Origin of the sequence: Paenibacillus sp. AK121 (genome assembly GCF_019042715.1) — a bacterium.
Classification (GTDB): domain Bacteria; phylum Bacillota; class Bacilli; order Paenibacillales; family Paenibacillaceae; genus Paenibacillus; species Paenibacillus polymyxa_C.
This window is the reverse complement of the sequence record NZ_JAHPJM010000012.1, coordinates 1-192,301: the sequence shown is the minus strand read 5'-3', so window position 1 is coordinate 192,301 and position 192,301 is coordinate 1. Positions and strand designations below refer to the sequence as shown.

Here is a 192,301-nt window from a genome sequence, read left to right as displayed (position 1 = left end):
AATCATGGATTGTTACTGAGCATATCGGGCAAAACCATAAACAGGCACTTTGTGTCAGTTTTGGTGTTGCCTTTTTTTACTACTCCAAGCGGCTTAAGGTGATGGAATGAAGATAGCAAAGGTGCTGAATAATAACGTCGTAACGGTCATTGATGAACAGCAGAAAGAATTAGTCATTATGGGAAGAGGAATTGCTTTTAAAAAAAACACAGGCGATGAGATTGAAGAGGGGAAAGTCGAGAAAATTTTCAAGCTTGAAAGTACCGAGGTTTCCCGTAAATTGATGACCCTGATGTCTGATATCCCTATTGAGTATGTTGAAATTTCTGATGAAATCATCCAATATGCTAAAACGATACTTGGTGTAGAGTTGCATGACAGCATCTATATTTCGCTGACAGATCATATCCATTTTGCCATAGAGCGTTATCGTTTGGGTATGGACATCAAGAATGCACTTTACTGGGAAATCAAACGAATGTACCGTAAGGAATTCGCGATTGGAACCAAAGCATTACACATGATTCAGGACAAGCTGGGGGTTACACTTCCAGATGATGAAGGGGCGTTTATTGCCTTACATTTGGTGAATGCACAGCTTAACAGTGAAATGCGTGAAACGATAACCCTGACTAATATCGTCAAGGATATTATAAACATTGTAAGCCGCTTTTTTGTAATGGAGCTGGATGAAGAGTCGTTAAGCTATTACCGCTTTATTACACATCTCAAATTTTTTGCCCAACGGGTTATGAATGGAACTCCTGTACAAAATACAGATAATTCCCTTCATGATATGGTTAAGGTACAATATAAGGACGCTTATGCTTGTGCGGAAAAAATAAGAGATTATACGACTAAGATCTATGGTCGAAGCTTGTCCCAGGATGAGATGCTGTATCTCACCATTCATATCGAACGCATCATTAAAAATCAATGATTTTATAGATGATCAGGGATTTAGGATTGCTACTTCTAAACCAGAAGGCAAAACCTGAATGCTGAAAGAAGATTGGCTTTTATAAAGCTGTCTGCTTTCTGTATTCAGGTTTTTTTTATTCCTAATTTTCACACTTTATACCTTAAAAAGAAAAGAGGAACACCTCATGGATCGAAATCAATTATCCAAAGAGATACTTACATTGGTCGGTGGAGAAGAAAATGTAGAGCAGGTCATTCACTGTATGACGCGCTTGCGTTTCAATCTTCATGATGATAAGAAAGCTCAAAAAGAGCAGTTGCAAAAAACGGATGGTGTCATGGGAGTCATGGAGAGTGGCGGCCAGTTTCAGGTGATTATCGGTAATGATGTAGCTAATGTATATAAATCGTTGGTGAGCAACATGTCCAAGGCACCGCAAAGTGAAACAGGCGCAAGCACTGCATCCAAGAAAAAACAAAACCCGATCAGCCAACTGTTCGACTTTATTGCGGGTATGTTTACACCTATTTTGCCAGCGATCACCGGTGCAGGTATGATCAAAGGGATCATTGCCCTATTGGTAGCTATGCACTGGATGTCTGACAAGAGTCAAACCTATACGATTTTAGCGGCAATAGGTGATGGTGCGTTCTACTTCCTGCCTATTATTCTGGCTGTCAGTGCTGCTAGAAAACTCGGCAGTAATATGTTTATTGGTGCGGCGATTGGTGCTTCTATTTTACATCCAGACATTACAGCATTACTGGCTTCGAATGTGAAAGTTAGCTTTATTGGCCTTCCGGTGACAGCGGCCACGTATTCTTCGACCGTTATTCCAATTGTTATCGCGATCTGGCTGGCGTCCTATGTTGAAAAATTCATTGATAAGTATACTCATGCATCATTGAAGTTGCTTGTTGTCCCAACACTGACTTTATTGATTATTGTACCTTTGACTTTGGTTGCTGTAGGGCCGCTCGGCTCTATTATTGGTAACGGCCTGTCTGGTGGTATCTCTTGGTTGTTTGAAAATACAGGTGCGCTTGCAGGTCTGCTGCTCGGCGGTACCTTCTCCCTGATCATTATGACTGGTATGCACTACGCGTTGGTTCCGATTATGATCGGATCGATTGCAACGCTGGGTTATGACTACATGATTCCAATTATGGGAGCAGCTAACTTGGCTCAGGCTGGTGCTACACTCGGCGTATTCTTGAAATCCAAAAATGCCAAAGTCAAAACAGTGGCCTTCTCCACGAGCTTGACAGCTATTATGGGTGTAACCGAGCCTGCAATGTATGGGGTTAATATGCGGTTTAAAAAACCGTTTACGGCAGCATTGATCGGCGGAGCTGTCGGCGGGGGCTTCATGAGTTTGTTTGGCACAAAAGCGTACGTCGTTGGGGGACTCGTTGGTTTACCTGGTCTGGCTATGTTTATTGGACCGACTTTCTTGTATGCAATTCTTGGTCTCATTATTGCATTTGTGGTTGCTACGATTGTTACCTATGTGATCGGTTTTACAGATGAAAAGAACGAAGAGGCACCACAAGTAGCAGATGCTGCCGGTGGCGTTTCTACTAAGGGAGTAGCACAATCTGCGGTGAGCTCACTTCCGAAAGGTGAGACAATCCCGGTATTCAGCCCAATTATGGGTGAAGTTAAACCGCTCAGTGAAGTTAATGATCCTGCATTTTCTCAAGAAATTATGGGTAGAGGATGGGCTATTGAACCCTCCGAAGGTCGGGTTGTTTCCCCAGTTGACGGCACAGTGTTCTCTATTTCCAAAAGCGGACATGCTGTAGGCTTGGTGAGTGATTCAGGACTTGAAATGCTCATTCACGTAGGGATGGACACTGTTAAACTAAAAGGACTTCATTTTACGCCTCATCTTAAAGCAGGAGATCGCGTGAAGGTAGGCGATCTTATACTGGAGTTTGACCTGGTGGAAATCCGCAAGGCTGGTTACGAAACGATTACGCCTGTTATTGTTACGAATGTAGACCAGTTTAGCGAGTTGGAGCCCGCTGGAAATCAGCATAAAGTGGTTAAGGAACAAGAACTGCTATACACAGTGATCGTCTAACCGTTGAAAAAATCTATGCATAAGCTGAATACAAATCGTTGTGTTCAGAATAACAAACAGCAAGCCTTCATTTTAAGAAGGCTTGCTGTTTGGCGTTTACATAAAGTCTAAAGCTGAAGCATCTTTATTATTTTTATTTCAATAAAACCTACAAAAATAGTTGGCTTTGTGATATAGTAATCTTCGGATTGAAGGGTCGCTTTTTTATAAAACATCTTACGTTTAAGTTTGGAGGAAATGATATATGGATACCTTCTTTATTATTTTGAATGTCATCGTGCTGCTTGCACTGCTCGGCGTATTGGTCTGGATGCAGAAAAAGCGCATCTCTTTTACAAAAAGAGTATTTACCGGACTCGGCTTCGGACTGATCTACGGGGCTATTCTTCAGTACGCTTATGGGGCCGGCTCAGAGGTCATTACCAAATCGGTCGATTGGTTCAACCTTGCAGGTAATGGTTATGTCCGTTTGCTGCAAATGGTCGTGATTCCACTGATCATGGTGTCGATTATTTCGGCTATTATGAATTTGAAGGGAAGACAGAACCTTGGCAAAATAAGCGTGTCCATTATTGCAGTACTGCTGATTACAACGGCGATTGCTGCTTCTGTAAGCATTGTAACCAGCCTGTCTTTTGATCTAAAAGCAATCGAGATTCAAAGTGGTGAAAAGGAGCAAGCGCAAGGCCTGAAGATGGAAGAACGACTGGGAACAGTCCAGGATATGACTATTCCGCAGCAGGTGCTGGAATTTATTCCTTCGAATCCTTTTGAAGATATGACAGGGGCACGCCGTACATCGACGTTGGCGGTGGTTATTTTCTCAGCCTTTATCGGGGTGGCAGTACTCGGATTGGATCGTAAAAAACCAGAGCAGGCGCAAACCTTCCGCAAAGTGATCGACGCAGTGTACGCTGTAGTGATGCGGATTGTAACGCTGGTGCTAAGATTGACGCCTTACGGTATTTTAGCACTGATCACGAAAGTTGTAGCTACGACAAATCCGGATGAAATCTTGAAGCTGATCAAGTTTGTACTCGCTTCTTATGTGGCTTTATTGGTCATGTTCGTTATTCATCTTATTTTGCTGGCCTTGTTCGGCTATAATCCAGTGACATATGTGAAAAAGGTATTGCCTACACTGGTTTTTGCTTTTACGTCTCGTTCCAGTGCAGCGACTATTCCATTAAATGTTGAAACACAAACGAAAAAGCTTGGTGTTTCCGACGGCATCGCGAATCTGTCCGCAACCCTGGGAGCAACCATTGGGCAAAACGGCTGTGCGGGTATTTATCCGGCCATGCTGGCGGTCATGATTGCTCCAACAGTGGGCATAGATCCTACAAGCTGGGATTTTATACTCACTCTTATTCTGGTTGTTACGGTCAGCTCGTTCGGCGTGGCAGGTGTAGGCGGGGGTGCTACTTTCGCTTCCCTGATCGTGCTCTCTACCCTGAACCTTCCCGTGGCCTTGGCAGGATTGCTCATTTCGGTTGAACCGTTAATTGATATGGGCCGTACCGCGTTGAATGTTAATGATTCTATTACCGCAGGCCTTATCTCTGGCAAAGTACTCAAGGAGAACGATCAAGACGTGTTCAACAACCATGGCACGGATCTGGATGTAGCGGCACACTCTTAAGTAAAAGATAGACGAATGGTGTACACTGCAGTCTCATATCGCACCTATTGCATATGCAACACGTACAGTGTGTATCTCCATACTCAGAGCCGACCCTAAGGTCGGCTCTTTATTTTGGGCTGATGGCAGTGTAAATTATAGCTGTTCACAAATCCTAATCTATGATACATTAAAATAATGTTTTTCCGGCTTGTTCGGATGAACCGCGGTTCGCAACCATCCCGCGCTATCAAAACTAGGAGGATTTCATGTTTAATCTGTTATGGGGGGCAGCATTTGTCCTCGTCAATTTTATGTTCTTTTTGTTATGTTATCGGTTGTTTGGTAAAAAAGGGCTGTACGCCTGGATTGGCGTTGCTACTGTATTGGCCAACATTCAGGTAACCAAAACCATTGATCTGCTCGGCATTACCACGACATTGGGAAATACAATGTATGTTTCTATGTATATGGCCAGCGACTTACTAAATGAAAAATATGGGCCTAAAGAGGCGCGAAAAGCTGTGTGGTTCGGCTTTTTCACTCTGATTATGACGACGATCACGATGCAGATGGTGCTGTTATTTGAGCCTACTGCAACGGATTTTGCCCAGACACCGATGCAACAGCTCTTCGGATTGTTGCCAAGGCTTGCGCTTGCCAGCTTGACAGCCTATGCGGTCAGTCAATTGCTGGACGTGCGTCTATATGCCTGGATTCGTAAGTTTTTCCCGGAGCGTCATCAGCTCTGGATTCGCGGCAATGGCAGCACGATGATCAGCTCGTTTATAGACACCCTCATTTTCTGTAGTATTGCCTTTTACGGCTATGCGTGGGGGATATGGATCGAATTGCTGTTCACCACTTACATCTTAAAATTTGTACTGACTGCGGCGGGCACACCGATTTTGTACATCGCACGCAATTTCCGTTTGATAGAAGAGGAGGGGCAAACCCTCAAGCCATGATTTGGCTTGGGGTTGCCCCTCTTTTTTATCCCAGCACGGTCAGTTCCTTCGGAAATGAGGTCAGCACTTCAACACCCTCAGAGGTGACCAGAACGTCATCTTCAATCCGCACGCCCCCAAGACCTGGAACGTAGATGCCGGGTTCGATCGTGAACACAAACCCTTCATGAAGCAGATCGTTATTGCCTCCGTGTACAGATGGATATTCATGAACACTCATACCAAGACCATGTCCAACCCGATGGTTAAAAGCAGGGCCATATCCAGCGGCTTCAACAACGGCTCGAGCTGCCTGGTCTACGGATGCGCAGGAAACTCCCGGGCGAATGGCAGCAATTCCGGCTTCGTTTGAGCGGAGAACCGTATTATATATCGTTTCCAGCTCAGTTGATAGCTTGCCAAAGGCAAAAGTGCGTGTAATATCCGAAGCATAACCATCGGAATATACGCCCATATCAAACATGAGTAGATCGCCGTGTTGCAGCTTGCGGGTCCCCGGAACACCATGAGGCAAGGCCGTTTTGGGTCCAGACAACACTGTCGTGTCAAAGGATGGACCATCTGCACCGAGTTTTTTCATCTGGTATTCAATTTCGGCTACCAGCTCGACTTCTGTCACCCCTTCGCGAACATGGGTTAGGCCGTGACGAAGAGCATCTTCCACCAAACGAGCTGCATGTTTCAAACGTTGTACTTCCTCAGGAGTTTTTCTCACGCGCATTTCTTGAAGCACCGGACCCAGGTCCACATATTGAGCAGCGCCAATGGCAGTATGTAGTTGTTCGTAACGGAGGACGGAGACGTGTTCCTTTTCTAGTGCGAATGCTTTCACTCCGGTACCTGTGCGTTGGCGTAACAGATCATATGGATTGTCCGTATCGGTGTGGGTGGATATACGCGTCACCGAAGAAGCAGCTTGAGCGGCTTCTGCATCCAGAGCTGGTACAATCAGTTCTGGTTCTTGGTCACGAAGCAGCACGAGCCCTAGAAAACGCTCATGTGGATCACTGGCAAAGCCTGTCAGGTAGTAAATATGTTTGGGATCGGTCACAAGCAGACCATCCCAAGCTTGTGACTTTAGTTCATCATACAATTTGGCAATTTTCTCATTCATAGAGTCTCAATCCTTTCTGTCCATTTATTCATTATAGCTCTTGTTACACCCTAATTTATATCTTTAAATGGTTTTCTCTCTTGACTGACTTAATGCTTGCAGACGTGCCTGTACGTTGTGATCGTAGTAACCACCATGGTAGCAGAGTACCTTATCAGCATCTAATACAGTCAGCTTATCAAGGCTCTTTAGAGCCAACGGCATATCCGGCGTAGCTGACTCAGCGGGACCGACCAGCTCACCTTCGACTACACGCAGTTCATCTGCTGCCAACAGCAGCTTCTGTGCAGGCACATACAAGCTGATATGTCCGGGCGTGTGACCGGGTGTATGAATAATCTGTATGCCTCCACCATAAGGCAGATGTTCACCGTCCTCAAGAATATGAGCAAAGCGCAAATCTGGCAGGTTGCGAATCATATCCTCTGCTTGTTGCTTGAGTGCAGGCTCCATCAGATTGATGCGTTCCGGCGTCAGCTTTATAAATGGTCGTTCTCCTGTCATATATGGAATGTCATCCTTATGGGCCAGCAGGGCAGTGTTCGGTAGCAAGTCCAGCAGTGCTTGAACATTTCCGATATGGTCAATATCCTGATGCGTTATAATAATTCTTTTCAGACGGCTTATATCCTCACCCACATCTGAAATAGCCTTGCGCAGAGGCTCCAATTGGCCGAGCATGCCCGAGTCTATCAATGTAAGTCCATCCTCGTCCTTGAGCAGTACAGGATGAATGATCGAATTACCAAAAAAAGGTCCCATAGACACTTCCAAAATCAAAATTTGAGTTCCAATATTCATATTAAGCTGCTTCGGATTCCTTTGACTCCGAAGCATACCTCCCGTCTTATGTCGTTAAATCGGTTAATGTAGCGTTGGCTTATGTTCAAGCTCTATTATAAGACCCTTTGGGGTTAATCCGCAAAACAACTCGATATAGCTGTTCGTGCGCTTGTCCTGTACAATAAATAAATCACCACAATAGGGGGGCAGCTACGATAATGAACAAGGACCAATCTTTTTCCATTGAAATTGCATGCAGGGAGGATCTTCCCGATATTGTGGATATTTATAATTCTACGATTGCAGGACGAATGGTCACAGCAGATCTGGAGCCGGTGACAGTAGAGAGCCGTATTCCATGGTTTGAGGCTCATGAGGAAAACCACCGCCCTTTGTGGGTACTAAGACAAAAGGGGACAATTGCTGGATGGGCCAGTCTTCAGTCCTTTTATGGCCGACCAGCTTATAACGGTACAGCAGAAATTAGCATTTATGTCCATGAGGATTTTCGTGGAACTGGAACTGGAAGCCGTTTGGTACAGCACTTGCTAAATGAATGCCCTAGATTGGGAATTACAACGTTGCTGGGTTTTGTATTTGGTCATAATGAGCCGAGTATTGCGCTACTGCGGAAGTTTGGCTTTGAGCAGTGGGGGTATTATCCACGTGTTGCCGTGCTGGACAGCATAGAGCGCGATCTGGCTATATTGGGTAAGCGAGTAGAATAATATTGAGCTACAGAAAAAGGCTGCCTCCAACATCGTCTCATACACTGTCAGTGTAGCGATTTTAGAGGCAGCTTTTTTTACTTTGTTATTTCTCCGTTTTTAACGCTGAGGTTTAAAACGTATGTTGTGAAAGATTTGGTTAAGCACCTCAGAGATTACCAAACCGACTGCTATCGCTCCTGCGATCATCAGTGTGCTCATGGCCAGCTCCAGTGCCTGAGGATAATGTTGTTGTACGAACTGGCGCATGGCATTATAAGCCATTCCTCCTGGCACCAGGGGAATCATGCCTGCCACGCTGAAAATAATCACAGGCATTTTGTACAGTCTAGCAAAACCTTGACTGACGATGCCGATAAGGATCGTGGCTAAAAGGCTGGCGCTCACAGGTCCCATGCTATCCGTGGTTGAATAATAGACAAGCCAGCCCAGCATACCGACAAAACCACATTGCAGCAGCGAGCGTCGGGGGGCATGGAACAGTATGCCGAAAGCAGCGGTGGCAATAAAGCTTGTGAATAATTGTGCAAGCATAAGCTTGAATCTCCTCCAAATTACATATAAGAAATGATAACTGCAACACCAGCTCCAATGGCAAAAGACGTCAAGCAAGCATCTGCACCTTTGGAAAGCCCTGAGACAAGGTGTCCGGACATTAAATCCCGAAGGGCATTTGTAATTAGCAAGCCCGGCACCAATGGCATGACAGAGCCAATGATAATTTTATCCATCATCTGTCCCCCGCCGACGATCACTAACAGAGCCGCCAGCAAGCCGATTAGAAAAGATGCAGAAAATTCTGAGAAAAACTTAACCTTAACGAGCCTATGAAAATATTGTAAGGCTGCAAATCCGATACCGCCGCACAACACAGCTCCGGGGAAATCTCGCCACACTCCACCAAACATGATCATAAAGCAACCGCTGGCCAACGCTGCAGCGATCAGCTGTACACGATTGGAATAGCGGAGGGGACCACGTTCAATTTCCGAAAGCTCTTTTACGGCTGCGCTGGGTGACAAAGTGCCTGCGCTGATTTTACGTGAAATGGAGTTCACCTCGGTCACCTTGTGCAAATCTGTAGTCCGCTCTACGATCCGGATAAGCTTGGCAGGTTCCGAATCATTAATAGCAAAAAAAATTCCAGTGGGTGTTACATAGCTATGGGACTGGGATATGCCATAGGCCGAAGCAATGCGGGACATCGTGTCTTCAACACGATAGGTCTCGGCTCCATTTTGCATCATCAGTTTGCCTGCTAGCAGACAAACCTCAATGATTTCAGGAGTAGGATAGGAATGATTATTCATGCTCGCTCTCTTTCATGCGCCTCAGGTCGTTCGACCCTGTTGTTTTCATTTATTGTAGCACAAAAAGCCGCCTTTTCAGAGGCGGTTAAATTGGGGGAATCTATGGAGTTTATCGAGATTCCATCGTATCCGGAATAACGGTATAGTAGGACTCTTCTAGGTATGTTGCGGCCTCAGACAAGCCCATCAACTTAAGCTGCCCTGTTACAAAAGCACGAAGGGCTGAATGGGTGAACAGATGCCGTGTCTGAGCATCCCGAATAAAGGCCAGTCTGGCTTCACGCGAACCGCTGCGGAACAACTCACGTACAGCTTCACCTTGTTGTTCCCAGAGGAACGGCTCCGTTACGTTCAAGAAGTCGCTCTCAATAGAAGAGCTACGCTTCATAGAAGAAGATGTCTGAATACCCAAGCCATTCAGTGTAGGAGCAACTTCATTTTGCTTACGCTCTGTTCGCAAGCTGTCGATGTAGGCGGCCATATCTTGAATCGGCAGAATGCCAAAGCGCTCCCGAAAGCATTCGCGTACAAATGCGGTACGTTCATCCACAGCTTGCAGAGGACGCTGACCGGCATGTCCAGAATAGTCAGCTCCACTGGCATAGTATCGTTTTAATGAACTGTTTTCTGTATAAACAACGCTTAGAAAATCCTGCAAATGGCGGGCAACCACCCATACCCCCGTCCAATCGACGGGAGAAACGCATACAATCGGAGCCTGTGAAAGGTCCTTTTCAAGGCCAAAATCGGTTAAAAAGCCATAATGTATCCCGTCCACTCCAGCGTGGGCAAAAGGAATAACATCAGGCGGTGTAGCCATATATCGTGGAGCGCGGCCCTGTTCCATAATCAAGCCCAAATCAAAACTCAGAGAATGCCGGTTCGCTTCAAGCTCCTGTTCAAACTCTATAAGTGCCTCAATCAAAGGTGTGGCTGATCCGTAGGCTAGGTTAGAACCGGAATCCATTGTGTATACCTCCCTTATCCAAGTACATCTGTAAAGCGTTCATCCCTAAAAGGTACGTGATTTTACACGAAATGTAAACCTGTATGACGAATTTTTTCAAAAATGTGACCTTTTACCCGTGTGCTGTCAAAATAAAACGCTTTCGTTCAAACCAGGACAAGATACCTATGTTAGCGCAGTAGTGAAGTAAAGTGAGTTTGCGAAAATGCAGTCTTTTCAGTGTATGTTATCACCTGAGAAGGGTGAATGAGAGATACGGGTTGGGAAGGTCAGGGTGCAACGTAATAGGTCAACGGGTATAATATCAGGACAAGGTATAGAGAGTGTCATCCAAAGATTTAACAGAAAGAAGTGGGCATATGAACTTGCAAAAGAAGGCTGTTTTTTTTGATGTAGATGATACGATGTACGATCATTTGCACCCTACACGTGATGCATTGCGTACAGTATTAGGACTAAGTGAGCGTTTTCCATATGAGGAAGTCTACCACCGTATTCGCTATTACAGCGATTTACTATCGGCTAAAGGAGGACTATTGGAGGGGAAAGCAGGGCAGGATGAACTGGATGATATGAGGGAAGGTCGTTTTATTCTGGCTCTACAAGAATTCGGGGTAGCTATTACCCCTGAGCAGGCAGTGCATGTCCAACAAGAATACTTGGATCGACAGTACCGAATTGAGTCTTTTGAGGGGGCTACCTCATTAATCGATGAATTGAGCTCGGCTGGCTATTTGGTCGGTTTGATTACGAATGGTCTTGAAGAACATCAGATGAGCAAAATTAAAGCTATGACACTGGAAAATCATGTTGCGGCAGAGCATATTTTTGTGTCTGGGACTGTTGGTTATGCCAAGCCTGATCCGCGCATTTTCGAAATAGTCAACGAACGGACAGGCACTTTAGCAGAGCATTGCTGCTACATTGGGGATTCCTGGCGTAATGATGTGGCGGGAGCTATAGCTGCAAATTGGCGGGTAATTTGGTTCAATCACAGGAATGCTATTCCGGAATCTGATGTGTCGGGAGCCTATGAAACTGCGGCAAGCTATGCAGGGCTAAGAAAGCTGCTCCTGCCCGACGCACGTTAGACGCGGTACATATTCGTGTCACCCAAAAGAATCCAACCTATTTTGAAGCTATTTCAAAAGCTGGTCCGTAATACTATTTATCTGTTATAGATCTAACTTCATTTGAAATGGGTAGAACAGAGAAGGAGGGATCGCGCATGGTAGAACAATGGAGGCAGGCAGACGACATCATAAGTCAAGTGACCGTATATAGTACGGAGGATAATGACCCAGTTAGCATTAAAACAGCCACCCAAGGCGTCCGCTGTATCGGCATTGGGACAGATGCGGCCGTATTTACGCTCGATACGTTGCCAGGCTACGCGTTTAAGGTGTATTCAGACATGGCGATCGAAAAAAAAGATGCAGAGGCCGATGTATATGAGCGTTTGCAAGGTTCTGATTATTTTCCTCATTATTACGGAAAGGGCGATAAGTATATTGTCATTAGTTACGAATCTGGTATTACGCTGCTGGATTGCCTGCTGCAAGGAATTCCGGTGCCGGAGCAGGTCATTGAGGACGTGGAAAAGGCGAGGGAATTTGTTCGGTCCAGGGGGCTGAATCCTCGTGATATTCATCTCAAGAATGTACTCATGCAAGATGGACGCGCCAAGGTATTAGATGTATCTGAATATGTAAAAGAAGGCGATGACAAGCGTTGGGAGCATCTGGTGTGGGCGTATCATACGTTCTATTCCGGTTTCTCCGAGGTTAAGGTTCCTTCATGGATTTTGGAGACGATCAAAAAATGGTATTACAAGCTGGACAACTCCAGCATCAACCTGGAGGAGTTTGCCCAACGTGCCAGTCAATTGTTTTCTAAATGGAAATCATAACCACTGTGAAGGATACCGAAATACAGCCCTATCCTTCTATACAAAAGGATTGCACCCGCTTTACGGGAGCAATCCTTTTCTTTTATCTGAAATCTCTAGGCACTCTTCTGGCCGTACCGCTCGCAATCGCGGCTTGAATCACCTTTTTACGCACCTGTTGTACGGCGCCCTCGTTAAATACACCCGGGATAATATACAGTTTGTTTAATTCATCGGGACGGATTGTGCTTGCGATAGCTTCTGCGGCTGCCAGCTTCATCTCTTCGTTAATTTCACGTGCGCGACAGTCCAGTGCTGCTCGGAATATGCCGGGGAAGCAAAGTACATTGTTAATCTGGTTAGGATAGTCCGAGCGTCCGGTAGCGATGACCCCTGCAATGTCCTCGACATCCTCTGGGTTAATTTCAGGGACCGGGTTTGCCATGGTGAACAGGACAGGAGCTTCTTTCATGCGCTTCACGTCTTCTCGTTGCAATATTCCGCCTGCCGACAGACCGATAAACACGTCCGCGTCCTTCAGAACCTCAGATAGCGTGCCGGACAGCCGTTCGGGGTTGGTATGCTGCGCATACCAGTTCCACATCGGATGCTCATAGGTTTCATCAGCCGTAAGCGCACCGTTCCGGTCTACACCAATAATGTTCACTGCCCCTGCAGATAGCAAAATTTTGGTACAGGCCACACCGGCAGCCCCGATACCGCAGACGACAATTTTGACGTCAGACAGAGCTTTGCCGACCACCTTGAGCGCATTAATCAGCCCTGCGTACAACACGACAGCTGTGCCATGCTGATCATCATGAAAAACAGGTATGTCCAGCTCGTCACGTAACCGCTGTTCAATTTCAAAGCATCGTGGCGATGAAATATCCTCCAGATTAATACCGCCAAAGGCTGGGGCCAGTTGCTTAATGGCTTTAATGATTTCTTCCGTGTCCTGCGTATCCAGGCAGATCGGGAAGGCATCGACGGACCCAAGCTGCTTGAACAGCATGGCTTTGCCTTCCATTACCGGCATGGCTGCATATGGACCGATGTTGCCGAGTCCGAGGACAGCGCTTCCGTCAGAGACGACAGCGACAGTATTGCGCTTGATCGTTAACCGGAAAGCTTTGTCCTGCTCCTCATGAATGGCCATACATACGCGCGCCACATCAGGAGTATATACCCGGGATAAGTCGTCACGGTTTTGAATCGGAACCTTGGGCTGCATTTCAATCTTGCCCCCGAGATGTAAGAGGAAGGTGCGATCAGAGATGGACAGTACCTTTACACCTTGTGCTTTTTTAATCCGGGTGATCATTCGGTCAATTTCTGCTGGATCAGCAATGGTGACTGTAATATCTCTCACAGTGGCCTTCTCAGAGGTGCGGATGACGTCAATGGCAATGACATCTCCGCCATGTTCGTTTACCAACGTAATCAATTGACCAAACTGGATGTGCTCGGTGGAAATTTCCAGTCGTAAAATAATATTTTTACCGCCAATACCGCCTTGCATACAAATTCCTCCTTTGTCTTTCATAACAAAATGGTGAGATCAATTGATTGCGCTTACAATCGGGAGCAAGTCTAACATCTGGGCTGATAGTTTAAATTAGTGGTTTCTTTCCCTATCATAGTGAACATTCTTCCACTTGTACAGATCAAGCTGAGTAATATCCATGATTTTGTATCCAAAAAGGACGAAAGCCCGGCTGAATTCCAGTCCAAGCAATCGTCCTTTGTACAACGAAATGATCCATTTTTTGTTTACGTCATATTTTTGCCGTAGTAAATTTCATCCATTTCGATTTTGAGTCGTGTTGATATATTCTGTTGTTCTTTTTCACTCAAACTTTCCTTCGTGTAGCCGAACAGATAGTTGTCCAAATCAAATTGTTTTAGCTTGCATTTGGTATGGAAAATATTTTCCTGATACACATTCACGTCGATCATGTCATACTGATTGCGCACTTCGTCGGGAATATAGTTTTGAATCGAAGCAATGTCATGGTCGATAAAAAGCTTATGACCATTCGTATCACGTGTAAAGCCGCGTACCCGGTAATCAATCGTCATAATGTCAGTGTCAAAAGAATGAGTCAGATAGTGAAGTGCCTTGAGCGGAGAGATTTCCCCACAGGTAGAAACATCAATATCTGCACGAAACGTGCTAATCCCCTCGTCTGGATGATATTCAGGGTAGGTGTGAACCGTAATATGGCTTTTATCCAGTTGTATCACGACAGACTCAGGTAGGGGGCCTGGTGACTCTGCATATGATTCATTCGGTACCTCCACAATCGGCCCTTCTGATATAAGCACTGTCACGCTTGCTCCTTGAGGGACATAATCCTGCTGAGCAACATTGAGTACATGGGCGCCGATAATATCGGATACATTTTTTAAAATAGCTGTCAGTCGATCCGAGTTATATTGTTCATCAATATATTCAATATACGCCTCGCGTTCCTCTTTCGTTTTGGTGTAACAAATATCGTACATATTAAAGCTCAATGATTTGGTCAAATTGTTAAATCCGTGCAGGGTAATCCGCTGTTCCGGTGTTATGGTCATAGGCTATTTCCCCTTATAGTCGCAGTATTCATAAGTAATATTCCCAACACGCCTCTTCATATACCGATTCATACAATCCGTTCTGTAACGGACAAAATAAAGACTTGAATATGTATGTCTTACCCGTTTGGCATATTTAAAAACAGGCAGGGTCACTTGAGATCCTCTCGATTTTACATGTATGGGAATTTAACGTTAATATACTTTATTTCTTACTCAGCAATTTTTAAGTAACAGGGCTTATAATGTGGACTATGTATACAGGAAAGGAACGAAATTGACAGTGGATTCGTAATGTAATAGAAAATTTTAGGTTCGTAATTCCTGAATTTAATGTATCTTATCTTCATAATGCCCAAATCTTAACCGAATATGATTATAGACCCTCAAAAATAGTGACTTTGTACATTGCGTAAAATGAGAAAAGCAACTTCAGCTACTGATATGCGTATAATGAAATAAACGTAACAAGCTAAGAATTATGATGTTAAATGAATTTTTGATAGCAAACTCATTTTATAAATCTATCTCATGTTACTGTAAGAAAACGGTGAAAGGAGTATCAAGATGCTGGCTTTGTCCGATCCGGTCTGGACTCTGCTCCAAGGCCCCTACGGTTCTTCTCAATACGTCCCAGAAATGTTAAAACAGCTCCAAGCCGGATATGATGGCGAAATAGCTGACACCTTGTATTGGGAGGAATTATATCACCAAAATACGTTGTATACTTGTACATTTGCGGCTGTACCTTACCTAGTAGACATTGCGCTAAAGAGTTCTGATATAGGAATTCGGGCAGATATATATAACATTTGCGGAATATTTGAAGCGAAGAATAATAATCCCTTACATACCAAAATCCCGTTGGAATTTGCAAGGGATCAAGTGGAAGTGGATTCTAACCTGGCAGAATATATCTACGCGCAATATCGAAGTGCCATCGTTCGCCTTACAGAATTGACGGAAGAAATGGTGCTCTATGCGAAAGAACATGAAGAAGATGTCGGCAAGCGCTATGTTCTTGCTGCGGCTGCCGCCTTTGAGGGGTATCATTGGGTAGCCTATATGCTGCAAACCTATGATACAGGTGACGAATATATGCTGGATTGTCCCCATTGCGGTACCCCGCTCTATATTTGGCCTGATGAACAGGGTGACACTCTGGTTGTCTATGATAAAGACCCTGTCAGTTCAGGCGATCTAATCCCCTATCCGATTCGTCCCCGTTCATTGGACCATAGAGGTGCAAATATACAGTGGCTACACGAATATGCTCAAAAAATAGATGAGAAATTACTTCTTGCCCAGCTACCCTACTTAAACGGTTGGGTAGAATGTCCAGTGTGTAATTCACCCATATATATATGGGATGAATTGATGAAAATGGCTGATGGTGTTCGGAGGTATACCGCTTAACCAACAAAAAAAGGGGGCTGTTTTTTTACAACCCCCTAATTTCCTTTTGTATTATTACACTCTTCTTCGTGTGCTTTACTGCAGTCTACTCTCTAAACGGATTCAAAAAGGTTTTAGGAATGTCGGATTCAAAACGCAGCAACACTCCGGTGACGGGATGTATAAACGACAATACCTTTGCATGCAGACCAAGGCGGCCAATCGACTTGGACTTAGAGCCGTATTTTTTATCCCCAACAATCGGATGACCGATATCCTCCATATGCACGCGAATTTGATTTTTGCGTCCGGTCTCCAAACGTACTTCCAGCAAAGAAAAATGCCGATTGGCCTGAAGCCGCTTGTAATGAGTGACTGCGTGCTGTCCGTCATTCGGATAAGGACTGGAGTACATTTTTAGTGTCTTGCTCTCTTTCAGCCATGAGGTGATTGTGCCTGCTTCTTTTTTTACCTGTCCTTCTACGAGAGCAATGTATGTTCGTTCATACACAACTTCCTTCCACGCTTGTTGCATTTCCTGCTGTATGGCTTCGCTTTTCGCAAACATCATCACTCCTGATGTATCACGATCCAAACGATGCAGTACAAAAATACGGTTGTACGGATGCTCGCGTCGTACGTGGGCTGTAAGCTGGCGATATGCTGTGACTTCCTGCTCCTGCGCAGAAGCGACAGAAAGCAACCCGGCATCTTTATGGATAACGATAATAGCTTCGTCCTCATGCAAAATACGCAGCCCGGTTAGCGGCACCACAGGAGCTACCTTTTCCTTGGAGAGCGCGACAGTCTGTCCTTGCTCCAGCGGAAAATTATGCACAGTACGAGGAATACCATTGACGGAAACTTGTCCACGCGCCAATGCTGATTTAATGGAATTACGGCCCATGCCAGTCACATGCTCAACTAAAAAGCTCAATAGCTCGGCAGGCTCCTGAACGATGTATGTTTTGGCAGGTGCTTTATCCAAAGTATGGGTTTTCCGTTGAGCTTCCGGTCTATAGGAGCCAGATTTTCCGGCGGGTTTGTGGTTGCGTTTGGAATGGCTTGAGTTTGAGGTTGATTTTGTATGATTTTTCCTTTGAGGTTTCCGATTATTCATGGGTTCTTTCTCCTTCTTGGAGCCGTATCTCTTCATAGTTATGGACCATTTGCGGCACCGTGTCCACTATATCATGAGAAAACAGCGAATGCCATAAGAGACTAAAACCCGATGGACAGACTTCCAGCGGTTGAACATTACCCTTAACCCCGGTAAACTAAAGGTAACGAAAGAAAAGCCGATATGCGTCGAGGACGCTAGAAATATGAGGAGTTTTGAAACTATGAGTGTACAAGCACCAACATTGGAACGGGCGCAGGACTTGCTGCAAAAATTTTATGGCTATCCCGATTTCCGGGAGGGACAAAAGAAAATTGTGGCCAGTATGCTGGAAGGCAACGACACGTTGGGCATCATGCCAACAGGTGGCGGAAAATCGATATGCTACCAGATTCCCGCGTTGTTGCATGAGGGGCTGACCATTGTTGTGTCACCACTGATCTCGTTAATGAAAGACCAGGTGGATGCGCTGACCACGATGGGGATTGCAGCTGCCTACATTAATAGCACGTTGAGCGGTCGAGAAGTCAACGACCGTATCCGCGCTGCACGGAACGGAGATTTGAAGTTGCTGTATGTCGCCCCTGAACGACTGGAACTGGATTGGTTCCGTGATGAGATGGCTCAGTTACCGATTTCCTGCGTTGCGGTAGATGAGGCTCACTGTGTATCCCAGTGGGGTCATGATTTTCGTACCAGCTATCTGGCGGTGGCTCCATTCGTGGACGGGCTGTATGAACGTCCAATCGTAGCTGCGTTTACGGCAACGGCTACACCGCAGGTTATGGATGATATCGTACGCCTGCTTCGTCTGCGTTCACCGGAAACGTTCGTTACCGGTCTTGGAAGGCCGAATTTGGCATTTAGTGTGCTGCGTGGGGAGGACAAACGTAGCTTTTTGCTAAATTATGCCCGTGAACATGAGGGTGAATCGGGCATTATTTATGCGGCGACACGTAAGGATGTGGATGATTTATATCAACGCCTGCGCGACGCTGGCATGGCAGCAGGACGTTATCATGCAGGAATGACTGATCAGGAACGTGCAGATAGCCAAGAAGGGTTTCTATACGATGATATCCGTGTCATTGTCGCAACCAATGCCTTTGGTATGGGGATAGATAAATCAAACGTACGTTATGTCATTCATTACAATATGCCTAAAAATATGGAGGCGTATGTACAAGAAGCAGGTCGCGCAGGACGTGATGGCGACCCATCTCAATGTATTTTGCTGTTCGGACCGCAAGATATTGTGACCCAGAAGTTCCTGATTGAGCAAAATCCACAGGATGAAGACCGCAAGCGTAACGACTACCGTAAGCTCCAACAGATGGTTGACTATTGTTACACGACTCGCTGCCTACGTTCAGCACAGCTGGAGTATTTCGGAGAAGCGCAGGAGCATGAAGCCTGCGGCATATGCAGTTCATGTACAGATGAGCGGGAACTGGTGGATATGACCATAGATGCGCAAAAGATTTTTTCGTGCATTCATCGAATGCGGGAACGGTATGGGGTTTCAATGGTGGCCTCGGTGTTGAAAGGCTCGCGCAACAAAAAGGTGCTGCAGTATGGTTTTGACAGCCTGCCAACCTATGGTGTGATGGGCAACCGAACGGAAAAAGAAATTGCTGAAATTATCAATGTTCTTGTTTCGGAAGGCTATCTGATGCTATCCGAGGGGCAATATCCGGTCGTACGCTTGCAACAGCTTGCTGCTGAAGTACTGAGAGGTCAGCGCGAAGTCATGCAGCGTGTGGTCCGGCATGCCACTGCTTTTGCAGGTGGAGCGGGATCGCGTGGACGAAAGGGACGCGATACCTACCCTGCCGCGGTCAACGAAACTGTGTTCGAGCAATTGCGCTTGATCCGCCGCGATCTGGCCGCTCAGGAGCATGTACCGTCTTATATCATCTTCAATGATGCCACGCTGCGAGAGATGAGCGTAGCGAGTCCGCAATCCGAGGCAGACATGCTGCGGATCAAGGGTGTTGGTGAAGTGAAGTTCCGCAAGTATGGCAAGCCGTTTCTTGATTTCTTTCAAAATCAGGGGAATACCGGCGGAATGGTGAGCGAGGATGAGATTTTTGTAGATGATGTGTACGAGGATTTTGAATAGCTATACTAAGGATGTAAGAGTCCATGCAAACTTATAGAAGGTTGTGACCTATGAAAGTCATTTTATCAACGTTAAACGCAAAATATATTCATACCTCGCTGGCCATCCGATGCCTCAAAGCCTACAGTGAAAAGGATTTTGATATCGAGCTGGCGGAGTATACGATTAAGGATCCGGTGATGAACATCGTATCCGATCTGTTTCAACGAGGGGCAGATGTCATCGGTTTTTCCTGTTATATTTGGAACATTGAAGAGACGATTAAAGTCATTGATGTGTTGAAAAAGATTATGCCCGAGGTCAAGATTGTTTTGGGTGGCCCGGAGGTATCTTACGATACAGAGCACTGGATGAAGCGCTTGACGAATGTGGATTTTATCGTTGTTGGTGAGGGAGAGGAAACTTTCCATCAACTGCTGCAGGAGCTGGAAGGGGATCGCAAGTTCCATTTTGTATATGGACTGGCTTACCGTAAGGGAGAAGAGGTCATTATCATGCCAGGTCGTCCAAAAGCGGACTTGAACGAGCTGCCGTCACCATATCGTTTTGCAGAGGATATCCCAGAACTCGGGAAACGGGTTGTCTATTTTGAAACGAGCCGGGGCTGTCCGTTCAGTTGCCAATTTTGTCTGTCCAGCATTGAGGTCGGGGTGCGTTATTACGATATCGAGCGCACCAAGTCGGATATTCTGTATCTGATTGACAATGGGGCTAAATTGATTAAATTTGTGGACCGAACCTTTAATATTAAACGTGATTATGCGCTGGAAATGTTCAAGTTTTTGATTGAAAATCACCGTGGCTGTGTCTTCCAGTTTGAGATTACGGCAGATATTATGCGTCCCGAGGTATTGGATTATTTGGCGGAGAACGCGCCACCGGGGGTATTTCGCTTTGAGATCGGTGTCCAGTCAACGAATGATCCCACCAATGAACTGGTTAAGCGCCGCCAGAACTTCACCAAGCTTTCCCGGACTGTTACAAAGGTCAAGCAAAGCGGGAAAATCGACCAGCATCTGGATCTGATCGCCGGATTGCCATTGGAGGACTACAACACATTCCGTAAAACGTTTAATGACGTTTTTGCGCTTGGACCGGAAGAGCTTCAACTGGGCTTCCTCAAAATGCTGCGTGGTACTGGTCTGCGCATTGATGCCGATAAGTATAACTATACGTATATGGATGTTGCGCCGTATGAAATGTTGAGCAATGACGTCCTTTCCTTTGCCGATATCGTACGGCTCAAACGCTTGGAAGATGTATTGGAAAAATACTGGAACTCTCATCGTATGGACCATACGGTGAACTACCTGATCGAACGTGAATTCTCGTCCGCCTTTGATTTCTTTCAGGAATTCGGAGACTACTGGGAAGGACAGGGATGGCAAAAAATTGGACATCAGCTCGAAGACTTGTTTACGCGTCTCCAGTCCTTTTTGGAATCGCGGGGAACCAAGCGAATGGATATGGTGCTTGGGCTGATGAAGCTTGATTATTTCCTCAACCATAAATATAAGCCGCGCAAAATCTGGTGGGAGCATACTTTGGAGAAGGACGATTGGTCCAGCTATATGAAAATGGCTCTTCAGCACCCGGATGCGCTGCTGTCCCCTGCGGCGGCAGATGTGAGCAAGGAGAATACGGGTGAGACGGATTTGGCTAGTCAACAGCCGCAGCCATACCGCGAGACGATCCCAGCCTTTGCTTCTTTGAAGCTGGGTGAAAAGGAACTGCAAAAGCACGCTGTGCTGGATGTGCTGCCGTTCAGTCTGGATCATATCCTGAGTGGTGGTAGCCCATTAACAGCCGAAGGCCGCACATTGCTGCTTGTAGTCTATCAGCAAAACGGACAGCAAAAACCGCTGTACTACACCATGCCCATCGGCAAAAATATCGCCGCTATGTAGTATAAACAACAGAAGGCATCAACTCTTGGTATACCATGAGTCGATGTCTTCTTTTTTTATTATAAAAACATAGCTGACCACTTCAATTTTTTACATTCGGGAAACCTAGTGCTTTACGATTTTTTACAAAACCAATATATGATGAAATTATCATATATGAATATTAAATTTATTGGAGTGTGACCTTGTGAAAAAGCCTTCCATGAAAAAGAGTATCCTTGCGTTAAGTGCTGTGACCGTTTTGACTGTACCCTTATTATCTGCTGATATCCCTACAGCTTTTGCAGCCGCGACTTCTCCGAAGTCCACTGTTGCAGAGTCCAAGGCACAGAAGGCTGTATCAGCTAAAGCGGATACTCCTAAAAACGTCATTCTTTTTATCGGTGATGGTATGGGGGAAGCCAGTCGCAACGCGATTCGCTTAGCAACGGTTGGAAAATCGGGATTGCTTGAAATGGACAAGATGCCTATAACGGGTCTGGTTAGTACGAGTTCAGGGGACAACCTAGTTACAGACTCTGCCGCTGCTGCGACTGCCATTGCAACAGGTGTGAAAACGTATAACGGCGCGATCGGAATGGATTTGAATAAAAAACCAGTGACAACCATTATGGAGCTGGCTAAAAAAGCAGGCATGTCTACAGGAGTGGTGACGACAAGCCAAGTGACAGATGCGACGGGCGCTGCCTTTGGTGCGCATGTTGAGAAGCGCTCCGCGCAAAGCGAGATTGCCAAGCAGTATCTTGAGAAAAGCAAGCTGGATGTGATTCTGGGCGGGGGTGAGGATTTCTGGTACCCTGCAGGAACACCAGGCAAACATCCAGATGCACCGGCAGAAGATCCTGAGGAAGCTAGTAAGGGAACTCAAGGAAATTTGGTGGAACAAGCGAAGAAGTTGGGCTATAGCTATGTGACAGATCAGGCTGAAATGAAAGCAGCCAAAGGCTCTAAACTGCTAGGTCTATTCGCTAATGAAGAAATGTTCCAAGCTCACAACAAACTAGGCAATTCTTACAACCCAACGGTTTCTTTACCGGATATGACAGCGAAAGCGATTGATGTTCTATCCAAAAACAAAAAAGGCTTTTTCCTGATGGTAGAGGAAGAAGGAACTGATGAGATGGCGCATGACAATGAAGGTGAATTAACCATTAAAGCCGGGCAGCAGCTGGATAAGGCTGTAAAAGTAGCTAAGGACTATGCCAAAGCGCATCCAGATACTTTGGTGTTAGTGACGGCAGACCATGAAACAGGCGGTTTGGCCATTGAAGGCGAAGATGCGGAAGATGAATCCGGTGAAGGTGTCTCCAAAGAGGACGGCCCTTTTACCGTAAAAGGTTCTGATGAGAAGTTTTATATCGACTGGACCACAGGAGGACATACATCCGTTGATGTAGCGCTAACTGCAATGGGTCCGGGTTCCTCCCAATTTAGTGGAAATTACCCGAATACGGCTATTCATGACAAGCTGGTTAAGCTGCTTCAATTAAAAAAATAGCTCAGGGTGAAAGCTGCCCATAAAAGGTTTTCCATATTGTCAATATGGTTTTTCTTGTGATAAACTATAGACAATAGGTATATACTTAAAAAAGAGTAAGGATGCTCTAACATCCTCACTCTTTTACAACAGCCGCTTATAAGGGCGGTGGCTGTAGGGTTGGATTAGTAAAATAGACCGCTAACCTTTTCCAGAGGGCGGTCTATTTCTTTTTGTTGAAGGAAACAATCAAGATCACCAACGTTGCAAATTGAATCATCAACATCAGCGTATCTTTAACCTCCACAGGCATCACCTCCTTTGCAGGAGACTAGCCGACCGCCCATCTAAGCCATTCTGTTGTTAGTTTATAGTATATCATATGGATACTATTGCTAAAAAGGACAAAAATGAAAACGCCTGTTCTAGGCGCTTTTTTGTTTTTTCATAAGATATATTTTAAAAGTTGAAAATCATTATGAGTTCTTAACCAGTATAGGTGTTACGTAACTCATTTAAAAATTGCACAGCATCTTTGAATCCCTATAAATATATTTGGTATGATCGAGATGTATTTTGTCGATTTCAGAAATCCGGGGGCGATGGGAAGCACCATCCGTCTGCGTAGTGGCACGACAGGTAACTTTTAAATTTATGAACATGCCGAATAGACTCAACCTTTACTCCTCCGTTGTTTTCTTCCCCCACACAAATTTCATTATAAAAAATATAATTGTCAGCATGATGAGAAGCAATGCCACCTGCAAGCCATAACGATGAATCAATTCTCCTGCTGCTTGTACATGGTCACCAAAGAGACGTCCGAGCAGGAAGAAGATTAGCGTCCAAATCAAGCCCGTTGAATAAGAGAAGAGGGCATAGCGTTTGAAGCTCATTTTATTGATCCCCACAATATAAGGGACAATGTGGCGAACGATTGGCAGCAAGTAGCTGATGCATATCGTGAAGTTTCCATACTTATGTACTAAATTCTCTGAAAAAGTAATATACTTGTCCATTTTTTTCTTTCGGCGCAAACGATCCAAAATGGGTGTACCCAAGCTTCTGCCCAACACATAACCTAAGGATAGGCCTGATACAACCCCAAGATATACAATTAAAAAAGCAGGTAACGGATGAAGTATCCCCATGCTTGTTACGGCCCCGCCAGTCATCACTATAACTTCGTCTGGAATGGGCAGTCCCACAATTCCGAGCCATAGAGAGAAGAATAATGCTGCATAGCCATATTGTTCGATAATGGAAATTAAATATTCAACATCCATTCCCATACTCCTTTCTTAAGCTTTCTTTCGGCATACATAGACGAATGCGGGTGGAACATTCATAGGTACAAACTTGATTTCTTCAATATCAAACCATTCACCTAACTGCTGCTTCATCTGTTTAGAGTATTGAAAGGCAACAAACATTCCTCCATCCCTAAGTGATAGATGAATTTGTTCTACGATTTGATCTCGCATCGCTTGTGGAAAGTTGAAGAATGGCAGCCCGCTGATTATACAGTCGAGCTGTTCAATTTGGGCATTTTTCATAGCAAGCTGAAGCTCACGCGAGTCGGAATAGCACAGATAATTCGGGAATCTTCTTTTTAAACTCTGCTGCATGGTCGGGTCCTTCTCAAAGAGCAGAACTTTGGGATGAATTTTTGTCGTAGACGGAATGTATTGGGTAATTGCGCCTGTTCCAGCCCCGAGCTCAGCCACGGCATGAACTTCACTCCATGGAATGGATTCTATCATATTTTTAGCTAAAAATCTGGAACTGGGTGTTACGCTACCTACATATGCAGGTGAGTACAAAAATTTGAATAGGAACATAAGTCTTTCATGAACCAAATGACTAATACGGATCATACACCTTTCCCTACCTTCAATTTTCAATATACGTTCATTTATTCTCTGCTAAGAGTAACAAATTATCCCTTTACTTGCTCCTGTCTGGAGTAGGGTTCAGTTCCCCGTCCTGCGGAGGGGTCTTTCCTTGACTATGGTCCAGGAAAAAAGAAAAAGAGTACGTATGGGTCAGTCCGTATTCATTCAGTTATCATTCAGCATTCCCTCAGGCTGCCTTCAGTTTTGCTACCGATGAAAGAGAGGTGGGCAGCTAAAAACACTATGTACATTGAGAGGGGATCTACTTTGTCACTATCCATTAACAGGCATCTCATCAAGACTTCGACTTCCTACGATAATTCGAATACGCTGAAGTCAAATGAGAATGGACTAAATAACACGGGGCATACCACACACAAGAAATCTAACGATTCACTCGAATTAAGTGCGGAATTTATGGAATATGCCGGGGGTATGCAGGCTCCACTTCCTACGGAAAACTACAGTTATGACTACAAGTACGACCAGGATACTGTGGCGCTGACTACAGATGAACAGAAAGCGTTGTTGTCAGATTTACAAAATTACTTAACGTCTTCAAGTGCTTTATCTGAAACGAATGAAATCAACAACAGTACGAAAAATCCTTTGGCTGCAGTCAGCGACTTGTTATCCAGGGTGGATCTTTCGACAGCAACAGGTGAGGAAGTATCCAATTTATTCGATAAGATAGCAGAATCCATCCAAAATAATCGCCCTGCGCCGCCTGGAGATGACTCATTCCGACCTGAAGTTGATGGCAGTGGTCTGCCTCCAATGATGCAGGCGATGGGTGGAATTATGCCCCCATTTGCATGGAATATTCAGGCGACCACCAATCAAGAGGATAACACCACTACATCTGAAAAAGAGCTTACGGTAGATGAAAAAAGATCCTTACTGAGTGATTTGCAAAACGTCCTGAGTTCCGAGCTTCTATCCGGCTCCGTATCTGCAGAAACAGGTGAGCAAACAGATCTGATTTCTGCATTGAAAAACGCATGGGGTAACACAGAAGAATCGAATGCAACAGATGAGGAAATATCGGCTTTATTCGATAAAATCGCCAAGATTTTCGAACAATCTGTATCATCTTCGTCATAATCTTTAGGGTGCAATAGCGTATCTTAAAACCGGTTAGCCCACACCTGTAACTCAAACTTAACTTTTAAAAGGGGGATTTTTCTATGAATATTTCAGCGACTTCCAGCAATTCTATATCTATTGCAAGTACTTCATCTTCATCCAGTGCCAACAATACAGCCAGTCTGGAAAAGCAAAAAGCTCAGCTTGAAGCAGAGTACAACAAGGTACAACAAAGCAAAGATAATAAAGATACAAAAGAAACAAAAATGAAGCAGCTTCAGCAGCAAATTAAACAAATTGAAGCCCAGATTGCACAGCAAAGTTCTCAATCCGGCAGCACGTCAACACCAAAAATGGAAAAGTCCGCTCCAAGCAATATGGAAATGACACGCGCCAGCAGCTCGAATGGCAGTGATATTACTGGGGTTGGAAAATCACTGGATATTTCTATCTGATCATCCCATCTCTTCTTCTGTAAGCCTGACGATGATACAAAAGACAGCAGGCTCTCTGTTTCATAGGGAGCCTGCTTTTTTGCGTTTACGTCGGGTTAAAATGAATCATGTGACTAAACTTAGAAAAGTATATACAATAAATAACAGTGGGAAGATGAAAGGTTTCTAACTTTAGTATTTTATAGATTGAATCAGTAGTGTTAGTATACATTCTAAATTGGAGGATTTAAGCCATGACGCTGGAACCTCAAATGAGTCGAAGTAGTAAGGATGAAGCTCGTTTCGTCAGAAACAAGTTGATTGAGTTTAATGCAAAACACGTCCCAGCAGATATTCAAACCCAATATGAAGAGATTAATCTTACGCTGAAAAATGGAGAAGGTCAGTTCATCGGCGGTCTTCTAAGTGTACTATGTTGGAACTGGGTGGAGGTTGATATTTTGTGGGTAGATCAGGTCCATAGAGGGAAGGGCTACGGTTCGCAATTGCTTGGTGAAATCGAACAAATGGCTAGAGATAAAGGATGTAATTTTATACAACTAAATACCTTTTCTTTTCAAGCGCCTGAATTCTATGAGAAACATGGGTATGAAGTAGTCGGTGTCATTGAGGAGGCTCCTAGAGGCTTTAAACACTATTATTATAAGAAAAATATCTACTGAGGACTCCGAATATGCGTGTACAGATCAAGGAAGTAAATAAAGATGAAAAGATCATCATTCGTAGTATTGGCGAGGAAAAGGTATACGGCTACTGGACATCTTTTTGGTGTGAACTGACCTCGGGATATGCGTATGTTGTTCCGTATAAACAAAGCTTGGACAAGTTAATTCCTGGCTGTGTCATTTCGGTTGAAATTTCTCAATCCAGTATAGAAGGGTTCAGAAGACTGAGGCCTACTGAAAAGACAGGCGTTGTTCGCCCACAACCAAAGCTAGGCGACTATTGGATTCAAGGAATGATACAACAAGTGATGCAAGGCGAAGCAGGCGGGATAGAATGTCTGGAGATTGTTGTAGGAGATGCTACGTTTGTTTTAGATTCGGAAGAAATGAATGGTGATATCCACGTTAAAGCAGGCGATGGTGTCTCCTTTGAAATTATAGGTATGCAGTTGTTTGAAGAGGGACTGTGATTGTTCTGATTGGAATACTATAATTAACCAATTACAATATGTCGGTGAGAAAGTTAAAAGCTAGATCATAGAGAATCGTGAATAAAGAAAGGTATGATTGGATTGGCTACAGAAGTGACACACAAAATATATACTATGTGCATGATTCAAGACGGAACCAAGGTATTGCTTATGAATAGACCCAATCGAAAGGGGTTTCCAGGTTATATTGCTCCAGGAGGAAAAGTAGAGTTCCCAGAGAGCATTGTGAACGGAGCCATTCGCGAAGTAAAGGAGGAAACGGGCTTAACGGTTACGGAAATTGTATTTAAAGGAATCGACGAATATTGTGATCCAAATCAAGGGCTGAGATATATGGTCTTTAACTATTTGGCTACAGCAACGGAAGGTGAACTATTAAAGAACCCCCCTGAGGGAGATCTGCTGTGGGTGGATATGAAGGAAGCACTAAATTTGCCGATGCAGGATTGGTTTAAGCGGAGATTCCCATTGTTTTTCGAGCCGGGGACGTTTGAGGTTAGTTCCGTGTGGCTGGCGGAGACGGATGAAACCCTGGAAGCAACGACTAAGAACTATGGGGTGCAGAGATGACGACCATTAGAGATATATGGAGCGCTTAAAGAGGAGGTCGTGAGCGGGATGCAGACTGTAAGATTGGTTGAGCCGGATCGGCGCTGGAAGGATACTTATCTTTCATTTTATGAGGAATGGAAAAAAAGCCAGGAGCAAATGGTGCCTTGGGTGATTTCTATAGAACCGTATGATTTTGAAGGTATGCTGACGTTTTTAAATCAACAGAAAAATGGAATTGGCTTGTCTGAAGGCTGGGTTAAAAGTTCGACATACTGGCTGATGGATGCAGATAACCAGATCGTCGGAGCAGTGAATATCCGTCATGATCTTAACGAGCATCTGTTAAATGCTGGGGGACATATTGGTTATGGTATCCGTCCTTCTGCACGAGGGAACAGGTACGCTGTGACTATGCTGAGTCTGGCATTGGGCAAAGCAAAAGAGTTGGGTGTTTCCAGAGCCCTCGTCGTATGCGACTCCGATAATATCAGTTCCAAAAGAACGATTCTGCGAAACGGCGGAACACCAGACAAGGATTACATAGAGGAAGATGGAAACCGTGTAAACCGGTTTTGGATCGAGCTGTAAGTGAGGGAGGGGAACACAAAAGCTCATGAAAATATGGCCTGAATATGCACAAAATATTATTGTCGGTGTCGTTTTTCAGGGACAATGGAATTGGTATGTGACGGAAAGAGAGTATTGGTTTTTGAATACCGAGATGGAGGAACGGTTTGGTATCGCTATTTTGGATGAGACTACAGCGGGAGCATTTTTGGAACACATCTGTGAATATAAGGTGGCTGCGGGAGAACTCACTACAATGCTCCAGATGCTAGATGATGCAATCCAGCATAAGGATGAAGTGTTGGAATTCTGTCCTGCTTTGTATGTTGATTTTGACCAGAAAGTTCTCTACTCGCTATTTCCAGAGCCAGCTTCTTTCGAACATTATGTCCCGGTGGGGTGGAAAGGGGAATATCAGAACTTTTTGGAAGAGGTCCCTCCTGCTGAACGATATTGGATAATCCACGGAAGTGACTTTTTCAAAAAATACAGCTGAAAAGATGAAGGAGGAAATGAACATATGAATTCTTCCATGCATGAATTTAAGATCATATCCAAGCACAGAATGTACGATCAATACTTGGTTAAGCTGCGGATTAACAAAAGCAATAGCCAGATAACTGTATAAAATGTAGTTCCAAAATCACAAAAACCTCTGTCACAGATATGTTTTTATTTCTTAATTGATATTGATAATTATTATCACTTATAATAGAAGCAGACATATTAAGTTATGATAGGGAGAGTTGCAGAGTGACAGAGTCCTTGGAATTATATGATGTAACGATCATCGGCGGCGGTCCTGCCGGTATGTATACCGCGTTTTACAGTGGAATGAGAGATATGAAAACCAAGCTGATCGAAGCCAAGCATGAGCTAGGCGGACGGATGCGCATATACCCTGAGAAGATGATATGGGATGTTGGAGGCGTTACCCCGATTTTATGTGAAAAGCTGATCGACCAGCTGGAGCAGCAGGCAAAAACGTTCGAGCCTACCATTGTATTGGGGCAACAGATTACGGGTTTGGATCGGCAAGAAGATGGTACGTTCCTGCTGACTTCTGCCACAGGGGAACAGCATTGGACGCGTACGATCGTTCTGGCCGTAGGCTATGGTATTCTCAAAATGGCTAAATTGGAGATTGAAGGCGCTGACCGTTACGAGGTTACAAACCTGCATTATACCGTACAAGAGCTGGAGCCGTTCCGGGACAAGCACGTCCTGATTTCCGGTGGAGGCAACTCGGCGGTAGATTGGGCGAATGAGCTGGAATCTATTGCGGCGAGTGTGACAGTTGTACATCGTCGGGATCATTTTGGCGGACATGAGAAAAATGTAGCCCGTATGAAATCCTCTTCGGTTCGTGTTCTCACACCTTACGCGGTAGGTCAGTTACATAGCAACAACGGAGAGACGATTGAGCAGGTGACGATCAATCATGTAGATACGGGCGAAACAGAGATGCTGAATGTTGATGCAGTTATCGTGAATCATGGTCTAAAATCCGATTTCGGTCCCCTGCGAGATTGGGGGCTGGATATGGGAGAGTGGCATGCCCGCGTGAGCGACAAGCTGGAAACGAATCTACCGGGGATTTTCGCTGCAGGCGATTTTGTCGAGTACGGAAGCAAGCTGTATCTGATTGCAGGTACGTTCACAGACGCCGCCCTTGCCCTCAACAGCGCCAAGCTGTACATTGATCCGACAGCTGACAAAGCGGCATATGTATCTTCTCATAACAGCCGATTCAAGGAAAAAAACCGCGAGCTTGGTGTCGTGGAGTAAGATAAGGGAATCAGTGTTTAATAAAGAACTTCCGTTAACTACAGCTGATGTGGTTGAGGAGGTTCTTTTTTTGCATAGTTAAGGACTTCTCGACCTAAGGTTGGATGCCACACACATATAGAATAAAATGAAGAAAGCCTGTCTTTTTCGGGACTTAAATAGTAGATTTGGAGTAGAAAAGATTAGGAGTGTGAAAAAATGAGCTTACGAGAGGTGTTTGAGCGTCTAGCGATTTATCTGCCTGACGATACGCTGGAAGCTTTACTGATCCATAGTAAGAAGCAGAAAGGGCACAAGGTTCAGCTACGATTACTGAGTGAACAGGAGCTTGCTGAGAGTACTGAGTGGATGGCGCAGATCGAGGTGTTCAAACATATCGTCCCTCTATGGACGGATGATCATTCTAATTATGTAGGCCTGTATGTAGAAGGACCGTTGGCATATAAATTATGTTATATAAATCACGAGGAAACAGATTTGTCACCGATATACCGAAGTGCGGCTTCGTTGATTGCAGAGTTGGAGCAAAACCCGGAGCTCGATTGGGAACAGCTGCATAAGGATTACCCGTCTGACGAGGACATAAGCACCGAACAACTAGCAGAAGATATTCGCTGTATGCATGAATTACAGGCTATACTGGAAAAGGATTCATCTATGGAGGATGACGTGAGGTGTCAGCTTCTTTACAGCTTAATGGCGATTACACCTGTCAGTGAGGTGGATTCATTGCTTTCCTATGTGGATGATGAAGATATGTATGTACAGGAACGGGCATGTATTCTTTTGGGATATCATGGGTATGAACCAGCGACCGAAATATTAAAAGAAGTAGTGAAGCATGGAAGCCCAAATGGGAAGCTGGCAGCCCGTAAGGCGCTCTCGATGATTCGCGCTAAGCAAATGGACAAGCATATAAAAAAATAAACCAACCTCTCACATAGCAAATATGGACGGGATTGAAAGGTGACTTATGAACAGACGAACAGAGCAACAGGAAGCGATAAGAGTAGATATCATTCAAAAGGCAGAGCCGTATGTACAGCAACAGTTGGAGCATGACCACAGTGGTCACGATTGGTGGCATATTGACCGGGTGAGGAAGCTGTCCATTGAAATCGCTGCAAAAGAAGGTGCAGATCCGTTCGTGTGTGAACTGGCAGCACTGCTGCATGATGTAGCGGATGAAAAATTGAATGATTCCAAACAAGCGGGGCTGGATAAAGTTGAGCAGTGGCTGCATCTGCATGTAAACGATCCGGACGTGATCACACACGTAATGACCATTATTGCTACAATGTCCTACAATGGTGGACAAAACCCGCCTATGGAAACGCTGGAAGGTCAGGTTGTACAGGATGCAGATCGGTTGGATGCCCTGGGAGCGATTGGGATTGCAAGAACCTTTATGTATGCAGGCTCAAAGGGCAGTATCATGCATGAACCAGGTCAGGACTATTCACAGTATGAATATCGCGCCGCAGGTAAAAGTGCTATTTACCATTTTTACGAAAAGCTGCTCAAGCTCAAGGATTTAATGAACACCACTTATGCCCGAGAGCTAGCGGAGGTCCGGCATCAATGGATGGAGATGTATTTGGAGCAGTTCTATAGAGAATGGAATGTGAATGATATCCAACAGAACAGGGGAGGCTGATGCTTCCTAATTGCAATGATTCCAGGAGAAGTCAGCTCTCTTTTTAATAAATATTAGAAAAAATATTGCAATACACCGATTTCTCTCCTACTATTGATAATAGTTATCAATGATAATGATAATTATTATCTTTAAATTCAAGTAGGTAGAGGGGAGTCTTTTAGATTATGAAGAAGTTTGCAGTATGGATGTGTACCTTGTTATCGGCAAGTTTGCTGTTGACGGCATGTGGTGAAAAGGTACAGGAGGTGGATAGCTCAGCCCAAAAGAATACCAATGCATCGACACAAACGTCTGTTTCTGACGGAGAAAGTGCCAAGACGATTACATATCTAGATAAGACTTATAAGCTGGCCAAAACGGATCATATTATTATAGCTAGTCTGGAAGCGATGGAAGATGCGGCTGTCCTTGGAGTGAAACCAACTGGGGCGGTTACCTCGGGCGGGAAATTCCCTGAGTTCATGGAGAAAGCAATGGAAGGAGCTACAGACGTTGGTGACCGAATGCAGCCTAGCGCTGAAACGATCCTCAAACTGAAAGCGGATGTAATTCTGGGAAGTTCTAAATTTCGGCCTGCGGTGGCAGATCAGCTAGGTAAGGTCGCTCCAATGATTCCAGTATCCCATATTTCAACGAACTGGGAAGCGAATCTATTAATGTTGGGAGAACTTACGGGCAAAGAGGCGAAAGCGAAAGAGATCCTGAATAAGTACAAGCAAGATGCGGAAGCGGCCCAACAGAAGCTAAAGCCAATATGGGAAAATAAAAAGGTACTCATGGTAAGGATTCGTACAGGCAATTTGTATGTATATCCTGCAGATGTATATTTCAATCCTTCGCTGTATGCTGATCTAGGAGCTAAAGTACCGGAAGAGTTAAATACAGTTAAAGCACAAGAGGCGGTTTCTCTGGAGAAATTGGCTGATATGAACCCGGATTATCTGTTCGTGCAATTCTCTGAAGGAGAGAACAAGGATCAACCGCAGGCGTTGGCAGATTTGGAGAAGAATCCGATTTGGAGCAGCATCAATGCCGTTAAGAATAGGAAAACCTTCGTCAATATTGTAGATCCCAATGCTCAAGGTGGTACTTCATGGAGCAAACTTGCCTTTTTGGAAGCGGTTATGAACCGACTTTCGCAGTAAAGGTAGGAACATGGGAAAAAAGTTGATCTCTCCTTATGTTGTAATCTTCGTCTCTCCCTTATTTATCGTATTAACGCTACTGCTGTCTGTGATGTATGGAGCCAAAACGATAGAATGGGAGACGGTAACTGCTAGCTTTTTTCATTTTGATGCTGGGAATGTGGATCATCAGGTCGTTTTAAACTCGCGTCTGCCCAGAGCGGTCGGCTCTATATTAATCGGTGCTTTTCTTGCGATTTCAGGAGCCATTATGCAAGGAATGACGCGGAACTTCTTGGCTTCACCCTCAATTATGGGCGTGTCGGATGGGGCGGCATTTGTGATCACCTTAATGATGATTCTCGCGCCAAACTCCACTTCGATGGGCCTGATCGGAAGTTCTTTTGCGGGGTCTGCTTTAGGAGTGGCTATTGTGTTTGGTTTAGCCTGGATGATTCCCGGCGGTCTTGCTCCGGTTCGTATGGCCATTTTGGGAACGATCATCGGCACGTTTTTAAGCAGTCTGTCGGCCGTTCTTTCCATTTATTTTAATGTATCGCAAAATGTAAGCTTCTGGTTTAACGCTCGTCTGCATCAGATGGATCCCGATATGATTCAATTGGCAATTCCCTTTGCTCTTGTGGCAATTGTGGGAGCGATGCTGCTGGCCAAGCCAATAACACTATTGTCGCTTGGCGACGACGTGGCCACAGGGCTGGGACAGCGGGCATTACCGGTCAAGCTGGGGGCCATGCTTTGTGTAGCATTGCTGACAGGTGTTTCTGTTGCGCTGGCAGGAAAAATTGCCTTCGTTGGCTTGTTGATTCCGCACATTACCCGATATTTAATCGGTGTAGATTACCGTTGGGTCATTCCATGCTCTGGATTGATCGGTGGTCTTTTTTTGGGCATGTCTGATGTGTTGAGCCGTTTTCTTAATTATCCGTTTGAAACGCCTATTGGTGTGGTTACCTCGGTCATTGGCATCCCTTTCTTTCTGTACTTAATACGTAGAAAAGGAGGGGGAGAGCATGCGTAAAATCAGTGCGAAACGGCTGTGGTTCGTCCTTTCAGGCGGGGCTGCGCTCATTTTAGCAGCCTCCTATGTCAGTCTGACCCATGGAGAGTTCGACATGACCCTACAGGAAGTAATTCAGACCTTGTTCCGTATTCACCCTACTCCGCAGTTGGATTTGGTGATTTTTGATTTTCGGCTACCGCGTATTGTGATTGCGGCCTTGGTCGGCTTAGGTCTGGGGATTGCTGGGGCGGCAGTACAGGGAGTTACACGAAATGGCTTGGCCGATCCCGGCATTTTAGGCATTAACGCAGGGGCGGGGGCAGCCATCGTCATATTTATGTTCTTTTACCAGGGACAAATGGAAACAACCGGCTGGACTGCAGCGCTGGCTATGCCCTTTTTCGGCTTGATTGGAGGTTTGATGGCTGCGCTGCTGATCTATTTATTTGCTTGGAAAGCAGGTCGTCTGGATCCGCAGCGGCTGCTTCTCGTAGGTATCGCGATTGGCTCTGGCTTCGGTTCCTTAAGCTTATATCTGTCGCTGAAAATGAAAGCCTCGGATTTCGAGATGGCGACAGTATGGATGTCGGGCAGTATTTGGAGTGCTGATTGGAAGCTGGTTGCTGCCGTAATTCCATGGCTCGTCATTTTAATTCCTGTTATTTGGCTGAAGTCATATGTTCTGGATCTATTTCAATTGCATGAACATACAGCTAAAAGTCTCGGGGTTGCGACCGAAAAGGAAAAGTCTATTCTTCTGTTGTCCAGCATTGGACTGGTGAGTGCCTGTGTGTCTGTTTCGGGAGGAATAGGCTTTGTAGGATTATTGTCTCCTCATATCGCCAGAAGGCTGGTTGGCCTTCATCATCGTTTTGTGATTCCTGTATGCGGTATGGTCGGTATGGTACTGGTGCTATTATCTGATTTTATTGCCAAAACGGTAGTTGCGCCTGCGGAAATTCCCGTTGGACTGATTATTGCGGTGATCGGGGTCCCATATTTTGTAGTCTTGCTTATGAAAAAAACGGCCTGATTTCATTAGAATTCAGGTTCTACAGGAGGTTATTCTCATTAAAAGCGTATTTACGCAAACTAATCATTCCAGCGATGCTCACGGAGCCGTATGCGTTCCTCGTAGTCAGCATCGAGTGATGCACTCGCAGGCTGAAAACCGTGAGTATCATATTTATATTGCCATCCCTGCCGAGGAACCTCCTGTATCTGGTTATCCTATTATTTATGTGCTGGATGCCAATTCTGTTTTTGGAACCATGGTGGAAGCAGTGCGCGTTCAGGGTAGACGGCCCGAAAAAACAGGGGTTGTTCCAGCTATCATTGTAGGAATAGGCTATCCAACAGAGGCTCCATTTCATCCTTCACGATATTACGATCTTACATTACCGGGGGCGGCTGTAGAGCTTCCCATAAAGCCAAACGAAGATGCAGCTATAGAAAGCGGGGGCGCCGAGCATTTCTTGTCATTTATTGAAGATGAGCTTAAGCCTATGATTGAGCGTGATTTTCCTATCGACCGCAACCGACAGACGATCTTCGGGCATTCGCTTGGAGGACTGTTCGTATTACATACCCTGTTTACAAGACCAGACTCTTTTCAGGTGTATGTAGCGGGAAGTCCGTCTATACACTGGGGTGGACAAGCTATTAAGGATGAAGAGAAACAGTTTGTAGCTTCTATAGCTCAGAAGCATTGGACTAAAAAGCTGTTGATTGCTGTAGGGGAGTTAGAGGCTGGGCATTTTAGTGGCATGCAGGAAAAAGCCAGGGACTTAGCTGCACGTCTAACGACTAGGGACAATCTAGGACTACACGTAGAGTACCGGGAATTTGCAGACGAAGGTCATATATCCGTGCTGCCGGTCTTGGTTAGCAGAGCGGTTCGTTTTGCTAGTGATTCTATTTAAATATGTAGATAGGTATACATTTTTGAAAGTGTTTTTATTAAAAAAATGCAAGAAATCTGAGGCTGTTTCCCCAACCGAGCATATCGGAGAGGGAGCAGCCTTTATTTTTTTTGTAAATGTCATATTGATATTATTGTTTAGTTGTGTTATTTTATTGTTAATAACAAATTGATAATAACAATTAATAATTAACAAGATGATGGATACGATAAAGAAAGCGAGGAAGCGACGATGTTTGGATTTAATTTTATTAAATTTCAACCCAGTGAATATGTCATGAAGGTGAAGAACGGGAAGGTGGTTCGAGAGGGTGTCGGGTTATCCTTTTATTACTACGCCCCGACCACCTCGGTCGTCGTCGTGCCGGTCTCTTCCATTGATGTACCGTTCATGTTTGAGGATATAACGAATGATTTCCAGGCAGTGACAGTGCAGGGACAACTGACTTATCGGATTGTGGATTACCGCAGAACGACGCAGATTTTAAACTACACGTATGATTTGAAGGAACGGCGCTACATTTCGGACGATCCAAGCAAGCTGGCCCAACGGGTGATTAACATTGCCAAGGTGCTTACCAAAAAGTATTTGGAACGTGTCCCACTCAAAGAAGCAGTTCAGTCCAGTGAACGTCTGGCCCAAAACATGACGAAGGATATTGCTCAGCATACAGAAATGGAGAAACTGGGCATTGAGGTCATGGGGCTGTCCATTTTGGCGATTTTACCCAATAAGGAGACGATGAGAGCACTGGAAGCGCAGGCGAGAGAGGAAATTCTTCGTAGTGCGGATCACGCTTTGTATGAGCGTCGTAACGCATCCATTGAGCAGGAGCGCCGTGTAAAGGAAAATGAGCTGAATACGGAAATTGCAGTGGAGACGAAAAAAAGGCAGATCCGCGAAACCCAACTGGATGCCGAGCGTTCCGTAAAGCAAAAGCAAAGTGAGATGAAGGAGGAGCAGCTGCGGTTTGACACGGCCTTGGAAGAGAAAAAACGCGAACTGATTGAGCTGACCGTAACGAATAAAAAGGCGGAAGCCGATGCCAAGGCCTATGAGCTGACAGCGGTGATGAAATCGTTGCAGGATGTCGAGCCCAACGTACTTCAAGCTATGGCCAACATGGATATGAGCCCGGATAAGCTGATCGCGATCGCATTTCAGGAGCTCGCAGAAAATGCAGGGAAAATCGGTCAGTTGAATATTACACCGGATCTGCTACAAGGTCTCATGTCAGATACGGGAACAAACGGATCAGCAGGATCGAGAGGATCTGGAGGAAGAGCACGATGAACAACCGAATGACAGAGCAGAAGATTATTTTGGTGAAGCGTAAAACGCGACTGGAGGAACTGATTGTCCGATACAATACGGTGCAGCAAGCTCGCTTCTTTATGGAACGGTTGGGTGCGGATTTCAGTGATTATGTGCTGGAGGATGAAAATTACCGCAGGGCGGTGGCAACGGCAACGTCCGAGTTGTCGGTCTTGGGCCGTGTGCAGATTGTGGAGCGGGAGCATGTGCCGAACTTTATTTTTGGTGAACAGGATACGGTGGTGGTACTGGGTCAGGATGGGCTGGTAGCCAACACGTTAAAATATTTGACCGAGCAGCCGCTAATCGGCGTGAATCCAGATCCATTGCGCTGGGACGGGGTATTGCTGCCGTTTACTGTATCTGATCTGCACTGGGTGGTGCCGGATGTGTTCGTGCACAGACGGCCGATTAAGGAGGTTACGTTGGCTAAGGCCCAACTAAATGATGGTCAATCCTTATATGCCGTGAACGATTTGTTCATCGGGCGCAAAACTCATGTTTCTGCGAGATATGAGTTGAGATTGGAGGGTCAGGTAGAGCAGCAATCGTCCAGCGGTATTATTGTTTCCACGGGACTGGGGGCGACGGGCTGGCTGACCAGTGTGCTGGCTGGAGCGGCCGGGATTGTCGGCAGTGCTACACGTCATCCGGTCTCGCTGACTCCAGATCACCTGGTGTCAGGTGCTGCTTTTAGTCAGGAGGGGACAGTAGAAGGAATGGGACAGGATCATCGTGCAACCTGGAGCTCGCCATCGCTTTATTTTACGGTGAGAGAACCGTTTCCCAGTCGGACGACTGCTGCGGAGCTGGTGTTTGGACAGGTGGCAGTTGAAAGACCGCTGCGCATTGCTTCGCAGATGCCGGAGAATGGAGTTATTTTTAGTGATGGAGTGGAAAGCGACTTTCTGGAGTTTAATGCTGGCATTGAGGCGACCATTGGACCGGCGGAGAAAAAAGGGCATCTAGTCGTGTAGAGGTTTGTACAGGACAGCAATGGGTAATTATGAGTAAGGTACAACCATCAGAAGAAATTAAAAAGGAGGAATCAACATGAGCGACCACACTCAAGACGAAGCGAAAATCCGCAACAAGAAGAACGAGGACGGAGATTCCTTGATGGAGAAAACGAAGCTGGACAACGGCGTGGATATTGAGCCTGAGGCTGATGAATGGATTGCGAAGCCCTCACCAGTATCATACGATGATACGAAATCCTCTTCGCAGAAATAAGACTCTTGTGCTTCAATAGAGCAGTAATGCAAAGACAGATGATCCTTAACCGGGTCATCTGTCTTTTTTACATATATTAATTGAATCTGGAATATACCTTCCATACTAGCTCACGACGGCTACTTACCTCTGTTTTCAAGAAAATCGCTTTCAGATGATCCTGCACCGTGTAGGCCGTAATATGAAGTGCACTTGCCAGTTCCTTAGTAGAAAAGCCTTGGACAATGAGCCGTACAAGCTGTCGCTCTCGTTCAGTCCATGAGTAGATTTCAGCCATAAGCGGCAACATGTCAGTTGCTTTAGCAGGCTCAAACCATACGGCCAACTGCTTCTCGCCCATATGCTCGCGTCCGCCTTGCAGGAGAGTGGCTCTGATCGTGACCCAAGGGGTTCCAGCATCAGCGGAAGGGATACATAGTCTGGCTGGTGCAGTAGAAGTGGATAGCGCTCGCAAGCTTACCGCCCGGACAGGGGCTGGCAGCTCGCCATCATGGCTTCCCTCTTGCTGCCGAAGCAGCTTTAGCCACTGCTCTGCTAGTATATTGGACGAGAGGGGGGTTAGTTGAGTGGAAAGCGTCAGAACCCCTGGCTCCAGTTCATGTTCCATAATCATTGCGGGGACTGGAGATACACCGATACTAGTTTGACGCAGATGGTAGGCTATGGACGGCGCTAATGCTTCAAGCAGTTGTTGCTCTTCCGTGCTGAATACAGGCTTTCCATGGTGGCGGAACAACGTAAGAAATCCCCAGCAGCTTCCTTTGTACATAAATGGAACACGCAGCTCATCTCCGAATCCGGCGGGTTGCAAAACATTTCTAAAACGTGTGCTGTGATCCGGCTGGCCTTGTGTAGACCCATGAAGCGTCGCGATGGACTGCCCCTCTCGCACCAATTGATCGTATTTCATGATATCGTCGTGCAGATATTCGTATTCTAGTAGTTTGCTGTGAATGCCCTCTACACCCGACTCCGTAAATGCCCCCGTGGAAAGCAGCGTTCGCGGATCTACTGAGGTACAGCACGCTGCATCAAAAGAAATCTGAGTACGCAAGCGGTCGATTAGCGTGTGCTTGTAGGTGGGGGATGAGGGTGACTTACTTCCCATTTCCATGATTGGTTGTCGATCCTTCTTAAGCTGTGCAAATGGTGTATTATGTGCGTTCATCCTTTACTCCTATCGTGAAAGCTGGAGATTCTCCAATCGCATCTTCTTAAATCCCACATTTGTGGGATGGTGGTTATTCGTATTGTCTATATAATTGAGAATGATTCTTAATTAAATCTACAATAAACGAATGGCCGTTGAAGATCAAGGCTAAATGTTTGGAGGAGAGCACATATGAAGCAACCCCATATTGGAAATACCGACTCAAATCAACCTATGAGCTGGAATCATCCGAATGTGCATAAATACGCGGATACGATTGCTTTAAAAATACCTGGATATACCCATCTGTATGAGATGACAGATTGTTTGATAACCGCACAGCTTGAAGCGCAGGCTCATAACAAAAATATTGATCCGAATGTGCTGATTGTCGGAGCTGGGGGCGGTCAGGAACTGATTACGCTCGGAGGGCGGCATGAGGCATGGTCCTTTAGGGCAGTTGATCCCTCTGAGCACATGCTGGATTTGGCACGTCAACGTGTGACACAAGCGGGCATCGGTTCAAAAATATCATTTGTTACAGGTACGTTGGAAGAGTTGTCTGGAAAATCACCTAAAGAACAGTACGAAAAGCGCAGCGAAGAGTCATGCAGAGAACCGGTCTATGACGCTGCTACCTGCCTGCTGGTGCTTCATTTTCTTCAGAGCTTGGAAAATAAACAGGCATTGCTGCGCCAGATATCCGGTCGACTCAAGCCGGGTGCGCCTTTTTGCCTAGCTTCTATTAATGGGAATCCGCAGGATCCTTCTTTTTCCATCCAAATGCAGGCATGGAAAGGCCATATGCTGAGTCAGGGCATTTCACTGGAGGATTGGGAACGATTCGCTGCTTCTATCGGTCGTGAGTCAAACCCGGTGTCCAATGCGGCAATTCAGGAACTATTGATAGATGCAGGCTTTACTCGCATTACCCGGTATTATGGTGCTTTTTTAGTGAATGCATGGTTTGCGGTTAAAGAGGGAGAGACGGCTTATGACAAAGGATAATATCATCATCATTGGCGGGTATGGGCATGTTGGGAAAATTGTATGCACAGAGTTAAGTGAAATGTTCCCTGGCAAGGTATTTGCCGCAGGCCGTAGTCTGGAACGTGCCACTGCATTCAGCCAACAATCGAATGGCAAGATACGACCTTTGCAGCTTGATATTCATGAACCCATAGACCCGTCGATATTAGAGCAAGCTAAAATGATTATTATGTGTCTGGATCAGGACAATACAACCTTGGTACGCACCTGTCTTCAGCATGGCGTGCATTACATGGATATTACTGCGAATGCGGCCTTTTTGAGTCAGGTGGAGCAGTGTCATCAGGAGGCCCGAGCTTATCAGGTCACTGCATTGTTAAGTGTAGGATTAGCTCCAGGGCTAACCAATCTATTGGCTCTGCAAGCGACACAGCTCATGGATCAGACGGATGAATTGAACATATCTTTGATGCTGGGCTTGGGTGATCAACACGGTCAGGCTGCGATTGAGTGGACTGTAGATCAGATTCATACCGACTTGGAGGTGATAGAACAGGGACGTCCAGTGACTCGAAGAAGCTTTACCGACGGCATAGTAGCAGACTTTGGTGTAGGAGTGGGTCGTCATCGGGTGTATCGGTTTCCCTTTTCGGATCAGCAGACACTTCCACGTACACTCAATATTCCTACAGTCAGCACACGCCTGTGCTTCGATTCGCGCTTGACCACCCGTCTTCTGGCAGGGCTCCGGACGATAGGAATATCAGGTCTGCTCCGACAGCCAACTGTTCGAGATGCAGTAGTTCGCAGCTTTGGCAAAGTGCATCTAGGAGGAAATGCTGTAGCGGTCAAGGTAGACGCCCAAGGAACTCGCAATGGCAAGGAGACGAGGGTTGAATGCAGGCTAAGGGGACATCATCAGTCTGATTTGACTGCTAAAGCCGCCGTTTTTGCGGCGCTTGCCCTGTATCGTTCAGAACTTCCATATGGTGTTTTTCACATGGAGCAGGTTTTTTCGTGGAATCGCATGCGGGCTTGGCTGGGACAGCAGGTAGACGTAGATATTCAGATGAACGGACAGCAAGTATAAAAGTCATATATCTGAAAAAAGGACTCTCATATCATCCAAGCTTATTCGGCAATGCCTTGCGGATAGGTCTTGGATTTCTTTTCCTATTGGATTACACTAGAAGGAAGTACATATTTCTGGGAAAGACCAGAGGGGATGATATGAAATGTGGAATCCCTATGAACATAGTAGGCAGCATCCGCACGATTTTATAGTAAAATATCGATTTTACACACCGGAAGAAGGAGGCAGGAAACAACTGCCTATTCAGGGTTATCGCTGCGATTTTTCCTATGAGGGCGACGATATTACAACAACGGGAATTTATGCAATACATCCTGAGTTTGAAGATGAAGAGGGTCAATTGATCATGGATACCAGGCACCCGGTTCACCGGGAAGGTCAGGCAAGAATGTGGATTTTGTTTGGAGAAATGAGGGAAAAGGTACACCGACACCGGATACATGTAGGAACCAGGGGATATTTTATGGAAGGCCCACGCCGAGTCGGTGAAGTTGAAGTTACAAGTCTGGTAGGCCTCTTGACCAATCCGCTCGACTAAGCTGCTCGAATTCAATCAGAAGGTGCAATCAGACAGCGAATAGAGGTGTTCAATCGAAGATGGATGTCGCTTATATTATCGATCTATTACGTAAAGACGATGTAACCTTAACCCCAGGCTTATCCACCTGGGAGATTACTGAGGTCGAAGACAGGTATGATATTCACTTTCCGCCCGATTTAAGAGAGCTGCTGATGAACGTTCTTCCAATCGGTAAAAGCTTTATTCCTTGGAGAGATACGTCACCACAGCGAATGGGTGTCATTTGGGAAAGGCTGAATTGGCCGCTCGAAGGTATGATTTTTGATGTGGAGCAGAATATATTCTGGCCTTCCGAATGGGGAGAAAGACCAACAGATTTGCAGGAAGCCGTGGACATATGTAAACGTGAGTTTTTGCGCGTGCCCAAGCTGATCCCCATCTATGGTCACCGATATATCCCAGAGCAGCCTTGTGAAGAAGGAAATCCGGTATTTTCAGTGTATCAAACGGATATTATCGTGTATGGAGAAAGTTTGCAGGAATATTTCAAGCAGGAATTTGGAGAGAAGACTTACGAACAGATTGATTTTGAGGCCGTAAAAACAGTTCGCTTTTGGAGTGATTTATGTAGTTGAAGCGTCGAATCGCTAGGAAGTTAAATAAGTCGAGGCAAAGGAAGGAGAACATAAGGTGACGATGGAGCAGGATTTGGAAGAAATCAAAGAAAGGCTAATCCAGATCGAGACAAAACTCGAACAAAAGTCGACTTCTAGCAAAATCCTGAAGTATATGGTCATCATTTTCTTGTCTATTTTTTTCTTGCTTCTTGTGATCGGAGTTCTTCAATTCGTCTCAAGCTGATCGGTATAAATTTACGGACAGAAAGGAGCTCGTTATGTCTATAGAAGCCATTATTTTTGATCTGGATAATACACTGATTCATCGCAAACAGGCATTTGCTGCATATACGGAGCGTTTTATAGAACGATTTATTGTGGCAGAAGAACCAGCCAGCCACGCGGCTGTCGTTGAGCGAATACGTCTGGCGGATCAAGACGGGTATCGAGATAAGAGGGAGCTGTATACCGAGCTGCATGCAGACCTGAAACTGAAAAATCCCGATACGACAGTACAGGAGATGCTGGGCTTTTGGTACGGTGAATTTCATAAGTTTACGGTCCTGATGGACGGAGCCAAGGAAGTGTTGTCCGAACTACGGTCTCGGGGCTTGAAGCTTGGTATTATTACCAACGGCTCACTTCGTACGCAGCAGGCTAAGATTGACCGGGTTATGCTGAGAGATTATGTGGATTCCATTATCGTATCGGGTGGCGTCAACGTCGAGAAGCCTAATCCTCGTATTTTCGAGTTGGCACTGAAAGAGCTGGACATTGCCGAACCTGGTCATGCCTGTTACGTAGGCGATCATCCGACGAATGATATTCGTGGTGCGCAAAGTGCAGGGCTGCATACCATCTGGCTGGAAGGCTTTATGACGTGGAATGAAATGGACATTGTACCGGATCATCAGATTGGGAGTCTACGTGAAATCACTGGCTGGCTGGATCGTCTCAGCTATCCATCGAATATGGAGGAGGGGGCATCATGAGTAGGGAGCAGCAACCGAATCCCATTCTGTTATCGTTCCCGGAACAATTCCAGACGGAGCGATTGACCATACGCGCTCCACAGTGGGGCGATGGTGCGGCGGTCAATGAGGCGATACGCGAGAGTGTACATGAGCTGCGGCCTTGGCTTCTTTTTGCGAGAAATCTCCCTACGGTAGAGGAATCTGAAATCCGTTCACGCCAAGCCAGACTTAAATTTCTGGATCGGTCTGACATGGTGCTGTACGTATTTGATACGGCTTCAGGACAATTTGTAGCCAGCAGCGGTCTGCATCGAATGAATTGGGATGCACGAAGATTTGAAATTGGATATTGGCTCAGAACCTCATGGACTGGCAAAGGTATTATAACAGAGGCCGTGCATGGTGTTACGGATTTTGCCATACAGCATTTACATGCTAATCGGTTGGAGATTCTTTGTGATTCCAGAAATACGCGCAGCGCCAAGGTAGCGGAACGGGCAGGTTTTACATTAGAGGGGATTTTAAGGAATGTCGAGTGTGATGAAGAGGGGAATATGGTACACCATATGGTTTTTGCGAAAGTACGTGGTATTGAATTTTAGCAAGCGATTGTACGATATTGCGGGAGCTTATATGATTCATAATATGACGAAAAATACAGACAAGTTGGTGTGCATACAATGTGACATCAGCTTAAGGTTCAGCAATCTTGCAAGCGCTATCCCAAGAGGATGCTTTACGAAGTTTTATTAGAAGCTTGGCAGGTATTTTCCGGTGTTAGGAAAGGTAATTTAGTATGAGAAAATTTAGTAAGAGCAGCAGTAGGGGAATTAATCAGGAAATAAAGGAAAAGTTCCACTGGAAGGCTCGCGCTGCGTATCTGGTTGCCGTGCTGGTCATGATCTTGTTGGGCTTGGGAAGCAGGGCTTTCTCCACCCAGTTACCTGCATTCGTTGCCAATCACTTTGGGGATGCCTTGTGGGCGTGCATGATTTATTTTGGGCTGAGAATGTTGTGGGTGAACCGTCAGTTGTCTGTAGCCCTTTGGGGCAGTGTGCTGTTTTGCTTCGCTATTGAATTCAGTCAGATGTACCAGGCTCCTTGGATTAACCACATTCGGGCGACCACCTTGGGCGGCCTAGTGCTTGGCAAAGGGTTTCTGACCGTGGATATGATCAGGTACACGGTTGGTATTGTGGTATCCTGGGTACTGGACCAAGGCTGCCAAAGGCTGGTGGGGATCAATAGACGTATGGACGATGACAAACCACTCAAATAATCTGAGAAGCGAGGGTTGCGCTTGAAACAAAAGGGAAAGCATCACAGGTCGTTCGGTAAGATGATTGGGTTATGCGTAGGGTTCAGCTTGTTGTTTGCAACCATACTTATTCCAGGGCAGGCATTAGCGGAAAAGCAGCTTGCGGCGCCTCTTCGTTTTGATTTTGGTCCTGGGGATGTAGCTGACGGCTACACTCAGGTCACTGCTAAGGATGCTTACACGCCTGAGCGTGGCTATGGATTTACCGATCTTTCCAAGGTAAATGAAGAGAACCGTGGTGGAAGTGATGCTATCCGCTCAGATTTTGTTCGTGTTCAAGGCTCATCATTTGTCGTCAATTTACCACCTGCGGATTACACGCTTTCTCTGATTGCCGGAGATATTGCCAGAAACACGGACATTACGGTTAAAGCCGAATCCATTGTTAAAGTAGAGCCTACTGCCAAAACAGCAGGACAATTTGTCGAGGCTGCGTTTGAGCTTGCACTCATCGACGGTCAGCTCGAATTGTATTTCTCAGGAAATGAAGCGAAGATCAACGCTTTGGTTATCACTCCCAAGGGAGCTCGAACGGCTGGAGAACATCCTTCCGTATACCTTGCGGGAGATTCTACGGTTCAAACCTATAAATCCTCGATGAAGCCTCAGGCAGGCTGGGGGCAAATGATTGCGCCATTCTTTACAGATGAGACTATTTTTGTGAACCGTTCTATTGGTGGACGTAGCACGAAGACTTTTTTGGTTCAAGGGCGGTTAGATGATATTTTACGGAATATCCGTCCAGGAGATTATCTGTTCATACAGTTTGGGCATAATGATGCCGCGATCAATAATCAGGAGCGTTATGTTTCACCGGCCGACTATAAAGTATACTTGAAAACGTACATCCAAGGAGCCACTCAACGCGGTGCGGTACCTGTGCTAATTACTCCTGTAGGCCGCCGCGATTATGATGCAGCAAGTGCTTCGTTTCGGATTAGTTTCCCGGAATATGTGCAGGCCATGAAGGAAACAGCATCAGAGACGGGTGTTGCACTGGTCGATCTTAGTCAATTGAGTGTAGCCTACTATGATACATTAGGCCTGGAAGGAACACTTCCACTATTTTTACATTTGGAGCCAGGTGTGTATTCTGCATTTCCTGATGGCGTGAAGGATGATACACATTTTCAGGAGTACGGTGCGGAGCAAATAGCCCGCTTGGTAGCCCAAGGGGTTCGTGATTTGAATATTCCTCTATCCTCTTATGTAAAGGCAGAGAATCTGCAATAGCACCGAGTTTCCATAACCATGATATACTCAGAAAATAAGCTGGCCCTACCCAAACCCAGCATGATTTAGGCTTGGGTGGGGCTTTTAATGTTCTGGACTTTAAGGAGGAAGTAGTATGACAGTCGCTCAACTTCATAATCTTATTAACGGTCAACTCCTGCATAATCAGCATCGGAGTTTATTTTACATGCACGAGGGTTCTGTTCTGCTAGGACCTTCAACGGAAATGACGTACTGGCTGACGCAGCGAAGCCCGGAACTGATCCTCATGCTTCAAAGCTTGAAGCGCCAACATACATATCATGCTTTTGTGAAAGATGTAGCGGCCAAAATACTGTCCCAGTTTGTAAATACCAATCAGTATCTACATTTTCACACAAATCATGCGAGGGAGCTTGCAAAGCTGTATGATCAATTCTTCACCCGGATTGAAAAGCTGTTTCAAAAGAAAGCTATAGCTGGAGCAACTCTGGACTTACTGCTTCAGCAGCATTATGGGCATTTGAGAGATTTCCTTATTCGTACCAATGGACGTGAAATATTCGCTAAGTATGCAGAGAGTGAGTATACCTTTTGGATACCTTGTGAGGAATATACGCCGGAGCTGCAAGTCAATCTGCTAGGATTGGACCTTGCTCGTTTGCAAGAGCCTGTTCTAGATGTTGGTTGCGGATCAGAGGCACGGTTGGTTACCTATTTACGTTCCTTGGGATTTGAGGCTTACGGAACAGATCGGCTGGCTGAGACAGAAGGTTGTGTCATTCAAGGAGATTGGTTAGAGAGCACTTATGGAGAAAGTACATGGGGAACGATCGTTTCACATATGGCATTCTCCAATCATTTTATGCATCATCATCTGAAGGCAGATGGTAATATCCATGAGTACGCTCGTAAATATATGGATTTGCTTAAAGCCATTCGGCCAGGAGGGAGCTTTATCTACAGCCCGTGCCTCCCGTTTATGGAAGAGCTTTTGGATGCCCAAATGGGTTATCAAGTAGAGTATATCCAGTCATACGAAGGTTATAGAGCTACGAAGATAACGCGTATACATTCATAAGTGCTAGTATCAGCCATTTGTCAGATTCACTCTTTGAATGGTAGTATAAGGATAGATATTACTCTATTTGGGATTCTGTTAATGATCAGGATTCTCATGTCGTTGATTTGATAGCATAGTTGCCCTGAATAATAAATTATTGTATAGATAACGGAATTTTTCAGGGAAGATTAAACCATATTTTCCTAAAAGCCGATATATGGAAATGAGGCGAAAACACACTGTTATTATGCCCGCCGCAAAATGGATGTAATAATTGGGTTAGGAGAGTAGAAGAAGTGTCCGATCTGTATACAAAAAAAGAAGTAGAAGATTATGTAACGAACGTGGCTTTCGAACGACCTTTAGGTGTAAGCATTTCAGCTATTTTACTGATTTTTAATGGAGCACTCCTGTTGGTGACACAGCTATTGACGCTTAATGCATTAAATGAGGCTTCTACGTTGTTAGGCATGTGCAGGGGCATGTTTCAAGGATTTATCGCGTTGCTCGGTCTGGCAGGAACGGCTGCCGGTATTGGTATGTTGTTCGGTAAGAAGTGGGCTTGGTGGCTGGCATTATTTTATTTTACATATGAGACCATGCGTTATGCGTGTGCAATTCTGTCTATTCCCGATATCTCTCCAGCGTTAGGCGGTGTGCAGCTAAGTCCTGCTTTTTACTACCTTAAATATGGTATGCGTATTATTTGGAATTTATTTTTTACGTTGTTTACGTGTCGTAGTACCGTGACTGGCTTTTTTCAAACAAGTGAAATCAACAAGTGGAGAGCATGCACCGCATTATTCTTCATCAATGGAGTAATGGTGGGGATCGGCTGGTGGTTGACAAGATAGGTTCTTCGATGTGAAGGAGAGATGAATAATGACAATGGAAACGTTTCCGGTTTTGGTAACCGATCGGCTTTATTTAAGACAGCTTACATTAGCAGACGCGGAGGACATATTCAACTATTTCTCCAGAGATGAGGTTACTAAATATTATGATTTGGAAAGCTTTACGAAGGTAGAGCAAGCTGAGAAATTTATTCGTTCCATGCTAACCAGATATGAGAAGCAAGAGGGCTTTCGTTGGGGGGTTACGTTAAAAGAAGCTCCTGAGCGGATCGTGGGTACAATTGGATTTCATAACTGGCAGAAGGAACACTCCCGTATCGAAATCGGCTATGAGCTGGCACCGGAATACTGGCGGCAGGGCCTGATGACAGAAGCGATGAAGGTGGTGGTGGATTACGGCTTTCAATTGCCGCAGGTTCACCGTATAGAAGCCTTCATTGATCCAGACAACGAAGGCTCCAGACGGCTGCTGCTCAAAAGTGGCTTTACTAAAGAGGGTCACTTGAGAGATTACTTTTATGAAAAAGGTCAGTTTGTTGACGCTGTTGTTTTTGGCTATCTTCGCAAGGAGTTTTCTGCGGAGCAGTAAGTTTACAAATATCCTTTGTCCCCGTAAGGCTGGAGTCGATCAAGCCAGGTCTGCTCCAGCTTTGCCAGCGCATCTTTGACATCAAAGAACTCCGAATCCTTTTTCTTCAAAACATCCAGCACTTCAAATTCAAACGAATCTTCGCCGTACTCATTCCATTCCTGTTGTAGCGGTTTATTCTTAAACATACCCATTTGCAACTCAAAACGGCGTCCATTCAGCGATTTTAAATTCGGCGTGGAAGTAATGAAAATTTTTCCATTATGTGTATTGCGAATGCAATAGATTCCTGCCTCTGTCTTCATCTCCATGTATTGCTGAACTAGTTCTTTTCTTCGATCCATTGTCGAATCCTCCTATTTTATAAGCGCCTAGCTTCAAGATTCCTTCAACCAATATTCACTGCCATCCGGTTTGCGATCCAATAGACCATATTCAATCATATATCTTCGCACCGTGACATAATCGTCATATACTTCCTGTAAAATCGCATTGATATCTTTCTCATGATATATTTGTCCCTTCACAAAACGGCTCGCAATTTCACGCAGTACAATCAGCTTGTATTTTTCTTGCATTTTAAAGGTCTTTAGGCGCCCGTCCGTACCATTCGGAAAATACTTCGTGAGTACCTTGAGCCTTTCGTCTTCCGTAATGTTGTAGCGTTCATCCACCATCCGTGCTCGTACGGGTACTTCTACCATGGCGGGAGCGTGACGATCTTTCTCCTTTAACAGTTCCATTAATGTGAGAAATACCTTGGCCTGCCGTTCTTTTTCCTTGAGACCAAAACGATGATTACGTATGGTGGATGCACTGCCGATTCCGGTTTCCTTTTGAATATCCGCATCGCCCATCCCTTGATAAAATAACTGAAGCAACCGATTTTGATGATCCGTCAGTCCAGTCAGCTTTTTATCCAGACCGATCAAATAGTCAAAGACCGATCCGTACGTCCGCTCAATATGAAGACGCATATACCGCTCCGCGTCATAAAATACCCCTTGATCCTGATATATGATGCCTTGCTCGTATCGTTGTCCGTCCAAGAGGCAAACTACCTGCTCTCCTTGGCGAATATATCCACGCTTCAGTTCTTCAATATCAGCATTCCAGAATAGTTCGGAATGATCCATTTAGCAAACACCTCAATTAAATGATGATTATTTTATAGACAATATAACATTTTGTTTATTTTAAATCAACGGATGGGATGAGCGTGAGGACGTTTTTCACTATTCAAATTTATATAATGTATAAAAAAGAAGGCTATTATTTTAAATGTAATTTATGGCAGTTTATAAATATTTATATACTTTTCTTAATTTCGACAATCTTCGCTATATACAAATTTAATACGACATTGTCATTTTACATGCTCGGGAAATGTTCTAACCACTCCAGTCAGCCTGCATATTAGTTCCAGCATCACAGGGATGATAATTGTCCTTATCTAATGGATTGTATACCTATTAATTATAAAATCGGTGCGGTCAAAATAAGAAATATTTAATCATTTCTACTAGTTAATTCTTTATTATGGAGGGCTGAATTTGTTGGTGAATTATTGTAACTATCGCTAAGGAGTGTCATTGCTTCTATCGTAAAATTGCTATTTTTTCAGAGACAGTTTGTAAAGTAAATAATAGAAAAAAAAGGTAAAGGAAACATAAAAGCACAACTCACCAATAAACATTCTAAAGTCTATTTATATATATTCCTCTTTTTTTTATATAAAAAAGGAATTTATTCGACGAAAAAAGACAAAATAACACAAAATAACACAAAAAAAGCGGCTATCTTTATAAAGTGAAATCATTGATAATAATTAGGCTATTCAAAAATTTACATGTAATAAATGGAAGGCTAATCTTAGGACAAAGGAGACGAAAGGCAATATTGCAAAGAATCATGGATAGCAGAATGGGAGTAGTCGATGAAAAAAGGGATTTGTAATTTCATGTTATGTTTTATTATTTTTGTATCTTCCTCATTATTATCGAGTAACACAAGCATTTTTGCCGAGGAGAATCTTGAATTAGGATTAAATAAGATTTCTGTTGGAACCCAACACTTTTTAATTTTAGGTCGCGATCATTCTGTATGGTCAGCGGGTTTGAACGATCGAGGACAAACGGGTCGACCTAATATTGGAGTTATGTCTGACTTGGGTGCTGTACCGTCTGTAACCAATGCTGTGGATATAGCTGTGGGTGAATTTCATAGTTTAGTTTTAACAGCAGACGGAGTCATCTTGCAGTGGCCCGAAGCCAGTAATCTACCTACTAAAATTACATCCTTAACGGATGTTATTGCTATTCAGGCTGGGAGAGATTTCAACGTAGCGCTAACTAAAGATGGCTTTGTTTGGACATGGGGAGTAAATGATAGGGGACAACTTGGTACCGGAGATACAAAGTCAAGAACTGAACCTATTCAAGTGCCGAATCTAAAGGATGTAGTTGAAATAGCGGTTAAGGGCGACACAACTGTTGTTTTAAAAAAGGATGGTACTGTATGGGGTTGGGGGAGTAACCCTTTTTATCGAATCGGTGAGGGTGACAGCGATGTTCCGACACAACTTAAAATTCCTGTCAAAGTGAAACACATCTATATTGGGGCTTCTTATGCAGCTGTCATAGATGACCAGTCAAATGTTTGGACATGGGGAGCTAACTCAGTTGGTCAGTTAGGGGACGGGACTAAGGTTAGTAAATCCGTACCTACAAAAATTGATACATTAAAGTCTGTTAAACAACTTGCATTGGGAAATTCTTTTGGTTTGGCATTAAAAGAAAATGGGACAGTTGTTGCATGGGGTGGAAGTATTTATGGAATTGTACCAAAGCAAATTGAAAGTTTGTCTGGTATTAGTTCGATAGCTGCTGGAGGATCAACAAGTATGGCAGTAAGTAATTCGTCACACATATACACGTGGGGAAGATTAATGGGTTCAAAAGGTGGAACAGCAACTGTACCTGTAGAAGTTACCATTGACGACTTGCCAAAGCAGGTAAAACCTTTGGAGGCACCTAAGAGTTTACAGATCAAAATGCTAAGCAACACTTCAGCAAAACTATCTTGGAGTTCTCCTTTAACAGGCAACGAGAATTCAACTGGTTATAACATCTACCAAAATAATGTTCTTGTAGGAACCACAACCGAAACCAACTATGTTATTAATGCTTTAAATTCTAAAATCGAATACACGTTTATGGTTCGTGCACGGGATAGTGCAGGCAATGAATCTGATTCCAGCAACTTAGTTAAGAAAAAGGCTTCTAAGCAGTACACATATGTTTACAATACAACTGGTCGCCTGATCAGTATTATATATGAGTCCGGTAAGAAAATAGTATACACATATGATAAAAATGGCAATTTGACTAAAACAACAATTGTTAACCCATAAGATATACGCATTGAGTGAAAATTGAGGATAAGATTTATAAACCGATTGGGACACCAATAGCCAGTGGATTCATCACAAGCACTGAGAACCTATGCTAGTGATGAAGTTAAAACAAGTGCCGTTCCATATAACAACCCATTTTAAGTGTGCGAAAATACGACTATTTCTGCTTGCTGCACAGATAATTACGGAAACCTAATCGTTGTAACAAAGCACAGCTTAACGGAAGATTGGATCGTATACCAGCTATTAATGATTTGCCCAAGGATATAACAAGCCTTCTAACCTAAGAAATTAACAGGCTTCAGACCTACGCCGAACAGTATTATTCTAACTAGGGGAGCATCTACTGATGATGTTGGAGTCTTTAACTATGGTGTTTATCGTAATGGTCAGGTAGTTTTCCAATATCAATATGACTCTAACGGTAACTTGATACAGCTTATAAAAGTGAATAAATGATAGGTATGTAACTCAATTTTAAGTCTGGAATGGAGAGAAGAACTTGCAATTTAGAACAATAAGGCGTCATATAGCAAAGATCATGATTATCATATTTATTTTCAGTACAATTAGCGGCATTGTTCCTCCAAATGTGTTCGGTGCAGGAAATGACAGTTCGCAATATTCGACGGACCAATTGGCTGCCCGATTTGGAGTCACATCATCTTTTCTTTCGGAACAATTAAGAAAAGGGTATTCATTAAATCAAATTTATACAGCGTTATATATGGCTGAGCAGGATCATATAAGCTATGAGCAGGCAGTAGCTTCGTTATTTCCCTCAGAGGAAAACCAGTCACAGACTGTAACAAGTGACGTATATAATAAGCTATCGGATGCTCCATTAGATAACCTGATTTCTCATAGTGTTACAGATGATGTTTATCCGACAGATGACCCTGATCTTGCGAACACAGTCACCGATGATGTATATAAAAATAAAATGGACTTTCTGAAACAAAGTCTCATGGCAAATGTACCGCAGCTTCCACCTATTAGAGAAGAAGCGCCAATTTACAATAAATCTTCTTTTAATGAAGCTCCTTATTCTGTTGGCGATGATAAAGAATCGATATCCACTTTATCAGGCAGTCTATCGCTGCAAAACACAGATTTAACTCTGCCTGGACGAAACGGACTAGGCTTTTCTTTGACGCGTCAATATGATACAAATCGTGCTCAATTTTTTGACAAAGGCGCTGAAATTGTTGACAACAGTACTGCTGTGCAAAATTATTATGTGTACTTTAAGGCAATGATGAAACCTGTTACCAAGTCGTATAAGGTAGCCTATCAGCAAAAAAGATGGGTGCAAGAGGACACAGACGGTGATGGAAATGTTGATGTTAATACCTATAATCTTCAGCCGGAAACAAAAGTTATAGGCACATACACAACTTATGAAGCTGCTAGTCAAGCGGCGGGACAAAAAATAACCTATACTACACCTTCGGAATCCAGAACAGAAACAGATTATAGAAGAAGTAAATCCAGAAATGATTTTGTTAGTTCCATAAAATATGATCATCATGGATTTAAAGGGACTCTTTCTCAAAGTGGTTCACCTTATGTTATTTCTGGGAGCGAATCTCAGCCTGTTTCTATGGGTGCAGTTGATTCGTGTAGTTTTTTTGGTATGGGATCTTACAACTCACAAGGGTACTATTCTGGTAGTAGTATTACAAATTGTGGTAATTCAATGTCTTACTCTTCTGCTAATGGATTTAGTGGGACACTTTATGCCTACAATACTTATTATTCTTCGACTTGTCCAAGTTATGATAGTTCTAGAGCAAATTCTATATGCTATGTATCAGGAACTAAATATTACAAAGGATCTGTTTCAAAACCAGGGTATGATACCCGAGAATGGAGGCAAGATTATAGCGGAACCGTTACTAAGCCTGGTTATACCAGCGATATTGGTTATAGCGAGTGGACTAGCAACGGAAAAGGTGGAAGGACAAGAACAGCCTTTACCATGGAAGGATCGCCGCAAATTGAAACAATTGTTTCAGAGGGTCTCGAAACGGCTGTTCGCCGACAGACAGCACTGTTCACAACCATTGCTGAGGCTGAGCATTACAGGGATTTAATCAACAGTAATCCTCAGGCTGAAATTCCGGGTGACGATGGGAATAAATATTATATTGCAGCAGATGCGGATGCTACGGTCTTTGCTGAGATTGTAGCCTATCAACCTTCATTTATTTTTCAAAACCGTACCTATCCTGCCTTGGAAGATCAATTGAGCCCTCTTGGCAAGGGGTGGTCCTGGAATTTACCTTATGTAGAAACCAAAGAGGGCAAGCAGTACATACACTTGGGGGATGGTGGCAGCTATGAAATTGAGGGCGACCAACTCAAAGGTTACGACTGGAAGGGACTGAGTTTCACTCCGGATACTTCAGTAACAGTTAATGGAGAAAATTCAGCCTATGTATTAGCTTCTGTTGATGGAATGAAAAAACAATATTTCTCCAAAGACGGGCAGTTGCTGCAAATTGAAGATGCATATCATAACACGATAAAGTTCAATTATGAACTCAATGCTACTTATAAACGCAAATTGCTTAGTAAGGTAGAAGATGCAATCGGCAACTCGATTGATATTCAATATACGGCTACAGACGTTACTTTGTCTAAAGGAAACCGCACAGTTGTCTATCATAAACATACAGAACAAGGTGTTGAATTACTGGATTCCGTGACAGATGCTGCAGGCAGAAAAACGACATATTCCTATACATTAGCACCGGCCAAGTTTAATTTGAGTGCGTCACATCCAGAAAGACAAATCTCTAATCCGTATGCTTTGTTAACCAAAGTCTTTCATCCTACAGGAGCCTCTACTTTGTATACTTACGAAGACCAGCCAGTAAAACGCTATATTGGCTCCAATTCGGTAAACGAGGCATATAGAGCGGTCTCACGCGTAGATCAAATCACATATCAAAATAATCGAACGGAAAACTATAATCAGGAAACGATTCATTATAATTCTGATATGGCTGAGAGCTATGTGAAAGATTCTTCGTTCTCTACTGTAACAGACAATGGATTAGTTCGTTCGACCTTCAATTATACTAAAAAGTTTATTAGTGCAGAAACGCCACCACAGTATTACCTGGATCAATCTGTGGTTAAAGCAGGAGACTCTGAAAAGAGTACAGCTTATCAATACAACAAGCAGGTGACAGGCAAAGCTTATACGGTACCTGTTCCAACCCGCACTTCGTCCAGCAATAATCAAAATGGAGACGTTTTGACAACGGCTGTTGAGTATGATGATTACGGTAATATGACAAGCTCAGTGGATGAAAAAGGTTCACAAACGGAGTATACCTATGACGACAAGCATAGGATTAAAACAATTACAGAACCGATTGATTCCAAAAGCACTGGAGTTACAGAGTACACTCGAAACCCACAAGGGAAAGTAACACAGGTTGTCGTCTCAAAGGATCATTCCGGGGGAGAATTACTACAAAAAGTAAATTACGCAGTTTACGATGCTTATGGAAATACAAAGATTCAGACGATTGCAAATGGTAACAAGTCCGTGACCACAACAACGGATTACAGCCCAGCCTACGATTATGCTTTTCCTACGCGACAAACTGTAGGGGTTACAAATATTGATGGAGAAAAATCTATTGTAACCATTCAGTCAGAGTATGATAAGTCAACTGGTTTAATCACTTCCTCGTTGGATGGGAAAGGTCAGAAAACTGGGTATCAATACGATGCTCTTGATCGCGTAAAGGCTGTAACCTATCCGGACGGTAAAAGTATCCGTGTTGCCTACGATGATCTTGAGAACACCGTAACGGTTACGAATGAGCTGGGGATACGAACAAAAACACGTTACAATGCTTTGGGTTGGAATATCGAGTCAGGGCTGTATGAAGGTAACGATTACGTGATTAAGTCCAAATCAGCTTATGACGCTAATGGCAGATTAGTATCCAGTGAAGATGCGCTTGGGCACCTGACACGTTATGGCTATGACGCTTGGAGCCGTACAACGTCAACAGCCTACGCGGACGGATCACAAGCAGTAGTCGAGTATAATGATGCTCTTCGTCAAGTAACTCAACGAGATGGCGAGCTTAATGAACAAATTCAAATCTACGATAAATGGAATCGTCTGGTGCAAAACAAAGAAAAATCAGCAATGGACGGTATTGAGAAAACAACTTCCAAGATAGAGTATGATGCTGTAAGCGATCAGATTTTAAAACAAACCGATGCCAATGGTAATGAGACTCAATTTTCATATAATGCTTTGGGTGACCAAACATCTGTGACGGAGCCAAACGGTGAAACGACAAACTACACATACGACATGCTGGGTAATCTCACTCAGATCACGTATCCGGATAGTCATGTCAAGGTGAAGGCGTATGATGAACTGGGTAGAGTAATTCAAACTAAAGATGAGGAAAACCAGGTTGAGAAGCGTTATTTTGATACCAACGGGAACTTATCCAAAAAAACAGACCGCAACGGGAATGTCACTTCTTTTGAATACGATAGCCGTAATCGATTGAAGTCGCGTGTAGGAAAAGATGAAACGGTCAGCTATGTATACGATGCTGCGGGCAAACGCTTAAGTATGACAGATCAGACGGGTACAACATCCTATGCGTATGATCCGTATACGGAGCAACTGAACACCTTGTCTTACCCGGATGGTCTAAAGCTCTCTAATCAGTACGATGCTAATGGGAATCGGACCGAAATGACAGGACCATTTGGCGAGCAAGTAAACTATACGTATGATCAATTGAACAGATTGAAGACCGTAGGCAACACAAAAGATAAGCCTGTTTCGGAATATTCGTACACCAAAAATGGATTGCTGGATTCAACAGTATCTGCAAATGGTTATCGCCAGCAAAACAAATATAACGGGATTGAATTAGTTGAATTAAAACATACACAATCCGATGCGGAAATCAATAGCTTTCAATATAGCTACGATCCTGTTAAGAATATTACAAAACGTACTCATAATGGTGTAGAGGATTCATTTACGTATGATAAGCTGAATCGGATTGCTACCTCCACCGAAAATCAGGATGCTTATTCGTATGATGCCAGAGGGAATCGTCTCACGATGGAAACGGAGAGACCTCCTCATACGAAGCCACGTGAGAACAGCTTTGACGATCAGAACCGATTGACTCAAGTCAAGGTTGACGGAAAACTTGTTGAGTACCGATACAACGGGGATGGATTACTCACAGACCGTATACAGGATGGTGTTCATACCCGATACTACTACGATGGAAACAGTGCACAAATCATAGCAGAAGCTACGATTGAAAATGGAAAGCCTGTTTTAAAAGCTAATTATATTCGAGGTCTGAAATTAGACGCTATAACCTATGCGGATCAATCGGAAGCCTATCCAGTCTATAATGGTCACGGAGATATTACTGAAATCAGAGATTCATCTGGAGCCTTGCTGAATCAATATCAGTATGATGTATGGGGCAATGAAGAGGTCAAGGAAGAAAAAGTCCATAATCCATTCCGTTACTCTGGCGAACTGTGGGATGATACAACGGAATTACAATACCTGCGAGCCAGATGGTATGATCCTGATAGTGGAAGATTTATCAATGAGGATACGTATGTGGGGGATTTCAATAGCCCTCTGAGCTTGAACTTGTATACGTATGTGTTAAATAACCCACTTAAATATGGCGATCCAACCGGCCATCTTCCACAGTTTGGGAGCGATCGTTATGGTGTTTATGCACATAGATCGTTAGGCTTTATATTTAAATTTGTTAATTATGTAACAGGAAAAGAACTAGCGTATACTGAGGAAACTATTAGGTTAGCCAATGGAAAGTTAGGTTATGCGGATTATATTTTAAAAACAGGCACCGACACTTATGAGGTCTACGAATTGAAGCCAGTATCTTGGAGTAAGGAAAAGAGTTTAGAATTGAATAAAAAGGGTAGAAAACAATTGCAAAAGTATATTGATGGAATTAATACAAATGGTTTCAGAGGAGTAGAGAGTCAAGCATATGTAGGTAGTAAATGGAATCCAAATGGGCTTTCTATCCCAAGTCCATATAATGCAAAAAAGGAAATCGCCTACTATACTTATCCAAATGATCAGGGGATGATATATTATGGTGAAAGAAATCGTAGGGACAAAAATTTGGATGAACGAGTTCCAGTTACAAGAACGGTTTGGGATAAAATCAAAGAATTTTTTTCTGCTGAATATTACCCTGATGGAGTCCCATTGCCTAATGGTATGCCGGGGCCAAGTGGTAACTCATCCAATGGAGGAGGATTTCTTCCTGTTCCAAGAATGCGCGTACCAGTTATCTTATAAGGAGGATGTTGCGTGAAAATATCAAATATTATTAAACAAACCATAGGGAAGAAACTGAAAAATTTGAATTTTGAATATGAGCATTTAAATAATACATGGATTTTCACTAGGATAGTCAATGGATTCAAGGAAACGATTCAAATTGATAAAAGTAATTGGTCAGAGAATGCGATTCGAATAATGTTTATGACCGAGGCAGTATGGGTTTATAGTTTTTATTTTATTGATGGGACTAAAATGGAAAAATTTCATTATTATGAGGATGAACAGTCTTTAAGAGAAATTTTTATAAACTTAGGAAAGATTATTGATCAATATGCTCTAAAATGGTTTGAAGAGAATGTTCCTAAAGGTACGCTTCCTCCCGCTAATTTTTTAGATGAAGAATGGTTGGAGAAGCTACAAACATTTGTAGAGATAAATAACCTTAACTTTAAAGACGAGAATTCATTAAAAACCATTGAAATTTTGCTAAGTGCGGAACCGACAGAGGATACACTTCTATTAGCAAGCTATTTCTTAGGAGAATTGTTTATTCACACGTTAGATGGAGAATGGGACTATGACCAAAATTATGGTCCATATATTAAGAACGTAGGGGGAATCAATAATTTTAATAGAAAACCCTATAAAATTATTAATAATTTCACTAGTAACCCTCAATATGAATCTATCGTGAGGTCGTACCAGGCAATTGCTGGAACGGTAAAAAGTCTTCAAGGCAAATAGAATATAATATAATAAGGTTATATTGGGAGCAAGATGCATGTGTTGATCTAAGATAATTCTTTGACAGTGAGTTTGAGAAAGAACCACTCAGATTATTTTTCTGTATGGTTCTTTCTCCCTTATATAGTTTAAGGAGAATTGGACTACTAGACCGACTGATATAGGTTTGCAAGAGAACTAAGAACTAAAAGAAGGAGAATAATAATTTAAAGGGACAACATAATCCTGATACATTATTTGGAATATATGGGATTAATTTATTTAAAATCGCCTGACAAGAAGGGAGTTTGATCTTCGAATCTAATTTGAGTGGGAAGAACGGTAAACAAGCATTTGGGTATTATATAAAGAACAGAGAGCCGTATGCATATTAACGGCTCTCTTCGTCGTCTTCTGGCAAGTATTCGATCAGCTCATCAGGAAGTACGCAAGGGTTCTACAAAGTGTATTTCAGCGTTGGATAGTCAATTCGGACATTTGCATTGAAAGGCAGCTTTTAGAAAACCTAATTGAAACAGTTTCTCATAACAAGAGAAGTGCCATTTTACTAATTTGTATCATCCTCTACATACTCTATAACATCTTGAACATGGCAATCTAGAGCTTTACAGATTTTATCCAGCGTATCAAATTTCACACCGTCTGTTTCTTCGTTGTAAAGTTTGGTGATTCCGTTTCTATGTAATCCAGTCATGCGGGAAAGCTTGGCAATATTTATCCGTTTTTCACCCATAATACGGGAAAGATGAATCTTTATCATATTTTCCTCCAGCTTAATGCATTCTATAGTGTTAAAAAGAAACATCAAAGTATTGACAATAAACACTGTTGGATGTATTCTGAAAACAACAAAAGTAACACTGTAATGTGCATTTAGTTTGTTGAAATGTTATTTGTGAACGTCATAGTAATATGCTTATCGTATCAAAAGGTTTTGCAATTAGCAATTAATTATCGTTCAACAGCCTAGTTTGAAAAACTACCTGTAAAAGAAAGCTTATTGGCAAATAATAAACTTTGAACAAAGGAATGGAGCGAGGATGTATGACAGAATCGGTAATAGAATTGGAGCGGGTATCCATGGTACAGGGGCCGTATGATTACCCTCATATGTATGAGATATTTGAAGGAGTTCTTTATGACTGTCAATATTTCTTTTACCTCGAAAATGGCATACTGAGTTTGCGCCATGTGAAGAAGGTGGAGCAGTCATATCATACGCATCTTTACCTGGATGGAGAGAGCGGAGGCTTGCAACTGGCAGAGGGTGTACAAGGGGAAGTTATGCAAGTTGTCACGGAGATTATCGAACGCTTACGCGCGAAGGATGGACTGACATTTTTATTCGATGAACTGCTGTGGTTATATGGAAGGGGCCCCATTGAATTAAACCTCTTAAAAAAGGATGAAATGACTCCAGGCAGCAGGCAACTTGCTACAAAAAAATGATCCTAATGTTTTACATTATTGAATTTTCCAAATATGAAAAAAGGCTTATGATTTTAGCGAATGAATTAATTGATGACTAATAAATATAAGTGGGTCGTGAGTTAAGCTAATTAAGTCCTGCACAACAGCACTAACAGTAAAACTAAATCCCCAATCAGCTCCGAATAATATGTTTTGCTGCTGCTCTAATGCAGGTGGCTGAGATTCTTCCAAGCCATATTGCTCTGCTATTCTTTCTTTCGTTTTTTGATCTATGACAAGTTCATCCTGTGCAAAGGTGAAGCACATAGGAATGCTTAGCTGTACTAAAAAAAGTAATACTACTGCTCCGATAATTATTTTTTTGCTCTGCATGGATAGCTCCTGTGATCTCAGATTTTGGTTTATATTTTTTTTGTTATTCTGACTAAATTATGCCTTTACAGGTTTTTGTGACCAGATTATAATGGTAAATAACAGAAACGATTTACATACACTGGTTTATCGGGGTATAGCGCAGCTAGGTAGCGCGCGCCCTTGGGGTGGGCGAGGTCGTGGGTTCGAATCCCGCTACTCCGATTATAATCCAAATGTCCTGCTGGTGCAGATAATGCGCCTGTCGGGCATTTTTTTGTATATTACATACTCTATCGGTCTTTGTCTCTACTTGGTTTTGACGAGATAGTCGTATACAACAAATGTATGTACTTGTGAAGTATTGAGGGGAGATAGGATGAAGCCACTTCTGCACGGGATTCGGAAGCAAAAGTGGCAAATCAACAATCTCTCAATGCTGCCATTTATGATTTTTTTATTTGTCTATAAAGATTCCTGAAGGGCCTTAGAAGAAGTGCTGTAATCAGCATAACGGGGAAGCACAATAGTGTAGTATATGCCTACCATAACGGTACAGACCCCAACTAATAAAAACAAGAGCTCAATTGAAATAAATGAAGGAAAGCTTACAGCAATGAAACCTAATGTAAGAGACTGGGACAGCATCATTAACGGATTAATCAAACCTTGCACACGTCCCATCATTTGAGGATCTACAATACGAGGCAGCCATCCTCCTATACCAATGTTAATGAACGGAAGGATCAGTGCAATGACAAAATTGATAATCATAAAAGCATAGAGGTGGTTAACAAAACCAAGTATGCACATGCCTATTCCAGCTACCAGAACTCCGGCTGCAATCATTTGGTGTAGCTTTAGCTTGGCGGAGATGAGCGAAGCGATTAGTGTACCAAGCAACACACCAGCTCCAAAAATAATACCTGTCCAAACCATATACTGCTCATAGTTGCCTGGAGCTAGCTTATATTTAAGGATAAACATCGGTAAAACGCTAAAACCACCATTTAAAATACCGAACATAAAAAAGCCTGAAACCAACCAAAGCAATAGTCTGTTGCGTAATATGTAAAGAAACCCTTGTTTAAAATCAATCATGACAAGTTTGAATTTTAATTGTTTGAATTGATGTGCACCGTTCGGAAGGCGTACTTCCTTGGGAATTTTGCAGGAACGAATGAGCAGTGCAGACACAATAAAAGAAATAGCATCAATGAGGATGGCTCCAGTAATTCCAAAGTGCCAGTAAACGACGGCCCCCAGAGTTCCTCCAAATAACATGAAAAGACTCCCCATCATTTGATTGAGGCCTGCGGCAATGGTGTAATCATCTTCGCTTAATATCCCCTGTATAATGGCACTTTCGGCTGGAAAGAAAAACTTGGAGGCAGCACTACGGATGAAGAGGAGGGCAAATACCAAAGGAATCGAATCGATCCAAATAAAAACAAGCAAGCATAAGGATAAAAAGGCGCTAATCCAGTCACAATTAACAGCAATTTTTTGTCTGTCCATCCGATCTGCCAGCACTCCAACCACGAGAAATACTACCAGCATCGGGAGCGAATACATTAACTCGGCAAGTGTTGCATAGTAAGGCTGATTTGTAAACCGTTTCAACAAATAAAACATGAATGCAGTAACTCCGATAATTCCTCCCATTTGTGAGGCGAAGGTTGCCAGAAAAAATCTGACATAATTCTTGTTTCTGAGTATTTGTTTTAGTCCAGTCACAGTTCCATCCCTTTCGCTTTCAAAGCGGTTTTTAGATGCCTAAGTAAAATAATAGTGAAAAGTAGGAAAATTGTACAGAAAAGTGACTTTAATGTCACTTTAAGTTTGAATTTGCATCGTATCGGCAACTTAAATAACCAGCCATCGGTTGATATCCGACAGCTGGTTATTTAAGTTGCCATGTGCTTGATTTCTGAATCACAAAAGGGTGTCAATCTCCAATCTTAATTAAGCTAAATCCTCGCCATTTATAGCGATTACTTTTATATACCAGTCACAGATTTAAGTTCGTGATTAGGATATCCGTTTATATCACATCCTAGATCTTTAAATGATAAAGACTACAGAATTACAGAATAGCCCGATTCATCTCATTTACGCATGGATATGTTGAGAAAAAGGAAATGCTCATAGCTAGAAAACTTTATACAATGAAAGAGAAATAAGCACTGTGAAATTCGACTTTTGATCATGGATTTCATATAATGTGAACATAATGTGAATTGCTTAAATTAGAGATTTAACAAAACGACAAAATGAAAATGATTTCCGTCCAGCTATGAATTTCAAAATTTGACGGAGGGAACGAGATGACAATGGAAGAGAGCAGCAGACAGGTACCTTGGCAGACGTATTACGGACCTAATCTAGGTTATGTGCAGGACCAGTATGAAAAGTATGTAGCGGACCCCGGAACGGTTGATCCGGCTTACCGCGAGCTGTTTGATCAATGGGGCGAGCCGCCACAATCCGAATATTCGGCTGCTTCCATGATAGACAACAAATTACAAGGCCCCCCCGTAAATGCTTTGGGGCACCTTGATTCGAACACATTGCAGAAAGCGGTTACAGCGGGCAAAATGGTGTGGAATATCCGTGAATACGGACATTTGGCCGCCCAAATCGATCCACTGGGACTGGATGCAGAGCAGGATACACGTCTGCTTGATCCAGCATCTTACGGTTTAACTGAACAAGACCTAAAGGCTTTTCCAGCCTCTTTAATATGGGATAACGCTCCAGCGGGAACACTGAACGGGTGGGAAGCCATTCAACGGCTACGTGTAGCATACACAGGACCGATTGCCTATGAATTTAGTCATATTCATAACGAGGAGGAACGCCGCTGGCTGAACAGCTATGCAGAATCCGGCTGGTCCTCCAAGCCACTTACAACACAGGAACGCAAGTCGTTGCTGGGCAGATTGGTAGAAGTAGAACAGTTCGAAGAGTTCTTGCATAAAACATTCGTCGGGCAGAAGCGTTTTTCCATTGAGGGTAATGATGTGCTTGTCCCTGTACTCGACGAGGTTATTCGTCTAACCACAAATGCAGGAGCAAGTCATGTCCTGATGGGGATGGCGCATCGTGGTCGTCTGAATGTATTGGCACATGTGCTGGGCAAGCCTTATAGCAAAATTTTCTCTGAATTTCATCATTCCCCGAATAAGGATCTGATTCCGTCGGAAGGTTCCACTGGAATTAACTACGGCTGGACTGGGGATGTAAAATATCATCTGGGTGCGGATCGTTTTGTAAAAGATGGGGAAGCCGTCCAGGCCCGTCTGACATTGGCGAACAACCCAAGTCACCTGGAATATGTGAATCCGGTGGTGCAGGGATTTTCGCGTGCGGCACAGGAAGATCGCAGTGAGGCTGGTTATCCGAAGCTGGACGTTAGCAAGGCAGCTACCATTATTATGCACGGTGATGCGGCGTTCCCGGGTGAAGGTATCGTAGCCGAATCACTCAATTTCACCAATTTGCGCGGCTTCCGTAATGGTGGCACAGTGCACATCATTGTGAACAATCGTCTGGGCTTTACGACAGAGAGTGTTGATTCACGTTCGACCCGTTATGCCAGCGATCTGGCCAAGGGCTACGAAATTCCAATTGTACACGTGAATGCGGATAATCCTGAGGCTTGTATTGCAGCGGCTCGTATGGCTGGTGAGTACCGTAATCGCTTCAAGAAGGATTTTCTGATTGATCTGATTGGTTACCGTCGTTATGGTCACAATGAATCCGATGATCCGGAAACAACTCAACCGCTGGTGTATCGCAAGGTAAAGAATCATCCAACGGTGAGCAAATTATATGCTCAAAAGCTGATGAAGCAGGGCATAGTGGATGAAGCATTTAGTGCTGGCCTCATTGAGAAGGTCCAAAACCGACTGAAGGAAGCACATGAGCATGTGAAGAATCAACCGGAGGAGGAGCCTGAATTTACTGCTGTGAAGGCGAAAAAGAATCAGAGCACACCGGTCCGTACTGCGGTTGAAATGAAAAAACTGCGTCAAATTAATGAAAATTTACTCAAATGGCCACAGGCTTTTCATGTATATCCGAAGCTGGAACGAATTTTACAGCGTAGAAAAACCGCTCTGAACGAGGGTGAAAAGGTAGATTGGAGCTTGGCGGAGACACTCGCTTTAGCTACCATTCTAGCAGACGGCAAGCCTATTCGTATGACAGGTCAGGATGCAGAGCGAGCTACTTTTGCTCACCGTAACCTTGTGCTGCATGAGCCTGAAACCGGGCGTACCCATTGCCCGCTGCATACATTGCCGGAAGCACGTGCTTCGTTCAGTATTCATAACAGTCCATTGTCTGAGGCATCAGTCCTCGGCTTCGAGTATGGCTATAACGTGTTTTCTCCTGAGACGTTGGTCATTTGGGAAGCGCAATTCGGTGATTTTGCCAACTGTGCGCAGGTTATTTTCGACCAATTCATTTCCGCTGGCCGTGCCAAATGGAGACAGAAGTCCAGTCTGGTGATGCTGTTACCGCATGGTAGTGAAGGACAAGGACCTGAGCATACGAGTGCACGTCTGGAGCGTTTCCTCCAGTTGTCTGCACAAAATAACTGGACTGTCGCCAATTTGAGCAGCGCCTCACAGTATTTCCATCTGCTGCGCCGTCAGGCTGCATTAAGCGAAAGTGAGGAAGCTCGTCCGCTTGTGATGATGTCGCCGAAGAGCCTGATTCGCAACAATCGTGTCGCTTCGCCTGCTTCTGAATTCAGTGAGGGAACATTCCGTCCTGTGTTGGAGCAATCTGGTCTGGGATCACGTCCGGATCGGGTAGAGCGCATTGTACTGTGCAGTGGCAAGATTGCCATTGATCTGGAGGAAGCGTTGGAGAAGGATAAAAACGGGAATGAAGCAGAGGAGCGTTTGCACATTATTCGTGTGGAGCAGCTATATCCTTTCCCGGCAGAGGAAATTCGGAATATTTTTAGTCGCTTCCCACGTGTTAAGGAGTTCGTATGGGCTCAGGAAGAACCTAAAAATATGGGGGCCTGGAGTTATATGGAGCCTCGTCTGCGGGAGGTTGTGCCACAGGGAGCGGAAATTCGCTACGCAGGCAGACCGGACCGTTCCAGCCCGGCGAGCGGTTATCAGCAAGTACACAGCCTAGAACAACAGCGAATTATTCAATCGGCGTTGAAGCAGGATTCCAAAAACAATATTACACTGGGGAGGTAGCGGCTGTGAGTGATATTATAGTGCCAGCAATGGGAGAATCCATCACGGAAGGAACAATCTCCAAATGGCTTGTAAAGGAAGGAGATTCCGTAGGACAGGGAGATGTTCTACTGGAGCTGGAAACGGATAAGGTCAATCTGGAAATTAGCGCCGAAGAAGCAGGTGTAGTCCAGAAAATCCTTCGTCAAGAGGGGGATACTGTGGTTATCGGTGAAGCTGTTGGCTTGATCGGAAACGACAGTGGTGCGGAAGCAACTGGTGCCGGAGAAGCCGCAGCGACTCAAGCGCCTGAAGCGCCGTCCGTAGCAACTTCACAGACTTCCGTAGAAAGCGGCGGTAAAGCAGTAGAAAAGTCTGCGCCGCCCATCCCCTCCAATAGTGACGGGAATGGTCAGACGGCATCACCATCCGCCCGGAAGCTGGCGCGTGAGCGCGGGATTGACCTTGAGCAGGTACAAGGAAAGGACCCGCTTGGACGTGTGTTTCAGGAGGACGTAAAAACGCATAACAGCGCTGAAGTATCACGTACAGCATCTGTACCTGCGTCTCCCGCTGCTGGCAAGTCTGTGTCACCGTCTCCAGCTCAAACAGAGTACAGCAAGCCTGTGGAACGGCAGCGGATGTCCCGTCGGAGAGCGACGATTGCCAAGCGTCTTGTTGAAGCACAGCAAACAGCCGCCATGCTTACGACTTTTAATGAAGTGGATATGACCGCTATTCTTGATGTGCGCAAACGCCGTAAAGATAAGTTTAAGGAGAAACATGATGTAGGGCTGGGTTTTATGTCCTTCTTTACGAAGGCAGTGGTTGGCGCGCTCAAGCGCTTCCCTACTGTGAATGCAGAAATCAATGGCGATGATATCGTACTGAAAAAATACTATGATATCGGGATTGCTGTATCTGCCAAGGAAGGTTTGGTCGTTCCTGTTGTTAGGGATGCTGATCGGCTTGGTTTTGCTGAAATTGAGAAGAGCATTGCCGATTTGGCTAGCAAAGCTCGTTCCAATTCACTTTCTCTGGGAGACTTGCAAGGAGGAACCTTTACCATAACCAATGGAGGTATTTTCGGTTCCCTGCTGTCTACGCCAATTCTGAATACGCCGCAAGTGGGTATTTTGGGAATGCATAAAATCCAACTTCGCCCGATTGCCATCGACGAGGAACGTATGGAAAATCGTCCGATGATGTATATCGCGTTGTCCTATGACCACCGTATTATTGATGGTAGCGAGGCGGTCCGTTTCCTGGTAACGGTCAAAGAATTGCTGGAAGATCCCGAATCATTGTTGCTGGAAGGATAAAATATATCATTCGAGTGCATCTCCCTTGTACGTGCATGACAAAAGCAGACTCTTGCGGGTCTGCTTTTTTTCCTGCATAGTTATAACATAAGGCTATAGACAATTGCAGACATTCAGATACAGAGAAGGGCGGGAACTGTTTTGGACAAAGACTTGCGCTACCCGATTGGACCGTTCGTGGTTCCAGATACCATTACAGAAGAACAGTTGACCACATGGATCGACGACATTGCTGAATTGCCTGGACAATTGCGTCAGGCGGTCGAAGGACTGAATGAGCAGCAGTTAAATACGCCTTATCGTGAAGGAGGATGGACGATTCGGCAGGTTGTTCATCATTTGGCAGACAGCCATATGAACAGCTATATCCGTTTTAAGCTAGCGCTGACAGAAGATACACCGACAATCAAACCCTATGATGAGGGGCGTTGGGCTGAAATACCAGACGCTAGAGAGCTTCCACTGGAACCTTCGTTGCAATTGCTGGAAGGACTTCATGAACGGTGGGTGACCATGTTGCGTTCATTGGGGGAAGATCAGCTACACCGAACATTTATTCATCCTGAATCGGGCCAGACGATCCGTCTGGAACGAAACATTGGCATCTATGCCTGGCATGGCAAGCATCACACAGCTCATATTACTTCGCTGAAAGAACGAAATGCATGGTAATTAACTCCAAAATGATGCCCTGATGAAAAATAAAGGAATACAAAAGAAGCCTTTAAAGCCACTTTTATCATGCTTTAAAGGCTTCTTTTGCTAATTTCTCACTAGGAAGATGACTTGGGCGAAGCTGATAAAGCGGATGCTTCGGAGGCTCCAGACCCAACGGAAACAGAGGTTGCCCCTGTGTTAATATGACGGTCGAGCCAGTCCACGATGTCACTCATTACCTCGTCGCGATTTGTTTCATGCAACATCTCATGGCGACCGTCAGGATAAAGGCGATACTCCAAGTCTTGAAGCTCCAGGCTTCGATACATATCCACTAGCGACAACACACCTTTTCCGAACAAGCCCACCGGATCACGATCCCCGGCAAAAATATAAACGGGCAGTTTGGGATTAATGTTTTTCAACGAGGAGGGCCAGTGAATTTCTTGCAAAAGCCTGAAAAAATCGAGGAAAAAGCCTGTCGTGCAAATAGCTCCACATAGTGGGTCGTGCACGAACTGATCTACTTCCTCAGGATCACGGGACAGCCAGTCGAACGCTGTGCGCACAGGACGAAAAGCACGGTTAAAGCCGCCAAAGACCATAGCGTTGAGCAGCATGCTACGATGATCCATTCCTTGCAGTTTGGCTTGCAGCAGAGCAACCTGTTCTCCGAGTTTCAGCAGACTACGTCGTCCGTTGGTTCCCGATAAAATAAACCCGTGATACGCCTGCTGATCATCATACATAATTTTCTGGGTTAAAAAGGAGCCCATGCTGTGACCCAGTAAAAAACGAGACTGATCAGGGAATTCCTTGGCCGCAATTTCGCCTAGCTCCAGCATGCCTTTTGCCATTCGGTTGAATGCATTGGCTCCCGGCATACCGAGCTTATCAGGATCACCAGCTGTGCGCCCGTGGCCGATATGATCGTTGGCATACACGCCGTAACCAGAAGCGGTAAGCTTTTCGGCCAGCCGAATGTAGCGGTATGACGTCTCACACATGCCATGCGAAACTTGAACGATTCCCTTGATGGGAATGTTCGGCTCGGGCAGCCATCGATAAGCAAATAGCTCTGTTCCGTCATCTTCAGCGATGGTGAAGGTGTATTCCCGCATGATTAGACATCACATCCTTTAAGCTTTAAGGAAGATAAGATCTAAGTACGGTCATTCCGTCATTTAGCGTGTAACCGCCCAAATTAGCAGGGAGCAGGAAGCAATCTCCAGCTTTACAGGAAAGAGACTCCGTATTATTGTCCCATGTTATGGTCCCACTGCCTTCGCAAATTACAAGAATAGTGAAGCTGTCTTCCGTTGTAGAAAGTGCCCAACTTCCATCTACGATACCCTTTTCCACAACAAAATACTCACAGGATGCCAGTTGGAGCCATTCTCCAAGCTGCAGGCCGTCCGTTTTCATCGTTGTTGCGCCTGCACCTTCGTAGGAAGTTACATTAAGGGAGTCCTCGATGTGCAACTCACGAGGTTTGCCGTCCAGACCGGGGCGATTATAGTCATATAAACGATAGGTTGTATCCGAATTTTGCTGAATTTCAGCAACCACTACACCCGCACACAGTGCATGCACGGTTCCAGCGGGGATGAAGAATGTATCGCCAGCTTCAACTGGAACTTGGCGCAAACTGCCCATGATATCTCCGCTTTCAAGAGCTGTACGCAGACTTTCACGAGTTACACCTTCGGTCAGACCATAAATGATTTTGGCATCAGGCTTGGCATCAAGCACGTACCACATTTCGGTTTTTCCTAATTCTCCAGCTGGAAGTCCGGCGTAATCATCCGTCGGATGCACCTGAACAGATAAATCATCATTGCAATCCAGCAGCTTGATCAAAAGTGGAAAACGTCCGCCTTTTTTCGATACGCCCTTTGCCCCAAGCCAATCCTGTCCGTAAGTCTGGCGGATTTCATCCAGCCCTTTTCCAGCCAGCTCGCCATTGATGACCGTTGTTGTTCCGTTCGGATGATCGGCAATCATCCATCCTTCACCAATATGTCCTTCTGGTGGGGTTAGACCAAATTGTTCTAAGGCCCGTCCTCCCCAAACTCTCTCTTTGAACTCAGGTTGGAATTGCAGCGGGTATGGCTTTAGCATGATTTCTCTCCTCCATAATGAGTAATGAGTACGATCTAACAGAATCAGGCAATTAAAACGTGCCGCTGGGCAATAAACCGGAAGAATAGACCCATATGGCGCTATAAAATATATGTAAGGCGGCTAAAAAGCCGCTCATTACCTAAATATGCGAGAATATGCGAGTTTAACAACTCGACATTATTTCTTTTCAACCGCCACTACGTAAGGTGAAGCGTCTCGTTGTAGTTGACGGTAAATAATGCTTTGACCGCTGGAGACTGGGAGGGTAGAAGCCCAATGAAGAACAGCTTCCGCTTCTTCCCTGCCTCCAGCATGCCCTGGATATAATACGGCAGTCAAAATACCACGCGGTCGCAGCAATTGCAAGGCAGCTTCAAGTGCGACGAGCGTGCTGTCTGTATGCGTGATGACCGTAGGATCGGCGCCTTCGGACGGTAAGTAGCCAAGGTTAAACATGACCGCAGCCACTTTACCATGCAGCAGGTCTGGGACGACCTCCCGCATGTGCTCATGGCCTTGCAGCAATAGTGATACTTCCGCTAATGAAGGGGAGGTGTCTTCTTCCAGTCGACGACGAGCGTAATCCAAAGCTGCTTGCTGGATATCGAAGCCATAGACGCGGCCCCGTTTGCCAGCAGCTTTAGCCAGAAACAACGTATCTGCTCCTGTGCCGACGGTGGCGTCTACGGCAGTATCGCCTGGCTGCACCCGCGCAGCTACTAATTGATGAGCATAGCTCAGAACAGACAGGAATCCCATTTAAGACTTCCTCCAGTATTTTCCCTGCCACGTTTCACGTGATTTCAGTTCATTATCAATGCCGTTGAGCACTTCCCATTTTTTAAGCGACCACATGGGGCCCATCAGTAAATCGCGTGGTGCATCTCCAGTCAACCGATGAACGATCATTTCAGGGGGTAAAAACTCCAACGTATCTACAATAAGCTTAATGTACTCGTCCTTTTCCAGAAAGCGTAACAGTCCTGCTTCGTACTGCTTGACCATTGGCGTTTTACGCATGAGATGCAGCAGATGGATTTTGATGCCCTGCACATCCATAGCGGCTACTGCACGTCCTGTATCGAGCATCATTTCATGCGTCTCCTGCGGTAGGCCATAAATGATGTGGGCGCACACACGGATATTCCGCTTGCGCAGTTTTTCCACTGCATCCAGATAGCACTGAGTATCATGAGCACGATTAATCAGCTCGGAGGTCGATTCATGAACGGTTTGCAGACCCATTTCGACCCACAGATACGTGCGTTCGTTCAGCTCGGCTAGATAATCGACTACATCATCAGGCAGGCAATCGGGACGTGTAGCGATGGACAAACCGACAACACCGGGCTGCTCCAAAATAACCTCGAAATATTCTCGCAGTTCCTCAACCGGGGCATACGTATTGGTGTAGGCTTGAAAATAGCCAATATATTTAGCGTTGGGCCATTTTAAATGCTGACGATCCCGAATCGTATTGAACTGGGTGACCAAATCATCACGGCGACGTCCGGCAAAATCACCTGATCCGCGTGCACTACAAAAGGTACAGCCCCCTTTGGCAATGGAACCATCGCGGTTTGGGCAAGTAAAACCCGCATCCAGCATGACTTTAAACACTTTATTTTGAAATTGCTCGCGCATTTCGTAATTCCATGTATGGAACCGTTTATCTCCCCAGAGGAGAGGAGCAGGCAACAAATCTGTTTTCATGGGAGGACTCCTTTTTTTACGATCACCCTATTGTAACAAAATTCAATCTTAAATGGGAATCACTTGCCCGAGAAAGTCATTAAAAAGTGCTGATTTTATAGCTTTGCGGATTGAAAAAGGTTACACAATATGTTATATTGTAAGCGGTACCAGACATATGATAAAAGGACTGTTTTTGATCCTGAAGATAAAAAGTTATCAGTTGCTAATGACTATTCTTCAGGGAGGCAGCTATGCTGTTTCTATCGCCTGCTTTAGGGGAAGTGCACGTCGGTTCCATCACAAATAACCCGTGAGGTGATCTTTTATGAATACGCAGGATAAGACGCGTATGGATAAAGTTACTGTTGAGTTAACCTTTGATGAGGCGTTAGCATTGACTGGTGTCCGTTTTGGGCAGGATCGTCAGATTGGAACGGCCGCACGTCAAAAAATCAGAGCCGCTTGCCAAAAGACAATTGATTTTTCACCTGCTGATGGGGTAGACTATGAACAATTAAATTAGTTGGACCCCAATCCAAATATATTGAAAAAGGAATTTCATTTCCGTATCTTCAAGCGGGGGTGAAATTCCTTTTTCCTTGATAACAGAGTATATGGAGGAGTAACATGCGTTTACGCGGAAGAAAAGGAATACGTGAAAGTCTGGAAGAACAGCAAGATCTGGTCATTTTGGAACCATCACAGTATAAGGGGAAATGGCAGCAGTTATTTGGTAATGATCGTCCCATTCATGTGGAATTTGGTATGGGTAAAGGGCAATTTATAAGCCAAATGAGCTACCGTAATCCAGAGGTTAACTATATCGGCTTTGATATGTATGACGAGCTGGTTCGCCGTGCTACAGAAAAGTCTCGTCTGGCCTGGAGTGAATCAGAAGTTGTTACACCACCCAACATCAAATTGGCACTGGCAAACATCGAACAGATCGAGAATGTTTTCGAACCAGGAGAAGTAGAGCGCATTTATCTGAATTTTAGCGATCCTTGGCCTAAAGCCAAGCATGCACGCCGTCGTTTGACGCATCCGCGTTTTTTGGACAAGTATCGTCAGCTTCTGAACAGCAAAGGACAAATTCATTTTAAGACGGACTCGGAGACATTGTTTGAGTTTTCTCTGAATTCATTCGCTGATAGTGGTCTACAAATGACGAATATTTCGTTAAACCTTCATCGTGATGGAATCAATGAGGAGCATGTCATGACAGAGTATGAACAAAAGTTCATGGGTAAAGGTATGAATATTCATCGTGTCGAGGTGCTGATTGGTAAAGACGCTTTGGAAGAGTACGAAAAAATACGCCTTGAAAAATATGGAAATTAAAAGCGGGCAAAATAAATAAAGTAAACAAGACAGGGTGCTTCCTTTTAGGAAAGCACCCTGTTTGGTTCCAGTATATCCAAAATACTCTGTGCGCTCTGAAGAGGATAATATCGCGCTACATTATGGATGTGCTCCTGTCGCTTGCGAACGATTTCTGGAAAATCGTATAGCAGTCGGTTCATCCATTTAACGACAACATCCAGCGAAGTAATCGGTTCTCCGAAGCCTTGAGCCGTAAAGTACTGACAATTTTCCTCTTCCTGTCCAGGGAGAGGCTTGTGAAACAGCATCGGAATCCCTTTGGCCAGCCCCTCGGTGCATGTCATTCCACCGGGTTTGGTAATGAGCAGATTCGACACTTCCATTAATTTGTCGATTTCCCGTGTAAATCCGAAAATATGAATATTTGGATGATTAAACCGAGGATCCAGCTCCATTTTACGACGAATTTTATCATTATGCCCCAAACAAAAAATAAATTGAATCTTTTCTCTCCAATCGGTAAGCGAACGATGTATGACTTCGTCGTTCATCAGGCCCCAGCCGCCGCCCATAACAAGTACTGTCGGGATGGGTTTAAGTCCAAATTGTTCTCTAATTTCATCGTGCCCTGGATGTTCCCAAAAATTAGGATGAACCGGAATGCCGGTCACTTGGATTTTTGATACAGGTACTCCGCGCGCGCGCAGCTTACGCATGACTTCAGGCGTAGATACAAAGTACCGGTCAACCTCAGGACTAATCCATGTTCCATGTGCATCGTAGTCTGTTATGACGGTACACAGCGGGACATGTAAGCCTAAGCGCTTCAAACGTGAAATGACCGCGCTTGGGATGGGGTGAGTACATACCACCAAATCGGGACGAAGCTGCCGAAGAATATTCCGGGTCTGTGTGTAGAACAGACGGTGCAAAGCGAGCGTTGTAAGACGGTTTAATGATTTTTTGTATTGATGACGGTAAACCAATCCGACTAGGCGAGGCTGCGATACAACAGTCTTTTTGTATGCTGTAATAATAAGCGGGGCCATTCTCGGATTCAAAAAGCTCCCCAGCTCCAGCACTCTTGTCTGCACATCCGGAGAAAGCTTCCGCAAGCTGCTTGAGAGCGCGTAGGCAGCTTGAGTATGTCCGGCACCGAAACCTTCCGATAATAATAACACTCGTTTTTTAGCCACTCTCATTTCACCTGTTCCTGCTGGGATGTTCTCAATCATACCATATCGGCTTTAAGGCCAGAATGCAACCGTTCCTATTGCTGCAGACGTTCCGATGACTGCTCCTGCAAGTACATCCGTGGGATAGTGAAGCCCCAGGTAAATTCGAGAAAAACCTACAATTATCGCTACAGGCAACAGCAACAGTGCTAGCATGGGTGACTGCAGCATAAAAGGAACGGTAGCCGAAAAAATAGCGGTTGTATGCCCTGAGGGAAAAGAATGATCCGACAAGGGATTGCGGAATGTATTCGTACCTGGTAGCGCCAAGTACGGGCGTATCCGTGGATACAGTTTTTTGACGATAGCCACGGGAATGTGACTGACCGCAAGAGCGATAGCTCCCTTCATGCCGGAATCTTTCCATGGATACGGAGCGAGCCACCAAATCAGAAGCGTAGAGGCTATTGTAAAGGTAGCCCCGCCTAAATGTGTGAGATAATACAGCCAAAAGTTCAAAAAACGGTTGTGTAAGCGCCCGTTGATCCATTTGAACAATCGCTGCTCCAGATTTACAAGTTTTACGACTAGACGTTGCATTTGGTTTCCTCCGGTTGCCGGTTCAGGTCTGTCGGCAAATATTTTGAATCCATTTGACAGAATTAGATCTAAGTAATTATTCTCTTGCTCTCATCATATTTTTAAACGCTGTTCATTTCAAGAATCACCACTTACCTGGTTCAATTCTACACAAAAATGTTAATGGAATATAAGCCGTTTTGTATAACTTTCTTTGCGTTCATCCGTCTAATAAGATAGAGTGATTAGAAGTGGTTGCTAATTGGCCCACAAAAAGGAGGGACCAAAGAAATAAAAAGTTAGCAAATGGATGAAAATAAGACCTAAGCGTCATGAATGAGAGGTCCAGCGCCGCATTCTCGGTTCAAACGGGAATTTGTCGTGTTTTTTTGCTGCTGAGACCCGTTTAGGGGCTTTGACAAAAGATTGAAAACCAACGAAAATCGTAATGGCATTCCTGTGTCAGCCAAAAGGGGGCTGCGCAGAGCCAAAGAAGAAAGCAAGGGTCGGGTCAAAACTACAGAAAAGGCGCACAAAGCGCCGCAACTTGCGCTACACAGATAGAAAACAGACAAACGCAAGATTTTTAAAGGGGTATAAAAAGGGGGTAACAAGAGATCATGTTAGACGCTATTTTCGTGACGCTCCAGATCATACTGGCGTTGATCGCAGTCTATCAGTTTGCATTCTCCTTGTTCGGATTGGTTCGTAAGAAAAGGAAAGAGCAGGCGGCTCCAGAAAAATCATTTGCTATTTTAGTCGCTGCCCACAATGAAGAACAAGTTGTCGGAGCACTGATGGAAAATTTAAAGCAGCTTGACTATCCAAAGGAACTGTACGATGTATTCGTAATCTGTGATAACTGCACAGATAAGACAGCGGACATCGTTCGCGCTCACGGCATGAATGCTTGTGAACGTACGAATCCGAATTTGCGTGGTAAAGGCTATGCTATTGAGTGGATGCTCAAAGAGCTATGGGCTATGCCGCGTCAATATGATGCCATTGTCATGTTTGATGCCGACAATTTGGCGCATACCAATTTCCTGAGCGAAATGAATAATGATTTGTGCTCAGGTGCTCGTGTTATCCAGGGATACATTGATACTAAGAACCCTGAGGACTCTTGGATCACAGCAGCATACGGGGTATCTTATTGGTACATCAACCGTCTGTGGCAGTTGTCACGTCACAACCTGAATATGGCTAATTTCCTCGGTGGTACAGGCATGTGCTTTGAAACAAATCTGCTCAAGGAAATGGGCTGGGGTGCAACAAGTCTGGTAGAGGATTTGGAATTCACTATGCGTTGTACACAACGCAACGTATATCCAAGATTTAATTACGATGCCAAGGTGTATGATGAGAAGCCGTTGACGTTCAAAGCTTCTTCAAGACAGCGTCTGCGCTGGATGCAAGGTCACTTCACGGTTGCTCGTCGTTATTTCTTCCCGTTGCTGTGGCAGAGTATCAAGCATAGAAGCCTGATTAAATTCGATATGGCTCTTTATGGTCTGAACGTGTACATCGTACTGTTTACCTTTTTGATGACAGTAGCGATGTGGGTAGATATTGTAATATTTGGTGGTCCCAATATTGAAAATATCTACGTACAATTCCCTGCATGGACCGGTTTTGTGGCTGTGAGTCTGAATATTATCACCTTTTTAATCGCGATGATCTTGGAAAAGGTCACGTTCAAAAAAGTATATCTGTACTTACTGCTGTTCCCAGTCTATCTGATTTCGTGGTATCCGATTACATTCTATGCGTTCTTTACACAGAACAACAAGCAATGGAGCCATACCCAGCATACGCGTGTCGTTCGTCTGGAAGAGGTTCAGAGCAAGCAAGGCTAATTAACAATGAAGTAAGACTATGCAACCTACAGCGGATGTGTACACCTAATTTTTTATAAAAGTGTTGACGCCTCTGTATTAGCATGATATGATATTTGAGTATGTTAATTGAAAAGTATGGATTAACAAGCAGAAGGTCCGACTTCTCACCTGTCCGGTATTGCCGGCTGGTCATGATCCAATGATTTGTGAATTGAACTTTCATGATGAATTGAGTATCAGACAGGGATGTCGGCTGCATAGTCGTCATCCCTTTTTTGTGCTTAAACACAATACAACAATAACAGGTTCTGGAGGTGGAGGGTTATTAGTAAGGAACATATGATCAATGATGAGATTCGAGTGAGAGAAGTACGTCTAGTTGGTGCAAACGGGGAACAAATCGGTATTAAACCGACTCGTGAAGCTCTGCAAATGGCTATTGATGCAAACTTGGATCTCGTGAACGTGGCGCCTCAAGCGAAGCCGCCCGTGTGTCGGATTATGGATTACGGTAAATTCCGCTATGAGCAACAGAAGAAAGAAAAGGAAGCCCGTAAAAACCAGAAGATCGTTGACATCAAAGAGGTATGGTTCCGTTCCAACATCGAGGAACATGACTACCAGACCAAGTTTCGCAATGTGGTGAAGTTCCTGAATGAAGGGGACAAGGTGAAATGCTCTGTTCGTTTCCGTGGTCGCGAAATTACCCATGCTAATGTGGGACAAAAAATTCTCGAACGTGTAAAAACGGAAGTTGCTGATCTTTGTACCGTGGAGCGCCAACCCAAGCTCGAAGGACGCAGCATGATTATGATATTGGCTCCAAAGAGTCAATGACAAATTAAGGAGGAAGTTCAATGCCAAAAATGAAAACACATAGCAGCCTTAAAGGCCGCTTCAAAATTACCGGTACTGGTAAAGTAACGCGTTACAAAGCTTACAGAAACCACTTGCTTTCCCACAAATCCAAACGTGCAAAACGCGTTCTGGGTACTAACCCTGAGATGGCACCTGGGGACGTTAGACGTCTGAAACAAGGTCTTGCTAACCTGAAATAGCATTAAGCACGGAAATAAATAAAGTATAAACATTATTTGGGAGGTCTTTTGATATGGCAAGAGTAAAGGGCGGATTCGTCGTTCGTCGTCGTCATAAAAAAGTATTGAAGCTTGCTAAAGGTTATTTTGGTTCCAAACACCGCATTTTTAAAACAGCTAACGAGCAGGTAATGAAATCGCTTGTTTACGCATACCGTGACCGTCGTCAGACGAAACGTAACTTCCGCAGACTGTGGATCGTGCGTATCAATGCAGCAGCTCGTTTGAATGGTTTGTCTTACAGCAAATTGATGCACGGTCTGAAATTGGCTGGTGTAGACATTAACCGTAAAATCTTGGCTGATCTTGCAGTCAATGATATTAATGCGTTCAACTCTTTGGCAACTGTTGCTAAAGGTAAAATCAACGCTTAATTAAGGCGTGAAAACCGCGAAAGTGGTAACAAAGGTGTCCCGAGCAGTACGCTGTGTAGGGACGCCTTTTTTTGTACATACTTAACACTAAAAAGGACTTCATTTTCTTCAAAATACGAATAAATATGACGTGTGATGATAGAATGTATGGATTTTTCGATTTTGTAACGCTTACATTTTTGGGATTTTAAAAAAAATTGACCCAAGGTTATTAATTGTCTAGATTTTAGCCGATCATAATTGTATAATCTCTAAAGTAAGTCTTCTGTACGATCTGTCTCGTCAGTAAATGACATGAAAATGATGTGCATTTTCTAAAGAAAAGAGACAGTCCAGGGATCTAACACTAAGGGGGAACAGTATCAGCATGAAGAAATTGTTTAGTATGTCTTTGGTTATGCTGCTGGCGATCTCGGTCATTCTCGCAGGCTGCGGTAACAAAAATCAAGGTGCGTCCAACGCAAATGGTGGAGAAACAGGCGGTTCTGCCAAAACATCAAATGTCCAACTTGGCATGGTTACAGATGTGGGTGGAGTAAACGACAAATCGTTTAACCAATCTGCTTGGGAGGCACTTCAAGCTATTGAGAAAGAATCAGGCGTTAAAGTTAAATACCTGCAAAGTAAATCCGACCAAGATTATATTCCTAACCTGAACCAATTCGTTAAGGGTGATTTCAACCTGACTTGGGGAATCGGTTTTAATCTGGCTAATGCGATTGGACAAGTAGCAAAAGACAATCCGAACAAAAATTTGGCGATCATTGATAGTGTTGTGGATGCGCCTAACGTTAAATCGGTTGTATTTGCTGAAAATGAAGGTTCCTTCCTGGTGGGGGTTGTGGCTGGTAAACTTACTAAAACAAACAAAATTGGTTTTGTGGGTGGACAAGACAGCCCGCTGATCAAACGTTTTGAAAAAGGATTCGAAGCAGGGATTAAGGCTGTAAATCCAAAAGCGCAACTGATTGTGAACTATACGGGTGCGTTTGATAAGCCGGATCTCGGCAAGGCTGCTGCTGCAACGATCTACAACGACGGCGCTGATATTATTTTCCATGCAGCTGGTGGATCAGGAACAGGCGTATTTAACGAAGCACTCGCACGTAAGCAGCAAGGTCAGCAAGTATGGGTTATCGGCGTAGATAAAGACCAATCACTTGAGTTTGGTGACGAAGTAACACTAACGTCGATGGTAAAACGTGTAGATGAAGCGGTAAAACGCGTATCCCAAGAAGTAATTGACGGTAAGTTTAAGGGCGGTGTTGAAACACTGGCTCTGAAGGATAACGGAATTGGTTTGGCAGATACATCTACGAAAAACGTTCCTAAAGATGTGCTTGATCTTGTAGAACAATACAAGCAAAAAATCATTAAAGGCGAAATTACAGTTCCTTCGAAATAAGTTAGGTGAAGAATATAAAGGTGGCGACAAGGCTGGTTCATAAGACTAGCCTTGTTCTTACGTCTGGAGTTATAAGATTATAACGGTCAATATCAGCTCATTGGAGCACATACTATAAAGTGTATAAGGGTGATCTCATGGATGCAGCGACCCCCGTCGTTGAGTTAAAGCAAATTACAAAACGATTCCCCGGCATCGTTGCCAACGACTCCATCAGCATCAAGCTGCATAAGGGAGAAATTCATGCCCTTTTGGGTGAGAATGGCGCGGGTAAATCTACGCTTATGAATATTCTTTTCGGACTATATCAGCCGGATGAAGGGACCATTGAAATGGGAGGGAACCCCGTACAGATTGATAGTCCAAATAGGGCGATTGATCTGGGGATCGGCATGGTGCATCAGCATTTTAAGCTCGTACAGCCGTTTACCGTAACCGAAAATATTGTCCTTGGGTCGGAGCCACGTAAAGGTCTGAAAATCAATTATAAAAAGGCTGCCGCAGAAGTACAGCGGTTGTCTGAACAATACGGACTTCAGGTAAATCCGAATGCCAAAATTGAGGATATATCTGTTGGTATGCAGCAGCGTGTGGAAATTATCAAAACGCTCTATCGCGGTGCAGATATTCTGATTTTCGATGAGCCAACCGCGGTGCTGACACCGCAGGAAATCTCTGAGTTACTGGAAATTATGAAGCGCTTAGTAGCTGAAGGCAAATCAATCATTCTTATCACTCATAAACTCAAAGAAATTATGCAAATTGCAGATACGGTTACGATCATTCGCCGAGGTAAAGTTATTGACACGGTCAAAACATCTGAAACAACACCAAATGAGCTGGCGGAGAAAATGGTGGGCCGTCGTGTGTCCTTTAAAGTGGATAAGAAGCTTGCTCAACCAGGACAAACTGTACTGGAAATGAACAAAGTAATTTCTAAAAACAAGGATGGCATTCATGTTCTGAATGAATTGAACCTGCAGGTTAAGGCCGGCGAGATTTTGGGGATTGCTGGAGTAGACGGCAATGGACAGAGTGAGCTGATAGAAGCTTTGACAGGATTACGCAAGGTGGATAGCGGAAGTATCCGTTTGCTCGGAAAAGAACTGGCAAATCAGCCACCGCGCAAAATTTCAGAGGCAGGCGTTTCACATATACCGGAGGACCGCCATAAGCATGGATTGGTGCTCGATTTTTCCATGAGTGAAAATATGGTGCTGGAGACGTATTATCAGGCGCCTTACAGTAAAAATGGCTTCTTGAACAAGGACGCTATAGAAAAGCAGGCAAAAAGTCTTATCGAGAAGTTTGATGTTAGAACACCAGATATTCATACCAAGGCAAGATCGCTATCTGGTGGGAATCAGCAAAAGGCAATCATAGCGCGTGAAATTGATAAAAACCCAGACCTTCTCATTGCGGCGCAGCCTACACGCGGGCTGGATGTCGGGGCTATTGAATTTGTCCAGAAACAATTGATTGCCCAGCGGGATCAAGGTAAAGCAGTACTGCTCATTTCTTTTGAGCTGGACGAGATTATGAATGTATCCGATCGAATTGCTGTTATCTATGAAGGCAAGATTGTCGGGGAAGTGCTGCCTGAAGAAACGAATGACCAGGAACTGGGACTGATGATGGCAGGAAGTGCAGTGAAGAAAGGAGCAGAGAATGGCTAACTTATTAAAAATATTCACAAAAGACTCCTTTGTTCTGGCTCTAGTCTCTATTATTTTTGGCCTCATTCTGGGTGCTATCGTGATGATGATTGGCGGGTATGACCCTATTGTGGCTTATTCCGCTTTATTTAGCCGTGTGTATGGAGATTCCTACAACTTTGGCGAAGCGATCCGTGAGATGACTCCTTTGATTCTAACAGGATTGGCATTTGCTTTTGCGGCTCGTGCCGGGTTGTTTAATATCGGTGGCGAAGGGCAGTTTTTGGTCGGTATGACAGCTGCTTCGATTGTGGGCATCAAACTTCATGGGCTGCCTGCTATCATTCATGCACCGCTGGCTGTGATCGCAGGAGCAGTTTTCGGAGGCTTGTGGGCAGCGATTGCTGGCTATTTGAAGGCCAAGCGAGGCGTGAACGAAGTTATTACCTGTATTATGATGAACTGGATCGGCCTGTATTTGGCTAATTTGGTGATTAATCAGTTTGCACTTATGGAAGGCGAAAATCGCTCTGTGGATATCCAACCTTCCGCTTCCATTTCCATTGATTGGCTGTCCCAGATGATGGGGAATGCTCGGGTTCATTGGGGCACAGTTATTGCTGTGCTGGCGGCAGTGTTTTTCTATATTTTTATGTGGAAAACAAAGCAGGGCTATGAGCTTCGGGCTGTCGGATTTAATCAGGATGCATCCCGTTATGCAGGCATGAATGTAAATCGCAATATTATAAAAGCGATGTTTATTAGTGGTGTTTTTGCCGGATTGGCTGGTGCTTTTGAGGTGCTGGGGGTTTTCCATTATCAATCTGTCATGGCAGGGTCACCGGGAACGGGCTTTGACGGTATCGCTGTGTCTTTGATCGGGATGAATAATCCGTTCGGTGTACTGCTCGGTTCTGTTTTGTTCGGAACACTTACGTATGGTTCTGCGGGGATGAGCTTTAGCGCGGATGTACCGCCAGAAATTATCCGAGTAGTCATTGGCTCGATTATTTTCTTCATTGCGGCCCAAGGTATTGTGCGTTGGGTTGTAAAGCCGCTCTACTCCAAGCGGAAGAAAGAGAAGGTGTTGTAAAATGAGTTGGTTAACACTTGGTGAATTAATCCATACAACGCTCGTTTTTGCGACGGCGATTATTTTTGCGTCTCTTGGCGGAGTTTTTTCGGAAAAATCCGGTGTAACGAATCTGGGATTGGAAGGACTTATGGTATTTGGGGCGTTTGCGGCAGGTGTTGGCGGATTTTATGCCGAGCAAGCGGGACTAGGAGGCACCTCTGCGGCCTGGGTAGGTGTGCTGTCAGCTGCGGTGTTCGGTATTCTGGTTTCGCTCATTCATGCTGTTGCCTCTATTACGTTTAAAGCCGATCAGGTAATCAGCGGGATTGTCATTAACTTCTTGGCTGCAGGCAGTACACTGTACATGGTTAAGCTGTTATTCGAGGGTGATGGTGACACCGGTCGAATTCAAGGCTTTAACGAGATATCCATCCCTTATCTTGTGGATATTCCGATTGCAGGAAAAGCATTTTTCCAAGCCTACCCAACGACATATCTAGCTATTCTATTAGTTATTATTGGCTACTTTACTTTGTATAAAACTCCGTTTGGCTTGCGTTTGCGTTCAGTAGGGGAGCATCCGGGTGCAGCCGATACCGTGGGGATCAAGGTCAATCGCCTTCGTTATATCGGTGTTATGATTAGTGGTGCGTTGGCTGGGATTGGTGGAGCAACAATCACTTTGACTACAACCAATATGTTCTCACATAATACCGTTTCGGGGCAGGGCTATATTGCTATTGCGGCTATGATTTTCGGTAAATGGAATCCGCTCGGTGCTTTTGGCGCGGCAGTGTTTTTCGGTTTCTCACAAGCCATTCGCAACTATGTGCAGTTGTTTGCATGGTCGCAAAGTATTCCCCAGGAAATTATTTTTATGTTGCCGTATCTCCTGACGATTATTGTGCTGGTGGCGGCAGTTGGACGTTCACGCGCTCCGGCTGCTTTGGGTCAACTGTATGATCCGAGCAAGCGTTAATAACTCATAGACAGCTGAATGTTTTTAAATATACGCGTTAGTGTATATGAAAATCTGGTATCTGCATGTGCAGGTACCAGATTTTTTTACATTGTGCAGGCATTTAAACATACGCTTCTGGCTTGAATGGAATAGACTGTGCTATGCAGATTGGACGGACGCTCGGCCCCTGTCAGCTCCAGTCTATTTTGTGGTGGTGGTAAGCTATCAAGGAGCCGTTCAATCTGTCCATCCGTTGAGAAAGAAGGAGGAAATACGATGAAACAGGCAGTAACCAGAAAGCAGGTGGAGAAGCTTGTCGGCAAAGTTATCTTCGCTACACGTAAGGATGGCTCCCGGGTCAGTGGCAAGCTGATTCGCATTTCGGGTAACCGACTGATTCTCCAACCAAACCGTAAGAAAAAAGTAAACACGAAGGCGATTATTCCACTGGTGCTTTTTGATTTGCTTGCCATTGGCACAGCTCCATACGTGGGTGCCTACGCTGGCTACGGTCCAGGATATGGAGGACCAGGCTATGGAGGACAGGGATATGGTCCACAGTATGGACCGTACACAGACGGGGGCTACCCTGGGGTAGGCAATCCTTTTTACCCTAACTTTTTTTAGTTTTACAAAATCACGACCCTGAAAACCATACTTTTCACAGTGCCTTTTCGAGTTCGTGACATCGGCTTAGAGCCACATATCGTAGCATGTGGTATTGATGGCGTAGATAAAAATGGATCCCTCGCACATTGTCTTCGTCCACCATCACTTTAGCCCGCTTGCAACGTCGCAGTCGGCCGTATTGCTCGGCATACTCCAGCAACTTTTTTCCGTATCTTTTACCTTGATGAGCCGAAGAAATTGCGATCAAATCAATGTATAATAGTTCTCCATGCAGCATAACATGAATGAAGCCAACAACCTGTGCATTATCCGGTCTGCAAGCTACAAAAGTGATGCCTCGGTTTAAGCGCCGGGGTAATTCTTTACGTATTTGATCCATTTCTTGGGCACTTAAATGCGATAGAGGGACAAGCTCTTGCTCGATTAGACGAAAGATCATGTTGTCATCTTGGGCGCATCGTTTGCGAATCATAAACGGGCCTCCTTTTTTACCCTTTTAACAAGATATGTCATGGCTTTGGAGGAGTACAAAGTCTCACTGTGCGGTCTTTTTTATAATATGCGGGTACCTCTTACAAGCGTGCGGCTCAGAGGGGCTTAAGCAGAGAAACATAAATTTTTATGAAATCTGGGTATTGACTATCCCAGATGGGGGACATATAATGTGTCTAAACATTTGAAAGAATGACATGAACACAACGGCAATGAAGAGGACGAAGTGATTAGGGCTCTTTTGTTCAGAGAGTGAGGCATTAGCTGCAAGCTTCACCAAAATCCCTTTTTAACGAGCTCACCTTGGAGCTGTTTTCCTGAAAAGTATTTGGGCCCCATGATATTAACGGTGCGCCGAATCGCCTATTAGGGAAAATCGTACGGTCTACGTTACAGACGCCAGATATGGAGATCCTTTGTGATTTCTATACCTGCCAAGGTTCGATATTGCGAAATATCGGGCAAACACGGGTGGTACCACGGAAGCTACAGCCTTTCGTCCCTCAGTAACAGCAAGTCTGTTCTAGGGATGAAAGGTTTTTTTGTTTTTACAAATGTCAGCTGTATGTAAATTTTGTAAAGGAGGATGACCAATGAGTGCACAAATTCCTGAAGTTAGGTCAACCGATGAATTACGTCAAAAGTGGATGAAGCCTGAGGTGATTACAGGTTCGGAAATTTTACTCCGTAGCCTTTTGCTGGAGGGAGTAGAGTGTGTCTTTGGATATCCAGGTGGTGCAGTGCTTTATATCTATGATGCCATGTACGGCTTCAAGGATTTCAAGCATGTCCTCACTCGTCATGAGCAGGGAGCTATTCATGCGGCAGATGGTTATGCACGGGCAAGCGGTAAAGTTGGTGTCTGTATCGCGACTTCCGGACCTGGAGCGACAAACCTGGTAACTGGCATAGCGACAGCTTATATGGATTCGGTGCCGTTGGTGGTCATCACGGGTAATGTTGTATCTTCCCTGATCGGTACAGATGCTTTCCAGGAAGCTGATATCACGGGAATTACAATGCCGATTACGAAACACAGCTATCTGGTGAGAGATGTAGAGGATCTGCCGCGAATCATCCATGAGGCATTTCATATTGCCAATACAGGTAGAAAAGGACCAGTACTGATTGATATTCCGAAGGATGTCTCCGCAGCCCAGACGTTGTTTGTTCCACAGACGGAACCTGTGACCATGCGGGGTTACAACCCGAACGTGTTGCCCAACAAAATTCAACTAGACAAGCTGACTCAAGCTATCGCCGAAGCAGAACGTCCATTCATTCTGGCAGGTGGAGGAGTTGTATACTCTGGTGGACATGAAGCACTTTACGAATTTGTTCGTAAAACGGAAATTCCGATTGCAACAACATTGCTTGGTTTGGGAGGATTCCCAAGTGGACATGAGCTCTGGACAGGGATGCCGGGAATGCACGGAACATACACTTCCAATCAGGCGATTCAACAGTCGGATTTGCTGATCTGTATCGGTGCCCGCTTTGATGATCGGGTGACAGGCAAGTTGGATGGATTTGCTCCTCAAGCCAAAATCGTACACATTGATATCGATCCTGCTGAAATCGGAAAAAATGTTGCCGCGGATATTCCAATCGTAGGCGACGTGAAGGCAGTATTGGAATTGCTGAATCAGGATGTGAAACGCGCGGATCTGGCAGATGCATGGAGAGCGCAAATTCAGCAATGGAAAGCTGCGAAACCTTTTTCTTATAAGGATTCTGAAACAGTGCTTAAACCACAATGGGTTATTGAATTGTTGGATAAAACGACCAAGGGCGGAGCAATCGTTACGACGGACGTAGGACAGCATCAAATGTGGGCAGCACAGTATTACAAATTCAATCAGCCACGTTCATGGGTCACCTCCGGTGGACTGGGTACGATGGGATTTGGTTTCCCTTCTGCCATCGGCGCTCAGATGGCCAATCCCGACAGATTGGTAATATCGATTAACGGAGACGGCGGCATGCAGATGTGTTCGCAGGAATTAGCCATCTGTGCAATCAATAACATTCCAGTCAAAATCGTAATCATCAATAACCAGGTACTTGGAATGGTTCGCCAATGGCAGGAATTGATCTATAACAATCGGTACAGTCACATTGACCTGGCTGGAAGCCCGGATTTTGTGAAACTGGCCGAAGCATACGGTGTCAAAGGACTGCGTGCTACGAATAAGGAAGAAGCACGTCGGGCTTGGCAGGAGGCGCTTGATACACCCGGACCGGTCGTTGTCGAGTTTGTAGTCAGCAAGGAAGAGAATGTATATCCGATGGTGACGCAAGGTTCGACAATTGATCAAATGCTGATGGGGGACGAGTAAAATGACGACAAAAAATACCATTGCTGTACTGGTAAATGATCATCCCGGCGTTTTGCAACGTGTGTCCGGACTGTTTGGTCGCCGTGGCTTCAACATTGAGAGCATAACTGTGGGTCAATCGGAGGAAGTTGGATTATCCCGTATGGTCATTGTGACTGTAGGAGATGAGAACAACCTGGAGCAGATTGAAAAGCAGCTTTACAAGCTGGTTGATGTGATCAAGGTCATCGATCTCAGTTCCAAGCCGATGGTTGCTCGGGAATTGGCAATGATTAAGGTAAAGGCTGAACCGCCTCAGCGACCAGAAATTATGGGCGTGGTAGAAACGTTCAGAGCAGCTGTAATTGATGTTGGAACGACAAGCTTGATTGTTCAGGTCATTGGCGATACTGAAAAAATCGATGCGATGATCGAGTTGTTGAAGCCTTACGGTATTCGCGAGTTAACCCGAACCGGGGTTACAGCTATGATACGTGGAAATGCATAATATAAAGCTTTAACGATTTACCGCTTATAGCGCATTACATCATTAAAGAACCGCCCGCATAAGAGCGGGTGCTCGAAGAGATTTTTAGATACCAATCATGAGGCGAAGTCTCTTGGAGTACCCGCTCATTATGAAGGGTCCAATTAAAAGGAGGAAATTAACCATGGCAGTTACAACGTACTACGAAAAAGATGCAGAACTCAGCGTATTGAAAGGAAAAACAGTGGCCGTAATTGGTTACGGTAGCCAAGGACATGCTCAAGCACAAAACTTGCGTGACAGTGGTGTAAATGTTGTTATTGGTTTGCGTGAAGGCAAATCAGCTGATGTCGCAAGAAATGACGGTTTTGAAGTTCTGAACGTAGCTGATGCAACAAGCCGTGCAGATGTGGTTCAAATTTTGTTGCCTGATGAAACTCAAGCTTCTGTCTACAAAAACGAAATCGAACCTAACCTGAAAAAAGGCGCAGCACTTTTGTTCTCCCATGGTTTCAATGTTCATTTTGGACAAATCGTAGCTCCTAAAGATAGCGATGTATTGCTGGTTGCTCCAAAATCCCCAGGACATATGGTACGTCGTACCTATGTGGAAGGGTTTGGTGTACCGGGATTGATCGCAATTGAACAGGACGCAACAGGCCAAGCCAAAGAAATCGGTCTTGCTTACGCAAAAGGCATTGGCTGTACACGTGCAGGCGTAATTGAAACCTCCTTCCGTGAAGAAACGGAGACGGACCTGTTCGGTGAGCAGGCGGTATTGTGTGGCGGTGTGAGCGCACTCGTAAAAGCGGGCTTTGAAACATTGACTGAAGCCGGATATGCTCCTGAGATGGCATACTTCGAATGTTTGCATGAGCTTAAGCTGATCGTTGACCTGATGTATGAAGGTGGATTGGCAACAATGCGTGATTCCATCAGTAATACAGCAGAATATGGCGATTATGTAACTGGACCACGTGTGGTAACAGAAGATACGAAGAAAGCCATGAAGGATGTATTGACTGACATTCAACAAGGTAAATTTGCTCGTGACTTCATCCTTGAAAATCAATCTGGACGTGCATTCCTGACGGCTACTCGTCGTAATGAAGCTAACCATCCGATTGAAGTGGTGGGCGGACAATTGCGTGAAATGATGCATTGGATCAAAAAGTAACAACCTTTTGTACTATAAGCTCGACAACATGAATTATTTATAAATATTAATTACAATGCGGCCCTGCTTATTGCGTGAGCCGCATTGTAATTTAAGGGTCCAAATCCTGAGGAGGTGCGTTAGGTTGCGCAAAATATATATATTTGACACAACGTTGAGAGACGGAGAACAGTCACCTGGCGTGAACTTGAATACTCGTGAGAAAGTAGAGATCGCTCATCAGTTGGAAAAGCTGGGAATCGATCGTATGGAGGCTGGGTTCCCGGCTGCTTCTCCGGGTGATCTGGCGGCTGTTAATGCAGTAGCAAAAGCTGTTAAAAATTCAACCGTTATTGGCCTTTCGCGTGCAAGGGAACAGGATATTGATGCGGTTCGCGAGGCGCTTAAGGGAGCACAGGACCCGTGTATCCATATCTTTTTGGCAACCTCTCCAATTCATCGTCAGCATAAGCTGCGGATGGAGAAGGCACAGGTATTGGAAACTGCCCGTGCAGCCATTCGTTATGGATTAAAGTATTTGCCAAAAGTGGAGTTTTCATTGGAGGATGCAGGGCGTACGGAGCTTGATTTTGTGGTTGAAATGGTCACCATGGCTGTACAGGAAGGGGCTTCTGTCGTCAATATTCCAGACACGGTAGGTTACTTAACACCCTACGAATACGGAAATATATTCAAACATATCAAGCAAAATGTGGTCGATGTGGAGAAGATTCAGTTGAGTGCACATTGCCACAATGACTTGGGAATGGCTACTGCTAATACGCTTGCTGCGATCCTGAACGGTGCAGATCAGATCGAGGGGACTATTAACGGTATCGGTGAACGTGCTGGAAACACGGCCATTGAGGAAATCGCCATGGCACTGGAGACGAGACAGGAATTTTTCCAAGCCAAAACGTCTCTGCAACTGTCTGAAATTGCACGCACGAGCCGATTGGTTAGCCGTTTGACGGGGATGGTAGTGCCGGGCAACAAGGCGATCGTGGGTGCCAACGCTTTTGCGCACGAATCAGGTATTCACCAAGACGGCATGCTGAAGGAAAAGACGACCTATGAAATTATGACACCGGAAAGTATCGGTCTGAAAGAAAGCAAGCTGGTACTGGGCAAGCATTCAGGGCGTCATGCTTTCCGGGAGCGTTTGGTTGAGTTGGGCTACGAATTGAACGAAGAAGATTTGAATCGCGCTTTTGGGCAGTTTAAGGATTTGGCTGATAAGAAGAAGGAAGTATCGGACGATGATATCCTGGCATTGCTGGAAGAAAAATTGGCCGATGCACCTGAAGTCTTCAAGCTGGAAACCATTTTCGTAACTTATGGGAACAAGGCTACGCCTTCCGCACAAATACGCCTGGTTAACGATGAAGGTCAGGTGATCGAGACAGAAGCTGAAGGAAATGGTTCAGTCGATGCGATCTATAATGCGATTGATCAAGCCAGCAGCGAGAGTGTTGTACTTTCTGATTATTCCATCAAATCTGTTACCCATGGCAAGGACGCTCTAGGTGAAGTACATGTGGTGCTGACTCAAAACGGAATATCTGTACAGGGACGCGGGGTAAGCACTGATATTTTGGAAGCAAGTGCACGAGCCTATGTCGATGCACTGAATGGTTTGATCGACAAGCGTAAAAATTACAGCAATCGCGTAGATTATAAATCCTAATTTTATACAGGCCCAAGGAATGAGTATAGACAGGATCGGTATCGGTCCTGTTTTCTTATTCTCTGATGAAAAAATCAGCTTATAGGCTGAGCCTATTGAATTGATAGATTCTATATCTTGGTCAAAGCCCTCCCAAATATGTTACAAAGAAGGTATGAGAAATACGGCTGTATGGCTGTATAACAAGAGGAGTGTACGTGATGGCAGACGTTAAAAAGATTGCAGTAATAGCGGGAGACGGAATCGGACCTGAAGTGGTCGCAGAGGCAGAGAAAATTTTGAAACGTACGGAAGAAGTGTTTGGCCTCTCATTTGAAACAGAGCATGCGCTGTTCGGCGGGATTGCCATTGATAAGAAGGGGACTCCATTGCCGCAAGAAACACTGGCCGTATGTCAATCTGCAGATGCCGTGCTGTTGGGAGCGGTAGGAGGACCACAATGGGACAACAATCCTAAGGAGCTTCGTCCTGAAACCGGATTGCTCGGTATTCGCAAAGAGCTCGGTCTATTTTCAAATCTTCGTCCTGCTGTAGTGTTCGATTGTCTCAAGGACGCGTCTACATTGAAACCAGAGGTATTGGAAGGAACGGACTTGATCGTGGTGCGCGAACTGACGGGCGGTATTTATTTCGGTGAGAAGTACAGACGAGAGAGTGCTCAGGGGGAAGAAGCGGTCGATACTTGCGCATATAATGTAACAGAAGTAGAGCGTATTGTTCGCCAATCTTTCGAAATTGCACAAAAGCGTCGCAAAAAGCTCGCATCGGTGGATAAGGCTAATGTACTGGAAACTTCCCGTTTATGGCGTGAAGTTGTTAACCGGGTCGCTGTAGATTACCCAGATGTCGAGCTTGAGCATGTATTGGTCGATAACTGTGCCATGCAATTGCTGCGTCGTCCATCCAGTTTTGACGTCATTGTAACCGAAAATATGTTTGGTGACATTCTTAGTGACGAAGCAGCTATGCTGACTGGGTCCATCGGTATGCTCTCCTCTGCATCACTGGGAGAAGGCAGCTTCGGTCTGTACGAGCCGGTGCACGGCTCAGCACCTGATATTGCTGGTCAGGGACTGGCGAACCCCATTGCAACGATTTTGTCCGTTGCTTTGATGTTCCGCCTCACCTTCGGGTACGAGAAAGCAGCTGACGCTATCGAGAAGGCGGTAGCTGAGGTACTGGATGCAGGACACCGTACGGCAGATATCGCGGTGGATAAATCACAAGCGATCTCGACAACTGAAATGGGCGATTTGATCGCAGCAGCTATTCGCTAAAGTCCCCGGAAACGTACTTGTTCTGAAAAAAAGCTTCCTATTATATAGTGAGGTTATACAGTATAATTTTATAGCAATTGTTTGACAAAGTAGCTCCTGAGCAATCAGGAGCTACTTGCATATCAGAAAGCTCTTGAAATGTGAATAAATTGTGAATTTTTAAGCTAGTTTAAAATAATTATAAAAAAGTAATGGTTACAATATTGACTTTGATTTCAGCGAATGATAACATTTATCAAGTAGGTGGTTTATTACAATACAGATGATTGAGGAAAACACAATTGGTGTTTTTCTTACATATTTTAAAGGAGGATTTCACATTATGGCAGAAAGATTGGTAGGAAGACCCGCACCTGATTTTGCATTGGAAACAGTATCTGGAGACGGTCAAGAATTTGGCTCGGTGAAACTTTCCGATTACCGTGGCAAGTGGCTCGTATTTTTCTTCTATCCACTGGATTTCACTTTTGTATGCCCAACAGAAATTACAGCATTGAGCGATGCAGCTGACCAATTCAAAGAGCTGGATACTGAAATTTTGGGTATCAGTGTAGACTCCGTGCACAGCCACAAAGCATGGATCAACACAGCTAAAGAAAACAACGGTCTGGGCAAACTGAACTTCCCGTTGGCTTCTGACATCACGAAAAAAACAGCAAGCGACTATGGTGTTCTGATCGAAGAAGAAGGCGTTGCATTGCGCGGCTTGTTCATCATTGATCCAGAAGGCGAACTGAAATATCAAGTGGTTAACCACAATGATGTAGGTCGCAGTGTAGAAGAAACATTGCGTGTACTGCAAGCTTTGCAATCCGGTGGCTTGTGCCCAATGAACTGGAAACCAGGCGATAAAAATCTGTAATATTAGCTTTACAAGTTGAATTTAAACAAGCAAGCCCCCAACAAGCGGTTACTTTACCGTTGTTGGGGGCTTGCTTGCCTGCGCTATGCAGCGGAGATATAGGAATAGCCTGTCTGAATCATGTAATACAGAGTGAAGTAACAAATAATTATGGAAATGTTGTTGTGTTCTGGAGGAATTTTGCCTGATGAAAGCGAATAAGGTATTGTAGAAGATAAACAAGGCAGAACAGGTTTTGTTCAGAGGAGGCTGAGCCCGGATGAGTTATTGCTGTGGAGCAAGCATGGTAGGAACCAAGGGAACGCTGAAGCATTACCGCACCCAAGTCCATAATGTTCCTTTGCTGTTTTGCCCGGTATGTCGTCGCATTGAAGTTCATTATAAAGTTGAAAATGAGTATGAAATTTTGGCTGAGTATGCACATGGAGATGGGGCATCCGAGATTGATTTTCAGGATTATGTCATGGAAGACGATGATACGATATTTGAAAACTGTGTAAATCGTGAGAGTGAAGATGCATTTGAAATTGTGAAGCGCCAAATTGACATGTCGCTGGATTTATTGACGGTAGCGAAACAGATGAATGATGAGAAATGGCAGGGAGAGCTTAAGAGAAGACTGGCTGTTATGAGTCAAAGACGATCCCGGCTTCAACATAATAAGAGCGGCAGTTGACATCCTACACACCAAAGAAGCTCTCAAATCTGGAGAGCTTCTTTGGTGTGTAGGGCGCTTATTTTTAACTTATTTTTTTATTTTGTAATGTTGCGCAGATATTATGACGAAAGAAAATAGGATAAAAATGTGGATTCGACACTTTTTCCGATTGACTGTGATCCTTAATCTTGTCTATCATAAAATAAGACTCGAATCGAAAAAAATGGTCGGAGTTGATTGAAACTGTTTTTTACACCATTTGAAGGGTGATCGATAGATGCCTTTCTCTTCTTCAAGAATATTACACGTCCGATACGGCCAGTTTATCATTCCGATACAAGGGGGAAGCCTGGCATGATCAGTGAATTCCAAGAAGCCTTGCTTGATACCGTGGGAGCTTGCCCTTCCACACAGATCGCCAATAATAAGTATGAAAATGTACTGGAGAACCTGGATAGTGGTATCATGCTGTTTGACAGTGACGGGGTACTGACCTTTATTAACGTGCAAATGGCGAGATTACTGGAGCTACCACGTAGTTCGCTCGCGGGTCGCAACCTGATGCAAATTTTGCATCATCCTGAGTTAAGTCGGTTTAAGAAGAAGAAAATCATGCGGATTTATAAAGAAACTATCTTTCATAGAAAGCGCTATCATGAGTTGATTGATGAGTATGGTCGGCATTGGTTGATAACAGTGACCTACGGTGATCAGATGGATGGCGATTTTTTGTTTAGTGTAAAGGATGTGTCGGATTATAAGCAGATTGAGCAGACGGCGTATCAAAACGACAAGCTGGCGATGCTAGGACGTATTTCGGCCTCTATCGCCCATGAAATCCGTAACCCGCTTACTGCAATCCGGGGTTTTATTCAATTGCTTCGGCCGCACTTGGTGGAGTTGGGCAGGGATGAGTATGCCCGCACTATTTTAACCGAAATTGATCGTGCGAACGACATTATTTACGAGTTTTTAAATTCGTCCAAGCCTTCGGCTCCGCAAAAAACGGCAGTATCTGTGATGGGACTGTTGAAAGAAGTAGTGATGCTGACAGAAAGCGAGGCGTTGATGAAGGGCTGCCAGATCGCACTGGATGAAAATGATGAACTCATGAAGGTTTCCATTGACGTGAAGCAGATTAAGCAGGTTATCCTCAATATGATTAAAAATGCGATGGATGCCATTGAAAGCATCGGCGGGGAACGAGAGGGATGCATTGATATCCATACCGTGCTTGAGGGCTCTTATGTCCACATTTGTATTGAAGATAACGGATTAGGGATGGATCACAATACATTGGCGCGTTTATTTGATCCTTTTTTTACAACAAAAGAAAGTGGAACCGGCTTGGGATTGGCTGTGAGCTATCGTATTATCAAAAATCATGGAGGCTTCATTCATGTAGACAGTAAGCATGGAAGCGGTACACAATTTAAAATCACACTTCCTGTAGTCTAATATGATGAGATTTTCGCAGAGGGGTCCTGTACATACTATTTCTGTTGTGGTGTGCAGCGTTGGGGTATAGGTATCACCTAATTGAAAAATGTCGTCTGAAGCGCATGATCTGAAAAGATGATGCGCTTTTTTGGTACTGTAAGCTCGTGCATTTGCGCAAATGCGAAAATAAATTCATGAATATAGAACAAAAAAATGATTCACCTTTCACAGATTAAATGCTATTATATACCAGAATACAACATTTTTTTTGATACTATAGACTTAAACAACGGCTTCCAAAGCTGTCAAACGTCTTAGATGATCGGAATCTCCGATATGCAGGGGGCTGAAGAGGCTGAATGAATATACGGCTGGAAGTAAAAAAAACGATAGGCATTGGTATTGCCGCCATAGTTTTGTTTGTCTTAGTTCAGTTATTTCACGTAACTTTGAATAAAATATACTCCTATAATGTATTTTTGTTGTTATATCCGATTATAGGGTTTGCCTGTGCTGCGATTTGTTTTTCTATTTTTTATCAATCCTGGTCCGTTTTGCTGGAACAGTTGACCTGGCAGAGACTTCTTATTGCCCCAACATTTCTGGTGGCTGGTCTGCTTTACCTTGTTCATATTGTTTCGTTTAGTTTCGTAAGCCTGACGGACTTTGCTTTGTCTCCGGGCATTTCGTTGTGGCTACTATTTGTAAATCGTGCCTTTACCTCTATTATGCTCCTATTCGTTTGTTCTCTCCCATTTAGAAGGACGAAGTCTGAATACAAAACAGTGGCTTTGTGGGCAGGGATAGGTTGTACGTTGCTGATTCTAGGAGTTATTAAGGCATATGATGCAGGCTTACCAGATCTACGTATACGGTACGAATTAGGTAACCTGGGCTGGACGTTGAATCTGGTTGTCATGTTACTGCTGGTGCTTACATTTATTTTTGGAGTACGAAAATACCGAAAAGTCCGCCCTGCGGAATTGGGCATGTTGCTTATCGTTCGTGGGATTGGGCTGTGTGTTGTGAGCCAGTTATTATATTTATTTGCTAGGCAAATGAGTGATATCAATCATCTTATAGGACTTTTGACGAACGTGATTGCATTTTATAATCTGTTGAGCGGTCTAGTCCGGCTTATGGTTCTGGTTCCTTATCGGGAAAAACAGGCGGCAGAATCTGAGTTTAATCATATTGCTTATAACGATGATATAACAGGCCTTCCCAATCGCCGTCGTCTTTCCCAGCGCCTGGATAAAATATTGCGCAATTCACTGAAATCTGATGAGACAGTAGCGCTTTTAGTGCTAAATATTGATCGTTTTAAAGCGATTAATGATTCGCTTGGGCATACGGCAGGCAATTATTTGCTGTATGCGGTAGGCGAACGCTTGGGGCATTTTTGCCGTGAGGGGGAAGCTGTCTTTAGCATGGGTGGAGATGAATTTGCCTTTCTTCTAATGGGCTACGAAGATTCAGATGCCATGAGAAATCGTATTGATGATATGGTGAAGCTGTTCGATCAGCCTTTTGATATTAATGGGGAGTCTTATCATGTGATGGTGAGCGTTGGCATAGCTTTGTACCCGTCGGATGCGAATCAGAGCGAACAACTTATTCAGCAGGCGGATACAGCCGTTCATAGTGCCAAGGAGCAAGGAGTGAATTTTCAGCGGTATGCTAGTGCGATGCAGATGCGAGCGCATGAAAGGCTCCAGCTGGAGAATGATTTGCGGCGAGCGCTTGAAAATGAAGAATTTTCATTGGTGTATCAGCCACGCGTCCATCTGCAAAGTGGCGAGCTAACGAGTTTGGAAGCGCTGGTGCGTTGGAATCATCCTCATCGCGGGATGGTGATGCCGGGTGATTTTATTCCAGTAGCTGAAGAAAGTGGCCTGATCGTGCCCTTGGGGGAATGGGTGTTGCGTGAGGCGTGTCTCCAAAATAAGCAGTGGCAGGAGCTAGGGTATCCACCGATCCCGATTTCGGTCAATTTATCCATGCGCCAATTCCAGCAAAAAAAACTGGTGGATGTAATTCGGGGCATTTTGGCCTATACGGGACTGGAGCCACGCTATTTAGAACTGGAGATTACTGAGAGTATGACTTTTGATAAGGACCGGGCTTTTGAACAGTTGAAAAAAATAAAGGCTATTGGTGTTGCAATCAGTATTGATGATTTTGGAACGGGTTATAGCTCATTGCATTATTTGAAGAATCTTCCGATTGATCGTCTTAAAATTGACCGTTCCTTTGTAAATGAGGTGCTGGTTGACAGCAAAAATGCGGCCATTGTATCTACCATTGCCTCTATGGCTCACCATTTGAAGCTGAAGGTTACGGCTGAAGGGGTGGAAAATGAGGAGCAGCTTCAATTTTTGCAGGCGCAGGATTGCCATGAAGGGCAGGGGTATTATTTTAGCCGCCCCATTCCGGCAGAAGTTTTTGAAAAATTGTTTTTACGTAAACCTGTCAATTGGCTGGTTCAGGATGGTATGTAGTATACTTGCATTTTGTGGAAAGATAAGTTATACTGAATAACATCCTGATTCAGTTGGTTGACGAGAGCTTAAGTGTGTCATACATATGGATCAAGATGTTATATAATGCGGGTGTAGTTCAATGGTAGAACTTCAGCCTTCCAAGCTGATAGCGTGGGTTCGATTCCCATCACCCGCTTACGACTTTAAAATTCCGAAACCCTTGTAAATTCAAGGGTTTTTATTTTGTTTTTAATAAGAATATATTTTAGCCGGGCTACCAATGGGGAATCCCGGCTTTTTTGCGTTCCTACGAACTATTTTCACGCTATTAAATAATATAATTTAAATATTTCTCTTATATGCTATAAATAAACAGATAAAAAGAACTATTTACCATTTTGCAAAAAAAGTATAGTTTCGTAATTGGAATTTAATATAAAAAAAGGATGGTGTGGCTGCGATGAGAAAAATCTCTTTTCTTTTAGCTTTGGCCTTTGTGCTTTTTACCTTTTCAGCAAGTGCTACGTTCGCTGCGACTGATTTCCCAAATACGTCGACGAATGGCATGATTGGTTTTGCTGGACAGGCTAAAAGCGAAACAGGAGCTTCAAAGCCAGCTACAACAGGGGGCAAAAATGGTCAGGTCATCTATATCAATAATCTAAACGAATTGAAAAATCAGCTAGGGGATTCAACTCCCAAAATTCTGGTCATCGAAAAGAATATTTCTGCTTCTTCTAAAACCGTGGTCAATATCGGTTCTAACAAATCTCTAATCGGCTCTTATGCGCAAAATAAGCTAGTCAATATTCATTTGAAAACAACAGCTAACTCGGGAAATGTGCTCTTTCAAAATTTAACTTTTGAGCACAGTGCCAGTATTAATGGTAACGATGATATCCAGCTATATCTTACTGCAGGTACAAATTATTGGATTGATCATGTTACTTTTGCAGGTCATAATTATAATGCAAATGGCTCGGATTTGGACAAACTTTTGTACATAGGACAATCGGCTGATTATGTAACCATTAGCAACTCCAAATTTGCCAATCATAAATATGGCCTTATTCTGGGTTATCCAGATGACAGCAATAAAAATTATGACGGCATGCCCCATATTACGATTGCCAATAATTATTTTGAAAACTTACTTGTACGCGGTCCAGGTCTGATGAGATATGGATATTTCCATGTGAAAAATAATTATATTAATAATTTTCAGTTGGCTTACACAATAGCAACCAATGCACGAATTTATTCCGAGAATAATTATTTTGGAAAAGGTAGTGAAAAGGGCGGCATTCTGGATGATAAAGCCAATGGTGAATTTAAAGATGTAGGTAGTTTTCCAGCCATCACTAACCAAAAATCGCCTGTGACCCGATGGAATCCGAGCAAGAACTACAGCTATCAAGTTCAAACTCCTGAATATACTAAAGAATTCGTAACTAAGTATGCAGGTTCGTCCAATACAACTTTGGTCTTTGGAAAATAAAGCGGGTATTGGAAAATATGCTGTGATCTGCTATACTGACTGCAAGTAAGTATCCCATGAAAAGGAAGGTAACCATACGTCCGATGAAGTAAGCACACTGATTTTCCCACTCAACTGCACGTTACTGGCAGGCGGCTGCAAGCTGCAACGGGAGAAGTGTGTCTGAAATGAAAGTAGGGACGTATGCGTATATTTCCGGAACGGGAAATGTTTTTTTCGTTCGCGGTGTTATTTTTCATAAGCATAAGTTCTGAAACCATTCATAACAGTCATTCTATATTCCTGTATGCAAGCCGCAGCCTTCTGCGGCCTTTTTTAATTGCTTCCGGTATAAAAACCGGACTGGGAAAGGATGATCGTGGTATGAAAACCATTTTGCGAGTTCGCAATGTAGTTAAGGAATGGAACGGGACATCTTTATTTGAGAATGTGTCGTTGGACGTGACGGAAGGAGAACGGCTCGCGCTGTTCGGAAGAAATGGAGCAGGCAAAACAACGCTATTACGAATATTGCTGGGAGATGAAGCGCCAACCTCCGGTCAAGTAGAGTATGATTTGCCGCTGGAAGAGCACGGCTGGCTGAAGCAACAGGATACGGTGGATGGGTCTCGAACCGCACTGGAGGTCGCACAGCAGGCGAGCACTCAGCACTGGGATCTCAAGCAAGAGTTGGGACAGCTGGAAGCTAGCCTAGCCGCTGCTGGAAAGGATATGGAGCAGCAACTGGAGCGTTACGGCGAGCTGATGGATGAATATGAGCGTCTGCAAGGCTTTGCCTGGGAGTCTGAGGTGGAAAAGGCGCTCACCCGAATGGGGATGCCTGCACAGACGTGGTCCATTGCTTATAGTGATCTAAGTGGTGGACAGAAGACAAGAGTACGACTGGCTGGACTGATGGTCAGGCAGCCGAAGTTGCTGGTGCTGGATGAGCCAACCAACCATTTGGATGCCGAAAGCTTGCTCTGGCTGGAGCAGTGGCTATCCACGTATCCTGGAACACTGTTGTTTGTATCGCATGACAGAGCATTTTTGGATCAGGTGGCCACGAGTATAGTTGAGCTTACATCCACAGGTATTGGGCGCTATAAAGGCGGTTATAAGGAATATAAAGCACAAAAGGAGCGGGAACAACGAGAGCAGGAGGCAAGCTATCGGAAGCAGGAACTGGCGAGACAGGCGCTGGAGGAAACGATTCGAAATTACAGGGAATGGTTTCACCAGGCACATCGTAGCGCATCCAAAGTCGAAGTGGCTATTACACAGAGCTTCTATAAGGCCAAGGCTAAAAAAAATATCTCCCGTTATCATGCGAAAGAGAAGGAACTGGAGCGACTGGAGGCTAACAGGGTAGAACAACCACGTGAAGCTCCGTCTTTGCACATGAAATTAAGTGATAGCGGTTTTCAGGCTAAATATTTGCTGCGTACTGAACAGGTTGACTTTAGCTACGACGACCATGTCATTGTGAAAAATCTAAATCTGAACGTTGCACGTGGGGAACGTTTGGCTGTTCGGGGACCCAATGGAATTGGCAAAACCACGCTGCTTCGGTTATTAACAGGTCAGCTGGAACCGCAGATGGGGACAATTACAGCCAACCCACAGTTGAACATCGGATATTTTTCACAGGAGCTGGAGCAGCTTCCAGAGGATCAGACGTTGCTCGACAGTCTGCTTGCGCTCCCTACAATGACCCAAACAGAAGCGAGAACGGTGCTGGGCTGTTTTCTATTTGCCAAAGAGGACGTATTCAAAAGGATCGGAACGCTCAGTATGGGAGAAAAATGCAGGGTAGCTTTTCTGCGTCTGTACTTTAGTGGAGCCAATCTGCTGGTGCTGGATGAACCGACGAATTACTTTGACATTGAAACCCGTGAAATTGTAGAGGATTCTTTACGCCGATATGATGGGGCGTTGGTACTCGTCTCGCATGACCGGGAGCTGGTGCGTTGTACGGGAACTCGGTTACTCGATATGAAGCCGGGCGGCGGATATGAAATCTATGAAGGGACGGCCGACGAAAAACAAGAAGATGAACGGAGCCGTATCCGAGAGCCTAAGGATCAGGAGGAGCGGGAGGAATGTCTTCGATTACAGTTGCGTCTTACCGAACTGATGGGAATGACGGGGACGAATGAAGAAAATGAGGAGCTCTTGAGCGACATCAGGCGCATTCGTGCCAAGCTAGATCAGTGGAATGATCCCGATATCTGAAGGAATGAAATATAGGCGCTGCTTGCCAAAGTGCAGTAGTTTGCATATAATAATGAGCAATAGTTCGTATTTTGAAAATGTCTTGATGGAGAAGAGTAGGCAGTGTCCGATTGAACAGGGAGGAAGCGCCGTAGGATTGAGAGCGTTTCTACAAATATTGGGCTGTTGAAGTTCGCTCCGGAGCAGTTCCTTGAACCTCAAGCGTCATGTAAATGGCGGTTGTGCAAGTAGGGGATACCGGTTCACGACCGTTACAACGTGTAGAGCGAGATGATGATGCATAGCATGAATGAACACCCGTACTGATTGTCATAAGGCAACGCATCGGGTTGCTAAACTTCATTGTCTAACGAGGGTGGTACCACGGTCTTTTCGTCCCTTTTCGGGAGAAAAGACCTTTTTTTGTTGTCTGAAAAGCTGGATATGAAGAAAGGGGACTGAACAGGCGATGAGCGAAACCATCCAAATGAAGGAACATTTGCTGGCCTTGAAGGAAGAAGCACTGGAAGTATTGGAGAAGGTGGCAACACCTAAGGAGCTGGCTGATCTACGAGTTAAATATTCGGGTAAAAAGGGTGCGTTGACCGAAATTTTGCGCGGTATGGGCAAGCTGAGCGCGGAAGAGCGTCCAGTTGTTGGACAGGTAGCCAATGAGGTGCGCGAGGCGATTGAAGAGGTCGTTAACCGTAAGCAGGACGAGTTCACGAAAGCAGAAACGAATGAGCGTTTGCAAGCAGAAAAAATCGATGTTACGTTGCCTGGACGCGCAATGCCGCAAGGCGGGCTCCACCCACTTAACAAAGTGATCGAGCAAATCGAGGATATTTTTACAGGTATGGGATATCGAGTGGCTGAGGGTCCGCAGGCAGAGACCGATTATTATAACTTCGAAGCATTGAATCTGCCTAAAAATCACCCGGCACGCGATATGCAGGATTCATTTTACCTGACCGAGGATCTGTTGATGCGTACTCATACGTCACCAGTTCAGATTCGCGCGATGGAGGCGATGAAGGGTGAAACGCCTATTAAGGTGATTTGTCCGGGTACGGTATTCCGACGTGATGATGACGATGCAACGCATTCCTTCCAATTCCACCAAATTGAAGGTCTTGTGATTGGAAAAGACATTCGTATGAGTGATTTGAAAGGAACTTTGCTGCAATTTGCACGCGAAATGTTCGGGGAATCGACCGAAATCCGCTTGCGTCCAAGCTTCTTTCCGTTCACCGAGCCAAGTGCTGAAGTAGACGTGACTTTTGTGAAGAAAAACGGCGAGCGCGTGTGGATTGAAATTTTAGGCTGTGGTATGGTGCATCCGAAAGTGCTGGAAATGGGTGGTTTTGATCCCGAGGTATACAGTGGCTTTGCATTCGGTATGGGTGTAGAACGGATTGCCATTTTGAAATACGGCATTGATGATATTCGCCATTTTTATAACAGCGATCTGTCGTTCTTGAAGCAGTTTGCGCGTCAATAAACAACTATATCAAGGGAAGTGAACCCATATGAAAGTATCATTCGATTGGCTGTCCGAGTATGTATCACTGGATCAAGTGAGTGCGGAGGAGCTAGCAGACAAAATCACCCGTTCGGGCATTGAAATTGATGAAGTCGAACATCGTAACCAAGGAATTACTGGCGTCGTTGTAGGCTATGTCAAAAGCAAAGAAAAGCACCCAGATGCGGATAAGCTGAATGTGTGTATTGTCGATGCGGGTCAGGGAGAAGACTTGCAAATTGTGTGTGGTGCCAAGAACGTGGATGCAGGTCAAAAGGTTCCTGTTGCAGTTGTAGGTGCCAAGCTGCCAGGAGATTTTCATATTAAAAAGGCCAAGCTGCGTGGTGTTGTGTCCATGGGCATGATCTGCTCGGCCAAAGAACTGGGCATGAATGATAAGCTATTGCCAAAAGAATTGCAGGAAGGCATTTTGGTGCTGCCAGAAGATGCTGAAATTGGTACGCCAATTACGAAGCTGCTTGCCCTGGATGACCAGGTGCTGGATTTTGATTTGACACCCAACCGTTCGGATTGCCTGAGCATGCATGGAGCCGCTTATGAAGTGAGTGCCATTCTAGGACGTGACATTTCGCTGGCTGACCCCGCTATGGATCTGGTGGAAATTAGCGATGCAGCGGCAGATCATCTGTCCGTAAAGGTAGATACTCCTGAACTGTGTACGCACTATGCAGCGCGTTATATCACAGGTGTAAAGGTGGGGCCTTCCCCGTTATGGATTCAAAATCGTCTGATGGCGGCAGGTGTTCGTCCGATTAACAATATCGTAGATATTACGAACTACGTTATGCTGGAATACGGCCAGCCGTTGCATGCTTTTGATGCGGATAAGCTGGAAAATGGAAATATTGAGGTTCGGCTTGCTCGTACAGGCGAAACTTTGATTACACTTGACGATCAGGAACGTAAGCTGGAACCGCATATGCTGCTGATTACGGACGGCGTGAAGCCGATTGCATTAGCAGGCGTAATGGGCGGAGCCAACTCTGAGGTTACGGATGCAACGGTTAGCATTGCGTTGGAATCTGCGAAGTTTGACGGGGGAACAGTTCGCAAAACATCCCGTCAACTTGGACTGCGTTCGGAAGCAAGCCTGCGTTTTGAAAAAGAGGTTGATCCAGGTGCTGTTATACCTGCTGTGAATCGTGCAGCTGCGCTGATCCAGCGTTATGCAGGGGGCACTGTACACCAGGGTATTGTAGAGTCTGCTTCCGCAAAAGCTGAAAATCATATTATCAAGCTGTCGCTAGATAAAATAAATCGATATTTGGGAACCGAACTGTCACTGCTTGAGGTGAAGACGATTTTTGGTAGACTTCATTTCGGATGCGGCGACACAGAGCCAGGGGTGCTGGAAGTTGAAGTACCTACACGCCGTGGAGATATTACCATTGATGTGGACTTAATCGAAGAAGTAGCACGTTTGTATGGTTACGATAATATCCCAACCACGCCGATTGAAGGTCCAACAACTCCAGGAGCTTTGACGGCATCGCAATCTCTGCGTCGCTCCTTGCGTAGATTGCTGGCTCATGGTGGCTGGCAGGAGACGATCAGTTACTCTTTTGTACATCCGCAAAGCACGGCTTTGTTTAACGCTCTAACAGAAGGCAGCCATCCGGTACGTTTGGCTATGCCTATGAGTGAAGATCGTAGTGTGTTGCGTACAAGTATCATTCCGCAGATGCTGGATACAGCGGTGTACAACATGAATCGCAAGCAAGATAACCTAGCGATTTTTGAGATGGGAACTGTATTTTACACAGAAGAACAAACCTTAACTCGCCAGCCGCAGGAAATTCAAGTGCTGAGTTTGCTGCTGACTGGGGTACGTCGTGAAAAACAATGGAACATCGGTGCCGAAAAGGTTGATTTCTTTGATATTAAAGGTGCGCTTGAAACGGTGTTTGACTATTTCGGACTAAGTGCCAGCATTCGTTATGTGGCTGACCAGCCGCAAAGCTACCATCCAGGACGTTCCGCTTCAGTATGGCTGGATGTGAACGGAAGCTCCCAACGGATCGGTACGGTTGGACAGATCCATCCTGAACTGCAACAGTCCTATGGACTGAACGATACGTATGTAGCTGAAATTGCGTTGCAACAGCTTGTTGAGCATGCAAACTCCCATATTCAGTTCAGAGAGCTGGCTCGCTTCCCATCCGTGGAACGTGACATTGCCCTCGTGGTGAATAAAGACGTTGAGGCAGGTGAACTGCTTCGTGTTATTCACGCTGCAGGCGGAGAACTGTTGCAGGATGCACGGGTGTTTGATGTATTTACAGGCAGCAAGCTTGGTGAAGACAAGAAGAGCGTGGCTATTTCCCTGACCTATCGTCATTGGGAGCATACGTTGACGGATGAAGAGATCAATGCGGCGCATTCTCCTGTCGTTACGTCTCTGGAACAAACTTTTGGAGCGGAATTGAGAAAGTAGCAGGAAATGCGGGAAGCCGTATCGAATCTTAGTGACAGAGGTTCGATACGGCTTTTTGGCCTATTATCATAGAAGCTCTCTACTCTGATATTCACCCGCTGCGGGGAAGCCGGACTAATAAGGTTGAACGCTTCACGGAAGGCGGGTTACCCTAGTACCGGACACACCTTAGAATCAACATACAGTAGTATTGAAGGAGGGCATAATTGTGACTACACCAGATCGTACTCGCGTCACTGTAGAGATCTACGGTACTTCTTATAAGCTTGTCGGCAGTAATAGTGATTATATGAAGCAGGTTGCCAATTACGTAGATGAACGTATGCACAGCATTTCTCAAGCTCATTCGCGTCTGGATATGCCCCGAATTGCCGTGCTGGCTGCGGTTCATATGGCTGAAGAAGCTGTACAAATTCAGGAGATCCAGAGCCATATGAACCGCTTGGCAGCGGAACGGGCGGAGCTCCGGAGAGATCTGGCCCAACTCCAGACGGCTCTAGGGGAACAACAGCAGAAAAATACAGATATGCATCAAGCCCTTGTTCAATTGAGGGAAGAAAAAGAAACGACGCAGAAGAAGCTGGTGGAGACTGAATCTGCGTCAGCCAAGGAAATTGCCGAACTAAGGGCAAAGCTTGAACAGCAGGAGAAAAAAGCGGCTGAACTTGAAAATGCACAAAAACAAGCTAGGCGTGAATTGGAAGAATCTCGCCAAGAAGCTTCCCGTAAGCTGAAAGAGCAGCAAGAAGCTGCGAATGCGCGTGTCCGGCAGACAGAAGAGCAGTTGAAGAAGGAAATAGCCGAAGCGGCTAAACAAGCTGAAGCTAAGCTTTCCGCTGCGGAAAAGGCTCATCAGGAGCGAAATCGCATTGAGCTAGACAAGCTGCGATCTGCTTTGCAGCAAGAGCATAGCCAGAAGATAAGCGAATGGCAGATCAAGTGCTCCGGGCTGAATGAACAGCTGGAGCAGGAACGTAAACAGGCTGAATTGGCTCTAAATGAGCAAAAGCTCCAGCATGAGGAAGCACAGAAACGTGCCGAGGAAGCTGCACTGGAGCAGGAGATTCGGATGGAAGAGCTTCAGGAGCAATTAGAACAAGTACAGGCAGGTAGTGCAGAGCTTTCTTCTCGTTTGAAGGAGGCTCAAGAGCAAGCTGCAGCATTGGAGCAACAACAGTCCGAACTGGAGGCTGAGCTGCAAGCACAGCAACAGGCGGCAACAGAGCGGGAGCAGGCAGATACGCTTGCGCGTGAAGAACTGCAAAACAGATATGATCAATTGCTGGATGAAGCCAAGGCTACGCAGCAGCAGGCGGCTAAGCTGGAGGAAGAGCAGCGCCGGATGCAGAAGCTGCTGGAGCAAGCTCATGTATCTTCTCGCAAGCTGCAAAGCGAGCTGGCTACGCTCGCTGAAAGTGAGAAGTCATGGAAGAAGCTTGCAGAAGAACGTCAATTGGCAGCCGACGAGTTGGAGCTTTCCCTGCTGGAAGCGCGTGAACAGAAGGAAGCAATAGAGCAACAACTACAGCAGACTGTGACTGAGGTTGAAGCTGCTAATGATAAATATGCTTCACAGCAGCAACGTCTAGTTCAACTTGAAGCGAAGATCAAGGAGCTATCGCCTGAGCTGATTCGCGTTCAGGACGAGCTTGAGAAAGCCAAAGTCCGAGAGCAAGAGGGCGCGAAGGCGTATCAATCGCTTCAGGAGCAATATGGAAGCATGAAGAGCCGAGCTGGACAGCTGGAGCAACATATTAAGCAACTCCAGCAGGAAAATCATGATCGGCAAAGTAAACTGGAACGTGCTGAGAAGGCATCTGTGGAGTGGCAGCTGAAATATGATCAGTTGAAGGATGAAGCGGAACGTCTGGAAGCTGAAGATGCTGCCCGTAAGGAAGAATTTGCTTCTTGGGAACGGGAGATAGCGGTAACGATTGAACAAAAGGAACAACTTCAGGAAGAGATTCGTTCTGCAGTTGAAGCTGCCAACACCGCAAAGGCAGAACAGCAGTCCATAGAGCAGGAACGGATGGCCTTGCAGTCTGAATTAGACGAAGTGGGTCAAAAATATGAAATGGCAGCTCATCAGCTTCGTTTATTACAAGTACAACAGGATGTAGACCGAGAAAATGCAGAGAAGATTTCGACTGAATTACGTCAATTAAAGGAAGAATACACCAAGCTTCAAACCGAGTATAATGAATGGATTGAACTTATCGAACAGGATCAGTAGATACGGATTATAATTGTAAGGCAATCCCCGGCTGCTCATGGCCGGGGATTGTTTGTTTATGGATCGCTAAGAAGTGTAAGTGGCAAAAAGCTGTCCTTTGGCAGACGAATCTGCTTCGGGACAGCTATGCTGGAAGTGTCCGCTGAAATTATTTCCCTTCCTTGCGCCCGGCTTCAAATGGTGTCGATACCGGAATGAACAAATCGATAATCCCGATAACCAATGCAGCGAGCAATGCGCCCAAAATTGAAACACTAACATGGGCCACGACATATTGAGCGACCCAGATAACCAGAGCGCTCACTAGAAAACCGACAATACCGCGTCCAAATGGAGAAACGCGTCGACCAAACACCGCCTCGACGATGTAGCCAATCAAGGCAATGACAATGGCAAGGATCAGCGCGCTCCAAAAGCCGCCTACACTAAATCCGGGAACGATCCAGCTTACGACCATCAAAACCAGAGCGGCAACGATGAAACGTACAATGTGCCCAAGAATGCTCACGGAATAACCTCCTTTGTTTTTTTGAATTAACAGGGTTAGACAAAGGTTAGTGTGTGGCATGAAGAGCTTTCTTATGTGTAAAGCATAGTTGGCAAATAGCGTAAGTTTGCTGCTTTCGGTATAATATAGATATAAGTGAAAGGAGCAGTGAAGTTGGACTCTAAAATTTTCAAAACCCTTGAATATCAAAAAATTCTAAATAAACTAAGTCACTATGCCCAAACGGCAACGGGACAACAGACAGCCCTTCGATTACAGCCCAGCGATGATTTGGAGCATATCAAGAAATTGCTGAAAGGTACGGACGAGGCCTATGCTGCTGATCGACTAAAAGGGGTGCCCTCATTTAACGGAGTTGTGGATATCACTCCGGCGGTGAAGCGTGCCCGTATTGGAGGAACGTTAAGTCCGCAGGAGTTGCTTGGTATCCGGACAACGGTTAAAGCTGCGCGCCGTATACAGGTATATGTAACAAGTTTGCATGAGGAAAATCCTGTTGAAACTTTGCTGTATTGGAGTGAGCAGCTTTCGGAACAAAGAAGTTTGGAAAACTCCATTAAAGGCTGTATTGACGAAAATGCAGAAGTGCTGGATTCTGCCAGTACAGAGCTTTCACAAATTCGCCGGGAGCTGCGCTCCGGTGAAGTGCGTATTCGTGAGAAGCTGGATTCCATGATTCGCTCCTCAACTGTGTCCAAAATGCTTCAGGATCAGTTGATTACGATTCGTGGAGATCGGTTTGTCATCCCGGTCAAGGCCGAATACCGTTCTTATTTTGGCGGAATTGTGCATGATCAATCCGGGTCTGGCGCAACATTGTTTATCGAGCCTGAATCCATCGTGGCCATGAACAACAAGCTGAGGGAAACCAGGCTGAGAGAAGAGCGTGAAATTGAAGTCATTTTACAAAAGCTGACCGCACTTGTCGCAGAACAAGCGGATATGTTGCTGTATGATGTGGATATTTTGGGCAATCTTGATTTTATTTTTGCGAAAGCGCGTCTCGCTCGTGAAATGAAGGCAACGCTGCCCTTAATGAATGATCGTGGGTACTTGAAGCTGAAAAAGGGTAGACATCCTCTAATTCCGTTGGAACAGGTCGTTCCCATAGATGTGGAACTGGGTAATTCGTACACCTCCATTATCGTTACCGGACCGAACACAGGGGGGAAAACCGTTACCCTGAAAACAATAGGTCTGCTAAGTTTGATGGCGATGTCTGGACTGTTTGTGCCTGTTGAGGATGAAAGCCAGCTATGCGTATTTGATGCAATCTATGCCGATATTGGTGACGAGCAGAGCATTGAGCAGAACTTGAGTACATTTTCCAGTCACATGACCAATATTATTAGCATCTTGAAAAATATGACGCCCAAAAGTCTTGTATTGCTTGACGAGGTGGGGGCAGGAACGGATCCGGCAGAAGGTTCGGCTCTGGCTGTATCTATTTTGGAGCATATACATGCTCTGGGTTGCCGTATGGTGGCGACGACTCACTATAGTGAATTGAAGGCGTATGCCTATGAGCGCAAAGGAATTATTAATGCAAGTATGGAGTTTGATGTCGCTACATTAAGCCCGACTTACCGTCTTCTGGTTGGTGTACCTGGGCGAAGTAACGCTTTTGCCATTGCCGAGCGATTGGGATTACCAGGGCGGATATTAGATTATGCCCGTGGCGAGGTAACGGAAGAAGATCAGCGCGTCGAGCACATGATTGCATCACTGGAGCAGAACCGTTTGACCGCTGAGCAAGAACGGGAAAAAGCAGAGCAGCTGCGTAAGGAAATGGAAGCATTGCGTACCCGTCATCAGACCGAGCTGGATAAGCTGGAGTCACAACGGGACCGCATGCTGGAAAAGGCTGAAGACGAAGCAAGAATTCTCGTAGATAAGGCTCGTAGTGAAGCAGAAAAAATTATTACTGATTTGCGCAGATTGGCTCAGGAAGAGGGAGCCTCGGTTAAGGAGCACAAGCTGATTGCAGCTCGTAAAGAACTGGATGAAGCTGAACCGAAGCAACGCAAGAAAAGTACAGCCAAACGTTCAACCACTACGCGTACTCGTTCCATCATGGCTGGCGATGAAGTATCCGTTCACAGTCTGAATAAAAAAGGTCACGTAGTTGAACTGACTGGCAGCAAGGAAGCTATCGTTCAACTGGGCATCATGAAAATGAAGGTCAGTCTGGATGATCTGGAGCTGCTACAACCAGCCCAAACGACGGCTCCAAGGGTCCAAAAGCCAGTGACTGGCGTTAAGCGGACACGGGATGATAATGTGCGAAGTGAACTTGACCTTCGTGGGGCAAACGTGGAGGAAGCGCTGATGGAAGTGGACCGCTTCATGGATGAAGCGTTTTTGGCCAATCTGGGTCAGGTATACATTATTCACGGCAAAGGTACGGGGGTCTTGAGAACCGGTATTCAGGAGTACCTGCGCAAGCATAAGCATGTGAAAAGCTACCGTATCGGTAACTACAATGAAGGCGGCACGGGTGTAACGGTTGCTGAATTGGAATAGATATGGGTTGCTGACCGAGAACGCTTGGTAGAACGGGAGGGACGAGGTGAAGATGGCGATTGATGAATTGCTATCACATCCGTTGGGGATGATGCTGGGTTATTTCTCCGTGGCGGTGCTGGAGTTAATTGTATTTTTGTCCTGCTTTGAGCTGGTAACCCGTTATAAATGCTGGGAAGAGATCAAGCGAGGCAATGTTTCGGTAGCCATGGCAACGGGTGGGAAAATGTTCGGTATTTGCAACGTGCTCCGCTTTGCGATGGAGGCAAAATCCAGCGTGTATGATACGATGATCTGGTCATTCGTTGGTTTTTTACTGCTACTTGCGGCATACTTTCTTTTTGAATTTCTGACACCGGTATTTTCTATCGATCAAGAGATTAAAGAGGATAACCGTGCGGTCGGTTTGTTCTCCATGATTATTTCAATATCGTTATCTTATGTGATTGGTGCGAGTGTAACTTGACACATCCTGTATACTAGAGCTTGGTATACGCTTTGGAACGGAAGGATGATAAAGCTTGGAAATGACTATTTGTCCATGGTGTAACATGGAAATTATTTGGGATGAAGAATTAGGGCCTGAAGAAGAGTGTCCTTATTGCCATAATGATCTGAAAGGATATTCAGACATAACAGATGATGAAGAGGAGTCTGAGTCTGTTTCTCCATCTGTTCACAGACATACGGATGGGCATGAAGATGCGACACATGATCATGCGGTTTCTGTAACCCCGGCGCTCCATGCTCATGAAAAAGAAGACCTAAAGGGTTATCGTACATTGAGTATTCAGCTCGGCGATGATGACGAGCAGGATATTTTATACGAGGCAGAGGATGAAGTCGTATCTGAAAAGCCAGCTGATGCACCGTTATTGCAGGATAATGAGCTTCATAAGCTGCCTGTGCTGCATACTTTACAAAAATTCGAAGAAAGCGGTGCGGATCTAATGGCTTATGAACAAGGGGCTGAACAATTACTCGACAGACAAGATGAGGTTCTTGAATGTTCCCAATGTGGAGAGTATATGCTGCATGCGGGTTCGCAAACCGTAACCAGAGAGGGCTTCGAACCATCGATGTCTCCGGTGCTCGGCAAACCTGTTCTGGACTTGCCGTTTGTCTTGAATGTTTATGTGTGTCCTAGCTGCTTCCATGTTCAGCAGACTTTGTCAGAGAATGACCGACTGCGAATGCTGGAGAAGCTCAGCGGTATTTCCAATATTTAAATAGCGATTCCCCGGATAGGTCCAAGCTCAATACGGGCATGTTAAATCAAAGAAATCTTTGAACAAGCTGACTCGTAATAAGCTGATTGGTGATCTTTCCGTTAGGGGGAACTGCATTGAAATCAAACCTGAACGGACAATCCATTCTGCTATTAAGCTTGAATGGATTGTTTGTGTTTGCAGCAGCATTGTCCGGCACATTTCTTAATGTGTATTTGTGGAAAAGCAGGCAAGATTACGCGATGATCGGATGGTTTAATGTCAGTCAACAAATTGCGCTGGGAATTATGGTCTGGGTAGCTGGAAAGTGGGTCAAGGAACATAACAAAATGAATGCCCTGCGCGTGGGAACCGCATTGTCCGGTCTATTCTATCTAATCGTGTTGTATACGGGACCGCAGGCTGTAAACTACATATGGCCGCTCGGAATGTTGTTGGGTGCAGCGTTAGGTTTATTTTGGCTGGCGTTTAATGTCATTTTTTTCGAAGTCACGGATCAGGCAAGTCGCGATCATTTTAACGGATGGGTGGGCCTGCTGGGCTCATTTTCCGGTATAGTGGGTCCTTGGCTCTCTGGTTGGATTATTGCGCGTATGGAGGATGACGCGGGTTATCGCGTGATATTCAGTATTTCCTTGGCCTTTTATGTCGTAGGAGTGGTGCTAAGTTTCTTTCTTCGCAAGCGTAAACCGACAGGAAATTACAATTGGAAAGAGCCTAAGCAGCGATTGTCACAAAAAGGAAGTATGTGGCGTCCGTTGTCGTTATCGCTTGTTACGCAGGGCATTCGTGAAGGGGTGTTCGCTTTCCTGATTACGCTGCTTGTGTATGTAGTTACTCAACAGGAATGGAAGCTGGCACAGTTTTCACTTATTACATCGGGGGTTTCATTTTTCAGCTTTTGGGCTGTCGGAAAATGGCTCAAGCCACACTATCGCTCGGCTGGTATGTTGTTGGGTGCCGTGCTGTTGGTGATCGCGCTTTTACCGCTATTGTGGCGTATGGAATATAGCACGCTGCTAATTATGGGGATTGGCACCGCTTTATTCATGCCCTTGTATTTAATTCCTATGATCTCTGCAAGCTTTGATCTAATGGGTACGAGTGAAGGAGACGCTAATCAGAGAGTGGAATTGGTGGTATTGCGCGAACTATGCTTAATGATAGGTCGGTTGACGGGAACACTGATTTTCTTGGGTGTCCTAAGTATCAGCAAGGCCCCTGAGGCGATGATCTGGTTGTTGATTGGACTTGCATTGATGCCAGTGATTGGATGGATTTTCATGCGAAGTGTACTCAAAATGGAACAAAAAACGAAGCAAAACAAGTCTCATTCCCACGCACAACGCTGGCACAAGCAAACTGAATAATTGAAAATTCAATACAAATGAACCTCCAAATCCATTTATATAGGAAAAGGAGGTTCTTTTTGTATCCCAATTAAATCATCGGTTCCGTTGTTTCAGGCGAGGGTTTGGTAGGACGAGTCAGAGAATAAAGCTCCATTTCAGGTCGGTGTATGCCTGTCAGTTCATCAGCCAATAGCTGTGCGGCCACCATACTCGTAACCGTCCCATTTCCCCCGTAACCCTCCAAAAAGTAGCAGTTGGGAAAACGCGGATGTGGACCAATATACGGCAATCCGTCGTGAGAGGTGCCGAATACAGCCGCCCAAGCATAATCAATTTGAAATGGGACACCAGGAAAATGCTCCTGTAGTGCTTGCAGCAGCTTTTGCTGTTGGTGTAACAGTCTGGTTTCACGCTGCTTGGCGTTCAGTACAGGTTCATCCAAACCACCAATAATGATTCGTCCCTCCGGTGTGGAGCGCATATACAGATAAGGGCGAGCTGTTTCCCAGATCAGGCACTGCTCATACCATAAGGGAGCATCTCCGATTGGATTGGTGGCGATAGCATAAGAGCTTTCTAGAACGGCTCCGCGATCTGTTTTAATCTCTTGTGTTTCATAACCTGTTGCAAAAATAACTTTTTTTGCTCGGATAATCCCACCGTTAGTATGACAAACGACCTCATTATCGTTGAATTCAAAATGCTTGGCTTCTGTATGCTCATATAAGCGAACACCGAGTCGGCTGGCAGATTGCAGCAATCCTTGGGCAAACAAAAATGGATTAACCTCGGCATCTTCGTGTGTATACAAGGCTGCCGGTTTTCGAAAAGGGAATCGGGCAGCGACCTGTTGTTCATCCCAGTATTCCACTGGAAATCCAAAACGGGCTAGCTGTTTGTATTCTTCCTGAAGCACCTGTATATCCTCTGCTGTACTTGCATAGTACAGACTGCTGCGGCGAATAAAGGAAGGGTCCGTATCCAGTGTGGCAGCCAGTTTATCTAGCTGATCCAGAGCTTCCCTGCACAAACGGTAAAACAGTACGCCGTTCGTCTCGCCAAAAGTGTTGATAAAAGAGGTTAAGGTCTTGTCATTACTATATTGCAGCAGTCCAGTATTGGCTGAAGAACTTCCATGTACCAGCTTGCGCTTGTCAATAAGTACAGTGTCAACCTGTCGTTCTCCCATTAACCGGGAGCAGATGGATCCACCCATCCCGCCTCCGACGATCAGTACATCACAATTTAAATCTTCAGCCAAAGGCGGAAAATCCAGCGTGTGCTCCAAGGTACTCGGCCAATATGTATTCCCGCTTATCAATTCCATATAAGTAGCACTCCTTATAGGCAATATGTAGTATCTCTTATGTGTACATAGTATTTCGTCAAAGGGACAAGATAACCAGCGTGCAACAAAACACTTAAGGAGGCACAGAGACTATGCAATCTACGAACATGCAACCCTTGTCAGGCAAAGAGCTGGAGTACATCGTGGACTCCATTTCCAATGAAGAACTACTGCTCAAACAATGTGCGGCCACAGCGGCGTCTATTCAGCACCCAGCCATCCAACAAGCCTGTTTGCAACTGGCAAGAACTCATGAGCACCACTTGAATCTGCTTTCTAATGCTCTTCAACAGCATCAGCAGCTTGCTCCAATGCAGCCGCAGCAGTAATTTTGACTAACTAATAAAGGAGGTTTGACAGAATGTATTCACAAAACAATATGTCATTTATGCCCGAAGAGGATTTGCTCTATACCATTCTTGCTGATATGAAACGTACAGTGCGCGAGTACACAACAGCGACGACAGAATCCAATTGCCCGTCTGTGCGTCAGATGTTCACCGACCTTACGAATGATACATTGCGTCTGCAAGGTGATTTGTATCATCTAATGAGCCAGAATAATATGTACGCCGCTCCAACTAAAGCGCTGCGCATCGATTTGGATAAACAGATTCAAGAAGCTCGCAAGACCCAACAGGAATGCCAACAGTTCATTCAGCAGAAGTCGTCATCCGCGGGAGTATATGGTCAACCTATGCATCAGCAAGGCCAGTCTACTCATCAAAGCAACCCTTATTATATGTAAACGGGATTTTCCGTTTTTGAAGCAATTTCCCATAACAGCCGTCCGTCTGCCGGGTTTACCGGGGCGGACGGTTTTTCTTTGCAGGTTTAAAGTGCGTATTGTATGATGTATAGTAATCTCTTTCGATGGAGGCCTTATGTAGAATGACAGAGCTGAATGAATTAAAACTAAAAGTGCTGGAATTGTTAAAAGAAGATGCAAGAAGAACACCGACTCTATTGGCTACTATGCTGGGGGTAGACGAGCAGGATGTACGCACCTCAATTAAAGAGCTTGAAGACCAACATGTGATCGTCAAATACGCCGCTGTAGTCAATTGGGACAAAGTCGACGACGAAAAGGTTACCGCTTTGATCGAAGTGCAGATTACACCTGAGCGTGGAAGAGGATTTGAAGGGATTGCAGAACGGATTTATTTGTATCCGCAAGTTAAATCTGTTTATCTCATGTCCGGAGCATATGACTTGCTGGTAGAGGTGGAAGGCCGAAATCTCCGTGAGGTCGCTAATTTTGTGTCGGAGAAACTGTCGCCTATTGACTCGGTATTGTCTACCAAGACTAATTTTACGCTTAAAAAATACAAGCAGGACGGAATTATCTTTGAGGACCATCAGGAAGATAATCGTCTGATGATTTCGCCGTAAAGGAAGATCATAATGAATCTCAAAACAGAAGCATTTACCGACAGTAACAAGGCTATGAGTTCGTATTTATCCCCATTGGTACGCGAGATTCCATCATCGGGTATCCGTAAGTTTTTTGACCTGGTGGGTGGTAACAAGGACATTATTACCCTGGGGGTAGGCGAACCGGATTTTACAACCCCTTGGCATATGCGGGAAGCCTGTGTCTATTCATTGGAGCGAGGCTTCACCAGCTATACGTCTAATGCGGGAACGCCAGAACTGCGTGAAGCGATTAGTGAGTATCTGAATGAGCAATTTGACGTCCGCTATGATCCTAAAAATGAGATTATCGTAACAGTTGGAGGTAGCGAGGCGATTGATCTTGCGTTGCGCGCCTTAATTGTACCTGGTGATGAAATTCTCGTGCCTGAGCCGTGTTACATTTCCTATTCTCCAATCACTTCGATTGGAGGCGGGATTCCGGTCGGTATTGAAACGTTTGCCAAGGATGAGTTTAAGCTTACGGCTGAGGCGCTGGAGGCAAAAATTACACCAAAATCCAAGGTGTTGATTTTATGCTATCCGAGCAACCCGACCGGGGCTACGATGACTTATGAAGATTGGCTTCCGATTGCTGAAATCGTGGAAAAGCATGATTTGATCGTCATCTCAGATGAAATCTATGCCGAATTGAATTATGGCGACAAGCATGTCAGCTTTGCTTCGGTACCGGGTATGATGGATCGTACGATTCTCGTCAGTGGTTTCTCCAAAGCCTTCGCTATGACTGGCTGGCGTATTGGATATACCTGCGGGCATCCTGATTTGATTGCTGCTATGCTCAAAATCCATCAGTACACCGTCATGTGTGCGCCCTCTATGGGCCAAGTTGCAGCCTTGGAAGGCTTGCGAAATGGTATGGGTGAGAAAGATCGAATGGTAGAAGCCTATAATCAGCGTCGTCGTCTGATGGTTGAGGGATTCCGTGACATTGGTCTGGAATGCCATGAGCCAAGAGGTGCTTTTTACGTTTTCCCGAGTATTCAAAGCACAGGGCTCAGCTCAGATGAATTTGCACAGCGCCTATTGGCAGAGGCCAAAGTTGCGGCAGTACCGGGCAATGTGTTTGGTTTGGGAGGGGAGGGCTACCTTCGGTGCTCATATGCGACTTCTGTCACTCAGCTGACGGAAGCTCTGGATCGGATTGGTCATTTTGTAGAAAAAGTTAAAAAAGAAGGTTAAAATTATTTTTTTATGGGTAATTCATAGAAAATAGTCTTTTATTTCTAAATTTCTATGCTATAATTTGAAATCGGAAGCAGGAAGTTCAATTTTTCAATTACAGGAGGAGTGCTCATGTCATATGTTGGATATAAGTCGCCGAGTTCAATAGGATACGACATTTCCCTGGAAGATGAAATTTTGTTCCTGCGCAATGAGATGATGCGGACGTTTCAGGAAGAGCAGTCCTTCACCTCTGATCTTGTCATCGAGATCAGCTGCAAGCTTGATTTGAAAATCAATGAATACATGAAGCTGTATGGTATGGAATGCAGAGTGTAACTGTGTGAAGTCACCGTAGCTACGAAGAAGGCCGCAGGGCCTTCTTTTTTTGCATTCACAACTTATGATATATTAGTGGCATGGAAGAGGGGGCGTATATATGAGAGCAGGGCTAAAAAGGATATCGCCATGGATTATCGGAATCATAGCACTTGTACTATTGGCTGGATGTGGGGGACGGGACAAGGACAGCTTTTCCATATTTATTATGGATAAAGGGGATGCTTCAGTTATTCGTGACGAACTGGCACAAAAGCTTAAGGATAAGCTGGGCGAACAGGCTCCGACGATCGAGATATCAGTCAGCCCACTGTACAACCAGCAGAAACTGGTCGTAGAATATGCGGCCGGAGAGCATGATTTGTTTCTTTTGCCGGAAGAGGACATGAAGTTGTATGGACAGAATGGCTCGAATCTACCGTTAGATGATGCCTTTGACAAAAAGACGTATGCCCGGGGTGTGTTCGAGGGCGGCGTATTTAAGAAAAAGGAGCAAGGGGAAGAAGGAACGGATGTAATCAAGGCAACCCATTTGTTCGGAATTCCGGTGGAGCAGATGAAGATGTTTAAGGACCTAAAATATAACTCAAACACATTATTTGCTACTGTACCGCCACGCACAAGCAATAAGGAAGAAGCCATCAAGGTACTGAAAGCACTCACAGAATGATAAAGGGGATGGAATGATATGGGTATTTATACCAGAACAGGCGATGAAGGGCAAACTTCTGTGATCGGCGGCCGAGTGTCCAAAGATGACGACCGTGTGGAGGCGTACGGTACCATTGACGAGCTGAACAGCTTTGTAGGACAAGCAATCAGCTTTGCCGAAGGGGAGAAGTTTGCGGACATTCGGACTCAATTGGAAGAAATACAGCAGGAGCTGTTCGATTGTGGTTCGGATTTGGCGTTTGTTAAAATCAATGAAAGTAAATATAAGGTAAAAGACGAGCTGGCAGAGCGGCTGGAAGGCTGGATTGATGCATGCCAGGAGGAAAATCCAAAGGTGGAGCGCTTTATTATCCCGGGAGGAAGCACATTATCTTCGACGCTTCATGTTTGCCGCACGGTTTGCCGACGCGCGGAACGCCGTGCGGTTACACTAGGTAAGCACACAGATATCAATCCCGCGGTACGTCGGTATTTGAACCGCCTGTCCGATTACTTCTTTGTTGTGGCTCGCACAGCGAATGTGCGTCAGGGTGTGCCCGATGTCGAATATGTGCGCAGCAAAAAGGTGTTCCGCAAATAAGGAGGCAATCGGGAATTTGTGATGAGCTTGTACTATGAACCTATCGTATATATGATCCCTCCTGAGGAGGAGGGCATGTTGTTGAAGACCATTCTCCAAAAACGTATGAACATTTCTCGTAAGCTCATATCCAAACTCAAGCTGACCGAACAGGGGATTATGCTGAACGGGATACGTGTGTATATCAGCGTAAAGGTAAAGTCCGGGGATCGAGTAGAGATTCGCATGGAACGCGAGCGTTCCGACGATATTTTACCCGAACCCATTCCTTTTGAGATTTTGTTTGAGGATGAACATCTGTTAGTAGTGAACAAGGCGGCGGGCATGATTGTCCACCCGACTCATGGTCACTACACAGGGACGCTGGCTAACGGGGTTGTGCATTATTGGCAGACCAAGGGGGAGCTGTTTCGGTTTCGTCCTGTTCATCGTCTTGATCAGGAGACGACGGGCGTGCTAGTTGTAGCTAAAAATCCGTATGTCCATCAGCATATTTCCGAACAGATGATTGCGGGAACGGTGGACAAACGCTATACAGCCTTGGTGCATGGGCGCCCTCAGCAGCAGGAAGGCAGGGTGGACGGACCGATTGACCGCAACCCGGATAATCCGCATTTGCGCATGGTGACCCCGGATGGTTATCCTGCTCTTACGCTATATAAGCTAGAGGAAGTGTGGAGCGGAGGAAGCCGCATCGGTCTAAAGTTGGAATCCGGACGTACGCACCAAATTCGGGTGCACATGACATATATCGGTTGCCCGTTGATCGGAGATAAAATGTACCGGATTACACCTAATGACGCTGTGCAACGTGAGCGCTATGATCAGCTTGATGCGAGGATGCCTCGACAAGCCCTGCATGCTTCGGAATTGTCCTTGGTACATCCTGTGACCGGGGAGTGGATGACGTTTTACGCTCCTCTGCCGGACGATATGATCGGAATGCAAGAGCTGTTAAGAGCTCAATATCATCCAGAATAAAATATTCAATAATAGATTGAAACTAAAGGGAGGTTAATCTAGCGATGAGCCAACTGAAAGTATATCAATATTCTAAATGCAGCACCTGTCGTAATGCAGTGAAATGGCTGCAAAACAAGGGGCATGAGACGGAACTGATTCCTATTTTTGAACAACCGCCCGGCCCGGAGGAACTGGAAGACTTGATTAATAAAAGCGGGCTGGAGTTGAAAAAGTTTTTCAATACAAGTGGTGAAGTATACAAAGAGTTAAAGCTGAAAGATAAGCTTGGAAGCATGAGCCGTGAAGAGCAAATTTCACTTTTGTCCTCGAATGGAAGATTAATCAAACGTCCAATTGTAACTGACGGGAGTAAAGTAACGGTAGGATTCAAAGAGGAAACATTTGAGGGGACATGGGGAGCTCAGTAACGCCCAATTTACCACCATGATATGTTATACTGTGGGGGTTAAATAATATGATGAATGGGAGCAATACAATCTGTGACACAACGCAATGAACAATCCGTAATGCTGGTTGACGGCATGGCCCTGCTTTTTCGTGCTTATTATGCAACCGCTGCAAACGGTTATATCCGTCGTACAAAAGCTGGAGTACCAACGAACGCCATATATGGTTTTATTCGATATTTTTGGGATGCAGTCCAAACCTTTAATCCTACACATGTTATTTGCTGCTGGGATATGGGCGGAACGACATTCCGTGGGGAACATTTTGCTGCGTATAAGGGAAACCGAGCCGATGCGCCAGATGATTTGATTCCTCAATTTACTTTGATCCGTGAAGTGACGGACAGCCTCGGCATTCCCAACATTGGGGCGGAAGGCTTTGAAGCGGATGATTGCATCGGGACGCTCGCACGCCATTATTCGCAAAATGAGGACATGGATGTCATGATTCTATCGGGAGATCATGATTTACTTCAATTGGTAGATGAGCGGACACAAGTCATTATTATGAAAAAAGGACATGGCAATTACATGGTATATACCCCGGAGACGCTGTTGTCTGAAAAAGGGCTTAAGCCGCGCCAAGTGGTGGACCTCAAAGGTCTGATGGGTGATGCAAGTGACAATTACCCGGGAGTACGCGGAATTGGTGAAAAAACAGCCCTCAAGCTGGTGCAGGAATACGACTCCATTGAAGGCATTCTGGAAAATCTAGATCAATTGACACCGTCGGTCCGTAAAAAGATCGAGAGTGATTTGGATATGCTGCATCTTTCACGCAAACTGGCTAAAATTCACTGTGATGTGCCTGTTGCATGTGCTTTAGACAGCTGTCTGTTGACACTGGATCACGTGCAAATTGTCGACAAATTTGAGCAACTTGAAATGAAAAGCTTGTGTACGTTGATGGGTGTCGCAACCGGATCATAATGAAGAGCTGTTAGGCTGGGGATGTACATTTCAGATAGACTAAGTTATATAGGGATGCTGACGCTTGGTGCGTGAGTGTCCTTATTTATATGCCATTATGCCAGCGAAGATATATAGCCATGTGAAGGATTTTATACAATTGTGATAAGGGGATTGACCTTAGGCTCGTTTCAGGTGAATATAGTGAAGAGAGATCATGGAGAGGGGATTACAACAGCTATGACAGTATTGGGAGCAATTGAGGCAGGCGGCACCAAATTCGTATGTGGAATCGGAAATGAACGTGGGGAGGTCTTGGAAAGAGCAAGCTTTCCAACAACAACTCCAGCAGAAACCATGGAGAATGTCATCGCATTTTTTGAAGGCAAAGGGATTGAAGCGCTGGGTGTAGGCTCATTCGGACCAATTGATCCTATCGAAGGCAGTGATACATATGGTTATATTACAACAACGCCAAAGCCGCATTGGGGAAATTATAATCTGATTGGCAAACTGAAGGAGCATTTCGATGTACCTATGGGGTTTGACACGGATGTAAATGGAGCAGCACTGGGTGAATCCATTTGGGGTGCGGCTAAAGGATTGGACAACTGTCTGTATATTACAATAGGTACAGGCATCGGAGCGGGTGCTTTGGTTGGCGGAAAGCTGGTACATGGATTGTCCCACCCGGAAATGGGACACATTTTGGTACGTCGTCATCCAGAGGATAACTATGAGGGCACATGCCCATATCATGGAGATTGTCTGGAAGGACTGGCAGCCGGTCCGGCGCTCGAAAAAAGATGGAAGGTTAAAGGACACGAGCTTTCTGTGGATCACCCTGCCTGGGAAATGGAGGCGCATTATCTGGCACAGGCTCTAATGAGCTATATTTTAATCCTCTCACCGCAAAAAATTATTATGGGCGGCGGAGTAATGAAGCAGGATCAGCTGTTCCCGCTCATTCGTACCAAGCTTCAACAACTTTTAAACGGGTATGTACAGCATTCAAGTCTGACTACAGAAATTGAGCAATATATCGTATCTCCAGGATTGGGTGACAATGCTGGATTGTGCGGAGCTCTGGCTTTGGCCAAGGAAAAGCTGAATTCTTAGAATTTATGGTTGACGGTACTCCAAGGTCCGGTTATCATATAGGCAACAGCATAGTACGGATCAAAAAGGGAAGCACCTTTCTTGCGAATACGCGGGATAGGTGCTTTTTTTTGCGTTTTTGTATTGTGCGGGTCAGTAATCTAATTATATGAGGGAGGAAGAATCATGGAGATTGTATTTTTAAATCGCTTGTCCAAACGGAATGAACAGGGCTGTGAGGACTTTGCGCAGGTATGGATTGGACAACATGAAGGGGGATGGAGTGCAGGCTGGAGCACACACCATGTCCCAGATGAAAGTATAGACGATCTTTGGTATGAGGGGAGTTTGTGGCAGGAATTACTGCATGTATACCGTCATGAGCTGGCGCTCAAGATGGCTGAGGGCTACAGGCCTCTAATTCATGGCGTTTTTCATGAACAAGAAGGATCATCGGGACGTGGACAAACGCTACAAAAGCTGTATTGCTATAGTGATTTGTTTCCGCGTGATGAGGTGTATGAACAATTGACAATGTGGAGACGGCAAAAGGCAGCAGCTGAGCGAAAAGCACCTTATTTAATCGCTACGAATCGACTACTTCGACTCATCAGTGTCTTTCTTCCTCATACCGAAGACGAATTGTTAGAACTGCCTGGTATGGGCCTGGGTAAGGTGTCGCAATATGGAACGGAGCTATTGGCTATTACGAAGCAAAATGATCGGACTACGCCATTTCCGCTGAACTGGGTAACAGAGGCACTTGAAGAAGAAGTTTTTTTGTCATGGCTGTACAAGCAAAAAGAAAACCAGTACAGACAGGAACTAAACAAGTTTAGCCTGACTAGAGCGATTATCGAAGGTATTTCGGACGGTCTTTCACTGGAGCATATCGGAATGAAGACAGGCTTGCACCGTCGAGAAATGATTGAAGCTGTGGAACATTTGGATAGGGATGGAATGGATATGGAGAAGCTGATCTGCACGGAATTGGCACATGTATCTGAGGAGGAGCAAGCAGCCATCTGGTCTGCTTATGCAGAGTTGGGAGATACGCTGCTCAAGCCCATTATGCTAAAAGTGTATGGAGAAGAAAAAGCGACGGAAACAGGAATGGATCAAATTTATGAGCGATTGCGATTGATTCGTATACGGTTCCGCCATCAGGAGGTACCTGACCAACATGTTGGATAATATAGAGACGATTGGAAGTGCCCTAAAGTACAAATAAGGTGCAATATAAAAAAAGCAGCAGCGAGTTCCTCATAGGAATCAGCTGCTGCTTTTGATGACCAAGCTTGAAAAATCGGAATAAACACCCAGCTTGGTAGTTTTGGTTTACTCTCTTCTTTTCAAACCCAGTCCTTCTTGCGGAAAATGCAGAACATACTGACACCTAGTGCCACCATAATCCCAATGACGACAAAATAACCATAACGTGTATGAAGCTCAGGCATATTATCAAAGTTCATCCCATATATTCCGGTAATGACCGTCAACGGCATAAATACGGTTGTAATGGCGGTAAACACACGCATGATTTCATTAGCACGGTTGGCGATACTTGACTGATAAGCTTCTCTAAGGTTCCCCATCAAGTCGCGATAAGTTTCGAAAGTCTCCGAAATTTTCACAGCATTTTCATAAATGTCGCTAAAATATTTTTGTAGTTGATCGTCGATAAGTCGCAAATCCCGTTTGTTCAGGGTATTGATGACTTCCTTTTGCGGGCCGAGCACTTTTTTTAGCCATAAAATCTCACTGCGCAAGCCGATGATTTCGTTCAAGTGCGACTTTTTCGTATGCATTAGAATGTCTTCTTCCAGCTTTTCAATACGAACCTCAATCCGGTCACCAACCAGAAAATAGTTGTCAACGATCAAGTCGACCAACAGATACATAAAACGGTCAGGCTGGCTGACTTCCTGCTCCCACAGCATAGGCTTGAGAGTACGAAGCTCATTGATTTTCTGCTTGGTCACCGTAATGATAAAATGGCGGCCGAGAAAAATGTTCAAAGCACGCAAAAATATTTCTTCATCATCAAAACGAATACTATTTACAACGATAAAATAATGGCTTTCATAAATTTCAATCTTTGGACGCTGTTCTTCTTCACTTAAACAGTCCTCTACTGCAAGATCATGCATAGAAAATAAGGGCTGGAGCACTGTCAGATCCTCGACATCGGCATCAATCCAATAAAAGCCTTCTGCCGGTGCAGTGAGCGCCATTTCAATTTCTTCGACAGGGGTAAAAACCCCGTTGTTAACCAAACGGATTTTCATATATGTCACTCCTTATGCTCCGTCGTAACGGAAATACGTTTACCTTAAGCATAAGGAATGGACTCAGTTAGCCAGTTAGCCGGTTCGGGTAAGCGTGCATACCATCAAAAGCAGAAGGCTTTTGGAGCGTGCAGAGCCTGGCGTCCCGTCTTTCGGCAAGCTGAAGTCATTCCTATGCTGTTGTTCAGGGATCGCCGCCTATTCGGACTCGGGTCGCCTTCCATTCCGGATTCACCTCACAAATGTTCTTTTTTAGATTGCCACAGTATCGCAGAAAACACTCTAATCTACACTGCTGCACCATATTTTTGCCTATTAGCACTTGTATAGTATAACGCTCGGCCTACGGCCTTTCAAGCGCAAAATCATGGGCAAAATCAACAGCAGTCATATGAGCTTCTACGACAGCGAGGATATGATTTAACCTATGGAAAAGGTAGACAAAATGTGAATGCAGGGCACAAATTTATAAGTCCATCTTGACGAAGCCCAGCCGATGCATTAAAGTGAACAACAAGAACTTTGTGAACCCAAAATGAATATAGCGAAATCTTATCAAGAGCAGGTGGAGGGACTAGCCCGATGATACCCGGCAACCGGCGATTTTTATCGCACGGTGCTAATTCTTGCAGGACTCGCGCTTTGTACAAAAAAGCGTAGCCCTGACAGATGAGAGAGGCGCATATGGATACAAATATGACCTTTCTCTAACTGAGAAAGGTCTTTTTATTATATGCCCGGCATCTCTACCAGACGATTTTCGCACAACTTACCGATCAAGGAGTGAGTTTACATGCCGATTAAAATCCCAGACACGCTGCCTGCCAAGGAAGTGCTGGAGGGCGAAAATATTTTCGTAATGGATGAAAGCTTGGCTTATCATCAGGATATTCGTCCGTTGCGTATCGCCATTTTGAATTTAATGCCTACCAAGGAAACGACGGAAACCCAACTGTTGCGCTTAGTCGGTAATACGCCGCTACAAGTAGATGTCACGTTGGTGCATATGAAGTCTCATATATCCAAAAATACATCGCAAGAATATTTGAACATGTTCTATAAAACGTTTGATGAGATCAAGAACAGTCGTTTTGACGGCATGGTCATTACAGGAGCTCCGGTTGAACAGCTTGAGTTTGAGGATGTGAACTACTGGGAAGAGATCCGGCAGATCTTTGAATGGACGAAAACGAATGTAACTTCGACCATGCATATCTGTTGGGCCTCACAGGCAGGCTTATACCATCATTTCGATGTCCCTAAATACGGGCTCGACACCAAATGCTTTGGCGTATTTCCACACACCGTAATTAAACCTAAAGTAAAATTGCTACGCGGCTTTGATGAACTGTTTTATGCTCCTCACTCCAGACATACAGAAGTTCGGCGGGAAGATATTGATCATATTGCCGAATTAGAAGTCTTATCCGAATCCGAGGAAGCTGGAGTATACCTAGTAGCCACACTTGACGGTAAACAAATTTTTGTAACAGGGCATTCTGAATATGACCCGCTTTCACTGAAATGGGAATACGACCGCGATGTGGCCAAAGGACTGGATATTGACGTCCCCAAAAATTATTTTCCTAACGATGATCCTGAACGCATACCACCCTCTATCTGGCGAGCTCATGCCAATTTATTATTTTCAAATTGGCTTAACTATTATGTATACCAAGAAACACCTTATGATATCGGACCTCAGATTTAAAAAGGGGCTTGTCGTTTACCCTTATACAGTAACACCTTGCAGTAGCGCAGCAGTATAGTCTTGGACATCCATTTTTGCAGCATATGTTATAGCACCTACTATGGAAGTGAACAGGAGGATTCATATGAGTGAGAAACAGTGGAAAATCGAAAGCAGATTGGCACAAATTGGTTCAATTGAGGAGCCAGTAACTGGGGCTGTTAATTACCCGATTTACCAATCTACGGCATTCCGCCATCCCCGTCTGGGCCAAAGCACTGGGTTTGATTACATTCGGACGATTAATCCCACCCGAAAGGTACTGGAAGAGGCTGCTGCTGCACTTGAATCTGGTGATGCAGGCTTTGCTTGCAGCTCAGGTATGGCAGCGCTGCAAACTGTATTTGCATTGTTTGGACAGGGAGACCACCTCATTGTATCGCTGGATCTTTATGGCGGGACCTATCGTTTGCTAGAGCGTATTTTATCCAAATTTGGTGTGACCGCAAGCTATGTGGATACAAACGATCTTGAAGCACTCCAACAGTCATGTCGACCGAATACCAAAGCTGTATTCATAGAAACGCCTACAAACCCGTTAATGATGATAACTGATATTCAAGCGGTGGCTTCATGGGCATCACAACATGAGTTGCTTACTATTGTAGATAATACGCTGCTAACACCATATTTCCAGCGGCCATTGGAACTGGGTGCGGATATTGTGGTACATAGCGCAACCAAATATTTGGGCGGGCACAACGATGTGCTGGCAGGGTTGATTGTAACCAAAGGAAAAGAGCTGTCAGCTGAAATTTCCTTCCTGCACAATTCCATAGGGGCCGTGCTTTCCCCGAGCGACTGTTATCAGTTGATGAAGGGGATGAAGACGTTAGCGCTGCGCATGGATCGACATGAGCATAATGCAACGGTGTTGTCTAATTATTTACTGACGCATCCGGCAGTGGCGGAAGTATTTTACCCGGCGCTTGAAGGTCATCCGGGTCGTGAGATACAAAATAAACAATCCAGCGGAAACACAGGGATTTTCTCCTTTAAAGTAAAGGATGCTCGTTATGTGGAACCTTTGCTTCGTCATATTAAGCTTATTGCGTTTGCCGAAAGTCTGGGCGGTGTGGAATCGCTAATGACTTATCCTGCTGTGCAGACACATGCGGACATACCGGCAGAAATTCGGGATGCAGTCGGGGTAGATGACAGGTTGCTTCGTTTCTCCGTAGGTATCGAGCATACAGATGACCTGATTGAAGATTTGCGTTCGGCACTGGAAGCGGCACGTCAAGAAGTAGAAGGAGGGGAGCAGCAATGATAGAGGATGCGAGGAAGATCGGAGAGGATCAGGACAAAGGGCGGAAATTCGCAACCAAGCTGCTGCATTTTGGCTCTGAAATTGACAGTGTTACAGGGGCATCGAGTGTCCCGATCTATCAAGCTTCGACCTTTCACCATCATGATATTTTTAATCCTCCACAGCATGATTATAGCCGCTCAGGTAATCCGACACGACAAGCTTTAGAAGATTATATCGCATTATTAGAAGGCGGAGCTTGCGGTTTTGCCTTTGCCTCTGGTATGGCTGCTATCTCCACTACATTTATGCTCTTATCGGCTGGTGATCATGTCATTGTTTCGGAGGACGTATATGGAGGAACATATCGACTGCTGACCTCCATCTTGAAACGGATGAATATCGAAACGACCTTCGTTGATATGACGGATCTCAACCTTGTGAAAGAGGCGTTGCAGGAGAATACAAGGGCTGTGTATATGGAAACCCCCTCTAATCCGACACTCAAAATTACCGATGTGGCAGGAATAACCTCTTGGGCAAGAGATAATGGGCTGTTGACGTTATTGGATAATACTTTTATGACACCTTATTATCAACGTCCGATTGAGCAGGGAGTCGATATTGTATTGCACAGTGCGACCAAGTTTTTAGGTGGACACAGTGATGTACTGGCAGGACTTGCGGTAGCTCGTACTGAATCATTGGGGAGACAAATCAAGCAGCTGCAGAATGGATTGGGTACCGTGCTGGCTCCGCAAGAGTCTTGGTTGCTTATGCGTGGGATGAAGACACTAGAGGCGCGTATGGCTCACAGCGAAAAAAGTGCAGCTAAGCTTGCAAACTGGCTAAACGAGCGCAATGACATTGAAGCGGTATACTATCCGGGTTTGGAGAACCATCCAGCGCGTGCAGTTCATGAGAGTCAATCGAGCGGTTATGGTGCAGTGATATCGTTTGATGTGGGTTCTGGTGAGCGTGCAAAAGAGGTCCTCAGTCGTGTACGTATTCCCATTGTGGCGGTGAGTCTGGGAGCTGTGGAAAGTATCTTGTCGTACCCAGCAATGATGTCACATGCGGCTATGCCGCAAAGTGTCCGGTTGGAGCGCGGGATTACGGACGGTCTACTCCGTTTTTCCGTAGGTCTGGAGGACATTGATGACCTGATCCGTGATCTGGATGAGGCGTTGCGCTAGAGAGTTAGCACAACCGTAGCAGCTTAACGTTATACGAAGGAAGCAAATAGGTACAGCCCTAAGCAGCAGGTTTCCGGTATTCAGGAGACTTGCTGTTTTCTATATGAATGACATGATAGACAGTGTGAAAAAAGGCACTTTTCAGTCTAAGTATGGTTCCTTACCAAAAGATATGTTAGTATTATCATTAGGTTTTACTATGCTAAATAGCACAGACAACATACAAGGCTAGTCATGAACATACATTACGGCAGGGTTCGAACGCAGGTTTGTGAAAGCATTCTCGTTCATAAGTCCTGTCTTTCATTTCGTCGCCCTGTGACAGCGAAGGAGGATACACCATGAGTGTAATCGACCATATTTTAGATAAAGCCCTACGCGGCGAACGCCTGAATTTAGAGGATACCGTTGCTTTGTTCGAATCAGACGAGGTTGAAAAAATAGGTCATGCGGCCAATAAAGTCATGAATCGCATGCATCCCGATCCCATAAAAACCTTCGTCATCGGACGAAATATTAACTATACGAACGTGTGTGACGTATACTGCCGCTTTTGCGCTTTTTACCGCAGACCGGGTTCCGATGAAGGTTATGTTTTGCCGGATGAGGTGATTTTCCAAAAAATTAAGGAAACGCAGGATGTAGGTGGCACCGAAATCCTAATGCAAGGCGGTGTAAATCCAAACCTGCCGTTCAGCTATTATACCGATTTGCTAAAAGCTATTAAGGAACGTTTTCCCGATATCACGATGCACTCCTTCTCACCAGCTGAAATTCACAAAATGAAGGAAAAATCCGGTCTATCCATGGAGGAAACGATTCGGGCCATTCATGAAGCTGGGTTGGATTCGCTGCCAGGCGGAGGCGGAGAGATTTTGGACGACCGCACACGCCGCAAAATTAGCCGTCTCAAAGGCTCCTGGCGTGATTGGATGGATGTTATGCAAACAGCTCACAAGGTTGGGATGAACACGACAGCTACGATGGTTATCGGCTTTGGCGAGTTGATGGAGGAGCGTGCACTGCATTTGTTGCGTGTCCGTGATGCTCAGGACGAATGCATTGAAAACAAGTATAACTCTGAAGGATTTTTGGCCTTTATTCCATGGACCTTCCAACCAGACAACACCAACCTGAAGAAGGAACGCCAGACGCCAGAGGAGTATTTGAAAACTGTAGCGATCAGTCGTCTTGTTTTGGATAACATCAAGCATATCCAGTCTTCATGGGTAACCATGGGACCGGAAATCGGTAAAAAATCGCTGTACTACGGTTGCGATGATTTTGGCAGCACCATGATTGAGGAGAACGTAGTTTCCGCTGCAGGTGCAACGTATAAGGTCAACATTGAATCCATTTTACAGTTGATCCGTGAGACGGGTCACATTCCGGCACAGCGCAATACCCGTTATGATATTATTCGTACTTTTGACAGTGCCAGCAGTATTGAGCATGACTTTATTATGCAAAATTAAGACCTGTTATTACGCGCTATAACTAGAACGCTTATCTATCACTAATCCAAATGGAGGGATTGATGTAGATAAGCGTTCTTTGTCGTCTGTTAGAAACAACAGAATGGTTTAGATGGGCGGTCGGCTAGTCTCCTGCAAAGGACCGCCCTCTCCAAAGGTATACGGTCTATTTCGGTGAACAAATCTTTGAACTGCCACCGCCCTTGTAAGCGGCTGTTGCTAAAGAGTAGGGATGCTACAACATCCTTACTCTTTTTTAGTGTCTACATATTAGCTATATTGTATCATTATTGCCAATCCGCATGACAATGGAGTAAAAGCGTATTTTGGTTAATATATTGGGCTTTGCTACGTTTCCCAGCACTTCATATGCATGATCTCAGCCTGTGGGTCTGCCATTTGGATGACTGCCTTAAAGCGCTGCAAATCTAGAAGATGAACGCTGTAAACGATGACCATTTGTTCTTTTTTATCTGATTCACTTTTCATCTTACCCTTTATCTGGGCAGAGCCTTCAATAGGTGTGCCGTGTAAACGCAACCTGCGATATATGGCATCTTCGACAGTTTGCTGTTTTTTGCTGACAACACAGACCATGCGTCTCAGACCAGTAAACATCAGCCGGGTCGTTTCATATGCAGCGAGACAGGATAAGGCGGAATAGAGGGCTGGCTCCCATCCTAACACAAAGCCAGCCGTAATGAGCAGCAGGCCATTACACAACATTACAATCTGTATTAACGGAATTTTCCGATGGGTTAGTACCAAAGTGGATGGACGGCCATCGTCAGATTCGCTAAGTCCTAGTGAATCAAGCAGCCCCCCGTGACGAGCTGTCAGTGCTGCGCCAAGCCCAATACAGATTCCGCCTCCCAAAGCGCATACGACCGGATGGCCGCTCACTGCCGGAAAAGGCGAGAGAATGATGGCTGAGCCTGAAAAGGCAAACAAGCCGGGGAGTGCGCGAAGCAGCATGGGCTTGTGAGTAAACAAAGAATACAGCAGCATTAGTGGCAAGTTTAATACGAATAGCAGCAATCCAAAATGCTCCTGTGTGTAAAGCGACATGAGTCTGGAGATTCCTGTAACGCCTCCAGCGATCATATCGTGCGGATGTAAAAACAATTCCAGACCGACGGATGCCGTAATTCCGCCAATCACCGTATAAAAGACAGGGAACCTGCTCGCATCTCCTGAAGCGGGCTTCACAAGCCGCCTCATAGAGTTTCGGCATGTTTTACAGCGTGCGGCATAGCCTTCCCTCCTATGGATTGTCGTATCCAGCTTTTACAGTTACGCCGATTTGCTTTCTTCCTTTCGTAAACGAGGGTCCTTAAATTTGAATATTTTGTTTAGCATATTAAAGATAGGCTTTGACTGCTTTGTCAGAAGTGGTCCAAGAATTGCCAGTATGAGTACATAGATGGCTGCAAAAGGTTGAACAATATCAAGCAAACCGCCTTCTTTACTCAAGTTGGCCATGATGATCGAAAATTCGCCTCGCGCCACAATAGTTAAACCGATATTTGCGGATGCTTTGGGAGATAAGGACGCCGTACGCCCAGCCAGCATACCCGCCCAAATATTACCAAATAGTGTGAGAAGGACTGCTGCCAGCGCAAGCCATATGGCGTTACCTCCTAAGGACAGCGGATCAATGGAGAGTCCGAAGCTGAAGAAGAACAGGGCACCGAAGAAATCACGGAAAGGAACAATTAAATGTTCAATCCGTTTGGCGTGTTCCGTTTCGGCCAGTACTAGACCAACCAGCAGGGCTCCAATAGCTTCCGCTACATGAATCGTTTCCGAAAAGCCAGCCACCAGAAACAGTGAGCCAAAAACAACAAGTCCGAATACCTCATTGGAGCGGATACGGAGAATCCGATTTAGCAGAGGGACGGCCTTTCGACCGATAATAATAACTGCAAGCATAAAGCCAAGCGCGATGAGTGCCGATAGCAGTACACCCCCGAGCGAGGAAGAATCGCTAAGAACCAATCCGGAGAGGATGGAGATGTAGACGGCGAGGAAAACATCCTCAAACATAATAATACCTAAAATCATTTCTGTTTCAGCATTAGCGGTACGCTTGAGATCGACCAGCACCTTGGCTGCAATAGCACTGGATGATATTGTCGTAATTCCGGCAATAACCAGTGTCTCTGCTACAGGAAAGCCGCTCAGAAAGCCCAGAGCCAGCCCCAGTGTAAAATTGATGCCAATATAAATGGTACCGCCTACAGCAATGGAACGACCTGATTTAATCAACCGACCTACTGAGAACTCCAGCCCTAAGTAGAAGAGAAGAAACAGCACTCCGATTCTCCCCATAAAATCAATAAACGGGGCGCTTTCGATAAACCGAAAATCAAAATGCCATAGCTCCATCGCATGCGGTCCAACTGCCATTCCGATCAGAATATAAAAAGGGATGACCGAGAAGCGCAGTTTGGAGGATATCAGCCCGGCTGCAGCGATTAGAGCAATAGCCAAACCAACCTCAAATACCAGATGATCCATCCAATCACCCGCTTCCGTTCATAAGGATTTGTTTAAAGCGTTTCTGCTGGTCACGTTCTCCAACAACAACTACAGTGGCATCATCGCTAATAATCACTTCAGGGCCAGGATTTACATATTTTTTTCCCTTTTTCTCCACAATGGCAATAACCGTGGCGCCCGAATTTTGCCTTACATCCAGCTCCCCGATGGATTTGCCAACACTTGCATAGTGGGATTCCACTCTATACCATTCGATAATAAAATCGTCAAAAGTCATTTCTACACTTTCAAGCTGCTTGGGCTTATAAGTCATACCTCCGATGATAGAGGCTACCAATCGTGCTTCCTGATCATTCAGGGTTGTCATAGAAATGCTTTGTTCCAGATCCTCGTAATCAAAGTGATATAGTTCACGTCTGCCATCATCATGAATAATAATGACAATTCGGTCACCACTCTCCGCATCTATTCGATACTTAATTCCGATTCCTGGCAAAATAGACTCTCGAATATCCATTTATAAAGCCTCCTGTATAATACGTTTATTTAAGTGAATGATATGGGAAATAAATCACATACTTTGGGAGTGACATGATAAAATTAGAATTCATTAAATTTTAAATAAGGATGAAAAATGAAATTTTACGCATTAGATGAATAGGAAAAATTAGCAAAGAGACATGCAAATGTGGTGATATGCATGCTAAAAGGAGGTTAAGCCACATAACTAGAGGTGAATTTGATGGGGAACAAGAATAATTGCTTCTTTAGCTTACAGATGACAGGAATAAAAGGCAGACGTAGTTTAGGAATGCTCATGAGCAGCACAAGCGCTATCAAAATGACAAAGGGAAGTGATTTAGCCGCAGCAATCACCAGATGAAGTAACGGGGAGGATTTGCGCACCGCTGGTTTGGAATGATGTTCCAGACCGTGAGAGTCCGTTTCTAACGAAGTAACATCAGCCTGAAGCATAAGTGAAGAACCCGAAGTAAATTGTAGGGATTGAGTGGTGTCTTCCGCGTGAAACGTCACAGGTAGGGACAAAATCTGAACGAGGCTCAATATGACAATCATGAAAGTACGCAGCATGTTCAGCATCGTTGACATCTTATCTCCTCCCTCTTGTGAAAAATTCATATCACTATAACCTTAACATACCCCGCCCTAAATATTCAAACGGCTTTCGTTTTTTACCTAATCACGGTAATTGTTTATAACACGCTTCAAGTCTCTTTGAAACCTGATCAGCCTCTTTTGCATATGTCTTTCTGTTTCCAGTCGTTCACTTCGTATAACCCTTCGGAGGCCGCCATATACTGAAAGCAGTGATCGAAAGGAGTGAGCCAATGGAACTGTTTACAGTGTGGACCAATACAGACGGAGATCAAGAAACCGACCGTTTTTACGAAGTGGTCAAAAGTAGAACCAAGGGACTACATATGTCACGGCGCGGATTTCGATTCACTTTCAGACAGCTGGACAACAAAGTGGCATGGACCTGCAAGGGCACTGAAAGCAATTCGGCGTTTGAAAGCTTTCTTCCCTGTGTATACAGCATCATGTCTTCGGCAATAGCGGATTATATTATCGAAGTCAGGGAGTGGAGGATACTCAATCATATTCTCAACAAAGCCTGCTCGTTGCTGGAGAAAGAGGACGTTGAACAAATTCGTAGTATGATTCGCTCACTGTTAAATGATGATGGTCCCCGAGGACGTTTAAAGCGTCATGGTAAGCTGACCACTCTCCTGGAAAAGGATTTCAAGGAGCTTCGTGTGATCAATTTGGAAGGGCTTATTCAATTCAGACTGCATGTGTATAAAAAAGAGCTTGAAGAAATCGTTGACTATGCCATGGAAGAATTCTGGGCAGATCGGCAATACGAAGAATTTATGGGGCTGCTTAAATATTTTGTGTTTTTTCAGGAAAGCAAAGTTCCACTCGTGCATGTACTTCACCAAGGGGGGCATGATTTTACCATTCTCGATAGTGCCATGGTGCCCATACCGACTCCTGATGCAGATGATATTATTGTGGAAATGCCCGGTATTGAACTGGAGATGGAGGTTGAAGATCGAATCGTCAGTACCCTTATTTCGATATCTCCTGCTTCCATTATATTGCACACAGACGATGAGCACACCCCTATTGTGCGGACGCTCCTGCATATTTTTGAAGATAAAGTGAAGCTAAGCAGACTTTATCCGGGGCAGGATGTTCAAAAATAATCAATAGTTCGTATAAACCCATGGATTTCTGGAAAGCCTTTGCCTCAAGGGGAGGTTTTTTATGAGATCCATGTTGGTATGGAAACGGGTTTTGGGAACCATGTTAATCGCAATTTGTCTGGTATTGCCAGGCAATGAGGTTTACGGTCACAAAGAACCGGTCCAGCATAAGAAATGGCAGTCTGCACCTGTTTTAGCTCCACGCGAAGAGCAGGTTATTACGACCATGACGGTCACGGCAACAGGATATACAGCAGGCTATGAATCCACTGGCAAACGGCCGAATCATCCGGGTTACGGTATTACGTATTCCGGTGTAAAAGTGCGTCGTGACAAAAATACACTGTCCACGATTGCGGCTGATCCGAAGATGTTTCCTTTGGGCAGCATATTGTACATTCCAGGTTACGGCTACGGGATTGTAGCAGATACAGGTTCAGCGATTAAAGGCAATAAAATTGACTTGTATTTTAAAACAATCCGGCAGGTGTATTCTGAATGGGGCAAGAAAGATGTGGATGTTCAAATCATAAAAAAAGGAAACGGAAAGTGTACGGAAAAAATGATAAAATCGCTGCAAAAGGCGATAGAAACGCATAAGACCATTCCGCCCGAGACACTGGATGCTTCCATATAATCCTTGAATATTGTTTTTCCTGACTTCACATACTATGTTTCGGGATGAGCTTATCCCGCAAAACCATACTGGGAGGTTGAGGAAATATGCCAAATCAAGGCGGAAGTTCTTTCACGAACAAAGGCTTCAAGGCAAACACAGGAAATCAGTTCAAAGCGGAATTTGCACAAGACGATACGGTAGGCGTTGTTTCTCAAAAGGTAAAGCAGTCTGAACAAAATAAAATTCAAGACAACTTCCAAACACCAAATGAGAAGTATGACGAAGAATTTGCTACAGATCAAGGCGGTACAAGTGCAGTAGCGCAAAAAGTTCAAAACTCCAGTCGCAGCAAAATTCAAAGCAATGCACAAACACCGAACGAAAAGTTCGACGAGAACTTTAACACAAAATAAAAAAGCATACTCAACGCGAAATGCTCCGGATTGATTCCGGAGCATTTCGCGTTGAGTAAAAGTGGCTAGATACAATAGGTCTGAGGTTTTATCTCCTTTTTAATTTTTTTTAAGGTGGAATTAAGGTTTAAAGTGCAAAATAAAGTCAGTTAAACAACACCACCTTGAAGCATAGGGTTTGGGAGGAGATATACAATGGACGAATTTAAAAATAATAATTCCGGGCGCCGGAACGACAATGATCAGGTTGATAACGATAAAGCAACTCGGCAAAACGATTCAAACGGTTCCTCATATTATTATTCCTATGGCCCTTTTTCCTCAGTGCAGTCGGACGGACAACGCAGGGAAGGGCAGTCGGTGGAGGACGTTGAGATTACGCCACCGCAGGCAGTGAGACCGCTTCCTTCCTCTTATCAACGTGCTATGCCTGAGCAACAGGATGGTTCTGGTCGGAATAGTGGAAACTGGCAATTTAAACCCAATAAACCCAAGTCGCAGGTAAAAACGATCTTATTATCTTTTTTAGCCGGAATGCTGGTCATTACGGTATTGATGTATACAGCTGACCGAACCAATATGTTCACACCGGAGACAGCGTTGACTTCGGCGGCAGCTGAAAGCGGAGAAACGACGAATTCGGGAACCGCTAACTCGTCTCCAAGCGCAGTTCCGGCTGTGATGCCTTCAGGTACGGCTGATGTTCAATCTGTTGTGGCCAAGGCTGGTCCGGCAGTCGTCAAAATTGAAACGCTTGCCAAGCAATCGAGTGCTGGCAGCGGCAGACAAAGCAGCCCTTATTACAATGACCCGCTGTATCAATACTTTTTCGGTAATCAGTATGGCGATAGTGGCAGCAGCGGCAATAGTAACGAAAATGAAGGTAGCAACAGTGGACAGCTGACTCCGCTGGGTATTGGTTCCGGTTTTATTTTTGATAAATCGGGTTACGTCCTGACCAACAACCATGTTGTGGAAGGCGCGAGTGTGGTTCAGGTTACAGTAGAGGGAACCAACAAGCCTTACGAAGCCAAGGTCTTGGGCAAAAATGCAGATCTAGATTTGGCAGTTCTTAAAATTGAAGGAAAAAATAACTTCCCTACCGTAACCTTGGGAGACTCCGATAACGCTAAAGTCGGCGAGTGGATGGTTGCAATCGGTAACCCAGAAGGCTTTGAACATTCAGTAACAGCCGGTGTGCTAAGTGCGAAAGAGCGTACTATCACCATTAACAGTGAATCAACTGGAAAACCGACGCAATACAAGCATCTCATCCAGACGGATGCCTCCATTAATCCTGGTAACTCTGGCGGACCGTTGTTAAATCTTCAAGGGCAGGTTATCGGTATGAACGTAGCTGTGAGTGCAGATGCACAGGGGATCGGGTTTGCGATTCCGTCCAATACGATTTTGGAAGTCGTCGATAAGCTGAAAAATAACCAACCTATTCCGAAAGAACCTGTACCTTTCATTGGTGCAAGTCTGCTAAACTTGAGCCCTGAAGTAGCCAAGGAATTGGGTACATCTCTGACCGAAGGTTCGGTTGTTCGGGATATTATATACAAATCACCAGCTTATCAGGCCGATCTGCGTCCTTACGATGTAATTATCGGAGCCAATGGCACGCCTTATAGCACATCACAGGAGTTAATTCAATTTATCCAAAAACAAAAAGTGGGTACAGCACTTACGCTTAACATCGAACGAGCCGGGCAGAAAAAAGATATTCAGCTGAAAATAGGCAACAAAAATGATTTTAGCTCGACTCTTCAGCAGTAAGAGAATAACTCTAAAATTGAACATGAACGTAAGAAACGGAAGGAAGACGCCCCTTCCGTTTCTTGCTGTATGCGGTGGCAAGATGCTACACGCGTCTACTCCTGCTACAATAGAGGGAAAAGAAGAAGAGATAAAGGAGTTTGATCGTGTATGCGTTCTACTATTCTGATCATTGATGACGATGAAAAAATCGTATCCATGCTGCGCAGAGGGCTGGCTTTTGAAGGATATGAAGTGCTGACAGCCGCCAATGGAGCAGAGGGATTAAATAAAATGCTAACAGCTGAGCCTGATTTGGTCGTGCTGGATGTAATGATGCCGCAGGTCGATGGTTTTGAGGTTTGCCGGCGTATGCGAGAGGGAGGAAGCACGGTACCTGTCCTAATGCTTACAGCCAAGGATGAGGTGGAGAACCGGGTGAAGGGTCTGGATCTGGGGGCTGATGATTATCTCGTGAAGCCGTTTGCTCTGGAGGAGCTGCTAGCACGAGTGCGAGCGCTTTTGCGGCGTAAAACTGAACAGCAGGACAATAATGGGAACCGGCTTACCTTCGAGGATTTACAACTGGATAATGAATCGCGTGAAGTGGTTCGTGGTGGCAAACGCTTGGAACTGACGGCCAAAGAATTTGAACTGCTCCATTTGTTCATGCAAAACCCGAAACGCGTTCTGTCGCGTGATCTGATTATGGATAAAATTTGGGGCTATGACTATAGCGGGGAATCGAATGTGCTGGAAGTATATATTGCCATGTTGCGACAAAAAACCGAGCAGGATGGTGGCAAACGGCTTATTCGTACCATTCGGGGAGCTGGCTATATTTTAAGAGGTGATGTGTAATATGTCTATTAGGTGGCGGCTGACAGCTTGGTATTCGAGCATCTTGGCTATAGTGCTTGTCATTTTTGGTCTGGCTATTTACGGACTAGTATATTACTACACATATAATGAAGTGAAAAGTCAGCTTATGACTCAGGCGCCACAGATTAACAAGCAATTACGCCTTATTATAAAAGGGGGATTGTTTGAGGTCCCTAACCTGGATCTGGGATTGGAGCAGGGGCGTGGAATAGATGACTCACAGCTCTATGTTCAAATTTACAATTATACGTCCGGTGTAACTAAAACGACCCAAAATATGAAAGACCTTAGTATCACCTTCCCTGTTCCGTCTACAGCGGCAGGAGCAGTTCAAAATGAGGGAGTTCGGCGTGTGAACGTAAATGGTGATTCCTTTATGATTTATCAACAGTCAATTAAATCCGAGGAATTGGGCTTGGTGGTCGGGCTGCTACAGGTAGGGCAATTCACGGGCTCTCAGGACCGACTCATGAACAGGTTACAAAATGTGCTTGTGTACGGTTCGTTATTTGCCTTACTGGCTGCTGCGACCTCTGGTCTCTTCCTGGCTCGTAAATCTATGAAGCCGCTGGTTAAGGTCATTGAGGGGGCCAATCAGATTCAATCGAGCAATGATTTGAGTGTTCGGATTGAATATGACGGTCCGCCAGATGAAATTGGACAATTGATCGGGACGGTTAACAACATGCTGGGGCGTACAGAAGTGTTCTACAAGGAACTTGAAGATGCATATGGTGCGCAGCGCCGCTTTGTGGCCGATGCTTCCCATGAACTGCGCACACCCTTGACAACGATTCGTGGCAACGTTGATTTTCTGCTCAAAATGTGGACTACTGAACCGGGCGAGCGACCGAATATGGATGAAGCCATGATTCGCGAGCTTTCCATGGAGGCGCTGAATGACATGGCGGATGAAGGCAAACGAATGAGTCGCTTGGTGAGCGATATGTTGTCACTCGCAAGAGCGGACACAGGGAAAACGTTCGATAAGATGCCTGTTGCGCTGGAGCCGCTCGTAAACGAGGTTGCTCGTCGTGCTCAGTTTTTGGAGCGAACGGCCGAATGGAATGTAGGCGACTTTTCGTTGTTGAATGGTATTTATATGGACGGAAGCAAAGATTATTTGCAGCAAATGCTATTCATTTTCATTGATAATGCTTTTAAGTATACACCTGAAGGCACAGTCCGATTTGATGCGATTGTATATCAGGGACAGGTGGGGCTACGAATCAGTGATACAGGCATTGGTATGGACAAAAGTGAGGTTCCCTTTATTTTTGACCGGTTTTACCGGGCAGATGAGTCACGCGGCGTGACAGAGGGAATTGGCTTGGGATTATCGATTGCCAAGTGGATTATTGATGAACATCAGGGGTCTGTGGAAGTGGTTACGCGCCAAGGAGAAGGAACGACCTTTGTCATTTGGCTTCCAGTCAGCTTTTCCGCGCCTTTGGAATAGGCTATAATAGGAGGGGAACTACATCATAGAATTGGCCGGTAGAGGCATAAAAGCCCACAGCTGTCCAGTTATTGGAGCTGTATACTGTGTCGAAGAAAGTGGGGGCTATTTTTGGAGGTACTCAGAATTTCGCCCCGGGGTTACTGCTACGGCGTAGTCGATGCCATGGTATTGGCTCGTCAGGCAGCCAGAAATTTGGATTTACCCCGGCCTATTTATATACTAGGCATGATTGTTCATAACAGTCATGTTACCAATTCCTTTGAAGACGAAGGGATCATTACATTGGACGGACCGAACCGGATGGAGATTTTAAGCCAGGTAGAGAGTGGTACTGTCATCTTCACTGCTCATGGCGTATCACCAGAGGTTCGCAAGCTGGCACGTGACAAGGGATTGACTACGGTTGACGCAACCTGTCCTGACGTGACGAAGACACATGATCTGATCCGGGAGAAGTCAGCCGAAGGCTATCAGATTGTTTATATTGGCAAAAAGAATCATCCAGAGCCAGAGGGAGCTATCGGTATTGCTCCTGACCATGTTCATCTGATTGAAAAGGAAGAAGAGATTGACGGTCTTACACTGTCAGCAGACAAAATCCTGATTACGAACCAGACAACCATGAGTCAATGGGACATCAAGCACATTATGAAGAAGCTGTTGGAGAAGTACCCAGGTGCCGAAATACACAATGAAATCTGTTTGGCGACGCAGGTACGTCAGGAAGCGGTAGCTGAGCAGGCAGGACAGGCGGATCTGGTAATTGTAGTCGGTGACCCGCGAAGCAACAATTCCAACCGATTGGCTCAGGTGTCGGAGGAAATAGCTGGTACCACGGCTTATCGTATTTCTGATATAACCGAGCTGAAGAGGGAGTGGCTTGAGGGCGTAGCCAAAGTAGCTGTGACCTCCGGGGCTTCAACACCTACGCTGATTACCAAAGAGGTCATTACGTATTTGGAACAGTATGATGCGGATAACCCGGAAACATGGGAGATTCGGCGAACTATTGATATGAAAAAACTGTTGCCTCCTGTACGAGAAAAGTCAAAAACGACGAATTAGTATGTGATTGATTACAGCCGTTATTCGGATACAAAGTCCGGGTAGCGGCTTTTTTTAAACTGTTTAAGTGCCGATATTATCCAATTAGACCAGCTACACTAATTCAAAAAAATAGAACAAGTCGGGATAATTAAGCCTTGACGAGTCGAGCTAAAACAGGTATAGTTGCTTTAACGAATAAAAGCTTAAAAGCGAACAAGCGTCTAAGTGTCATAATATTATCCTATGTGGTTGTAAAATATGGTTTATAGAGAGGAAGAAAAAAATGATCGTAATCGCTGGTGTTCAAACACCTGAAGAACATATTCAAGCTATTGTTGAAGTTATTGAAAAAGAAGGATTGCAGGCTCATGTATCGCGAGGATCGGATCGTACGATTATCGGACTGATTGGAAGCGTAGAGCCGAAGCTGGCAGAACATCTACGCCAAATGAAGGGTGTAGAAAATGTGGTTAAAATTTCGAAGTCCTACAAATTGGCCAGCCGTGATTTTCATCCGGAAAATACGGTGATCTCCATCAAAGGTGTAAATATCGGCGGGGGCGAGCTAGTCGTTATGGGAGGACCATGTGCTGTTGAGTCTGCTGCACAGATCGATGAAATTGCCGGATTGGTCAAAGCTGCAGGCGCGCAAGTCCTTCGTGGAGGTGCTTTTAAGCCGCGTACAGGGCCATACAGCTTCCAAGGAACGGGTGTAGAAGGTTTAATCATGATGGCTGAGGCGGGCCAGAAGCACGATCTCTTGACCATCACAGAGGTCATGACACCTGAATACGTAGACATCTGCGCGGAATACGCCGATATTCTGCAAGTAGGTACACGTAATATGCAAAACTTTGATCTTCTGCGCAAGCTGGGTACTTGCGGCAAGCCAGTATTGCTCAAGCGCGGTTTCAGCTCGACTTATGACGAGTTCTTGAATGCTGCTGAGTACATCTTGGCAGGCGGCAATCCGAATGTTATGTTGTGTGAGCGCGGTATCCGTACATTCGAAACTTACACGAGAAATACGCTCGATTTGTCCGCGATCCCTGTTTTGCAACAGTTGAGCCATTTACCGGTCATTTCCGATCCTAGCCATGGCACAGGTAGACGTGAACTGGTTGTTCCTATGACGAAGGCTTCGGTAGCTGCCGGAGCGGATGGTTTAATTATTGAAATGCATACAGACCCTGACAACTCGATGACGGGTGATGGTGTACAGTCCCTATTCCCGGATCAATTTGCAGATTTACTAAAAGATTTAGAACTGTTAGCCCCTGCAATTGGGAAAACATTCCACACGCCTAGTGCCGTATCTAAAAACTAATTATTAACATTAATGCATAAAAGTTTTGCCGCAATGCAGTAAATGAGAGTAAAATCACCAAAAAGCCCGATGTTTCGGGCTTTTTGTATTGTTTAAATGTTATCAAGGGCGTAAGCATATCTAACATTAGTTTAAAAAATACCTTACATAGCTATTGACCCGTGTCATGTTTGAGATTTATAATGACGACAGAAAAAAACATTCGATCATGAACATTTCAGGGTTGTATAAGACTTAATGTTCGGAAAAATTGGGAGGAAGAAGACATGTCCGTTGAAAACGTATTGAAAACAATTCAAGAAAATAATATTGAGTGGGTAGATTTTCGTTTTGTAGATTTGTCTGGTCGTGCTCACCATATTTCGTTGCCAGCTTCCGAAGTAGATGAAGAAACATTTGTTAACGGTGTTGCTTTCGACGGTTCTTCCATTCCCGGCTATCGTGGCATTGAGGAATCCGACATGGTTATGCTGCCCGATCCAGAAGCGGTTTTTATCGACCCTTTCACTCAGCATCCTACACTGAATATCCTGTGTGACATTGCTACGCCAGACGGCGAAAAATATGACCGTGATCCTCGTGGCATTGCTAAAAAAGCTGAGGAATTTCTGCAATCCGCAGGAGTGGGCACAGCGGCATTCTTTGCACCTGAATCTGAATTTTTCATCTTTGATGATGTTCGCTACGAAAGTGGCATGAACAGCTCCTCCTTCTTCGTAGATTCTGAGGAAGCAGCTTGGAACACGAACCGCAAGGAAGAAGGCGGCAACCTGGGCTTTAAAGTGGGAGTGAAGGGCGGCTATGTACCTGTAGCACCAGTAGACACCCAACAAGACATTCGTAGTGAAATGTGCCGTTTGCTTGAAGAAGCAGGTCTGAGAATTGAGCGCCATCACCATGAGGTGGCTACAGCAGGCCAAGCGGAAATCAACTTCCGTTTTGATACACTCAAGAAAACAGCAGATAACCTGCTCGTTTATAAATACATTGTACACAACACAGCTCGTCAATATGGTAAAGTGGCAACATTCATGCCGAAACCAATTTTCGGGGACAACGGAAGTGGTATGCACGTTCACCAATCTATTTTTGACGGCGATACTCCTTTGTTCTACGAAAAAGGTGGTTATGCTAATCTGAGCGAAATGGCTCTTCATTACATTGGTGGTATTCTGTACCACGCACCTGCGTTGATCGCTTTGACCAACCCAAGTACCAACTCGTTCAAACGTCTCGTTCCTGGTTACGAAGCGCCGGTTAACCTGGTATTCTCCAAAGGTAACCGTTCTGCGGCTGTACGTATTCCAGTAGCGGCTGTTACTCCTAAAGGCTGTCGGATCGAGTTCCGTACACCGGACTCCACAGCTAACCCTTACCTCGCCTTCTCAGCAATGCTGATGGCGGGTCTGGATGGCATCAAGCGCAAACTGAACCCAATCGAATTGGGCTATGGTCCACTCGACACTAACATCTATGAGCTGTCTGATGCTGATAAAGGCAAAATCCGCAGTGTACCTGGTACACTGGATGAAGCTCTGGACGCTCTGGAAGCCGATTACGAATTCCTGACTGAGGGCGGCGTATTTACGAAGGACTTTATTGATAACTATGTAGAGTTCAAACGTTCTGAAGCTAAATCGGTGAATATCCGTGTTCATCCACATGAATACAGCTTGTATTTTGACTGCTAATACTGCATCGATAGCATAGCTGCTTTTGAATAACGCTCATTAGCCTGCGGGGAATAGTTGTTGTTCAAGATAGGTCTCCGGTCTCACGCCGGAGACCTTTTACCATTAAGAAGAATATTACAAAATGAAGATGTTAAATATATTAACATTCACAGCTTTGTCACATCGTAAAGGAATTCGGAAACATTTTTATACAAGTCTTGAACGCATTTATGAATACTGCTATCATAGCGATAATATCCACACCAGAGTAGAGAAGGGATGGGAAATTGTTGAGTAAGAGAGCCTACAATTTTAATGCAGGACCGGCGGCATTGCCGCTTAAAGTACTGGAACGTGTACAAGCTGAATTCGTAGATTTCCAGGGAACAGGGATGTCCATCATGGAAATGTCTCACCGTGGAGCCGTGTATGAATCTGTTCATAATGAGGCGCAGGAACGTTTGTTATCTCTGCTGGGCAACCCACAAGGCTACAAGGTGTTGTTCCTCCAAGGGGGGGCAAGTACGCAGTTTGCCATGCTGCCTTTAAATTTCTTGAGTGAAGAGCAGATCGGAAGCTATGTAATGACAGGTAGCTGGTCGGACAAGGCATATAAAGAAGCTAAGCTATTGGGCAAGGCTCACATTGCCGCCTCCTCCGCTGATGAGAAATACATGCGTCTTCCAAATGTGGATTCCTTGGACTTGCCTGAGAATACTGCATATGTGCATATGACGTCCAATGAGACGATTGAAGGTACACAATTTAAGCAATTCCCGGATACGGGTTCCGTACCGCTGATTGTGGACATGTCCAGTGATATTTTTTGCAAACCTTTTGATGTTACTCAATTTGGATTGATTTATGCTGGTGCGCAAAAAAATCTGGGACCTTCTGGTGTAACGGTCGTGGTTGCCCGTGAAGAGCTACTGGCTTCCTCACCAGGTAATATTCCTACAATGCTGCGTTACAGTACTTATCAAAAGAATAACTCTCTCTACAATACTCCCCCATCCTTTGCCATATACATGGTGAATGAAGTACTCAAATGGATCCAGGAGGAAGGCGGTTTAGAAGGCATCGAGCGTGTGAATCAGCAGAAAGCTGCTCTGCTATACGACCGTATTGACAGAAGCGAAGGCTTCTATCGTGGCTGTGTGGACAGTGCTGATCGTTCTATTATGAACGTAACCTTCCGCCTTGCAAATGAGGATCTGGAAAAACAATTTATTAAAGAATCCGAACAAGCGGGTTTCATCGGATTGAAGGGGCATCGTAGTGTAGGGGGGCTTCGCGCCTCGATCTACAATGCGGTTCCACTGGAGAACTGTCAAGCATTAGCCGAGTTTATGGATGGATTTAAGCAACGTAACAGTTGATTACACAGACATATATTTCGATACACGTATTTGAAATCGAAAAGTAAAAATAAAGCCTTCCCTGAATGTGTATAGGGGAAGGCTTTTAGTGGTGTAGGGAAATTGATATTTTTTTGTCGTTTGATGTCTATATCCCTCTGATTTTGTTAAAATGAAGAGAGTGCATGCTTTCAGCGTACACATTTTGGTTAGACTTTAGGTTATTTGTCTGATGAATTTAATGATGAAAGGAATGAAAAACTGATGCCATTACATATTGTGCTTGTCGAGCCGGAAATTCCAGCTAACACAGGGAATATTGCCAGAACATGTGCTGCAACCGGAACTCATCTGCATCTGGTTAAGCCACTGGGTTTTCGTACCGATGATGCTACGTTAAAACGGGCTGGGCTTGATTATTGGTATGCTGTCCACATTGAGTATCACGAGTCTTTTGCTGAAGTACAAGAGAAATATCAAGCAGGTCGCTTTTTTTATGCGACGACAAAGGCAAAACAGCAGTATAGTGATATTGAATTTCAGGATGGAGACTTTTTGGTATTTGGTAAAGAAACGAAAGGTTTGCCTCCTGAGCTGTTAGCTGCTAATCCTGATACATGTATCAAGATGCCAATGTCAGATAAAGTAAGATCTCTAAACTTGTCGAATTCCGCTGCGATTATTGTATATGAAGCGCTGAGACAATTGGATTTTCCAGGTTTATCGTAATAAACATCAATCGATCAAGTATAAATGCGAATAAAGAACCAGGACCATAGTTGCTGATAAAAGTTGCACTATTATTGCTCGAAAGTACAAGATAGTAGAGTTTGAATAAAGGATATATGGTCATAAATTTGCGGAAATTCTCTGTGAAAGCTAATGATAATTAGCTTTCCGGTCGATAAAAATATTATAGACATTCTGTACCATACTTTGATATGGTTCATGATTTTATGAAAAAATGTAATAAAATTTCCTGCGATCAGCAGGATTCGACAAAAAGACAGCGAATACTACATAAAGAATAGTGTCTTTGTACCTAGTTTTTCGCCTGGAAAGAAAATTGAAAGCTAATACTCAATAGGAGAGGTGTACGATCACGATGAAACCTGCCGGTGTGGTACGTAAAGTTGATCAGTTGGGGAGAATAGTTCTGCCTAAGTCACTACGTAAAAGATATCAAATGAATGAGGGAGATCCTGTCGAAATTTTGGTTCAGGGCGACCATATTATTTTGGAGCGTTATCGTCCAAAATGTGTATTCTGCGGCTCAATAGAACAAGTGAACGATTTCAAAGAACGTTATATTTGTGCTCAATGCTTGACAGAAATGACACAGTACTCCTCCTAAATGAGGCAAAAGCATCACGACATTCGTTCGTGATGCTTTTTTTCGGATAGAGCTATGCCTGAACAGCATATATTTAATTGGATAGTAAACTACACCTAACTATTTATAGAACAAAAAATGAGTAGGGACTGGACGCAAATTACCATCTGACGGTTTGTTTACGATTCGGCCGTTTAGTATAAGGGACGAGGAACCGCCGCCGTCCAAATTATAAGCATCTTGAACACCCAGATTGAACATCTTCCCTTGGAGTTCTTCGAGCGTTGCACCTGAACCCCCACTTTCATTGTAGCCGTCTACGACAATAATGAGCAACTGATCATCTTTATAGTTGCCAATGACTGTACGTGGAGCCCGCTTGGGAGAGACTTTCCATTTATCAGGAATAGGCACTTTTTGTCCCCTTTGTAACAGAACGGGAACGAAGGTAGCTCCAAAGGCAGGTTTTAAGCTGTCAAGAGCACCTTGATTGTAAAATTTGCCCCCAATAAGCTTGCCGTCGTTACTCAATCCAACGAATGACAAGTCCTTGAAACTCGACTGAAAGCCAGTAAGGTAGCGGCCGTTCAAGACAGTAGTGCTTAATGGATAGCGTTTGCCATCTCCATCGGCAAAGCCGCCTGCGTTGATGCCAGCAATAGCTCCGTGTCTCAAGACTGCACGCATGGTCGTTTCTGAGCCACCCAACTTGTCATTTCCCAAAGACATTTTCATTGCCGTAGGATCTTTAAGTTTGACTTTCATAGCGTATCCGTGATAAATTCCCGGGTTTACTTTAAATAATTCAATGGTAATCCGGTTGCTATCTACCTGGTAATAGGGAACACCCAGTTTGGCAGTGATGCGACGATTATAGATAACCGCGGGTCGCTTGGACTGCGCAGAGGCAGTCACGACAAGCTGATTCATCGTTTGGGTCGTTTGTTTGTAGAGCTCAGACGTCCGGCGAATCGTAGATAAGGTATACGTTGCTGTTTGCTTGGCTTCATCAAGCTGCTTGCCTACTGATTGCGCTTGTAGAGTGATTTCGGCTTTTTGCAGACTCGGAGATGTAGATTTAGGAAAGCTCAAAGGGGGATGCACTAACAAAATACACCCTAACAAACCGATAAAAGGAGCAAGGGCCAACATAAAGAACCGGTTTACTAGCTTTGTATCTACATTCATTTTAGCAAGTCCATTTTTTTCTGAAGTGTATTGAGTTGCTGCTTGACTTCATTTAATTGAGTATACAGTTTATTGCTATTATCGGTCTTGTTATTGGCATTATCCTTTGTAAAGGTCAGTAGTTCGTTGAAGGACTGAACTTTGCCCTGCAATCCGCTAACTTCCTTGGAAAGTGCAGTCAGTTGCTTTTCATAGTCGGATTTGAGTGCCTGAATCTGTTGGTCTGTATGGGTTTGCATTTCGTTTAGCATTTGCTGCTTCAAGTGATTGCTATACAGATAGGTTGCGAGAGCACCTAGTATAATAAGAATGAACCAAAATAGCAGAAAAGTCTTTACGGGCAACCCCTTTCTTGAATTGCTCCGCCGGGCTTCGGCAGGAGGACGTTCAGGTGAAGCTTGCATGCGATTTTCAACTCCCGTGTAAATTCAAATTTCCAGTCTTTATTTGCAGTACCAATTCTATCATGGGCCTATTTATTTCGCAAAAGCGAAATAGTCATATAAAAATATTGGAAAAAGAGATTGCATCGGAAGGAAGTCCTAGGATACAATTTCCTTAAATCGTTTTCGCTTCCTATACGTTCACATTTACGCAATTTCTACATAAGCATTCTTTAGTTTTATGATTATTTTCGTTAAATATGTATTTTTTTGTAAATCAGGAGGTTTAGATATGAGAAAAATATGGCAGGTGGTCATCATAGATATTCATCCTACAAGTATGCTGGGAACAAAGCTTATTTTGGAAGACCAGCAGGATTTGCTTGTTAGAGGGATGTCTTCCTCCGGCACAGAAGGCCTGGAGCTGGTTTGCTCCATTCGCCCGGAAATTATTTTAATGGACTATAGGTTGCCTGAGGGAACGGCGGAACCGTTTTTGACACAAATGCGGGTCTTGTCTCCGGACAGCCATATTGTTATTATGACGGATGAGGACAATATTACGTTGTTCCAGCAGTTAATCTCGCTTGGTGCAAATGGAATGCTATCCAAGCAGGCATCACCGAGCCAGTTAATTCACCTGATCAACGGTTTGCGCGAAGGATTTGCTTCATTACCGATGGATTGGATTCGTTGTGGAAACTGGCCATTTATGCCGTTAATGGCTTCGGAGCCTTTTGACGAATTGACGCAAACCGAAGTTTTTATTATGGAACGTATTGTACAGGGAATTACATATGACAAAATTGCTGTCGAGATCGAAGTTAGTCGGCGCTCCATTGATAATTATTTACGTAAAATTTATGCGAAATTAGGTGTGTCCAGCCGGGCGCAGGCGATTGAACGTTATGCCTTATATGCGCGTCAGATGAAGCAGTTATATGCTTGACGCGTCAGCCCGGAGATCATGACTATTTTCAGGAGAAGGAGGATGTTCATGCAATATTCCTTTGCTTCACGAACGGCTGCGATGTTGGCTTCTCCAGTGCGTCATATCCGGGAAAATGCGAGAAAACATTCCTTTATATCTTTGGCTGAAGAATTGCCCGCACAAGAGCTGTTTCCGGTGAAACTATTGGAAGAAGCGGCTCATGATGTGTTTGGCTCCGGCCCTGACGCCCTCCAGTATGGTGAACCGGAGGGTTATTTTCCGTTGCGGGCATGGCTTGCGGGAGAGTGGGAACAGCGTAAAGGAGTAAGAGTACCGCCAGGTCAAATCCTTCTCACCACAGGTAGCCAGCAGGCTATTGACTTGATCGTAAGGCTGATGGTGGATGAGCGTGATCCGGTATTGGTCGAGAACCCGACATCCCCTGGATGTTTGCAGGTGCTATCTATGCAAGGGGCGCAGGTCGTTCCTGTAGAATCAGATGGAGAGGGCGTTATTCCCGATAAGCTTGAAGCTTTAATGATCCGTTATCGTCCCAAGCTTTTTTTTGCTACGCCAACGTTTACGAATCCGACAGGCTCCTTATGGAGCGCGGCTAGACGGCAGGAAATTTTGGATCTGTGTAGACGTCATGAGGTGTTAGTCGTTGAGGACGATTCTTACGGTGAATTGCATTTTAAGACAAAGCACGAAACTCATGATAAGAGTCCGCATGCGCAGAGCCGAAAGTTTGCAGAGGCTTACCCCTCACTATTCGCGCTGGATCATGCGGGTCAGGGTGGTCAAGTGCTATATATCGGTTCATTTAATAAAACAGTTGCCCCTGCACTGCGAACTGGCTGGGCGGCTGGTCCTGCGCCGCTGATTGAAGGGATGTACGCCTTGAAGCAGCTGGCTGACGTGCAATCCAGTACGATGAACCAACGGCTGCTGTTCCAATTGCTGACCAACTCGCGTTTTCAATGGCACGAGCACTTGGCAATGTTGAACAAGGAATATTCAACTCGGCTCCAATTACTCTTAGAGCTGCTGAAGCGTCCGTTTTGGAAAGATGTGACGTATCATATTCCATCTGGTGGGATGTATGTGTGGGTGAAATTGCCCGCTGGGCTGGACAGCGCCTTGCTGCTCAAAGCGGCGCTACCCAAGGGTGTAGCCTTTATGCCAGGTGCGTTGTGTGCGGTTGGCGATGAAGGTGCGTCCCATATTCGCCTTAACTTTAGCCACCCGGGCCGAGAACAGCTGCTTATGGGCATGAATCTAATCGGTGAGACGATCGGAGAATTTACTGCGCGAAGCTAGTCAAAACAACTATCCGAGGGTCAGTCATCCTCTGCTTCCGCTACAATGGTGGAATAACCGACGGATGCGTCCGCAATCTGCAATTGCTCGCTACTCTCGTTAAACTCTGCCGCCATTCCAGCGGAAGTTTCAATCCCCTGCTGCTGCAGCACTTCCGCATACTCGCTCAGGGCGGCTTCACCGAACGGAGTCAGCCGATAGCGACCGCGGGCTACACGTTCAAACCAGCCGTAGTAGTTACGCTGGAGTACGGCAGCAGCATCGCTGACGGCTGCTGTGCGGGCGAGCTGCGCGGGAGCCGCTTCCTCCATGCCCTGCAAAGCAGCGGCTACGCGCAGCGCTTTTTCCCGGTAGGCAGTGACCAGCTTGCGCCGGGTGCTCCCGCCGATATTGTGGTCACCGCTGCGTGCATGGAATTCTCGCAGCAGCTTTTCCTTGCGCGAGCCGCGACGAATGGCAGTCGTTTTGTAAACATCATCACTAGATGCCACGGGCTTACACAGCACCTCAACGAGCGGAGGCTTTGTTTTAAAATGCGTGACGGTGAGCAAGCCAAGCCCCAACTGGCGGCACAGTCCGATCAGTTCATTCCAGCGTTGATTCACCGCCCCTTTTTTGGCACGATTCCGTTCTACGGCTACATATACATTGCTGCTTAGCTTCAAGCGCTGCATACCTTGCAGCACTAACGCCAGGTTAAACGTCTTTTTTATCTCCACAATCAGTGGCGTTTGCTGCCCTGGCTTGATTCCCACCAAATCGCAGTTACGCACTTCTCCTTTGACTTCATATCCCAAATTTTCAAAAAAGGCTTTGACTGGAGCGTACAGCTCCGTCTCATGCCGAACCGCCATGGATTCTCCCGCTCCTTTATCCCATTATTCCGAGCTTATATTGTACCATAATGCGTCAGGTCCGCGTCGTTGTTGTCTATTTTAACATAGTGAATCCCTTTGTTTTTGGAAAAAGCGTAGAGACCTGTCACAAAAAATAGGTCAATTCTGAAATCAATCTGCATAGGTATGTATTACACTTTTTTTAAGAGGATCGCATCATATCCTGAAAGGCGTGACGAGTGTAGCCATAATCATCAAGAGTGGAGGATAGTCATTACGCAGTCATGGGAGGAACCGAGCATGAATATTTTTGACCGCCTTGCGGAGTACCGAGCGGAGAACAACCGCTTGGCCTGGAACGGCACTTTTAGAGAGTATATCGAGATACTCAAGAAAGACCCGACACCGGCGATGACCGCTCATGCACGGGTTTACAAAATGATTGAATCTTTTGGTGTAGAAGAGGTTGGGGGACATAAGCGATATAAATTTTTTGAGCAGGAGATTTTTGGGCTGGATCGTGCACTGGAGAAGCTGGTGGAGGAGTACTTCCATTCCTCAGCCAGGCGGCTCGATGTCCGCAAGCGTATCCTTCTTTTGATGGGACCTGTTAGCGGAGGGAAATCGACACTGGTCACCTTGCTAAAGCGTGGGCTGGAGAAGTTTTCAAGAACAGATCAGGGAGCTGTGTATGCTATAGAGGGCTGCCCTATGCATGAAGATCCCCTTCATCTTATTCCTCATGAGTTGCGTCCCGAATTCGAAAAGGAACTGGGTGTACGCATTGAAGGTAATCTGTGCCCATCCTGCCAGATGAGATTGCGTACGGAATTTGATGGCGACATCGAAAAGGTGCGTGTGGAGCGGGTCTTTATATCGGAAGAAAACCGGATCGGCATAGGTACGTTCAGTCCTTCTGATCCAAAGTCACAGGATATTGCCGATTTGACAGGCAGCATCGACTTTTCCACCATTACGGAGTATGGTTCGGAATCTGATCCGCGCGCCTATCGATTTGACGGAGAACTGAATAAAGCGAATCGCGGACTGATGGAATTTCAGGAAATGCTGAAATGCGATGAGAAATTTTTATGGAATTTATTGTCTCTGACCCAGGAGGGAAATTTCAAGGCCGGACGGTTTGCGCTCATCAGTGCAGATGAATTGATCGTAGCTCACACGAATGAATCGGAGTATAAAAGCTTTATTGCGAATAAAAAGAACGAGGCGTTGCAATCGCGGATGATTGTAATGCCCATTCCCTATAATCTGAAAGTGTCCGAGGAAGAAAAGATTTATGCCAAACTCATTGAGCAAAGTGACATGCGTCATATTCACATCGCTCCTCATGCGCTGCGAACGGCTGCCATTTTCTCTGTGCTCACCCGGTTGAAAGAAACCAAGAAGCAGGGTATGGATCTGGTTAAAAAGATGCGCATGTATGACGGTGAGGAGGTCGAAGGCTATAAGGAGGCCGATCTGAAGGAGATGCAACATGAGTTTCTGGAAGAAGGCATGTCCGGCGTAGACCCAAGGTACGTCATTAATCGTATTTCCAGTGCGCTGATTAAGCAAAATGTGGAGTCCATCAATGCTCTGGATATTTTACGAGCCATTAAGGATGGTTTAGACCAACACGCTTCCATCACCAAGGAAGAGCGGGAGCGTTATCTGAATTTCATTTCCGTGGCTCGTAAGGAATATGATGAATTAGCGAAAAAAGAAGTACAAAAGGCCTTTGTGTACTCTTTCGAAGAATCAGCCAAGACGCTGTTTGATAACTATTTAGATAACATCGAAGCTTTTTGCAATTGGGCGAAAATCCGCGATCCGCTCACAGATGAGGAGCTCGACCCGGATGAGCGGCTTATGCGTTCCATCGAGGAGCAGATCGGGGTGTCGGAAAATGCGAAAAAGGCATTCCGTGAGGAAATATTAATCCGTATTTCCGCCTATTCCCGCAAGGGGCGAAAGTTTGAGTATCATCATCATGATCGGCTGCGAGAAGCCATTGAAAAGAAGCTGTTCGCCGATTTGAAGGATATTGTGAAGATCACAACTTCGACCAAAACGCCTGATGCTAATCAGCTCAAACGGATGAATGAGGTGATTAAGCGACTGATTGAGGAGCATGGCTACACTGGAGCCAGCGCCAACGATTTATTGAGGTATGTAGGCAGCCTCCTGAATCGGTAAGGGGAAATAAACAATTGTGTAATGAAGCTATGGATTGAAATGGATGGTGAAGAGAATCCGGCAGGCACAGAGCGTTTGAGGTGCTGGCGGGTTCTTTTTTTGTAATATTAGGGAGTTGAATTTATATACTTTTCTGAAATTAATATGTAAACAATCACAATCAATCTTCTGCTTTTTTAACATTTTCTAAAAAGTTGCCGATAAATATGGTAATGTAAAATCTATGTAAACTATTATTTGGAGGAACTTATGATTCATGTCGCTGAGAGTAGATTAAAACAGATACAATATATTGGTATTACTGATGGTGATTTGGCTTTATTGCACCACTATCAGGGGCTATTCCAATCTATTGTAAATGAGGTAGTGGATCGTTTTTATGAGCATGTAGAAAAGGTTCCGCATCTCGTGTCGATTATCTCTAAATGGTCGAATATTGAGCGACTAAAGCAAACACAACGTGAATACTGGCTTTCTCTTGCAGATGGGAAAATAGATGATCAGTTTATCGAACACCGCCTTTTTGTGGGGCAGGTACATTCCCGGATCGGATTGTCTTCCGATTATTATTTGGGTACGTACATTGCTTATCTGGATATTGCAATAGACATTTTAAAGCGTTCGGGGATAGAGGACTGGTATTCTATTGTGCACGCTCTTTCCAAAATGTTCAATCTGGATTCCCAACTTGTGCTGGAAGCTTACCAGGAAAAGGAAAAGGAGCAAGTTAACGAGCTCGCCGATGAACAAAAGCAGATGCTGACTGTGGTGTCCCGAATTGCACAAAATTTGACGGGGATGATTGCCGAACTTAGGGAAAATACCGATAGTATCGCGGAGAGTGCCTGCAATACTGCTTCTTCGCAGGAACATACAGAGGAACTGGTATTGCAATTGAGTGACGAGATTAAGCATATTGAACAGATGAGTAGTACCATTCGAGAATTGTCCGATCAGACTCATCTGCTGGGACTGAATGCGGCGATTGAGGCAGCCCATGCGCAAGAAGCAGGGCGTGGATTTCAAGTGGTGGCGCAGGAAGTGCGAAAGCTGGCATCTAATTCAAAGCAAGCACAGGAGCAAATTCAGCGCAAGGTGCTGGATATTGCCCGTATGCTTGACAGTGTGCAGTCCGAAACCGCTACCACAACAGCCAGTGCCCGGCAACAGGCCTCCAGCTCGGAAGAATTGGCTTCATTCACAAAGCTGATTGAAAACATGGTGAAGGAATTGGAAATGTTGCAGCACTCCCCGGAAATGCTGGAGGTGTGAGATGTAGCTGATCGGTATAGCCTGGGGAACTGGAAGTTTTCGGGCGTTAGCTGGGTGGATGGATACTGGTAAAGCGACGCTCTTCCTGTGTGGCAGTCCAATCAACGCAACAGAGGCAACAGAGGAAGTGCATATTCCTATGAAAGAATACCGAATCTTTGAAACAAGGAATTAGAGAAAGTTTCTCTATTGTAACGCTTCAGTCAAAGATTTTTTTCCATTCCATATGAGCCGCAAGTACTCTTTTCCATAACTCGTCCCGTTCCTGGTGACTGTAGTTAACGAGCGGCTCACCAAATACATCTGCCATTACTTCCAGCCACTGCGACTTCTTATCCAGCTCTATTTTTTCCAAACCGTTTAGCCCACGTTTCTTCCAAATACATCCTCTGAGTTCATTCGCTTCTAATGCTTGCCTTTGCCGAATTAGAAACAGGTTAAACCATGGAGATTCCACGGAGCGGCTATAGAAATGATGTTTCGGCCTGAATTCTTCCAAATCCTGAACAACCGTAGGGGCAAAATCAACGCCAACAAATGAAGCAAGCGGGTCGTGTTCTAAACGCCAACCATTAGTAACAACTTCAGATTCCATAACTTTATAACGAAGTGGGGGTTGTTCATAAGTCCCCATCAGGAGTGGAAGAGGCTCATATGGCATATCGCCCAGTCCGACATCTACAATCCATACTTCATCTTCTTGCTGCTCATTTAGCAAGTTCACTGTTAATCCAAGATGAAATGAATTAATGCGTGGCTCAGCTCCTAAAGGTTGTACCCCAGCATGATGCAGAGAAACTTTGTACCCTAGTGAATGTAGTAGCGCACTAAAGGCACCATTCAGATGAAAACAATAACCACTTCTCCCATGTAGAATGAGTTGAACAGATTCTTGAAAACCAATGGCAGCCGGCTTTCTTGCAAAAATGTCCAACGTTTGCCATGAAAGATGTTTTACATGTGCCTTATGCAACTCCACTAAATAGGATAGGGTAGGAGGCTGAACTTCGGGAATTCCGATTCTGTTCAAATAAGCTTTTATTTCTTCTTTTGTCATGGTGTACATGTACAGTCACCTCTATTGTTAGTTTGCCAAATTCTCTTCTCGAAACAAATGAGCATTGAGTCTTAGCATCATTGTAAAAGGGGGGCGTGCTGTGTACAATGCTATAAATTTTTGGTTGTACCGGTACAATCAGAAAATCGATTCGTTTAGTAACATGCCGATTTTCCTTAGCTAGTTGTCAGAACACAAAAAAACAGACCTTATCACCGGGTCTGTTTTTTGCTTAATTCTATACCAACTGATTATAGCAGTGATCTAAGTTCACGTCGGTATTTGTTCAAATGCACAAACGATGGAATGACTCGCTTGGCAGAACGGAAGCCGCCTATTCTAAGGTTGCGGACCACATGATAGGGAGAGATCAATAGCGTATGAAGCAGATGCAAATCCTGAGTGCTCAACGGTCGATATCGTTGATAAAATTCTATCGCGCGCAGCATCTTTGTCGCATTCCAAAGACAATTCCGATGAAGAAGATGGGAGAGATCCTTCATCCTTACATGTAGGGAACAATTTTCGAAGTCAATCAAATGGATTTTGAGCTGCCTGTCTTTGACCAGATTGGGATAGTTATAGTCACCGTGTATTAATGCAGCTGCTTTTTGCTCCTGCTGGATTGCTGCTCGAACTTTGGGTTGCTGTAGACGATATAACACTTCTTCACAAAGAGCTAGGAGATGTGCTGTGCCTTTGTAAGGACTGAGGCGTTTTTTATATTCAGCTATTTCATCGCTCAAGCCTTCATAACGGATTCTGGAAGGCGGCGCTTCCGTGACAGGAAAGCCTACGGCACTGGTGTGGAATTTGGCTAAAGTAGAAATTCCCTTTTTGAAGTCTATTCTTTTTGTAAATTCCGGCCTGGGTCCATGAACCCAATTGGTTAATGTATACGAAACGCCTTCATAGGTCATGTAGGCTGTTTGCTGTACGGTTGGATAGACCTTTTGGCTACGTGTAAACCCGCGTTCATCCAGGTAGGACAAGACACGTGTAATAAAACGAATCTCTTCTTCCGGGAATTTATAGGGTTTTAAGCAATAAGTTGTATTGGCAGTTTCAATCTTGTGAATGTCCTTCATTTGACGGCTACGCTGAATTTTGATTCCGTACATTTGCTCAACATTCGATAAAATCGACATTTTGCTCCTCACTTTCTTTTATACACGGGCCCACTCCTGCAAAATATGGATGATTTGTAATCGAAGAGGCCACGACTGATCCCAGTTGTCTAGGATTTCGCGGTCTCTTGAACGATTTGGATGTCGGGAAGCATGCCAAGCTTCTCGTGGCAGTTTATATAAAGCTGTAACAATCTTCCGCTCAGTTCGGCTGAGTGGTTTGCGTTTTTGGTATCCCCTCAACAAGGATTGCACAAATTCAGGATTGAATTGAGTCGTATTCATAAGAGCCTTTGCTAAATCAGCATAGACTGAGCCAATCTTAGCCCGATCCCAATCAATGATTTTAAGATGACCGTCATCTGAAATAATGACATTCGGGGTGGTGATATCACTGTGTATCAAGGAGGGGTGCCGACGTTCCGTCCGAAGCAGTCTTATAATGGATGCGTCCTGCAAATCCTTCCATGCACGTCTGGATAAACGTTTACAGTCCTTGCCATGAGTGTTGTACCAGTTGCGGTACTCTTTATTCTGGCGGCTGATTTTTATCATTTTTTTTTGGAAAAGACGGTCTTGGTTTTTCCATATCCGCAATTGTTGAATGGTCGGAGGGGATTTTCCTTTCTCCATCCGATGCAAGCCGGTGGATGTAGCGTGAAGTGTGGCAAGAGCCAACCCCAGTTTTTCGAAATCTTCAGCGGTCTCCAGTCCCCGTCCTTTGATCCACTGACTTACATAAAATGGCGTCTCTTGATACAAAGTCCATAGCTTACCGGAATGAGTGGGGAGCCATGTGGGCATGTAGGTATATTTTCTCTTTTTCAAAAGCCTTATATAGCTCGCAGCTCGTTCCATCTGTTGAATCGTATTTGAACGAGCCATCTTTGAACGACTAAAGGGCTTTAATGCATAAGTTCCCTTTTTCGTTTTTACTTGGATCACAGCATTTTTTCGGTACAGCGATGAGACTAAGCTTGATTTTAAGGGAATCAGGCCGAAACGACGAGTGATTTCGCGAATCTGTGCTTTTGTATAGGATTTCGCCATAAGAACCTCACTTGATTTTTAATTGAAGAAAAAGGTAATCCTCTGTTAGTTATCAGTCTATTCATGAGGAAATAATAGGTGCAGTTTTATGGGCTATTCTCGTTCTTTTCCTGTTCACGTTAGTCAAAAAAAACGGAGCAGCGAAAGTTCGCTGCTCCGTTTTAATTAGCTCTGTATTATGCAAGTCTGGTCATGAATGGTGGGTGATTAGTTATCGTTGTCATCATCTTCGTCTGTATCCACGATCGCTCCAGATGATGCATGGATTTCAAGCTCAACAGTTCCTTCGTTGGTGAGTACCTTGACCTCATAGATGAACTGTCCATCTTCCTTATCTAATTTAGAAGACAGAAGGGTACTCCCAGGCACATGCTTAAGTGCAATTTGTCCAGCCTGCTTTTCAGTTAGAGTGACGTGATTGGGTTTGTAAAGGGAAGACTCGTCATTCGAGTCATGATCAAGCTCGGAATGGGAACGGATGGTTTTCCCAGTATAAGCATCAACCTCTATATCCCAATCTTTATCTCCTTGCTGAAGATCCACTTCATAGTAGACTTTTCCGTTCTTGCGCTCCAGTTCGACATCCTCAACTTGCGCATGATTTCCCACAGCTTTTTTGGCAATATTGGCAGCAGTAGTCGCTCCAATTAGTCCTGTAGGCTTAGCAGCCCATACGGCATTTGCCGAGACACCTGTAGCCGTAACTCCAAGCAGAACCGTGGCTGCTATTATTCCTAATGTATAGTTTTTTTTCATTACCTAATTCCTCCTTGAGCTGTATGCTTGAATACAGCTTAACCCTTGAACATGAGAGGAACATAATAGAATCATGAGAAAACAATGAGAAGACATAAGCATGATCATCAGGGCGTCATGATTCGTCGTGATCCTGTTTTTCTTTTTCCCAAGTGATAGAGTCGATTGAGCCTGATACTGCATTGATCTGCACCACTGCCTCACGCCCATCTTGTACCTCAACCTCAACAAGATAATAGAGGCCTTTGTCATTGCGGTGCAGTTCAATGTCATCGGATGTTCCATTCACTGCTTTTGCAGCAAGCTTGGCTGCTTCATTCTCTGTAATGACAAGAGAAACCGGGTTAGTTTTATGGACTGGATTTGATTGGTCACTGGGCTCTGAGGAACCGGGCGTGTGATCTTGGGGTTCCTGCTTTGCATCTGTATACATCTGTGTCCGCTTTATGGATTGGATGACACCATCATAGGCGTTGACTTTTATTTCGTACTTCCCTTTGGCGCGTTCTAGCTTGATCACATAAAAATTATCCAAACGTTGGGATTCGAGCACCTCGCCGGGATACTGATGCAATACAGATTGGACCACGGCTTTTTCTTCCAAGGGCGAAGCTGCTAACGATCGTGCCCAGGGCCACTGTAAAAGGCAAATGGTGATCAATACAGCCGCTACCGTACCTCCAATCATCCAGGCATAGATCGTTTTCATCGGTTTTCCCTCCTTTGGCTTATTATTTTGGAACAGCAGGGAGGATGATCGTTGCAGTTGTTCCGCTTCCCTCTATGCTTTCTAGCCCAATTTGTGCTTGAATAGCTTGAGCAATTCCTGTAGCTAATGATAAGCCTAGCCCGGCCCCACCTTCCTCGCGGCTTCTGGCTTCGTCCACACGATAAAAGCGGTCGAAAACTTTAGATAACTTTTCTTCAGGAATTCCAATTCCTTGATCTGTGATTCTTATGCAAGGTTGAGCCGTACCGCTCACAATATCAATCATCAGGTGTATCGGCTCGTCACTGTATTTGCGTGCATTATCCAAAAATATAAATAGAAGTTGTTTTAGTTTATTCTCGTCCGTAAAGGCAGTGCAGTCTGTCTGTACATCCAGTTGAATTTGTCGGGCGAAAGCATTTTCAAATGTAGCTTTCAGTTCTGTCCCTACTTTGGTCAAGCGTACAGGTTCTAACACGACATTCCATTGTTCTTCGTTTCTGGCCAACAGAAGAAGTTGTTCTGCCATATCCTTCATTCGGATCGCCTCAGAATGGATTGCTTCAACGGATTCGGCAAAAATATTGGGATTCTGCAATCCCCGTCGTTTAAGCAAACTAGCATAACTTTCAATAATGGTTAGAGGTGTTTTCAATTCATGGGACGCATTCGAAACGAATTGTTCTTGGCGAACGAAATTCCGCTCCAGCAATTCAATCATGTCATTAAACGTTTCTCCCATCTCGACTAACTCGTCGCGTGATGACGAATTGAGCGGAAGACGTTTGAATTTCCCGCTACGTTGAATCTCTTTCATCGTGCTAATCATGGATGTAATTGGATGTGTAATCAGTCTGCCCAGCAGTCTTCCCGATATGACGACAGGAATAAGAGCAATTCCTGTGACTGCAATAAGTACGATTTTGAGTACCTGGAGCGTCTGCATCGTCGGTTGCAGACTTTCGGTCACCTGAAGATTGACAACCTCTCCATTCGACCAAATCATGGGGACCGAAACGAGAATATAACGGTTGCTTTCATGGGTAATGATGCGAACCTGCCGTGTTTCATTAAAAACGCCCTTCATCAAGCTGAGAGACTGCTCTGATGAAGAGGTGATAGGAGCAAGAAAATCGCCTTCCGGTCTCATCAGACGAAGCATGCCGTCCAGAGGCACATAGGCTCGTAGCAGATCCTCAGCGGCTATGGATACTGGAGCACGTTGAATGCCATGAATCATGTTCTCTGCTGCGGCCTCTACCTGGTTTTTTCGACTGTCTATTGAAAGTTGGCTGAATAGAAAATAGACTGAGAAATTAATAGCCACAAGTAGAATCCCGAATAATAACGAGGTGTACGTATGGATTTTGTTCTGCAGCTTCATAACGATTCCTTCAGAACATAACCAATACCGCGCACTGTATGAATCAGCTCAGGGAGCTGGCGCGTGGGGTCAATTTTATTGCGTACGTAGCGAATATACACATCGACGACATTGGTATCACCGATATAATCAATGCCCCATACATTTTCCAGTAATTGTTCACGACTAAGGACCTGCCGCTGATGTCGGAGTAAATGAACGAGCAAGTCAAACTCTCGCGGCGTAAGCTCAATGTTGTGCTCTCCCCGAAGCACTTCACGTGTACCCTCATGAAGACGTAAATCTCCGGCACTAAGCCATTGATCTGCCACTTGTAAAGCCATGTCTTTCGTTGCACCTACCCTGAGCGCGGCCCTTACACGTGCAAGCAGCTCTTCGATCACAAAAGGTTTGGTAACATAGTCATTGGCTCCCAAATCGAGTCCCTCGACCTTATCCGCAATGGAACTTTTAGCCGTCAGTAAAATGACAGGAACGTTCGCATCATGTTTACGAATCCTCCGAAGGAGTTCGATGCCATTGATACCGGGAATCATAATATCCAGTAAAACTAGATCCCAACTACCTTTGCAATAGGTCTCCAGCCCATCAATTCCGTTCTTTTCTTTACTTACTTGATAGCCTTCAAATTCAAGTTCGATCTCTAGAAGTCGGGCAATCTTCTCTTCGTCTTCTACGATCAAAATGGATTGGTTCATAATCATGCCCTCCTGTAGGCGAATAGCCGATACGGAAGTATTTTAGCATATACGGACAGGTAAGACACTTCAAAACACAGGGCTGGGAGAGAAAGAGATTAGTATGGTGTGTTATATTTATCGACATTAAAAAATGATAATAGCGCTATAAGTTTGTTTTTTTATTCTGTGAGCACAAGAAAAAGATCCATGTTTTGGCCGAAATGAACATTGTTATGCTAGAAAAGTTGCATTAACATAAACTAAAATTCATCAATTGGTGAAATCTGCGATTTCTTCAGCTACTTTCGGAACGCCAATAGCCTGCTCATTCCAATTTAAGCTCCTATCTTATGGAAACACCTGATAAGGGCAGGCGGCAGGCTTGCCCTTTGTCATCAGGAGCGTAAAATAAAATGAAGCGAAAGCAGAGATTCAAGATGTATAAGCTTGGAATGATTACGATTGGACAATCCCTTCTTCGGTCAGATGTAGCCCCTATCGTAGAAAGGGCATTAGAAGGACGGGCCAAGCTGGTGCAGGCACTTGGGGCAGCGGCTGGAGCTCGCCTGGCAACTATGCCTGGCATGACCGATGATATGTTCATGAACGTTTTTTGAGGTAGGGAGGGAAGGACATGGATAAAAGAATACTGATAGCGGACGATGAGGCGAGTATTCGGAATGCACTGGCCTATGCGTTAAAGCGGGAAGGTTTTTTGGTGGAAACTGCTGTGGATGGAGAGGATGCATTGGAAAAAGTGCGTTTGTTCCACCCGGATGTGCTCATACTGGATGTGATGATGCCCAAACTGGGCGGATATGAGGTGTGTCGCCGTTTGGAAAGCCGGAAGGGCGTTGGTATTCTACTGCTAACCGCCAAAAATGATATCGTCGATAAGGTGCTTGGACTGGAGCTGGGAGCAGACGATTTTATGAGCAAGCCGTTTGACCTGAGAGAACTGCTCGCACGTATTAAGGCATTAGTACGGAGACTGGAACGAGAAGGAGCACCTGCGCCGGAAGGAACGGAGGTAATACTGGGTCCATTACGAGTGCGTCCATCTAGCCGAACGGCCGAACTCGGAGTAAAAGCATTGGATCTGACCCCCAAGGAGTTTGATGTACTGGCTCTGCTGGTGTCCCATACTGGGAGGGTGTATACACGGGACGATCTGTTAGAACAAGTATGGGGCATTGATTATGTGGGAGGAACGCGGACGGTGGATATTCATATTCAGCGCTTGCGCAAAAAATTGGAACCGCATCAGTCGATGCTGCAGACCGTATATGGAATCGGCTATAAGGCGGAGAAAATGACGTGAACGAACATCATTCACTCCATTCACAAGAAAGCTTGCAGTCCACTGACCCGCAGAAGCGCAAACGTAAGCGTACAGGCTTGAGCCTGCGCTGGAAATTTCCGCTGGTCCTGGCGGCTTTACTGCTGTTTACTGTCGGTGTGCTGAGCTGGCTCGTGCTTACTGGTATTCGTGCCAATCAGACAGACCAAATGGAACGCGGCTTAAAGCGTCAGGCGGAAATCGTGGAGATGCGCGTCAAACAGTCTTACCTGTTGGGAGCTGGCCAATCACCCGAAGACTTCATGAAAAAGCAAGCGCCACAGCTTGCCGTGGAACTCGGTGTGTCCAGTAATATGCGCGTTATTTTATATGATGGCCGGGGACATGAGGTCGGGAATTCTCTGCCACTGGCTTATAGAACAGATATCAGTCAGGCGCTTTCTTATGCGCTCCAAGGGGAAATTGCGTATATTACAGAAGGTAGCTCAGTGACCTATCTAGCTCCGCTTCAAGGTCCAGACGGCTTGCTGGGAGTGGTACAGCTTCATAGCTCAATAGAAGCACAGCAGCAGTTTTACCAGGACATTGCCCGCTTGTTTTTATGGACAGGAGGTGCGGTGCTGGTCTTAAGCTTTATTCTTGGCTTAGGCTATGTCAGCCGCCAGACGAGGGACATCGGACGACTGACTCGCGCTTCTGAGCAGATCTCGGCAGGGCACTATCCAGAAGCCAGATTGCTGCGACGGCAGGACGAGCTGGGAAGGCTGGATGAAGGGATGCTCCAGATGAGTCATGTGATCCGGGCAAGTATTACCGCGCTCGAAAATGAAAAGCTTCGGCTGGAAGAAGCGGTTCGGCGTTTGAGAGAGCTAGAGCAGCAGCAAAAGACCTTTATTGGCAATATCAGCCATGAACTGAAGACTCCGTTGACCTCTATTCAGGCTTACGCTGATTTGCTGGATATGTATGGGGATGATCCCGAATTGGTGCGTGAAGCCAGAGAAAGTATCGGTAAGGAAACCAAACGGTTGTATGAGCTTGTCGAGGATTCACTGAGACTATCTGTGCTGGACAAATATGATTTTGAATTACATACGGAGGAAGTGGAGCTGCATTTGCTGCTCGAAGATGCAGGTAGCCGAATCTGGGGGAAAGCTGCGGCGCGTGGACTGAATTTTTCGATGGATACCATTCCAGCCAAGGTGTGTGGAGACCCTAAGCATCTGATGCATATTGTGCTGAATTTGCTGGATAATGCAGTAAAATACAATCAGGACGAAGGCTGGATTACGTTATCTAATCGAGTGGAAAAGGACACCGTGATAGTGTATATACGCAATTCCGGTCCATGGATTCCTCGGGAAAAATGGGACATGATTTTTGAGCCGTTTGCTACCTTAAGTCGTGATCGTTCTCGTCAAGACAGTGGCACGGGACTTGGCCTGCCTCTGGCACGCAGACTGGCGGAGCGCATGGGTGGAGAGTTGCAGCTCACAGCTTCAGACGAAACCGGGTTGGAAAATGGCAATGGTCATTCAGGTGCAAGTGGCAATGAATTTTCGCTCAGGCTACCCCTGTTGGTTCACGATGGCTTCCAGTAGTTGGACCGCTCGATAGCTATAGAACTGGAAATGTTGTCTTATTTACAATTTGGAAACAATTCGATGTATTCACGAGATGTTCAGGCATTAAGCTGGGGGTAACGTTAACAAGGAGGCCGTTGTACATGATGAAGAAAAACCTAGACAGCCACGGGCAAAAGAACGGCTTTCCTCGTCTCAAACATCCCTATGCACGCTTTTTCAGACACAAAGTCACAGGATTGCTCATGACTGGCTTGATCGCTGGAGGATTGCTCGGCGGCTGCGGCATAAAAAGCGCAGGAGAGACAATTCCAACATCCGGTATGAAACCGGGGCAAAAGCTTACTGTGATTGACATGGAGGCAGCTCGGCAGCAAGTATCGGACGAACTGGTGGTACAGTCCATTGACAGGCTGGGGGATGTCTACGCGAGGTCATGGCTGAGTGATGAAGAGCTGATTGTGGAACGTCAGAATCAGTTATGGATTCATAATGTAAAGACCAATAAGGAACGAGTTTTAACACCAGGTCGTAAGGCTCTACAGTTACTTGCTGTGGTTTCTCCGGATCAGCGCCATGTCTTTTTTACGGAGGGCAGCACCAGCAGCAAGTATGATATTCAGGGCTATATCTTAGAGCTAAGCAGCGGCAAGGTTACATCGGTTGGCCAGCTGGACATGACTAACGAAGTGAGCTGGGGCGATAGGGATCATCTCATTACAGGTACACCAGACGGTAAGATACATCTGATTGGACTGGACGGCAAAGCTGAAGAATTGAGTTTTCAAGATCCAAATCACTCAGAATTAATTGCTCATGTCGAAAAAGTGGGTAACGCCATATTTTATACAGGCCATGATAAACAAGGGTATCCGGTGCTGAATCGGTTCACTCTCAATCATCCTCAAGCTGTGACCATTGCAGAGGGGGCCATGTCTTTTGCCGTGTCGCTTGATGGTAAATCTATTGCCATTGAAAAGCGGAAATGGAATACATCCGAACCTGCTCGTATGATCATTTTGGATGAACAAGGCAAAGAGAAAGGGATCGTGGGTCAAGGGACTTTAATGAGTCGTGGAAGCTGGTCCAACGACGGGCCCAAGCTTGCTTTTTCCATTTATGATGAGGATCAGCAAGGTATGAGAGGGTTGTATGTGTTTGACCAATCCACGGGTAAAACCACTCCCGTTACGACCGATATCCAGTCCTATGACAGTCCAACAGTGTGGAGCCCTTCCGCCCGGTTTTTATCCATGTACCAGAACATTTCGGAAGGTGGAAAACAACTGAATCAGAGCTATATCGTCGAATTTAAGAAAAAGCAGTAAAAAAAGGCGCATTTCCTTCTTCGGAATGCACCTTTTTTAATTAGGCTGGTTATTCGATTGTGTATCACTATACAAATTTGCGATGATGTTTCTTACCGTCATATGAAAATAAGGCGAGCTTACCTTCAATCATTGTTTCCAAATGAACGGTGCGCCCCCATAGCTGATATACATACGGAAGCGTACGCTCCATATATTTTAAATCCAGTTCAATGCCTTCATACTGGTGCTTGAGCTTTAACTCGCCTGTATGCAGATAATCTCCGTCTTCAACAACGATATAAGGGGAGCCTCCATTTACACGTGAGAACACAAGCTGGTCCCGTATGTTTTCCCAGGATTTATCGGTAATTTTCCAATCCGGTCCCCGTTTTTCAAACACGTACAGATCCAAATCCTCCGTTAGTTGCTTGGTCATGTAATTGCGTATAAAGGAGGTATCCGAATCAAACTCTCGCACCTCGAACATTTTAGCTCGACCTTCGCCCGGTTTGCGTCCTTGGCGCTCTTGCTCCTCGCGGGTCGGGTTATCCCATCGCTTTTCAATATCTTCAAATATTTTCAATCCCAAATAATATGGATTCAAGCTTTGCTTGGAAGGCTGCACAACGGAGGCGTTCAGCATGGCAAATTCAACGGTTTCATCCCCAGTCAAATCCAGTTCTCTGACAATCCGTTGATGCCAATAGGAGGCCCAGCCTTCATTCATGATTTTGGTCTCCATTTGGGGCCAGAAATACAGCATTTCGTCCCGCAGCATCGTCATGATGTCCCGCTGCCAGTCCTCCAATACCTCGGAAAATTCCTGAATAAACCAGACAATATCTTTTTCAGGTTCCGGTGGGAACTGGCGTACCTTAATACCCTCGGCCTCGGCTGAATCATGCTGCTTTACTGTGTCCAGTGACCACAGATCATCGTAAGGTCCGATGGGACGCTGGTGTTTTTTAGGTTCTTTTTGCTCCTTGATTTTGAGTTCCATGTAGCGTTGTTTATCCAGATGCCTTGGTTTGATGAGCTGTGGGTCTACATGTTCCTGAATCGCCAGTACAGAGTCAATGAAGGATTCCACGGCCTTTGAGCCGTACTCCATTTCATAGCTGCTGATCCGTTCTGCGGTGGCAGACATGCTCTCTACCATATTGCGGTTGGAGGCCGAGAAGCGGGCGTTGTGTTTAAAAAAATCGCAGTGTGCCAGTACATGGGCGACAATCAGTTTATTTTGCACCAAAGAGTTTCCATCCAGCAGGAAAGCGTAGCAGGGATTGGAGTTAATAACCAGCTCATAGATTTTACTCAATCCAAAATCGTATTGCATTTTCATCTTGTGAAATGTTTTGCCGAAACTCCAGTGGCTGAAGCGCGTGGGCATACCATACGCCCCGAATGTGTATACAATATCCGCCGGACAAATCTCATACCGCATCGGGTAGTAGTCGAGCCCGAATCCATCTGCAATCTCCATAATTTCTGATATCGCGTACTCAAGCTCTTTCTGATCGGTGCTCATCCTACTGTTCCTCCTTCCCGTTTGCGAAAAAAGGTACGTAAGGCTTGGTATACCTCACCTTTTTCCTTGATGACGTAGTACATAAACTGATCCGTTTTGATATTCTTGTAGGCTGACATCAGCGTACTGCTGCGATTATATTGGTTCACCTCTCCATAGCCGAACATATTGCTGCGCTTCATAAGCTCCTCAATTAGTTTTACACACCGTTCGTTGTCTGAGCTCAGGTTATCGCCATCGGAGAAATGGAAGGGATAAATATTGTAAGTGGAAGGGGGATATCGTTTGTCGATAATCTCCAATGCTTTCAAATAAGCAGAAGAGCAGATTGTGCCGCCACTTTCACCGCGAGTAAAAAATTCTTCCTCCGTAACCTCCTTGGCTTCGGTATGATGCGCAAGAAAAACAATTTCCACCTTTTCATATTGGCGACGTAAAAAGCGAGTCATCCAGAAAAAGAAGCTGCGGGCGCAATATTTTTCAAAAGATCCCATACTACCTGAGGTGTCCATCATAGCGATGATTACCGCATTGGATTGGGGAATGGTCTTCTCTTCCCATGTTTTGTAGCGAAGATCGTCCGGACTAATATGATGAATGCCCGGATTCCCCTCACGCGCGTTGCGGCGCAGATTTTCGAGAATCGTTCGTTTCTTGTCAATGTTCGCCTGCATGCCTTTTTTGCGTATATCATTGAATACGATAGATTCAACCTCAATTTGATCCTTATCTTTTTGCTGCAAATGCGGCAATTCCATTTCCTCAAACAGCATATCTTCGAGTTCTTCTATGCTGACTTCTGTTTCCATAATATCGTGTCCCGGTTGGTCGCCTGCTTTCTCACCTTTACCTGGCTTTTGGGAAGCAGGATCACGTCCGATGACATCTCCCACCTGACTGTCGCCATCCCCTTGGCCTACATGCTTTTGCTTTTGGTAGTTATAAATGAAGCGATATTCATCCAGACTGCGAATGGGCACTTTGATAATCTGTTGACCGTCCGACATTATAATATTTTCTTCCGTAATCAGATCGGGTAGATTTTGCTTAATGACATCTTTGACCTTCTGCTGATGGCGTTGCTGGTCCTGGTACCCTTTGCGATGCAGCGACCAATCTTCGCGGGATACGACGAATGAATATGGCTGGCGTGGTTCCGTCATTGTTAGGCACCCCCCAAGTGGATACACGGCACAGTTTGGCCTTGTTGGTTATTAAGTATATTCACGGGGATGTACGATATGTGATGGAACTCGATTTAAATTCTGCCCGTTTGCTTTTATAATGAAAGTAAAAAATGTAAAAAAAGAATGGAGAACCTTGGTTATGGAAGAAATTGCAGTGCTTATCGTAGACGATGAACAGGGACTGCGAGATATGCTGACAAAAGTATTAAAAAAGGAAGGATTTCTTCATGTTAAGCATGCAGCCACGGGCCAAGAAGCGCTGCAAATCGTGATGGAATCTCGTATTGATGTGATTGTGCTTGATGTTATGCTCCCTGATAACGATGGATTTGAGGTATGTCGTCAGATGCGTCTATACACGGAAGTTCCTATTCTTTTTTTGACGGCAAGAGATACAGATCTGGACAAATTAATGGGATTTGGTATTGGGGGGGACGATTATATCACCAAACCGTTTAACCCGTTGGAAGTCGTTGCACGTATGAAAGCTCGAATGAAGTATCGAAATATGACAACAGCGGATATGAAGCCTGCTTTACAAACCTTAGATTTTGGATATTTTTGTCTGGAGCTGGAATCAGGTGCATTGTATGTGCAAGACCAAGAGGTCGATTGTCCTGCACGTGAATGGCTACTGCTGGTATTTTTGTGTAAGCATCCTAACCGTATATTCAGTGTGCGTCAGCTATACGAAGCAATATGGAGCGAGACCTTCCTTGGTGATGAAAAGACAGTAGTCATTCATATCTCTCGTTTGCGAAAAAAAATAGAACCTGATCCCAAGCACCCGCAATTTTTAGTTAATGTAAGAGGGCTAGGTTATAAAATGATATCAGTCAAGAGGGGGGAGCAAGAATGAACTCTCTGGTCAAGATATCCTTTCGTTTTATAAAAGTAACATTATGTTTTGCACTAGCCTATGTTCTTTGTTTTCTTATCTGCACTGTTATATATATTTTTATAAAAAGTACATTTGGTACATCTCATAATATGAATATTGATCTCTTCTGGATAGGACTTGGAATCGTGCAGAGCATTGTGTTCATAGCTGTCTATGGATGGTATATAGGCAAACCCTTGGTGTATGTAATTAAATGGATTGGAAATATAGCAACAGGGGAATTCCAAGCGCCGCTAAGTGAGCTAGAACTGCCAGAGCGCAAAAAAAATCAGAGCAATAATTATAAGCCTCCGTATCAATTGTATAAAGAAGTTTTTGAACAAATGAACATCTTATCTGCTCAATTGCGCAGCAATGAGGAAGAGAGAATGGAAATAGAAAAGCGAAAACAGCAGTGGGTAGCAGGTGTAAGCCATGATCTCAAAACACCTTTATCTTATATTGAAGGATATGCAGCCATGCTGACTGCTCAAGAGTATGATTGGTCCGAGGAAGAAAAAAGAAGCTTTAGTATGGCTATCAGTGAGAAAGTGACGGAAATGAAGCAGTTGATTCAGGATTTGAATGCTTCTATGCAGCTCAAGGAGGGTGCCTTGCCGATCCAGTTAAAGAAGGAGGACATTGTGGAGTTTCTACGCAATACGGTCATAGATATCGCTAACCATCCTTCGGCCGAGCAGTACGAATTTTCTTTTATGCCATTGGAGGCAGTATGTGTCGTGCCCTTCGATAGTAAATTATTAGGTAGAGCGTTGAAAAATTTTTTGATGAATGCAATCATTCATAATCCTCCAGGTACACATGTTTCAATGGAAGTAAACAAAGAGAGCGATAAGCTTCATATTTCTATCGAAGATGATGGAATAGGAATGAATCCAACTGAATTTATACAGATGACACCTTCCAAAGAGCATGGGATACCTATTGCCAAAAGCTTTATTGAAGCCCATAACGGAACGCTTCATATTCTTCCGGGAAGTCAAGAGGGTACCAGAATAGAAATTACGTTGCCACTGAATATGTAACTCTTTAACATCTCTCCCTCACATTTTGGAGTTCGCTCGTTTTTTTGCCTGTTGTTTAGGAACTGTTTACTTGATGTTAACTTTCTTTCAGTAAACTGTATGTAACTAACTTCAGCATTAAAAGTCGAGAGGAGAGCAGGAAATGTCTGAATATGTAATACGTACACGTCAGCTAACCAGGCGTTTTGGAAAAAGGGAATTTGTCAAACAAATAAATCTCCAGGTACCTGGGAAGCAAATTTACGGATTTTTGGGACCAAACGGGGCGGGGAAAACAACCACGATTCGTATGCTACTCGGGCTGATTAAATCCACATCCGGGGATATTGAGATTTTTGGGAAAAAGCTCAAGGATCATCGCATGGAAATATTAAAAGATGTGGGTTCTTTGGTTGAATCACCTGCCTATTATGCCCATTTGTCCGCATATCGAAATTTAGAAATCGTTACAACGATGCGTGGGTTGCCGACTCGAAAAATTCATAAAGTGCTGGATTTGGTGAGATTAAGCAAGGATGCGTATCGTCCGGTAAAAGGATACTCCTTGGGGATGAGACAAAGGCTAGGAATTGCCATGGCGTTGATTGCTGATCCCAAATTGTTGATTCTTGATGAACCGACGAATGGTTTGGACCCGTCCGGTATTCAGGAAATTCGGGAGTTAATTATGAGCCTGCCTGATGCTTACGGAATGACGGTATTGGTTTCGAGCCATCTATTAAGTGAAATCGAACAGATCGCAACCTATGTAGGGATTATTAATCAAGGGGAAATGATTTTCCAGGGAACGATGAAAGAACTTACAGACAAAAGCAAGCCTCAATTATTCATTGAAACCCAAAATCCTGTTCAGGCTGCTGGAGCCCTGATGCAGCATGGATGGATTGCCGGAGCTGAATCCATGGAGCAAAAAGAGGTCATAACTCCTATAGTAGACCGTGAGCAGTCATCGGAGATGATCAAAGTGTTGGTGGAGCACAATCACCCCGTCTACCGGGTAAGGGAGAAGAAAAAAACATTGGAGGAAATATTCCTGGAGCTGACTGGTAAGGAGCGAAGCTTATGATACTCCAAGTTATCAAGGCGGAAGGATATAAGCTGAAAAAAATATGCTGGTGGCTTCCTCTAATACAGGGCTGTGTTCTTACAGGAATGACTGCCATGGAATGGTATCTCTACTTTCGCCAGGGGCCAGGCGGGGTCTATGCTGGTTTTGCCGTTATGTTTATGTTCATCTCATTTGTGATGTTGCTTGGTTGTACACTTTTGGCAAGCATAATGGCAGGTACAGAGCACGATACTCAAACATGGAAGCAGTTGATGGCCATGCCTGTTCCTAGAAGCTATATTTATGTATCCAAAATAGTGTGGATCGTGATTTTGCAGCTTGGCACCGCCTTGATCACGATAGCAGGGATGAGTCTCATCTGGGTGTTGTATACAAACGAGCCCATTCCTTGGCGAGTTATGCTGCTGCAGCCGATTAATGCCAGCTTGGCTACCCTGCCTGTACTTGCAATTCAACTTTGGTTGTCTACCCTTTTTACTAATCAGGCATTTCCGTTAGCGTTTGGCATATTTGGTTCTATTGCCAGTTTGTTTTTGGCACGAACAAGTATTCTTTGGATTAAATTATTACCTTGGTCGTATCCGGCACTATCAAGTCCTCTGATTAAGGAATACGTAATGTGGGTGGTCATTGCTTTATGTGCAGGGATCATCTTCACAGGACTCGGTACTCTACAGTTTACAAAGCATGAATTCAAATAGAGAGGGGAATCTGCATGGGATCCATTTTACGCGTGGAAGCGATGAAGCTTCAATGGGTCATGGTATGGATTCTCATTATATTGGATGCGGTTATCAATTCTTTAATGGGAGTCCTGGAACTGAACGATTTGAAGCAGTTTTATGAGCCTAGCTGGTTAATGTTATACACCTATGCGGCGCATTTTCACTCGATGTTTTTTTATCCGCTTTATTGTGGAATTATTGCTTCTCTTTTGTGTGCATACGAACATCGAGATGGAGGATGGAAGATTTTATTGAGCAGCCCGTATCCCCGTCAGCGAATCTATTATGCAAAATATATATTGCTCATTCTCATACTGTTTCTTGATCAGCTTACATTCATAGTAGGATATTTTGCAGGTGGGTATATAGCAGGTGCTCCAGGAGAAATCCCTTGGACTCTCGTTCTTTCTACCGGATGGGGAGGGTGGTTCGGAATTCTTCCATTGGCAGCCCTCCAGCTTATGCTTTCGGTAAAAATCCGCAATTTCGGAGCTTCACTAGGAATGGCTATTTGCTGTGTAGTGCCTAATATTGTTATGACAGGCTTTCATTCTTCTATAGGAGCATGGTTTCCCTTTACGATTCCTTATTATATTATGTTGCCACAAACAGCGAGCTATGCTCCCAGAGTCGAGCCTTATAGTCTTGGTTTGATTGTACTTTTTACGTTTTTAGCCTATCTATATGGTGGAAGAAAAATGTTTGTGAATAGGGACTGGTTGTAGCTAGGATATCATGAGGCTGTAATTCATAAGTATCCGTTTTAAGTGATCCTTTCAGTCGACAAGTTAATTGAAATAAACAATGATTACAAAAATAACGACAAAATCTTGCGGAAAAATTGCGTTGTTTACTTTCAAATCAGATAGTAATATATAGAAGAAAGAGCACTCCTTTTGGAAAAAATGTGAAAATAAAAAAGTTTTAAATAATATTATAGGATACTCTATAAGGGGTTGGTATATTGGTGGATTATATATTGAATTGTAATAATGTTACAAAGAAGTATGGTAGTAAAAAAGCTCTTGACTCGTTAACTCTTTCAATAAAGCCTGGAACTATCTTAGGACTTCTTGGTCCTAATGGAGCGGGGAAAACGACATTAATGAAACTCATCGTATCTCTGCTGAGGAATTATAGAGGTGAAATTCGTATTAAAGGTTTGAAACCTAGTGTTGAAACGAAGAAGATCGTTTCTTATTTGCCTGACAGAGAATTTCTTTACCAGTGGATGACCATCGAGCAAGCTATTGCCTTTTTTGAACATTCTTTTGTCGATTTTAACCGAGGTTTAGCATACAAAATGGTGAAATCATTGGGTTTGGATATAAACGACAAAATTAAATCTTTATCTAAAGGAATGCAGGAAAGATTAAGTATTTCCTTGGCTTTTGCAAGGAAAGCAGCGCTGTATATTTTGGATGAACCATTGGCGGCTGTGGATCCTTCTACACGGGATAAGATTATACAAATTATACTTGATAACTTTGATCCTACTAGTGCGGTTATTATAAGTACTCACTTAATTAATGATGTTGAAAAATTATTTACTGATGTAGCATTTGTGAATGACGGAAAGATACTGCTACAAGGAAATGTAAGAGATATAAGAGACGAATATAAACAGTCTATAGAGGAAATATTCAAGTCTATGATCTAAGATGAGGAGGAGTAATCTTGCAAATTTCATCTTACAACGAATATTTGCTATTAAATGATTCGGATGAGGAAAGTTATTTAATTTATAACAGCTTATCGAATGGATTCGGTGAAATACATAAGGATTTGTATAATGCCTTTATTCAAAAAGATATGGACTATCTTGAACATTGTACAGAGAAAGAACAATTACTGCAAGGTCAGTTCCTATATGTTCAGCCCATAAAAGAACTAGACCAGATGGAGGAACAGTTTAAAATATTTAGAAACCAAGATCAGACCTTGAACTTAACTATTTTGCCTACCTTTAGCTGTAATTTTAGATGTTCTTATTGTTTTGAAAATTTGACGTCTAAATCAGGGAAGAGAGCTTTTTCTCAAAAAATACAGAATGAAATTCTGACTTATATAGAAAAGTTAATTGAAGAATTACATTTTAAATGCATCATAGTGAATTGGACAGGTGGTGAACCATTACTTGAATTTAAAAATATAACCAGTCTTATGGAGCGTATAAACTTTATTGCTAATAAAAATAAAATATCCATTGATCATTTTATGGTAAGTAATGGATACTTGCTTACACCTGACCGGGCTAAGAAATTGAAAGAATTAGGTGTTAAAAGAATTCAAATTACAATAGATGGATCAAAAAAAAGCCACGATCAAAGAAGGATATTAGCTAATAAAGAAGGCACTTTTGATAAGATAATAGAAAATATTAATAAATCATGTGAATTTATCCACATTACGATTAGAACAAATGTGGATTTGGATAATATTCATTTTATGAATGAGTATATGGAATATATGGGGAGGCAACTTTTCAAAGAGAAAGTAAGCATTTATTTTTCAGCAACTACTGAATATAGTGCAGGGGGGTGCGTCAGCAACAGCAGTTGTTATGCGAATAAAGATTTTTCAAAGGTAATAATAAAGTTATACGAAAGCGCATTAGAAAAAGGATTGAATATATCTTACTATCCTCAGTATGAACCGGTTGCTTGCGCAGCAATCGCAGCTAACTCTATGGTCATTCAGCCAGATGGAGGTATTCAGAAGTGTTGGAATACTGTTGGAAATAAGAACTATTTAATTGGACATATTAGCGAAAATTTTAGTATTGAACAACTTAATTCTAACAAATGGATGGATTATTCTCCTTACAAATTCGAAAAATGTAGAGATTGTAATGTTTTGCCTTTATGTGGTGGAGGATGCGCTCAGCAAGCATTTGAAAGTGAAGAGAAGCAGCCTGTTTGTAGAGAATTTAAATATAATTTAGAGGAAATGCTTACGTTTAACTTTCGCCATCAATAAATCTGGAAAATTTAATTATAGCTATTAATATATTTGAAAGGAGGTGAGTTGAATGCGGTGGATTGTAAAACCTCAAAAAGTAATGAACTCTGTAACTCCTGCATTTTGTCTTGTAGATAACAAAAATTCTTGTGTCTTGTATGTTTAAACAAAATCTTCTGTATTACCGCCTGTTTTTTACTAAACAGGCGGCTATTTCATTGAAAAGGGGCTTAATATGTTATTTTCTCATATATTTAAAGTAGAAATCAAAAGACATTTTATGGTGTTTGCAATTCTTACGATCTTAAGCGGTATATTTAGTCTTCATTTTTTAGTTAATAATCATCAACAATTAGCATTCTCTTATCTACTAATCAATATGGTTATAGGGATATTGATACCCATTTACATATTTATGGACTTTTACAATGAGTTTTTTTTAGGAAAAATGACACTTAATCATATGCTACCACTCAAAACATCAAGTCTATTCTTTATTAAATCAATAGTATTTTTAATTGGAATTATGGTTGTATGGGGGGCAACTCTCATAGAGATTTTTCTTAATCCGCAAGGGTTATACTTAACGCGCATTGTGCAGTCAACTAGTCCTTCCGAAGGTATTTTATATTTATTTTGCTCAAAGTTTTTTGGAATGTTAAGTGGGCTTTCATTGATGGGGTTTGCAATCTCTTTAGCAAAATGGGTGAGTAAAAAGGTAGCAACAGGTCACCTATTGATTGCCTTTATTTTTATTGCAGTAATCGGCTTTCAATTTGCTTTAATTATAAAAGGGTCTTGGCATTGGAGCATTGGAACATCATCACTAGAATCGTTTAAACAGTACGCCAATATGCTTACAATAAGTACCTTTTCCAATCGTCCAACCTTTCCCGACATTAAAGAAACAATTCATTGGGATTCAGTCGTAATGAATGTAATTGTTACAATAATTTCAGGAAGTTTTGCAGCTTTATTATTTAATTCAAAAAGGTATGAAATTTATGGTAAATAAATTGGCTTACATTCAGTGAGCCTTTATTTTTAGCTCTAGGAGGCAAGGGGATGATCAATATAAATACCATTGTAATCATAGAAAATCAATTGGCTTGGCAAAACAAACTCAAAGTATGGATTGAGCCGGAAAAGGACATGTATGCATTTTTTTTTAGATCGTATACTGATTTTATTGAAAAAGGTATATTTGAGGATTATCAACTATTAGTTTGTGATATAGAATTAATTAGTTTGGATGAGCTGGAGCCCATATACAGAAGAGATAGACCAATAATAATAAGCATTTCAAACCATAAGTCTCCCAAAATAAAGCAGTTATTGAAACTTGGTATCTCCGGCATTGTGTATAAGACAGCTACATCGGCACAATTGATGCGGACCATTCGTAATGCTTTAGATGGATTGGCTACGTTACCAATGGAATTATTTCGAAGCTTACATACCATTCCAGAATATGATGATATATTAATCAGCCCTAAGGAACGCTCAATTCTAGAAGGGTTATCATTAGGAAAAAGCAACAAAGAGCTAGCAGCCCTTTTATATGTTAGCCAGAGGACAGTCGAATATCATTTGACACATATATTTAGTAAATTCAACGTTCATACAAGAACTGAGGCAGTAATGGCAGCTAAGTCTAAAGGAATAATTCATGTGTGAATACCTTTTTCTGGAGGAAGGAAAATGACTTTATTTCTATTTAAATATAAATATAGGTTTTTTGTAGTCATTTTTATGATCGGTCTCGCTAGTTTGCTCGATATTTATCTAGCCTTTATATTCAAAAGTTTAATAGACACCGCCACATCGCAGGGGGAAAAGCAGTTTATTGAAACTTCCTTAATTGCAATAGGCTTTATTATAATTAACTCTCTCGTAAAAATGTTTTCCAATTTATCGCAATCTTCTTATCTCTGTAAGACGGTGTTGTTTTTAAAAGAGATTGTTTTCCAACATATTCTATATAAAGACCATTCTCAGTTTACTTCAAACCATAGTGCAAAGTACATTTCGATCATGAATAATGATATTAAAATGATTGAGGATGATTACTTGAAAAATATATTTTCTTTGACCAGCACAGGAGTTTCGTTTTTGGCGGCTCTTTTTGCTATGTTTGTTTTGAGTCCTAGTATTGTTGTTATATTACTTTTACTTACACTAATATCCATTTTAATTCCACGTATTTTTGAAAAAAAAATCCGAGCCAGAAAACGAAATATTGCAGATGCTTTAGAAAAATTTACGATAAAAATAAATGATATTTTTTCTGGATTTGCTGTTATTAAAAGCTATGGAGTAGAGCAACATGTGGAGCAGCAATTTCGTTTTAATAATACGGTCGTTGAAAATAATAAGTATTTATTTTTTAAATTAAATGCTTATGTAAGCTCATTGAGCGATGTATTTGGAGGAGTAATGTTTATCTCTGTATTTCTTGTTGGCAGTTTTTTATCTATTCGAGGAGCTATCACACTAGGTACTATGATCGCTTGTGTACAGTTGACTAATAAAGTTGTCAATCCAGTATATATGAGTATTCAATACATAACTCAAATTAGGGCATTGCGTGATATTTCGGCTAAAATATTAGAAATTTTACACGAAGATCAGGATGGTAACCAATATATAAAAAAAACATCAATAGAACACTCTGTTCGTTTTACAAATGTGAGCTTTGGTTATGCCCGAAATCACCCAAATTTACATGATATTAACATGGTTTTGAATAAAGGGGGAAAATATGCCCTTGTAGGGCCTAGCGGGTCTGGGAAGTCTACTTTGCTTAAGCTCCTAATGAAACAATATGATGATTATGATGGAATTATTTATGTAGATGATTTGGATTTAAAGTTCATATCTGCTGAGGATTGGTGTCGGTTAGAATCGGTTGTGCAGCAAGACGTTTTTTTATTCGATAGCAGTATTAAAGAAAATATTACAATGTATCAATCGTTCCAAGATGAGATTCTATCCAATGTGATAAGTGCCTCTGGGCTTAATAAACTAATCGATAAATTGCCTTATGGTTTGGACACACAGATTGGTGAAAAAGGAGGGAGGCTATCAGGGGGAGAAAAACAAAGAATTGCGATTGCCAGAACCTTAATTAGGCAAACACCGTTATTACTCCTTGATGAAGCAACTTCATCTTTGGATAGTGAAACGGCGAATGCCATTGAAGAGGTGATATTAGGTCTCGAAACTATTACATGTTTGGTAGTAACGCATCGTTTGTCTAAAGCTGCATTGCAGCAATATGATAGGATATTTGTTATGTCAGATGGAAGAGTAATAGAAGAAGGTTCCTTTGATTATTTAATAGAGAATAAAGGTTATTTTTATCATTTATATAAATTTGTAAATGATTCTTCAATAAATCAGACACAACCTATATATACTTGATTTCACGATTTAACTATAGTTAGTTCTACACCCTTTTTTGGTCTACCCCATCCACAAAAGTCGAACTACAGCCATACTCACAATACCGACAAGCACAGTAGCCAGCAAATTTTTACTCCACAAAGCGGTCACCAGCGTAGGAAGGACCGCTATAAGCACTTGCCCATTAAGAGTGACCGAGGTTTCGGTTCGTACGAGCAGATTTTCCATGACCAGTGCCGTGAAAATGCAAATGGGGATGTAGGACAGCCACTGCAACACGGGCTTGGGTAGCGTCAGTTTTTGCAGCACGACAAAGGGAATGATCCTTGGGATGGCTGTGACAATCATCGCACCGATAATGATATATAGCACATTGGGATTAATATTCATTTGTCGGTTAACACTCCAATCGTTGCGGTGATCATGGTCGCTACAATGACGGCGATATGTGATGGCACCCACCAGGATAAAAGGTACATTAGAACGGCCATACATAGCACAAGCAGCAGGCGATGCTTGAGTTTGGAGGTCTGGACACTTTGGAGCTGGGAAATGAGTAGGGCCAGAAACATTGCAGGTAAGGCAAAGTCCAGACCAAAAGCTTCCGGCTGGGAAATCCAATTCCCGAGCACTCCACCAGCCACACAGGAAGCAATCCAAGCGAGATAAGCTGTAATATTAAGTCCGTTCATCCAGCGGTCACTGACCTGCCCGCCTTTAGCCAATTTATCCGACGTTACCCCAAAGGATTCATCCGTTAAAAGGATACCGATGCCTATGTTTTTCCACAGTGAATATTTAGAAAAGTAAGGAGCCAATGATGCACTTAACAGCAGGTGGCGGGCGTTCACAATAAATGTCGTTAAAATAATGACAGATGGAGGACTGGCTGCAGCCAGCATCGAGCAAATAATAAACTGGGAGGCGCCTGCGTATACAAGCGCTGACATCAGACCAATTTCCATGGTGCTAACCCCTGATGAAGCGCCCACAATGCCTGCCGCGAATCCAATACATACATAACCAAGCAGTGTAGGAATACAATCTTTAACCCCTTGTAAAAAGCTGAGTGAATCGTGCTTTGTTCCACTCAACTCCGAAGCTATGGACATTTCAACCTTACCCCCAGTGTATAAATTTTATAATAGTATATAACGGAAGTTGTAAAGTATCAATATATTATACTTTTGTATGTTATATTGAATATTATCTATAGCGAACACGTAGTCTTATTGTACGCTCTCGGCTACACTCTTCTCATCAGAAACAGTCTAATAAAGTAGACTACAGGAGAATTGCCCTTGAGCCCTTCAAAATGGCAAACGGACAAAGGCTGATGATTAGTCAAAGCAGCTCGAATGTGTTCATACAAGGACTGTTTTGACTGAATGGGGAGTTCGTAAAAAAAGGGCGCCCCAGTCAGTTCATGACTTATGGGACAACCCTAAAGTGGTGGCTTATATAAGCTCCTGCCGTTTTTTCAGATATCCGTAGAGAATAATGCCCGAGACCGCGCAGATGGCTGCGCATAGGCCAATAACTCCATATCCCGCCTGAAGCCCGCGCAGTATGCCAAGCTCAGTGGTTGCGCCGTAGACTATCTTGACTCCTTCGATTACCCAGCCGATCACATAGTTGCCAATGACACTACCTATGCCCATCAGCGTGACGACGAACGTAATAGCTGTATCACTGTCCTTAGGATATCTCCGTGCAATGAACGCCATCACGGTCGGATAGATCATTGCAATGCCTGCACCCGATGCGGCAAAGAGAAACGCCAGTCTCTCCCCACCCGCGATTGCTGCGAACGAACATATCGCTGAGAAGGCGGAGAATAAAATCGTCGAAAACACAAACCCCATTCGGTCTGTGAGCGGACCAAGCAACAGGCGCCCCAACGAGAAGGTAAGAAAGAACGCGGAGAGCATGCTGGACGCCTTTACTGTACTCCATGAATACGCTTTCTCTAAAAAATTAACTAGCCAGCCTCCAACTGCGAGCTCGGAGACTACTCCAAACGACAGGATCATTACCATCATCCAGAGTGCCGGATCGCGGGTTAGGGTCTTGAGTGAGGTCCGTTCCTCATGCTGCAGATCGTCTCCCGGGAAGGTGCTGAGCAGCGCGGCCACAATCGGCAGCAGACAGAGCGACAACATAGCCAGATACATCCCTCGCCAGTCCAGCGTATGTCCAAATACCGTCAGTGACATGACTCCCGTCGCCAGCAAAGGGGCGACTGTTGAGCTAAGCCCATAGAAAAAGTGGGACAAATTCATCATCGTGCCGGTATTTTTTACAAAAATCCTCGCCCCCAAAATTGCGAGTGCAATCTCCAGCATGCCGTTCCCGATATACATCAAGAAGTAGGACGAGGCGAAGAATGGATACGTGTGCGACAGGTAAATGAACACTCCTGAGATGATCATGGAAGCAAAGGAAATAATGCTGACCGCCTTGATTCCCCACTTACGGACAAGGACGGCGGTGAACGAGCAGGCAATCAAATACCCAAGTGCGTTTAGAGACAACAATGTTCCGAGCTGCTGTTCATCCAGATTGAAGTCGAATTGAATGCGTGGAATGGCAGGGCCTTTAATATTTTCCGAGATACCAAATACAATAAAGCCAATAAAAATTGTCGCCAGCTGCATCGTGTACATGTGGCGGGACTTGCGGGTTTGCGGATTCAAATTTAGTCCCTCCTAGATAGTTAACGTTGATTTTCTCACCTGTTGGGTGTTCAGGGACGGAAAAGACATAGGATAGCAACCCCTTTCAAGATATTACAATAGTTTTGAAAAATATTTTAATAAGTGAAGTTTAAGGACATTTATATTCAATGTCAATGTTTTAATTGGCATGTTGAAGTAAACGAGGAACCTGACCATAATAGAGTAATTGTAGCTACAGCGGGTACTTTTGTGTATTCTTCATATATAGACTTTTGGATATGAGGAGGTATAATTCGGTGGATTCAATGCAATATATTATTGGTTCTAATTTGGCTCAAATCAGGAAGACTAGAGGACTTAGTTTGGATAAGGTGGCTGAACTGACAGGGGTTAGCAAAGGGATGTTGGCTCAAATTGAGAAGGGAAAATCCAATCCTACGGTAACCACGCTTTGGAAGATTGCGAACGGCTTGCACGTATCCTTCTCGACCTTTCTTAAAGAAGACCCGCCGCAAATCACGAAGATTCGGAGAGCAGATTTGCATCCAGTTATTGATGAGGACGGTAACTATTTTGTTTACCCTGTCTTCCCGTATCACTCGGAAAAGAAGTTCGAGGTATTCACGGTAAGTCTGAAGCCAGGCTTTACACACAAGGCAGAAGAGCATCTGGGAGAGGAAACGATTCTCATGATCCGTGGGGAAATGTACTTTGAAATGCAGGGGCAACAGCTCCAACTGAGTGCAGGGGACGCCGTACAATTTCAAGGATCTGATATCCATACCTATCGTAATGATTCAGATGAGGATGCCGATTTTTATGTATTGATTTATTATGCGGATTAGTGGGATGATTAACATAGTCTACAACAGACTTCCACACAGGATTCTGCAAAATCCTGAGATATAAAAAGAGAGCAACGAGGAAAAGAGAGGAAAGAACCCATGGAAAGCAAGTACATCCGAGAAACCTACTGCTTTAAGACGTCCCGAGTATTTCCCAACGATATCAACAATCATAACACGCTCTTTGGAGGCCGATTGATGTCATATATCGACGATATCGCATCTATTGCTGCCGCCAAGCTGTGCCGTACGAACACAGTAACAGCCTCGACGGATTCGGTAGATTTTTTGCTGCCTATCCACCCGAGCGATTCTGTCACGCTGGAAGCGTTCGTAACTTGGACAGGCCGCAGCTCGATGGAGGTGTTCGTAAAAGTGATTCGCGAGGGATTGATGACTGGTGATCGCAAAATTGCAGCTACCGCCTTCCTGACCTTTGTGGCATTGGACGAGAACAATCGTAAAGTGACCGTCCCACAGGTGATTCCGGAAACAGAGGAGCAAATACAATTACACCAGACGGCTCCATCGCGCGCAGCCATACGGCGTCAGCGGAGGGAAGAAAGCAAGCAGCTGGCTAGTTTTCTGACGACAGATTTTCCGTGGGAAGTGTAGTGTACTAGACATCCCCATTTTACCGTTTTAGCATAAAAAGGAGCCGTTTTCCGTTAGAGATCACTACGATCTGTTCGGATGACGGCTCCTTTTGATAAGGATCTGAGCTATTCCACTTTGACTACACGGAAATGCTGGTTCGTCCCGCCATTATCGCCCCATTGAATGGCTTTGGCTCCATCGGCAGTGGCACCTTCGGAAATGTCGATTAGCTTGCCCGTTGCCCGATTTTTCAGCTTATAATAGCCTCCGGTTACGGATACGAGCTGCCAATGCTGGCTGGACCAGCCTCCATCATTCCACTGTTCAATAACTGCGCCGTCCGATGTAGCACCGCTTTCAACACCAATCAGCTTCCCGCTGTTCCGATTCACAATTTTATAATATCCGCCGCCTGCATCCTTAAGCTGCCATTGCTGGCTTGGCGCTCCGGAATTCGCACGCTGCTCTAAATCTGCTCCGTCTGTCGTCGCATTGCCAATGATGCCTAGCGACTTGTTGCTCTTGCGGCTTACCAGCTGATAATAACTATCCGGGTCGATGACCATCGGCGTAGTTACGCCCTCCACCACACCACTGGCGGTATCAATATTAATGCTGTCGAACCAATCCATAGCTAATGAGGTCGCGGTTGGAAAACGCAGCGGCAGCCATACATATTGAGAATCCTGCACAGGACCACTCCACGCCCCAGCCCAACGGTCGCCCAAATACAGATACGAGGTCGTCTGCGTACCTTCAACAGGAATGACGTAGGCCGACTGTGAACCATAGGTTGTACTATCCCCGAAGTTCATCGTATTGCTCCAAGTTCCTTCAATGCTGGATGCGGTAGCATACTTGGCCTGATTGGGATTCCAGCCGGTTGCCCCGGATGTAATCAGGAAGTAGACGTCTCCTTTTTTGAACATCGCTGGAGCTTCACGATATTGTCCTGGCCAAAGTGTAGTCACCAGCGATTCAACTTGAAGGAAATCCGGTGTCAGACGATAAACGTTCAGATCCGCGTTTACACGGGTAGCCGAAATCAGGTATGCAGTACCGTTATCGTTGTATACGGTCATATCGCGCGAATCATAATCCAGCGGACGGAAGCTGCCCTGATACGTATAATCGCCGTCTACGGTATCGGATGAGGCAACTGCCACTCGGGCTTCGTTGTAATTAATCCCGTTTTCCTTGTGCATCCATAATACGTATTTGCGTGTTTTTTCGTTGTAAATCACTTTCGGACGTTCAATATTCGATACATTCAGCTCTGCGGCCGAACTGCTGGTCAGCACGTTTTTACGAAACTCCCAATTTTTTAAATCAGAGGAACGATAGGCGGAGACCGCCTTGAATGTTCCGTTCGGATTACGATTTTCACCAAACCAATAATAATAACCGTCCACTTTAATCATCCCGCCCCCATGGGCATGGACCACGTTTCCATCTGTATCTTTAAACTGAATGCCATTTACTACATTCGCTGAAGCAGCTGAAGCGATCTTAGGTGAAAACATCTGAAAAATGCTTAACGAAAGCAAAATAGTGAGCATAATACACAGCAAGCGGGCAAAATCATATTTCATTGTTTCGTCCTCCTCTGTATGGTTATTTTAAAGCGCTTTCATTAATAGGGTCTATGAAGTAGTTTTGATAGAGCTGCTTATCCCAATTGTATCCATATTGAATTGAAAGTGCTAGAGTAGTATATTGACCATGTATATGGCAAGTGTCATCCTAATTTAACAGACTTCAATCGACTGGTGAGTGTTACAAACTGGCTAATATCCATTAGGTATACAGGAGGCGACCATGGAAATATACGCGATTGATACAAGCAAGCCGGAGGCTGAGGAACATTATGAATTACTGGTAAATCAGGTTTCACTGGAAAAACAGCACAAGTTGGATCGTTTTTTACATCGAGAAGACGCTTTGAGGGGGTTATACGCCGATGTGCTGTTAAGGTGGTTGGTTTGTCGGCAATTAAAAATACCAAATGCCAGCCTTCAGTTTACATACAATGCTTTTGGCAAGCCCTCCTTGTTGAATGCGCCGGCATTCCATTTTAATGTTTCCCATTCGGGAAAATGGGTAGTATGCGCCATTGATGATCACCCGCTTGGTATTGACATTGAACAGCTCCGTCCTATTGATTTTGAGGTAGGCAGGGTATGCTTTTCAGACACAGAGTACGATGCATTAATGCAGCAGGATGCAGAGAGTCGTTTATCCTATTTTTACGATCTTTGGACGCTCAAGGAAAGTTTTGTGAAGGCCGAAGGGCAGGGGCTGACGCTGCCGTTAAAGTCTTTTTCATTCGAGTTGGAAGCACGACCGTCTATAGGTTTCACGACAGAGGGCTTTACTACTGAGTATTGTCATTTTAAGCAGTATGAGCTAGACCCAGATTATAAAATGGCTGTCTGTGCAGCTCATGATCACTTTGCGCAGGAGGTACAGCAGGTAGATATAAATACACTACGTTTGGAAGTGGCAACCTTGGCGTAATATGCAGCAGATCAAGCATATAGTTGGAGAAAAGGAGATGAGTGGCGTTGACATTCGTTTTGTTCAAGCACGGCAGGTTATATGGGGACTGGGCTTCCAAAGGAGACTCCATCGTTGTACAGCATGGCCGCATACAGGCCATTGGATATGCCCGGGAGCTTGAATTGCAGTTGTCCGGTAAGGAGTACGAGACGGTGGATTGGGAGGGTGCCAATGTACTGCCGGGCTTAACCGATGCCCATATGCATTTGTCTATGCATGGTATGAAGCTGGCTATGCTGGATTTCACATCAGCTACTTCCAAGGACGAGATGCTGGCTATGCTGCGCAAGCGGGTCGCTGTAACACCGCCGGGAGAGTGGATTTTAGGACTTAATTGGAACGAAAATGAGTTTATTCCTGTTGAAATTCCGCATATAGCTGAGCTAGACGCCATTACAGATCAGCACCCGGTATATCTGACCCGTACGTGCTTTCATACATTTTTGGCCAATTCAGAGGCGTTTCGGCGTGCAGGTATTCACGAGAACACCCCTGATCCGGCTTCAGGAGCCTATGGACGGGACGCAGAGGGTCGATTAAATGGATTAATTTATGAGGAAGCATCCTTTGCCTTTACAAGCGTGCAGCCAGAGCCGGATTATTCGGTGAAGAAGGATACGATCCGGCGAGCTTGTCTGGATGCGCTACGGCTGGGGCTGACTGCTGCGCATACGGAGGATTTACGTTTTTTGGGCAGCGTGGAGACAATGCAGCGAATTTACAGAGAGCTGAGAGAAGAAGGTCTTGCATTTCGCACACACCAGCTCATCTATCATCCATTTATGGAAGAAGTGAAAGTACAGGAGCTGCGTGCAGGTACCGGAAATGAGTGGTTCAAAATCGGTGCGATTAAAATGTTTGCTGATGGCGCTATTGGTGGAAGAACGGCTTTATTATCCGAACCTTATAGTGATGCTCCACATACGTGTGGAATGGCCATCCAACCACAGCCAGAGCTAAATCAGATGGTGGCAGCAGCCAGAGCCGCAGGCTTTCCAGTGGCTGTACATGCCATCGGAGATGAAGCGGCGCATATGATTTTGACAGCGATGGAGGCTCATGGACCAACGAAGGAAAGCGGGTTGCCGGATCGTCTGATTCATGGGCAAGTGCTAAGGGCTGATTTGGTCAAAAGAATGGCGAAGTTGCCGCTGATTGCGGACATCCAGCCTCGTTTTGTCGCCAGTGACTTTCCCTGGGTGCTGGATCGGGTAGGGAAAGAACGGAGCGAATATTTGTATGCCTGGAAAAAGCTGCTGCAAGCAGGCATTCCGTGCGCTGGAGGCAGTGATGCGCCGATCGAGCCGCTAAACCCATTTCTGGGTATACATGCGGCAGTGACTCGCGCCAAGCCGGAAGAAATGCATGAAGGTTATCTTCCAGCTGAGAAGCTGGATGTTCACGAAGCCCTTCATCTGTTTACTATGGGAAGCGCAGTAGCCGCTGGGGAAGCTAATGAAAGAGGGACAATCGCTGAAGGCAAAGCTGCTGACTTTACCGTTATTGACCGCGATGTATCGGAAAGTCACCAGGCTTTACTGGATGTTAAGGTACGGATGACCGTTGTGAACGGGCAAGTTGCATATCGGTCGTAGGCTGGTGATACGTATGTATGGCAAAAGCCTTCAACTTCACTTTTTACGTGAGGTTGAAGGCTTTTAACTTTTACAAGCCACGCTGTATAAAGCGGTCCGCATTTTTCACACTGGACCACAGATCAGAGCTTGCGCCGCCTGAATACCAGTAGGCGAAACCAGCAAATCCTTCATCCTGGCCCAAGCGGTACTTACGAGTAAAGGATCGCCCTTCTTCCAGCCATAGCTTATGAAGCTGAGTATCTTTGTATGATACGGTATACTGCTGAATATCCTCGTTCCAGATCGGTTTGGAAGAGATACGGGATACTAGCTGATTTTGCTGGTCTAATGAAATATCAGAGGAAGCGATTGACTGTCCGCTAGCGTTAAGTGTCCAATTCCGTGTAAATAAGGGCAATGCCAAAATCGCTTTCTCCGGATCGGTGGTTTGTACAAAGCGCCGCACGCTTTCACGCAGCCATGGCAGTGAGGACACGGAGCCGGGGATCGAGCTCCCTCCCCAATGCTCGTCATATCCCATCAGGATGAGATAGTCTGCCGCAGCGCCAAGCTTTTGATAATCAAAAGCGGCAGTCCAGTCCGTTCCGTAATCAGGAGATACACAAAGCGCCAGTACCGCATTTTGACTTTTCAACTTAGCCTTTAATTGTTGGACGAACAATGTAAGGTAGGCACGATCCTGACCATCTACATTTTCAAAATCAATGACAAGCCCGTCCAAACCATGTACAGACACAGCATTGGCAAGTTGAGTTATGGTTGTAGCCCGTAGAACCTCACTGGACAGAATTTGGTGCGTTAGCGCCAGATTGGAGCGGTTGCCTACCATAGCCCAGATTTTTTTTTGATGCTGTTTGGACCAGGTAAGCAGCGAAGAATTGGTGTAATCGCTGATACTGCCTGTTTCGTTCAGAAAAAACCAGCGTGGTGAGAGGGTGTTGATGTTGGATTGAAGCACCGTATTTTCAAACTGCTGAACGGTTTGGTCATATTGCCAGCCTAATCGAATGGAAGAAGTAGTGGAAGCAGCTTGGCGAGCATGCTGTGCTGAATACGTTAGCAGCCGCTCCAATAATACCGCTGTTTCTTCACGAGTGAGAGAAGATGCCGGGCGAAAATAGTTGTTTTCACCTTTCATAAAGCCGTAACGATTCACGGTGGTTACCCCTTCAAGAGCCCAATCTGCAATTTCGTCACGATCTGTGAAAGAGGATGTGGTGCCGCCTGATCCGCCCGAAGAGCGGATGAGACGTGCAATCATTAAGGCTGCTTCTTGTCGGGTTATAGGACTATTGGGTTGAAATGTAGCGGAAGAACCTCCCTGTACGATATCAAGCTGCGAAGCCGCCTCAATCCAACCGTAGTACCACGCCTGTTTGGGAACATCCCGATAGGAGGAAACAACTGCTTGTACAGGTTCTAGCCCGAGTGTACGGTCCAATGCGGTAACCCATTCAGCTCTGGTAACAGCCTTTTTAGGAGAAAAGTAACCAGGTTGTGTACCATTCAAAATTCCTTTAGCATGCAGGGAAATAATAGACTGATAGGCGTAGCTGTGTGCAATATCCCGAAAAGCTACGCCGGATGCTGCTGCCGGGGCAGCTAAGTATGAAGTGAATGTTGTGAATATTGTAATGGCTGTAGTTGCCGATAGAGTAAACCTGGTTAGCCAACGCGATCGTTTGGAACTCATCCCCAATAACCTTCTTTTTATGATAGATTGTAAGTGTATATATTGTTACTCGACGAATAATACTATCAAAAAGAGGAAAGTTATTCATTGCTAAATTGCTGGAAAAATACCAAAAAACCCGCTACCAATGGGTAACAGGTTTGATATTGGATAAACTATGCTTTTTTGCTATACATAATACCGATCGTTTGTGGACCACAATGACTGGATATAACACAGCCTGCTGTTGTTAGCAGTACCTCTTGTGCGTTTGTTTCCTCTTTCAGACGTGCTTGCAGCATCAGCGCATCTTCCTCAGCCAAAGCGTGCACGACAATAATCATATCGTTATCCATCAAATCCCGATGGTTCAGGGCATTTTGTAGCATTTGTTCCAGTGCTTTTTCACGTTTGCCGCGAACCTTGTAGGCGGGCGTCATTTTTCCGTCAATCACTTTGATTACCGGACGAATTTTGAGCAGACTGCCGATCAGGTTTTGCATGCCTGAGCATCTTCCGCCTTTATATAGGTATTCGAGTGTATCAATCACAAATTCCGTGTCGATTAGCGGTCTGGTTGCCGTCAACATGTCTACAATCTGCTCTATCGTACTACCGTTTGCTGCCGCGCGAGCAGCTTTCATCACAAGCAGGCCAAAACCGCACGACAAATTTAGGGAATCAAAAACCGTAATGCGACCTTCTGGAAATTCGGAGGCAGCGAGCAGCGCATTCTGGTATGTCGATGATAGCTCGGAGGACAGACTGATATATAAAATGTCATCTCCTTGTTCTATGTAGGGCGTAAAGGCTTGAATAAAATCTGCCGGAGAAGGTGCGGCGGTACGAGGTAAGCTTCCCTCGCGGCTGACACGCTGAAATAATTGTTCCGGGTGAATGTTCACCCCATCTTGCAATGCTTCATCACCAAATACTGTATACAATGGTACAATGCTAATCTCGTACTGTTGACGCCAGTGGGCAGGAACATCACTGGTACTGTCTGCAAAAATTTTAATTTTATTCATACATTAAATCCTCTCTGTGAGATGAAGAAAAATCATAAAGACTGCACAGAGGAAGGATAAATATCCGCTGTGCTATTCGGAATCGAAAGACCGATGGCAAGTAGTGCAATAAAACCTACAATAATGAGTGCATTAATGATTAATCCAGTAATAGCAAAGGTTTTTTTGCGGTTTTTTAACGCAATGCCGATGATCCCGACCACAAGTCCGCTACAATTGAGCAGCAGGCTGGCTAAAAAAATAAAGGGAATCAGCATCGTTCCGGTTTGCTGCAAAGCGACTTCCGGGTTCATTGTTTGGTATTGGCTGAAATGAGCCATCAGATTAATGACCATAATAGCCAAGATAATATATCCGATCAGACTGACGAGCGACATAATAAAAGAGGCAATTCCGGGACCGGAATGCTTGAGCTTGACCGGAGGCTGAAACACAGGAGCTTCTGAAAAAACAGGGTGCTCCTCAGACGCAGCAGGCTTTTGCAAATTAGGATCTTGGTAACTCATTTTTTCAACTCCTTGAACATAGTCCGAACAGGTACTAATTTTCCACAAAATAAACAAAAAAGCAAGCCACTTTACACATTACCCTCCAATAGACAGGGTTTAATCATCGAATTTCGTATGCGGTTTGTTTACACACACTGGCTGGTAAACTTCATGCTGTTCCGATAAAATAAGAAGAACATTCGGGTAAAAGGAACAGTGAAAAGGAGTATAAAAACATGCAACGAAGATGGATAATGGTAGGATCTATAATGATGATGTTGGCGGTAGCCATTGGAGCCTTCGGAGCGCATATTGTAAAAGCACGGATCGACGCGGATGCATTGGTGATATATGAAACCGGTGTGAAATACCATATGATTCACGCTGTCGGTTTGCTGATCATTGCGTTGGCTGCCGGACAATGGGGCCCTTCGACCCGCTTAAGATGGGCCGCGCGGCTGTTGTTCACGGGTATCATTTTGTTTTCCGGCAGTCTGTATGTGCTAAGTTTAACCGGAATCCGTGTGCTGGGTGCGATCACCCCATTAGGGGGCGTATGTTTTATTGCAGGATGGATATTCCTGGCATGGGCTGCTGCTGGTCTAAAGAAAGAGGATTAGAAAACTTATAGGTCCATACTAAAAAAGAGAATCGGCAGGAAAGACGCAATGTTTTTCCACCGATTCTCTTTTTTCATGCTTAGTTGTTTTAGTGAGATGTTACACTTATGATGTGATTTCGTCGATCTCATTCATTTTAAAGGAGTATACTTGCTTCTCATCGACATGATACACACTCAGCAGGTTATTATCATGGTCCAGGTTGAGTATACGGCAAGGAATGCTGCGCTGTCCTCCATAGCGGTTCACAATTAACCGTACAAGCGTATTATCATGTATATAGCGTTTGATCCATTCGTACGTACTAAGGTCTTGTTGTATTGCAGGCTTTGGCTGTACGTGGGATTGTTTGATCTCTTGAACAACGGGTGTCTTGTTCGGAATTGCGGCTGATTTCTTTTTGGAGAATCTTTCCGCAAGCGTAGCGGCTGCATCAGATGGGCTATTAACAGCCGACTGTTTTTTTAGATATAATGCAGCTTCAATTAAATTGCCAAGTTCGATACCAGATTGAATCCGACTATCCGCAATTTGTTCGTTTTGGCTCAAGAGATTAAGCAGGAACTGAAGGGCCTCTACGTTCGAACGACCTTTAACTAATACATCAACATTAAATAAATAACTAGTTTCGTCTTGATTTGATTCCTTTTTCATACATCCTCCAGCCCAAGCCCTGGGTAATTAGTCTTTTGTAGTATCTATCAATATATCATTAAAATGTAATCTGTCATAGGGCCTAGGGCCCTGTTATTGGATATTAACAAAAATTAGCTCTATATAAAGACCTATGCGTTACATTTTCTCTGAAAACACAGGAAATATACATTCTGGCATGTGTACATGAACAAGGGTTGTATATGAGAAGATTAATAGAGCCAAAGTATGCATATACCGAGAATAAGCGAGGTGGGGAATGAAATCAAGTAATTTAAATTTAAAATATTTTACAAAAAAATATAACGTAACATGTCTGTAAAAAGGATCTCATCCGCTCAGAAGAAAAATGAAAATCCCCCTTAACGAAAGGGGGATTTGGCATAGCGAAAATAGGGTATTATAGTAAGCGAAATTAAAGCGGACTTTAATTTCCGATTAAAATGGGATTCGTTGTGAGTTCATATGATAGTCATGTTCGACTGCCCAGCTCACAAGACCACTCCAGAAATTTTCACAGGCTGAAATGATCTTTGTGGATTCCGCTAAGTCACCGGACATGACCATCTTAACCAGATGATCAAATCCTTGTGGACGACTCGACAGTTCCAGTGCTTCCGGTAGAACCATTGAGCCCGTTGAGAAAAGCTTCTGATTGTGTAACCCAACTAACATAGCCCCATATTGGGCAAACTGCATGATCAAGTACGGCAAGAAAGTACGAGGGCCATTTATACTGACATTTCTAAGCTTTCCAATAAACTCATACATTTCACCTACAAGCACTTCGTTGATGGCATGCCTGAAATCTTCCCTTGTTGGGGATTCGGCAGCTTCCTTTAATATAGAAAAAAAGTCTTTAGGATCATACAGACGAAGTGGGGAAAAGAAGGGTCCATGTGTTAACGGCCAGTCGCCCTCAACAGTAGAGGCGGTTTTCAGAAGAATGTCTGAACTACAGACGTTCACCTCAGCTTTCCAGGGACCCGCCGACCATTCATGGCTAAAATCTACAGGAGCGTTGGATTCACTTAATACACAAAACATTTCAATATCTGAGAAAGGGCCGTCCGTACCTTTGGCAACAGATCCATAGACCCCTATAGCCAAAATTTTGTCTCTATATACCTCATGCAACCTAGCAGCTATTTCGTGGCAAGTCTGAAATCTCTCAATTCGAGAAACGTGAATAGGTCCATTCATGTTCATTAGTGATTCTCC

Annotated in this window: 179 protein-coding genes, 2 tRNA genes, 1 pseudogene and 1 riboswitch; of the genes and pseudogenes, 130 read left to right on the top strand and 52 right to left on the bottom strand. The window is 44.6% G+C overall.

Translation table 11 applies throughout. The features are described 5' to 3' along the window. Positions 1-106: 106 nt before the first annotated feature. The 4 genes from licT to KSP24_RS20135 all read left to right on the top strand — a co-directional run bounded on the left by licT (position 107) and on the right by KSP24_RS20135 (position 5,597). The gene (gene licT / locus KSP24_RS20150) at positions 107-940 is read left to right on the top strand and encodes a BglG family transcription antiterminator LicT (RefSeq protein WP_216976385.1); all 834 of its coding nucleotides are present in this window, start codon (positions 107-109) and stop codon (positions 938-940) included. A gap of 166 nt (positions 941-1,106) precedes the next feature. Then, on the top strand, positions 1,107-3,008 hold the full coding sequence (locus KSP24_RS20145; protein WP_216976383.1) for a beta-glucoside-specific PTS transporter subunit IIABC: 1,902 nt from the start codon (positions 1,107-1,109) through the stop codon (positions 3,006-3,008). A 244-nt stretch (positions 3,009-3,252) separates the two neighbouring features. Further along, positions 3,253-4,650: an L-cystine transporter gene (locus KSP24_RS20140; protein ID WP_013370000.1), complete on the top strand. Its 1,398-nt coding sequence runs from the start codon at positions 3,253-3,255 to the stop codon at positions 4,648-4,650. Positions 4,651-4,898: 248 nt separating this feature from the next. Next, complete coding sequence (locus KSP24_RS20135) at positions 4,899-5,597, top strand: queuosine precursor transporter (RefSeq protein ID WP_016820648.1); 699 nt, start codon at positions 4,899-4,901, stop codon at positions 5,595-5,597. Positions 5,598-5,622: 25 nt separating this feature from the next. Here the strand turns inward: KSP24_RS20135 and KSP24_RS20130 are convergent, their stop codons facing one another. Together KSP24_RS20130 and KSP24_RS20125 are read right to left on the bottom strand one after the other, a co-directional pair. Next, entirely contained in the window at positions 5,623-6,711 is a 1,089-nt protein-coding gene (locus KSP24_RS20130; RefSeq protein ID WP_025676308.1) for a M24 family metallopeptidase, read from the bottom strand. Positions 6,712-6,774: 63 nt separating this feature from the next. Beyond that, the gene (locus KSP24_RS20125; protein WP_025676309.1) at positions 6,775-7,548 is read right to left on the bottom strand and encodes an MBL fold metallo-hydrolase; all 774 of its coding nucleotides are present in this window, start codon (positions 7,546-7,548) and stop codon (positions 6,775-6,777) included. A 164-nt stretch (positions 7,549-7,712) separates the two neighbouring features. Between KSP24_RS20125 and KSP24_RS20120 the strand changes: the two genes are divergently transcribed. Further along, positions 7,713-8,222 carry a GNAT family N-acetyltransferase gene (locus KSP24_RS20120; RefSeq protein ID WP_216976381.1) on the top strand — a complete coding sequence of 170 codons (510 nt, stop codon included), beginning with the start codon at positions 7,713-7,715 and terminating at the stop codon, positions 8,220-8,222. Positions 8,223-8,321: 99 nt separating this feature from the next. Here KSP24_RS20120 and KSP24_RS20115 read toward each other — a convergent pair whose 3' ends face one another. The 3 genes from KSP24_RS20115 to KSP24_RS20105 form a co-directional block, all read right to left on the bottom strand. Beyond that, positions 8,322-8,756, bottom strand: a complete 435-nt coding sequence (locus KSP24_RS20115; protein ID WP_013370005.1) for a threonine/serine exporter family protein — start codon at positions 8,754-8,756, stop codon at positions 8,322-8,324. 20 nt (positions 8,757-8,776) lie between these two features. After that, a complete protein-coding gene (locus KSP24_RS20110) occupies positions 8,777-9,532 on the bottom strand; it encodes a threonine/serine exporter family protein (RefSeq protein ID WP_013370006.1) in 756 nt (251 codons plus the stop codon). Between the two features lie 109 nt (positions 9,533-9,641). Next, on the bottom strand, positions 9,642-10,499 hold the full coding sequence (locus KSP24_RS20105; protein WP_040101834.1) for a hypothetical protein: 858 nt from the start codon (positions 10,497-10,499) through the stop codon (positions 9,642-9,644). Between the two features lie 359 nt (positions 10,500-10,858). Here KSP24_RS20105 and KSP24_RS20100 point away from each other — a divergent pair, with 359 nt between their 5' ends. Beyond that, positions 10,859-11,590 (top strand): HAD family hydrolase, encoded by a 732-nt coding sequence (locus KSP24_RS20100; protein ID WP_216976379.1) that lies wholly within the window; start codon positions 10,859-10,861, stop codon positions 11,588-11,590. 137 nt (positions 11,591-11,727) lie between these two features. Next, positions 11,728-12,408 carry a protein kinase family protein gene (locus KSP24_RS20095; RefSeq protein WP_013370010.1) on the top strand — a complete coding sequence of 227 codons (681 nt, stop codon included), beginning with the start codon at positions 11,728-11,730 and terminating at the stop codon, positions 12,406-12,408. A gap of 82 nt (positions 12,409-12,490) precedes the next feature. Here the strand turns inward: KSP24_RS20095 and KSP24_RS20090 are convergent, their stop codons facing one another. Together KSP24_RS20090 and speD are read right to left on the bottom strand one after the other, a co-directional pair. Continuing rightward, positions 12,491-13,909 (bottom strand): NAD-dependent malic enzyme, encoded by a 1,419-nt coding sequence (locus tag KSP24_RS20090; protein ID WP_058711819.1) that lies wholly within the window; start codon positions 13,907-13,909, stop codon positions 12,491-12,493. Between the two features lie 251 nt (positions 13,910-14,160). Next, on the bottom strand, positions 14,161-14,967 hold the full coding sequence (speD, locus tag KSP24_RS20085; RefSeq protein ID WP_058711818.1) for an adenosylmethionine decarboxylase: 807 nt from the start codon (positions 14,965-14,967) through the stop codon (positions 14,161-14,163). Positions 14,968-15,534: 567 nt separating this feature from the next. Here speD and KSP24_RS20080 point away from each other — a divergent pair. Continuing rightward, positions 15,535-16,383, top strand: a complete 849-nt coding sequence (locus KSP24_RS20080) for an RING finger protein (protein WP_064963957.1) — start codon at positions 15,535-15,537, stop codon at positions 16,381-16,383. An 85-nt stretch (positions 16,384-16,468) separates the two neighbouring features. On the opposite strand, the gene KSP24_RS20075 is transcribed toward KSP24_RS20080, so the two are convergent. Continuing rightward, positions 16,469-17,482, bottom strand: a complete 1,014-nt coding sequence (locus KSP24_RS20075) for an RluA family pseudouridine synthase (protein WP_216976377.1) — start codon at positions 17,480-17,482, stop codon at positions 16,469-16,471. Between the two features lie 223 nt (positions 17,483-17,705). Between KSP24_RS20075 and recQ the strand changes: the two genes are divergently transcribed. The 3 genes from recQ to KSP24_RS20060 all read left to right on the top strand — a co-directional run bounded on the left by recQ (position 17,706) and on the right by KSP24_RS20060 (position 23,009). Then, positions 17,706-19,604 carry a DNA helicase RecQ gene (gene recQ / locus KSP24_RS20070; RefSeq protein ID WP_216976375.1) on the top strand — a complete coding sequence of 633 codons (1,899 nt, stop codon included), beginning with the start codon at positions 17,706-17,708 and terminating at the stop codon, positions 19,602-19,604. A 50-nt stretch (positions 19,605-19,654) separates the two neighbouring features. Further along, the gene (locus KSP24_RS20065) at positions 19,655-21,511 is read left to right on the top strand and encodes a B12-binding domain-containing radical SAM protein (protein ID WP_216976373.1); all 1,857 of its coding nucleotides are present in this window, start codon (positions 19,655-19,657) and stop codon (positions 21,509-21,511) included. Between the two features lie 187 nt (positions 21,512-21,698). Further along, positions 21,699-23,009 (top strand): alkaline phosphatase, encoded by a 1,311-nt coding sequence (locus KSP24_RS20060; RefSeq protein ID WP_025676320.1) that lies wholly within the window; start codon positions 21,699-21,701, stop codon positions 23,007-23,009. A gap of 202 nt (positions 23,010-23,211) precedes the next feature. Here the strand turns inward: KSP24_RS20060 and KSP24_RS25675 are convergent, their stop codons facing one another. The 3 genes from KSP24_RS25675 to KSP24_RS20050 form a co-directional block, all read right to left on the bottom strand. Beyond that, on the bottom strand, positions 23,212-23,301 hold the full coding sequence (locus KSP24_RS25675) for a putative holin-like toxin (protein ID WP_222435348.1): 90 nt from the start codon (positions 23,299-23,301) through the stop codon (positions 23,212-23,214). A gap of 367 nt (positions 23,302-23,668) precedes the next feature. Then, entirely contained in the window at positions 23,669-24,274 is a 606-nt protein-coding gene (locus KSP24_RS20055; RefSeq protein WP_013370019.1) for a DedA family protein, read from the bottom strand. 15 nt (positions 24,275-24,289) lie between these two features. Then, positions 24,290-24,865, bottom strand: a complete 576-nt coding sequence (locus KSP24_RS20050; protein ID WP_013370020.1) for a class I SAM-dependent methyltransferase — start codon at positions 24,863-24,865, stop codon at positions 24,290-24,292. Between the two features lie 285 nt (positions 24,866-25,150). Between KSP24_RS20050 and KSP24_RS20045 the strand changes: the two genes are divergently transcribed. The 17 genes from KSP24_RS20045 (at position 25,151) to KSP24_RS19960 (ending at position 38,761) form a co-directional block, all read left to right on the top strand. Beyond that, positions 25,151-25,987 (top strand): hypothetical protein, encoded by an 837-nt coding sequence (locus KSP24_RS20045; protein WP_216976371.1) that lies wholly within the window; start codon positions 25,151-25,153, stop codon positions 25,985-25,987. A gap of 83 nt (positions 25,988-26,070) precedes the next feature. Continuing rightward, entirely contained in the window at positions 26,071-26,424 is a 354-nt protein-coding gene (locus tag KSP24_RS20040) for a FlxA-like family protein (RefSeq protein WP_025676323.1), read from the top strand. A gap of 233 nt (positions 26,425-26,657) precedes the next feature. Next, a complete protein-coding gene (locus KSP24_RS20035) occupies positions 26,658-27,086 on the top strand; it encodes a GNAT family N-acetyltransferase (protein WP_216976369.1) in 429 nt (142 codons plus the stop codon). Between the two features lie 11 nt (positions 27,087-27,097). Continuing rightward, positions 27,098-27,559, top strand: coding sequence for a hypothetical protein (locus KSP24_RS20030; RefSeq protein ID WP_013370024.1), 462 nt, complete (start codon positions 27,098-27,100; stop codon positions 27,557-27,559). 93 nt (positions 27,560-27,652) lie between these two features. Beyond that, positions 27,653-28,150 carry an 8-oxo-dGTP diphosphatase gene (locus KSP24_RS20025; protein WP_216976367.1) on the top strand — a complete coding sequence of 166 codons (498 nt, stop codon included), beginning with the start codon at positions 27,653-27,655 and terminating at the stop codon, positions 28,148-28,150. A 48-nt stretch (positions 28,151-28,198) separates the two neighbouring features. After that, on the top strand, positions 28,199-28,720 hold the full coding sequence (locus KSP24_RS20020) for a GNAT family N-acetyltransferase (protein WP_216976365.1): 522 nt from the start codon (positions 28,199-28,201) through the stop codon (positions 28,718-28,720). A 25-nt stretch (positions 28,721-28,745) separates the two neighbouring features. After that, positions 28,746-29,195, top strand: a complete 450-nt coding sequence (locus tag KSP24_RS20015) for a hypothetical protein (protein ID WP_216976363.1) — start codon at positions 28,746-28,748, stop codon at positions 29,193-29,195. 257 nt (positions 29,196-29,452) lie between these two features. Continuing rightward, complete coding sequence (locus KSP24_RS20005; protein WP_216976361.1) at positions 29,453-30,487, top strand: NAD(P)/FAD-dependent oxidoreductase; 1,035 nt, start codon at positions 29,453-29,455, stop codon at positions 30,485-30,487. 198 nt (positions 30,488-30,685) lie between these two features. After that, positions 30,686-31,414, top strand: coding sequence for a HEAT repeat domain-containing protein (locus tag KSP24_RS20000; protein WP_216976360.1), 729 nt, complete (start codon positions 30,686-30,688; stop codon positions 31,412-31,414). Between the two features lie 46 nt (positions 31,415-31,460). Beyond that, complete coding sequence (locus KSP24_RS19995) at positions 31,461-32,144, top strand: HD domain-containing protein (protein WP_216976358.1); 684 nt, start codon at positions 31,461-31,463, stop codon at positions 32,142-32,144. Positions 32,145-32,311: 167 nt separating this feature from the next. Beyond that, positions 32,312-33,292 carry an ABC transporter substrate-binding protein gene (locus tag KSP24_RS19990; RefSeq protein WP_216976356.1) on the top strand — a complete coding sequence of 327 codons (981 nt, stop codon included), beginning with the start codon at positions 32,312-32,314 and terminating at the stop codon, positions 33,290-33,292. A 10-nt stretch (positions 33,293-33,302) separates the two neighbouring features. Next, positions 33,303-34,310 (top strand): FecCD family ABC transporter permease, encoded by a 1,008-nt coding sequence (locus KSP24_RS19985; protein ID WP_216976354.1) that lies wholly within the window; start codon positions 33,303-33,305, stop codon positions 34,308-34,310. Further along, positions 34,303-35,325, top strand: a complete 1,023-nt coding sequence (locus KSP24_RS19980; RefSeq protein ID WP_013370034.1) for a FecCD family ABC transporter permease — start codon at positions 34,303-34,305, stop codon at positions 35,323-35,325. The genes KSP24_RS19985 and KSP24_RS19980 overlap by 8 nt, the downstream gene beginning before the upstream one ends. A gap of 118 nt (positions 35,326-35,443) precedes the next feature. Beyond that, on the top strand, positions 35,444-36,214 hold the full coding sequence (locus KSP24_RS19975) for an alpha/beta hydrolase (RefSeq protein ID WP_254207903.1): 771 nt from the start codon (positions 35,444-35,446) through the stop codon (positions 36,212-36,214). A 231-nt stretch (positions 36,215-36,445) separates the two neighbouring features. Next, on the top strand, positions 36,446-37,507 hold the full coding sequence (locus tag KSP24_RS19970) for an SPFH domain-containing protein (protein WP_216976353.1): 1,062 nt from the start codon (positions 36,446-36,448) through the stop codon (positions 37,505-37,507). After that, on the top strand, positions 37,504-38,505 hold the full coding sequence (locus KSP24_RS19965; RefSeq protein ID WP_216976351.1) for a diacylglycerol kinase catalytic domain-containing protein: 1,002 nt from the start codon (positions 37,504-37,506) through the stop codon (positions 38,503-38,505). Before KSP24_RS19970 ends, KSP24_RS19965 begins: the two co-directional genes overlap by 4 nt. A 76-nt stretch (positions 38,506-38,581) precedes the next feature. After that, the gene (locus KSP24_RS19960) at positions 38,582-38,761 is read left to right on the top strand and encodes a hypothetical protein (RefSeq protein ID WP_013370039.1); all 180 of its coding nucleotides are present in this window, start codon (positions 38,582-38,584) and stop codon (positions 38,759-38,761) included. A 76-nt stretch (positions 38,762-38,837) separates the two neighbouring features. Here the strand turns inward: KSP24_RS19960 and KSP24_RS19955 are convergent, their stop codons facing one another. Further along, entirely contained in the window at positions 38,838-39,929 is a 1,092-nt protein-coding gene (locus KSP24_RS19955) for a LuxR C-terminal-related transcriptional regulator (protein ID WP_216976348.1), read from the bottom strand. A gap of 174 nt (positions 39,930-40,103) precedes the next feature. Between KSP24_RS19955 and KSP24_RS19950 the strand changes: the two genes are divergently transcribed. The 12 genes from KSP24_RS19950 (at position 40,104) to KSP24_RS19895 (ending at position 49,141) form a co-directional block, all read left to right on the top strand. Continuing rightward, the gene (locus KSP24_RS19950; RefSeq protein ID WP_090736114.1) at positions 40,104-40,919 is read left to right on the top strand and encodes a class I SAM-dependent methyltransferase; all 816 of its coding nucleotides are present in this window, start codon (positions 40,104-40,106) and stop codon (positions 40,917-40,919) included. Continuing rightward, positions 40,906-41,991, top strand: coding sequence for a saccharopine dehydrogenase family protein (locus KSP24_RS19945; RefSeq protein ID WP_216976346.1), 1,086 nt, complete (start codon positions 40,906-40,908; stop codon positions 41,989-41,991). The genes KSP24_RS19950 and KSP24_RS19945 overlap by 14 nt, the downstream gene beginning before the upstream one ends. 145 nt (positions 41,992-42,136) lie before the next feature. Then, positions 42,137-42,532 carry a hypothetical protein gene (locus KSP24_RS19940; protein ID WP_045243994.1) on the top strand — a complete coding sequence of 132 codons (396 nt, stop codon included), beginning with the start codon at positions 42,137-42,139 and terminating at the stop codon, positions 42,530-42,532. Positions 42,533-42,591: 59 nt separating this feature from the next. Continuing rightward, a complete protein-coding gene (locus KSP24_RS19935) occupies positions 42,592-43,149 on the top strand; it encodes an SMI1/KNR4 family protein (RefSeq protein WP_216976344.1) in 558 nt (185 codons plus the stop codon). A gap of 55 nt (positions 43,150-43,204) precedes the next feature. Beyond that, on the top strand, positions 43,205-43,375 hold the full coding sequence (locus tag KSP24_RS19930) for a hypothetical protein (RefSeq protein ID WP_167346995.1): 171 nt from the start codon (positions 43,205-43,207) through the stop codon (positions 43,373-43,375). A gap of 34 nt (positions 43,376-43,409) precedes the next feature. Then, positions 43,410-44,123 (top strand): HAD family hydrolase, encoded by a 714-nt coding sequence (locus tag KSP24_RS19925; protein WP_040101816.1) that lies wholly within the window; start codon positions 43,410-43,412, stop codon positions 44,121-44,123. Continuing rightward, positions 44,120-44,707 (top strand): GNAT family N-acetyltransferase, encoded by a 588-nt coding sequence (locus tag KSP24_RS19920; protein ID WP_216976342.1) that lies wholly within the window; start codon positions 44,120-44,122, stop codon positions 44,705-44,707. The genes KSP24_RS19925 and KSP24_RS19920 overlap by 4 nt, the downstream gene beginning before the upstream one ends. 194 nt (positions 44,708-44,901) lie before the next feature. Next, on the top strand, positions 44,902-45,384 hold the full coding sequence (locus KSP24_RS19915) for a ribosomal maturation YjgA family protein (protein ID WP_216976340.1): 483 nt from the start codon (positions 44,902-44,904) through the stop codon (positions 45,382-45,384). Positions 45,385-45,444: 60 nt separating this feature from the next. Continuing rightward, entirely contained in the window at positions 45,445-46,656 is a 1,212-nt protein-coding gene (locus KSP24_RS19910) for a rhamnogalacturonan acetylesterase (protein WP_216976390.1), read from the top strand. A gap of 115 nt (positions 46,657-46,771) precedes the next feature. Then, the gene (locus KSP24_RS19905; protein ID WP_216976338.1) at positions 46,772-47,716 is read left to right on the top strand and encodes a class I SAM-dependent methyltransferase; all 945 of its coding nucleotides are present in this window, start codon (positions 46,772-46,774) and stop codon (positions 47,714-47,716) included. Between the two features lie 278 nt (positions 47,717-47,994). Then, the gene (locus tag KSP24_RS19900) at positions 47,995-48,552 is read left to right on the top strand and encodes a hypothetical protein (RefSeq protein ID WP_216976336.1); all 558 of its coding nucleotides are present in this window, start codon (positions 47,995-47,997) and stop codon (positions 48,550-48,552) included. A gap of 28 nt (positions 48,553-48,580) precedes the next feature. Beyond that, a complete protein-coding gene (locus KSP24_RS19895; RefSeq protein WP_216976334.1) occupies positions 48,581-49,141 on the top strand; it encodes a GNAT family N-acetyltransferase in 561 nt (186 codons plus the stop codon). A 2-nt stretch (positions 49,142-49,143) separates the two neighbouring features. Here KSP24_RS19895 and KSP24_RS19890 read toward each other — a convergent pair whose 3' ends face one another. Further along, positions 49,144-49,485, bottom strand: a complete 342-nt coding sequence (locus KSP24_RS19890; protein ID WP_216976332.1) for a GIY-YIG nuclease family protein — start codon at positions 49,483-49,485, stop codon at positions 49,144-49,146. 33 nt (positions 49,486-49,518) lie between these two features. Further along, positions 49,519-50,277 (bottom strand): DUF2087 domain-containing protein, encoded by a 759-nt coding sequence (locus KSP24_RS19885; RefSeq protein ID WP_216976330.1) that lies wholly within the window; start codon positions 50,275-50,277, stop codon positions 49,519-49,521. An 800-nt stretch (positions 50,278-51,077) separates the two neighbouring features. Here KSP24_RS19885 and KSP24_RS19880 point away from each other — a divergent pair. The 3 genes from KSP24_RS19880 to KSP24_RS19870 all read left to right on the top strand — a co-directional run bounded on the left by KSP24_RS19880 (position 51,078) and on the right by KSP24_RS19870 (position 59,649). Continuing rightward, the gene (locus KSP24_RS19880; protein ID WP_216976327.1) at positions 51,078-52,553 is read left to right on the top strand and encodes a fibronectin type III domain-containing protein; all 1,476 of its coding nucleotides are present in this window, start codon (positions 51,078-51,080) and stop codon (positions 52,551-52,553) included. A 544-nt stretch (positions 52,554-53,097) separates the two neighbouring features. After that, positions 53,098-58,920: an RHS repeat-associated core domain-containing protein gene (locus tag KSP24_RS19875; RefSeq protein WP_330706026.1), complete on the top strand. Its 5,823-nt coding sequence runs from the start codon at positions 53,098-53,100 to the stop codon at positions 58,918-58,920. Positions 58,921-58,932: 12 nt separating this feature from the next. After that, positions 58,933-59,649, top strand: a complete 717-nt coding sequence (locus tag KSP24_RS19870) for a hypothetical protein (RefSeq protein WP_137078133.1) — start codon at positions 58,933-58,935, stop codon at positions 59,647-59,649. A 547-nt stretch (positions 59,650-60,196) separates the two neighbouring features. Here the strand turns inward: KSP24_RS19870 and KSP24_RS19865 are convergent. Then, on the bottom strand, positions 60,197-60,409 hold the full coding sequence (locus KSP24_RS19865; RefSeq protein WP_216976326.1) for a helix-turn-helix domain-containing protein: 213 nt from the start codon (positions 60,407-60,409) through the stop codon (positions 60,197-60,199). A 284-nt stretch (positions 60,410-60,693) separates the two neighbouring features. Here KSP24_RS19865 and KSP24_RS19860 point away from each other — a divergent pair, with 284 nt between their 5' ends. After that, positions 60,694-61,098 (top strand): hypothetical protein, encoded by a 405-nt coding sequence (locus KSP24_RS19860; protein WP_137078134.1) that lies wholly within the window; start codon positions 60,694-60,696, stop codon positions 61,096-61,098. Between the two features lie 45 nt (positions 61,099-61,143). On the opposite strand, the gene KSP24_RS19855 is transcribed toward KSP24_RS19860, so the two are convergent. Beyond that, positions 61,144-61,452 (bottom strand): hypothetical protein, encoded by a 309-nt coding sequence (locus KSP24_RS19855; protein ID WP_216976324.1) that lies wholly within the window; start codon positions 61,450-61,452, stop codon positions 61,144-61,146. A 130-nt stretch (positions 61,453-61,582) separates the two neighbouring features. Between KSP24_RS19855 and KSP24_RS19850 the strand changes: the two genes are divergently transcribed. Continuing rightward, positions 61,583-61,656 (top strand) — tRNA-Pro (locus KSP24_RS19850). A gap of 240 nt (positions 61,657-61,896) precedes the next feature. On the opposite strand, the gene KSP24_RS19845 is transcribed toward KSP24_RS19850, so the two are convergent. After that, complete coding sequence (locus KSP24_RS19845) at positions 61,897-63,168, bottom strand: MFS transporter (protein WP_040101805.1); 1,272 nt, start codon at positions 63,166-63,168, stop codon at positions 61,897-61,899. A gap of 590 nt (positions 63,169-63,758) precedes the next feature. Between KSP24_RS19845 and KSP24_RS19840 the strand changes: the two genes are divergently transcribed. The 3 genes from KSP24_RS19840 to KSP24_RS19830 all read left to right on the top strand — a co-directional run bounded on the left by KSP24_RS19840 (position 63,759) and on the right by KSP24_RS19830 (position 68,629). Continuing rightward, entirely contained in the window at positions 63,759-66,656 is a 2,898-nt protein-coding gene (locus tag KSP24_RS19840; RefSeq protein WP_013370059.1) for a 2-oxoglutarate dehydrogenase E1 component, read from the top strand. Between the two features lie 5 nt (positions 66,657-66,661). Continuing rightward, complete coding sequence (gene odhB, locus KSP24_RS19835; RefSeq protein ID WP_013370060.1) at positions 66,662-67,957, top strand: 2-oxoglutarate dehydrogenase complex dihydrolipoyllysine-residue succinyltransferase; 1,296 nt, start codon at positions 66,662-66,664, stop codon at positions 67,955-67,957. A gap of 141 nt (positions 67,958-68,098) precedes the next feature. Next, on the top strand, positions 68,099-68,629 hold the full coding sequence (locus KSP24_RS19830; protein WP_013370061.1) for a YfiT family bacillithiol transferase: 531 nt from the start codon (positions 68,099-68,101) through the stop codon (positions 68,627-68,629). A gap of 101 nt (positions 68,630-68,730) precedes the next feature. Here the strand turns inward: KSP24_RS19830 and KSP24_RS19825 are convergent, their stop codons facing one another. The 4 genes from KSP24_RS19825 to mnmL all read right to left on the bottom strand — a co-directional run bounded on the left by KSP24_RS19825 (position 68,731) and on the right by mnmL (position 72,451). Then, a complete protein-coding gene (locus KSP24_RS19825) occupies positions 68,731-69,735 on the bottom strand; it encodes an alpha/beta fold hydrolase (protein WP_013370062.1) in 1,005 nt (334 codons plus the stop codon). 25 nt (positions 69,736-69,760) lie between these two features. Continuing rightward, entirely contained in the window at positions 69,761-70,735 is a 975-nt protein-coding gene (locus KSP24_RS19820; RefSeq protein WP_216976322.1) for a type I phosphomannose isomerase catalytic subunit, read from the bottom strand. Between the two features lie 180 nt (positions 70,736-70,915). Continuing rightward, positions 70,916-71,497: a tRNA 5-(aminomethyl)-2-thiouridylate-methyltransferase MnmM gene (gene mnmM, locus KSP24_RS19815; RefSeq protein ID WP_013370064.1), complete on the bottom strand. Its 582-nt coding sequence runs from the start codon at positions 71,495-71,497 to the stop codon at positions 70,916-70,918. Beyond that, positions 71,498-72,451, bottom strand: coding sequence for a tRNA modification radical SAM protein MnmL/YtqA (gene mnmL / locus KSP24_RS19810; protein ID WP_013370065.1), 954 nt, complete (start codon positions 72,449-72,451; stop codon positions 71,498-71,500). Between the two features lie 307 nt (positions 72,452-72,758). Between mnmL and KSP24_RS19805 the strand changes: the two genes are divergently transcribed. Both KSP24_RS19805 and trmB read left to right on the top strand, forming a co-directional pair. After that, positions 72,759-72,956 carry a hypothetical protein gene (locus KSP24_RS19805; RefSeq protein ID WP_013370066.1) on the top strand — a complete coding sequence of 66 codons (198 nt, stop codon included), beginning with the start codon at positions 72,759-72,761 and terminating at the stop codon, positions 72,954-72,956. A gap of 104 nt (positions 72,957-73,060) precedes the next feature. Next, complete coding sequence (gene trmB / locus KSP24_RS19800) at positions 73,061-73,774, top strand: tRNA (guanosine(46)-N7)-methyltransferase TrmB (protein WP_216976320.1); 714 nt, start codon at positions 73,061-73,063, stop codon at positions 73,772-73,774. 44 nt (positions 73,775-73,818) lie between these two features. Here trmB and KSP24_RS19795 read toward each other — a convergent pair whose 3' ends face one another. Continuing rightward, positions 73,819-74,952, bottom strand: a complete 1,134-nt coding sequence (locus tag KSP24_RS19795; RefSeq protein WP_413985812.1) for an MGDG synthase family glycosyltransferase — start codon at positions 74,950-74,952, stop codon at positions 73,819-73,821. A 51-nt stretch (positions 74,953-75,003) separates the two neighbouring features. Further along, positions 75,004-75,531, bottom strand: coding sequence for a phosphatase PAP2 family protein (locus KSP24_RS19790; protein WP_013370069.1), 528 nt, complete (start codon positions 75,529-75,531; stop codon positions 75,004-75,006). Between the two features lie 405 nt (positions 75,532-75,936). Here KSP24_RS19790 and KSP24_RS19785 point away from each other — a divergent pair, with 405 nt between their 5' ends. The 10 genes from KSP24_RS19785 (at position 75,937) to KSP24_RS19740 (ending at position 84,545) form a co-directional block, all read left to right on the top strand. After that, positions 75,937-76,074, top strand: coding sequence for a hypothetical protein (locus tag KSP24_RS19785; protein WP_013370070.1), 138 nt, complete (start codon positions 75,937-75,939; stop codon positions 76,072-76,074). Positions 76,075-76,130: 56 nt separating this feature from the next. Beyond that, positions 76,131-77,369 carry a glycosyltransferase family 2 protein gene (locus KSP24_RS19780; RefSeq protein WP_025676359.1) on the top strand — a complete coding sequence of 413 codons (1,239 nt, stop codon included), beginning with the start codon at positions 76,131-76,133 and terminating at the stop codon, positions 77,367-77,369. Positions 77,370-77,690: 321 nt separating this feature from the next. Further along, a complete protein-coding gene (gene infC / locus KSP24_RS19775) occupies positions 77,691-78,188 on the top strand; it encodes a translation initiation factor IF-3 (protein WP_007429515.1) in 498 nt (165 codons plus the stop codon). A 20-nt stretch (positions 78,189-78,208) separates the two neighbouring features. Further along, a complete protein-coding gene (rpmI, locus tag KSP24_RS19770; protein ID WP_007429516.1) occupies positions 78,209-78,409 on the top strand; it encodes a 50S ribosomal protein L35 in 201 nt (66 codons plus the stop codon). A 53-nt stretch (positions 78,410-78,462) separates the two neighbouring features. Then, complete coding sequence (gene rplT / locus KSP24_RS19765; RefSeq protein ID WP_007429517.1) at positions 78,463-78,822, top strand: 50S ribosomal protein L20; 360 nt, start codon at positions 78,463-78,465, stop codon at positions 78,820-78,822. A gap of 367 nt (positions 78,823-79,189) precedes the next feature. Then, the gene (locus KSP24_RS19760) at positions 79,190-80,227 is read left to right on the top strand and encodes a BMP family lipoprotein (protein WP_064963924.1); all 1,038 of its coding nucleotides are present in this window, start codon (positions 79,190-79,192) and stop codon (positions 80,225-80,227) included. A gap of 137 nt (positions 80,228-80,364) precedes the next feature. Beyond that, on the top strand, positions 80,365-81,903 hold the full coding sequence (locus KSP24_RS19755; protein ID WP_058712024.1) for an ABC transporter ATP-binding protein: 1,539 nt from the start codon (positions 80,365-80,367) through the stop codon (positions 81,901-81,903). After that, on the top strand, positions 81,896-82,975 hold the full coding sequence (locus KSP24_RS19750) for an ABC transporter permease (RefSeq protein ID WP_058829242.1): 1,080 nt from the start codon (positions 81,896-81,898) through the stop codon (positions 82,973-82,975). The genes KSP24_RS19755 and KSP24_RS19750 overlap by 8 nt, the downstream gene beginning before the upstream one ends. Position 82,976: 1 nt before the next feature. Beyond that, complete coding sequence (locus KSP24_RS19745; RefSeq protein ID WP_010349245.1) at positions 82,977-83,936, top strand: ABC transporter permease; 960 nt, start codon at positions 82,977-82,979, stop codon at positions 83,934-83,936. 258 nt (positions 83,937-84,194) lie between these two features. Next, positions 84,195-84,545 carry a hypothetical protein gene (locus KSP24_RS19740; RefSeq protein ID WP_064963923.1) on the top strand — a complete coding sequence of 117 codons (351 nt, stop codon included), beginning with the start codon at positions 84,195-84,197 and terminating at the stop codon, positions 84,543-84,545. Positions 84,546-84,579: 34 nt separating this feature from the next. Here KSP24_RS19740 and KSP24_RS19735 read toward each other — a convergent pair whose 3' ends face one another. Continuing rightward, positions 84,580-85,020 (bottom strand): GNAT family N-acetyltransferase, encoded by a 441-nt coding sequence (locus tag KSP24_RS19735; RefSeq protein WP_064963922.1) that lies wholly within the window; start codon positions 85,018-85,020, stop codon positions 84,580-84,582. Between the two features lie 613 nt (positions 85,021-85,633). Between KSP24_RS19735 and ilvB the strand changes: the two genes are divergently transcribed. The 15 genes from ilvB (at position 85,634) to KSP24_RS19660 (ending at position 107,309) form a co-directional block, all read left to right on the top strand. Beyond that, complete coding sequence (ilvB, locus tag KSP24_RS19730) at positions 85,634-87,379, top strand: biosynthetic-type acetolactate synthase large subunit (protein WP_013370079.1); 1,746 nt, start codon at positions 85,634-85,636, stop codon at positions 87,377-87,379. A 1-nt stretch (position 87,380) separates the two neighbouring features. Next, a complete protein-coding gene (gene ilvN / locus KSP24_RS19725) occupies positions 87,381-87,866 on the top strand; it encodes an acetolactate synthase small subunit (RefSeq protein WP_013370080.1) in 486 nt (161 codons plus the stop codon). Between the two features lie 163 nt (positions 87,867-88,029). Next, positions 88,030-89,022, top strand: a complete 993-nt coding sequence (gene ilvC / locus KSP24_RS19720; protein ID WP_013309387.1) for a ketol-acid reductoisomerase — start codon at positions 88,030-88,032, stop codon at positions 89,020-89,022. Between the two features lie 124 nt (positions 89,023-89,146). After that, on the top strand, positions 89,147-90,688 hold the full coding sequence (locus KSP24_RS19715) for a 2-isopropylmalate synthase (RefSeq protein ID WP_017426632.1): 1,542 nt from the start codon (positions 89,147-89,149) through the stop codon (positions 90,686-90,688). Between the two features lie 200 nt (positions 90,689-90,888). After that, a complete protein-coding gene (gene leuB, locus KSP24_RS19710) occupies positions 90,889-91,965 on the top strand; it encodes a 3-isopropylmalate dehydrogenase (RefSeq protein ID WP_013370082.1) in 1,077 nt (358 codons plus the stop codon). A 322-nt stretch (positions 91,966-92,287) separates the two neighbouring features. Continuing rightward, positions 92,288-92,827 (top strand): peroxiredoxin, encoded by a 540-nt coding sequence (locus KSP24_RS19705; RefSeq protein ID WP_013370083.1) that lies wholly within the window; start codon positions 92,288-92,290, stop codon positions 92,825-92,827. Between the two features lie 259 nt (positions 92,828-93,086). Continuing rightward, on the top strand, positions 93,087-93,503 hold the full coding sequence (locus KSP24_RS19700; RefSeq protein WP_064963921.1) for a hypothetical protein: 417 nt from the start codon (positions 93,087-93,089) through the stop codon (positions 93,501-93,503). 336 nt (positions 93,504-93,839) lie between these two features. Further along, positions 93,840-94,943 carry an ATP-binding protein gene (locus KSP24_RS19695; RefSeq protein WP_216976318.1) on the top strand — a complete coding sequence of 368 codons (1,104 nt, stop codon included), beginning with the start codon at positions 93,840-93,842 and terminating at the stop codon, positions 94,941-94,943. A gap of 341 nt (positions 94,944-95,284) precedes the next feature. Then, entirely contained in the window at positions 95,285-97,426 is a 2,142-nt protein-coding gene (locus KSP24_RS19690; protein ID WP_064963920.1) for a putative bifunctional diguanylate cyclase/phosphodiesterase, read from the top strand. 107 nt (positions 97,427-97,533) lie between these two features. Beyond that, positions 97,534-97,604, top strand: a tRNA-Gly gene (locus tag KSP24_RS19685). 264 nt (positions 97,605-97,868) lie between these two features. Further along, positions 97,869-98,906, top strand: a complete 1,038-nt coding sequence (locus KSP24_RS19680) for a pectate lyase family protein (RefSeq protein ID WP_064963919.1) — start codon at positions 97,869-97,871, stop codon at positions 98,904-98,906. Positions 98,907-99,269: 363 nt separating this feature from the next. Beyond that, a complete protein-coding gene (gene abc-f / locus KSP24_RS19675; protein ID WP_064963997.1) occupies positions 99,270-101,120 on the top strand; it encodes a ribosomal protection-like ABC-F family protein in 1,851 nt (616 codons plus the stop codon). A gap of 448 nt (positions 101,121-101,568) precedes the next feature. Then, positions 101,569-102,600 carry a phenylalanine--tRNA ligase subunit alpha gene (gene pheS, locus KSP24_RS19670; protein WP_013370093.1) on the top strand — a complete coding sequence of 344 codons (1,032 nt, stop codon included), beginning with the start codon at positions 101,569-101,571 and terminating at the stop codon, positions 102,598-102,600. Positions 102,601-102,628: 28 nt separating this feature from the next. Continuing rightward, positions 102,629-105,076 carry a phenylalanine--tRNA ligase subunit beta gene (gene pheT / locus KSP24_RS19665; protein ID WP_064963918.1) on the top strand — a complete coding sequence of 816 codons (2,448 nt, stop codon included), beginning with the start codon at positions 102,629-102,631 and terminating at the stop codon, positions 105,074-105,076. 208 nt (positions 105,077-105,284) lie between these two features. After that, positions 105,285-107,309 carry a DNA repair protein gene (locus KSP24_RS19660; RefSeq protein WP_216976315.1) on the top strand — a complete coding sequence of 675 codons (2,025 nt, stop codon included), beginning with the start codon at positions 105,285-105,287 and terminating at the stop codon, positions 107,307-107,309. Between the two features lie 148 nt (positions 107,310-107,457). On the opposite strand, the gene KSP24_RS19655 is transcribed toward KSP24_RS19660, so the two are convergent. Next, on the bottom strand, positions 107,458-107,817 hold the full coding sequence (locus KSP24_RS19655; protein WP_137078143.1) for a phage holin family protein: 360 nt from the start codon (positions 107,815-107,817) through the stop codon (positions 107,458-107,460). A 153-nt stretch (positions 107,818-107,970) separates the two neighbouring features. Here KSP24_RS19655 and KSP24_RS19650 point away from each other — a divergent pair, with 153 nt between their 5' ends. From KSP24_RS19650 to KSP24_RS19635, 4 genes are all read left to right on the top strand, one after another. Further along, positions 107,971-110,340 carry an endonuclease MutS2 gene (locus KSP24_RS19650; protein WP_216976313.1) on the top strand — a complete coding sequence of 790 codons (2,370 nt, stop codon included), beginning with the start codon at positions 107,971-107,973 and terminating at the stop codon, positions 110,338-110,340. Between the two features lie 52 nt (positions 110,341-110,392). Further along, positions 110,393-110,806, top strand: coding sequence for a DUF350 domain-containing protein (locus tag KSP24_RS19645; protein WP_014599569.1), 414 nt, complete (start codon positions 110,393-110,395; stop codon positions 110,804-110,806). Positions 110,807-110,861: 55 nt separating this feature from the next. Then, a complete protein-coding gene (locus KSP24_RS19640; RefSeq protein WP_064963914.1) occupies positions 110,862-111,569 on the top strand; it encodes a hypothetical protein in 708 nt (235 codons plus the stop codon). A gap of 116 nt (positions 111,570-111,685) precedes the next feature. Further along, complete coding sequence (locus KSP24_RS19635) at positions 111,686-112,939, top strand: MFS transporter (RefSeq protein WP_064963913.1); 1,254 nt, start codon at positions 111,686-111,688, stop codon at positions 112,937-112,939. Positions 112,940-113,009: 70 nt separating this feature from the next. Here the strand turns inward: KSP24_RS19635 and KSP24_RS19630 are convergent, their stop codons facing one another. Beyond that, positions 113,010-114,248 (bottom strand): NAD(P)/FAD-dependent oxidoreductase, encoded by a 1,239-nt coding sequence (locus KSP24_RS19630; RefSeq protein WP_064963912.1) that lies wholly within the window; start codon positions 114,246-114,248, stop codon positions 113,010-113,012. Between the two features lie 113 nt (positions 114,249-114,361). On the opposite strand from KSP24_RS19630, the gene KSP24_RS19625 reads away from it, so the two are divergent. The 12 genes from KSP24_RS19625 (at position 114,362) to KSP24_RS19570 (ending at position 123,089) form a co-directional block, all read left to right on the top strand. Next, positions 114,362-114,598 (top strand): hypothetical protein, encoded by a 237-nt coding sequence (locus KSP24_RS19625; protein WP_013370103.1) that lies wholly within the window; start codon positions 114,362-114,364, stop codon positions 114,596-114,598. A 32-nt stretch (positions 114,599-114,630) separates the two neighbouring features. Further along, a complete protein-coding gene (locus KSP24_RS19620) occupies positions 114,631-115,017 on the top strand; it encodes a spore coat protein (RefSeq protein WP_064963911.1) in 387 nt (128 codons plus the stop codon). Between the two features lie 143 nt (positions 115,018-115,160). Next, complete coding sequence (locus KSP24_RS19615; RefSeq protein WP_013370105.1) at positions 115,161-115,661, top strand: Lrp/AsnC family transcriptional regulator; 501 nt, start codon at positions 115,161-115,163, stop codon at positions 115,659-115,661. Between the two features lie 12 nt (positions 115,662-115,673). Further along, a complete protein-coding gene (locus KSP24_RS19610; RefSeq protein WP_016820529.1) occupies positions 115,674-116,885 on the top strand; it encodes an aminotransferase class I/II-fold pyridoxal phosphate-dependent enzyme in 1,212 nt (403 codons plus the stop codon). Between the two features lie 114 nt (positions 116,886-116,999). Further along, positions 117,000-117,206, top strand: coding sequence for an aspartyl-phosphate phosphatase Spo0E family protein (locus tag KSP24_RS19605; protein ID WP_013370107.1), 207 nt, complete (start codon positions 117,000-117,002; stop codon positions 117,204-117,206). A gap of 100 nt (positions 117,207-117,306) precedes the next feature. Further along, the gene (locus KSP24_RS19600) at positions 117,307-117,876 is read left to right on the top strand and encodes a hypothetical protein (protein WP_013370108.1); all 570 of its coding nucleotides are present in this window, start codon (positions 117,307-117,309) and stop codon (positions 117,874-117,876) included. Between the two features lie 18 nt (positions 117,877-117,894). Further along, entirely contained in the window at positions 117,895-118,458 is a 564-nt protein-coding gene (locus KSP24_RS19595; RefSeq protein WP_013370109.1) for a cob(I)yrinic acid a,c-diamide adenosyltransferase, read from the top strand. A gap of 21 nt (positions 118,459-118,479) precedes the next feature. Then, positions 118,480-119,439, top strand: coding sequence for an RluA family pseudouridine synthase (locus tag KSP24_RS19590; RefSeq protein WP_216976388.1), 960 nt, complete (start codon positions 118,480-118,482; stop codon positions 119,437-119,439). Between the two features lie 44 nt (positions 119,440-119,483). Further along, entirely contained in the window at positions 119,484-119,849 is a 366-nt protein-coding gene (locus tag KSP24_RS19585; protein WP_013370111.1) for an arsenate reductase family protein, read from the top strand. 72 nt (positions 119,850-119,921) lie between these two features. Continuing rightward, on the top strand, positions 119,922-120,818 hold the full coding sequence (locus KSP24_RS19580; RefSeq protein ID WP_013370112.1) for a 5'-3' exonuclease: 897 nt from the start codon (positions 119,922-119,924) through the stop codon (positions 120,816-120,818). 219 nt (positions 120,819-121,037) lie between these two features. Beyond that, complete coding sequence (locus KSP24_RS19575) at positions 121,038-121,916, top strand: ROK family protein (RefSeq protein WP_172800007.1); 879 nt, start codon at positions 121,038-121,040, stop codon at positions 121,914-121,916. A gap of 165 nt (positions 121,917-122,081) precedes the next feature. Further along, positions 122,082-123,089, top strand: a complete 1,008-nt coding sequence (locus KSP24_RS19570) for an HRDC domain-containing protein (RefSeq protein WP_216976311.1) — start codon at positions 122,082-122,084, stop codon at positions 123,087-123,089. Positions 123,090-123,247: 158 nt separating this feature from the next. Here KSP24_RS19570 and corA read toward each other — a convergent pair whose 3' ends face one another. After that, a complete protein-coding gene (gene corA / locus KSP24_RS19565; RefSeq protein WP_013370115.1) occupies positions 123,248-124,183 on the bottom strand; it encodes a magnesium/cobalt transporter CorA in 936 nt (311 codons plus the stop codon). 549 nt (positions 124,184-124,732) lie between these two features. Beyond that, positions 124,733-124,859, top strand: a riboswitch (SAM riboswitch). Positions 124,860-124,976: 117 nt separating this feature from the next. On the opposite strand from corA, the gene metA reads away from it, so the two are divergent. From metA to mqnC, 4 genes are all read left to right on the top strand, one after another. Beyond that, on the top strand, positions 124,977-125,894 hold the full coding sequence (metA, locus tag KSP24_RS19560; protein ID WP_040101786.1) for a homoserine O-acetyltransferase MetA: 918 nt from the start codon (positions 124,977-124,979) through the stop codon (positions 125,892-125,894). A gap of 124 nt (positions 125,895-126,018) precedes the next feature. After that, positions 126,019-127,203, top strand: a complete 1,185-nt coding sequence (locus KSP24_RS19555; protein ID WP_013370118.1) for a PLP-dependent transferase — start codon at positions 126,019-126,021, stop codon at positions 127,201-127,203. Next, on the top strand, positions 127,200-128,378 hold the full coding sequence (locus tag KSP24_RS19550; RefSeq protein WP_216976309.1) for an aminotransferase class I/II-fold pyridoxal phosphate-dependent enzyme: 1,179 nt from the start codon (positions 127,200-127,202) through the stop codon (positions 128,376-128,378). Before KSP24_RS19555 ends, KSP24_RS19550 begins: the two co-directional genes overlap by 4 nt. A gap of 341 nt (positions 128,379-128,719) precedes the next feature. Beyond that, the gene (mqnC, locus tag KSP24_RS19545) at positions 128,720-129,853 is read left to right on the top strand and encodes a cyclic dehypoxanthinyl futalosine synthase (RefSeq protein ID WP_016820516.1); all 1,134 of its coding nucleotides are present in this window, start codon (positions 128,720-128,722) and stop codon (positions 129,851-129,853) included. Between the two features lie 348 nt (positions 129,854-130,201). Here the strand turns inward: mqnC and KSP24_RS19540 are convergent, their stop codons facing one another. The 4 genes from KSP24_RS19540 to KSP24_RS19525 all read right to left on the bottom strand — a co-directional run bounded on the left by KSP24_RS19540 (position 130,202) and on the right by KSP24_RS19525 (position 133,465). After that, on the bottom strand, positions 130,202-131,062 hold the full coding sequence (locus KSP24_RS19540) for a YitT family protein (RefSeq protein WP_013370121.1): 861 nt from the start codon (positions 131,060-131,062) through the stop codon (positions 130,202-130,204). Positions 131,063-131,146: 84 nt separating this feature from the next. Further along, positions 131,147-132,373 (bottom strand): cation:proton antiporter, encoded by a 1,227-nt coding sequence (locus KSP24_RS19535; RefSeq protein ID WP_064963906.1) that lies wholly within the window; start codon positions 132,371-132,373, stop codon positions 131,147-131,149. Between the two features lie 4 nt (positions 132,374-132,377). Next, on the bottom strand, positions 132,378-132,872 hold the full coding sequence (locus KSP24_RS19530) for a cation:proton antiporter regulatory subunit (RefSeq protein WP_017426654.1): 495 nt from the start codon (positions 132,870-132,872) through the stop codon (positions 132,378-132,380). Positions 132,873-133,069: 197 nt separating this feature from the next. Beyond that, a complete protein-coding gene (locus tag KSP24_RS19525) occupies positions 133,070-133,465 on the bottom strand; it encodes a hypothetical protein (protein WP_064963905.1) in 396 nt (131 codons plus the stop codon). A 239-nt stretch (positions 133,466-133,704) separates the two neighbouring features. Between KSP24_RS19525 and KSP24_RS19520 the strand changes: the two genes are divergently transcribed. The 12 genes from KSP24_RS19520 to KSP24_RS19465 all read left to right on the top strand — a co-directional run bounded on the left by KSP24_RS19520 (position 133,705) and on the right by KSP24_RS19465 (position 146,479). Next, positions 133,705-134,586, top strand: a complete 882-nt coding sequence (locus KSP24_RS19520) for a putative sporulation protein YtxC (RefSeq protein ID WP_025676387.1) — start codon at positions 133,705-133,707, stop codon at positions 134,584-134,586. Positions 134,587-134,647: 61 nt separating this feature from the next. After that, positions 134,648-135,223, top strand: coding sequence for a 3D domain-containing protein (locus KSP24_RS19515; protein WP_064963904.1), 576 nt, complete (start codon positions 134,648-134,650; stop codon positions 135,221-135,223). A gap of 86 nt (positions 135,224-135,309) precedes the next feature. After that, positions 135,310-135,618 carry a hypothetical protein gene (locus KSP24_RS19510; RefSeq protein ID WP_013370127.1) on the top strand — a complete coding sequence of 103 codons (309 nt, stop codon included), beginning with the start codon at positions 135,310-135,312 and terminating at the stop codon, positions 135,616-135,618. A 195-nt stretch (positions 135,619-135,813) separates the two neighbouring features. After that, complete coding sequence (locus tag KSP24_RS19505; protein ID WP_064963903.1) at positions 135,814-137,397, top strand: S1C family serine protease; 1,584 nt, start codon at positions 135,814-135,816, stop codon at positions 137,395-137,397. 150 nt (positions 137,398-137,547) lie between these two features. Next, entirely contained in the window at positions 137,548-138,237 is a 690-nt protein-coding gene (locus KSP24_RS19500; protein WP_016820507.1) for a response regulator transcription factor, read from the top strand. 1 nt (position 138,238) lies between these two features. Next, positions 138,239-139,717 carry a sensor histidine kinase gene (locus KSP24_RS19495; RefSeq protein WP_013370130.1) on the top strand — a complete coding sequence of 493 codons (1,479 nt, stop codon included), beginning with the start codon at positions 138,239-138,241 and terminating at the stop codon, positions 139,715-139,717. 111 nt (positions 139,718-139,828) lie between these two features. Continuing rightward, positions 139,829-140,785: a 4-hydroxy-3-methylbut-2-enyl diphosphate reductase gene (locus tag KSP24_RS19490; protein WP_216976307.1), complete on the top strand. Its 957-nt coding sequence runs from the start codon at positions 139,829-139,831 to the stop codon at positions 140,783-140,785. A 265-nt stretch (positions 140,786-141,050) separates the two neighbouring features. Further along, positions 141,051-142,094 carry a 3-deoxy-7-phosphoheptulonate synthase gene (gene aroF, locus KSP24_RS19485; protein WP_025676390.1) on the top strand — a complete coding sequence of 348 codons (1,044 nt, stop codon included), beginning with the start codon at positions 141,051-141,053 and terminating at the stop codon, positions 142,092-142,094. Positions 142,095-142,360: 266 nt separating this feature from the next. Further along, complete coding sequence (glnA, locus tag KSP24_RS19480; protein ID WP_216976305.1) at positions 142,361-143,785, top strand: type I glutamate--ammonia ligase; 1,425 nt, start codon at positions 142,361-142,363, stop codon at positions 143,783-143,785. A 269-nt stretch (positions 143,786-144,054) separates the two neighbouring features. Further along, entirely contained in the window at positions 144,055-145,146 is a 1,092-nt protein-coding gene (serC, locus tag KSP24_RS19475; protein WP_013370136.1) for a 3-phosphoserine/phosphohydroxythreonine transaminase, read from the top strand. 243 nt (positions 145,147-145,389) lie between these two features. After that, positions 145,390-145,854: a tRNA (uridine(34)/cytosine(34)/5-carboxymethylaminomethyluridine(34)-2'-O)-methyltransferase TrmL gene (gene trmL, locus KSP24_RS19470; RefSeq protein ID WP_025676392.1), complete on the top strand. Its 465-nt coding sequence runs from the start codon at positions 145,390-145,392 to the stop codon at positions 145,852-145,854. Positions 145,855-146,230: 376 nt separating this feature from the next. Continuing rightward, on the top strand, positions 146,231-146,479 hold the full coding sequence (locus KSP24_RS19465) for an AbrB/MazE/SpoVT family DNA-binding domain-containing protein (protein WP_014599574.1): 249 nt from the start codon (positions 146,231-146,233) through the stop codon (positions 146,477-146,479). Between the two features lie 99 nt (positions 146,480-146,578). Here KSP24_RS19465 and KSP24_RS19460 read toward each other — a convergent pair whose 3' ends face one another. Beyond that, positions 146,579-147,646 carry a phosphodiester glycosidase family protein gene (locus KSP24_RS19460; RefSeq protein WP_058711782.1) on the bottom strand — a complete coding sequence of 356 codons (1,068 nt, stop codon included), beginning with the start codon at positions 147,644-147,646 and terminating at the stop codon, positions 146,579-146,581. Further along, entirely contained in the window at positions 147,643-148,050 is a 408-nt protein-coding gene (locus KSP24_RS19455) for a hypothetical protein (protein ID WP_013370140.1), read from the bottom strand. The genes KSP24_RS19460 and KSP24_RS19455 overlap by 4 nt, the downstream gene beginning before the upstream one ends. 271 nt (positions 148,051-148,321) lie before the next feature. Here KSP24_RS19455 and KSP24_RS19450 point away from each other — a divergent pair, with 271 nt between their 5' ends. Both KSP24_RS19450 and KSP24_RS19445 read left to right on the top strand, forming a co-directional pair. Continuing rightward, positions 148,322-148,978 carry a response regulator transcription factor gene (locus tag KSP24_RS19450; protein ID WP_165081466.1) on the top strand — a complete coding sequence of 219 codons (657 nt, stop codon included), beginning with the start codon at positions 148,322-148,324 and terminating at the stop codon, positions 148,976-148,978. A 48-nt stretch (positions 148,979-149,026) separates the two neighbouring features. Next, a complete protein-coding gene (locus KSP24_RS19445) occupies positions 149,027-150,280 on the top strand; it encodes an aminotransferase-like domain-containing protein (protein WP_013370142.1) in 1,254 nt (417 codons plus the stop codon). Between the two features lie 20 nt (positions 150,281-150,300). Here KSP24_RS19445 and KSP24_RS19440 read toward each other — a convergent pair whose 3' ends face one another. Continuing rightward, entirely contained in the window at positions 150,301-151,134 is an 834-nt protein-coding gene (locus tag KSP24_RS19440) for a DUF2161 domain-containing phosphodiesterase (RefSeq protein WP_064963898.1), read from the bottom strand. Between the two features lie 282 nt (positions 151,135-151,416). Here KSP24_RS19440 and KSP24_RS19435 point away from each other — a divergent pair, with 282 nt between their 5' ends. Further along, a complete protein-coding gene (locus KSP24_RS19435) occupies positions 151,417-153,312 on the top strand; it encodes a PrkA family serine protein kinase (protein ID WP_013370145.1) in 1,896 nt (631 codons plus the stop codon). A gap of 249 nt (positions 153,313-153,561) precedes the next feature. Then, a complete protein-coding gene (locus KSP24_RS19430) occupies positions 153,562-154,584 on the top strand; it encodes a globin-coupled sensor protein (protein ID WP_216976303.1) in 1,023 nt (340 codons plus the stop codon). A 199-nt stretch (positions 154,585-154,783) separates the two neighbouring features. On the opposite strand, the gene KSP24_RS19425 is transcribed toward KSP24_RS19430, so the two are convergent. From KSP24_RS19425 to KSP24_RS19395, 7 genes are all read right to left on the bottom strand, one after another. Next, on the bottom strand, positions 154,784-155,650 hold the full coding sequence (locus KSP24_RS19425) for an arylamine N-acetyltransferase family protein (protein WP_216976301.1): 867 nt from the start codon (positions 155,648-155,650) through the stop codon (positions 154,784-154,786). Between the two features lie 242 nt (positions 155,651-155,892). Beyond that, positions 155,893-156,789, bottom strand: a complete 897-nt coding sequence (locus KSP24_RS19420) for a phosphotransferase (RefSeq protein WP_040101772.1) — start codon at positions 156,787-156,789, stop codon at positions 155,893-155,895. A gap of 18 nt (positions 156,790-156,807) precedes the next feature. Continuing rightward, complete coding sequence (locus tag KSP24_RS19415) at positions 156,808-157,818, bottom strand: aminoglycoside phosphotransferase family protein (RefSeq protein WP_013370149.1); 1,011 nt, start codon at positions 157,816-157,818, stop codon at positions 156,808-156,810. A gap of 207 nt (positions 157,819-158,025) precedes the next feature. After that, positions 158,026-158,574, bottom strand: a complete 549-nt coding sequence (locus tag KSP24_RS19410; RefSeq protein ID WP_216976299.1) for a PepSY domain-containing protein — start codon at positions 158,572-158,574, stop codon at positions 158,026-158,028. 115 nt (positions 158,575-158,689) lie between these two features. Beyond that, positions 158,690-159,283 carry a PepSY domain-containing protein gene (locus KSP24_RS19405; RefSeq protein WP_216976297.1) on the bottom strand — a complete coding sequence of 198 codons (594 nt, stop codon included), beginning with the start codon at positions 159,281-159,283 and terminating at the stop codon, positions 158,690-158,692. 22 nt (positions 159,284-159,305) lie between these two features. Then, the gene (locus KSP24_RS19400) at positions 159,306-160,667 is read right to left on the bottom strand and encodes a sensor histidine kinase (protein WP_013370152.1); all 1,362 of its coding nucleotides are present in this window, start codon (positions 160,665-160,667) and stop codon (positions 159,306-159,308) included. After that, complete coding sequence (locus tag KSP24_RS19395) at positions 160,664-161,365, bottom strand: response regulator transcription factor (protein WP_013370153.1); 702 nt, start codon at positions 161,363-161,365, stop codon at positions 160,664-160,666. Before KSP24_RS19395 ends, KSP24_RS19400 begins: the two co-directional genes overlap by 4 nt. 395 nt (positions 161,366-161,760) lie before the next feature. On the opposite strand from KSP24_RS19395, the pseudogene KSP24_RS19390 reads away from it, so the two are divergent. The 4 genes and pseudogenes from KSP24_RS19390 to KSP24_RS19375 form a co-directional block, all read left to right on the top strand. After that, positions 161,761-161,907, top strand: a pseudogene (locus tag KSP24_RS19390) (protein aroM); the annotation flags it as partial. A 74-nt stretch (positions 161,908-161,981) separates the two neighbouring features. Beyond that, positions 161,982-162,668 (top strand): response regulator transcription factor, encoded by a 687-nt coding sequence (locus KSP24_RS19385; RefSeq protein WP_013370155.1) that lies wholly within the window; start codon positions 161,982-161,984, stop codon positions 162,666-162,668. Beyond that, on the top strand, positions 162,665-164,248 hold the full coding sequence (locus KSP24_RS19380; RefSeq protein ID WP_090736042.1) for a sensor histidine kinase: 1,584 nt from the start codon (positions 162,665-162,667) through the stop codon (positions 164,246-164,248). The genes KSP24_RS19385 and KSP24_RS19380 overlap by 4 nt, the downstream gene beginning before the upstream one ends. Before the next feature lie 125 nt (positions 164,249-164,373). Next, the gene (locus KSP24_RS19375) at positions 164,374-165,558 is read left to right on the top strand and encodes a WD40 repeat domain-containing protein (protein WP_216976295.1); all 1,185 of its coding nucleotides are present in this window, start codon (positions 164,374-164,376) and stop codon (positions 165,556-165,558) included. 67 nt (positions 165,559-165,625) lie between these two features. Here the strand turns inward: KSP24_RS19375 and KSP24_RS19370 are convergent, their stop codons facing one another. Next, entirely contained in the window at positions 165,626-167,068 is a 1,443-nt protein-coding gene (locus KSP24_RS19370) for a SpoVR family protein (RefSeq protein WP_025676405.1), read from the bottom strand. After that, positions 167,065-168,231 carry a sporulation protein YhbH gene (yhbH, locus tag KSP24_RS19365; protein ID WP_013370159.1) on the bottom strand — a complete coding sequence of 389 codons (1,167 nt, stop codon included), beginning with the start codon at positions 168,229-168,231 and terminating at the stop codon, positions 167,065-167,067. Before yhbH ends, KSP24_RS19370 begins: the two co-directional genes overlap by 4 nt. 163 nt (positions 168,232-168,394) lie before the next feature. On the opposite strand from yhbH, the gene KSP24_RS19360 reads away from it, so the two are divergent. The 10 genes from KSP24_RS19360 (at position 168,395) to KSP24_RS19315 (ending at position 178,359) form a co-directional block, all read left to right on the top strand. Further along, entirely contained in the window at positions 168,395-169,114 is a 720-nt protein-coding gene (locus KSP24_RS19360; RefSeq protein ID WP_216976294.1) for a response regulator transcription factor, read from the top strand. 167 nt (positions 169,115-169,281) lie between these two features. Next, the gene (locus tag KSP24_RS19355; RefSeq protein ID WP_367949360.1) at positions 169,282-170,181 is read left to right on the top strand and encodes a sensor histidine kinase; all 900 of its coding nucleotides are present in this window, start codon (positions 169,282-169,284) and stop codon (positions 170,179-170,181) included. Positions 170,182-170,323: 142 nt separating this feature from the next. After that, positions 170,324-171,247, top strand: a complete 924-nt coding sequence (locus tag KSP24_RS19350; protein ID WP_013370163.1) for an ABC transporter ATP-binding protein — start codon at positions 170,324-170,326, stop codon at positions 171,245-171,247. Continuing rightward, the gene (locus KSP24_RS19345; protein WP_025676406.1) at positions 171,244-171,951 is read left to right on the top strand and encodes an ABC transporter permease; all 708 of its coding nucleotides are present in this window, start codon (positions 171,244-171,246) and stop codon (positions 171,949-171,951) included. The genes KSP24_RS19350 and KSP24_RS19345 overlap by 4 nt, the downstream gene beginning before the upstream one ends. Before the next feature lie 14 nt (positions 171,952-171,965). Further along, positions 171,966-172,700: an ABC transporter permease gene (locus tag KSP24_RS19340; protein ID WP_013370165.1), complete on the top strand. Its 735-nt coding sequence runs from the start codon at positions 171,966-171,968 to the stop codon at positions 172,698-172,700. A 242-nt stretch (positions 172,701-172,942) separates the two neighbouring features. Next, the gene (locus tag KSP24_RS19335; protein ID WP_216976292.1) at positions 172,943-173,635 is read left to right on the top strand and encodes an ABC transporter ATP-binding protein; all 693 of its coding nucleotides are present in this window, start codon (positions 172,943-172,945) and stop codon (positions 173,633-173,635) included. Positions 173,636-173,652: 17 nt separating this feature from the next. Next, positions 173,653-174,954 carry a radical SAM/SPASM domain-containing protein gene (locus KSP24_RS19330; RefSeq protein ID WP_216976291.1) on the top strand — a complete coding sequence of 434 codons (1,302 nt, stop codon included), beginning with the start codon at positions 173,653-173,655 and terminating at the stop codon, positions 174,952-174,954. A 217-nt stretch (positions 174,955-175,171) separates the two neighbouring features. Then, entirely contained in the window at positions 175,172-175,951 is a 780-nt protein-coding gene (locus KSP24_RS19325; RefSeq protein ID WP_064963882.1) for a hypothetical protein, read from the top strand. Positions 175,952-176,001: 50 nt separating this feature from the next. Next, positions 176,002-176,613 carry a response regulator transcription factor gene (locus tag KSP24_RS19320; protein ID WP_216976290.1) on the top strand — a complete coding sequence of 204 codons (612 nt, stop codon included), beginning with the start codon at positions 176,002-176,004 and terminating at the stop codon, positions 176,611-176,613. A 24-nt stretch (positions 176,614-176,637) separates the two neighbouring features. Next, positions 176,638-178,359 (top strand): ABC transporter ATP-binding protein, encoded by a 1,722-nt coding sequence (locus KSP24_RS19315; RefSeq protein WP_216976289.1) that lies wholly within the window; start codon positions 176,638-176,640, stop codon positions 178,357-178,359. Positions 178,360-178,401: 42 nt separating this feature from the next. Here the strand turns inward: KSP24_RS19315 and KSP24_RS19310 are convergent, their stop codons facing one another. From KSP24_RS19310 to KSP24_RS19300, 3 genes are all read right to left on the bottom strand, one after another. Beyond that, entirely contained in the window at positions 178,402-178,731 is a 330-nt protein-coding gene (locus KSP24_RS19310) for an AzlD domain-containing protein (protein WP_013370173.1), read from the bottom strand. Next, on the bottom strand, positions 178,728-179,453 hold the full coding sequence (locus KSP24_RS19305; RefSeq protein WP_216976288.1) for an AzlC family ABC transporter permease: 726 nt from the start codon (positions 179,451-179,453) through the stop codon (positions 178,728-178,730). Before KSP24_RS19305 ends, KSP24_RS19310 begins: the two co-directional genes overlap by 4 nt. Before the next feature lie 345 nt (positions 179,454-179,798). Further along, a complete protein-coding gene (locus KSP24_RS19300; RefSeq protein WP_216976287.1) occupies positions 179,799-181,037 on the bottom strand; it encodes an MFS transporter in 1,239 nt (412 codons plus the stop codon). A 278-nt stretch (positions 181,038-181,315) separates the two neighbouring features. Here KSP24_RS19300 and KSP24_RS19295 point away from each other — a divergent pair, with 278 nt between their 5' ends. Then, on the top strand, positions 181,316-181,864 hold the full coding sequence (locus KSP24_RS19295; protein WP_017426682.1) for a helix-turn-helix domain-containing protein: 549 nt from the start codon (positions 181,316-181,318) through the stop codon (positions 181,862-181,864). Positions 181,865-181,963: 99 nt separating this feature from the next. After that, complete coding sequence (locus tag KSP24_RS19290) at positions 181,964-182,479, top strand: acyl-CoA thioesterase (RefSeq protein WP_014599583.1); 516 nt, start codon at positions 181,964-181,966, stop codon at positions 182,477-182,479. Positions 182,480-182,586: 107 nt separating this feature from the next. On the opposite strand, the gene KSP24_RS19285 is transcribed toward KSP24_RS19290, so the two are convergent. After that, entirely contained in the window at positions 182,587-184,053 is a 1,467-nt protein-coding gene (locus KSP24_RS19285; protein WP_216976286.1) for an RICIN domain-containing protein, read from the bottom strand. 226 nt (positions 184,054-184,279) lie between these two features. On the opposite strand from KSP24_RS19285, the gene KSP24_RS19280 reads away from it, so the two are divergent. Together KSP24_RS19280 and KSP24_RS19275 are read left to right on the top strand one after the other, a co-directional pair. Beyond that, positions 184,280-184,978, top strand: coding sequence for a 4'-phosphopantetheinyl transferase family protein (locus KSP24_RS19280; protein WP_019686792.1), 699 nt, complete (start codon positions 184,280-184,282; stop codon positions 184,976-184,978). A gap of 47 nt (positions 184,979-185,025) precedes the next feature. Further along, complete coding sequence (locus KSP24_RS19275; protein WP_216976284.1) at positions 185,026-186,615, top strand: amidohydrolase; 1,590 nt, start codon at positions 185,026-185,028, stop codon at positions 186,613-186,615. Positions 186,616-186,685: 70 nt separating this feature from the next. On the opposite strand, the gene KSP24_RS19270 is transcribed toward KSP24_RS19275, so the two are convergent. The 3 genes from KSP24_RS19270 to KSP24_RS19260 form a co-directional block, all read right to left on the bottom strand. Then, on the bottom strand, positions 186,686-188,311 hold the full coding sequence (locus tag KSP24_RS19270; protein ID WP_040101760.1) for an S-layer homology domain-containing protein: 1,626 nt from the start codon (positions 188,309-188,311) through the stop codon (positions 186,686-186,688). A 155-nt stretch (positions 188,312-188,466) separates the two neighbouring features. Further along, positions 188,467-189,318: a DegV family protein gene (locus tag KSP24_RS19265; RefSeq protein WP_058711795.1), complete on the bottom strand. Its 852-nt coding sequence runs from the start codon at positions 189,316-189,318 to the stop codon at positions 188,467-188,469. Between the two features lie 32 nt (positions 189,319-189,350). Continuing rightward, the gene (locus KSP24_RS19260; RefSeq protein WP_025676418.1) at positions 189,351-189,824 is read right to left on the bottom strand and encodes a hypothetical protein; all 474 of its coding nucleotides are present in this window, start codon (positions 189,822-189,824) and stop codon (positions 189,351-189,353) included. A gap of 218 nt (positions 189,825-190,042) precedes the next feature. Here KSP24_RS19260 and KSP24_RS19255 point away from each other — a divergent pair, with 218 nt between their 5' ends. Continuing rightward, complete coding sequence (locus tag KSP24_RS19255) at positions 190,043-190,426, top strand: DUF423 domain-containing protein (protein WP_216976282.1); 384 nt, start codon at positions 190,043-190,045, stop codon at positions 190,424-190,426. Between the two features lie 105 nt (positions 190,427-190,531). On the opposite strand, the gene KSP24_RS19250 is transcribed toward KSP24_RS19255, so the two are convergent. Continuing rightward, complete coding sequence (locus KSP24_RS19250) at positions 190,532-191,080, bottom strand: hypothetical protein (RefSeq protein ID WP_058829284.1); 549 nt, start codon at positions 191,078-191,080, stop codon at positions 190,532-190,534. Between the two features lie 438 nt (positions 191,081-191,518). Then, positions 191,519-192,289 carry an ANT(4')-I family aminoglycoside nucleotidyltransferase gene (locus KSP24_RS19245; RefSeq protein WP_216976387.1) on the bottom strand — a complete coding sequence of 257 codons (771 nt, stop codon included), beginning with the start codon at positions 192,287-192,289 and terminating at the stop codon, positions 191,519-191,521. Between the last annotated feature and the right edge of the window lie 12 nt (positions 192,290-192,301).

Excerpts from the sequence above, each read along its gene's own strand:
- KSP24_RS19855 (WP_216976324.1), bottom strand. The coding sequence starts at position 61,452 with ATGCAGAGCAAAAAAATAATTATCGGAGCAGTAGTATTACTTTTTTTA.
- KSP24_RS19645 (WP_014599569.1), top strand. The coding sequence starts at position 110,393 with ATGGCGATTGATGAATTGCTATCACATCCGTTGGGGATGATGCTGGGT.
- KSP24_RS20100 (WP_216976379.1), top strand. The coding sequence starts at position 10,859 with ATGAACTTGCAAAAGAAGGCTGTTTTTTTTGATGTAGATGATACGATG.
- KSP24_RS19620 (WP_064963911.1), top strand. The coding sequence starts at position 114,631 with ATGTATTCACAAAACAATATGTCATTTATGCCCGAAGAGGATTTGCTC.
- KSP24_RS19410 (WP_216976299.1), bottom strand. The coding sequence starts at position 158,574 with ATGAAAAAAAACTATACATTAGGAATAATAGCAGCCACGGTTCTGCTT.
- KSP24_RS19985 (WP_216976354.1), top strand. The coding sequence starts at position 33,303 with ATGGGAAAAAAGTTGATCTCTCCTTATGTTGTAATCTTCGTCTCTCCC.
- KSP24_RS19575 (WP_172800007.1), top strand. The coding sequence starts at position 121,038 with ATGACAGTATTGGGAGCAATTGAGGCAGGCGGCACCAAATTCGTATGT.
- KSP24_RS19405 (WP_216976297.1), bottom strand. The coding sequence starts at position 159,283 with ATGAAAACGATCTATGCCTGGATGATTGGAGGTACGGTAGCGGCTGTA.
- KSP24_RS19435 (WP_013370145.1), top strand. The coding sequence starts at position 151,417 with ATGAATATTTTTGACCGCCTTGCGGAGTACCGAGCGGAGAACAACCGC.
- KSP24_RS19500 (WP_016820507.1), top strand. The coding sequence starts at position 137,548 with ATGCGTTCTACTATTCTGATCATTGATGACGATGAAAAAATCGTATCC.
- KSP24_RS19915 (WP_216976340.1), top strand. The coding sequence starts at position 44,902 with ATGAGAAAATTTAGTAAGAGCAGCAGTAGGGGAATTAATCAGGAAATA.
- infC (WP_007429515.1), top strand. The coding sequence starts at position 77,691 with ATGATCAATGATGAGATTCGAGTGAGAGAAGTACGTCTAGTTGGTGCA.
- KSP24_RS19925 (WP_040101816.1), top strand. The coding sequence starts at position 43,410 with ATGTCTATAGAAGCCATTATTTTTGATCTGGATAATACACTGATTCAT.
- KSP24_RS19460 (WP_058711782.1), bottom strand. The coding sequence starts at position 147,646 with ATGAATGTAGATACAAAGCTAGTAAACCGGTTCTTTATGTTGGCCCTT.
- KSP24_RS19505 (WP_064963903.1), top strand. The coding sequence starts at position 135,814 with ATGGACGAATTTAAAAATAATAATTCCGGGCGCCGGAACGACAATGAT.
- mqnC (WP_016820516.1), top strand. The coding sequence starts at position 128,720 with ATGAGTGTAATCGACCATATTTTAGATAAAGCCCTACGCGGCGAACGC.
- KSP24_RS19550 (WP_216976309.1), top strand. The coding sequence starts at position 127,200 with ATGATAGAGGATGCGAGGAAGATCGGAGAGGATCAGGACAAAGGGCGG.
- KSP24_RS19690 (WP_064963920.1), top strand. The coding sequence starts at position 95,285 with ATGAATATACGGCTGGAAGTAAAAAAAACGATAGGCATTGGTATTGCC.
- KSP24_RS19430 (WP_216976303.1), top strand. The coding sequence starts at position 153,562 with ATGATTCATGTCGCTGAGAGTAGATTAAAACAGATACAATATATTGGT.
- KSP24_RS19825 (WP_013370062.1), bottom strand. The coding sequence starts at position 69,735 with ATGCGGGAATACACCTTCACCATCGCTGAAGATGACGGAACAGAGCTA.
- KSP24_RS19445 (WP_013370142.1), top strand. The coding sequence starts at position 149,027 with ATGCAATATTCCTTTGCTTCACGAACGGCTGCGATGTTGGCTTCTCCA.
- KSP24_RS19940 (WP_045243994.1), top strand. The coding sequence starts at position 42,137 with ATGTGGAATCCCTATGAACATAGTAGGCAGCATCCGCACGATTTTATA.
- KSP24_RS20145 (WP_216976383.1), top strand. The coding sequence starts at position 1,107 with ATGGATCGAAATCAATTATCCAAAGAGATACTTACATTGGTCGGTGGA.
- KSP24_RS19735 (WP_064963922.1), bottom strand. The coding sequence starts at position 85,020 with ATGATTCGCAAACGATGCGCCCAAGATGACAACATGATCTTTCGTCTA.
- KSP24_RS19260 (WP_025676418.1), bottom strand. The coding sequence starts at position 189,824 with ATGAGTTACCAAGATCCTAATTTGCAAAAGCCTGCTGCGTCTGAGGAG.
- KSP24_RS19805 (WP_013370066.1), top strand. The coding sequence starts at position 72,759 with ATGAATACGCAGGATAAGACGCGTATGGATAAAGTTACTGTTGAGTTA.
- KSP24_RS20115 (WP_013370005.1), bottom strand. The coding sequence starts at position 8,756 with ATGCTTGCACAATTATTCACAAGCTTTATTGCCACCGCTGCTTTCGGC.
- KSP24_RS19895 (WP_216976334.1), top strand. The coding sequence starts at position 48,581 with ATGACAATGGAAACGTTTCCGGTTTTGGTAACCGATCGGCTTTATTTA.
- KSP24_RS25675 (WP_222435348.1), bottom strand. The coding sequence starts at position 23,301 with ATGCCTGTGGAGGTTAAAGATACGCTGATGTTGATGATTCAATTTGCA.
- KSP24_RS20065 (WP_216976373.1), top strand. The coding sequence starts at position 19,655 with ATGAAAGTCATTTTATCAACGTTAAACGCAAAATATATTCATACCTCG.
- KSP24_RS19875 (WP_330706026.1), top strand. The coding sequence starts at position 53,098 with ATGATTATCATATTTATTTTCAGTACAATTAGCGGCATTGTTCCTCCA.
- KSP24_RS19425 (WP_216976301.1), bottom strand. The coding sequence starts at position 155,650 with ATGTACACCATGACAAAAGAAGAAATAAAAGCTTATTTGAACAGAATC.
- KSP24_RS19465 (WP_014599574.1), top strand. The coding sequence starts at position 146,231 with ATGAAACCTGCCGGTGTGGTACGTAAAGTTGATCAGTTGGGGAGAATA.
- KSP24_RS20080 (WP_064963957.1), top strand. The coding sequence starts at position 15,535 with ATGCTGGCTTTGTCCGATCCGGTCTGGACTCTGCTCCAAGGCCCCTAC.
- KSP24_RS19865 (WP_216976326.1), bottom strand. The coding sequence starts at position 60,409 with ATGATAAAGATTCATCTTTCCCGTATTATGGGTGAAAAACGGATAAAT.
- trmB (WP_216976320.1), top strand. The coding sequence starts at position 73,061 with ATGCGTTTACGCGGAAGAAAAGGAATACGTGAAAGTCTGGAAGAACAG.
- KSP24_RS20055 (WP_013370019.1), bottom strand. The coding sequence starts at position 24,274 with ATGGATGTTGAATATTTAATTTCCATTATCGAACAATATGGCTATGCA.
- KSP24_RS19590 (WP_216976388.1), top strand. The coding sequence starts at position 118,480 with ATGAGCTTGTACTATGAACCTATCGTATATATGATCCCTCCTGAGGAG.
- KSP24_RS19745 (WP_010349245.1), top strand. The coding sequence starts at position 82,977 with ATGAGTTGGTTAACACTTGGTGAATTAATCCATACAACGCTCGTTTTT.
- ilvB (WP_013370079.1), top strand. The coding sequence starts at position 85,634 with ATGAGTGCACAAATTCCTGAAGTTAGGTCAACCGATGAATTACGTCAA.
- KSP24_RS19750 (WP_058829242.1), top strand. The coding sequence starts at position 81,896 with ATGGCTAACTTATTAAAAATATTCACAAAAGACTCCTTTGTTCTGGCT.
- KSP24_RS20105 (WP_040101834.1), bottom strand. The coding sequence starts at position 10,499 with ATGGATTCCGGTTCTAACCTAGCCTACGGATCAGCCACACCTTTGATT.
- KSP24_RS19625 (WP_013370103.1), top strand. The coding sequence starts at position 114,362 with ATGCAATCTACGAACATGCAACCCTTGTCAGGCAAAGAGCTGGAGTAC.
- KSP24_RS19595 (WP_013370109.1), top strand. The coding sequence starts at position 117,895 with ATGGGTATTTATACCAGAACAGGCGATGAAGGGCAAACTTCTGTGATC.
- KSP24_RS19250 (WP_058829284.1), bottom strand. The coding sequence starts at position 191,080 with ATGAAAAAGGAATCAAATCAAGACGAAACTAGTTATTTATTTAATGTT.
- KSP24_RS19360 (WP_216976294.1), top strand. The coding sequence starts at position 168,395 with ATGGAAGAAATTGCAGTGCTTATCGTAGACGATGAACAGGGACTGCGA.
- KSP24_RS19780 (WP_025676359.1), top strand. The coding sequence starts at position 76,131 with ATGTTAGACGCTATTTTCGTGACGCTCCAGATCATACTGGCGTTGATC.
- recQ (WP_216976375.1), top strand. The coding sequence starts at position 17,706 with ATGAGTGTACAAGCACCAACATTGGAACGGGCGCAGGACTTGCTGCAA.
- abc-f (WP_064963997.1), top strand. The coding sequence starts at position 99,270 with ATGAAAACCATTTTGCGAGTTCGCAATGTAGTTAAGGAATGGAACGGG.
- yhbH (WP_013370159.1), bottom strand. The coding sequence starts at position 168,231 with ATGACGGAACCACGCCAGCCATATTCATTCGTCGTATCCCGCGAAGAT.
- KSP24_RS20095 (WP_013370010.1), top strand. The coding sequence starts at position 11,728 with ATGGTAGAACAATGGAGGCAGGCAGACGACATCATAAGTCAAGTGACC.
- pheT (WP_064963918.1), top strand. The coding sequence starts at position 102,629 with ATGAAAGTATCATTCGATTGGCTGTCCGAGTATGTATCACTGGATCAA.
- speD (WP_058711818.1), bottom strand. The coding sequence starts at position 14,967 with ATGACCATAACACCGGAACAGCGGATTACCCTGCACGGATTTAACAAT.
- KSP24_RS19280 (WP_019686792.1), top strand. The coding sequence starts at position 184,280 with ATGGAAATATACGCGATTGATACAAGCAAGCCGGAGGCTGAGGAACAT.
- KSP24_RS19905 (WP_216976338.1), top strand. The coding sequence starts at position 46,772 with ATGACAGTCGCTCAACTTCATAATCTTATTAACGGTCAACTCCTGCAT.
- KSP24_RS20020 (WP_216976365.1), top strand. The coding sequence starts at position 28,199 with ATGCAGACTGTAAGATTGGTTGAGCCGGATCGGCGCTGGAAGGATACT.
- KSP24_RS19555 (WP_013370118.1), top strand. The coding sequence starts at position 126,019 with ATGAGTGAGAAACAGTGGAAAATCGAAAGCAGATTGGCACAAATTGGT.
- KSP24_RS19880 (WP_216976327.1), top strand. The coding sequence starts at position 51,078 with ATGAAAAAAGGGATTTGTAATTTCATGTTATGTTTTATTATTTTTGTA.
- KSP24_RS19285 (WP_216976286.1), bottom strand. The coding sequence starts at position 184,053 with ATGAAATATGATTTTGCCCGCTTGCTGTGTATTATGCTCACTATTTTG.
- KSP24_RS19960 (WP_013370039.1), top strand. The coding sequence starts at position 38,582 with ATGAGCGACCACACTCAAGACGAAGCGAAAATCCGCAACAAGAAGAAC.
- KSP24_RS19420 (WP_040101772.1), bottom strand. The coding sequence starts at position 156,789 with ATGTCGATTTTATCGAATGTTGAGCAAATGTACGGAATCAAAATTCAG.
- KSP24_RS19970 (WP_216976353.1), top strand. The coding sequence starts at position 36,446 with ATGTTTGGATTTAATTTTATTAAATTTCAACCCAGTGAATATGTCATG.
- mnmM (WP_013370064.1), bottom strand. The coding sequence starts at position 71,497 with ATGGGATTCCTGTCTGTTCTGAGCTATGCTCATCAATTAGTAGCTGCG.
- KSP24_RS19570 (WP_216976311.1), top strand. The coding sequence starts at position 122,082 with ATGGAGATTGTATTTTTAAATCGCTTGTCCAAACGGAATGAACAGGGC.
- KSP24_RS19935 (WP_216976344.1), top strand. The coding sequence starts at position 42,592 with ATGGATGTCGCTTATATTATCGATCTATTACGTAAAGACGATGTAACC.
- KSP24_RS19950 (WP_090736114.1), top strand. The coding sequence starts at position 40,104 with ATGAAGCAACCCCATATTGGAAATACCGACTCAAATCAACCTATGAGC.
- KSP24_RS19315 (WP_216976289.1), top strand. The coding sequence starts at position 176,638 with ATGACTTTATTTCTATTTAAATATAAATATAGGTTTTTTGTAGTCATT.
- KSP24_RS20035 (WP_216976369.1), top strand. The coding sequence starts at position 26,658 with ATGACGCTGGAACCTCAAATGAGTCGAAGTAGTAAGGATGAAGCTCGT.
- KSP24_RS19680 (WP_064963919.1), top strand. The coding sequence starts at position 97,869 with ATGAGAAAAATCTCTTTTCTTTTAGCTTTGGCCTTTGTGCTTTTTACC.
- KSP24_RS19945 (WP_216976346.1), top strand. The coding sequence starts at position 40,906 with ATGACAAAGGATAATATCATCATCATTGGCGGGTATGGGCATGTTGGG.
- KSP24_RS19510 (WP_013370127.1), top strand. The coding sequence starts at position 135,310 with ATGCCAAATCAAGGCGGAAGTTCTTTCACGAACAAAGGCTTCAAGGCA.
- KSP24_RS19760 (WP_064963924.1), top strand. The coding sequence starts at position 79,190 with ATGAAGAAATTGTTTAGTATGTCTTTGGTTATGCTGCTGGCGATCTCG.
- KSP24_RS20075 (WP_216976377.1), bottom strand. The coding sequence starts at position 17,482 with ATGAATAATCGGAAACCTCAAAGGAAAAATCATACAAAATCAACCTCA.
- KSP24_RS19265 (WP_058711795.1), bottom strand. The coding sequence starts at position 189,318 with ATGAATAAAATTAAAATTTTTGCAGACAGTACCAGTGATGTTCCTGCC.
- KSP24_RS19980 (WP_013370034.1), top strand. The coding sequence starts at position 34,303 with ATGCGTAAAATCAGTGCGAAACGGCTGTGGTTCGTCCTTTCAGGCGGG.
- glnA (WP_216976305.1), top strand. The coding sequence starts at position 142,361 with ATGTCCGTTGAAAACGTATTGAAAACAATTCAAGAAAATAATATTGAG.
- KSP24_RS19975 (WP_254207903.1), top strand. The coding sequence starts at position 35,444 with ATGCACTCGCAGGCTGAAAACCGTGAGTATCATATTTATATTGCCATC.
- KSP24_RS19345 (WP_025676406.1), top strand. The coding sequence starts at position 171,244 with ATGATACTCCAAGTTATCAAGGCGGAAGGATATAAGCTGAAAAAAATA.
- KSP24_RS19955 (WP_216976348.1), bottom strand. The coding sequence starts at position 39,929 with ATGAACGCACATAATACACCATTTGCACAGCTTAAGAAGGATCGACAA.
- KSP24_RS19705 (WP_013370083.1), top strand. The coding sequence starts at position 92,288 with ATGGCAGAAAGATTGGTAGGAAGACCCGCACCTGATTTTGCATTGGAA.
- aroF (WP_025676390.1), top strand. The coding sequence starts at position 141,051 with ATGATCGTAATCGCTGGTGTTCAAACACCTGAAGAACATATTCAAGCT.
- KSP24_RS19515 (WP_064963904.1), top strand. The coding sequence starts at position 134,648 with ATGAGATCCATGTTGGTATGGAAACGGGTTTTGGGAACCATGTTAATC.
- ilvN (WP_013370080.1), top strand. The coding sequence starts at position 87,381 with ATGACGACAAAAAATACCATTGCTGTACTGGTAAATGATCATCCCGGC.
- KSP24_RS19255 (WP_216976282.1), top strand. The coding sequence starts at position 190,043 with ATGCAACGAAGATGGATAATGGTAGGATCTATAATGATGATGTTGGCG.
- KSP24_RS19820 (WP_216976322.1), bottom strand. The coding sequence starts at position 70,735 with ATGCTAAAGCCATACCCGCTGCAATTCCAACCTGAGTTCAAAGAGAGA.
- KSP24_RS20025 (WP_216976367.1), top strand. The coding sequence starts at position 27,653 with ATGATTGGATTGGCTACAGAAGTGACACACAAAATATATACTATGTGC.
- leuB (WP_013370082.1), top strand. The coding sequence starts at position 90,889 with ATGGCAGACGTTAAAAAGATTGCAGTAATAGCGGGAGACGGAATCGGA.
- KSP24_RS19990 (WP_216976356.1), top strand. The coding sequence starts at position 32,312 with ATGAAGAAGTTTGCAGTATGGATGTGTACCTTGTTATCGGCAAGTTTG.
- KSP24_RS19455 (WP_013370140.1), bottom strand. The coding sequence starts at position 148,050 with ATGCAAGCTTCACCTGAACGTCCTCCTGCCGAAGCCCGGCGGAGCAAT.
- KSP24_RS19695 (WP_216976318.1), top strand. The coding sequence starts at position 93,840 with ATGATCAGTGAATTCCAAGAAGCCTTGCTTGATACCGTGGGAGCTTGC.
- KSP24_RS19400 (WP_013370152.1), bottom strand. The coding sequence starts at position 160,667 with ATGAAGCTGCAGAACAAAATCCATACGTACACCTCGTTATTATTCGGG.
- KSP24_RS20110 (WP_013370006.1), bottom strand. The coding sequence starts at position 9,532 with ATGAATAATCATTCCTATCCTACTCCTGAAATCATTGAGGTTTGTCTG.
- KSP24_RS19395 (WP_013370153.1), bottom strand. The coding sequence starts at position 161,365 with ATGAACCAATCCATTTTGATCGTAGAAGACGAAGAGAAGATTGCCCGA.
- KSP24_RS19305 (WP_216976288.1), bottom strand. The coding sequence starts at position 179,453 with ATGTCCATAGCTTCGGAGTTGAGTGGAACAAAGCACGATTCACTCAGC.
- KSP24_RS19385 (WP_013370155.1), top strand. The coding sequence starts at position 161,982 with ATGGATAAAAGAATACTGATAGCGGACGATGAGGCGAGTATTCGGAAT.
- KSP24_RS20015 (WP_216976363.1), top strand. The coding sequence starts at position 28,746 with ATGAAAATATGGCCTGAATATGCACAAAATATTATTGTCGGTGTCGTT.
- KSP24_RS19885 (WP_216976330.1), bottom strand. The coding sequence starts at position 50,277 with ATGGATCATTCCGAACTATTCTGGAATGCTGATATTGAAGAACTGAAG.
- KSP24_RS19605 (WP_013370107.1), top strand. The coding sequence starts at position 117,000 with ATGTCATATGTTGGATATAAGTCGCCGAGTTCAATAGGATACGACATT.
- KSP24_RS19520 (WP_025676387.1), top strand. The coding sequence starts at position 133,705 with ATGGAACTGTTTACAGTGTGGACCAATACAGACGGAGATCAAGAAACC.
- KSP24_RS19525 (WP_064963905.1), bottom strand. The coding sequence starts at position 133,465 with ATGTCAACGATGCTGAACATGCTGCGTACTTTCATGATTGTCATATTG.
- KSP24_RS19440 (WP_064963898.1), bottom strand. The coding sequence starts at position 151,134 with ATGGCGGTTCGGCATGAGACGGAGCTGTACGCTCCAGTCAAAGCCTTT.
- KSP24_RS19615 (WP_013370105.1), top strand. The coding sequence starts at position 115,161 with ATGACAGAGCTGAATGAATTAAAACTAAAAGTGCTGGAATTGTTAAAA.
- KSP24_RS19320 (WP_216976290.1), top strand. The coding sequence starts at position 176,002 with ATGATCAATATAAATACCATTGTAATCATAGAAAATCAATTGGCTTGG.
- KSP24_RS19340 (WP_013370165.1), top strand. The coding sequence starts at position 171,966 with ATGGGATCCATTTTACGCGTGGAAGCGATGAAGCTTCAATGGGTCATG.
- KSP24_RS19890 (WP_216976332.1), bottom strand. The coding sequence starts at position 49,485 with ATGGATCGAAGAAAAGAACTAGTTCAGCAATACATGGAGATGAAGACA.
- metA (WP_040101786.1), top strand. The coding sequence starts at position 124,977 with ATGCCGATTAAAATCCCAGACACGCTGCCTGCCAAGGAAGTGCTGGAG.
- KSP24_RS19910 (WP_216976390.1), top strand. The coding sequence starts at position 45,445 with ATGATTGGGTTATGCGTAGGGTTCAGCTTGTTGTTTGCAACCATACTT.
- corA (WP_013370115.1), bottom strand. The coding sequence starts at position 124,183 with ATGAAAATCCGTTTGGTTAACAACGGGGTTTTTACCCCTGTCGAAGAA.
- KSP24_RS20120 (WP_216976381.1), top strand. The coding sequence starts at position 7,713 with ATGAACAAGGACCAATCTTTTTCCATTGAAATTGCATGCAGGGAGGAT.
- KSP24_RS19350 (WP_013370163.1), top strand. The coding sequence starts at position 170,324 with ATGTCTGAATATGTAATACGTACACGTCAGCTAACCAGGCGTTTTGGA.
- KSP24_RS19700 (WP_064963921.1), top strand. The coding sequence starts at position 93,087 with ATGAGTTATTGCTGTGGAGCAAGCATGGTAGGAACCAAGGGAACGCTG.
- KSP24_RS20050 (WP_013370020.1), bottom strand. The coding sequence starts at position 24,865 with ATGATCCGTATTAGTCATTTGGTTCATGAAAGACTTATGTTCCTATTC.
- KSP24_RS20135 (WP_016820648.1), top strand. The coding sequence starts at position 4,899 with ATGTTTAATCTGTTATGGGGGGCAGCATTTGTCCTCGTCAATTTTATG.
- KSP24_RS19840 (WP_013370059.1), top strand. The coding sequence starts at position 63,759 with ATGACAATGGAAGAGAGCAGCAGACAGGTACCTTGGCAGACGTATTAC.
- licT (WP_216976385.1), top strand. The coding sequence starts at position 107 with ATGAAGATAGCAAAGGTGCTGAATAATAACGTCGTAACGGTCATTGAT.
- KSP24_RS19290 (WP_014599583.1), top strand. The coding sequence starts at position 181,964 with ATGGAAAGCAAGTACATCCGAGAAACCTACTGCTTTAAGACGTCCCGA.
- KSP24_RS20000 (WP_216976360.1), top strand. The coding sequence starts at position 30,686 with ATGAGCTTACGAGAGGTGTTTGAGCGTCTAGCGATTTATCTGCCTGAC.
- mnmL (WP_013370065.1), bottom strand. The coding sequence starts at position 72,451 with ATGAAAACAGATTTGTTGCCTGCTCCTCTCCTCTGGGGAGATAAACGG.
- KSP24_RS19325 (WP_064963882.1), top strand. The coding sequence starts at position 175,172 with ATGTTATTTTCTCATATATTTAAAGTAGAAATCAAAAGACATTTTATG.
- KSP24_RS19610 (WP_016820529.1), top strand. The coding sequence starts at position 115,674 with ATGAATCTCAAAACAGAAGCATTTACCGACAGTAACAAGGCTATGAGT.
- KSP24_RS19790 (WP_013370069.1), bottom strand. The coding sequence starts at position 75,531 with ATGCAACGTCTAGTCGTAAAACTTGTAAATCTGGAGCAGCGATTGTTC.
- KSP24_RS19600 (WP_013370108.1), top strand. The coding sequence starts at position 117,307 with ATGAGAGCAGGGCTAAAAAGGATATCGCCATGGATTATCGGAATCATA.
- KSP24_RS19270 (WP_040101760.1), bottom strand. The coding sequence starts at position 188,311 with ATGAGTTCCAAACGATCGCGTTGGCTAACCAGGTTTACTCTATCGGCA.
- pheS (WP_013370093.1), top strand. The coding sequence starts at position 101,569 with ATGAGCGAAACCATCCAAATGAAGGAACATTTGCTGGCCTTGAAGGAA.
- rplT (WP_007429517.1), top strand. The coding sequence starts at position 78,463 with ATGGCAAGAGTAAAGGGCGGATTCGTCGTTCGTCGTCGTCATAAAAAA.
- KSP24_RS19415 (WP_013370149.1), bottom strand. The coding sequence starts at position 157,818 with ATGGCGAAATCCTATACAAAAGCACAGATTCGCGAAATCACTCGTCGT.
- KSP24_RS19755 (WP_058712024.1), top strand. The coding sequence starts at position 80,365 with ATGGATGCAGCGACCCCCGTCGTTGAGTTAAAGCAAATTACAAAACGA.
- KSP24_RS19630 (WP_064963912.1), bottom strand. The coding sequence starts at position 114,248 with ATGGAATTGATAAGCGGGAATACATATTGGCCGAGTACCTTGGAGCAC.
- KSP24_RS20030 (WP_013370024.1), top strand. The coding sequence starts at position 27,098 with ATGCGTGTACAGATCAAGGAAGTAAATAAAGATGAAAAGATCATCATT.
- KSP24_RS19375 (WP_216976295.1), top strand. The coding sequence starts at position 164,374 with ATGATGAAGAAAAACCTAGACAGCCACGGGCAAAAGAACGGCTTTCCT.
- KSP24_RS19740 (WP_064963923.1), top strand. The coding sequence starts at position 84,195 with ATGAAACAGGCAGTAACCAGAAAGCAGGTGGAGAAGCTTGTCGGCAAA.
- trmL (WP_025676392.1), top strand. The coding sequence starts at position 145,390 with ATGCCATTACATATTGTGCTTGTCGAGCCGGAAATTCCAGCTAACACA.
- KSP24_RS19920 (WP_216976342.1), top strand. The coding sequence starts at position 44,120 with ATGAGTAGGGAGCAGCAACCGAATCCCATTCTGTTATCGTTCCCGGAA.
- KSP24_RS20090 (WP_058711819.1), bottom strand. The coding sequence starts at position 13,909 with ATGCAAGGCGGTATTGGCGGTAAAAATATTATTTTACGACTGGAAATT.
- KSP24_RS19245 (WP_216976387.1), bottom strand. The coding sequence starts at position 192,289 with ATGAACATGAATGGACCTATTCACGTTTCTCGAATTGAGAGATTTCAG.
- KSP24_RS19585 (WP_013370111.1), top strand. The coding sequence starts at position 119,484 with ATGAGCCAACTGAAAGTATATCAATATTCTAAATGCAGCACCTGTCGT.
- KSP24_RS20140 (WP_013370000.1), top strand. The coding sequence starts at position 3,253 with ATGGATACCTTCTTTATTATTTTGAATGTCATCGTGCTGCTTGCACTG.
- KSP24_RS20040 (WP_025676323.1), top strand. The coding sequence starts at position 26,071 with ATGAATATTTCAGCGACTTCCAGCAATTCTATATCTATTGCAAGTACT.
- ilvC (WP_013309387.1), top strand. The coding sequence starts at position 88,030 with ATGGCAGTTACAACGTACTACGAAAAAGATGCAGAACTCAGCGTATTG.
- KSP24_RS20130 (WP_025676308.1), bottom strand. The coding sequence starts at position 6,711 with ATGAATGAGAAAATTGCCAAATTGTATGATGAACTAAAGTCACAAGCT.
- KSP24_RS19310 (WP_013370173.1), bottom strand. The coding sequence starts at position 178,731 with ATGAATATTAATCCCAATGTGCTATATATCATTATCGGTGCGATGATT.
- KSP24_RS19965 (WP_216976351.1), top strand. The coding sequence starts at position 37,504 with ATGAACAACCGAATGACAGAGCAGAAGATTATTTTGGTGAAGCGTAAA.
- KSP24_RS19860 (WP_137078134.1), top strand. The coding sequence starts at position 60,694 with ATGACAGAATCGGTAATAGAATTGGAGCGGGTATCCATGGTACAGGGG.
- KSP24_RS19530 (WP_017426654.1), bottom strand. The coding sequence starts at position 132,872 with ATGGATATTCGAGAGTCTATTTTGCCAGGAATCGGAATTAAGTATCGA.
- KSP24_RS19535 (WP_064963906.1), bottom strand. The coding sequence starts at position 132,373 with ATGGATCATCTGGTATTTGAGGTTGGTTTGGCTATTGCTCTAATCGCT.
- KSP24_RS19995 (WP_216976358.1), top strand. The coding sequence starts at position 31,461 with ATGAACAGACGAACAGAGCAACAGGAAGCGATAAGAGTAGATATCATT.
- KSP24_RS19450 (WP_165081466.1), top strand. The coding sequence starts at position 148,322 with ATGAGAAAAATATGGCAGGTGGTCATCATAGATATTCATCCTACAAGT.
- KSP24_RS20125 (WP_025676309.1), bottom strand. The coding sequence starts at position 7,548 with ATGCTTCGGAGTCAAAGGAATCCGAAGCAGCTTAATATGAATATTGGA.
- KSP24_RS19370 (WP_025676405.1), bottom strand. The coding sequence starts at position 167,068 with ATGAGCACCGATCAGAAAGAGCTTGAGTACGCGATATCAGAAATTATG.
- rpmI (WP_007429516.1), top strand. The coding sequence starts at position 78,209 with ATGCCAAAAATGAAAACACATAGCAGCCTTAAAGGCCGCTTCAAAATT.
- KSP24_RS19495 (WP_013370130.1), top strand. The coding sequence starts at position 138,239 with ATGTCTATTAGGTGGCGGCTGACAGCTTGGTATTCGAGCATCTTGGCT.